Genomic DNA, 226,505 nt, shown 5'->3' on the forward strand with positions numbered 1-226,505 from the left:
TCGGCTCGATCTGCACGGAGAAGCCGGCGTCCTTGCCGATCTCGGTGGCGAGATCGACCATGATGCCCTGGATCGAATTGGTCTTGGTGTCGAGGAAGGTGAAGGGGATGCCGGTCGGCGTCGAGCCGACCTTGAGCACCTGCTGCGCCCCTGACGGCGCGCTCAAGGCAAGGGCAAGCGCCGCGACCGCGGCATGGACGAGACGCTGAAAGGACATCGCACACCTCCCGAAGCTGGCCTCGGCGCCGCATCGCCCTGCTTTTCGAGCTAGATGTTGCGGGCGACGCCGTTCCGGCCTATTTTCACAAATATGAAATTGTGGTCACGAAACCGCGGCCAATGCAAGCGGTTTTCATGCACATGAAGGAAGCGGATTGACGTGAGCGGCGGCAAGAGAATGCGCAAAGGCGCGGCAGCGCGGCCCGTGACGCCACGACGCGCGGCCAAAAAGCCGGTCAAGAAGCCGGCCGAACCGGCGATGGATCTCGCGGTCGGACGCCGCATCCGCGACCTGCGCCGCACCAAGCAGATGTCGCTGGAGACCGTTGCCGCGCGTACCGACCTGTCGATCGGCTTCATCAGCCAGATCGAGCGCGGCCTGTCGTCGCCCTCGCTGCGCGTGCTGGCGACGCTGGCCGACGTGCTCGGCGTCGGCATCGCCGCGCTGTTCGGCGCGACGCCGAGGGATGACGGCGCCGGCGGCGTCGTGACCCGCGAGGTGCAGCGCGCCGAGCTGAAACTGTGGCGCACCGGGATTTCGAAGCAGCTATTGAGCCCGGCCGGCAGCGAGAGCCGGCTCAATCTGTTCCTCGTGCATCTCGAACCCGGCGGCAACACCGGCGACGAGTTCTATACCCATGACGGCGAAGAGGCCGGCCTCGTGCTATCAGGCGAGATGATTCTGACGGTGGATACCGAGACCTGGACGCTGAAGCAGGGCGACAGCTTCCGCTTCGCCAGCCGCCGCCCGCATCGGTTCTCCAATCCGGCCGGCGACGCCAAGGCCGTGGTGCTGTGGGTGAATTGCGTGACGGCGGCGGGGTGAGGCCCCGCGCTCTCTCCGTTCGTCGTCCCGGCTTTCGCCGGGACGACACCTGTTATTACGGAGCCCTCAGGTCAAGACGCATCACTTCAACCCCATCACGATTTCCTCGATCTTGATCGGGAAATTCCGCACCCGGATGCCGGTGGCATGGAAGACGGCGTTGGCGACTGCGCCGGCGCTGCCGGTGATGCCGATCTCGCCGACGCCCTTGATGCCGAGCGGATTGACGTGCGGATCGTGCTCGTCGACCGTGATCACCTCCATCGGCGGCACGTCGGCATTCACGGGCACATGATACTCGGCGAGGTTCGCATTCAGGATGCGGCCCGAACGATGGTCCATCACCGCCTCCTCGTGCAGCGCGAAGGAGAGGCCCCAGATCATGCCGCCGTAGAGCTGGCTCTGCACCATCAACGGATTGACGATGCGCCCCGCAGCGAATGCGCCGACCAGCCGCGTCGCGCGGATCTGGCCGAGCTCGGGATCGACCTTGACCTCGGCAAACACGGCGCCATGCGCGTGCATCGCATATTGCGACTGCGCCGCCGCATCGGCCGCGCCGCTGCCGGTGGCGTCGACCTCGGCGAGGCCGGCGCGCGCCAGGATGTCGGCATAGCTTTCGCTGCGCGCATCGTCGTCGCGGCGATGCAGCCGCCCGGCCCGCGCCACCACGCCGGCATTGCCGGCGCCGAACAGCGGCGAGCGCTGGTCCGCGGTCGCGAGCTCGGCGAGCTTTGCGATCACGGCAGCGCCTGCATTGTGGATCGCGGCGCCGACGGTTGCGGTATGCCCCGAACCGCCGGCAATGCCGGCATCGGGCAGATCGGAGCTGCCGGAGCGGAACGTCAGCTGATCGAAATCGAGACCGAGCGCGTCGGCCGAGATCTGCGCCAGCGCGGTCCAGGCGCCCTGCCCCATGTCGTGCGCGCCGGTCTCCATCACGCCTTTGCCGTCGGCGCGGATCACCGCGCGCGCATTGCCCTGGAACATGATGGCCGGAAAGGTCGCGGTACCGACGCCCCAGCCGACCAGAAAGCCGTTCTCGTCGCGCATCTGCTTCGGCTGCAGCGGACGTCCCGCCCAGCCGAAGCGTTCGGCGGCCTTTGCGTAGCACTGGCGCAGCGCCTTCGAGGAGAACGGCTTGCCGGTGGTCGGCTCGACCTCGGCATAGTTCTTCAGCCGAAACTCCAGCGGATCGATACCGCAGGCGAACGCCGCCTCGTCGATCGCGCTCTCCAGCACGATCGATCCGGTGGCCTCGCCCGGCGCGCGCATGAACAGCGGCGTGCCGGTGTCGACGCGCACCGCTTCGTGCGCGGTGCGGATCGCCGGGCTGGCATAGAGCGTGTGCGAGGCGTCAGCGGCGGGCTCGTAGAAATCGTCGAAGCTCGACGTCGTGACCCGCGCCTCATGATTGATCGCGGTCAGCTGGCCCGCATCGTCGGTGCCGATCTGGATGCGCTGGCGGGTCGGCGGACGATGGCCGACCGGGCCATACATCTGGCTGCGGCGCAGCACCAGCTTGACCGGACGGCCGATCAGCTTGGCGGCCATGATGCCGAGCACCTGCGGTCCAGAGATCAGCCCCTTGGAGCCGAAGCCGCCGCCGAGGAACGGGCTGTTGATGTGGATGTTCGCCGGCGGGATGCCGAACAGGCCCGCGATGCGCATCTGCGCGAACCCCATGCCCTGGCTCGGCGTGTCGATGAACAGGCGGTCGCCGTCCCACACCGCGACGATCGCATGCGGCTCCATCGCGTTGTGATACTGCGCCGCCGTCTCATAGGTCGAATCTGTCAGCTTCGCGGCCGCAGCCATGCCGGCATCGATATCGCCGTGGCGAACTTCGGCGGGATTGCCGATGCCGACCACGGGCGGCGCATAGGCCTCGCCGGCATCAAGGCCGACGCGCGCGATCTCGACCTGGTAGCGCGGCGACAGCAGCGCCGCGCCTTCGGTCGCGGCCTCCAGCGTCTCCGCGATCACGACCGCGATCGCCTGGTTGGCGTAGCGCACCTCATCGCTCTGCAACAGCTCCATGCGGAAGGCGAACGGGTTGCCCTTGGCGTCGGGATCTTCCGCCAGCTCCGGCCTGTGCGCCGGCGTCATCACGTCGATGACGCCGGGATGGCGCTTGGCGGCGGCGACATCGAGCGCGGTGACACGGCCGCGCGCGATGCAGCTGGTCGCGATCACGGCATAGACCATGCCGGGCGGATGATTGTCCGCGGCATAGCGGGCCTTGCCGGTGACCTTCAGCACGCCGTCGGTGCGGGTCATCGGCTGGCCGATGTTCGAGCCGTGCCTGATGTGGGCGGGGTCGCGGGTCAGACTGAGTTCAACCGTCATGCGTTACGCTCCTGCAACGGACGAGAAGGGAGAGCCGGGCAGCGCGGGAATGCGATCCGGCGTGCCTGCGGCGGCAAGGGTGAGCGCGCGCACGGCGATGCGCTGCGCGAGCTCGATCTTGAAGGCGTTGTCGCCGGACGGCTTGGCGCCGGCGAGCGCCGCGCGCGCCGCCTCGCGATAAACCGCCGCATCGGGCGCGGCGCCTGCGAGCACCTGCTCGGCCTCATGGGCGCGCCACGGCTTTGCCGCGACCCCGCCGAGTGCGAGCCGCGCCTCGCGGATTTTGCCGTCCTCGATACGCAGGCCGGCCGCGGCCGAGACCACGGCGAAGGCATAGGACGTGCGCTCGCGCACCTTGATGTAGCGGGCATGGCCGGCGAAGCTTCGCGCGTCGGCCGGCAGCCGCAGCGCGACGATCAGGTCGCCGCGCTCCAGCACGGTCTCGCGCTCAGGCGACTCGCCGGGCAAACGATGCAGCGCCTCGAGCGGCAGCTCGCGCCGGCCGCCCTTGCCCTCGATCTCGACGATTGCATCGAGCGCGACCAGCGGCACGCAGAAGTCGGACGGATGGGTGGCGATGCAGCCCTCGCTCCAGCCGAGCACCGCGTGCAAGCGGTTCTCGCCTTTCAGCGCGTCGCAGCCGGCGCCCGGCCAGCGCCGGTTGCAGGCGCTGCCGGCGTCGTAGAAATAGGCGCAGCGCGTCCGCTGCATCAGATTGCCGCCGACGGTCGCAGCATTGCGCAGCTGCGCCGATGCGCCCGACAGCAGCGCCTCAGCGACCGCGGGATAGTTGCGCGCGAACGCGGTGTCATGCGCGAGATCGGCGTTGCGCACCAGCGCGCCGATGCGCAAGCTACCATCGGCCAGATGCTCGATACGATCGAGCCCGGGCAGACGCGTGACGTCGACGAGGCGGCTCGGCCGGCTGACGCCGCCCTTCATCAGGTCGAGCAGATTGGTGCCGGAGGCGAGATAGGTCGCGCCCTTCTCAGAAGCCGCCGCGATCGCGTCCGCGACGCTGGCCGGCCTGACATAATCGAAGTTCATCATGCGGAGCGCCTCTGCTTGCTGGCGGTCATGTTGGATTGTGCCTCGAGCACGGCTTCGGTGATCCCCTGATAGGCGCCGCAGCGGCACAGGTTGCCGCTCATGCATTCGCGCACGCGCTCCGGATCGTCGCCGGCCTGCCCTTCCTGGATCAGGCCGATGCCGCTCATGATCTGGCCCGGGGTACAGAAGCCGCACTGAAAACCGTCATGGGCGATGAAGGCGGCCTGCACCGGATGCAGCTCGCCGGCGCGCCCGACGCCTTCGATGGTGGTGATCTCGGCGCCGTCATGGCTGACGGCGAGCGCGAGGCAGGAATTGATGCGGCGGCCGTCGACCAGGATGGTGCACGCGCCGCACTGGCCGCGGTCGCATCCCTTCTTGGTTCCGGTGAGGTCGAGCCGCTCACGCAACAGGTCGAGCAGGGTGACGCGGGGGTCGTCGAGGGCAATGTCCCGGCGGACACCGTTGATGGTGAGACTGATGGGGAGATTCATGCAAGGCGCTCCGATCCGTGTATGGTCGGGTTGAATCGAGGCAACGCGAACCCATGGCCGCCGATGCATGATCGGCGCGCCTTGTCAGGCCCGGTGCTGGTCGCCATATACGGAGGCATCCTCCGTTTACAAGGGAGGGTGAAAAGAAAAAGGAATGGCCGGTTCATCACCAGAAATTGTCCGCAAGCCGCGCGCCGACGCCGTGCGCAATCGCGAGCGCGTGCTGGAAGCGGCCAAGGCCGTGTTTTCGGCCGGCGGCAGCGAGGCGAGCCTCGAGGCCGTCGCGCGCCATGCCGGCGTCGGCATCGGCACGCTGTATCGCCACTTCCCGACCCGCGAGGCGCTGTATGAGGCGGTCTATCGCCGCGAGGTCGAACAGCTCGGCGATCTTGCCGAGCAATTGCAATGCGCCCCCGAGCCGGTCGAGGCACTGCGGCGCTGGCTGCGCGCCAATGTGGAATTCGTCGCGACCAAGAAGGGCATGGTTGCAGCCCTCGCACTGGTCGCGCATGGCTCGACCGAACTGCACGCCTATTCGTTCGATCGCCTCACCAAGGCGATCGGTACCCTGCTGGCGCGCGCCGTCGCCGCCGGCGCCATCCGCGACGACATCAGCGCCGAGGACGTGCTGCGCGCGCTGATCGGCATGTGCTACATGCACGACCAGCCGGGCTGGCAGACCACGGCGCTCAGGCTGTTGGATGTGTTCGTGGACGGACTGCGGATGCAGCCGGCGGGTGCAGCGGCATCCGCGGCAAAGCCAGCAAAGAAGAAGGCCGACCGGCCGCGCTCGCCGTAGCTGCTACAAGTGTATCGTAATCAGAAATACTCCGCGCGAAGGCCACGTGTTGGGCGCGCGGATTCCGGCCATTGAACGAAGGTCGAATGGGCGATCCGGTGTTTCCATTCGCGCGTCGTCCCCGGGAATGACTATGCTGGCAAAAAACAGGTAGACGCGAGAGCCAACTCCGCGATCTGCCGATTGGCCATGGCGAGGAAAACGCGCGTTCGCGCTCGAGCTTTCGAGGACGACTCCCGGCATTCGGGAAAAGATGCGCCTGCCGTTCATTTGGATTGCCGAAATGAACGAGAGCATCTCATCTCCGTTTATCCGCTACCCTATCGGCACCTCGCTGCTGATGGCCGGCATTCTGTTCGTCGGCATCGTCGCCTATCCACTGCTGCCGGTCGCGCCGCTGCCGCAGGTCGACTTTCCGACCATCCAGATCTCCGCAAGCCTGCCCGGCGCCAGCCCCGAAACCATGGCCTCCTCGGTTGCGCAGCCGCTGGAGCGGCAATTCGCGCAGATTCCCGGCATCGCGCAAATGACCTCGACGAGCTCACTCGGGTCGACCGCGGTCACCATCCAGTTCGATCTGAACCGCAACATCGACGGCGCCGCCAACGACATCCAGGCGGCGATCAATGCCGCCGGCGGCCAGCTGCCCAAGAACCTGCCGTCGCCGCCGACCTATCGCAAGGTCAACCCGGCCGACTCGCCGATCCTGCTGTTGTCGGCGACCTCCGACACCCTGCCGCTGATCAGGGTGAGCGACGCGGTCGACGCCCAGCTCGGGCAGCAGATCAGCCAGATTTCCGGCGTCGCCCAGGTGTTCATCGGCGGACAGCAGAAGCCCGCGATCCGCGTGCAGATCGATCCCGCCAAGCTGGTCGCCAAGGGGCTCTCGCTGGAAGACATCCGCGGCCAGATCGCCATCACCACGGTCGACAGCCCGAAGGGCAACATCGACGGCGCCAGCCGCGCCTACACGATCTACGCCAACGACCAGCTCCCGGATGCCAAGGACTGGAATGACGTCATCGTCGCCTACCGCAACGGCGGCCCGTTGCGGATTCGCGACATCGGCCAGGCCGTCGCCGGGCCGGAAGACATGAAGCAGGCCGCCTGGGCGGACGGCAAGCGCGGCGTGTTCCTCGTCATCTTCAAGCAACCCGGCGCCAACGTCATCGGCACGGTCGACAGGATCAAGGCGCAGCTTTCGAGACTGATTGCCGCGATTCCGCCCGCCATCAAGATCAAGATCATCAGTGACCGGACCTTGACCATCCGCGCCGCCGTCGAGGACGTGCAGATCACGCTGCTGATCACCATCGTTCTGGTCGTCATGGTGATCTTCATCTTCCTGCGCAGCTTCTGGGCTACCGTGATTCCTGCCGTCACCGTGCCGCTTGCGCTGCTCGGCGCCTGCGCGCTGATGTGGGTGTTCGGCTACACGCTCGACAATCTGTCGCTGATGGCGCTGACGATTGCGGTCGGCTTCGTGGTCGACGACGCCATCGTCATGCTGGAAAACATCACGCGCTACGTCGAGCAGGGCGAGCGGCCGCTTGCCGCGGCGCTGCGCGGCGCCGGCGAGATCGGATTCACGATCCTGTCGATCAGCATCTCATTGGTTGCGGTGCTGATCCCGCTGCTCCTGATGGGGGGCGTCATCGGCCGGCTGTTCCGCGAGTTTGCGGTGACCCTGGCGATGGCGATCTTCGTCTCGCTGGTGGTGTCGCTGACGCTGACGCCGATGATGGCATCGCGCTTCCTGCGCGCGCATGGCGAAACCAGGCACGGCCGGCTCTACCAATGGAGCGAAGCGGCATTCGAGCGGATGCTGCATGGCTATGAGCGCAGCCTCGATCTGGCACTGAGCTGGAGCCGGACCACGCTGTGCATCTTCTTCGCGACGCTGGCACTGTCGGTCTATTTGTTCGTGATCATACCCAAGGGATTCTTCCCACAACAGGACAACGGCTTCCTGAACGCCGTATCGGAGATGGCCCAGGACATCTCGTTTGCCGACATGAAGCAGCATCAGGAAGAACTCAGCCGGATCGTCCGGGCCGATCCGGCGGTCGACAGCATGGCCGAGTTCATCGGCGGCGGCGGCACCGCGCTGAATTCGGGCCGCATGTACATCACGCTGAAGCCGCACGAGGAGCGCGACGCGGACGCGCAGCAGATCATCGCGCGGCTGCGGCCGAAGCTCGAGGCGGTCGAGGGTGCACGCCTCTACATGCAAGCCTCGCAGGACGTCCGGCTCGGCGGCCGCGCCACCCGGACGCAGTTCGAGTACACGCTGCAGGACGCCAACCTCGCCGAGCTGAACCAATGGGCGCCGAAGATCCTGGCCAGCATGAAGACTCTGCCTGAGTTGCGCGACGTCGCCACCGACCAGCAGACCGAGGGAACGACGCTGACGATGACCATCGATCGCGACACCGCGTCGCGCTACGGCATCCAGCCGCAGCTGATCGACGACACGCTGTATGACGCGTTTGGCCAGCGCCAGGTGACCCAGTACTTCACCCAGCTCAACAGCTATCACGTCATCCTGGAGATCCTCCCCGAACTGCAGGGCAAGCTCGACACGCTCAACAAGCTCTACATCAGGTCACCGACGACGGGCGACGAAGTGCCGCTCTCGGTGTTCTGCAAGTGGACGACGGTTCCGGTGCGCCCGCTCGCGATCGCGCACCAGGGGCAGTTTCCTGCGACCACGATCAGCTTCAACCTCGCGCAAGGGGTCGCGCTCGGCCAGGCCACCGATGCGATCCAGGACGCCGTCGCCAATCTCGGGGCTCCGGCCACGCTCAGTTCGAGCTTCCAGGGCACCGCGCAGGCCTTCCAGCAGTCACTGAGCTCGGTGCCGCTGCTGATCCTGGCTGCGCTGGTCGTGGTCTATCTGATCCTCGGCATGCTCTATGAAAGCTACATCCATCCGCTCACGATCCTTTCCACGCTGCCGTCGGCCGGCGTCGGTGCACTGGCGATCCTGATGGCGTTCGGCTTCGATTTCAGCCTGATCGCGCTGATCGGCATCATCCTCCTGATCGGGATCGTGAAGAAGAACGGCATCATGATGGTCGACTTCGCGATCGCCGCCGAACGCGAGGAGCATTTGTCGCCGCGCGCATCGATCCGGAAAGCGGCGCTCCTGCGTTTCCGCCCGATCATGATGACGACGATGGCAGCCCTGCTCGGCGGCGTACCGCTGATGCTCGGCACCGGAACAGGCGCGGAAATTCGTCAGCCGCTCGGCTATGCGATGGTTGGCGGCCTGATCGTGAGCCAGGCGCTGACGCTGTTCACCACGCCAGTCGTGTATCTCTATCTCGACAGATTCTCGAACGCGCTCTCGAGCTGGACGGCAACGAAGCGGGACGACGATGCCGAACCGCCGTTGAAGAACGCCGCCGAATAGCCATTCGCGTGCGACGACGAGACCTACCCGAACCGGTGATCGTAGCGCTTGATCGACAGCTCCTTGGTGTCGATCTCGGGCTTCTTGCCGGAGAGCATATCGGCCAGCACCCGGCCCGAGCCGCAGGCCATGGTCCAGCCGAGCGTGCCGTGGCCGGTGTTGAGGTGCAGATTGGCGAACCGTGTCGCGCCGATCACCGGCGGGCCGTCCGGCGTCATCGGGCGCAGGCCGCACCAGAAGGTGGCCTTGGGCAGGTCGCCGCCGCGCGGAAACAGATCGGTCAGCGAGTGGTCCAGCGTCGCGCGCCGCGCATCGTAGAGCTTGGTCGAATAGCCCGAGATCTCGGCGGTGCCGCCGACCCGGATGCGATCGCCGAGCCGGGTGATCGCGACCTTGTAACTCTCGTCCATCACGGTGGACTCAGGCGCGCCGCTCGCGTCCTTGATCGGCACCGTGATCGAATAGCCCTTCACCGGATAGACCGGCAGCGAGATGCCGAGCGGCCGCACCAGATGCGGCGAGTAGCTGCCCAGCGCCAGCACGTAGGCATCGGCGGTCATCAGGCCGGCACTGGTCGCAACGCCGGTGATGCGGGTCGTATCCGCGTTCAGGCCGTCGATGCCGACATTGAAATTGAAACGCACGCCGATCTTCTCGGCTTCCAGTGCGAGCGCCTGGGTGAACATGTGGCAGTCGCCGGTCTCGTCATGCGGCAGCCGCAGCCCGCCGGCGAATTTCTGCTTCACGCCGGCCAGCGCCGGCTCGGCTTTAATGCAGCCCTCGCGGTCGAGCACCTCGAACGGCACGCCGTATTGCTTCAGCACGGCGATGTCATCGCCGGTGTGATCGAGCTGGGCCTGCTCGCGAAACAGCTGCAGTGTTCCCTGCGCACGCTCATCGTAGCGGATGCCGATGTCATTGCGCAGCGCCTGCAGGCAGTCGCGGCTGTATTCCGCGATCGGGATCATCCGGCTCTTGTTCACCGCGTAGCGCGACGTGGTGCAGTTGCGCAGCATCTTCAGCAGCCAGAGCCACATCACGGGATCGAGCTTCGGGCGGATCACCAGCGGACCGTGCTTCATCAGCAGCCACTTCACCGCTTTCACCGGCACACCGGGGCCGGCCCAGGGCGACGAATAGCCCGGCGACACTTCGCCGGCGTTGGCAAAGGAGGTTTCGAGCGCGGGCTTCGGCTGACGGTCGATCACCGTCACCTCATGGCCGGCGCGCGCAAGATAATAGGCCGAGGTGACGCCGATCACGCCACTGCCGAGAACAAGGACCTTCACTTTTCCTCACATCCTGCAGCGAAAACGCAATCGCCGCTGCGAAACCACTCTGCTTCGCAACGGCGACAGCAATTTGTAGAGCTAGCTAAAGATTAGCTAGAGCTCGTTCCGATCCAATCGGAACGAGCTCTAGCTTCTAGTTCGCCGCGTTTTCTTCACGCGAACCGGTTTCCACTTCGCTCGAAAACGCTTTGCAATTATCAGGCCACGCGCTTGATGGCGTCGCCGAGGATCGAGACGATGTCGTCGATATGCGACTTCTCGACGATCAAGGGCGGCGACAGCGCCAGCGAGTCGCCGCTCATGCGGAAGTAGAGGCCGCGATTGAAGCAATCGACCATGACGTCGTAGCCGCGCGCACCGACGGCACCATCACGCGGCGCGAGCTCGACCGCGCCCATCAGGCCCTGGTTGCGGATGTCGACGACGTTCGGCAGGCCCTTGAGCGAATGCAGGCCATCGCGCCAGTAGTCCGAGAGCGAGGCGCCGCGGGTCAAGAGACCCTCGTCCTTGTAGATGTCGAGCGTGGCAAGACCTGCGGCGCAAGCCACCGGATGCGCCGAGTAGGTGTAGCCGTGGAACAGCTCCATGGCGTTGTCCGGGCCGACCATCAGCCCATCATGGACCTGGCGGCTGGCGAACACCGCGCCGCACGGCACGGTGCCGTTGGTGATGCCCTTGGCGGTCGTCATCATGTCCGGCGTCACGCCGTAGAAGTTGGCGGCGAACGGCGTGCCGAGGCGGCCGAAGCCGGTGATGACCTCGTCGAAGATCAACAGGATGCCGTGCTTGGTGCAGAGCTCGCGCAGGCGCTGCAGATAGCCCTTCGGCGCCGGCAGCACCGCGGTCGAACCGGGCACCGGCTCGACGATCACGGCGGCGATGGTGTCGGCGCCATGCAGCGCGACCATCCGCTCGACGTCGTCGGCGAGCTCGGCGCCGTGATCCGGCTGGTCCTTGGCGAAGGCGTTGCGGGCGAGATCATGGGTATGACGGATATGGTCGACACCCGGCAGATGGGTCGCGAACTGGCGGCGGTTGGCGACCATGCCGCCGACCGACATGCCGCCGAAGCCGACGCCGTGATAGCCGCGCTCGCGGCCGATCAGGCGGGTGCGGGTCCCCTGCCCGTTGGCGCGATGATAGGCCAGCGCGATCTTCAGCGCAGTGTCGACCGATTCAGAGCCCGAATTGGTGAAGAAGATCCGATCCAGCCCCTTCGGGGCGATCTCGGCGAGGCGCTCGGCGAAATCGAACGCCAGCGGGTGGCCCATGTTGAAGGAGGGCGCGAAGTCCAGCGTGGAGAGCTGGCGCTCGACGGCGGCCGCGATCTGCGGGCGGCCATGGCCGGCGTTGACGCACCAGAGACCGGCGGAGCCGTCGATCACCTGCCGGCCGTCGACCGAGGTGTAGTACATGCCCTTGGCGGAGGAGAACAGCCGCGGCGCTTTCTTGAACTGCCGGTTGGCCGTGAAGGGCATCCAGAACGAATCGGTCTTGATGGTGTTCGGAATCTGATGAACGGTCACGGCGGCGCTCCATTGCTGACTGCGCCTAGTCGGACCACTCTTCACGGCACTCAACAAGTCCTTTTCTGTCGCACGGCAAGCCATTGATCTTGTTGAGGCGGTCTGCGACTATTTGTTCGATCCGCAACACCTGCAACAGGGATCTTCCATGAGCGTCGACATCGGCGGTCGGCTTCGATTCATCCGCGCGCGGCACAAGCTGTCGCAGCGCGAGCTCGCCAAGCGCTCCGGCGTGACCAATTCGACGATTTCGCTGATCGAATCCAACCAGATGAACCCGTCGGTCGGCGCGCTCAAGCGCATCCTCGACGGCATCCCGATGGGGCTTGCGGAATTCTTCGCGATCGAGCCGGAGCGGCCGCGCAAGGCGTTCTACCGCGCCGACGAGCTGACCGAAATCGGCAAGAAGCCGATCTCCTACCTCCAGATCGGCGACAGCCTGTTCGGACGTGCGTTGCAGATCCTGAAAGAGCGCTACGAGCCCGGCAGCGACACCGGCCGGGTGCCGCTGGTGCATGAAGGCGAGGAAGGCGGCATCGTGGTCTCGGGCCGGCTCGAGGTCACGGTCGACGACGAGCGGCGGGTGCTCAATGCCGGCGACGCCTATTACTTCGAAAGCCGCCGCCCGCACCGCTTCCGCTGCATCGGCGCCAAGCCGTGCGAGGTGATTTCGGCCTGCACGCCGCCGACATTTTGAACCCGGCGCAGTCGCTGCGCGACCCAAGCCGCAAGGGCCGCATGTCGCGGCCTCGCAGGTGACGTCGATGCCTTGCTCCCCACGGCTTGCGGCCGCCGTCGCGGCCATCTCGGTCCTTGCATCAGGCGCGTCGGCTGCGATGGACGATTTCCTGCGCGCATCGAGCAATGCGCCGACCGCGATCAAACTATGCGGCAATAGCGGCGACGACCGGATCAAGACCGCGGACTGCAAGAAGGCCGGCTACGACAAGCTGGTGGCGCAGATCGACAAGGCGTTCGACGCGGCGCTCCCCAAGCTGCCGGCGAATGTCAGGCCGCTGTTGAAGCGCGACCAGGCCTGGTTCAACGAGATGATCATCGATGCCGCGGACGTGCTGGCCGATGCCGACGAGGACGAGCTGAAGGCAAGTTTCGCCGCGACCTTGCGCCGCCGCGCCGCCGCGCTTGAGGGCATGGCATCCGGCCGTCCGGGCCTGTCAGGCAACTGGGTCAATGCCTTCGGCCACCTCACGCTGACGCCGACCGAGGGCGGCGCCTATCGCCTCGCCGCCGATCTGCGCGGCGACTATGGCGGCGATCGCAGGCGAACCTGCAAGCTGACGGCCGATCTGAAGCCCTCGGGGACTGCCTGGCTCTCCGGCCCCGTGCTGATCGAGGTGGACGCATCCACCGACAAGCCCAAAACCAAGATGGCGACCGACGCCGCCGCCTCAAGCAAGCCGCCGTCAATCAAACTTCGCCGCCAGGGCGACACGCTGCGGATCGTCGGCACCATCGATGACGAGGAGTTTGACGGGCTCAACGACTGCTCGTCGATGTGGCAGGTCACCGGCAGCTACTTTGCCGCCGGCAAGGATGCGGCATCCGACAAGGCCGACACCGCATTCATCGCGCCGACCTTCGACTGCACCAGGCCCGAGACCGCGACCGACGAGGAAATCTGCGCCGATCCTGATCTGGCCGACAACGACCGGCGGCTGAACCGCGCCTGGAAGGCACTGCAGCCGCGGCTCGACGAGGCGACGCGGCGCGCGCTGATCGACGACCAGCGCAACTGGGTGAAGAGCCAGACCGAACAATACCCGGAATTCCTGCATCCGGCCTGGAACAAGCAGAGCTCGCTGGTGCACTTCACCGTCGACGCGCGCGATCACGTCAACGGATTGCAGCGCGAACGCCTGGCGCTGCTCGAAGGCTTTGACGACAAGCGCAGCGGGCTTGCCGGCATCTGGCTGGCCTATAACGCCGTCATCAAGGTCACTGTTGAGAAAGACGGCACGCTGAAGGCGACCGGATGGAAGTGGGACCAGGGCGACTGGAAGGCCGGCTGCGACTACGAGATGACGGGCAAGGTGGTCGGCGGCGCGTTCCGCTCCGACGAGCAGCGCAAGAATCCGGATACGCTCGAGCGCGACCATGCGATGCTGATCGTCAACCGGCAGGACGATGCCTTCGCCAGGAAGCGCACCGGGAAGGATGGCACCGAAGACAGCGCGGACGAGGCAAAATGCAAGCGCCGGCTCGACAACTCCTCGACCGCGCGGCTGTTTCCGGCCCGTCCGTCGCCCGACATCGACAATTTCAAGGGCTCGATCAGGTAGCGGCGCGGCCGGACGGGTGCGGCATCACAGATTGCGGGTCTGGTGGTCGCCATAGGCGATCACGAACGCGACCGTCGCGAACATCATGGTCACGGCGATGACGACGAGAATGGTATCCAGGGTCATGACGGTCCTCCAAGATTGGCAAAGCAAGGTTAGTGCGCCGGCCGGAGGAAGCCTTGCGGCAGATCAATTTTCGACGGGAATCGCGCGTGAAACCACGCCGGATTTGCCGCGTAAGCTCAAGGATCGACCAGGGAGCCTCCCGATGCGCGCGATCGCCCTCATTGCCGCCGTTCTGTTCGCCATCGCTGCGCCGGCCATGGCCGACGATGTCGGTGCCGCGCAGGACGTAATCCGCGCCCAGGAACAGGCGTTCGGCCGCGACGACGCCGCGGCGGCCTATTCCTATGCCGCCCCCGCGATCCGGCAGATCTTTCCGCAGGCCGATCTCTTCATGTCGATGGTGCAGAACCAATACGCGCCGGTCTATCGCCACAGAAGCTTCGAGTTCGGCGAGGCGCGTAGCGAAGGCGACCAGATTGCGCAACGCGTTCACATCGTCGACGCCAATGGCGAGGCGTGGGAGGCGCTCTATACACTGGAGCGGCAGGCCGACGGCAGTTTGAAAATCACCGGCTGCTCATTGCTGAAGGCCGGTCAGGCGGTGTGATCGCACGGTTCGGGTCCGCAACGGTCACCCGAAGACAGTCGCTTCAGGACAAGCCCTTTCTCAGCCGGAGCCTGTCTTCAAGCCAGTCGAATATGACTTCATTGGCCAATGTAGGGTTGTCGATATGCCCCTGCATGGCGGCGGTTTCGGCACGCCGGAACAGGATCAGACTGGCGTCGCGATGAATGCTGCTCAATTGGTTGCCGAATTCGATCAAGGCGCCTGGAAGGAGCCAGCCGCCCTCACCCGCGGTGACGAGGAGCGGACAATCGATGCTTCGCGAGATCGCATTGGCTTCATCGAGCCATCCGGCCTGCTCACCGTCGCCGGCTTGCCGATAAAAGAAACTCTTCTCGTGCGAGTCCCAGATTCCGGCGTCGCAAACCGCCGCGGCAAACCGGGCATCACTAGCGGCTGCCCGGGCGACCAGGGACGAGTTGCAGGCGTCCGCCACGATGGCGATCCGCGTGCTGTCGACACCGGGCTGCTCCGAAAGAAAGTCGAGGACGCGGCTCATCGCCGCTTCGAACTTGTGGCCCTCGAGCCGTTCCGGCGACAAGGCCGTCTGCGTCCCCAGCAGATCCACGACGAGAAGCGCGAACCCGCGCTCGCTGGCATGACCTGCGTATTTGGTGATCAATTCTTCCTTGTAGGAACCTGGCTCGCCAATGCACACGATGACGGGTCCGTCGTCGCGCAAGGTTGACGGCAGGTAGTAGGCCTGAAGAGACAGGTCTTCCGTCCAGGGAATCGAGAGCACCTGGCCGGCCGGAACCCGGGTCTTCAAGAAGCTGGTTGCGCATCGCCGCATGCCGTCGACGGCACGGTTCAGCCAATCGTTGGCATATCCGGGAGGCCTTACAGCGGCGTGAAAGTAGGTGGTCGCCCGAAGCCAGTTGCGGCGGGCGGTGACCAGATTGTTGTTCAGCAACGAAAGCTCAGCTCTCGCCTCGTTCAGTTCCGCGGTCTTGATCCACTCTTCCGACCACGAGTTCTCTGATGCGAGGTTTATCTTGCTCAAAGTCAGCCAGCATTCGGAGACCGTCGAGCCGCCTTCCTGTGCGGCAGCCAGAAGCTTGATGAACTCCGCCGACAGATCCTCGCGATCCGGCCAGGCGGGCCAGCCCTTGTCATCGAACTCGACGCTGCTTGACGAGGCTCCACGCGCCCCACAATGCTCATGCATATTTCGTCAACTCGTTCGCACCCGGCTCCGCTGCCGGTACGCGTGAAAGGTACGAGTCCGCCCGTTGGAGTCGACGAGCCGCCGCTTCGGTCGCCGCGAAAAAACTGGCGCCGAAATCGCAAACGCCAATCACGCGGCTCTCCCAAGAAATTATTCCAATTGGGCTTCATATAATTGAAGTAATTCGGCGGCGGCAATTGTTGATATGGCGGCGCAGGAATGCGTTGCGCTTATGCCTGAGGGCCGAATGTTGCTGCAGCAATCGTTGCCGAGCAAATGCTCGGTCATGTTCCGGATGCCATCGACTCACTTTGTCTCGTGTGGCGAACTTGCCGTGGCGCGCTCACGGGATCGCGAGAACCGGCACGCCGCCACTCACTCGGCCGTGACTTCGCAACGCAGGTCGCTCGACGCGCGTCGGCACTGCGCAGGCTTATCCCGGCACCGCTAAGCGGATGCGTTGTCGCCGTCGTCCTGCATCGCCAGCTCCCGATCGCTGGACCTGATGAAACGCTCGACCAGCCCAAGCTCCGGATCGCGCGACCATGCCGCTTCAAATGAAAAACCTCCGGCAGGGCATTGCCGGAGGTTCTGGAGGTTTCATGAAGAAGTCTGATATCTCCCTCGTCATGGTCGGCAGAGCAACCGACACCCAGTTTGTACATGATAGACTAATGTTAGTAAATCATACAACAGACTCTTCTTTCAAAATCAAAGCCTCGACAGTTTCCCGTCGAGGCTTTGGGTCGCGATCAAGTCCGGATCAACCCGGCTTTACCAGTTGCGCTGCGCGCGCAGCAGCAGCATGTAGGTATCCTGGTTGCTGAGAGAGTAGACGGCGGCCGGCTTGCCGATCGCAGCGCTACCCGGATAGGTGATGGTGCCGGCGTAGTTCTGATCCAGATGGGTGTAGGTGAAGTCAGCCGAGAAGGTCAGGTTCTTCACCGGAGTCCACTGGGTCTGCGTACCGATCTGCGCAATGCTGTAGTCGGGGTTGCACGAGGTCAGATTCGACGTGGCGCCGATCAGGACGCCGAACGATCCTCCCACGCCAGTCCCGCCGGGGCCGCAGATGTAGCCTTTGGCGGTGCTGTTGTAGTTAACCTGAGCCCACGCACCGTAGACGCTGGTGTTCCAATAGGGATTCCAGTTGTGGACGTATGCACCGCGCACGCCGTACGTCGTGATCAGCTGCTGCGAGCCGCCGCTGACGAACACGCTGTCCGGCGCGATGCCGAAGCCGATGCTCTGGTAGGCACCGGGAACGCTGGTGTTGCCGAAGTAGGTGAACGCACCGGCACCCGAGAGATCCTGGATGTTGTAGCGCGTTGCGCCGTTGGTATAGACGCCCTGGACGTTGATGGTGTCGCCAGGTCCGGTCGGGATGTTCTTGATCGACAGGGCCAACTGACCCGCCCAACCCCACTTGTCGTCCGGATGACCGGTCAACTCGGTGGCGCCGTAGTAGGCCGCGTGATTGTCATGCGCCGCGAACGACGCCTGGAACAGACCCCAGGCCTGGTCGACGCGGAGAGACGCGACCAGATCCGGAGCGATCGTGCCGGCATAGTCGCTCGCGCCGTAGGGACCGAGAGCGCCGGTACCGACCACACCGAGATTCTGCACGCCGGCCTGATAGTAGGCCGACTGATCCTGGGCCGACAGGGCCAGCGACACGCCGTTGCCAAACTGCGCGGTGTAGGTGAACTGGTTCACACCGGTGATCGTGCCGCCGCCGCCGACGAGACCGTCGAAGTTGTTGCCCGGATAGTTGGCCCACGGCGCCGAGAACTGCGACACCGCCTTACCCATGGTGAAGCCGGCGAACTGGATGAAGGCGTAGTAGACGCCGACCGTGCCGGCGGCGACACCGCCTGCACTTGCGTTGTTCGGGGCAGCAGACGTTCCGATCGGCGAGTAGACCGTCGAGCCTGCTGCGGCGCCCGCGCCATAGCTGTCCGAGGTCCAGCTGAAAGTCGCATCGAAGAAGGTACGAACCACGCCGTATTCGGTCGCGGTGCGGGTGTCGACGTTCAGGTCTTCGCGCGAGCGCCAGGTGTAGCCGTTGGTGAAGCGGTTCTGTGCGCCGCCAGCGCCGGCGTAGTTGCCGGTGTGGTCCGAGTTGGTGTTCGCCAGAACGTCCATACGCAGGTAGCCGCCCAGCTTGATGCAGGTGTCGGTGCCCGGAATAAAGTAGAAGCCCGGACCATAGAGCGAGCAGACCTTCACGTACTCGACTGCCTTGGCCTTGACCGGAAGGTCGGCCGCCATGGCTCCACTGCTCGCGGCGAGAGTTGCCACCGAGCCCAACAAAAGGCCCTTTACGATCTTCATGCTATCCTCCAAGTGATGCCTTGCACTGCTGGCAAAGCGACAAACGTTCCCCTCCCGAAAACCGCTGCGGCGCAGCCATTTTCAAGATGCTCGTGGTCAACTCGGCCACTGCAGGCGTGAGATGGTGGATGCCCCCCATCTACGACGGGGAACAATGCAAGCGGGTCGTCACATATTCAACTTATATTAGTTAGTCATTCTATGTTTGCGCAGCCATGTGTCATTCAGGCAACGCATCGACGAACATTTTCGTCACGGCGGCCGCTTCAAAAATTGCTCGATACTCGATATCTGTGAAGATGAATTTTTGTTAAGGTGCGTCATGACCGAGCGCAAATCGACCGACAAACTGCAGGACGCGGCTGAGCGATTGGCTTGGGAAATCGTGTCGACCAGCATCCGGCTCGACGAGTTGCGCAGCATCTGGGCCAAGATGATCGGAATCACCGGTCCGCAATGGATGATCATGACGGTGCTGGCGAATGCCGAGGACCGCAGCGTCGTCCTGCCGGTCGGCGCGGTGTCGAGGGCACTGCGCGTCGATCAGTCGTTTGTGGTGACGCAGTCGAAGCTGCTCGAAAAGAAGAACCTTGTGCGCCGCAAGAGCTCGACCGAGGATGCCCGGGTCGTGAACCTGTCACTGACCGAGCACGCCAAGAAGCAGATGGCGAACCTGTCCGCGCAACGCAAAGAGTTGAACGAGTTCGTCTATTCCGACCTCGATCTGCGGGAGTTGCTGCAACTGACCGGCAAGATGGATTCCATCAAGAGCCGCCTGGAAAAGGCGATCGCTAGGATCTCGGTCGATCTTTAGGACGTTGCCGAGATCCCGCTTCACACTTTGCGCTTACGCGGCCGTTCCGGTCCGGATCATGCTCTTATCTGAGCATGATCTCCTCGGAAAACCGCTTTGCACTTTTCCGGATCATGCCATCGCCAGCCGCTGCCGCGACCGCATCAGGAGCAGCAGGATGATGCTGACATTGAGCAGGTTCCAGGCCAGGCCATTGGCGAAGGCCGCGGCATAGGAACCGGTGGCGTCGAAGATCACGCCCGAGATCCAGCCGCCAAAGGACATGCCGAACACCGAGGCGAAGATCACGATGCCGATCCGGGTCGCGGCCTCGGCGGCCGGCATCGCCTCGCGCACGATGATGGCGTAGCTCGGCACGATGCCGCCCTGGAACAGGCCGAACATCGCCGAGATGACGTAGAGCGAGGTCAGGCTGTCGAAGAACAGGTAGAACAGCAGCGCCGCGCCCTGCGCGATCGAGCCAATCAAGAGCGTGCGGATGCCGCCGATCCTGTCGGCGAGGAAGCCGGAGCCGATCCGGCTGATGATGCCGAAGCCCAGCATCAGCGACAGCATCTCGGCGCCGCGCGCCACGCCGTAGCCGAGATCGCCGCAATAGGCGACGATGTGAACCTGCGGCATCGACATCGCCACGCAGCAGGAGATCGACGCGAGCGACAGGATCGCGGTGAGTGCGTTGGTGGAGAGCCGCATGTCGACCCGCGGCGGCGCCGCGTTGACATGGCTGCGCCGGGTCGCCGCCCCCATCAACAAACGCAGCACCACGAGCGCAAGCGCCATCGCGATCGCGGTGAAGATGCCGATCGCGATATGGGTGGTGCGCCAGCCGATGCTCTGCATCCCGAAATTGACCAGCGGCGGCCACACCGTGCCGCCGACGTAATTGCCGCTGGCGGCGATCGCGACCGCGAGGCCGCGGTAACGCTCGAACCAGTGCGAGGCCTCCGCCATCAGGGGACCGAAGGTGGCGGCCGACGACAGGCCGATCGCGAAATGCAGCAGGATGAAGGCCCAGATCGACAGCGCGTAGCCGGCGCAGATGTAGCCGAGGCCGAGAATGCCGATCCCGGCGCCGATCGCAGCGACGATGCCGTAGCGATCGCTGATCTTGCCGGTCACGACCTGGCCGAGGCCGAAGCCGAGCATCACCATCGTGAAGGCGAGCGACGCCGTTCCGCGGGTCGCGCCGAAGTCGGTCTGCACCGCCGGCAACGCCACCACGACCGACCACATGCCGACGCTGCCGAGCGAGCCGATCACCACGGCTATGGCAAGGCGCAGCCATGCCCGGCGCGAGTCGGGAATAAACACTGCGGCTTCAGGGGAAAATTCAGAAGAAATTACCACGGCACGCGGAACTTCGTCGGCATTTGCTTCCGGGTCAAGCCACATTGCCGAGAGATTAGGCATGCGCCAGCAAGGGGACGCGCCGCTTTCACCGGCGCGTGAAGCGCCTCAATTGCCGTAGTTGGGATCCTGCGCCTGGAACGGACCGCACTTCGCGCCGATGCCGAAGCGCTGATCGAAATCCACAGTGCCGCCGCCGACCGGTATGCGGGTCGGCGGCAAGCCGCGCGTGTACTGGTCGACGGTGACGGACTTCTTGTCCGCGCTCATCGTCACATGCACCGGCTCGAGGTCCTTGCCCTTGTTGAGCTCGGTCAGATCGAGCGTGTAGTAGCCGTCCGCCGTCTTGCCGGCGGCCATGCCGCTACGCGGCGCAAAGACGACGGATTGCGGCAGGTAGACCTCCATCAGGACGCCGTTACCCTTGCAGGCGATCATGCGGATCATCCAGGCCCGGTCGTCCGGCAGCGTCACGGCGGATGCCGGCACCGACAGCAGTGCAATCGCGGCAGCAATGCCTGCTGTCATGGTTCGACCTGCACGGTTCGACATGGATGCCTCTGGCGACTGATGGCGTTGCTGGCGTTTGGTCGGCGGCCGGGCCGCGAAAGTTCAATCCGCATCGTGCACCGCAGCGATCGCAATGGACCGATCAAGCGGGAATATCATCCGTCGAACCGTGATCCATGCTGATGAGAAAACTGCTACAATGCGAGCCGGTTCACATTGGCGGCTCGCCGTCCGGACCTATCATCCCGCCCGGATGGCGCGCAGCTCGCAAGGTATGCGGATCGAAGCGCACATCGTCGGAGGATCGTCATGCATTCGTCGTCAGCAGAGTGGTTACCCGTTGCGTCGGCGCCGTCGGACCGGGAGCTTGAGGTCTGTGTCCTCGACTATGACGGCATGGTGCACGCGCTGATGTTCCCGTGCCACCGGGACGGCGCCGAATGGGTCGATGATGCCGGCAGCAGGCATCTCGACATCCAGCCGACGCATTGGCGCAGATGGATGCTCTCAGCCAATTGACGCCGCCATGATCGGTCTCGGCCAGCCGACGCCGACCTCGCTCCGGTCCGGATATTGAGCTAGACTTGCCACGTGAGGTTCAAGGGTGGGCCAGGAGGCTCGTCATGGAATCACACGTGATCCCCTTCGAAAATCGCTGGACCAACGGCAAGCATGCCTGGGAGTGGCATTGCGAGCTCGAGCGGCTGGGCGTGCCGACGGTCCGGACGATGTATTGCGAGCATGAGACGCACTATCGCGACGAGCTTGCCGTGGTGTTCGACATTCCCGCGGGCTTTGTCCACGACTGGCTTGCCTTCCACGACCGGCGCGCCGCCCGGCAGCAATTGCTGTGGCGCGCCAGCGTCATCACGCTCGGCCTCATCGCCGCATCGGGCGTCGTGCTCGGCGCGCTCAGGTAGAGGCAGCGAACCCGCCGCTGGAACGGCCGGGCGGCCCCCCCGCCCCTCGCGGCCGAAAAACCCCCTATGCCCGGCCCCTGCGACGACCCGCGCCCCCCGTAAAGCGCACTTGTTAACCCTTTGCTAACCATACACCCGGCAAGAATTGCCGAGTGAAGTCGAGTGTCGTCGAACGCGTCTAACGGGCGGAGATCCCCGTGAACGCCAGCGCGGTGCCTCACTTTCGGAACGGCGGCCCTGCGGCCGTCGCGCAGACGCTTGGCGGCCGCGGCCGCCAGTCGCGGGGGAGAGCGGCTACCATGGTCGACGTCACGGCGGGTCAGGGCACGGCAGGCAAGAGCGGATTGCCGAGCCTCGGCGAGATCGGCGACATCCTCAAGCGCGGCGATCTCGCGCTGGCGCTCGGCGTCCTCACCATCCTGGTGGTGCTGATCCTGCCGCTGCCCTCGATCGTGCTCGACCTGTTTTTGGCGGTCTCGATCACGATCTCGATCCTGATCCTGATGACCTCGCTATTCATCCAGGCGCCGCTGGAATTCTCGTCGTTTCCGACCATCCTGCTGATCTCGACCATGATGCGGCTGTCGCTGAACATGGCCTCGACCCGGCTGATCCTGAGCCACGGCCACGAGGGCACGGCGGCTGCCGGCCACGTCATCGAGGCGTTCGGCAACTTCGTGATGGGCGGCAACTTCGTGATCGGCATCATCGTGTTCGCGATCCTGGTGATCGTGAACTTCGTGGTCATCACCAAGGGTTCGGGCCGTATCGCCGAAGTTGCGGCGCGCTTCCAATTGGACTCGATGCCCGGCAAGCAGATGGCGATCGACGCCGACCTGTCCGCCGGACTGATCGACGAGAAGGCCGCCAAGGAGCGCCGCAAGGCGCTGGAAGACGAGAGCGGCTTCTTCGGCGCGATGGACGGTGCCTCGAAATTCGTCCGCGGCGACGCCATCGCCGGCCTCCTGATCGTCGGCATCAACATCGTCGGCGGCATCATCATCGGCGTCGCCCAGCAGGGCCTCTCCTTCGGTGAAGCCGCACGCACCTACACCGTGCTGACGGTCGGCGACGGCCTCGTCACCCAGGTGCCGGCGCTGATCGTCTCGACCGCAGCCGGCCTCCTGGTCTCCAAGGCCGGCATCACCGGCGCCGCCGACAAGGCGCTGATGCGCCAGCTCTCCGGCTATCCGCAGGCGCTCGGCATGTCGGCCGGCGTCATGCTGGTGCTGGCGCTGCTGCCGGGCATTCCGACGCTGCCGTTCCTGGCGCTGGGCTCCGGCGCCGCGGCGCTGGCCTGGAACGCGCGCAAGAAGAAGCGGGTCGCCAACGCCGCCGAGGCCGCCGCCGCGGCCGCCCCCGCTGCAGCCGCGGCCGCCGCCGCTGCCGCCGCGGAAGAGCCGATCGCCGCCGCGCTGAAGATCGACGACCTCAAGATCGAGCTCGGCTACGCGCTGCTGCCGCTGGTCAACGGCCCCGACGGCACCGACCGCCTCACCGAGCAGATCAAGGCGCTGCGCCGCTCGCTCGCGATCGAGATGGGCTTCGTGATGCCGGCGGTGCGCATCCTCGACAATGTGCAGCTCGAGGCCAACAGCTACGTCATCAAGATCAAGGAAGTCGACGCCGGCACCGGCAAGATCTGGCCGAGCCAGTTCATGGTCATGGATCCCGCCGGCAACCAGGTACAGCTGCCGGGCATCCACACCATCGAACCGACCTTCGGCCTGCCGGCGACCTGGGTCGATGCCGGCCTGAAGGAAGAGGCTGCGCTGAAGGGCTACACCGTTGTCGACGCCGCGACCGTGCTGTCGACGCACCTGACCGAGCTGCTCAAGACCAACATGGCGGACTTGCTGTCCTACGGCGAGGTGCAGAAGCTGTTGAAGGACCTGCCGAAGGAGCAGGGCGAGCTGATCAAGGACATCGTGCCGAGCCAGGTCACGGTGTCGGGCATCCAGCGCGTGCTGCAATTGCTGCTCGCCGAGCGGATTTCCATCCGCGACCTTTCCACCATCCTCGAGGGCATCGCCGACGCGCTGGCGTTCTCGCGCAATCCGGCCACCATGGTCGAGCATGTCCGCGCCCGGCTGGCGCGCCAGATCTGCGCCCAGAACACCTCGCCGAACGGCTATCTGCCGCTGATCGCGCTGTCGGCGCGCTGGGAACAGGCGTTCGCCGAGTCGATCGTCGGCCAAGGCGACGACCGCAGCCTGGCGATGCAGCCTTCGAAGCTGTCGGAATTCATGACCGCCGTGCGCAACGCCTTCGAGCAGGCGGCGCGCGAGGGCGAGGCGCCGGTGCTGGTGACGTCGGCCGCGATCCGGCCGTTCGTTCGCTCACTGGTGGAGCGGTTCCGCTCGCAGACCACCGTCTTGTCGCAGGCCGAGATCCATCCGCGAGCCCGGCTGAAGACCGTCGGCAGCGTGTAGAGCTTCTTGTTTGGACGCGTTTTCTTCACGCGAACCGGCGTCCATCCCGCATCGAGTGCGGGACAGGCTTCGCTCGAAAACGCTGTAGCCGTCGCAAATCATTTGCGTTTTCGCCTGTGCTTTCTCGCCACAGGCAACTGATTTATGTGGAACAGTCCGGAACGGTCCTATCTGGGGTAACATGATCCGGCTTCCGAGCAAGTTACTGATATTACATCCAGTTAATGTGGATTTTGGGGCCGGAGACGGTTTTTGATCGCGCCCGATCACGTCTCATCACGCCCTTGTGATGGCCTCTAGGGAACGGAATCGGCAAATCCTACGTTGGTGGGGCACGAGACGTTGAACCGGGCAGAAGACCAAACCGACAGATTTACTGAGAGCAGGAAGGCGGCAGGAGACTTCCATGAACCACTCGATCTACAGCGCTGATCGTACGACGCACCTGAAGATTGTGGTCGTGGCCTTGGTCGCCGGTATTCTGGTCGCTGGTTTCGGCATCACCGCGCACAATTCGTCGGACGAGGGTTACACACAGACGGCACGTGTCATGAAGGCCGGCAAGCCGGTCGCGATCACGAGCACGAGCAACTCGCTGGTCCGCTAACAGGAGAGTTTCACGAATTCACGTAGTGTTCTTTACAGCCCCCCAAAGTCGCTGCGTGGATATTTAAGACCCCCAACTACCCCCAAGTTGACTATCGAAAACGCCCGCTCCCCACGGGCGTTTTCTTTTTGTGCGGATGGGGCAGCTCAACTGCGCAGGTGACAGGTGGCGCACACTTGCCACGTCATTGCGAGCGAAGCGAAGCAATCCACTGTCACCGCTTGTACGGAAAGATGGATTGCTTCGTCGCTATCGCTCCTCGCAATGACGGAACCGTTCGCGATGTCCACGCGGGTTTATCGCGTCGAACCCGACGCAGGCGGCACGGTCTCGATCAGCTTGCCGGTGAAGATTGGCGCCGAAGTCGGCTGGCCATTCGGCGAACCGCCGGCCTGCTCGACCGTCACCGCGTAGGTGGCGCCGTTGATCACGTCGGGATCGTAGCCCGACAGCACCGGGCGCGCGGTGAAATCATCGGCGCCGATCACGCCGAGCGAGCGCGGCTGCGGCAGCCTGTCGGAGATCAACCAGAGCTCAAAGCTCTTGCCGGGCTCGGACGGAGCGCCGACCTTGCGCACGGTGAAGTTCTTGGTCGCGCCGTCGATGGTCATGATGAAGGCCGGCCCGCCATTCTGTCCCTGCAGCAGCGCGACATACTGCGCCGACGGCGCGAGCGCCGGCGCCGGCGTCTTCACTTCGACGGTCTGGATGCGCGGCTTCGGACGGATCGCATTCGGCAACGCGTCGGGCCGGTAGATCTGCAGGCCGAGCGTGACCAGCAGCGCGGCCGCGATCGCGGTCGCCGCCGACGCGATGCCGCGCCAGCGCTTCACGCGGCCCGCAAGCGCGATCATGTTGGTGCTGTCGTTGACGCCAAAACGTGGCTGGATTGGTGGCCGCCGAATCTCGGCCGGCTGTGGGATTTCTGATGGCTGAGCAGGCTCCGGATCGAACGCCGAGCCGAAACCAGGATCGTCGGTGATCGGCGGCGGCGTCACCGTCGCGGTCGGCGTCTCGGGCAAGACCAGCGGCGCCTGCGGCGCGCCGGCATGGCCGATCGCCGCCTTGATGTTTTCCCAGACCACCGGGCGCGGCTCGACCAGGCCGACCATCTGGTTCAGCGGCCCGAGCCTGAACTCCCAGGCTTGCACGAGCGCGGCGAACTCGGTGTCCACGGCCATCATGGTCTCGACCTGCGTGCGCTCGTCGGCATCGAGCGTACCGAGCGCATATTCCGCGGCGAGCGCGATATGGTCTTCGCTATAGGCCATCAATCAGAGTCCAAGACACTCCCGGATATCCATCAGGCTGCGGCGCAGCCAGGTCTTCACCGTGTTCACCGGTGTCTCGAACTTTGCGGCGAGCTGCTCGCGGCTCCAGCCGTTGTAATAGGCGAGCAGCACGAGCTTCTGACGATCGGGCTCCAGACGACCGACGCACTCCAGCAACCGCTTCAACTCTTCCGTCATTTCCCGTCGCGCCAGCGGATCGGGCGAGTCGGCGGCGACTTCCATCGCCGCAGGCTCATCTTCCAGCGAGGACTCGCCTCGCTTGCGCACGACATCGATGGCCCGGTTGCGCGCGATCGACGCCATCCACGTGATCGGGGACGACAGGGCCGGGTTGAACTGCCCGGCGCTGTTCCAGATCTTGACGTAAGCCTCCTGAATGACCTCCTCGGCGAGGTCCTGACGCCGCAAGATACGGAGCACGACGCCAAAGAGTTTCGAGCGGGTCGCGGCGTACAGCCGCTCAAAGGCGGCCTCATCCCCCTTCGCGACGGCGGCGATCAGCCAGACGAGCTCAGCCGGCGTCAGCATTCAGGGCCCTCCAAGCCTGCATCCCCCAATCGCCCCTTTGCCACCGCGCCGCCGATCATCATCTGGTCCGCACCGGTGGTAGCATATTTTGGGACAGCACGATCCGCCAAGTGGCCGACGAGAGGCCTGCTTGTGGACAGCGCCCAGCAAAAAGCCCGGGCGATCGGCCCGGGCTCTCAAGATGGTCAGCGGAGGGAGCGAGGTATCAGGCGATGACGCCGAGCCGGGCCCGCATCAGGCCGATCGAATCCATGTCGGCTTGCTCGCGAGCGCTCTCCTCCGCGCGTTCGCGCGCCTGGTCGCGCTCGTCAAGCAGCTCGACCTTCTTCAGCTCCTCGAAGGCTTCCGACAGCAGCGCCTTGGCGTCGTCGAGCTGGGCACGCAGCTCGTCGGCCGAACGGGTCAGGTTCTCGCGGCGCTGGATCGCGGCCTTGGCGTAGGTGGGATAGGCGAAATGCGAGGGATCATTGATCCCGGCGCGCTCCTGCTCGGTCTGGATCTCGCGCTCGAGCTCGACGGACATGCGCTGGAAATCGGCGATCATGCCTTCGATCTGGGTAACCCGACGGCGCTTTTCATCGACCTGAAACTTCTTCAGGCGGATCAGCGTTTCACGTGACTTCATCGACTCATACTCCCCAGAAGTCCCAATTCTGAACGCGGGACAGAACCGGCTCCCCCCTGGGCCCCGCCGGCATAGCTATGGTGTGCCGGGGATGATGGCCTGACAAAGTTAGCGTTCCGTTTCCAAACCCGACAGGATTTGAGCGAGTTGCCGGTAGCCGTCGCCGAGGCTGGTCGCCTCGTCCTTGGCCTGGCGCAGGAAGCTCTCCAAGGGCTCATGCAGCCGGATCGCCTCGTCGACCTCGGGGCTGGAACCCGGCCGGTAGGCACCGAGCCGGATCAGTTCCTCCATGTCGGCATAGGTCGCCATCACCTGCCGCGCCTTGTTGATAAAAGGCAGGAAGTCGGGGTCGGCGGACCGCGGCATGGTGCGCGAGACCGACTTGAGGATGTTGACCGCGGGATAGCGGCCGCGCTCGGCGATCGTCCGCTGCATCACAATATGGCCGTCGAGGATGCCGCGCACCGCGTCCGCGATCGGCTCATTGTGATCGTCGCCGTCGACCAGCACGGTGAAGATCGCGGTGATGGTGCCGACGCCGGTGCCCGGCCCTGCCCGCTCCAGCAGCTTCGGCAATTCGGTGAACACCGTCGGCGTGTAGCCCTTGGCGGTCGGCGGCTCGCCGGCCGAGAGGCCGATCTCGCGCTGCGCCATCGCAAAGCGCGTCACCGAGTCCATCAGGCACAGCACGTCCTGGTCCTCGTCGCGGAAATACTCGGCGATCGCGAGCGTCAGATACGCCGCCTGGCGCCGCATTAGCGCCGGCTCGTCCGAGGTGGCGACCACCACGACCGAGCGCGCCAGCCCCTCCTCGCCGAGATCCTCCTGGAGGAATTCCTGTACCTCACGGCCGCGTTCGCCGATCAGCCCGATCACCGAGATCGCGGCATCGACATTGCGCGCCAGCATCGACAGCAGCACCGACTTGCCGACGCCGGAGCCGGCGAAGATGCCCAGCCGCTGGCCGCGGCAGCAGGTCAGGAAAGTATTGAGGCCGCGCACGCCGAGATCGAGGGGCGGACCAACCCGCTTGCGTGAATGTGCCGGCGGCGGCGAGTTGCGGTAGGACATCGGCGAGGCGCCCTGTTGCAGCGGCCCCTTGCCGTCGATCGGTTCGCCCATCGCGTTGACGACGCGGCCGAGCCAGGCCGGCGACGGCCGCACTTGACTCGCCGCATTGGCGATCACGGCGCGGCAGCCGCGCCTGACGCCCTCGAGCCCGCCGAACGGCATCACCACCGCGTTCTCGCCGGAGAAGCCGATCACCTCGGCCGGGATGAAGCGGCCGGCGCCGACGTCGATCACGATGCGGGCGCCGACCGACATCGCGTGAATGGGGCCGGCGATCTCGACCATGAGCCCGCGGACGCCGACCACACGGCCATAAATATTGACGCCGTCGATGTCCCCGATCTGCTCCGCGAGCGCCTTCATTGCGAAAACCTTAAGTTTCGGCAATTTTGCGCCGGCCGCTTAACTTCGTGTTTACCCGCATCATTAATCATTGCGTCACTGTCTTTGGTGACTGAGGTCGCTCGCCCATCAGAAGAAGGGCGAGTCGCGAGAGTCGGTTAGGCCCGGCTCTTAATGTGGAAACTGAACGAGCGCAGTTAGGAAAAGCTTCTTCTACGCAATATCTTAGGGCGATTCGACAAAAATTGCACGGTTAGAGCTTGCGTCGAGGAATCAGTTTTTGTTAACCATATCTCGTCAGGATCCGAATCAGTTGTTCAAAGGCGTTTTGTGAGTGCCGCAAGTGCGGCCGACCTGACGCCCGGAGCGGCGACTATAGGGGACTGGCATGCGCGTTTTGCTGATTGAAGATGATAGCGCCGTCGCGCAGTCGATCGAATTGATGCTCAAATCCGAGAGTTTCAACGTCTACACGACGGATCTCGGTGAAGAAGGCGTCGATCTCGGCAAGCTTTACGACTACGACATCATCCTGCTCGACCTCAACCTGCCCGACATGTCCGGCTACGACGTGCTCAAGCAGCTCCGGGTTTCGAAGATCAAGACTCCCATTCTGATCCTCTCCGGCCTCGCCGGCATCGAGGACAAGGTCAAGGGTCTCGGCGTCGGCGCCGACGACTACATGACCAAACCCTTCCACAAGGACGAGCTGGTCGCCCGCATCCACGCGATCGTGCGCCGCTCCAAGGGTCACGCCCAGTCGGTCATCCAGACCGGCGATCTCGTGGTCAATCTGGACACCAAGACGGTCGAGGTCGGCGGTCAGCGCGTGCACCTCACCGGCAAGGAATACCAGATGCTGGAGCTGCTCTCGCTCCGCAAGGGCACCACGCTCACCAAGGAAATGTTCCTCAACCATCTCTACGGCGGCATGGATGAGCCGGAGCTGAAGATCATCGACGTCTTCATCTGCAAGCTCCGCAAGAAGCTCGCCAACGCCTCCGAGGGCCGCAATTTCATCGAGACCGTGTGGGGCCGCGGCTACGTGCTGCGCGAGCCGCACGAGGCCGACGAACGCATTCCCGCCTGACCTTCTGGCCCGCAGCGTTCCGACTTCGCTTTCGACTTGAGCCCCGCCGCAAATGGCGGGGTTTTTGTTTTTAGGACTTACGCCACCGGGATCGCGGTCAAAGCGGCGAGCAGATCCGCGCCCTTCGGAACACCGAGCCCGGTGCAGGCGCTCCAGCCCGGGCCGGCATCGTAGCCTTTGCCGCCGACGCGGTTGTTGCCCTGCACGACCGCACGGAATGCTCCGGGGTTGGAATAAAGCGCGGTGTTGAGAAAGCCTATCTGCTCGCCGCGCGCGGCGACAGCTATTGCGACCAGAGCGGCCCATAGCGGTGTCGCGGCGCTGGTCCCGCTCATCGCCATCGCCTGTCCGTTGACGATGATGCGGTAGCCCGGGCTTGCCGCGGCCGCGCAGGCGACGTCCGGAACGCCGCGCCTGATAGCGCCGTCGTTCTGCGATTTCGGCAGCGTCAAATGCGACTGATAGTCGGGGACGGGAAACGCGTCGCTGATGCCGCCGCCGGTGCCGACCGCGCCGGCATTCCAGACCGCCTCCGCTGCGGCTGATCCATTGCCCGCGGCAGGCACGGGCTGGGTGCCGCCGCAACTCGTCGCATAGGGGCTCGAGGCGGGAAACCAGACATGAACCTTGCCGTCGGCCAGGCCGCTCGTCGCGAGCTGATCACCGGAGGCGAACAGCACGCTGACACGCAGCCGCGCGGCATCGGCCAGCACGGCCTGCATCGCGTCGCGCCCCGGCCCGGTCCAGTATTTCTCGGCACTGCCCCAGCTGACGGAGACCACCTGGGGCGCATGCTCTTCATCGAACACCGCTTGATGGATCGCGTCGGTCAGACCCGCGGCGGAGTTCTCGGCAAAGTAGACGACGATCTTGCTCTTCGGCAGCAGGCCGGCGAGCACCTGGAGATCGAGCGCGATCTCCTGATCGGCGACATCGTTAGTGCCGAAGCCGCCATTGCCGCTCGGCGGCACATTGACGACAACCGGCGGCGGCCGGTTCATGCCGGCCACCGCCATGGCGAGATCGCTCGCGAGATAGCCGCCGCCGAGAGCGATGATGCCGACGCAGGTCGACGACACGTCGCGATCGAGCGGAATGCCGTAGAGGGCCGCGATGTCGGTCGGCCACAGCCCGCTGCCGCTGCCCATGTCGGCCCGGGCCTGCGCAAGCGGCGTCCTGGTCCGCAGCGGCCGTTGATCGAAGCCGAGAATGGCGCGGGTCCATGGCGCGATCTCGGCCGGCACCGTCAGGCCGCCGACGCGCGCGCGAAACGTGCGCTCGCCGTCGCGGTAGGTGCGAAGCGTCGCGCCGAAGATCTCGGCCATCTGCCGCGCCGTGCCTTCCAGCTCGACCGTGCGCGCGACAGGATCGCTGCGGCCGACGGTCAAGCCCCGCTCTGCCGCCAGCCGCACCACGCGGGCGACGGCGCGGGCATGGCTGCGATGGCGCTGGGTCGCGAGCTGGTGCCGCGTGATCGGCAGGGAGAGCCGGGCGAGATCCCCGGCGCTGCCCGTCGGAAACTTGTCGGGGGTGCGCCGCTTCACATAGACCACGATGGGGATCCGCTCGTCGGGATCGACATCGCCGACCAGCGTCGCACCGACAGGCGCGGCGCGGTTGCTGCCGGCAAGCGGAACTCTGCGCTCGCGCGCGCCGGCCATCAGTGCGGTCTCACTTTCCGGCACATGGGCTCGGCTGCGCCGGATTCTGCGTATCGTCGTAGGCGCAGAACGGGATCGACCAGACGAAGTCTGCCGCGGTCGCGATGCGCGTGAGACCTGGTTTGCCTTCGAAGATCGGCGGCTGGCCCGAGAACTTCCAGTACCATTCGGGCAGCAGCGGCCCGAGCGGAGCGATCGGGCCATTCGGGCCGAACGAGAGGAATCCCGCCTGCGACGACGGCGTGCCGTCGGCCTTGAAGGCCGCGCGGCCGTGGCAGGTGATGCAGGACGACGTCGCGACGAAGCCGTCCTCGGTAACGGAATTGCCGACCCTGATGTCGAGCCCGACATTGTCGACGAAATCCACCTGCGACCCCTTCAGGCAGTAGTTGTTGTAGACCGGATCGATATCCGCGCTCGACAGCAACGCCGTCAGCGCGGCCGTCTTGGCGCAATCCGGATAGCCCTGGCCGGCGGTCCGGTTCGACGGCACGAACGCGGTCTGCGCGCCGAAATTGTCACGACAGCCGATGATGTCGCAGCGGCCCGGATTGAAGCGGTGCTCGAATGTCGCCCAGGTCCAGTTCGGCACCTGCTTGCTGATCACATGCATCGAGACCAGGGCGTATTGCACGCCGGCCGCGCTGTTGACGTGATAGAGCTGCGGCACCTGCGCCACCGTCACCTTGTTGTTGGTGAATTGCGGAATGTCGCTGACCGGCAGCCAATTCCCCTTCACCTCGACGGAATCGACCGGAAACGACAGCGCCTTGCCGAATGCGGCCTTCACGCCCGAACGCTTGTAGAGGTTGTTCTGGACGATGAAGTCGAACGTCGGCTTGTTGTGACGCGTTTCCTCCATCTGCCCCTGCGCGGCGCCCGGCGGCAGCGCCGGCAGCAATCCGCCGCTCTGCTGCACGCCTTCGCGCGCCACCTGCGGCAGGATCGGCGGGCGCAGCGACGGCGGTGTCGCAACCGCCGGAAACTGCGGATTGGGCTGAAACAGATCGGTATCGCTCGCCCAGGTCTCGAACGTCGAATTGCTGCCGCCGGCGCGGGTGTTGGCCTGGATGAAGAGCTGCCAGGCGACCTGATCCGGCGCGGTCATCGCGGGATTCGGCGGCGATTGCGCCGCGGCCGAAATGGCGGGAACCAGAAACAGACCACAGACGAGCAGCGTGTCGATCGACCTTCTCATCTTGCTCTCCACATCGGGTTCAAGGTTGGAATCCGTCCCCCATCCAGCTCGCATAGACATCGAGCGAGTCCTGCGACCACCGGTGACCGGGCGGCATGAAGCCGGACGACAGCGCAGCGAAGACGCGGCGTGCATTGGCGTGATCGGCAAAGTCATCATTGGCGGCCGGGTCGCAGATCCAGCCGGCGTCGCCGAGCCGAACGCCCTTGGGGGTCATGCAGGCGACGTCACCCGGTCGAAACATCGGCAGGATGTCGTTGCCAAAACTGGTCGTCATCGGGATCACCGAACCCATTCGCGACAAGCACTTCTGGTTGTATACCGTATAGGCAACCATCGCGAGGGCAGCTGTGAAGCGGCTCACATCCCCGCGCAGCAATTTTCCGGTGGCCGTCCGCGGCCACCGGAGCCCACAGGCTGGATCGAACCGAAGCTTCGCGAACCGCGACCAATCAGCTATAGGATGACCACCTAGGGCTGTTCGGGCGCATCACATGATCCTGCAATCCCTCGCCGGCCTGCCGGCGTTCCTGGTCTATTTCTGCACGGCGCTGATTGCCGTGGTCGCCTACCTCTTCGTCTACACCCGCGTCACCCCGCATGACGAATTCCAGCTGATCCGCGACAACGATCCGGCGGCGGCGATTGCGCTGGGCTTGAGCCTGCTCGGCTTCGTGCTGCCGGTGGTCAGCGCCATCGCCCATTCCGCCAATGTGGTGGACTGCCTGATCTGGAGCATCATCGCGCTGATCGTGCAGATCATCGTCTATTACATCGTGAAGATCCCGGTGCCGAACCTGTCGGCGCGGATCGCCTCCGGCGAGATGGCGGCGGCGATCTGGCTCGGGCTGTCATCGCTGGCCGCAGGCGCGCTGAACGCGGCCTGCATGATCTACTGAGCCATTGAGCTAACCATGGCGCGCAAACCGAACCCGGAATTCGGCAAACGGAGACCAGTGGTGCCGGCGGTGCCGCCGCGGCCCGATCCGCCTTCCAAACGCTCCAGCCATGTCGCGCTGCTGATGATGGGCACGCTCGCGGTCGGCGGCGGCGCCTACGCGCTGATGCCGCGGCAGAATTGCCAGCCCATCCAGCCGACGCCTCCGGGTGTCACCGCGCCGGTCTCCCCGCAACCCGGCGGCGATTGCGCGCCGCGCAGTTCGTCGTCGGGATCGGGCGGCAGCGGTGGTGGCGGCGGCTCGTCGCGCAGCAGCTTCTACGGCGGCAGCTCCTCGTCGGGCGGCTCGTCATCCTCGTCGGGTTCGTCGTCAAGCTCGTCGGTCAGCCGCGGCGGTTTCGGCTCGTTCGCGCATGCGTTCGGCTTCGGCGGTGGCTGACACGCACTTTGCCGTGTCGTCATGCGCTTTCGCTTGCCCGGCGATCGGAGCTGATGGACACTCGGCGCGGCTCCGCAGAAGGCAAGGCAGGCGGCAAGGATCGCGTCCATGAAACGCTCGCGACGGGTCTGGCTGAAATTGATGGGAAGCGTCGCGATCGGCGCAGCCTCGATGGGCCTGACGCCAGGCCATGCCCGCAGTCATCATTATGCGGGGCACAAAGCCAGGCGGAAGCCCGAGCAGATATCACCCTCCGGCGGCTTCGGCGGCGCGCCACGCAGCATCGCCCACTACGACAACGGTCCCTCGCATGGCGGCGGCTGACACCGAGCTGACACGCATCGTCTGAAGATCACGGACCCCTTCATGCAACGCATCGTATGTTCCGAGCGCGACGATTGGCAGGCAACCGCCGAAAGCGCCGGATTCACTTTCCACACCATCGACGGTGAACGCTACTGGGACGAACGGGCCTATTACGCCTTCACGCTCGACGAGATTGAGCGCGATATCGAGGCGCCGACCGGCGAGATCGACGCGATGTGCCTCGAGCTCGCCGGACGCGCGGTCAAGGATGAACAATATCTGCGCCGGCTGAAGATACCGGAAGCGTTCTGGGACCTGATCGCGGCGAGCTGGCGCCGCAAGGAGCCGAGCCTCTACGGCCGGCTCGACCTCAAATTCAGCGGCAGCGGCCCGGCCAAGCTGCTCGAATACAATGCCGACACGCCGACCTCGATCTTCGAGGCGGCGGTGTTTCAATGGACCTGGCTCGAACAGGCGATCGAGCGCAACATCATCCCGAAGCGCGCCGACCAGTTCAACTCGATCCACGAGGCGCTGATCGAGGCCTGGAAGACGATCGGCGCGACCCATCCGCTGCATCTCACCGGACTGACCGGCAATGCCGAGGATGCCGGCACCCTCGCCTATCTCGAGGACACCGCGGCGCAGGCCGGGCTGAAGACCACGCTGCTCGACATCGAACAGATCGGACTGCGCAGTGACGGCCAGTTCGTCGACCTCGACGAAAGCCCGATCACGCTCGCCTTCAAGCTCTATCCATGGGAGTGGATGTTCCACGACGCGTTCGGCAAGAACCTCAGCTCGGCGCCGACGCAATGGATCGAGCCGCCCTGGAAGGCGATCCTGTCCAACAAGGGCATCCTGCCGCTGTTGTGGGAGATGTTCCCGAACCACCCCAATCTGCTGCCGGCCTATTTCGAGGACGATCCGCAGGCTGCGCAGCTCGGCACCTCGTTCGTGCGCAAGCCGATCTACTCGCGCGAAGGCGCCAATGTCGAACTGGTCAGCGCCGGCATCACGCTGGTCGCGGAGGAAGGCCCCTACGGCGCCGAGGGCTTCATCCGGCAGGCGCTCGCGCCGCTGCCGAATTTCTCCGGCCAATACCCCGTGCTCGGCAGCTGGCTTGTCGACGGCACGCCGTGTGGGCTCTCGATCCGCGAGGACGAGAACCCGATCACCGGCAACACATCGCGCTTCCTGCCGCACGCGATTTTGTAGAGCGTCGACGCACGCGCTTTTTTCCCGTCACCCTGAGGTGCGAGCGGAGCGAGCCTCGAAGAGTGCACGGCCCGGCTGGTGGCCGTCCACCCTTCGAGACGCCGCTTCGCGGCTCCTCCAGCGACAACGGCGAAGCCGTTGCGCGGGGGTGACGGAACAGGCAGAGTTGCCTTCCTGATTTAGAGAGATCCAGTCAAGTCAGCGCGCCGCGGACGCGACCGCCTTCAGCACATGGGCGGCGCCGGCACGCGCGACGGGCGCGGTGCTGGGCTGATAGAGCCCGCGGCGGTCGGGATAGGGCCTGAACAGATTGGTGATGCCGACCACGGATTCCGCCGCGCCAAGCGCCAGCACGCCGTCGGGCTCGAGCATCCGGGAGATCTTGCCAAAGATGCCTGCCTTGGTCTGCTGATCGAAATAGATCAGCACGTTGCGGCAGAAGATCACGTCGAAGGTGCCGAGATGCGAAATGTCCTGCAGCAGATTGAGCTGGCGATGCTGCACCATGCCGCGGATATCGGCGTTGAGCTGCCAGAGCTCGCCCTTCTGCACGAAGTGCTTGACCAGCAGCTGGATCGGCAGGCCGCGCTGCACCTCGAACTGGCTGAACAGGCCGGCCTTGGACTTTTCCAGCACCGCCTGCGACAGGTCGGTGGCGATGATCTCGATGCGCCAGCCGGTGAACAGCGCGGTCATTTCCTTCAGCAGCATCGCGATCGAATAGGGCTCCTGCCCGGTCGACGACGCCGCGCACCAGATGCGCAAGCTGCGACGCGCGGCGCGGGCCTGCGCCAGCGCCGGCAGCACCGCGTCCTTCAGATGATCGAACGGAATCTTGTCGCGAAAGAAGAAGGTCTCGTTGGTGGTCATCGCTTCGACCACCTCCGACGTCAGCATCTCGGCGCCGCCCTTCATCTTCTGGACGAGCTCGGGAATGCCGGCGAGGTTGGACCGGCGCGCCAGGGGCAGCAGGCGGCTCTCGACGAGATATTGCTTGTCGGCCGACAGATCGAGGCCGGAACGTTCCTTCAGCAGCTTACGCAGATACTCGTAGTCCAGCGGCGTCACGAACGGTCTCCCGCAAACACGCGAACAAGCTTCGATGCGATCTGATTGAGCGGCAGCACGGCGGCGCAGATGCCGGCATTGACCGCGGCACCAGGCATGCCCCACACCACGCTGCTCGCTTCGTCCTGGGCGATCACGCTGCCGCCGGCGGCGACGATGTCCTTGCCGCCGCGCATGCCGTCGGAGCCCATGCCGGTCAGGATCACCGACATGATGCTGCCCTGCCAGACATCGATCGCGGAGGTGAACATCGGATCCACCGCGGGCTTGCAGAAATTGACCGGCGGCCCGTCGTCGAGCGCGATCGTGGCATCGATGCCGTGGCGGACGATCCGCATGTGGCGTCCGCCCGGCGCCAGATAGATCTGACCCGGCCTGATGCTCTCGCCGTCGATCCCCTCATGCGCCGGCCGCTTGCTGGTGCGCGCCAGATGCTCGGCGAGAATGGTGGTGAAGGTCGGCGGCATGTGCTGGGTGATCAGCACCGGGACGCGGTCGATCACCGGGCCGATCTCTGCGACCAGCGACATCAACGCCTGCGGGCCGCCGGTGGAGGAGCCGATCAGCAGCACCTTCGGCTGCAGCAGGCCGAACGAACGGCGCGTGATCTGGGCGGGCGCCGCGGGCGCTGCTGCAGGGGCCAGCCCCACGCGCGGCTTGTCGTGGCCGGGCGCGAGCGGCGGGCTCGCCGTCGTATGCACCGGGCTGCGCCGCGCCTTGGCGCCGAGATGACGGATCTTCTGGATCAGGTCATGGCGGAAGGTTTCCGCGGCGGTCGCCTCGCGCGTGCTCTCCGGCTTCGGAATGTAGTCGGACGCGCCGAGTGACAGCGCCTTCAGGCTGATCTCCGCATTGCGGCGGGTCAGCGTCGAGGCCATGATGATGACGAGGTCGCGCTTCTTCGCCAAGAGCTGCGGCAGCGCCGAGATGCCGTCGAGGTCGGGCATCTCGATATCGAGCACCGCGACGTCGGGGTTGAAGCGCTCGAGCTGGTTGACGGCGTCGAGGCCGGTGCGCAGCGAGGCCACGACCTCCATGTCGGGCTCGGCGCCGATCCAGCGCGAGATCATCCCCCGGATGACCACGGAATCGTCGACGACCATCACCCGCACCTTGTCGGAACGGGTCGATGTCGGGACCGCAGTACTTGTCAACGCAACACTCATGACTTCACCAGCGACGCAACACGACGCACAACAACCGTTGAGCCGAAGGCTTCTGCCGCCGGATCGAACGTAGACTTAAATCAAACCGACTTCCTGGAACTTCGCGGTGACGATGTCCCGGTCGAACGGCTTCATGATGTATTCGTTGGCACCGGCATGCAGCGCGCGTGCGATATGCGCGACGTCATTCTCGGTGGTGCAGAACACGACCTTGGGCTGATCGCCGCCGGGCATCCGGCGAAGATTGCCGAGGAACTCGTAGCCGTCCATGACGGGCATGTTCCAGTCGAGCAGCACGGCCTCGGGCATCGCGCGCTTGCAGGCCTCGAGCGCCTTGGCGCCGTCCTCGGCCTCGACGATCTGGAAATCGAGCCCTTCCAGGATACGGCGGGCAACCTTGCGAATAACGCTTGAGTCATCGACAACAAGACACGTTCTCATCTGCGACCTCTACTTCCTCATCCCCGGAGGGATGTTTCAGTTCTTCGATTCAGTCGGCCCGTCTCAGGCCGCTTTGGCATCAGGCACCAGTTCGAGCACGCGATCGACATCGAGGACGACCATGAGCTGGCCGTCGAGGCGGTGGACGCCGCCGGCGAGCCTGGCCATGCGGGGATCGAGGTTGACCGGGTTGTCCTGGCGGCTGTCGTCGGGCAGCCGCAGCACCTCGCCGATCTGGTCGATCAGCAGGCCATAGGATTCGCCGCGCTGGTCGACGCCGACCGCCATCGGTGGCGTGCCGTCGTCGGCCTTGGGCAGGCCGAGCCGGGCGCGCATGTCGACCACGGTGACGATGCGGCCGCGCAGGTTGAGCACGCCGGCGATCTCGCTGGAGGCCAACGGCACCCGCGTCAGCCGCTCCGGCATGAACACGTCCTGCACCCGCGAGATCGGCAGGCCGAACAGCTGCCCGCCGATCACGGCCGTGACGTACTCGGCCATCGCGCCTTCACTGGTCTCGGTCTTGCTGCTCATCGATCCTGTTCCTCGCATCCCCTCACGCCGCCCGGCGCAATTCGGCGGTCTGCTCTTTCAGCGCCGCGATCAGCCCGGGACGATCAAACTTGGCGACATAGTCGTGGAAGCCGGCCTGCCGGCCGCGCTCGATCGCCGCCGGCGACACCATTGCCGACAGCGCGATGATCGGCAGCCCGGTGAGATTGTGGTCACTGCGGATGTTCTCGGCGAACTCAAAGCCGTTCATCTCGGGCATCTCGATGTCGGTCAGCACGACGTCGAAGGCCTGCCCCGAGCGCAGCGCGGCGAGCCCTTCCTGCGCGTTCGGCGCGGTCCGCACCTTGTAGCCGGCGGCTTTCAGCACCGGCGCCAGCATGTTGCGGAAGAACGCGCTATCGTCGACCAGCAGCACCGACTGCGCCGAGGCCGACGGGCGCATCTCCTTGCGCGAGAACCAGTCGGCAAACGCCATCGGCAGGAAGTGGCCGACGTCGATCACCTCGGTGGCCTGCCCCTTGATCACGGCCGAGCCCAGAATGCCGTCCTGGCTGCCCGCGACCTCGATGTTGAGCCGCTCCTCGACGATGTCGATGATCTCGTCGACCACGAGCCCCATCGAGCGGCCGTCGTCGGCGAACACCAGGATCGGCTGCGCGCCCTGGGTCTGCACCTCGACCCCGGCCATCTGCACCAGCGGCATCAGCTGCTCGCGGTACTGCACCATGTAGCGGCCGTTCGAGAGCTCGATCTTGTCGGTTGCGATCTCCTCCAGCCGGGTGACGAGGCCGAGCGGCACCGCCTTGGGCTGGCTGGAGCCGGCGCGGAACACCAACAGCGAGGTCAGCTGCTCGCCGCTCGAGGCATGGGCCGCCGCATTGTCGTCGGCCATGTCATGGGCCGAGGAGCCGGACGCGCCCAAGGCCTTGGCAATGCCGTTGGGGTCGATGATCATGATCACAGCACCATCGCCCAAAATGGTGTTGCCGGAGAACATGTCGATGTGCCGCAGCTTGGTCGACATCGGCTTGACCACGATCTCCTCGGTGTGGAACACGCCGTCGACCACGATGCCAAAGGTCTGGCTGCCGACTTGCGTGACCACGATGAAGCTGTTCTCGGCATCGCTGGTCGCGCCGTCGTCGATCTTGAGGAGCTTCTTCAGATGGATCAGCGGCAGCAGCTTGTTGCGCAGCCGCAAGACTGCGGTGTCCTTGATCCGCTCGATGCGGTGCTCGGAGTTGGCGCGGGCCCGCACCAGCTCGACCACAGACAATTGGGGAATCGCAAAACGGTCGCCGCCGGCTTCCACGATCAGCGCGGAGACGATCGCAAGCGTCAGCGGGATCTTGATGGTGACCGAGGCGCCCTCGCCGGCCACGCTCTTGATGTCGATGGTGCCGCCGATCTGGTCGATATTGGTGCGCACCACGTCCATGCCGACGCCGCGGCCGGACACCGAGGTGACTTGGGCTGCGGTCGAGAAGCCCGGCGCGAAGATGAACTTGTGGATCTGGGCTTCGGTCATCTTCTCCAGCTCGGCCTCGGTGACGAGACCGTTCTGGAGCGCCTTGGCCTTGATCCGCTCGGTGTTGAGCCCGCGGCCATTGTCGGCGATGCAGATGATGATGTGGCCGCCCTCGTGATAGGCGCTGAGGCGAATGGTGCCCTGCTCGGGCTTGCCGCTAGCGACCCGCTCGGCGGTGGTCTCCAGGCCATGATCGGCGGAGTTGCGCACCATGTGCGTCAACGGATCCTTGATCAGGTCGAGCACCTGGCGGTCGAGCTCGGTGTCGGCGCCGTGCATCTCCAGCTCGATCTGCTTGCCGAGCTCGCCGGAGAGATCGCGGACGATGCGCGGCAGCTTCTGCCAGGCATTGCCGATCGGCTGCATGCGCGTCTTCATGACGCCTTCCTGCAGCTCGGCGGTGACGTTGGAGAGCCGCTGCAGCGGCACCTTGAACTCGGTGTCCTCGTTGCGGCGTGAGATCTCCAAGAGCTGGTTGCGGGTCAGCACCAGCTCGGAGACCATGGTCATGAGGTGTTCGAGGGTGTCGACATTGACCCGGATCGACTGGTTGGCGATCTTGTCGCCTTCCTGGACATCCTCGGTGGCGGCCTTGCGGGCCGGCTTCTTTGCGGCTTCAACCGGCTCGGCCGCGGGCGCAGCGGTGACGGCCTTCGCGACCGGCACAGGTGCGGGTGCTGCGACTTCAATCTCGGTCTCGCGGAAGGCGCGCTCGAGCTCGTCGAGCGAGACCTCGCCCGGGCGCAGCGGACGCTCCAGCGTCTGCACCACCAGCGTGCCTTCGGTCATCGCCGCCTGCACGGATGGAGATTCAACGACAGGCACAGCTTCTTCGGCGGCAGCTTCACCAGCAGCCATCGCGGCCATGCCGTGCTCGACCATCGCCTCGAGCTGATCGATCAGGTCGCGGTCGTTGCCCTCCGGCTCGGCTTCGGTCGCCTCGAGCCCGCCGAGGATCTCCTTGATGCGGTCGATCGAGGACAGGATCAGCGTCACGGCTTCCGCCTTCACCGGCATGCCGTCGCGGAATTTGCCCATCAGGGTCTCGCCGGCATGCGCCAGCGCTTCCAGCCGCGGCAGCCCGAGGAAGCCGCAGGTCCCCTTGATCGTGTGCACAAGCCGGAAAATGTTATCCAGGATCTTCGCGTTGTTCGGATCCTGCTCGAACTGCACCAGCTGGTTGTCGACCGTGTCCAGGCTCTCGCTGCTCTCCGTCAGGAACTCGCGCAACAGATCGTCCATGAAACCAACCTTCGAAAAACGCCGAAAACGCTGCGGCGCGCGACATCGACGCGCCGGCCGGAACTTAGGTCAGCTTCTCCGCAAAGCGTTTAAGTTTGGTTGAGTAATTGGAAAAGAACGGGATCAACAAAGAGATAAGGCCGCACGATCGAATCGCGCGGCCGGTCGTAACCTTTGCTTAATGATGTTGGCGCGGCCGCGTTCAGGACGCTGCGATAATGACCTTGTCGCCGTCGAGCGCGAGCGTCACTTTCAACCCGCAGGCTTCGGCCAAGAGGCGCGTGTAATGCGGCTGCACGGCATGCGCATCGACCGTGTTCGACGAGCTTGCATTGAGCAGGTCGACGATGTTCTGCGGCACCCGCGCATGGAGGCCCGCGGCCAGGATGCGGAAGCTCATCGTCTCGCCCTCGCCGACCGGATCGATGGTGAGCGTGCCGCCGCGCGGGATGGTCTGCTGCGCGATGACCAGCATGTTCAACAGCAGCTTGACCCGGTTCTTGGGCAGCAGCAGCCGCGGCAAATTCCAGGTCAGCGTCACCTTGCCGTCCTCGATATGCCCCTTCGCCATGTTCTGGGCATCGCCGAGGTCGATCTGCGCGCCGGAGGAACCCGCGGCACCGAACGCCAGCCGGCAGAACTGCAGCCGCGCCGAAGCGGTCTTGGCGCTCTTGCGGATCAGATCGAGCGCGAAATCGCGATCTTCGGGCTTGGGATTGTCGTCAAGCACCTCAAGCCCATTGACGATCGCGCCGACCGGACTGATGAGATCGTGACAGACCCGCGAGCACAACAGCGCCGCGAGCTCGAGTGCATCGGGAGCGGGACCGGGAGACGAAGTGCCAGACATCAATTGTTTCCTGGAAAGCCGCACGCCGCGGGAGGAGTGCGAATCACGCATGCCAGTGGGCTTGATACACCGCGCAGACGGATGCTGCCAGCTTGCGGCGGGACTGATAAAGCATGATCCGGAAAAGTGGAAACCGGTTTTCCGAAAAGATCATGCTCAAACAAGGAGATGAGATCATGATGCGATGCTTTGTCATCGCATCATGATCTCAGGGAACACAAACAGGATATGAGACCCGCCCATGAATAAGGCACAGCCGTCCCTGATCGGCTGCGAAGCCGCCGCCACGCTGCTCGAATCGCTGACCGAACTGGTGATCCAGGCCGGCGAGGCGATTCTTGCGGTCAACCGATCCGCCATGAACGTCACCGGCAAGAGCGACGGATCGCCGGTCACCGAGGCCGATCTCGCCGCCGACCACATCATCGTCGAAGGGCTGACGCGGCTGACGCCGCATGTGTCGCAGCTGTCGGAGGAGCGCGTCCACCTGGCGACGCCGCCCTACAAGGACAGTTTCTTCCTGATCGATCCGCTCGACGGCACCAAGGAGTTCGTCGCCGGCCGTGACGAGTTCACCGTCAATGTGGCGCTGGTCACGCACGGCGTGCCGCTGCTCGGCATCGTCGGTGCGCCCGCGCTGGGGCTGATCTGGCGCGGCATCGTTGGCAAGGGCGCCGAGCGGTTGACGCTACAGAATGGCGCGGTTTCGCAGGCGGTGCCGATCAAGAGCCGTCCTTGCCCGCCACGCGGCGCGCCCTGGACCGTTGCGGTCAGCCGTTCACACGGCGATGCGCGCACCGAAGCCTTCATCGACGAACGCGGCGGCGCGGTCCGCGCCGTGCTGGGCTCGGCCGTCAAGTTCGGCCGTGTCGCCGAGGGCGAGGTCGATATCTATCCCCGCCTCTCGCCCACGTCCGAATGGGATGTGGCGGCCGGTCACGCGGTCGTCGTTGCGGCGGGCGGCAAGGTGACTGATTCGAAGGGGCGCCAATTGCATTTCGGGCTCGGCCGCGAAGACTTTCTGGTGCCGGAATTCATCGCGTGGGGCGACCCGGCCGCAGCATTGTGATTACTGCGCGAGACTTTCTTCCAGCTCCGGCCAGCGCGCCGCGGCTTCCTTCAGGAAGCGCGCGGGATCGGCGGCGAAGGCGTCGCGGCTGTGTTCCCGGTTGAACAGATAAAGCCTGTTCCCGACGACGGCCCAGAACCGCGGATTCCCCGCGCAGGTCACGCCCCGCACCAGGTCGGTCGGATCATAGCCGCCGAACTGCGGGCCATAGATTTCAGGATGCGCCACGAACGAGGCGCGGTTGCCTTCGTTACGGAAACGCCAGACCACGCCGCTTTCAGCAGCCTCGAATTCCGGCCGCCCCTGGGTGGCGGCGGCATCGGTGAAATAGGCGACGGGATCGAATCCCTCGATCGCAAGACCAGAGTAGCGGTTCGTCACCACGCGCTCGGTCGTCGTGGCCTGAACAGGCAAAGAGGGCCCGATGGCCGTCAAAATGCCCGCCAACAGGCCGAAAAACGCCATGCCCCGGCACGATCCATATCTTTCCTGCCGTTGTGCCGTCATAGTTGATACCGATAACATCCGAGTCGAGGGGACACCGGGCGCAACCTAGAGCCGTGCCTGTTGGCATCAGGTTAAAGGGCAACGCCCGGATTTCGATAGCAGGGGTTCTTAATGACTTTCGCATCACGCCTTGCCGCGGTCGCGTTTGCCGCGCTGATGTGCTGGAGCGCAGGGGCGTCCGCGCAGCAGCCCCCATCACCGCAATATCCACCGCCGCAGCGTGAGCCGACACCGTATACTTACGGGCCCGACGAGCTGGTCGGCGCCGGACACAAGTTCTTCGGCAACGTCTCGCGCGGGCTCGCCTCGGTGATCGAGCGCGCGGTCAGCCAATGGGGCCTGCCCAACGGTTACGTGCTCGGCGAGGAAGGCTCCGGCGCTTTCGTGGCCGGGCTGCGCTATGGCGAAGGCACGCTCTACACCAAGAACGCCGGCGACCTCCGGGTCTATTGGCAGGGTCCTTCGGTCGGCTTCGACTGGGGTGGCGACGGCGCCCGCACCATGACGCTGGTCTACAACCTGCCCTCGACGCAGGCGATCTATCAGCGCTTCGTCGGCATCGACGGCTCGGCCTATATCGTCGGCGGCTTCGGCATGACCGCGCTGACCGCCAACAACATCGTGCTGGTGCCGATTCGCTCCGGCATCGGCTTGCGGCTCGGTGCCAGCGTCGGCTATCTCAAATTCACCCCGCGCGCGACCTGGAACCCGTTCTAGGTCCCTGCGCCGATCGGGCGATTGTGCCGGGCGCTCCGGGACGGTTAGCGATTCAGGTTAACGCGGCAAACGGGCTGGCCTTTGGCCGGCCCGCCGTGGCATTGTGATTAACAAATTCCTTCTTTCTTTGGAGTGACCCTTCATGATCGAGCCGATCATGTACGCGGCGATCGGTTTCCTGATCTCGATGCTGTGTGGCCTGATGATCGTTCCGCTGGTGCATAACCGGGCGGTGCGGCTGACCACGCGCCGCATGGAGGCGGCCACCCCGCTGTCGATGGCCGAGATCCAGGCCGACAAGGACCAGCTCCGCGCCGAGTTCGCCATGTCGGCCCGCCGGCTCGAGATGAGCGTCGATCAGCTCAAGAGCAAGACCACGAGCCAGCTCGCCGAGCTCGGCAAGAAGACCGATGCGATCAACCGCATGAAGATCGAGCTCGGCGAGAAGAACGCCGCGATCTTCGCGCTGGAGGCGCGCGAGAAGGCGATGAAGGAGCAGCTTCGCGCCACCGAGGAAGAGTTTTCCGCCAAGACCGAGCTGTTGCGCAACGCCGAGCAGGCGCTCACCGACAAGCAAGGCGAGCTTGGCAAGATCAACGCCGAGCTCAGCGACCGCTCGATGACGGCGGACAGCCGCCAGATCGAACTGGTCGCGGTGCGGACCCAGGTCGAGGAGTTGAAGAACCGTGTCGGCGATGCCGCCAGGGAGTTCGCCGCAACCGAAGCCCGCCTCGCCCAGGAGCGCAACCAGTCGGAGACCGCAACGCGCGAGCTCACCGACGCGCGCGGCCGGGTCGAGAATCTGAGCCAGCGGGTCACTGATCTCGACCGCCAGCTGATCGTCCAGGTCAAGGAAGCCGAGATGCTCGGTAACCGCGTCACCGACCTCGAGACCCGGCTTGCGACCCAGGGCAAGCTGCTTGCCGAACGCGAATTCGAGAACGGCCAGCTCAAGCAGGCCAACGCCGCCGCCGAGCGGACCGTGCAGGAACTGCGCGAGGAGATCGCTGCGACCAGCGGCGGCAAATCGTCCGTGCTCGAGAGACTGCGCCAGGAGAAGGCGGCGGTCGAGGAGCAGCTGCGCATCGCCCGCGACGATCGCGGCAAGCTGCAGCGCGACATCAACGCGATCCAGCAGCAGGCCGAGAGCTCCTGGGCGACCGAGCGGATGGAGAACGCGCTGCTGCGCGAGCGCATCAACGACATCGCCGCCGAGGTGGCCAAGCTCGCGATCCAGCTCGAGGGCCCCAATTCGGCGATCGAGGCGATGCTGGCCGCGGAGCCGACCGTGCCGGCCAAGGCGGCCGCCAAGCCCGCCAACGGTGCCGCCAATGGCGTCCCGCCGGGCAGCGGAATGCCCGAAGGCGGCGGCACGCTCGCCGAGCGCATCCGGGCGCTACAGTCGCACGCCTCCCGCGCCCGCCAGCAAGGCGCCTGATTCCCGCAGGGTTTGGCTTGACACCCCTGCCCGGCACTTCGTAAATCGCACGCTCTGACGAAGCGCCACTTTTCGACCGGCCGCCGACCAGCGGCCATTGGCACGTCACATCCCGGACGCATAGCTCAGCGGGAGAGCGTTCCCTTCACACGGGAGAGGTCCAAGGTTCGATCCCTTGTGCGTCCACCATTAATCTCACAAAATCAATAGGTTATCGACTTGGCTCCCTCCAAACGTGCCCCGAACTAGCCGGGGCACTATGGGGACACACACCAGCATTTTAAAATAGCTGACGATCACTCTGCCGTGATCTCGAGCATATCGGCGGCGAAATCTTTGACGGGTCTGGGGGTCTTTGGCTTGGCTCAGGATCCGGTACGCGAACCTCCAAGCTGGCTCCTGGGAATGGTGAGCGCGCCGGTAGACCAGCCAAGCACTGTGATGCGACGTCCATGGTCCCAACAAACAGGCGCGGAGCGAGACCTCTGACTGGACTTCGAGAGAGGCAAACGCGGCCGCTCGGCAGCAGACCAGGAGGAGGCCTGGCCTATTCGGCCGCGAAATCCGGGGTGCACGGGGTTAACCTATTCGCTGGCACGTGAGTTAGCGCCACGGGGTATTACCTCAAACGCGATTGCTCCCGGCTTCATCTCAGACACGGGCTTCGCCGGCGCATGGCCGGATGAGCGCGTGGCAGCAATTGTTGCCGAAACGCCCATGGGCTGACCCAGAACGCCGGCCGGCATTGCTGGAGCCGTTCTCTGGCTCACTTCAGACGCTCTGGGTCGTTCGTCACCGGCGCGGTCATTCCGGTCAATGGCGGGTGGCGCGAACCATCTCCGGCGCTGATCTATCTGCCTCGGCAGCGGCGAGACGCTTTTCGAGAATAGCTTTGTAGCGCGTGTTGGTGCAGGTCGCGGCGGCTTCGCGGAGGTCTTTGATGGCGTCAGTTGCTTCCCGAATCTCGTGGCGCAGCGCCATGAATGTGCTCCAATATTGGCTGGAAGCGTCGAGCTTTGCGACCGCGACGTTGATATCCGCCAAGGCATCCTGCGCTTTCCCACCGCCAAGCCTTGCTTTCGCCAACCAATAGCCGCGCCACGGCTCCTGCTTGGCGTCGAGCGCTTCGAGTGTAGCCTCCGCGTAGGACCATCGCTCTGCTTTGACGAGAATCTCGCCTGTCTTTCGCAATTGGAACGGCGAAGGCTTTTCGATTGCTTCGTAAAACTTCAGCGAATCGTCCAGCGCTTGCTTGCGTTCTTCCGGGGACAGGTCCATCACGCCGCCAGCCTCAAGCAGAACTTCCCCGTAGGCGGATCGATCATAATCACGCGTGGCATCCGCCACCGAGCGGCGCGGTAGCGAATTGAACACGCTCTTAAATCGCGCCGGCTCGTTCCAAGCCCAATAGCGGCCGACAACCGCAAACGCCTGGTAGGCCTGTTCCGCGCCGGCGGCAGCCGCTGTCAATATGCGCTCCTCAATCATATCCCCATAATCGGTGTAAATCTGTGTTTGGCGGTCGAACGGCACGGCGCCCGCCATCGACTCAATGCTGCCGAGCAAAATCGAGCTCGCGACATCTTGCGGATCTCGTTGCGCGGCGCTCAATATCTCCTCCACGAGCGCATGCACGCGGTCCGGCTGTTGTTTTCCCTTCGCGTAAATGCGCAGCAGTTGCAAGCGTGTTGCTTGCAGCGGGCTCGGCCCTGCCATCACGGATTCGAACACCTTCACGGCTTCAGCGCTATCACCAACAATGTTCAGCGCTTTGCCGCGATGATGCTGGATTTCGACTTCGGACTGCTCCGCCAATCCGCCGATATCAGCCAGCTTGTCGAAGATGGGCAGCTCGGCGCGCAGATTTGTCTTCGCGGTGTCAATCCCGACAGTCGACTTTTCGTATCGATACAGCGTTTCCATCGCTTCCAGAGCGACGCTCACGGCGATCGGTTTGGGCGGTAGTCCGCTGTCCAAGCCTTTGACGTAGGCGTCGACATCCCCGATCAAAGCGGGGTCCACCTCGCTGGGATCCCAGGCGGTAATGAGGCCGTAGAGGAGAGCTGGCCGCCGATCGCCGCCTCGAACCAGGCGCTCAAGCGTTTTCTTCATGCTGTGGCGAACCGCCACCAGCTCAAGATCGAGGTGATAGACCGAACCGATGTACGCATCGAAACTATCATCGAGCTCGCTTCGTCGTGCATCCCCGAGCACTTCTGGCGTAGAGCTCAAACAAGCGTAGACGATATCGTGTAGTCGCACGCTGGCGCCCGCATCCGGGGTCGTGAGGCAATAGTTCTGAAGCTTGCGCAAGCCGAGAGGCTGGATCGCATAACGCGCAAAACCCCTGTCGCAAGACGGCTGCCCGGCCCAAGCGAACAAGGAAAGCTCATGGCTCAGCGCGGGCATTAGCCGCTTCAGAATACGGTCGGCGATGCGTTCCTGACGGTCGTCGACAAGTTCCGCCACCGATCGACAATCCTCGACCAGATCCTGCCAGCTCGCCGTCCCATCTTGGACTGCCGCATTCATCAGCCGCAGCGTCAACGGGTGGCCGCCGACGGTTGACCACACGATATCAAACACATTAGCCGGGCAGCCTCCGCCAATGCCCAGACCGAGCATGTCGCTCGCGGCGTGCTGTTCAAGCGGAGGCATCTGATACGCGCCAGGTTCAACCTGTCGCGTGGTGATAAGGACCTTCGATCCCGGCCCCCATAATGCCGCCACGTTCGCGCGATCAAATCCAAAACGGACATCGTCGAGGACGAGAAGGCAGCGCAACGTGCGCAATAGGGCGCTCACATTTCGGCTCACGCCGGAACGTGCTACGGGCAAACTCTGGAGCTGCTCGAGACGCTCAAGCTGACTCGCATCGTGCCAGATGATAAGGTCGTATCGTTGCCGCTGCGCGCCGGCAATAGCTGCGGCGCACTGCGACTTACCCGTTCCGCCGAATCCCGACACCACGACGCAGGACGACTGAGCCAGTTGGTCCGTAATGGCCGTCTCGACCACAGATCGCGGCACATATCCGCTTCCCGGATCGGGGACTAAGTGACTGGCCTCGTGTTCGTCACGGATTTGCTTGAGCATGGGCAGAAATTCGGCCAAACGGTCGATGGCCGTGTCATTCATCATGAGATGATCGATGATCACCTCGGCGATACGCCGGCCATCATAGAAATGGATATCAACGGCGTGCTGGCGCTTGTATTCTCCGGCCTGCTGCACCGTCTCGCTGTACCGCTTCGGTCCCGCGGTTTCGGTGCACAAGAGAAAAATGTGCTTCGCATTGGGATGCTTCTTTCGCGCGTGCTCAAAATCGCCCCACGCCTTATCCATCGTCCCTTCGAAATAGGTCTTATCGATAGTATATTCAGCGGCAATGTCACCCTGATCGGACACCGTATCCACGGTGTATCCGACCGGGCTGCCGAGTGCATTCAACCCGCGATGTCCAAGCGGAATTTGCAGATAGTAATCGAGGAAGACCGCGCCAAAACGCTCGAATCGAGGCCCCGGCGCGATCACTTCGATGTTCTCGATCAGCCGTTTCACGAACAGATTACGAAGCGTCTCATTCATGGCCGTCTCAATCTATGTGGGACGTCTAGAGCCGTTGCCATCTTCGGCAGTCGCCGATCGTTCGGCTAGGATTAGATAAGTAACGGGACGCGCAAACGCCACGCCTCCCGCTGGGCCATCAAATCGAGGTCCGGCATCGCGTCCCCGCGCTAGCGCGGGCGGCTGTCGTGAACCGAACGTGTATGCGGTTTCGGCCCTTCGGGCTTCCATCCCTTCCGTAGTCCGATGCAGGCCGTCAAGCCCCTGTGGGTGGATCAAATTCTTTTTTCTGGGGCTGGCTGCTGCAGGAGATATGACCTGAATGACTAGGCATTCGGCAATGCGCCCGCCCTTGCGGGAGGCCAGCGTGTCGCGGGCGGGTTCTGTCTCAATTCCGCAACAAACGAGGAGGTTCGGCCGTCAAAATGCAGTTACGACTCGTCACGTCACGCAAATCCGGCTCAAGTCCGTGGCCAGAATTTCGAGGGGGGCAATTCGTGAGCGAAACAAACAAACGACCACAGGCGCTAAAGTCGAAAAAGCAAACCGCGACCATGAAGCGGAGAGCCCTGAAACCAAAATCCATCAAAGCCGCTGCTATACCGATGAAAGCGCCGAGCCGGAGGCTCCGCGCCCTTGAGTGAACGTCCGGCTTGTGAAGCCAGCCGCAGCTGGTAAGCGCGTGAGCAACAAGCCCGATCAGGCGCAGTCGTTGCCCCGATCGGAGTGACAACAGGGAGCCGACTTTTTCACCGGCTCGTCGACGGCGAGGAAAGCGCGTCACCAGACTGACCCAAGCCTTGGCCGGGTAGTAGAGAAAGTGGCGCAGGTGCAGACCTCTTACCCTGACCACAGCCCGTTCGCCCCTTGAGAGGCGGAATCTGAGCCGACTGAGTTGCCGGCGCATCGGTCGCGCTCGTGAACTCTGCAAAACGAGCGTTCGATGACCATTCCACATAGCGAACAAGCGCAAAACTTAACACGAGCATAATAAGGAGGACAGCGACCACAGTGGCGCTTGTTCCATTATGGCTGCTGAATAATAGCATCGCGTTTCTCCCGATACTGGGCGGCGCTCGGTCGTTACATCAAATCGCGTTTTTCGAATGTGAACGGCCTTACATCTCACGCGCACCTGATCTTGGGACAAACCACAGTTGCTCAAAGTGCGCGAGGCGTGAACCGGCGGGCATCTCAGGATCACCGCCTCCTCGACGGCTTGCTTAACTGACAGCGACCCCGGCGCAGGGAGCGCCAGGGTCGCCACTAAACTCCCGGTCGGGGGGCAACCAGATCGCGGGAGCCATATGCATGACTCCCAGTCATTGCCACTTGTTCCCGCTCCCGCAAGGTAACGAGGCGTAACAACAAGTGCCGTCCCGCTTTCCATCTAACGGCACGGCCCTGCAGTTAGTTTGATGCTGGGGATTCGCGTTCCTCGAGAGGACGCTCGATCGGCGGGCGCTTTTGAGCGAAGGCCGAGGCACTGAACTGACCGACGATGGCAATGATTACCGTTCTGAGGATAAGAGGTGAGCAACACGAAACGCCAAAGGACATCGTGCGACCACCACCACAAAGATAAGATCCGCGCCTTTTCGACGGGTCTCCCTGAAGGGTGAGCTTAGGCCAGTTTGCGCTGACTTCGTGTGGTTCAGTTCACAAATAAAGTACGAATAGATGGAGAATCCCGCAGGCCTAAACCGGCGGCCTGCGGTCCCAGCGCTCGAAATAGCAGGGCGGCCGAATGGGGCAATGTACCGCTTCCAGCGCCGAGATGTTTTGATAGGTTTAGATATCATTATTGACTTCAAGGTAAGTAAACTTACCTTATCCTTGATCGCACCTGGCAATAATGGTAACTTTGAACGTCATTAACTGCAAAAAGATAAGAAAACCTACCATGAAATCTCCCGAGGCTCTTCGTGATCTAGGAAAGCTCCTGCACGATGCGAGACGGCGGTCGAAACTGACCCAGGAGCAGGTGGCCGAGCGCGCGGGCATTTCCCGCCCCAGTTATCGCGACATCGAGAAGGGGGGAGCTGCGGCTCGCGCAACAACACTTATCAACGTCGCGCGCGCGTTAGGCATGGAATTGATGCTGATCCCGCAAGCGATGGTGCCTGGAGTGCAAGCACTACTCCGCCCTTCTGAAGACGACGACCGCCCTGCATTCACTACTGAACCTGACGACGACGATCATGCCTAAAGTCCGTGCCCCGAACGAAATTCAATCGCTGGACGTATTCTTGCAGGACCTGAAGGTCGGCACGATCGTCCGAACTCCTGGTGACTTCAACGCATTCAGCCTCGAGGCGGGATATCGAAAGCTCGCGAGGCCACCCATCGTGAGCCTATCCTTCAGGTCCGCAAACGGCGGGCTCCGCAGCGATCCCAAACCCACACTACACGCCCTCCCCGCATTCTTCGCGAATATGCTCCCCGAAGAAAGGCTCCGCGAAGCGATGGAGAAGCACCACGCCGGCAAAGTCCGATCGGGGAACGATTTTGATTTGCTGACGGCACTCGGCGGCGATCTGCCGGGTGCAGTGCGCGTACTGCCGAGCGATGGAAGCGTCACGTCGCCACCTCCAGGTGCCGCAGACGCCGCCAAAGCACGCTTCTCCCTAGCCGGCGTCCAAATGAAACTCTCCGTAATGCAAAACACCGGTAAGGAGGGAGGACTGACGCTGCCCATCGGCGACGGGCAGGGTCAATACATCGCGAAATTCCCGTCCACCAATCACATAGGCCTGTCGGAAAACGAATTTGCGATGCTGGCTCTTTCTGAGGCGCTAGGAATGAGCGTGCCAGAACGCGAGCTGGTCGAGAAATCCGCTTTCGAGGGAATCCCCGAAGAGTTCAATACCCTCTCTACCGGCCGAGTGCTTCTCGTCAAACGCTTCGACCGGGGCTCCGAAGGCGCACGCATCCACATTGAAGACTTCGCTCAAATTTTCGGTCTCCCGCCTTCACGGAAATACGACGGAGCTTCGTACCACGATATCGCTAGTGCATTGAACGCAGCAGTCTCCATGGACGCTGCGATTGAATTCGTACGTCGCTTGGCATTTACCGCGCTCATCGGAAACGGCGACATGCATCTTAAGAATTGGTCGACAATCTATCCGGGTGACGGGCTAACCCCTGCGCTCGCGCCCGTATATGACGTGCTGTCCTCAGTGCCATATCTTCCGAAAGACCAAATGGCGCTTTCCTTGGGTGGCGAGAAGCCATTCAAGGCGCTCACTCCGATCGTCTGGCGCAAGTTCAGCAACCGCGCGCGGCTTCCGGAGAAAGCCGTACTGACGGCTGTAGAAGAGGTCGTAACTTCCGTAAACGAACATTGGTGGAAGCTGCCCGAGCGAAGCGTCGTGCCAGCTTCCGTGCTTGAGAGAATCGACAACCACGTCCGCATGATGAGCAACGTCTTGCATCCTGTCTAACGACCTTCATGTCCTCGATGGAACTTTCTAGATGTCGTGATCCGGAGTGCTTTGGTACGGTTTCTCGAAAGGGTTTGCTCCCCATCCTACTTGATACAAGCGCTTTGTTCGCTGGCGGCGCGCAGCCAAAGGAATACTCATCATAAGCGCTTGCTGCGATCCCGACGCGGCTCGGCAATCCATCCCTTTAATACGATCTACTATCTTGTTGCGCGATCTCGCTGCCATCGCGGTTTCGAGCGTCGGCGGCGATCGGCAAGATGCATCGGCACCACACAACTGGACGCCGTTCCGGTAGCTCAAGATTTCGACGGTTCATGCCACGTTTTGCCGTAATTCCTGCTGGTTCCTGGCCACGTCGTATGTCAGCTGCAGTCGCAGCCGGGTATTGCGGCGAACCAACCGCTGAGGCCTTCCTCAAGCGTGTCGGGAAGGAGTATCCTTTGCCCCGCGTAAAGGAAGGGCGCCGGCAGCTATGGCTCAGGGACGATCTGGACGCGGCAATTCTGCCGCGGGAAATGGCCTTCACAACCGACATCGCCGCGGATTTGTGAACGTGGAGCTACCCCGCTACGTCATCCCGAAGAAACTGGCGTCCGGAAAGACAGCGTTCTACTACAACCTTCCCACGCGATATCGGAAGATGGGCTGTCCGGTGCCGAACGAACCGTTGGGCACCGACTACGCCAAAGCGTGCGGCGCAGAGGGCCGGGCGGCGACGCTGAACGGTCTGTTCGAGGAATGGATGGACGCCCTCAAGGGACTCCCCATATCGAGCGAAGCTGCACCCCGGATCGGCACGATTGATTGGCTCTTCCGAGAATACAGACAGAGCCGCGCCTACCTCGAGAAGGTCAAGCCGCGATCGCGCCGGAATTACGAATGGAACATGCGCGAGATCTGCGACACGTTGACCAAGCGTGGCGACCGCGTCGGCAGCCGGCCGATCAAGTCTGTGACGCCGCTTGGAGCGGACAAGCTGTACGATACGTTCGTCAAGGGCCGCAAAGGCAACCGGCTGCGCACCGCCGAAAAGCTGGTCGTACTCTGCCGCAAAGCCTGGCGTGTGGTGCATCGGCTGCACCCGGCCGAGTTTCCATCAGACATCCCGAACCCTTGGCTGGGTGTCACGATGGCGACCCGGGTCAAATTGGTGAAGCATGCCGTCACGCGAGAACAGGCCTACAAGTTCGCGCACGGCTGCGTGGAGCGCGGCGAGCCGGAGTGTGGTGCTGCGGCGGTTATCTGCTTCGAGTGGCTGCAGCGCCCGGAGAACGTGATTGCCGGCCACATCAAATGGACCGACTACCGGACGGGCCCGAAACCGACGATCCGGATCGAGCACCACAAGACCGGCGCCGTAATCGACCATCCCCTGGAGGATCAACTGCCCTCCGGAGAGATCGTCAAATTCTATGAGGAGGCCGAGGCAGTGCTCGCCAAGCTGACGCGCCGCGGCGTCCAGATGATCTTGCGGGAGATCGTCCCCAAGCGCCGCAGTTCAGACGAGGGTAAGAAGACCGTCGTCAAGCCCTACTCGTTCTCCGGCATGCAGAAGATCGTCCAGCGCATGCGGAAAGAGATAGGCCTACCCGAAGAGTTCACCCTGGACGCTTGCCGGCACGGCGGCATGACTGAGCTCGAGGAGGCCGAACTGACCGAGGGACAAGGCCGCGCCCTATCAGCCCACCGAACCCGAGAGAGCTACGCCGGGTATGCCAAACGAACCGAAGCCCGGATGCTGTCGGCGACTCGGAAACGCCACGCGCACATGCTTGCGAACCAAGCGGCAACAGATGTTCAGAATGAGGGGGCGGACCGCATTCAGAATGCCGGATTGAAACAAAGGCAGAACAACCTGAAAAATCAAGGCGATAGAATGGCTGGGGCGGGAGGGATCGAACCTCCGAATGGCGGAATCAAAATCCGCTGCCTTACCGCTTGGCTACGCCCCAACGCGCCGATCGAAGGCCACGCCGGTCTATAGGGTGAGTCCCGCCATTTCAACAGGGCGGCGCGCGAAAAGGCAGGAAAGCCGCAGGTTGATGCCGGCACCCTCATTATCGGGCGACGCCGCGGTGGCCGAAACAGACCGGGCGATGTCCGCTCGGACAGTTGAGAGGCCGCTGGTTTCATGGGAAGACAATTTCCAAACGCCTCGTCGGGAGTAACGCCATGACCTACCGTGCGCCGATCAACGATATCCTGCTGTCCCTCAACCATGGCGCGGGGCTCGCTGCCGCCGTGGCGGCCGGCCACTACGGCGATTTCGACGGCGACATCACCGCTGCCGTGCTGGAAGAAGCTGGCAAGTTCGCCTCCGAAGTGCTGGCGCCGCTGAACAAGGTCGGCGACGAGCACGGCATCAAGCTCGACAACGGCAAGGTGACGACCGCGCCCGGCTGGCCCGACGCCTATCAGCGCTGGACCGCCGCGGGATGGAACGCAGTGTCGGGGCCGGAAGCGTTCGGCGGCCAGGGCCTGCCGCTCGCGATCAACGCCGCCTGCACCGAGATCTGGAGCGCATCGAACGTCGCCTTCGGCCTCTGCCCCTTGCTGACGCTGTCCGCGATCGAGGCGCTCGATGCTCATGGCAGCGCCGAGCTGAAGAAGGTCTATCTCGAGAAGCTCGTCACCGGCGAATGGACCGGCACCATGCAGCTCACCGAGCCCAACGCCGGCTCCGACGTCGGCGCGCTGCGCACCCGCGCCGAACGCGCGCCTGACGGCACCTACCGCATCAAGGGCACCAAGATCTTCATCACCTATGGCGAGCACGACATGACCGACAACATCGTGCACTTCGTGCTCGCACGATTGCCCGATGCGCCCGCCGGCACCAAGGGAATCTCGCTGTTCCTGGTTCCGAAATTCATGGTCAATACCGACGGCTCGCTCGGCGAGCGCAACGACATCCATGCCTCCGGCGTCGAGCACAAGCTCGGCATGCACGCCTCGCCAACCTGCACCATGACCATGGGCGACAAGGGCGGCGCGATCGGCTTTCTGATCGGCGAGGAGAACGCGGGCATGCGCTGCATGTTCACGATGATGAACCAGGCCCGGCTCGGCGTCGGCCTCGAAGGCGTCGGCATTGCCGACCGCGCCTATCAGCAAGCGTTGGCCTATGCGCAGGAGCGCCGCCAAGGCAAGGTGATCGGCCACAAGGGCGACGGGATGGATCCGATCATCGTGCATCCCGACGTCAAGCGCATGCTGATGCAAATGCGCAGCATGACGGCTGCGGCGCGCACGATCTGCTACGCCACCGCGGTCGCGCTCGACGTCTCGGTGCGCGCCAAGGACGCCAAGGTGCGCGCGGACGCCGCAGCACGCGGCGCGCTGCTGACCCCGATCGCCAAGGCGTTCTCCACCGACATCGGCAACGAGGTCGCCTATCTCGGCGTGCAGGTCCACGGCGGCATGGGCTTCATCGAGGAGACCGGCGCCGCGCAGCATTACCGCGACGCCCGCATCACCTCGATCTATGAGGGCACCAACGGCATCCAGTCGATCGACCTCGTCACCCGCAAGCTCGGCGCCAATGGCGGCGCCTCGGTGTGGGCGCTGCTCGACGAGCTCGCCGCCACCATCAAGCAGGTCGAGACCTCCAACGATCCGGCATTCGGCACCACAGGCACGAAGCTGCGCGACGCCCATGCAGCGCTCGAGCGCACCAGCAAATGGTTGCTCGAGCGGCTGGCCTCGGCGCCAAACGAGGCGCTGGCCGGCGCGACACCGTATTTGCGGCTGTTCGGCGCCACGCTCGGCGGCTGCATGCTCGCAAGCGAAGCGCTGGCCGCGAAAGCGAACGGCGAGGCCGAGCCGCAGCGCTACGTCGCACTGGCGCGCTTCTTCGCCGAGAACATCTCGGTGCAGGCGCCGTCGCTGGAGAAGACCGTGACGGAGAGCGCCGAGGCGGTGACCGGCGCGGATGTGGTGCTGGCGGGGTAGGACGCTTTCCGCTGCGATTGCGGGAGAAGGCCCAAAGCGCCGTACTCGCCATAGGCCCATCCCGCTCCTTTGACGTGCACGTCGTGCCTCATCGCAACTGTCGTCCCTGCGAAAGCAGGGACCCATACTCCGTGGCGGAGGTTGCAAGCGGGACTCATCGTTGTCGTCCTGGCGAAAGCCAGCACCCATCACCACCGCATTTGATTGTGAACGAGATCGTGGCCCCAGCGTCGCGCAACGATGCGTATTTGGGGCAATGGGTGCTGGCTTTCGCCAGGACGACGGCGAGTACGTGACGCTGCCGTGGACCCTACCTTCGCGTTCCCGCGACCTGATTAGTCCGAGCTTTTTGCATTCTCGTTCCGCCCTCTCTTGAACAGAGGGCACAGGGAAGTCGGGTGCCGATCAACGATCCCGGCGAGACGAGCGAAACTCCCGGGGACCGTCCAGCAGATCATGCTTGCGGGCAGACTGATCGATCCGGCTGGCCGAATGATCTGTCATGGCGTTGATGGCCGTGCCGGCCAGGTTCTGCGCACGTTGCCGTCGCTTCTCATCCTGGGATCGAACATCCCGGTCTTCGGCTCGCCGACGACAGAGTTCGTCAGAGATGCGTTCCTGGAGACATCCATCGCCTCGATAAGGTCGCTGCTTCATCTTGCACGCTCCCTCCAACAGGATTGCGGTACGGAGGACTAACTCTCTCGGGGGCCGCTGGTTCGCGGTGCCAATTGACTGAGTGCCGGGAATTTCGGCGCCAGCAATCTGGGCTTCTTCGGCGGAGCCGCAATCAATCCGTCCCGTATCGCCTGCTTGCGGGCAAGCTTGCGGGCTCGCCGCGCGGCCTCGGCTTTCTCCCGAATCTTTCTTTCCGAAGGCTTTTCGAACGAGCGGCGGCGCTTCATCTCTCTGAAGACGCCTTCGCGCTGCATCTTCTTCTTTAGAACGCGCAGTGCCTGGTCGATATTGTTGTCCCTGACAAGAACCTGCAACGGATCACCTCTCGCGGTAGAAGACACGTCAAGCGCACAAATACGAATGCCCGCTCTATCGGTGACAGAGCGGGCCGCACTGCCATTCCAGTACATCCGTGAAACGGCAGCCGATCAACAAGGTGACGAAAGCTTCAGCTGCAGTGCTGATAGCACTGCGCCTTCCCTTTCATCCGACGATGTCTTTGGAAAAGGGTCCCCTGGGACCGATCTACAAGGCTCAAGGCCAGTCGATACAATACAAGTATACACTTATACCAGCTATGCAAGGTGCAATTGCCAGTTCCAGGATTTATCTCTCGCGCTTCAAGCGTTCGAGATCGTAGCCGGAAGACCGTAGCGGGCCCGAGCGAGTGCGTGAGCGGTTCCTTGAATCGATATCATTGTTGAGTAGCAAATTCGAACCTGCTGACGCAGAGTGCGACGCTGCCGGTGAGTTCAGCGCGCCGGCACTCGAGAGCCTGGGCAGCTCCCATCGCAAGGAGGGAGCCGCAATTGGCAACCCGCTATTATTTCGACATCCGCAACGGCGAGGAACTCTATGCCGACAGGCAGGGTATCGAGCTGCGCGACGAGGAGACTGCTGCCCACGAAGCGATGCAGTCATTGCTCAGCATGGCGAAAGACAACCCGCCGTTGGACAAACACAATTTGTTGGCGTTCGAGGTCCGCACGGACGAAGGGCCGCTGTTTCAGGTCAGCCTCAACCAGGGCATAACGCGGCGTTAAGTGCATCGGCGCGCAACCGAACGTCAATAATTTGGCCGGCGAAGGCGCGCCGGTTCGATCACGTCGAGAGCATTTTCGGTTCTGATCAGATCAGAACCGAAGCTCTAGATTGCTTTGACGCGTTTTCTTCACGCGAACCGGCGGCCACTTCGCTCGAAAACGCTCTAGTGGTCGGACAGGCTGCCGACGATCGATGCGCGACGGGACAGTTCGATCCAGTTGCCGTCCGGATCGAGGATCATGGAAATCCGCGCGACCTCGCCAAGCGTCACCGGCGCGAGGCCCTCGCGCACGCCCCTGGCACGCAGGTCATCGTGCACCGCGTCGATATCGGCGACTTGCAGCGTGATGTAGCGCCAGCCGCGCGCGCCACGAACCGGATCGACGGTCGCGGCCGGATCTTCCCTGAGCAGGATCAGGCTCTCGCCGAGGCGAAACGCCGGACCGCCCGACCAGGATTGCTCGGCGAAACCGAGAATGTCTCCGTAGAACCTCCGATGCGCGGCGAGGTCGCGCACGGCCATGGAAACGGCAATCTGGGTGATACCGTCATGTCCGGGCGCCACTAGGCAAACGCTGTTGCCGTCGGGATCAGCCATGTGCTGCGGCGCTCCAACGCCGTCGCGCGCAACGATCACTTCGCGATAGCCGCTCGGTGCCGCATCCGGCAGCGGCTCGACATGATGGTTGAGCTTGATCACCGAACCATGCGCGTCGTGCCGGTACTGCTTCTGTCCGCGCCGGATCGGCAACATGTGGTCGAAGCGAACGCCGGCATCCTGCTGCCAGAACCGGAGCATCGGCTCCAGATTGTTGGTGGAAAGGCCGACGTCGATCACGTTCTTCGCGAGTTGCATGTCCGGTCTCCCCAGCCGCCGTGCGCGCTCGCTGGGCCGGCTCAGCCGGGAAAGCGATCGCCGAACATCGGCAGTCCGCTGCGCGACTGTTCGCGCGTCGCCTCATCCTGGATGACGTCCCAGTGCTCGGCGAGCACTATGCGCACGATGTCGGCGACGACCCATGCCGCCGGCAGACCATGACCGCTGAACCGGCCGTGCAGAATGACGAAATCGCCGCTCGCCGCACCGACATGGTTCTCATAGCGCAGCGTCGCGGGCAAGCCCTTGACGAGATCGAACAGCCCGTCCCGGCCCGGCGCAATGTGCGCGCTGTGCTGAATGTAGCGCGGCGACCAGAGCCGCTCGGCGGCGGCATAGTCGCGCCTGTTGAACAGGGTATCGAACGCGTCCAGCACGAACTGGACGCGGCGATCTTGGTTCGACGCATCCATAGCTTCGTTCCTGATATCAGGGTTGCTTGCGGACCAGCGGAATCTGCAGATTGGTCGGACGATTCTGCTCGGTGTCGAAGCCGCGGCCGTCGACATTGCGGGCGCCCCAGAACAACAGGTCGCCCCTGAGATAGACCAGGTCGTATTCCATGAAGTTGGTGCCTTCCTTCAGCGCAAACGGTGCGAAGGATTTGCCGAAGATGCTCTGCGGCGCGTCGACCGCCCACGGCGCGTAGCCGGCAGAGGCGATTTTGTTGAGCACATCGGCAAACCCCTGCGCCAACGGCGTGACCTCGTAGGCCTCGTCGGCGACGAAGTCGACCTTCTGCGCGCCCGGTGCGATCGGATGCGCGCCCTGCCACTGCATGTGCCCGACGATCCTGATCCGCGCCAGCGGCACCTTGCCATACGGATCGGCCGAGTTAACGACCACGAGCTCGAACCGGTCGGAGGACTGATAGGTGAAGGCGCGCTTGAGATAGAACGGCTTGATCGAGCCGTCGGGATTCTTGCTCGGCCGGATCTCGGGCGCGATGCTCTCCCAATTTCCGGCGAGTGCCTGCTTGATCGTTGCGACGTCCGCATCCATGGCACTTGCCCTCGTTTGATTGCCGGAAGATTGCGCGGCAGCACCGCCGAACCCGGTCAGCACCAGCAGCGGCAACAGCAATGCTCCGAGGCTCATCCGCATGCGCAAGCTCCGGCCTGGTTTTCGCGCGGCCCTCTGCCTGCGAGGCAGAACCCGCAATCGGAATACGCTTCGCTATAGAGGACGCTGGCCGGCTTGAAAAAGACTTTGTAAGCTGGCCCCATGCCTGCGAGAGATGCCTGTGAGAGATGGCAACGAGACTTGGCAGGCCGTGAATGGGAGAGTGCGATGGAGCTCCGGCATCTCCGCTACTTCGTTGCCGTGGCCGATGCCGGCAGCCTCACGGTTGCCGCCGAGCAGAAGCTCCACACCTCGCAGCCTTCGCTCAGCCGGCAGATCCGCGATCTCGAGGAGGAGGTCGGCGTGCAACTGTTGAAGCGCGGCGCGCAGGGCATCGAGCTGACCGCGGCCGGCAAGGCGTTTCTCGACCATGCCCGCATGGCGCTGTTGCAGGCCGAGGCCGCCAAGGAAGCGGCGCTGCGCGCAGCCCAGCCGCCGAAGCCTGTCTTCTCGCTCGGCTTCCTGTCGGGCGCCGAAATCGATCTGCTGCCCGAGGTGACCCGCGTGTTGCGCGAGGAATTTCCCGGCATCGACATCCGCCTGTCGAGCGACTACTCGCCCTTGCTCGCCAAGGCCCTGATGCGGCGCAAGCTCGACGCGGCCTTCATGCGGGCCGACGAGAGCATGGAGGATCTGGCGTACAAGCGCGTGCGCACCGATCCGCTGGTGTACGTGTTTCCGAGCAACCATCGGCTGGCGGCGCAGTCAGCCGTCGCGCCGGAAGACATCGCGGGCGAGACCTTCTATCTGCCGTCCAAATCAGCGCCGGCGGTGCGCCGCGTCGTGCTGGACTATTTCAACCGCGCCGGCGTCGATCCGAGGCCGGAGCACGAGGTGCATAATGTTGTGCATGCGATATCGATGATCACTTCGACGCATGGCGTGATGCTGCTGCCGGCCTACACGGCGCGCTATCTGCCCGATAGCATTAAGACGCGGCCGGTGCAGGGCGAGGCGCCGACGCTGGATCTTGTGATCGCCTATCACAAGGCCAATAAATCGCCGATCCTGAAACTATTGCTGTCGCGGGTCGGCCGGCTGGCCGCGGCGCCGGCCTGATCCCTTCAATCCAGTGAGGACCGAAATGCCCGCAGGCCTCGTTCAGACCTTTCGCGCCTTTGCTTACAACAACGCCTGGGCCAATCATCGCCTGCTCACAACATGCGGCAGTCTCGGCCAGGCGGAGTTCGCCGCCGCGCGGACCGGCTTCTTCCCGAGCCTGCAGGCGACGCTGAACCACATCCATGTCATCGATCTGTTCTACGTCGACGCGCTCGAAGGTGGCTGGCTCGGGCCGAAGGCGTGGGCGAACGAGGTGCCCTACCCGGCGGTCGCGGCGCTGCAAGCAGCGCAAGGCGCGATCGACCAGCGCCTGATCGTTCACTGCGATGCGCTGACGCCTGAACGGCTCGATGACGTGGTCAAGATCAATCGCGACAGCTCGGTGCAGACCGAGCGGCGCGATCGCCTTCTGATGCATCTGTTTCAGCACCAGATCCATCATCGCGGCCAGGCCCATGCCATGCTGTCCGAAACCACGGTCAAGCCGCCGCAGCTCGACGAATTCTTCGCCGCCGGCGAGGCGCCGCTCCGGGCGGCCGAGTTCAAGGACCTTGGCTGGAGCGAAGCCATCGTCTGGGGCGGCTGAACGCCGGGTTCCGCAAGCGATGTGGCGGCGGTGCGGATCGGTTCCCGATCCGGAACAAGGTCTTGAATCCCGACGCCTCCGCGCTCACCTCAGGTGAAACGTGGGGAACTCCAGACATGCCATTCGCCAATCATCGGGGCCAGCGCATCCATTACACCGTTGAAGGGTCCGGGCCGCTGATCGTGCTGCAGCACGGCCTGCTGCTCAACGCCGCCAGCTGGAAGCAGTGCGGCGTCGTCGACGCGCTCGCCGATCGCTTTCGAGTCGTCTGCGTCGATTCGCTCGGACATGGCCTGAGCGACAAGCCCGCCGATCCCGAATTCTACGATCAGGAACAACGTGCCGGCGATATCGTCGCCGTGATCGACGATCTCGGCCACGAGCGCGCCCATGTGGTCGGACATTCGATGGGCGGCTGGGTGGCGGTCGGCGTCGCCCGGTTCTTCCCGGCGCGGCTGGCGTCGCTGGCAATCGGCGGCTGGGACTTCCTCACCGGATTGCCGCGCGGCAACGCCGGCCCGCTGACCTATGGCGCCTTCATGACGTTTGCGCGCCGTACCGCGCCGCAGCTCACGGGATGGGTAACGTCCGACCTCGAGGGCGGCGTGCGTGCCTGCTTCGATGCGCTCGGCCAGATCGATGGCGCCAGGGACGCCGTGCTGTCCTCGCGCGTGCCGGTGCTGCTCTGGAACGGACAGGACGACGCACCACATGTGCCGATGCAGCGCTTTGCCGCGGAGAACGGCCTGGACGCGATGTCGGTCCCAGGCGATCATCTCGGCGCCCTGCTTCATCACGGCGTGGAGGTCGGCCGCGGCATCGGCTCGTTCGTCGGGCGCGGCTGAGCGGAGCACGATGCAGGGTTACGTGCGAGGGCGCCGGTTCGGCTTGCGCGGCCGGCGCCCTGCAAATCGCGAAATCCGGTTAACTGCATTGCGCCGTTCTCATGCTCGCCCACGGGGAAAAGCAGAGCAGAACACGCTGGAGCCCTTGGGGCTTGCACGGGATCATGTAGGATAGCAGTCGCGACCTCCGCCGGCGACGCTGCCGGCCGACACTCGGACCGCTTACTCTGGGACTGCTTGATGACCGCGCATGTCATAGTCACCGACGAAGCCGCCACACGCGTGATCCGGCTGCGCAGGCCCGAGAAGAAGAACGCGATCACCCAGGAGATGTTTCGCGCGATCAGCGATGCGATCGACAAGGCGCAGAACAATCCGAAGATCCGCTGCCTGATCGTCACCGGCGGCTCCGGCGTGTTCACCGCGGGCAACGACATCGAGGACCTGCTCGCGCAGGGCACCTCGACCGGCGAGACGCCGCCCGCCTCCGACCTGGTCAAGTTCCTGTATTCGCTGGCCCACAATGTGAAGCCGATCATTGCCGCCGTCGACGGCGTCGCGATGGGCATCGGCACCACGATGCTGTTTCACTGCGACTATGTGCTGGCGAGCAAGGCCGCGCTGTTCTCGACGCCATTCTCCAATTTCGGCCTGGTGCCGGAAGGCGCCTCCAGCCTGCTGATGCCGCGCACGATGGGCCATCAGCGCGCCTTCGCAATGCTGGTGATGGGCCGTACCATGTCGGCCGACGACGCCCGCGTGGCCGGTTTCGTCAACACCGTGGTGGCGCCGGGACATGCCGAGGTCGAGGCGCACAAGGTGGCACGGGAGATCTGCGCGCTGCCGGCCGAGGCGGTGGCGATCTCGCGCCGCCTGATCCGGCTGCCGCCCGAGGACGTCACCCGCCGCATCGAGCAGGAGAACCATCTGTTCAGCGAGCGGATGCGCTCCAACGAGGCGGTCAGCGCCTTCAAGGCCTTCATGGCGCGCACGAAGGATTGAAACGAAGCGTCGCAAAATTGTAGTGGCGTCACGCCATGATCGCGTGTTCCATGATCGTGCATGCCATGGACAGATCATGAGACAGCCCCGCCTTACGCTCCTCGCCGCGCTCTGCACACTCGGACTGGCCGCGGCAGGCCCCTGCCTGGCGCAGACCGCAGCGCCGGTGAACCTGCGGATTCTCGCGATCAACGATTTCCACGGCTATCTGCGGCCGCCACCGGGCGGCATCCGCGTCACCGATCCCGCTGATGCGACCAAGAAGATCATGGTGCCCGCCGGCGGCGCCGAGCGGGTGGCGACCGTCGTCAAGCAGCTGCGTGAAGGCCACAAGAACAATATCTTCGTCGCGGCCGGCGACCTGATCGGCGCGAGCCCGTTCTTGTCGGCGATGTTTCACGACGAGCCGACCATCGAGTCGCTGTCGATGATGGGGCTTGCGATCTCGTCGGTCGGCAACCACGAATTCGACGAGGGCAAGGATGAGCTCCTGCGGATGCAGAATGGCGGCTGCCACCCGGTCGACAAGTGCCAGGGGCCGCATCCCTTCCTGGGGGCCAAATTCCGCTATCTCGCCGCCTCCACGATCGACAAGGCCACCGGCAAGCCGGTGTTTCCGTCCTACGAGATCAAGGAATTCGACGGCATTCCGGTCGCCTTCATCGGGCTGACGCTGAAGAACACGCCGAACCTGGTGTCGCCGGTCGGCGTCGCCAGCCTCGACTTCCGCGACGAGGCCGAGACCGTCAATGCGCTGGTCCCCGAGCTGAAGGCGAAGGGCGTCGAGGCGATCGTGGTCTTGATCCACGAAGGCGGCTTTCCGACCGGCGACTATAATGAATGCCCCGGCATCTCGGGGCTGATCGTCGACATCGTCAAGAAGTTCGATCGTGCCGTCGACGTCGTGATCTCCGGCCACACCCACCAGGCCTATGTCTGCGAGATCGACGGACGGCTCGTCACATCAGGCGACAAATACGGCACGCTGGTCACCGCGATCGACGTTCAGCTCGATCCGAACAGCCACGACGCGATCAGCGCCAAGGCCGACAACACCATCGTGAAGATCGGCGGCACAGCCAAGGACCCGGAGCAGAGCGCGCTTTTGGAATCCTACGACCGGCTGGCCGCGCCGATCGCCAACCGCGCGGCGGGCTCGGTGACGGAAACGCTGGCGCGCACGCCGGCCGAGACCGGCGAAAGCCCGCTCGGCGATATCGTCGCCGACGCGCAGTTGCTTGCCACCAGCTCGGAGCCGAATGGCGGCGCGGTGATCGCCTTCACCAATCCCGGCGGCGTGCGCACCGACATCGTCAAGCGCGAGGACGGCGCCGTCACCTATGCCGACATCTTCGCCAGCCAGCCGTTCCGCAACCAGCTGGTGACCATGACGCTGACCGGCAAGCAGCTCAAGGACGTGCTGGAGCAGCAATGGGCCGACCCGAAACGGCCGCGCGCCCTGCAGGTCTCGAAGGGCTTTGCCTATGCGTGGGATGCGAGCAAGCCCGACGGCGCGCGCATCATCGCCGCGCGGATGTCGCTCGACGGCAAGCCGATCGACCCGGCCGCGAGCTACCGCGTCACCGTGAACCATTATCTCGCCGAGGGCGGCGACGGCTTCACGGTGTTCAAGGAAGGAACGGCGCAGCAGTTCGGCATCTACGACGTCGATGCGCTCTATGCCTATTTCAAGGCCAACAGCCCGGTCGGCCCGGCGGCCGGAAAGCGGATCGAGCGGATCAATTGAAGTGCGGGCATGGAACATCAGTGGGGCGGAGACAGGCCTTTCCGGCGGGCCGGTAACGGCCTAAATTAGACGCTCCTCGCACGCGCCCCCCAATGCGCCGGGAATTTGCATGACACTGCTTCTGACGCACACCGCCTGCCTCGATCACCTGACCCCACCCGGACATCCCGAACGCCCCGACCGGCTGCGCGCGGTTGCCGAGGTGCTCGGCGAAGACCGCTTCAAGGCGCTGGTGCGCGACCTCGCGCCGGAAGGCGACCTCGACAGCGTGCTGCTTTGTCACGGCGAGCACTATGTCGGCGAGCTGCGCCACATCGCGCCGACCTCCGGCATGATCTATATCGACGGCGACACCTCGATGTCGCCGGGCACCTGGGAAGCCGTGATGCGCGGCGTCGGCGGCGCGGTGGCGGCGACCGATGCGGTGATGACCGGCGCGCACCAGAACGCCTTCGTCGCGGTGCGCCCGCCCGGGCATCACGCCGAGAAGTCGACGCCGATGGGCTTCTGCTTCTTCGACAATGTCGCGATCGCCGCGCGCCACGCGCAGCGCAAATACGGCATCAAGCGCGCCGCGATCATCGATTTCGACGTCCACCACGGCAACGGCACGCAGGATATCTTCTGGGCCGATCCGACCGTGATGTACTGCTCGACGCATCAGATGCCGCTGTTCCCCGGCACCGGCGCTTCAGGCGAGCGCGGCGAGCATGACACCGTCGTCAACGCGCCACTGGCGCCCGGCGACGGCGGCACCAAATTCCGCTCCGCCTTCGAGAACCTGATCCTGCCGCAGCTCGAGAAGTTCTCCCCCGAACTCGTCGTCATCTCGGCGGGCTTCGACGCGCATCACCGCGATCCACTGGCCTCGATCAACCTGACCGGCGAGGATTTCGGCTGGGTCACGCGCAAGCTGATGGACCTCGCCGACAAGGGCGCCGGCGGCCGCGTCGTCTCCGTGCTGGAGGGCGGCTACGACCTCGAGGGCCTGAAAGAGTCGGTGGCATCTCACGTCACCGCATTGATGGGCGGGTAAATCCCCGCCACAATACCCCCGCAAAAATTCGATTGATTCTGCGCCGGGGCAAGCATGGCCTGCGACAGGTCATGTTTGGACGACAAGATCCGATCACGGTCTGATCGGCGCACCGGGAACACATAATGGCCGAAAACGCTCAAGCCGACGTCAAGAAGCTCTCCTTTGAACGCGCGATCGAGGAACTCGAATCGATCGTCAAGCGGCTCGAGGACGGCAAGGTCCCGCTTGAGGAATCGGTCGCGATCTATGAGCGCGGCGAGGCGCTGAAGCGGCGGTGCGAGGAATTGCTGCGCCAGGCCGAAGCCCGCGTCGACAAGATCACCACCGACGCCTCGGGCCAGCCGACCGGCACCGAGCCGCTCGACGTGCAGTAGCGCCGCGAGGCGCAACCCTGCGACAGGATGTCCGCGATGGCGGGCAATTGTTGCTGCCTATTTCCGGCAATCCATCACGCCGCGGGGTGACCGCGGCGACCGGCTGCGGCCGCGAATCCGGCCGATCCGGACCGGCCGGCTGCCGCTAAAATGGCCAAATTGGAACCCGCCTTTGGCCCCAAGCATTGAAAAGTCTAGGTTTTTCAAAACAGCGCATAGGAACCCTGCGCCGCCTATCGGGTTGGCTTTGGTTACGGCTTTGGTGTAATGCTTCCAGTTCTATGGGCATTTGAGGGTGGCGGGCGGCCCGAATTATTCGGGCGGCATGCATCTCAAATGGTTCGACAAAACTGAACCGGGACGGGTGAAGAGCGACCAAGGTGATGCATATCACGTGGTCCAATCCGGAGTGAATCTAGGCTTACAACCAGGCAGGGCCTGCCGGGACGGCACCCAGTGTCTGGAATTCGCTGCGCGGTGAGCGCGCCAACCCATCTCGCGTCGGGCCGTTCGTTCCGACAGGCAAAAATTGGAAATTCGCTGTGACCACATTTAGTAAAACGCCGCTTCTTGACACTATTCACACGCCGGATGACCTGCGCAAGCTGAAGGTCGAGCAGGTGCGGCAGGTTGCCGACGAGCTCCGCCAGGAAACCATCGACGCCGTGTCGGTGACCGGCGGCCATTTCGGCGCCGGCCTCGGCGTGGTCGAACTGACCACCGCCATCCACTACATCTTCGACACCCCGCGCGACCGCCTGATCTGGGACGTCGGCCACCAGGCCTATCCGCACAAGATCCTGACCGGTCGCCGCGACCGCATCCGCACCCTGCGCACCGGCGGTGGCCTCTCCGGCTTCACCAAGCGCACCGAGAGCGACTACGATCCGTTCGGCGCCGCGCACTCCTCGACCTCGATTTCGGCCGGCCTCGGCATGGCCGTGGCGCGCGACCTCTCCGGCGGCAAGAACAACGTTATCGCCGTGATCGGTGACGGCGCGATGTCGGCGGGCATGGCCTATGAGGCCATGAACAACGCCGGCGCGATGAACTCGCGCCTGATCGTGATCCTCAACGACAACGACATGTCGATCGCCCCGCCGGTCGGCGCGATGAGCGCCTATCTGTCGCGCCTCTACTCCGGCAAGACCTACCGTTCGCTGCGCGAGGCGGCCAAGCAGATCAACAAGCGCCTGCCAAAGATCCTCGCCAACCGCGCCAACCGCGTCGAGGAATATTCCCGCGGCTTCATGATGGACGGCGGCACGCTGTTCGAGGAGCTCGGCTTCTATTATGTCGGCCCGATCGACGGCCACAATCTCGACCATCTGCTGCCGGTGCTGAAGAACGTCCGCGACATGGAGACCGGCCCGATCCTGGTTCACGTCGTGACCCAGAAGGGCAAGGGTTATGGCCCGGCCGAGGCTTCCGCCGACAAGTACCACGCCGTGGTCAAGTTCGACGTCGCGACCGGCACCCAGGCCAAGGCCAAGCCGAATGCGCCGGCCTACCAGAACGTGTTCGGCCAGAGCCTCGTCAAGGAAGCGCAGAAGGATGACAAGATCGTCGCCATCACCGCGGCGATGCCGTCGGGCACCGGCGTCGACATCTTCAACAAGGCGTTCCCGGACCGCACCTTCGACGTCGGCATCGCCGAGCAGCACGCGGTGACGTTCGCCGCCGGCCTCGCAACCGAAGGCTACAAGCCGTTCTGCGCGATCTATTCGACCTTCCTGCAGCGCGGCTATGACCAGGTGGTCCATGACGTCGCGATCCAGAGCCTTCCGGTCCGCTTCGCGATCGACCGCGCCGGCCTGGTCGGCGCCGACGGCGCGACGCACGCCGGTTCGTTCGACAACGCCTATCTCGGCTGCCTGCCGAACTTCGTGATCATGGCGGCCTCCGACGAGGCGGAAATGGTTCACATGGTGGCGACGCAGGTTGTGATCAACGATCGTCCGAGCGCACTGCGCTATCCGCGCGGCGAGGGCCGCGGCGTCGAGATGCCGGAAGTCGGCATTCCCCTGGAGATCGGCAAGGGCCGCATCGTCCGCGAGGGCAAGCAGGTCGCGCTGCTGTCGTTCGGCACCCGCCTCGCCGAGTGCGAGAAGGCCGCCGACGAGCTCGCTGCTCACGGCCTGTCCGCCACGATCGCCGACGCGCGCTTCATGAAGCCGCTCGACGAGGAGATGATCATGAAGCTCGCCCGCGACCACGAGATCCTGATCACCATCGAGGAAGGCTCGATCGGCGGCTTCGGCTCGCATGTCATGCAGTTCCTCTCCGACAACGCCATGCTGGACAGCGGCATGCTCAAGTTCCGCTCGATGATCCTGCCCGACGTGTTCCTCGACCACGACTCGCCGGCGGCGATGTATGCCCGCGCGGGTCTCGACGCCAAGAGCATCGTTGCCAAGGTCTTCGAAACCCTCGGCAAGGACTACAAGACCGAGACCGTCAAGCTCGCCTAGAGCCTTTCCGTTCCGATTGAATCGGAACGGAGCTCTGGATTTTTGTTTTGACGCGCTTTCTTCACGCGAAGTCGATACCCACTTCGCTTGAAAACGCTCTCATTGCTCGGGCGGTGCCCCTGGTGCCGGCAAGTCCATGAAAATCTATCTGGCAGGTCCTGACGTGTTCCTGCCGGATGCCGTGGAAATCGGCCGCCGCAAGGCGGAGGTGTGCGCCTATCACGGGCTGACTGGACTCTATCCGCTCGACAACAGCATCAATCCCACAGCCGCCGGCGCTTCACTCACCATCTTCAAAAGCAACGAGGCGATGATGGAGTCGGCCGACGCCGTCATCGCCAATTTGACGCCGTTCCGCGGCCCCAGTGCCGACGCAGGCACCGTCTACGAACTCGGCTACATGGCGGGACGCGGCAAGCTGTGCCTCGCTTATTCGAACGATCCCACGTCCTACGCCAATCGCGTGGCGCGGCTGCAGCAGGTCGTGCCGGCATCCGACGGACGCCTGATCGACGCGGAGGGACTGACGGTGGAAGAGTTTGGCTTGCCGGACAATCTGATGATGATGCATGCGCTCGAGCTGCACGGCAGTCCGCTGGTGACGCCGAGGGAGCCTGCGGCCGACCTCTGGCACGACCTCACCTCCTTCGAGACCTGCGTGCGGCTCGCCGCCGCGCAGCGCCGGCAGGCCGCCAAGTGACCAAGCAAGTGACCAAGCCGGGCGACAACGACAACGACGCATCCGCCGGCAAGCGCATCGACGTGCTGCTGGTCGAGCGCGGCCTGTTCGAAAGCCGGGCCCGGGCCCGCGCCGCAATCGACGCCGGCCTCGTCACCGCCGACGGCAAACAGATTGCAAAAGCCTCCGAGATCGTGGCGCCCGGCGCCGCACTCACGGCCGAACCGGCGCATCCCTATGTCTCGCGCGGCGGCGTCAAGCTCGCCGGCGCGCTCGAGCACTATCCAATCGACGTCGAGGGCCATGTCTGCCTCGATGTCGGGGCCTCGACCGGCGGCTTCACCGAAGTGCTGCTTGCCAATGGTGCGAGCCTCGTCTTCGCCATCGATGTCGGCCATGGCCAGCTGCATCCCTCGCTGCAGGGGCATCCGAAGATCGTCTCGATGGAGGAGACCGACATCAGGAATTTCGAGGGCAAACGGCTGCCGGCGCGGCCCGACGTCGTCGTGATAGACGTCAGCTTCATCTCGCTGAAGCTGGTGCTGCCGGTGGCGCTGTCGCTGGCGGCGGCGCCGATGCATCTGTTGGCGCTGATCAAGCCGCAATTCGAGGCGGCGCGCAAACACGCCAAGCGCGGCGTCATCCGCAACGCGATGGTGCACCAGGAGATCTGCGACGATATCGCCGCCTTTGCCGCCTCGCTCGGCTGCACCGACATTCAGGTGTTCCCATCATCGATCACGGGCGGCGACGGCAACATCGAATTCTTCCTCGGCGCGCGCCGTGGCTGAGCTTCTCACCATCGACCATGTCGGCCATCGCGGCGACGGCGTCGCGATCGACGGCGCGCAATCGATCTTCGTGCCCTACACGCTGGCCGGCGAAACGGTCGAGGTCGACGACGTTCCGGGCCATCATCCCGACCGGCGGCGGCTGGTGCGGGTGACGCAGGAAAGCCCCGAGCGGATCACGCCGTTCTGCCCGCATTTCGGCGTCTGCGGCGGCTGCGCGATCCAGCACTGGAATGACGCGCCCTACCGCGCCTGGAAACGCAACATCGTGGTCGAGACGCTGGCGCAGGCAAAAGTCGCGGCCGAAGTCGCGCCGCTGCTCGACGCCCATGGCGCGGGCCGCCGCCGCATCACGTTGCACGGACGCATGGGCACCCATGAGGTGCTCAAGGTCGGCTTCGCTGCGGCCGGTTCGCACGACATCATCCCGGTCGACCGCTGTCCGATCCTCGATCCGGCGCTCGACGGCGCGCTCGAGGCGGCCTGGGCCACAGCCGAACCGCTGATCTCGATCGGCAAGCCGCTCGATATCCAGGTGACCGCGACCCTCAATGGTCTCGACATCGATGTGCGCGGCTCCGGTGCGCTGCCGACCAGCCTGATCACCACTTTGTCGCGGGTCGCCGAGAAACACCGGCTGACACGCCTGACACGGCATGGCGAGCTGGTGCTGCAGCGCGGCTCGCCCGAGATTGCGATCGGAAAGGTGAAGGTCGTGCTGCCGCCGGGCTCGTTCCTGCAGGCGACCGCCAAGGGTGAGGAGACGCTTGCGGCGCTGGTTCGCGAGCATTGCGGACGCGCCAAGCACATCGCCGATCTGTTTTGCGGCGTCGGCCCGTTTGCGCTCCGCCTCGCCGAGAAGGCGCGGGTCACGGCGTTCGACAGCGACGCCGGCGCGATCGCGGCGCTGCAGAAGGCTGCGCAATCGACACCGGGGCTGAAGCCGCTCAGGGCCGAGGCGCGCGACCTGTTCCGACGCCCGCTGATGCCGCAGGAATTGCGCGACTACGACGCCGTCGTGTTCGATCCGCCCCGGCAAGGCGCGCAGGCGCTGGTCACCCAGCTTGCGGCGAGCAAGGTGCCGGTGGTCGTCGCGGTGTCCTGCAACGCCGCGACGTTTGCGCGCGACGCAAAGATCCTGATCGATGGCGGCTACAAGATCGCCGGCGTCACCCCGGTCGATCAGTTCCGCCACACCCCGCATGTCGAGCTGGTGGCGCGGTTTGCGCGCTGAGACATTGCTGCGACTATCGCAGCCCCGCGGCGGTCTCGCTATAATCCGCGTCGCATGTCCCACGATCCGGTGCTCGCGCGCATCATTCCCGTCCTTGCTGGCGTACCGGGCGTCGCCGCCATCGTGCTCGGCGGCTCGCGGGCGCGCGGCACGGCGCATGAGGCCTCCGACACCGATCTCGGCCTCTACTACCGGGACAGCGCCGCGCTGGACGTCGATCGGCTGCGCGCGGCGGTCACGGGCCTGGTCGATGATCCCACCGCTGCCCATGTGACGGCGGTCGGCGAATGGGGACCCTGGATCGTCGGCGGCGCCTGGCTTGCGATCGGCGGTCGCAAGGTCGACCTGCTCTACCGCAGCATCGACCAGGTCACGATGGTGATCGATGCCTGCCGGAACGGCGAGATCAGCATGCACTACCAGCCGGGCCATCCGCACGGCTTCTGCTCGGCGATCTGGATGGGCGAGGTGGCGCTGTGCCGTGCCCTGCATGATCCCGATGGCCTCATCGCGGCGCTGAAGGCGAAGACTGCGCCTTACCCGCCGGCCCTGCGCGAGGCGCTGGTCCGGCGCTTTCAATGGGAAGTCCTGTTCGCGATCGAGAATGCCGAGCTTACCGTGCCGCGCGGCGACGGCACGCATATCGCCGGCTGCGCCTATCGCGCGCTGGCGTGTATCGCGCAGGCGCTGTTTGCACTGAACGGGCAGTATCTGATCAACGAAAAGGGCGCGTTGGCGCAGGCGGCGAATTTTCCGGTGACGGTGCGTGGCCTCGCCGGGCGCGTTGCCGAGGTGTGGCGGCAGATCGGCGCCGCCGAGCACGCCGTCGCGATGCAGACGCTCCGCGAACTCGAGAGCGACGTTCAAGATATTTGCTCGGGGGTTAGCGAACAACCGTAGGATGGGTAGAGCGCAGCGAAACCCATCGCGGCGAAACGAAATTGACGGGTTTCGCTGCGCTCTACCCATCCTACAAACTGAAGAACGACGTCGGAAGATTTGTAGGGCGGGTTAGCGCAGCGTAACCCGCCATGTCTTGCGCAAGAAGCGGTGGATTACGCCTTCGGCTAATCCACCCTACGAATCTACAAGGCTACGCAATCGCTACCGCCCCCAGCGATCCTGCCAGATCTTCTCGCCGATCGTGCAACTGACCCGCGGCTCCTTCTCGGCGGTCCGCACGATCGGGCGCTCGGGGGTGCGGCCGGCGACCTCGAGCAGCAGCTTGGTGCGGATCGCTTCCTTGAACTTCTCGCGATCCTTGATCGACACCACGAAGGAGCCGGGCCCGCCGATCACGCAGTCCTCGTAGTAGTAGTCGAGATTTTCGATATCCATCGTCGAGTAGGACGGCTCCTTCACCATGATCGGCAGGCCGTTGATGACGATGCCCTTGTCGAGCGCTGCATCGCGCGCGGGCGTGATCGGCGTGCCGTTGTTGTTGGGGCCGTCGCCGGAAATATCGATCACGCGGCGCAGGCCGCGATGCGGATTCTCGTCGAACATCGGGATCGCGAAATAGATCGCGCCCGAGATCGAGGTGCGCGAGGCGCGGCGCACCGGCGTCTTCATGATCTCGGCGGAGACTGCATCGGCGGATTCGGGGCCGTCGATCACCCGCCAGGGAATGATGACCTTCTGGTCGTTGGAGGCGGCCCATTCGAAATAGGTGATCGAGATCTTGCCGTTCGGGCCGGCCTTCAGCGCTTGCAGGAACTCCTTGGAAACGATCGCTTGCGCATAGCCCTCGCGCTGGATCGCGAGCTCGTCCATGTCCATCGAGTAGGAGACGTCGACCGCGATGATCAACTCGATGTCGACGCTCGGCGTGGATTCCTTTTCGGCCAGCCGGCCTGTCTGTGTTCCCGGGCCGGGCGCGGCAACACCGGCCACATCGCCGCTGGCCAACATGCCCGCGACAAGCACCGCTCCGATCGAGACATACCAGCGCATTGCGGCCCTCCCGTCGTGTCCCGTCATGGTGACACGCAAATCAGGCGGCGAAAAGCGCAGATATCATCTGTCCTTCACATTCAAGTTAGAGGCCTGCAAGTTAGAGGCCCGCAAGTTAGTCGCTAGCAGGTTGGACGTCGCTTGCCCGAATGCGGCAACACGCGCCGTGCGGTTGCCGCAATGACGCCGTGCAAATCGAACGGTTCCAACACGTGCAGGAAGACGGTATTCTTACGGGCAATCGCGAGGGAGTGCGATGCCCGATACCGTCGTCAAGCCGAGAACCAGGACCAAGACCAAGGTCGAGCGGCCGCGCCTGCACAAGGTGATCCTGGTCAACGACGACTACACGCCGCGCGAATTCGTCGTCACCGTGCTGAAGGGTGAATTCCGCATGACCGACGACCAGGCCTACAAGGTGATGCTGACCGCGCATCAGCGCGGCGTCTGCGTGGTTGCGGTGTTTGCCAGGGATATCGCCGAGACCAAGGCGACGCGCGCCACCGATGCCGGCCGCGCCAAGGGTTATCCGCTGCTGTTCACCACCGAGCCCGAGGAATAGCGGCCATCACCCGCCCGCTGGCCGCGCGAGCTGCGCCCGCTGGCTCAGCGCAATGTCGGCGACGACCGCCCCCATCACCAGCGCGCCGCCGATCAGGGCGCGCGGCGACGGCACCTCGGCAAACGCCAGCCACACCCAGAACGGCATCAGCGGCGTTTCAAGCGTGGCGATCAGCGACGCCTGCGCGGACGGCAGCAATCGGGAGCCGATCGTAAACAGGGTGAGGCCGAGACCGACCTGGCATGCCCCGAACATCGCGAGCACGCCGAGATCGGTGCCGGTGACCGCGCCGACGCCGAGCCCCAGCGGCAAGCTCACGGCGCTGCCGAGAAAGTTCGAGAGCGCCGCGGCGGCAATCATCGGCGTACCCTTGTGCCGCCGGATCACCACCGTCATCAGCGAAATCGCCAGCACCATCACGCAGGCAAGGCCGATGCCCCTGTAATCCGTGATGCCGCCGGCGCCGCTGACGGTAATCGCCACACCTGCGAGTGCGACAAGGCTTGCGAGCAATGTGCCGGGCCGCACCCGCTCACCGAGCCAAAGCCGGGCGATCGCGGCCGCCGCAAACGGCTGCATCGCGATGAGAATGGCGACATTGGCGACGCTGGTCAGTTGCAGCGCCGGAATGAACGTCACCATGCCGAAGGTCGAGAGGCCGGCCACCAGCCATCCGCTCGCGGGCATCACGACGAGATCGCGCGCGCCGCGCCAGCCCTGCGTGGCAACCAGGAAGAGCGCAATCGCGCCGCCACCGAACAACCCGCGCCAGAACAGGATGGTCCAGGAATCGAAGTGCAGCAGCCGGGTGAAGAACGGCGCGGTGCTCCAGGCCGCGGCAGCCGCCACGACCAGCGCGATCCCGCTGCGATGTTGCGCGTCCTTGTCGGCCACCGCACGCAGCCGCTAGCCGGCCGCCGCAATCGGCGCCTCGTCGAACAGGCCGTAGACGCGTTCGGCCTTGGCAAATCCCGCGATCGGAAACTCGCCGAGATCGCTCCAGCCGCTGTCGTGAATGCCGGCGAAGCGCTCGGAAGCCACCACGGTGCGGCCGAGGCGGCCGGCGATCTTCTCGAGCCGCGCGGCGAGATTGACCGCCGGACCGATGCAGGTGAAGTCGAGCCGGTTGCCGCCGCCGATATTGCCGTAGAGCACGCGCCCGAGATGCAGCGCGACGCCGAAGCGGAAGCGCTCCACCGCGTCGCCATTGGGGAATTGCAGCGCCTCGACGCCGGCGCGCGACTCGCGCGCAGCCTCCAGCACCCGCGAGCAAACCTGCGCCTCGTCGCCGAGATATTCGTCGACCGGAAACACCGCGAGCAGGCCGTCGCCCATGAACTTGAGCACCTCGCCGCCATGGTCGCGGATCGCGGTGACCTGGCAATCGAAGTAGAGGTTGAGGATCTCCACGACGGTTTCGGACGGCAAGCGGTCGGACAGCGCGGTGAAGCCGCGCAGGTCGGACAGCCAGATCGCCGCATCCATGGTGTCGGCGCTACCGCGCCTGATCTGGCCGCCCAGGATGCGCTCGCCGGCCCGGTTTCCGACGTAAGTGTCGAGCAGCAGCGTCGCGGTGCGGCGCAGCGTGACGATCTCGATGTAACGCGACAGCGGGATGGTGATCGAGCGGATCGCATCGAGCTGCTCGTCGGTGAAGCCACCCGGCTGCTTGGTGGTCCAGCTCGAGGCGTTCGGGGGGCCGGCGGTGTTGATCAGCGGCACCGCGATGTAGTCGGTGACACCCTCCGCCTGCAGATCCACGACGATCGGAAAGCGGGTGCTGGCGGGGTCGTCGAGCCGCGCGCGCACTTCAACGCCCTGCTTGAGGACGATCGCCAGCGGGCTGACGGCAAATTCCGGGGCGTCCAGGATGTTGTGATCGACCGTGCCGGTCTCGACCTCGGCGCCAAGCCTCCAGATGAAATGGCGGCCGTAGATCTCGGGATGCAGCGTGCGCACGAAGACGCCGACGCGCCACAGCGGCAGGCCGGCCCGCACCAGGCGTTCGCAGCATTCCGCCATCATCTGCGCCGGGGTCGGTGCCGAACGCGCGCCGCCGATCATCCATTCGATGATGTCCCGAAGCTCCGACGCGTTCATGGCATTCCCCAGGCGAGCACCCGATCCGGTGATCACTATATAGGGGCTAAGGCATGATCCGGAAAAGTGTGAAGCGGTTTTCCGAAAAGATCATGCCCAAACAAGAAGCTAAGGCGCAGTGATCGCGCCTTAGCGCCCGGTCTGCCCGCGGTCGCGCAGAAAATGATCCGCCAGCACGCAGGCCATCATGGCCTCGCCCACCGGCACCGCGCGGATGCCGACGCAGGGGTCGTGGCGGCCCTTGGTCAGGATGTCGGTGTCGGCGCCCTTGCGGTCGACGGTCCGGCGCGTGGTCAGGATCGAGGACGTCGGCTTGACCGCAAAGCGCACCACCACCGGCTGGCCGGTCGAGATGCCGCCGAGCATGCCGCCAGCATGGTTGGAGAGGAAACGCGTTCCGTTGTTGCCGGTCCGCATCTCGTCGGCGTTCTCCTCGCCGGTGAGTTCGGCGGCGCCGAAGCCGGCACCGATCTCGACGCCCTTGACCGCGTTGATGCTCATCATCGCGGAAGCCAGATCGCTGTCGAGCTTGGCGTAGATCGGCGCGCCGAGCCCGGCCGGCACGCCCTCGGCGACGACCTCGATGACGGCGCCGATCGAGGAGCCGCTCTTCCTGATGCCGTCGAGATAGCTTTCGAAGAACGCCGCCTTGTCCTTGTCGGGACAGAAGAACGGGTTGTTGGCGATCTCGTCCCAGTCCCACTTCTCGCGGTCGATCTTGTGCGGGCCCATCTGCACCAGCGCGCCGCGCACCTTCACCTCGGGCAGGACCTTGCGCGCGATCGCGCCCGCCGCGACGCGGGTAGCGGTCTCGCGCGCGGAGGAACGCCCGCCGCCGCGATAGTCGCGCAGGCCGTATTTCGCCTCATAGGTGAAGTCGGCATGGCCGGGGCGGAACTTGTCCTTGATCTCGGAATAATCCTTCGAGCGCTGGTCGGTGTTCTCGATCAGGAGCGCGATCGGCGTGCCGGTCGTGACCTGCACGCCGCTTTCCGGATGCGCCATCACGCCGGACAGTATCTTCACCGCATCCGGCTCCTGGCGCTGGGTGGTGAAACGCGACTGCCCGGGCCGGCGGCGGTCGAGGTCGCGCTGGATCTCCTCCACCGTCAGAGGGATCATCGGCGGGCAGCCGTCCACCACGCAGCCGATCGCGACCCCATGGCTCTCGCCGAAGGTCGTGACGCGGAACATATGGCCGAAAGTATTGAAGGACATAGCGTGTCGTAACGCGCAGGGTCGGCAGCGTCAAACGGGTTTCATGACCCCAAGGACGTGGCTGGCCGGGCGCCCTTAACTATATTTCCGCAGGCCAGCCGCGCTGAACACGTAGACCGCTCCCTGCTCGATTGTGAGGTCGGCGGCCGAGGCCGGCGTCTCGAAGCCGAGCGCCACCATCAGCGCCCGCGCCGTGCCGCCGTGGGCGACGGCGACGGTGTCCGACGTTACCGAGCCGTACCACTCGGTCATCCGCGCCTGCACGTCGACATAGCTCTCGCCGCCCTCCGGCGACACCGTCCACTTCTCGGCCAGGCGGCGGGCATAGACGACGGGGTCGGCGGCCTGCGCCTCTGCCAACGTCGAGCCTTCCCACGTCCCGTAGGCGATCTCGCGCAGCCGCGCGTCGAGGGCGTAGTCGCCCGGCAGCAGGCCCAGCTCGGTGCGCACCAGCTCCATGGTCGCGCGGGCCCGGAGCAGTGGGCTTGCGACGAACGGCAGCGTCGTCTTGTCATGGCCGTCGCGCGCCAGGAGATCCGCGAGGATGCGGCCGGATTGTGCCGCCTGGGCGCGGCCGCGCTCGTTGAGAGCAATATCCTGCACGCCCTGAAGCCGGCCTTCGGCGTTCCATGAGGTCTCGCCGTGGCGGATGTAGTAGATCGTTGGCACCGGCATTCGCTTCGAATTTTTCTGGCCCGGAGGTACACCAGCACTTCGGCTGGCGACAAGCCCAAATCGGCCGCAGCCGAGGCGCTATGCGCACAGCTCGGTGCAACCGGAATAGCCACGCCGTTAGGGTGTTATGTTGAGCAAGGCGGCTATCGCCGCAACCATCGAAGACTGGGATGCATGACCGCGTTTCGTCAAAGTGTCGAAGCCATGATTCCAGCGCTCCGCCGCTATGCGCGCGCGCTGGTGCGTGACTCGGATATCGCCGATGATTTGGTGCAGGACACGCTGGTGCGCGCGCTGCGCTCGGAGCGGCTGTTTCTCGGCGGCGACGTCAGGAGCTGGCTGTACACGATCCTGACCAATCTGAACAAGAACCGGAGGCGCTCGCTGGCGCGGCGGCCGGCCTTCATGCCGCTGCTCGACAACAATGCCGACGCCAGCGGCACCGAGGCCGAGGGACGCGACATCGAACGCGCGCTGTCGACGCTGGTCGAGGAGCAGCGCTCGGTGCTGCTGCTCGTGATGCTGGAGGGCATGAGCTACCGGGAGGTCGCCGACATCCAGGGCGTGCCGATCGGCACGGTGATGTCCCGCCTCGCCCGCGCGCGCGCCCATGTACGGGCCTCGATCGAGGGCCAGCGCCCGGCGCTCCGGCGGGTGAAATGATAATGTGCGCGATGACAGATGTTATGCATGAACGTTTTTCGAACAAGATTTGGCAGAGACGATTGATATGACCGACCCGAACATCCCCGTCACCGAAGACGAGCTCCACGCGTACGTCGACAACGAGCTGCCGGCCGAACGCCGTGGCGATGTCGAGGCGTGGCTCGCCACGCATCCCGACGACGCGGCGCGGGTGCAGTCATGGCGCGCGATGGCCGAGACATTGCATGCGCGCTACGACACGGTGCTGGACGAGGCGGTGCCGAAGCGGCTCGAGCTCGAGCGGCTGGTGCGCCAGCCGCGCCGCTGGGTCTATGGCGCGGTGGCGGCGACGCTGATGGCCTTCATCGCCGGCGGTGGCGTCGGCTGGATCGCGCGCGGCGCCGCGGCGACGCCGTCGGCCTTCCAGAGCTTCACGCTCGATGCGCTGGATGCGCACCGGCTCTACGTGGTCGAGGTCCGTCATCCCGTCGAGGTGCCGGGCAGCGAGCGCGACCATCTGCAGCAATGGCTGACCAAGCGCTGCGGCTGGGACGTCCGCGCGCCCGACCTCACCGGGCTGAAGCTGGTCGGCGGCCGCCTGCTGCCGGGGCCGAGCGGGCCGGCGTCGTTCCTGATGTATGAGAGCACGTCCGGCGAGCGCTTCACGGTCTACACCGCCAAGGCGAAAACCGAGGCGACCCAGATGCGCTATGCCGTCCAGGGCGGCGACGGCGCGCTGTTCTGGGCCGATCGCGGCGTCGCCTATGTCGTCAGCGGCGGCACCGACCGCACGCGCCTGACCCAGGTCGCGCAGGCCGTCTACGATCAGATGGAGAAGAACGGCGGCTGATCTCCCGTAGATTTACGGGGCGATCAGCCGCCTCCATTGTGCCGTTTCGAGCAAGTGAATCCAGCCTCACTCGGCGTCCCAATTCCGACATTGAAAATTTCGATTCGCGTCATGGACGCGTCTCATTGTCGTACCGGATGCTCACGCGAAGATGATCCGCGCCCGATCCGCCGATCGGCGCACGCGGCCTCGATTGGGGTTTTGTGTACCGCGCTGGTCCCCCTCTCGAGGCCGCACTCTTTCTCCGGAGTCCGATCTGCACGCCGCAGATTTTGGACTTCGGACGGCCGGTCATCCATTGACGCCCTCGCAACGGCTGCGTCTACCCCGATAGAGTCCGGGGTGGTGCAGTTTCGCGTCTCTTGCGTCTTTTGGGGCGCGCTCTCGGCGGTCAGCCGAGATCGCTGCGCGGATTGTAGGAATTTCGCTCCCGCCACGTCTGCATCAATGCCTCAAGCTCGGCATCGTTCCCGTCGGGTAGGATGATGCGGGTCGTGACATAGAGGTCGCCGACGGCGCCCGCCTTCGACAGCCCCTTGCCCTTGAGGCGGAAGGTACGGCCGCTCGAGGTGTTCTTCGGGATCGACAGTTCGACCGCGCTGCCGAGCGTCGGCACGCGGACCTTGCCGCCCAGCACCGCCTCGTAGAGGGTAATGGGCAGATCGATCCGGAGATCGTTGCCGTCGACCTTGAAGAACGGATGCGGCGCGATCGAGATCGTGATCAGGAGGTCGCCGGGCGGGTGGCCTTGCGCGGTGTCGCCCTGCCCCTTCAGCCGGATCTGCTGGCCTGCGGTGACGCCGGGCGGGATCTTGACGTTGAGCTCACGGCCGGTCGGCAGGCGGACGCGCTTGTCGCCGCCCCCCGCCGATTCCTCCAGCGACACCGTCATGGCGACCGAAAGATCGAGGTCGACGCCGACCCCGCCGCCTTCGAATTCAAACGGGCTGGCCCGCCCTCCGCGCGCGCCAGCGCCGCCACGCGCGGCGTTGCCGAACATGCTGTTGAGGATGTCCTCGAAGCTGCCGCCACCCATGCCGCCGCCGGGGCCGGGGCCGCCGCGGAAACTGTACTCGAAGCCGCCGGGACCGGCACGGCCGCCGGCGCCGGCGCCGCCGCCGGGGAATCCCTGGAAGCGCGGCTTGCCGTCGGCATCGATCTCGCCGCGGTCGAACTGCTTGCGCTTGTCCTCGTCGCCGACGATCTCGTTGGCCGTGTTGATCTCCGCAAAGCGGGCAGCCGCCTTCGGGTCATTCTTGTTGTTATCAGGGTGATGCTTCTTGGCGAGCTTGCGATAGGCGCTCTTGATCGTCGCAGCGCTGGCGCTCCGCTGCACCCCCAAGACCTCATAGGGGTCGCGCATCCGTCACGTCTCCTTCACGGGAAAATCAGTTGTGGCCGGGAACCCATCCGGGCCCACTTTGCCTTCATGTGGGGGCTCAGTGGCATTTTTGCAACTAGCTTGGCGCCGGCATCGGCCGGAACTTTCAGGACTTACTCCAAGGCTTCAGGCTATGGATTTGCCACCGGCCTTGTCCAGACTTGCAGGCGGCGCCCTGCAGCCAGGTCTCGGTGGCTCCATTGACATAGCTGGCGAGAAAATCCCGGCACGTCTTGCCGTCCTCGCCCGCATAGGCCTGGGCCAGTGGCGTCACCGAGCCGCGTGCGCCGGTCTGGGGATTTTCCCAGGGCTGGCTGGAATCCTTGTCGCCCTTGGTCAGCACGTCGGAGGCGGCGTTGCGGGCAAACGCGAGATCGCTGTCGGTCGGCATCACTGCGCTGACCTGGGTCGGGTTGATCGAGCCCGTCACATCCTTGTCGTCCATCTTGGCGAAAGCATCGGTGCGCGACAGGCTGCAGCCGCTTGCACCGACGCCGATCAGGATCAAGGTCACCACCGCGCCCGCAGGGTGGATCGCCGATAGGCCAACGCGCGCCCATGCCCTATATAGGGCTACAAACGCGCTCTCGGACGCGGGCGAATGCAAATCGGGACTCCTGACATGACCGACACGACCTCCATCAAACACCCGACACCGTTAACATCGGGTGATTTCACCGCGGCGGAGGAGCCGTTCGCCCTGTTCGGCGAATGGTTTGCGGAAGCGGTCAAGTCCGAGCCGAACGATCCGAACGCGATGGCGCTCGCAACCGTCGATGCCGACGGGCTGCCCGACGTGCGGATGGTGCTGATGAAGGGCTTCGATGCCGACGGCTTCGTGTTCTACAGCCACATTGCCAGCGCCAAGGGCCGCGAATTGGCCGCAAACCCTAAGGCCGCTTTACTGTTTCACTGGAAATCGCTGCGCCGTCAGGTGCGCATCCGCGGGGCGGTGACGCCGGTGACGGACGCCGAGGCCGACGCCTATTTCGCCACCCGGCCGAAGCAGGCGCAAATCGGCGCCTGGGCCAGCAAGCAATCGCAGCCGCTGGAGAGTCGCTTCGCGTTCGAGCAGGCGATCGCCAAGGCCGGCGCGAGATACGTCATCGGCGAGGTGCCGCGTCCGCCGGGCTGGAGCGGCTGGCGGATCACGCCGCAGCGCTTCGAGTTCTGGCACGACCGCCCGTTCCGCCTGCACGACCGCATCGAATTCCGCCGCGACGGCGCCGGCAGCGCATGGTCGAAGGTGCGGCTCTATCCGTGATGACGACAGCTTAAAAGACGCCAACCTGAAAGACACCATGTCCCCTCCTTCCAACGCGCCGCGCCGTACCCTGCTCCTGACCGGTGCCAGCCGCGGCATCGGTCACGCCACCGCGATCCGGTTTGCTTCCGCCGGCTGGCGCGTCATCACCTGCTCGCGGCATGCATTTCCGGAAGTCTGCCCCTGGGGCGCTGGACCGGAAGATCACATCGAGGTCGATTTCGGCGACCATGACGACACGGTTCGCGCCATCAGCGAGATCCGCAAACGGTTGGTGAACGACGAGTTGCACGCGCTGGTCAACAATGCCGCGATCTCGCCGAAGGGGGCGGGCGGCGCGCGGCTCGGGACCATGGACACCGATATCGAGACGTGGCTGCACGTGTTCCGCGTCAACTTCTTCGCGCCCATCATGCTGGCCCGTGGACTGATCGACGAGCTCAGGCACGCCAAGGGCGCGGTGGTGAATGTCACCTCGATCGCCGGCTCGCGCGTGCATCCGTTCGCCGGCGTTGCCTATGCGACCTCGAAAGCCGCGCTGGCTTCACTGACGCGGGAAATGGCATCCGACTTCGGCCGCGTCGGCGTGCGCGTCAATTCGATCGCACCGGGCGAGATCGATACTTCGATCCTGTCGCCGGGCACCGAGAAGATCGTCGACCAGCAAATCCCGATGCATCGCCTTGGCACTCCGGACGAGGTCGCCAAGATCATCTACGTGCTGTGCACGGAAACCAGCTCCTACGTGAACGGCGCCGAGATCCACATCAACGGTGGCCAGCACGTCTGAGCTGTGGTTTGGATGTTATTTCGGGGAAGGAAGCGAGAGGTTCGAGGCGATCCCGGCCGCCGCCGCGGCCGTCACGTTGGGATTGCTTCGATTGTAGGCGTAACGACGCAGACGAGGCTTCTGCCTCCAAAAGGCCTCAGCCTCTAGTCCGCATAAAACCGACGAGATTTCTTCTCAAGCGGCTGCAGCGCGATGTCGTTCAACGCGCTGGAGCAATCGTCTTCGTCCTCGCCATCCAGCAACGCAGCGCCACAGTAGCGGCAAAGTCTCGGCGAGATCGCCTGCACCTTGCCTGCTGCGCGGTCGTGTTGATAGCGCGCAAAGTCGATGACGTTACGCCGTGGCGTTATGATCTTCTCAACCATTGCTGTCCTCCGGCTTCGAGGCGGGCGTTATCGCAGACAAGTTTCGCCCAAACGTTCAGCGCAACGCTCAAATTTTAGCAGAGGAAATAAGGCAGAAAGCGCGTCCCAAAACGCGACGTGTGGAACCAGCGCTACAGCCACTTTTTCCACTTGAAAATCCAGTACGGCACGATCGCCGCGATCAGCATCAGCACCAGCGCATACGGATAGCCGTGCGCCCATTCGAGTTCCGGCATTGCCTTGAAATTCATGCCGTAGACCGAGGCGATCAGCGTCGGCGGCATCAGCACCACCGCCATCACCGAGAACAGCTTGATGATGTTGTTCTGTTCCAGATTGACCACGCCGAGCATGGCGTCGAGCACGAAGGTGATCTTGTTGGAGAGATAGGAAGCGTGGTCGGTCAGTGAGGCCACGTCACGCTGCATGGTCTTGAGCTGCTCGCGCATGTCCTTGGACCATTTCACGCCCTCCACGATCGCCGAAAGGAACGTGACGAGGCGGCCGATCGAGACCAGGCTTTCGCGGACCTTCGAGGTCAGGTCGCCCTTGCGGCCGATCGCGATCAGGATCTGCGAATACTGCTTGGCGTGGCCGTGGCGCTGGCTCTCCGGTTCGAAGATGTCATGGGAGACCTGGTCGATGTCGGCCCCGCAGCGCTCCAGAATGTCGGCGCAGCGGTCGATCACCGCATCCAGCAGTTCCATCAGCACCTGCTCGCCGGTGAGGCCGGGGGAACAGGCCCGGGCCAGCTTGTTCTCGACCAGTGCGAACGGCTTCGGCAGGTCGTAGCGCACCGTTACCAGCCGATGGCCGGTCAGGATGAAGGTGACCGCCGTGGTGCGCGGCATATCGGTGTCAGACTGGCACATCAGCGTCGCGGTCATGTAGCGCGCGCTGTTCTCGATATAGAGCCGGCTGGAGATCTCGATCTCCTGCATGTCTTCCCGGGTCGGAACCGCGATCCCGGCGAGCTTCTCGACGGCCCGGTCCTCCTCGACGGTCGGGTTCACCAGGTCGACCCAGACCGCGCCCTCCGGCAGCGCGCCGAAGTCGGTGACGGCGGCCTTCTTGAGGGAGAAATCGGAGGGAACGAACACCGACAGCATCACGAACTCCGAGACACAGGATTGGGAACAGGGCTGGCAAGACCCGTCGACTTAGCGCGATTCTGGCTGGCGCTTCATGACCGGGCGATTAACCGGACATCCACCTTTGTGGCGGCAAGGCGGCGGTGAATGTGACGTTGAAGCAGCATCGATTGAACAACCGTTGCCTGTTTGCACAAAAACTGGCCCCACACCAGAAGACTTGCGGCAAAAAAGCCACAGGCGACGTCCCGCGATGCGGGAAAGGCATCTAAACTCTGGGAATAATGGCACGTTTCGGCAATAATGCCCTTCATGGAATCGTGGCGTTTGGGGCGCAATCGTGGCGCTTTGAGACGCGGATTTTCGATTGGAACGTAATCATGTCGTCGTTCAAAGTTACCTTTGGGATCCTGGCCGCAGGCCTGATGTTGTCGGGTTGCATGCAGGCCACAACCTATGAGGCCACCAACACCGCCGCCTTCAAGCCGCATGACAAGGAACTGCTGGCCAAGACCACCTACGTCAAGACGCCGGTGGCCGAGCCGTTCCGCCGCGCCATCGTCGAATATCACCGCAAGGAAGCCGCCGGCTCGATCGTGGTCGATTCCGACAACCATTACCTCTACTACGTGCTGAACGACGGCAAGGCGATCCGCTACGGCATCACCGTCGGCGAAGAAGCCATGGCATGGTCCGGCATTGCCAAGGTCGGCAGCATGACCGAATGGCCGGCTTGGCATCCCACCCCCGGCGAAATCTCGCGCCTCGGCGTTCCGACCTTCGTGGCCCCCGGCCCGGACAATCCGATGGGCTCGCGCGCGATGTATCTCTACTCGGGCGGCAAGGACACGCTGTTCCGCATCCACGGCACCAACCAGCCGGAATACATCGGCTCGTCGATCTCCTCGGGCTGCATCCGCATGACCAACGAGGACGTCATCGACCTCTACAACCGCGTCAAGCTCGGCACCATCGTCGTGGTGCTGGAGCCGAAGCACGGCGACTCGCCCTACAAGCCGCAGATGGCCCTGCAGGGCGCCGGCGGCACGACCTACTGATCGCAATCACGTCGCAGCAATCGCGATCAAAGGCGCCGGCTTTGCCGGCGCTTTTTTGTTGGCTGCGGCTTGCTCTCGGCAGCGCCGTCGGGCGCGGCCGCATCATCTGATTTCGCCGCATCCGGCTCATCGGCCTTGCCGCGGTTGGCTTCGGATCGGTCTGGCTTGGATGAGTCCGGCTTGGACGCGTCCGATTTTGCGGCGACCTCGCGCGGCGGCGCCTCTCCGGGGCGCTCGGCCGGCAACAGCGGCGCGACACGCGGCAGAGGATCGTCAACGTTCCACTGGCAGATCCGGTAATTGTTGCGACGCTCGATCAGGTCGAGATGGACGTGGTCCTCGTGGTACCAGTCCGAGCCCGGGCCGAGCACGGTGGAGAAGCGGGCGCAGACCGAATGCAGCACGGTCTCGCGCAGATCGCGCGGCACGCTGCGGTCGGTCAGCGAGATCGACTTGCCGTTGGCGAGACCGAAGGCGCGCACGTCGAGCGCATTGGCGCGGCCATGTTCGGAGAGCTGCGCGCCGGCGATGCGATTGCGGCCGCGGCACTCGAACGAGTCGAAATTGTCGAGATTGCTGATCCCGCCCCCGAGGCTCTGCGCCAGCGGCGCGATATCTGTGCGGACCCAGTCGGCGACTGCACTTGCCATCTTGCAGCGGAGGATCGCCGCGGGCTTGACCGCGACCTTGCGCTTGTCCGGCAGCACGATGGCCTCGAGCCGCACCAGATCCTCGCCGCCGCAGCCGCCGGCGCCGTGGATATCCGGAATGCTCGGCGCGATCGCGATCTCCTCGGTCAGCGCCTGCCGGCAGGCCGAAAGCTGCGGCCTCTGAGGCTCGGCGGGCTTGGCTGCTTCGGTCGGCCTGGCCGTCTCGCCGGGCCTGGCAGCCTCGGCAGGCGCGGCCTGTGGCGGTGCCGCAGCCGCTGGCGGCTCGGGCTCCGCGGCCACAGGCGCGTGAGCTGCCGCAGGCGCGTCAGTTGCTGCCAGCGCCTCCGCGGGGCGTGGCTTCGGCAGCGGCACCGCTGAGCGGCGGACCGCCTTGTGCGCCCTGTGCGGCCGGGTGCCGAACAGATCGTCCCAGGGAAAGCCAGGCGCGCCGCGGCCGGCCTGCGCGGGCCCCGCTTGCATGCCAAGGCAGAGCAGCGCGGCGGCAGCGGTAACCATTGCCGCGCCCCCGCGACGAAACGCGCCATCAGGCCATTTTCGGCTTGCTTTCTCCGCGCTACAGTTCATGTCAGTTCCATGATTTTACTGCCGGCCGTCCAAGATGCCGGCGGATCATGCGTGAGGATCGAGGAGGGATTTGCGTATGCTTGGCTTGATGCAAGATTGGCCCTTGCTATGTCACAAGATTATTGAGCACGCCGCCAAATATCACGGCACGCAGGAAGTCGTGACCCGGTCGGTCGAAGGCCCCATTCATCGCACCAACTACGCCCAGATCCACGCCCGCGCGCTGAAGGTCTCGCAGAGCCTGGAACGCGACGGCATCAAGCTCGGCGATCGCGTCGCCACCATCGCCTGGAACACCTGGCGCCACCTCGAGGTCTGGTACGGCATCATGGGGATCGGCGCGATCTGCCATACGGTCAATCCACGACTGTTTCCGGAACAGATCGCCTGGATCGTCAACCACGCCCAGGACCGCATCGTCATCACCGACCTCACCTTCGTTCCGGTGCTGGAGAAGATCGCCAGCCAGCTGCCGAGCGTCGAGCGCTACGTGGTGCTGACCGACAAGGCGCACATGCCGCAGACCACGCTGAAGAACGCGGTCGCCTATGAGGACTGGATCGCGGCATCCGACGGCAAGTTCGAGTGGAAGACCTTCGACGAGAACACCGCCGCAGCGATGTGCTACACCTCCGGCACGACGGGCGATCCCAAGGGTGTGCTCTATTCGCACCGGTCCAACGTGTTGCACGCGCTGATGGCCAACTCGAAGGACGCGCTCGGCACCTCCGCGTCGGACACAATGCTTCCGGTGGTGCCCTTGTTCCATGCCAACAGCTGGGGCATCGCGTTCTCCGCACCGTCGATGGGCACCAAGCTGGTGATGCCCGGCCCGAAGCTCGATGGCGCCTCGGTGTACGAGCTGCTGTCGACCGAGAAGGTCACCCATACCGCGGGTGTCCCGACGGTGTGGCTGATGCTGCTGCAATACATGGCGGCCAACAATGTCAAGCTGCCGGATCTGCAGATGGTGATCTGCGGCGGTTCGGCGATGCCGCGCTCGATGATCAAGGCGTTCCTCGACATGGGCAGCCAGGTGCGCCACGCCTGGGGCATGACCGAGATGAGCCCGCTCGGCACGCTGGCCACGCTGAAGCCGCCATTCAACACGCGCACCGGCGAGGAGCGGCTCGACATCCTGCAGACCCAGGGCTACCCGCCGTTCGGCGTGGAGATGAAGATCACCGACGATGCCGGCAAGGAGCTGCCGTGGGACGGCAAGACCTTCGGCCGTCTCAAGGTCTCTGGCCCCGCGATCGCAAAAGCCTACTTCCGGGTCGATAGCAACATCCTCGACGATGCCGGCTTTTTCGACACCGGCGACGTCTCGACGATGGACGAGCACGGCTACATGCGGATCACCGACCGCTCCAAGGACGTGATCAAGTCCGGCGGCGAATGGATCTCCTCGATCGATCTCGAGAACCTCGCGGTCGGCCACCCGGCGGTCGCGGAAGCGGCCGTGATCGGCGTCCATCACCCCAAATGGGACGAGCGGCCGCTGCTGATCGTGCAGCTCAAGCAGGGCGAGAGCGCCACCCGCGAGGACATCCTGAAATTCATGGACGGCAAGATCGCCAAATGGTGGATGCCCGACGACGTCGCTTTCGTCGACGGCATCCCCCACACCGCGACCGGCAAGATCCTGAAGACCGCGCTGCGCGACCAGTTCAAGGATTACACCTTCCCGACCGCCGCGGCGTAGGGCGAGAAACCGTAGCCCGGATGGAGCGAAGCGCAATCCGGGGTTCGGCGTTCGACGGAAAGACCTGCCCCGGATTTCGCTTCGCTCCATCCGGGCTACGAAGCTGCTGCGGCTTGAATGACCTTGGTTGACGCCGTGGCCGGGGCATGGCCGCCTGTCCAGGATGCTTCGTCCCCCAAATCCCTTGAATTCGCCGCAGGTCCGTGGTCTCACACGATCATTGGCGGCGGCTGAGGTCGCCCAAGGACATCTCAACCGGCAGATTTTTCGACGATGGCGCGCAGGTTTTCCGCTCCCTACCAGCAGGAGCCCGTGTCCGGTCTCGCCACCTGGTCGCGCAACCTCGCCATCTTCTCCGTCGTCGCGGTGGTGGTCTCGATCATCATCGTTCGCTTCGGGTTCCTGGAGGTCAAACCGGCGCTGGCCACCTTCTTCGGCGCGCTGGGCCTGGCCGGCCTGTCGATCCTGCTTGGGCTGGCCGCCTTCGCCGCGATCTGGCAGAACGGCACCCGCGGCATGGGCCGGATCCTGCTCGCGTTCCTGATCGACGCCGCGATCCTCGGCTACCCGGCCTATCTCACCTATCAGTACCGCAAGCTGCCGCGGATCTACGACGTCACCACCGACGCGATCGACCCGCCGAAATTCGAGGCGCTGGCGCGGCTGCGCACCGGCGAAGGCACCAACCCGGCCGCCTATGCCGGCCTCTATTCGGCCGAGAAGCAGCGCGCCGCCTATCCCGATATCGAAACCGTCGAACTGGAAACCCCGGTCGACCGTGCCTATGAGATGACCTTGCGGCTGGTGAACCGCCGCAAATGGCTCGTCATCGACGCACGCGCGCCGCAGCCGCCGCGCCGGATCGGCCGCATCGAGGCGGTGGCCCGCACGCCGATCATGGGCTTCCGCGAGGACGTCTCGATCCGGGTCACGCCCGACGACGAGGATTCGCGCGTCGATATCCGCTCCGCCTCGCGCTATTTCGACGCCGATCTCGGCAGCAATGCCGCGCGCGTCAAGAAGCTGATCGAGGACCTCAACTCCGCCGCCGACAACGAAAACGCCAAGCCGGCGAAGAAGGCGGCCCCGGTCGCGCCGAAGGCGCCGCCGGCGAAGTCGGTGAAGAAGTGATTCACCTCGTCATTCCGGGGCGCGCGCAGCGCGAACCCCGGAATGACAGTCAGGCTATCCGGTACGTTCCGCCGATCACCGGATCGCCATCCGTCGCCACGATGCCGCGCGCGACCAGATCCTCCAGATGCGCCAGCACCGAATAGCCGGCGGCATTGGCGAGGCGCGGATCGAGCCCGATATAGATCGCCCGCACCATGGTCGGGATGTCCGCCTCGCCCTTGCCGAGGCGATGCAGGATCGACGCCTCGCGCGCCCGGCGATGCCGCGCCAGGAAACGGACGTAGCGCGGGCCTTCCGGAATCTCCGGGCCGTGGCCGGAGAAATAGAGCTGCTCGGGGCGCTGCCCCAGCTGCTCGAGCGAGGCCATGTAGTCGATCATCGAACCGTCGGGCGGCGCCACGATCGAGGTCGACCAGCCCATCACATGGTCGCCGACGAAATTGATGCTGCGCTCGGCCCAGGCAAACGCCAGGTGATTGGCGGTGTGGCCGGGGGTGGCAACCGCCTCCAGCGCGAAGCCACTGCCCTCGATGACGTCGCCGTGCTTGACCTCGATGTCGGGCCGGAAATCGCGGTCGGCGCCGGATTCCGGATTGTGCTTCTCGCTCTCGAAACGCGGGCGCGAGGCGCGGTGCGGCCCCTCGGCATAGACAGGCGCGCCGGTCGCGGCCTTGATCCGCGGCGTGTTCGGCGAATGGTCGCGATGGGTATGGGTGACCAGGATATGCGTCACGGTCTCGCCCTTGACCGCATCGAGCAGCGCTTTCGCATGCGCCTCGTCGTCGGGACCGGGATCGATGATCGCGACCTTGCCCTGGCCTACGATGTAGCTGACCGTGCCGGTGAAGGTGAACGGGCTCGGATTGTTGCAGAGGACACGGCGCACGCCGGGGCGGACCTGTTCGACCACGCCGGGCTTCAGCGGAAAATCGCGGTTGAACGGGATGTCGTCGTTGTCGGCCATGGCTTTTGTCCGTGATGTCCGGATTCTCTTTGAACTCGTCATGCCCGGGCTTGTCCCGGGCATCCACGTTGCGAGCCCAAGACGTGGATGGCCGCGACAAGCGCGGCCATGACGACGTTTAGGTGGGCGCCGCTTTAAGAGAACGCCTGGATGCCGGTGATCGCGCGGCCGAGGATCAGCGCATGGACGTCGTGCGTGCCCTCATAGGTGTTCACTGTCTCGAGGTTCGCGGCGTGACGCATCACGTGATACTCGATCTGGATGCCGTTGCCGCCGTGCATGTCGCGCGCCATGCGGGCGATGTCGAGCGACTTGCCGCAATTGTTGCGCTTGACGATCGAGATCATCTCGGGCGCCATCTTGCCCTCGTCCATCAGGCGGCCGACGCGCAACGAGGCCTGCAGGCCGAGCGCGATCTCGGTCTCCATATCGGCGAGCTTCTTCTGCACCAGCTGGGTGGCGGCGAGCGGGCGGCCAAACTGCTTGCGGTCGAGCGTGTACTGACGTGCGCGGTGCATGCAGTCCTCGGCGGCGCCGAGCGCGCCCCAGGAGATGCCGTAGCGGGCGCGGTTGAGGCAGCCGAACGGGCCCTTGAGGCCGGAGACGTTGGGCAGCAGTGCGCTTTCCGGCACCACGACGTTGTCGAGCACGATCTCGCCGGTGATCGAGGCACGCAGCGAGAGCTTGCCGCCGATCTTCGGCGCCGACAGGCCCTTCATGCCCTTCTCCAGGATGAAGCCGCGGATCTGGTTGTCATGGGCGGCCGACTTGGCCCACACCACGAACACGTCGGCGATCGGCGCATTCGAGATCCACATCTTGGCGCCGTTGAGCTTGTAGCCGTCGGCCACCTTCTCGGCACGAGTCTTCATGCCGCCGGGATCGGAACCGGCGTCCGGCTCGGTCAGGCCGAAGCAGCCGACCCATTCGCCGGTCGCGAGCTTGGGGAGATACTTCTTGCGCTGGTTCTCGTCGCCATAGGCGTAGATCGGATACATCACCAGCGACGACTGCACCGAGTTCATCGAGCGATAGCCGCTATCGACGCGCTCGATCTCGCGCGCCACCAGGCCATAGGCCACGTAGCTCGCATTGGCACAGCCATATTCCTCGGGCAGCGTCACGCCGATCAGGCCGAGCTCGCCCATCTCGTTGAAGATCTCGCGGTCGGTCTTCTCTTCCAGATAGGCCTTGGTGACCCGCGGCAACAGCTTGTCCTGGGCATAGGCCCGCGCCGTGTCGCGGATCAGGCGCTCGTCTTCGGTGAGCTGGTCGTCGAGCAGGAACGGATCATCCCACTGGAAGCTGGCGGCAGCCGGCTTGTCCTTGGCCTGGGGGCGCACGCTCATGAAACATCCTTTCGCATCGTCTCTCGGAAATTGGCGGATAAATTAAAGCGCTATGCTGCGAAGCGCAATTGAATTGGGTTGTCGTCATTCCAGGGCACGCGAGAGCGTAAAATCCCGAGATTCCGGGTTCGATGCTGACGCATCGCCCCGGAATGACGGGTGCTAGCACTCCAGCCTCTCGTTCGACACGATCTCGATGCCGAAACCGGACAAACCCTTGTAGTCGTGCACCGAAGAGGTCAGGTGGCGGATCGAGGTGATGCCGAGATCGCGCAGGATCTGTGCGCCGACGCCGACCTCGCGCCATTGCTTGTTGCGATCGGCCTCCGCCGATTTCTGCTCGCTCACCGGCTGGACCGGAACACCGGCGGCACCGTCGCGCAGATAGACCAGCACGCCGCGGCCGGCATCCTTGAAGTGCCGCAACACGGCTTCCATCCGCGCCGGTCCAGTGAAGAGGTCTGTCACGATATTGGGCTTGTGCAGCCGGGTCAGCACGTCCCGGCCATCCCCGATGCCGTTATAGACGAAGGCGGCATGCATGATCTCGTCGAAGGGCGAGCGATAGGCATAGCCTTGCAGGGGGCCGATCGGGCTTTCGGTGGTGAAGGTCGCGACCCGCTCGATCAGCTTCTCGCGCGCCTGGCGATAGGCGATCATGTCCGCTATCGTGACATGCCTGAGCTTGTGGGCGGCGGCGAATTTCGCGACCTGCTCGCCCTTCATCACGGTTCCATCGTCGTTCATCAGCTCGCTGATGACGCCGACCGGCGGCAGGCCGGAGAGCCGGCACAGATCGACCGCAGCCTCGGTGTGACCGGAGCGCAGCAGCACGCCGCCGTCGCGCGCGATCAGCGGGAAGATGTGGCCGGGGCGCGCAAAATCGTTGGCGCCGGCGTTGGGATTGGCGAGCGCGCGGCAGCAGGAGGCGCGTTCCTCGGCCGAGATACCGGTGCCGCCATCGGGCTTGTAGTCGATCGAGACGGTGAAGGCGGTGGTGTGGTTGGACTCGTTGTGCGCCACCATCGGGTCGAGCCGCAGCCGGCGGGCGTCCTCGGTGGTGATCGGCGCGCACACGATGCCGGAGGTGTGGCGAATGATGAAGGCCATCTTTTCCGCCGTGCAGAACGACGCCGCGACGATCAAATCGCCCTCGCCTTCCCGATCGTCATCGTCGGTGACGACGACGAGTTCGCCCTTCGCAAAGGCTTGCAGCACTTCCTGGATCGTATCGGCCATTGTCCTGACATCTCGCTTTATGCAGGCAGTGGATTAGCCGGGTTCCGATGTCAGCGCCAGTATCATTATGCAACCCGCCATGCGTCCGGCAGGCATACCAGGACGGTGACAGGAGCCTGTAGCCCGGATGGAGCGAAGGACATTTCCGCGTGCGCGGTCCCCGGATTTCGCTTCGCTCCATCCGGGCTACAAGGCTGCCTTGTTTGAGCATGATCTTGTCGGAAAACCGGTCCCCACTTTTCCGGATCATGCTCGCCTACGGCAGCACCTCGCGCCGGTCGCTGAGCTGGGCGTCCAGCTCGGCGCGCTTGTCGTCGAGCAGCCCGGCGTCGGCGGCCTCGATCACCGAATAGAGCTCACCGGCGTCGCTGAGCCGGGTCACCGTCACGTAGTCGGCGCCAGCCGTGTAGAGGTCCTCGACACCGGTCAGGAGATCGGCGGTGGCAACAACCTTCGCGGTCGGATTCAGGGCGCGGACGTGGCGCACCAGCTTCTCATTGTCGGCGCCGACCAAGAGGAAATCCGGTACGCTCAGGATGATGATCTCGGCCTTGCCGATGCCGGCATGAACCAGCGTATCGACGTTGCTGATGTCGCCATAGATCACGTGCATGCCGCGGTCGGACAGCGTGCGGAACACCAGCGGGTTGAAGTCGATGACGCTGATCTGCTCGAGCAGCGACTGGTTCTGCCGCTCGATCTGGCTGATCAGCGCGCTCGCGGCACGGAAAAAGCCGAGGATGACGATGCGGCGGATCTCGCCATGTCCCTCCTCTTGGCTGCCCTCCTGCCCGGACCCGCCGCCGCCCTCGCGTTGATGGTCGAGATCACGCAGCCCGATCCGCTTCAACGGACCGATCAGGCCGCGTACGATCTGATCGCTGCGGGCCATCGCGAAGGTCGAGAGCACCGCCAGCACCACGAAGGCGAACGAGACCGCATTCGCGGTTTCGGTCCCGATATGGTTGGCGGCGACGCCGGTCTGGATCACCACCAGCGAGAACTCGGAAATCTGTGCCAGATTGATCGCCGGCAGCAGGCTGGCGCGCAGCCCCTGCTTCATCAGATAGAGCGGCGTGAACGTCGTGACCAGGCGACTCGCCACGGTAAAGGCCGCGATCACAAGCGCGAGCCAGATCACCTGTAAGCCTGGGATCGGGATCGTCATGCCGAGCGCGACGAAAAACAGCGTGATGAAGAAATCCCGCAGTGTCGTGACTTTGGCAGTAACGTCGAGCGCGTAGGGAAAGGTCGAGATCGAGACGCCGGCGACCAGCGAGCCCATCTCACGCGACAGATGCAGCCGCTCGGCGATCTCGCCGATCAGGAAGCACCAGGCGAGCGCGCCGAGCAGCACGAGTTCGGGCCGGCGCGCGATCTGATGGAACAGCCGCGGCAGCACGTAGCGGCTGAGCACTAGCGCGGTCGCGACCAGCACCGCGACGCGGGCAATCGACAGCAGCACGACGCTGATCTGCAGATTGTCCAGGCTCGGCTGCACGGCCAGGAACAGGATCGCGAAGATGTCCTGCAGCACCAGCACGCCGAGCGTGATGCGGCCCGGCAACGTATCCAGCTCGCGCTTCTCGTAGAGCACCTTGACGATGATCACGGTCGAGGACAGCGCGCAGGCGACGCAGAGATAGACCGCATCGAACTTGCCGCCGCCAATCGCAAGCCCGATCCCGGCAAAGAACGCCACGCCGATCAGGCAGCCGCCGATCAGCTCGCCGGCGCCGGCGAACAGGATGACCTTGCCGGCACGGATGATCTTCTTGAGGTCGATTTCCAGCCCGATCATGAACAGCATGAAGATCAGGCCGAGCTCGGAGATGACGCTGATCGACTCCTGGGACTTGATCCAGCCCATGCCGAATGGACCAATGAAAAAGCCGGCGATAAGGTAGGCCAGTATCAGCGGTTGCCGGGAGAAATGGGCGAGCAGCCCAATCCCCCAGGCAAACAGGATACAGAGCGTGATATCGCGAATGAGTTCATGCATACGTCAAAGACTTCCTGTTGCCGCAACCTAGAGGGCCGGGCGTGAGGATCAACCGAGCAATGTGTCACATCCGCGCAGGCGGCATTTTCTTGGCAGTTTTGCTCTGCCTGCCCACCGTGCGCATGACAGAGGCGCTAGCACAATCCCCCGGAAGTATTGAACAAAATTTTGCGAACTCGCTGACCGCGATGCCATCGGAAGGCCTCACCGCCTCCGGTGCATTCTACGTGCCGGTCTATTCCAGCGTGTCGATGAGCCTGGGCAAGCTGAGGGCGGATTTCTCGGTGACGCTGAGCGTGCACAACGCCTCCGAGACCAGGCCCCTGGTGCTGAAGCGGATCGCCTATTTCGACACATCAGGCAGGATGGTGGAGAGCTACCTCAAATCGCCGATCGCGCTAAAACCGTTTGCGACCGTCGAGGTCTCGATCGCCACGACCGATACCCGCGGCGGCACCGGCGCGAATTTCGTGGTCGATTGGGCAGCCGCCGGCGAGATCGCGGAACCGGCGGTCGAGGCATTGATGGTCGGCAGCGTCGGCGCCGGGCACTATGCATTCATCAGCCAGGGCCGCCCGATCCGGCTGACCGGCAAGAACTGACTTCATGGAAGGCCGCTTTTCGGCGGGCCTTCTCAACGACAACAACACGGAGCGAAACGTCCATGTCCACCTCAGCCCAGTTCGACTTTACACCGCTGCTTCCGGCCGGCCTGCCTGCGCCGGCCGCGCGCTGGACCGGGCTCGCCAAATACAGCTTCGTCGGCGGCAACAACGATCCCGACCAGGTCCCGGTCGACGGGCTGCTGGAGGCGGTCAACGCCGTGCTGAAGCGCGAGGGCAGGAATCTCGCGACCTACAACCTCGCGCACGGGCCGCAGGGCTATCTGCCGCTGCGCCAGTTCCTGACCGAGAAGCTGAAGCGCGATGCCGGCATTGCCTGCACGCCGGACGAGATCATGATCGTCTCCGGCTCGCTGCAGGCGCTCGACCTGGTCAATCACACCTTGCTCGCCAAGGGCGATACGGTGCTGATCGAGCAGGAGACCTATCAGGGCTCGCTGAACCGGCTGACCCGGCTCGGCGTCAACGCGGTCGGCATTCCCCTTGATGGCGACGGCATCCGGATCGATGCGCTGGCCGCAGCGCTCGCCGATCACAAGCGGCGCGGCATCACCCCGAAATACATCTACACCATCCCGACCGTGCAGAACCCGACCGGCTCGATCCTCCCCGAGAGCCGCCGCGCCGAGATGCTGAAGCTGTCCAGAGAATACGGCGTGCCGATCTTCGAGGACGATTGCTATGCCGATCTGATCTGGAACGGCGAACGGCCGCCGGCGATCTATGCCATGAGCAAGCATGGCGGCGTGATCCATATCGGCTCGTTCTCGAAGTCGATCGCGCCGGCGCTGCGGGTCGGCTTCATCGTCGCGCCCTGGGAAATCATGTCGCGGATGCTGCCGCTGAAGACCGACGCCGGCTCCGGCGCGCTGGAGCAGATGGTGCTCTCGGAATATTGCGCGCCGCATTTTGCGACCCACGTGCCGCGGCTGACCAAGGGCCTGCGCGCCAAGCTCGACACGCTGATGGAGGCGCTGAACGAGCAGTTCGGCACGTCGGCCGAGTTCGAGGCGCCCAAGGGCGGCATCTTCCTCTGGGTCAAGCTGCCCGATCATGTCGACACCATGAAGCTCTACCAGGCGGCGCTCGCCGCCGGGGTCTCGATCAATCCGGGACCGGAATGGTCGACCAGCAAGGCGCATTCCGGCAGCCGGCTCCGCCTCTGCTTCGCCAGCCCCTCGCATGAGCAGATCCGCGAAGGCGTCGCGGTGCTGGCCGAAGTGTGCCGCAAGGAGTTCGGCGTGCCGGCGCGCAGCAGCAATGTGGAGAAGCGCGGCTAGCGATCCGCATTCGCCGTCTCACGCGGTCAGGTGAAATTCCACATGCACCTGGCCGCTGCCGCTCGACGGGAAGTAGTCGCAGAGTTGCTCGGCGGCGCCACGAAAATCGTACCAGCCCAGCGCGGCAAACAGCATGATGGTATCGGCCATTCCGCCCTCGCCGTTACACCTCGTGGCGTAATCCGGGAGCATGTCGAGGAACTCCCGGTAACGGCGCTGCTGCCACAGCTCGAGAACGCGCAGATCGACCTGGCGGTTGAATTCACTGGCGATCGACGTCCAGGCTTCGGGCCCGAGCTGCTTGTTCGGCAATAGCCGATGCGACAGCGATCCGCTGGCGAGCAGCGCGACCCGCTCGCCGGACAGCGCGACCGCACGGCGGGTCGCCTCGCCGAGCAGCCTGCTTTCCTCGATCGACGTGAAGAGCGGCGATGCGACGGACACGACCTTGGCCGAGCCATCTTGGTTCAGGTAGTGCATCGGGACGATGGTGCCGTATTCAAGACCGAGGCTTTCGACCCGGTGCGCCATCACATTGAGGCCGTCGCCTGCCGCCTCGCGTGCAATCGCTTCCGCAAGCGCGGTATTCCCCGGCCAGTCGTAGCGCAGGTCCTTGATCATCTGCGGTGCCTCGTGGCTCGTGAACGAGCCGCGATGCCGGGTATTGGCGTTGACGTGGTAGCCGAAATTGGACAGCCAATGGGTATCGAACACCACGAAGGTGGACACGCCGCGTTCTCTGGCGCGCCGGCCGAGCTCATGCAATGCCGCGACCGCGCCGGCCCGCGCGTCATGCAGCGGGTGATCCGGGCGTTCCGACAGCATCAGGGACGGTACGTGGCTGACCTTGGCAGCAAGAACGAGTTCACCCATCGGCGTGATCCTCCCCTTCCCGGTCAGGCCGCTTTGGGCGCGTCACTGCGGAACGCGTTCAAAATGCGCAGCAGCAGCACGATCGAGACGTTGCCCTTGCCCGATTCTATGAGAGCAATGTAGCGCTGCGACACGCCGGATCGGCGGGCGAGCTCGCGACGTGTCATACCGATATTCGCCCGTGCCCCGCGCACAGCCGCGCCCAGCTGCAGGAGGAAATCGCTTTCGGAAAACGTCGCACCGCCAGGCGCGGAAGAACGTACCGATCGGTCTATGGAGGAACGATTCCCGGTCACGACATGCCCCTCATGATAGCTCATCATCGACGAGCGGGATTTCCTGTCCTTGACAAGGATCAATGACAGGAAGCCGGCGGGGCTTGCCGCTATCGTACCGAAAACGGCGCCTGATAGGGCCGGCCGAACGGCACGCCGTTGACCACGGTCTGCACCGGCTTCAGTTGCAGATTGCCGTCGCGCTTGTTGTTGCGGGTGTCGACGAAGGAGACCGGGCCTTCGATGAGGTCCATGATCGCGACATCGCCGGGCGCGCCGCGCTGCAGCGTGCCGATTTTCGGGGTCTTGTTGATGATCCGCGCCGGCACCGAGGTCGCCATCGCCACCACCTGCTCCAGCGAGGAGCCCATCGCCAGGAACTTGCTCATCACGTTGGGCAGGAACGGGATGCCGGGCGAATTGCCCGAGAACACGTGGATGTCGGAGGAGATCGTGTCGGGCGTGCAGCCGGCAGGGATCGCGATCTCGGCCACCGTGAAATCGAAGCTGCCGCCGCCATGGCCGACGTCGAACAGCACGCCGCGCTGCTTGGCCGCGAGCGCCGCCGGCAACAGCTTGCCGTCCTGCACGATGTTGGTGAAGGCGCCGGACATGTTCGGCGCGCCGGAATAGGCGTGGGTGAGGATATCGCCCGGCCGCAGCAGGTCGAGGATGTCGGACATCAACTCCCTGGTCTCGACGCCGCCGATATGCACCATCATCCGCGCCGGCCAGCCGCACATCTCGCAGGCCTGGATACCGCGCTTCAGCGGCTCGACGCCGTGCTTGAAGATGACGTTTTCCGACATCCGCACCTTGACCCCGATCAGGAAGTCAGGGTTCTCGGCGAGCGCCATCGCGCAGGCTTCGACCTGGGCGTTGTCGATGTTGTAGAGCTCGGCCACCGGGAAGGCCGACAGGCCGTTGTTGGCGATATGGACGAAGGCGTAGATCCGCGCCCGCGACTGCGCCACGATGAAGCGCCGCAGCGCCGCGAGATTGTTGACGCCGGCATCGCCGGCCGAAACGACGGTCGTGGTGCCCTGGAACTGCACCAGCTCGTCGGCGGGAATGCCGATCGCCGAGCCGTAAGGGTAGACGTGGCAGTGCAGATCGACGAGGCCCGGCATCACGAGCTTGCCCGATGCGTCGATGGTCTTGGCGGCGCGCGCGGCCGGGATCTCGTCTTCGATCGCCTCGATCAGACCCCAGCGGATACCGATGTCGCGCTTGCCGCGCAGCGACTGGCTGGGATCGATCACATCGCCGTTCTTGATCACGAGGTCGAATTTGTCGTCCGGCCCCATCGCCGCAGCGGCGGGCCCTGCGATGACAGCAGCAGCGGCCGATCCCGTACCTTTCAAAAAATCCCGGCGTGAAAATTCACCCACGGCAACGTCCCCCCGAACATTGATACTTATGGCGCGATGATGCGTCGGACGCCGGGGTTAGGCAAGGCCACCGAAAGATGCAGCCACGCTCACGCATCGGTTGTGCAGCGAACGCGCGGCGAGCGTTGCGTTGGGGCCGTTGCTGAACAAGCGTTCAGAAAACTCACTCGGTTCCTGAGGAACGTTTCAACGCCCGCACGGTTGCCTCCTCGCATCATTTGAGGAGGATGAGATGAAAAAGTTTGGTTTTGTTCTTGCGGCGATTGGTGCCCTTGCAGTGGCCGTTCCGTCGATCGCGAGCGCCGAGACCGTCGTGATCAAGCGCGGCGGCCATCACCACTGGGATCGTGGCTGGGGCTCGCGGGCCGAGATGCGCCATGACCGTGGCTGGCATCGCGGCTGGCATCACGACCATGACCGCGCGATGGTGATCAGGCGGGACCGCTACTAAGTACCGACACATACGATAGACCGACACAACGGAAATGGCTCCTCGCGGAGCCATTTTCTTGTTCTACGTCCTCATCCGATGCTCGCAGGACTCAGTCCCACGCCGGAGCAAAGCCCGGATTGACGCAGCGCATGTCCTTGCGCAGCGCAGCGATCGCCTTGCGGTCGTCGTCGTCGAGCTTGACCTTCGGCGCGTCGAGATTGGCCTTCTGGCTTTCTGCGCGCGAGGCCTTCGGTATGGCCGCGACGCCCTCCTGGTCGAGCAGCCATTTCAGCGCCACCTGCGCTGCGGTCGCATCATGCTTGCTGCCGATTTTCCCCAGCGTCTCGTCGGTTGCGAAACGACCCTGGGCGAGCGGACAATAGGCCACCAGCGGGATCGACTTCGCGGCGAGATATTTGCGCACCGGCGTCTGGTCCAGCATCGCGTGATATTCGATCTGGTTGCAGGCGATCGGCGCCTTGATGTCCTCGACAACGGTCTTGAGCAGTGCGGTGGTGAAATTGGCGACACCGATCGCGCGGGTGCGGCCCTCCTGCTTCAGCTGCATCAGCGTCTCGAAGACAGCCGGCAGCTTCATGTTCCGCGACGGCCAATGCACCAGATAGAGGTCGACGTGGTCGAGACGCAGCTTCTTCAGGCTGGTGTCGAACGCTCTCCGGATCGCATCCGGCGCCAGGTTCTCGTGCCAGACCTTGGTGGTCACATGCAGGTCCTTGCGCGCGACCTTCGCGTCCGCGATCGCGGCCCCGATCGCCTCCTCATTGCCGTACATCTCGGCGGTGTCGATATGGCGGTAACCGAGCCCGAGCGCGCTCTCGACCGCCGCGCGGCAGGCATCGCCCTGCATGCGGAAGGTGCCGAGCCCGAGCTGCGGCAGGCTGATGCCCTGTGTCTGCAGATTGTCCATGGATAGCTCCTGACGCGTGGGACGCCGATGTCATCGACGACGTCACGCCAGCAAATCGTCTGGTGGGAATGAAATTGGCAGAACTGCCAGCACACACTCTGCCCGCAAACCGGCCCTTCGGGCAAGGCGCCCGCAATCAAGATGTCGCGACGGCTTTCGCGAGCCTAGATATGTTGCGCCATGATCTGGCCGGGCCGCGCATCCGGCCGGGGCTCGATGTCGACCGACCAGAGATCGTGGTTGTCGACGTCCTTCAGCGTCACTCTCATCACGCCGGTCTTGCCGTCGATGTCGACGCGGCCGAAGAATTGCAGGCCGAAACACGGCGCGAGATTGTCGCCCTGCTCGGCCGAGCAGCCCTTCTGGTACATCGCCTTCGGGCCAAAGGTGTTGTCGAGCTCGCCCGGCGACCAGGTGCCGGCATGCAGCGGGCCGGAGACGAATTCCCAGAACGGCTCGAACTCCTGAAACACGGCGCGGTTCGGATCATAATGATGCGCGGCGGTGTAGTGCATGTCGGCGGTGAGCCAGACCGTATTGCGAATGCCGGCGCGCTTCATGAAGGACAAGAGATCGGCGATCTCGTGCTCGCGCCGCTCCGGCGGCCCGTCGCCGAGCGCGACGGCGTCCAGGCTGACGAGGCCGATCGGCAGATCCGCGGCGATCACCTTCCAGACGGCATCTGATGCCACCAGCTCCCGCTTCAGCCAGGCGAGTTGGCTTTGGCCGAGGATGAATGCCTGGTCCGGGTCGCCCTGCTTGTTCCAGCTGGAATCGCGATAGGAGCGCATGTCGATGATGAAGACGTCGAGCAGCGGCCCGTAGGGGATCTTGCGATAGACCCGGCCGTCGCGCTCCGGCATCAGCCGCATCGGCATGAATTCGTGGAAGGCGCGGCGCGCCCGTGCCACCAGGCGCGAGGTGCCGTCCGTGTCGTAACCGGTCGCATCGGCGGTGCCGATTGGCGACCAGTCGTCGGCCACCTCATGGTCGTCCCACTGCGCGAACATCGGCACCTCGGCATGGAAGGCGCGGAAATTCTCGTCGAGCCAGTTGTATTTGTAGTTGCCGCGAAACTGTTCGAGGCTGTGCGCGACCACCGATTTCTCCTCGGTGACGATGTTACGCCAGATCTCGCCGTTGGGCAGGGTCTGCTGCGGCGGCACCGTGCAATCGGCATAGATGTGATCGCCGGAATGGATGAAGAAATCCGGGCGCTCGTTCAGCATGGTGCGATAACTGCGCAGGCCGCCGCGCGCGGGGTCGATGCCCCAGCCCTGCCCGACCACGTCACCGGACCAGACGAAGGAGATCGAGCGGCGGTCGACCGGCGCGGTGCGGAAGTGCCCAATGCGGCTTTCGCCGGCGATGCCGTCACGATCCTCGAAGCGGACCCGATAGAACAGGTCCTGTCCCGGCGGCAGGCCATCGAGCAGCAGCTTGGCGGTGAAGTCGCGCTCGGGCAGCGCATCGGCGGACGCCGTGCGCAGGATGGTGGCGAAGCTCTCGACCCCTGCGCATTCGATCTGCATGCGCGCGGCGCGATCGGCGCGGGCCCAGATGACAGCGGAATCGCTGGCGACGTCGCCGGACTGGATGCCCGCGATCGCGGGACGATCCGCGGCGCGGCTCAGGTAGGGCCTTGCCAGCGCGCCCAATCCTGCCAGCGCGGCCGTGGACGCCGAGCGCACCAGAAGCTGACGCCTTGTGAGGCCTCGCCCCCTCGCGGAGATCGCTGTCGGCATCGAACAACCTTCGTCGAATCGCAACGAAGGTTTTGCCTGCGCCGTTTGACTCCGCCCTTACGGTTTCTTGACTCTGCGCCGACGGTTTTGCGACGGCGGGATGACTCGGGGGATATGGAGATCGGAACGGTGGCGTCAGGCGCCAAGCGCGCAAACGCCAAACCCGTCATCCTGAGGCGCGAGCGGAGCGAGCCTCGAAGGATGAATCGGTCCGGCTGCGAGAGCGTGGCCGATTCATCCTTCGAGACAGCCGCTTCGCGGCCTCCTCAGGATGACGGGTTTGGTATTGGTGCGAATGCGCGCGCAAGCCGGCGTGAGACCGCCGAGCCGCCGTCACCGCTGCCAGTTGCAGATACCGCCGGTGCGGCACGGCCAGGTCTGGATCCTGGTGTCGCGGGCTTCCGCATCGAGCGGGTTCGAATGGCGCCGTGCGAGCTTGGTGCGGGCCGGAACCTGCGCCGCTGCGCGCTTGCGTTCGTGCGATGCCGTTACCCTGCTGGTCCGCACCGCCTTCTGCGGCTCGACTTTCGGCTGCTCGACCTTCGGTTCGACACTGGCGCGCTGATCAGGTCCGTGGTCGGTCTTCGCCTCGACCGGAACCGGCTCGAACTGCGCCGGCGGGCCAAGCGGCTTCGGCGAGAGCACGGCCCGCGAGAGATCGAGGCTGAAGAACTCGCTTGGGCGATAGTCGTCAGCCAACGCCACGCCACCCAACGCCAGGCACGCGGTGCAAACAGTTGCAACAAAAGCGCTTTTCAGGACCATCAAAGGGCCTCCTGAAATCACTCGAACAGAACAGCCATCATGTAGGAGCCCGGCCGCGCGAATCCAGCCACGGCCTACGGGCAGGGTTACCGGTCAACCAAGGCGGCTGTGGAAAGTTCCGCTGCCCGCCACCTGGAGCGCCGTTCCGATGGTATCGGAACGGGTTTCTAGGTTCTTGTTTTGACGCGTTTTCTTCACGCGAACCGGTAGCCACTTCGCTCGAATACGCTCCAGCCTACTCGGCGGCCTGTGCCAGCGGCTGGCCGATCGCGCGCTCCAGCCGCGCACATTCGGTGCGGTAGCGGGCGACGTTGCCTTCCTTGATGTGGCCGTAGCCGCGCACGAGGTCGGCTGCCTTCGCCAGCGCCACCAGTCGCGGCAGATCGAGCGACTTCTTGCCGTCGAGGTGACGCAGGATCATCGCGGAGTAATCCACCGGCAGCGCGCGCTCCATCTTGCGCTCGGCGGTGTAGCCGAAGATGTCGAACGCGGTGCCGCGCAGGCCCTTCAGACCCGCCAGCAGGCCGAACGCCTTGAAGATCCACGGCCCGAATTCGCGCTTCTGCAAACGCCCGGTGACGGGATCGCGCTGTGCCAGCAGCGGCGGCGCCAGCAGGACCTTCAAGCCGGAATTGCCCTCGAACTGCTCTCTCAAGGCCTTGCTGAACTCGCCGTCGGAATAGAGCCGCGCGACTTCGTATTCGTCCTTGTAGGCCATCAGCTTGAACAGGCCCTTTGCAAAGGCCTCGGTCAGGTCCTGCGAGCCCGGCGCTGCCGCGGCTTCAGCGGAGCGGACGCGCGCGACGTCATCGAGATAGCGCTTGGCGTAGGCCGCGTCCTGATAGTCGGTGAGGAACTTGGCGCGGAACGCGATCGCCTCATCGAGCGTCTTCTTCGCCGGTGCCGCGCCAGCATTCTTGAAGCGTGCGGCGCTGACCACGCGCGGCAGATCGTGCGCGGCGAGCCGGCCCCACGAGAACGCGGTCTTGTTCATCTCGATCGCGGCGCCGTTGAGCTCGATCGCCTTCAGGATGGCCTCGAGCGACAGCGGGATCGCGCCGCGCTGGAACGCGAAGCCGAGCATGAAGGCGTTGGTGGCGATGCTGTCGCCCATCAGCGCGGTGGCAAGCCCGGTGGCATCGAGGATGTCGAGATCATCCGGTCTCACCGCGCCGTTCAGCGCGTCGCGCATCGAGCTGGCTTCAAAGTCGATATCGGGATCGATCACGAAGCTCGCGGTCGGCAACAAATCGGCGTTGACGACGGCGCGGGTGACACCGCGCTCGGCGCGGCTCAGCGCCGGCACGCTGGTGGCGACGACGAGGTCGCAGCCGAGGATCAGATTGGCATTGCCGGGCGCGACGCGGACCGTGGTCAGCATGTCGGACGTGGGCGCAAGTCGGACATGGCTCATGACCGCGCCGTTCTTCTGCGACAGGCCGGTGAAGTCGAGCGTCGAGCAGGCGAGCCCCTCGACATGCGCGGCCATGCCGAGCAGCGCGCCGATGGTGATGACGCCGGTGCCGCCGATGCCGGTGATCAGGATGTTGTAGGGGCTGCTCAACGCGGCCGCAGGCGGCGCCGGCAGGTCGGCGAACAGCGCCTTGGGATCGGCGGCGGTGCGGTCGGCCTTGCGCAGCTTGGGATCCTGCACCATCACGAAGCTCGGGCAAAAGCCCTCGATGCAGGAAAAATCCTTGTTGCAGTTCGACTGGTCGATGCGACGCTTGCGGCCGAGCTCGGTCTCCAGCGGCTGCACCGAGACGCAGTTCGACGCCACCGAACAATCGCCGCAGCCTTCGCAGACGCGCTCATTGATGAAGACGCGCTTGGCCGGATCGGGAAACAGCCCGCGCTTGCGGCGGCGGCGCTTCTCGGCAGCGCAGGTCTGGTCATAGATCAGGACAGTGAGGCCCTCGATCTCGCGCAAGGTGCGCTGCACGGCGTCGAGCTCGCGGCGATGGTGGATGGTGGCGCCGGACGGGAAGTAATTGGCGGGATATTTGTCGGGATCGTCGGAGACGATCGCCAGCCGCTTGGTGCCCTCGGCCGCGACCTGGTGCGCGATCTGCGCGACCGTGAAGCCGCCTTCGGCCGGCTGGCCGCCGGTCATTGCGACCGCGTCGTTGTAGAGGATCTTGTAGGTGATGTTGACGCCGGCTGCGGCAGCGGCGCGCAAAGCTAAGAGACCGGAATGCGTGTAGGTGCCGTCGCCGAGATTCTGGAACACGTGCTGTTCGCTGGTGAACGGCGCCTGCCCGATCCAGCTCACGCCCTCGGCGCCCATATGCGAGATGGTCTGGGTGTTGCGGTTCGGTACCGACAGCGCCATGCCGTGACAGCCGATACCGGCCATGGCGCGGCTGCCTTCCGGAATCTTGGTCGACGAGTTGTGCGGGCAGCCCGAGCAGAAATACGGCGTGCGTTGCAGCTTCGCGGTGCCGGTGCCTTCGGCCGGGCGATCGAACGCCTCGAGTTTTGCCAGGCGCTGCTCCAGCAGCGGACTGCGGTGGCCGAGCTTGCGCAGCCGCGCGACGACGGCGGCCGCCACCATGGTCGGCGTCAGCTCGCCCTCGCTCGGCAGCAGCGGCGCGCCGCTCTCGTCGCGCTTGCCGACCACCGAGGGGCGCTTCGATGCGTCCATGTTATAGAGGATGCGGACCAGTTGGTCCTCGATGAAGCCGCGCTTCTCCTCGACGACGAGCACATCCTGCAAGCCCTCGGCGAAGTCGCGCGCGCCGCGCGCCTCCAGCGGCCAGGTCAGCGCCACCTTGTAGATGCGAAGGCCCAGCGCCTGCGCCTCGGCATCGGTGATGCCGAGATCGGCGAGCGCCTGGCGCAGATCGAGATAGGCCTTACCGGTCGCCATGATGCCAAGCCGCGCCGGCTTGGAGTCCAGCACGATGCGATCGAAGCGGTTGGCACGGGCGAAGGCCGCGACCGCCTCCATCTTGGGCCCGTGCAGCCTGCGCTCGGCCTCCAGCGGCGGATCGGGCCAGCGGATCGAGAGCCCGCCCGGCGGCATCTCGAAATCGTCGGGCATGATGATCTTGATGCGATCGGGATCGCTGACGATCGAGGCCGAGCTTTCGACCGTCTCCGAGATCGCCTTGAAGCCGACCCAGCAGCCGGAATAGCGCGACAGCGCGAAGCCGAGAATGCCAAGGTCGAGATAATCCTGCAGCGTCGCCGGATTGACCACCGGCATCAGCGCCGAGGCGAACACCTGCTCGCTCTGATGCGCCAGAGTGGAGGACTGGCAGCCATGGTCGTCGCCGGCCAGCGCGATCACGCCGCCATTCGGCGAGGTGCCGGCCGAATTGGCGTGCTTGAGCGCGTCGAGCGAGCGGTCGACGCCGGGACCCTTGCCATACCAGATGCCGAACACGCCATCGACCTTGGCACCGGGGAACATGCCGACCTGCTGGCTGCCCCACACCGCGGTCGCCGCCAGGTCCTCGTTGAGGCCGGGAATGAAGGCGATGTCGTGCTCTTTAAGGAACGATTTGGCGCGCCACAGCGCGTGGTCGTACATGCCGAGCGGCGAACCGCGATAACCGGAGATGAAACCTGCGGTATTCAGCCCGTGCGCGCGGTCGCGTTCGCGCTGCAACATCGGCAATCGGACCAGAGCCTGGGTACCGGAGAGGAAGATTCGTTTCGTATCCAACCGGTACTTGTCGTCCAGTCCAACTTCCATCAACGCCATCAGTTTCAGGCTCCCCGCCGATCAAGTCACGCCGGTCCGAACCGGTCTCATTCTCTTGCCCATGATCATGCATCAGCATGCACTGATTTTGTTATGCATGAACAGCCCCGTTCCATGGCCGCAGCACATATCTCATGTTGCGGCCTTGTTGCTTTGCGAGGCTTGCCGAACCCCGGCTTCTTTGAAACGGTGGCGCGCAAAGGGAGACCAAGGATGATTAAAGTCGAATCCGCATTCACGACGGAAATCGTGGAGAACGGCAATCTGCTGGTGGGTCCCTGGCGCAGCCCGAAGCAGATGCTGCAGGCCCAGACCTACGACTCCCATGCTTCGATTCACGACGATGCAACCGCGCAGAAGCTCGGCTTCCGCGGCGGCACCATCGAGGGACCGACCCATTTCAGCCAGTTCGCGCCGCTGTGCGAGCGGATCTGGGGCCGGACCTGGTTCATGACCGGATGCCTGTCCGCGCACTACCGCAATCCGGTGTTCGAAGGCGAAGAGGTGCAGGCCCAGATCGAGAAGCCGAAGCCGGGCCAGACCGTTTGCACGATCGGGATGATCAAGCGCGACGGCACCGAGATCCTGCGCGGCACCGCCTCGATCGACGGTGACGGCACGGAGACGGCGCTCGCCCGCAGGCTCGGCGAATTGAAGCCGCTGACCGATCCCGTGATCCTCGCCGACATCAAGGTCGGCATGAAGACGGCCCGGCAGGCGATCAAGATGGATTTCGACCAGAACATGGGCGATCTCTATCCGTTCTCGCTGGCCGACAAGCTCAAGGTGATCACCGAGCCGTCGGATTATTATTCGCTGGAGTACAATCCCTGGGGCCGCGCCATCATCCCGATGGAGATGCTGAGCGTGCTGTTCCAGTATCGCGCGCGCGAGGACCGGCTACCGGTCCGCGGCCCGGCCGTCGGGCTGTTCGCGGATCAGGAGATCCGCCTGCTGCGCGGGCCGCTGTTCCCGGGCGAGACCTATTGGGTCGAGCGCGAGGTCGTGGCGCTCTCGGGCAGCAAGCGCACCGAGAGCATGTGGGTGCGCTCGACCGTGTTCGATGCCGACAACGCCGTGGTCGCGACCATGCTGCTCAACGGCGCCAGCATGAAGGACTCCTACGCCAACTACGAGCGCGAGCACAAAGCGCTTTACGGCTGAAGCGCTAAAGCATGATCCGGAAAAGTGCGAAGCGGTTTTCCGAAAAGATCATGCTCAAACAATGAACTAAAGCGCGATGACGATTCAACCCCAATCTCATCGCGCTTTAGCCGCCCCTCCGCAAGCCGCCGAAGCAAGGACAACAACAATGGCCCGCCTGCCCTATCTCGAAGCCGACCAGGTGGCCCCCGAATATCGCGACATGCTCAAGCGCAACACCAATCTGCACAAGCTGCTGGTGAACTCGCCGGACATGGCGCGCGCCTTCAACGGCATCGGCGGCTACATCCGCTTCAAGAGCAAGCTCGACCCGCGGCTGCGCGAGCTTGCGATCCTGCAGGTCGGCTGGCTCGAGAAGTCGGAATACGAATTCACCCATCATGTGAAGATCGGCAAGGAGTTCGGCGTCACCGACGAGGACATCCAGGGCCTGATCGGCGAGACCGAGGGCAAGCCGTCCAAACTCGAGCCGCTGGCAAAGGCGGTCCTCAAGGGCGCCCGCGAGATGGTGCGCGAGCTCGCGATGTCGGAGGCGACCTTCGCCGAGATCAAGCAGCATCTCTCCGACGAGCACATGACCGACCTGGTGCTGACCATCGCGTTCTACTGCGCCGTGGTGCGCGTGCTCGCCACCATGCAGATCGACAATGAGCCAACCTACAAAGAGGTACTGCAGCAGTACCCGATCCCGGGAGTGAAGTGACATGCGCCTGCAAGATCGCGTCGCCATCGTCGTCGGCGCCGGCCAGAGCCCCGGCGAGGGCATCGGCAACGGCCGCGCCACCGCGCTGACCTTCGCGCGCGAAGGCGCCAAGGTGCTGTGCGTCGATCACAATCTGGCGTCGGCGCAGGAAACCGTCGACCTGATCGCGGCCAAGGGCGGCATTGCGGTTGCCTTCAAGGCCGACGTCACCAAAAATGCCGACATCAAGGCGATGGTGGCGGATGCGCATGGCCGCTGGGGCAGCGTCGACATCCTGCACAACAATGTCGGCGTCAGCCTCTCCGGCGGCGATGCCGAGCTGCTCGACATTACCGAGGAGGCGTTCGACCGCTGCGTGGCGATCAACCTGAAGAGCTGCATCCTCGCCGCCAAGCATGTGATCCCGATCATGCGCCAGCAGCAGCGCGGCTCGATCATCAACATCTCGTCGATGGCCGCGATCACGACCTATCCATACGTCGCCTACAAGGCGACCAAGTCAGCGATGATCGCCTTCACCGAACAGCTCGCCTACCAGAATGCGCAATATGGCATTCGCGCCAACGTGATCCTGCCGGGATTGATGAACACGCCGATGGCGGTGGACACGCGCGCACGCGAATTCAAGAAGAGCCGCGCCGAGGTCGAGGCTGAACGTGACAGCAAGGTGCCGCTGCGCCACAAGATGGGCACCGGCTGGGACGTCGCCAATGCTGCGCTGTTCCTCGCCTCGGATGAGGCGAATTTCGTCACCGGTGTGACGTTGCCGGTCGATGGCGGCGCCAGCGTGCGGCGCGGTTAACGAATAGCGAGGAATCCGGCCGGTTAATTGAGACGATTAACCTGTGTGACGATGTGCGATTAATCACTGTGACGGCATCACGTGGCAATGCGCCACAATGATTCGAAAAACTTGAAGTATTCCAATGACACGGCGATGTGACGGCGCGTCCACATAAATCGAAATCCTGACTCGTTGTGGTCGCACGAAATTCATCTGCGCTCTGTATCTCGCACGCCAAGAACTTCTGGAGTGCCTGGACCAATGAGCGAAGAATTCGAACTCAGACCCGATCAGTGGGATGCGCTGAAAGCGTTGCGGATTCCCGCAGCAAACCCGTCACGGCTGAACCGGTTCGCCGTCGAGAGCCTGATCACGCTCGGTTATGTCGCCGTGCGTGGAGATTCGTTCGAATTGACGCCCGCGGGCCGCAAGGTGCTGGTCCGCGGCTCGTCGCAATTGTTGCTCGATATCGCAGCCTGATTCCCTTCAAACTGACACGAGGCTTACACACACGCGGCATCATGCCGCGTGTGCTTTTCCGGGGATAGTCGCCTCGCCGTGCTGCGTCAGCGGCTTCATGCCGGTGACCGTGCGCAGCAGCACATAGAACACCGGCGTCAGGAACAGGCCGAACACGGTGACGCCGATCATGCCGGAGAACACCGCGACGCCCATCGCGCGCCGCATCTCCGAGCCCGCGCCGGTCGACAGCACCAGCGGCAGCACACCCATGATGAACGCCATCGACGTCATCAGGATCGGCCGCAGCCGCAGCCGGCTCGCCTCGATCGCAGCGCGGATCGGGGAGCGCCCGGCGAATTCGAGCTCGCGCGCGAATTCGACGATCAGGATGGCGTTCTTGGCCGACAATCCGACCAGCACGATCAGGCCGATCTGGGTGAAGACGTTGTTGTCACCCTTCGACAGCCAGACGCCGAACATCGCGGCCAAGAGGCCCATCGGCACGATCATGATGATCGACAGCGGCAGCGCCAGGCTCTCGTAGAGCGCGGCGAGCACCAGGAACACCAACAGGATCGCGAGCGGAAACACCCAGATTCCGGAATTGCCGGCGATGAACTCCTGATAGGTCAGGTCGGTCCATTCGAAGGCAAAACCCGGCGGCAGTGTTTCGGCCGCGATCCGTGTTGCCGCCTCCTGCGCCTGGCCGGACGAGAAGCCCGGCGCCGCAGCGGCGTTGATGTCTGACGACAGGAAGCCGTTGTAGCGGATCGCGCGCTCCGGACCCGCGCTTTGGCGGACCTTCAACAGCGCCGACAGCGGTACCATGTCGCCCGAGGACGAGCGCACCTTCAACTGCCTGATGTCGTCGGCACGCGCACGGAACGGCGCGTCCGCCTGCACATAGACCGAATAGGTGCGGCCGAATTTGTTGAAGTCGTTGACATAGTAGGAGCCGAGATAGATCTGCAGCGTGTTGAAGACCTCCGTGACCGGCACGCCGAGCTGCAACGCCTTGGTGCGATCGATGTCGGCGAACAGCTGCGGCACGTTGACCTGGAAGCTCGAGAACACGCCGGCGATCTCCGGCGCCTTCTGCATCGCCGTCATGAACGCCTTGGTCGCGTCGTTCAGCGCCTCATAGCCGAGGCCGGCACGGTCCTCGATCTGCAGCTTGAAGCCGCCGATGGTGCCGAGGCCGTTGACCGGCGGCGGCGGGAACATGGCGATGAAGGCATCCTGGATGCCGGCATATTTCTTGTTGAGCGCCGCCGCGATCGCCGGGCCGCTCAGCGACGGATCCTTGCGCTCGTCGAACGGCTTCAGGGTCGAGAACACGATGCCGGCGTTGGAGGAGTTGGTGAAGCCGGAGATCGACAGGCCGGGAAACGCCACGGAGCTTTCGACACCCGGCTGGGTCAGCGCGATGTCGCTCATCTTGCGGATCACTTCCTCGGTGCGGTCGAGCGTGGCGCCGTCGGGCAGCCGCGCAAAGCCGACCAGATACTGCTTGTCCTGGCCCGGCACGAAGCCGCTCGGCACCTGCTTGAACAGCACGCCGGTCAGGCCGATCAGCAGCACATAGAGGCCGATCACCACGGCCTTGCCATAGATCACCTTGGTGACGGTCCGGCCGTAGTTCTCCGAGGACTTCGTGAAGACCTTGTTGAAGCCGCGGAAGAACCAGCCCAGCGACTTTTCCATGCCTCGGGTCAGCCAATCCTTCGGCTCGTCATGTCCCTTCAACAGCAGCGCCGACAGCGCCGGCGACAGCGTCAGCGAGTTGATCGCCGAGATCACGGTCGAGATCGCGATGGTCAGCGCGAACTGCTTGTAGAACTGTCCGGTGAGGCCGGAGATGAAGGCCAGCGGCACGAACACCGCGATCAGCACCAGCGCGATCGCGATGATCGGGCCGGAGACTTCGCGCATCGCCTGGTTGGTGGCATCGCGCGGCGACAGGCCGGATTCGATGTTGCGCTCGACGTTCTCGACCACGACGATGGCGTCGTCGACCACGATGCCGATCGCCAGCACCAGGCCGAACAGGCTGAGCGCGTTGATCGAGAAGCCGAACACATGCATCACCGCGAAGGTGCCGACGATCGACACCGGAACCGCGATCAGCGGAATGATCGAGGCGCGCCAGGTCTGCAGGAACAGGATCACGACCAGCACGACGAGCGCGATGGCCTCGAGCAGCGTATGGATGACGGCCTCGATCGAGGAGCGCACGAATTGCGTCGGATCGTAGACGATCTGGTACGACACGCCCTCCGGCATGTTCTTCTTGATCTCGGCCATGGTCGCGCGGACGTGGTCGGAGATCTCCAGCGCGTTCGAACCCGGCGCCTGGAAAATCGGGATCGCGACCGCCTGCTTGTTGTCGAGCAGCGAGCGCAGGCCGTATTCGGAGGCGCCGAGCTCGATCCGGGCGACGTCGCGCAGCCGCACCACCTCGCCGGCCGAGCCGGTCTTCACCACGATGTCGCCGAATTGTTCCTCGGTCGACAGCCGTCCCTCGGCGTTGACGGAGAGCTGGAGGTCGAGGCCCTTGACGCTGGGCGAGGAGCCGACCACGCCGGCGGCGGCCTCGACGTTCTGCGCCTGGATTGCGCGCACCACGTCGCTTGCGGTCAGCGCATGTTCGGCGGCCTTCTGCGGATCGACCCAGACCCGCATCGAATAGTCGCCGGCACCATAGAGCTGGACGTCGCCGACGCCGTCGATCCGCGCCAGCCGATCCTTGACGTTGAGCACTGCGTAGTTGCGCAGATACGTCATGTCGTAACGGTTGTTCGGCGACAGCAGATGCACGACCATGGTGAGGTCGGGCGAGCTCTTCTTGGTGATGATGCCGAGCTGGCGCACCACGGCCGGCAGGCGCGGTTCGGCCTGCTGCACGCGGTTCTGCACCAGCTGGGTCGCCTTGTCGGGGTCGGTGCCGAGCCGGAACGTCACCGTCAGCGTCATCGCGCCGTCGGTGGTCGCCTGGCTCGACATATAGAGCATGCCCTCGACGCCGTTGATCTGCTCCTCGATCGGCGTCGCCACCGTCTCGGCGATCACCTTCGGATTGGCGCCGGGATAAGTCGCGCGCACCACGACCGACGGCGGCACCACGTCGGGGTATTCCGAGATCGGCATCGCCACCAGCGAGATCAGGCCGGCCAGGAAGATCAGGATCGATAACACGCCGGCGAAGATCGGCCGGTCGATGAAGAATTTTGAGAGATTCATGGCTCCGCCCCCGCGTGCAGTGCCTAGCGCTGCACGACGTGCTGGTTGGTTTCAGTCGATGCCTGTTGCATGCCGCGCGCGCCCATCTCGGCGACTTCCATCTTCAGAAGTGCGCCGGGACGCACGCGCTGCAGGCCGTTGACCACGATGCGGTCGCCGGATTTCAGGCCGGCGGTGACGATCCGCAGGCCATCGACCGCGCCGCCGAGCGTGACGGAGCGGTACACGGCGCGGCTGTCGTCGCCGACCAGCATGACGAACTTCTTGTCCTGGTCGGTGCCGACGGCGCGCTCGTCGACCAGCACCAGCGTCTGCTGCTGGGGCTGGCCCATGCGCACGCGGGCGAACTGGCCCGGGATCAGCCGGCCGTCTTCGTTCTTGAACACGGCGCGGACGCGGATGGTGCCGCTCTGCCCGTTGACCTGGTTGTCGATCAGCTGGATGTGCCCCTTGGCGCTGAGGCCGCCCGACGTCACCATGTCGACCGGGATCTGATCGAGGTTGCCGCGCTTGCCGGACGCGTCCGCGATCGAGTTCAGCGCACGCAGCACGACCTCCTCATCGGCATCGAAGCTCGCATAGATCGGATTGACCGAGACCAGCGAGGTCAGGACCGGCGACGAGGTACCTGCCGCGACGAGATTGCCGACCGTGACCTCGATCCGGCCGACCCGGCCGTCGACCGGTGCGCGGACCTCGGTGTAGTCGAGATTGAGCTTTGCTGTCTGCAACGCGGCTTCGGCGGCCTTGACGTTGGCGATCGCCTCGCGATTGGCGTTGTCGCGCTGGTCGAAGTCGCGCTTGGTGACGATGTTGTTGCCGACCAGCTGTGCGCCGCGTTCGACTTCGCTCGTGGTGAACACGACGCGGGCCTTGGCCGCCTCGAGCTGCGCCTGCGCCCGGTCGACCTCGGCCGCGTAAGGCGCGGGGTCGATCTTGAACAGGATGTCGCCGGACTTCACCAGCGCGCCCTCGGTGAAGTTGGTCGAAAGGATCGCGCCCGCCACCCGCGGCCGCAGCTGGACGCGGTCGACGGCTTCGAGCCGGCCCGAGAAGTCATCGAACAGGGTGGTCGGCCGCGGCTGGACCACGGCGACGGTCACAGGGACCGCCGGTTCGGGCGCGGCGGCGGTAGCGGTCGCCTGCGCAGCATGGAAATAATGGCCGGTCGCAATCGAACCGGCCACCGCAAGGGCGCTGAGGATCACAACACCGCCGACGACACGTCGGAAACGGCCGGTACGGGGATTTTGGGTTGACGAGGGCATTCACGCGCTCCAGATATCTGTAGTGTTCGCTACAGATGTGGAGCTGGACGCCGGTCCGCAAGATACTTATGTATCAAGCGCTATGAATTTATTATCTCATTCGTGGGGAAATGGGAAGACGCGGAAAAACACTACGTGCAACAAGAGGATAAGCCAGGGACAATCCGTCACAGAAACGGCACCCGGCTTACGGAGCAACCAAAAATGGGAATGGGACGCCCCCGCGCCTTCGACGCGGACGCAGCTTTGGACCGGGCCATGGACGTGTTCTGGCGCCACGGTTACGAGGGGACCACTATCGCCCAGCTCACCGAGGCGATGAATATCAATCCGCCGAGCCTCTATGCCGCCTTCGGCAGCAAGGAAGGCCTGCTGAAGGCCGCGCTCGACCGCTACTCCGAAAAGCGCGACGCCTGGATGGAAGGGGTCTTGGGCGCCCCCACCGCGCGCGAGGTCGCCGAGCGGCTGCTGATCGGCACCGCCGATGCCCAAACCGATCCCGCAAACCCGCCGGGCTGCCTGCTGGTCCAGGGTGGCCTTGCCTGCGGTACCGGCTCGGCGAACGTTCCGTTTGAGCTGGCGGCACGCCGAATGCACACTGAAGACCAGTTGCGCGAGCGCTTCATGCGCGCGAAAACCGAGGGTGATCTGGCTGAGAGCGCCGATCCCGCCGCGCTGGCGCGCTATCTCTCCGCCGTCACCGCTGGGATGGGCGTGATGGCCTACTCCTCCGACCGCAACGCATTGCGCGAGATCGCCGCGGTGTCGCTGAAAGCGTTCGAGGAGCAGGCGAGAGGATAGCGGTTCACGTCAAGCGCATGCGAGCTCCAACGGGGTTGGGAGTGACCGGCGATGAATCATTGGACCGGCTGGCTGCCAGGTCTCAAGACGCTCCGTCGGTATGAAGCGGCGTGGCTTCCACACGACATCTTCGCCGGGCTTGTGCTCGCGACCATGCTGGTCCCGGTCGGCATCGCCTACGCGGAAGCGTCGGGCTTGCCCGGCATCTACGGACTTTACGCCACGATCATCCCGCTCCTCGTCTACGCGTTGTTCGGGCCGAGCCGCATCCTCGTCCTGGGACCAGACTCGGCGCTTGCAGCCGTCATCCTTGGCGTTGTCGTTCCACTGTCGGGCGGCGATTCCCTGCGCGCGGTAACCTTGGCCGCGATGATGGCCATCGTCTCCGGAACGATATGCATTGTGGCGGGCCTCGCACGGTTAGGATTCTTGACCGAGCTCCTGTCCAAGCCGATCCGCTACGGCTACATGAACGGAATCGCCCTGACCGTGCTGATCAGCCAGCTGCCAAAGCTGTTCGGCTTCTCCATCGAAGGCGATGGACCTTTGCGCAGCCTCTGGGCGATCGGCGGAGCGATCCGTGACGGAAAGACCAATTGGGCCGCCCTCGGGATCGGCCTTGCCACCTTGGCGGTGATCCTGCTGCTCGCGCGGAACAAGCGGTTGCCGAGCATTCTGATCGCCGTAGTTGCGGCGACGGCAGTCACCGGCGTGCTCGATCTCGGGGCGCGCTTCGGCGTGAAGGTTCTGGGTCCGCTTCCCGAGGGCCTGCCGGGTTTCGCCATTCCCTGGATCGGCTATGGCGATATCGTGCAAGTGCTGATCGGCGGTTGCGCCGTCGCGCTGGTGTCATTCGCCGACACCAGCGTGCTTTCGCGGGCTTATGCGGGAAGATTGGGCGATCGCGTTGATCCCAACCAGGAGATGGTAGGGCTCGGCGCGGCCAATCTGGCGGCCGGCTTTTTTCAGGGCTTTCCGATCAGCAGCAGCGGTTCGCGCACGCCTGTTGCAGAAGCTGCGGGGGCGCGCACCCAATTAACCAGCGTCATCGGTGCGCTTGCCATCGCCTTTCTGCTGCTGATGGCACCAAACCTGCTTCAGCACTTGCCCACCGCCGCATTGGCCGCCGTCGTCATCGCCGCGGCGATCGGCCTGTTTGAGGTCGGCGACCTCAAGCGAATCTACGACATTCAGCAGTGGGAGTTCTGGCTATCGGTGGTCTGCTTTGTCGGCGTGGCCGTGCTGGGAGTGATTCCGGGAATAGGCCTCGCCATCGTGATCGCCATCGTTGAGTTCTTGTGGGATGGCTGGCGCCCGCATTCCGCCGTACTGGGCCGCGCCTCCGGCGTGAAGGGCTATCACGACATCACGCGATATCCGGACGCGCGCCAAATCCCCGGGCTGGTCCTGTTCCGGTGGGATGCGCCGCTGTTCTTTGCCAATGCCGAGTTCTTCAAGGAGCGTGCGCTGGACGCGGTGGCGAAGTCGCCGACGCCGGTGCGCTGGCTGGTGGTTGCTGCCGAGCCGGTCACCAGCGTGGACGTGACTGCCGGCGACGTCCTCGCCGAGCTGGACCAAGCATTGCATGCAAAGGAGATCGAGCTGTGCTTTGCCGAGCTCAAGGATCCCGTCAAGGACAAGCTGAAGAAATTCGGCTTGTTGGCGCAGCTTGGCGAGAACAGCTTCTTCCCGACCATCGGCGTCGCCGTTTCGCGCTACCTCGAGATCAATGACGACGTGGCCTGGGAGGACTGGGAAGACCGGACTCAATCCTAGGTTCAATCCGGCTATCCGGGCGGTTCACCACATCGTCTGTCGCGCGCGCTCCGGCCATTCGCGATCGTATTTTTCGCCGCCGACCGTGTGCTCGCTCATCTCGGCCAGGATCTGGCCTGGCGTCGGCAGAGCCTTCGGATCGACCCGCTTGTCCGGATTCCAGAGGTCGGAGCGCACGATCGCGCGGGCGCACTGGAAATAGATCTCGTCCACATTCATCACTATCACCGTGCGCGGCGCCTTGCCTTCCATCTTGAAGGAGGCCAACAGCTCCGGCTCGGCCGAGACATAGGCCCGGCCGTTGACGCGCAGCGTGCTGCCCGAGCCCGGAATCAGGAACAGCAGCCCGACGCGAGGATCGCGCACGATGTTGCGCAGCGAATCGCAGCGATTGTTGCCGCGGCGATCCGGCATCATCAGCGTCTTCGGATCATGGATGCGCACGAAGCCCGGCAGGTCGCCCCGCGGCGAGCAGTCGAGCCCCTCGGGCCCCGAGGTCGCAAGCGACACGAACGGCGACTTCTCGATGAGCACACGATAGAGCGGCGTCACGTGATCGGCGACCTTCACGGTCGACGCGTCGTTCGGGAAGCCGTAGATCGCCTCAAGCTGCTCGATCGTGGAAATCACCGACATTCGTGCTGTTCTCCTTTGTGGCTAGTCGTCTCTTGCTATTCGTCCCAGCGCTCGCCCTTGATGATGCGAACAAGCTGTCGTGCGTGATACTCGGCGGTGCCGGAATTGACGATGGTGAAATCGGGCGTCGACGTGCTTTCGTCGACGGTGCGGGCCAGCCGCTGCGCGAGCAGGCCGTCGCTGCTGCGTGCCCGCGCAGCCAGCCGCGCGGCCAGCACATCCGGCGGCGCCGTGATCGACACCACGACGGCATTGGCGTAGTGGCGGCGCGCTGCTGCGATCACCGTGCGCGAGACGTTCGCGATCACGGTCCGCCCGGCTCGGATCTCATCGTTGATCGCGCGCGACAGCGCATAGCGATGGCCGTGCGCTTCCCAGTGCATGGCGTAATCGCCGGCGGCGACCGCACGCTGGAAGGCTTCCGCGCTGACCTCTTCATTATCTTCCGAGGCCGACGCCTGACGTGTGATCAGGCGGCGGGGAAACACGATGTCGCGATCGTCGGCGCAGGCCGCCTTCGCCAGCCCCAGCAGCGTGTCCTTGCCGGCGCCGCTCGGGCCGACCACCAGGATCAACCGGCCGGGACCGATCGCGGTGCGCTGCTCGGCGACGACGGACGCACCGGTCACGCGACCCTCCCCCCTTCGCGCCAGACGCTGCGCACGACAGGCAGATCGCGCGCGACGTGCACGCGGATCAGATCGGCGCGCCTGCCGACCGCGATCTCGCCGCGATCGGACAGGCCGACTGCTTCGGCGGGCGTCTTGGTCACGGTGCGGACAGCGGAAGCAAGATCGATCGCCGGCACATGCCGCGACAGTTGCAGGGCGGCCATCAAGAGGCTGGAGGGAATGTAATCCGACGACAGGATATCCAGCATGCCCTCATTGGCGAGATCGACGGCCGCGATATTGCCGGAGTGCGAGCCGCCGCGCACCACGTTCGGCGCGCCCATCAGGATGTCGATGCCGGCGGCGTGCAGCCCGCGCGCGGCTTCCATCGTGGTCGGGAATTCCGCGACTGCGACCTTGTCGTTGACGGCGTCGACCACGTTTTCATCCGTGGTGTCGTCGTGGCTCGCCAGCGGAATCCTGTACTGATGCGCCAGCGCGACGATGGCGCGGGTGTTCGCCACCGCATATTCCTTCTGATAGGCGAAGCGGCGGGCGAACAGCACGTCGAGCTGGGCGTCGGTCATGCCGCCGCCCTTGCCGCGGTAGTAATCGCGCAGCTTCACCTCGTCGCGGAACTGCCGCTGGCCCGGCGTATGGTCCATCAGCGACATCAGCCGCACATCCGGCCGGTCGATCAGCTCCTTGGCCTCGGCGACGACATCAGGCATCGGCACCTCGCAGCGCAGATGCAGGAAGTGATCGGCACGCAGCAGGTCCTCCTCGCGCGCGGCCGAGATCGCCGCCGCGAGCACGCCGGCGCGGCCGTCGACATCCTCGGCGCCGTCCTCGCGCCAGACCCGAAGCGAGTCCAGCACCGTGGTGATGCCCGAGGTCGCGAGCTGGCCGTCATAGGAGATCACGGCCGCGACCGGATTCCAGAACACCTTCGGCCGCGGCACGTAGTGCATTTCGAGATGGTCGGTGTGCAGCTCGATCAGCCCGGGCATCAGGAGATCGCCGCCGGCATCCTCGGCTGCCTCGGGCGCCCTGCCCTCGCCGAATTCGGCGATCTTGCCGTCAGCGATCGCAACCCAGCCCTGCTCGATCACGCGATCGGCGAGGACCAGCCGGGCGTTGCCGATGATGGTGTCTTGCTTGGCGGTCATTTCAAACGGTCCTTCAGGCAGCAGCCGCGAACGAGGTCACATCGACGATACGGTCGGCGATCAGATGGCGGATCTCGTCGTCATGGACAATCGCGACCATCGCGACGCCCTTGGTCTTTTTCTCCGCAATCAGCTCGACCACCACTGCGCGATTCGCCGCATCGAGCGAAGCGGTCGGCTCGTCCAGCAGCAGGATCGGCAGGTCCGAGATGAAGCCGCGCGCGATGTTGACGCGCTGCTGCTCGCCGCCGGAGAAGGTCGAGGGCGGCAAGGTCCACAGCCGCTCCGGAATGTTGAGCCGGCGCAACAGGCGCCCGGCGCGTTCGCGGGCCTCCTCGCGCGCCACGCCGTTGACGATCAACGGCTCGGCGACGACGTCGATCGTGGCCACCCGCGGCACCGCGCGCAGGAACTGGCTGACATAGCCGATGGTCGAGCGGCGGATGCTCAGCACCTGCCGTGGTTCGGCGGTCGCGAGGTCGATCACCGTGCCGCGATGGCGGATGCCGATCCGGCCGCTGTCGCAGCGATAATTGCCGAAGATCATCTTCAGGATCGAGGATTTGCCGGCGCCCGACGGGCCCGACAGCACCACGCACTCGCCCGGATCGGCGTGGAACGAAACGCCCCGCACCACCGGCAGCTCGACGCCGCCTTGCAGATGCATGGTGAAGGTCTTCTCGGCGTTGGCAAGTTCGATCATCGCGGTCATTGGCAAGCTCATGGCGGCAGTATCGAGGAAACGAGCAGCTGCGTATAGGGCTCGCGGGGATCATCGAGCACCTGGTCGGTGAGACCGGTCTCGATGACGCGGCCGCCCTTCATCACCATCACGCGATGCGACAGCAGGCGCGCGACCGCGAGATCGTGGGTCACGACGATGGCGGCAAGGCCGAGCTCGCTGACGAGATTGCGCATCAGATCGAGCAGGCGCGCCTGCACCGAGACGTCGAGGCCGCCGGTCGGCTCGTCCATGAACACCAGCCGCGGCTCGGTGACGAGGTTGCGCGCGATCTGCAGCCGCTGCCGCATACCGCCCGAATAGGTCTTCGGCGCATCGTCGATGCGGCCGACATCGATCTCGACCCGATCGAGCCAGGTCGATGCGGTGTCGCGGATCCGGCCGTAGTGATTCCAGCCGACCGCCATCAGCCGCTCGCCGACATTGGCGCCGGCCGAGACGCCCATGCGCAGGCCCTGCGCCGGGTCCTGATGCACAAAGCCCCAGTCGGTGCGGAACAGGAAGCGCCGCTCCGATTCGCCGAGCTCGGCGAGGTCGCGCAGCACGCCGTCGCGCATCCGGTAGGACACCCGGCCCGCGCTCGGCGCGAGCTGCGCGGAGAGCAGTTGCAGCAGCGTCGACTTGCCCGAACCGGACTCGCCGACGATCGCCAACACTTCACCGGGATAGAGTGCGAACGAGACGTCGCGGCAGGCCGGGAGCCGGCCGTAATTCTTGGCAAGCCCCTCGGCCACCAGCAGCGGCTGATCGTTGTCGAGGCTCGAGAGCTCAGACATGCGCCTTCTCCTTGTGCGGCGCCGCGCTTTCGGTGCCGTGATGGCCGGCGGCCTGGCGCTGCTCGCAGAAGTCGGTATCGGAGCAGACGAACATCCGCCCGCCCTTGTCGTCCGTGACGATCTCGTCGAGATAGGAATTATCCGCGCCGCACAGCGCGCAGGGCGCGTCGAAGCGGTAGCGCGTGAACGGATGATCCTCGAAATCCAGCGAGACCACAGTGGTGTAGGGCGGGATCGCGTAGATCCGCTTCTCGCGGCCGGCGCCGAACAGCTGCAGCGCCGCGCAATTGTCCATCTTCGGATTGTCGAATTTCGGCGTCGGCGACGGGTCCATCACGTAGCGCGCGTTCACCTTCACCGGATAGGCGTAGGCGGTCGCGATATGGCCGAAGCGCGCGATGTCCTCGTAGAGCTTGACATGCATCAGCCCGTATTCGGCCAGCGCGTGCATCCGCCGCGTCTCGGTCTCGCGCGGCTCGAGGAAGCGCAGCGGCTCGGGGATCGGCACCTGATAGACCAGCACCTGCCCGGCATGCAGCGACGCCTCGGGAATGCGGTGCCGGGTCTGGATCACGGTCGCGTCCGTCGTTGACGTCGTGGTCGCGACACCAGCGGTCTTGCCGAAGAACTTGCGGATCGAGATCGCGTTGGTGGTGTCGTCCGAACCCTGGTCGATCACCTTCAGCACGTCGTCGGGACCGAGGATCGCAGCCGTCACCTGCACGCCGCCGGTGCCCCAGCCATAGGGCATCGGCATCTCGCGGCTCGCGAACGGCACCTGATAGCCGGGGATCGCGATCGCCTTCAGGATCGCGCGGCGAATCATCCGCTTGGTCTGCTCGTCGAGATAGGCGAAATTGTACGTCGGCGCGTTCATTCCGCGGCCTCCTGCAGTTCCACGGCCTCGTTGGCTTCCGCGAACTCCTGCCGCAGCTTGCGCAGCAGGCCGAGCTCGGACTGGAAGTCGACGTAGTGCGGCAGCTTGAGATGCTCGACGAAGCCGGTCGACTGGACATTGTCGGAGTGCGACATCACGAACTCCTCGTCCTGCGCCGGCGCCGCGGCCTCCTCGCCGAGCTCGCGTGCGCGCAGCGCGCGGTCGACCAGCGCCATCGACATGGTCTTGCGCTCGCTCTGGCCGAAGGCGAGGCCATAGCCACGGGTGAAGCACGGCGCCTCGGTCGTCGAGCCCTTGAACTGGTTGACCATCTGGCACTCGGTGAGCTCGATCGAGCCGAGCGGCACCGCGAAGCCGACGTCTTCGGCTGAGAATTCGACCTCGACCTCGCCGAAGCGGATCTCGCCGGCGAAGGGATGATTGCGGCCGTAGCCGCGCTGCGTCGAATAGCCGAGTGCGAGCAGAAAACCCTCGTCGCCGCGCGCCAGATTCTGCAGCCGCAGATCGCGATCGGCTGGGAAGTTCAGCGGTTCGCGCGTGAGGTCGCCGACCACAGCGTCGGCATCGGCCCGCGGCGACGATTCGATCAAACCATCGCGGCCGAGAATGTCGGTGACCCGCGGCGTTGCCGCCTGCGAGGCTTCCGCGGTCGCCGGCTGCTCCGGCACAAAACCTTCCGCAAGCTGCGGATCGAGCAGGCGATGGGTGTAGTCGAAGGTCGGCCCCAGGATCTGGCCGCCCGGAACGTCCTTGAAGGTCGAAGAGATGCGCCGCCGCACCAACATCTCGCCGGTATTGACCGGCTCGGTGGCGCCGAAGCGCGGCAGGGTGGCGCGGAAGGCGCGAACCAGGAAGATCGCCTCGATCATGTCGCCGCGCGCCTGCTTGATCGCGAGCGCCGCAAGCTCGCGGTCGTAGAGCGAACCTTCGGTCATCACGCGGTCGACACCAAGCGCGAGCTGCCCGGAGATCTGCGCCAGCGACACCTCGGGCACATCGCGATCGCCGCGCCGCTCATGCGCCAGCAGCCGATGAGCGTTCTCGATGGCGCGCTCGCCTCCCTTGACGGCTACATACATCGCTCACACTCCGCTTGCGATCAGCCGCGTGGTGCGCGGGATCGCGACAATCTTGTCGTCATGGACCAGCACGACGTCGATGCCGCGCGGGAACAGCGCTTCATTGATCGCCAGCCGCTGGAACAGGTCGCGCGGCTTGATCATCGCCTGCAACATCGCGCTGCCGTCGATGCCGGGACCCTTCAGCTCGAAGGCCGGCCCCTGCGTCAGGCTGTCGATCTGCAGGATCAGCGTGGTCGACCGGTCAGGATATTCGCTGCTGCCGAACGCGAATCGCTCCAGCACCGGCAGGTTTGCGGCATCGCCGATCAGCGCGAAGCTCGCGATCGAGGGATCGGCGATCACCGGCGCGCTGGCGTGAAACTTCAGCCAGCGGGCGACATCAGGCGTCGCCGACATCGCGGCATCGAGCCAGATCGGCGTGTCGTGATCGAACAGCGTCAGCGCGATCGCGGCCGCGCCGCGCATCATCCCGGCGGGTGTTCCGACGCTCGCGGCGACGCGCTGCACGCTGCCCGGGCGCGCCATCGCATCCATCACGGAGCGGAATGTGGATTGCGCCGACAGCACCTTGTCGGCAAACCCTGCGGGCATTTCGGCAATCGTCGTCATTGCATCACCCTTCACCGCGCACCATGGTGTAGAAATCAACCCGCGTCGCCGCGGTCTCGGCGGCCTTGCGGGCGCGTTCGGCGTTCATCGCGACCCGCAGCGGCGCGATCACCTTGGCCTCCACCTCGCCGGACAATTCCGCCGACTGCACCATGGCGTCGCATAGCGCGATCATCTGCGCCTTGTGCGCATCGCGGCCGAGCGTGTAGCCGAAGCCGACTTCGCCGGTCGCAAGCCGCACCGCCGCGCGCGATACCGTCGCCTCGCCGAGGTTGAACGGCGCACCGTCACCGCCGATCCGCCCGCGCATCATCACGAGGCCGTTCTCCGGCTCGCGCAGGTTCTCGTGGCTGGGCACCGCGATCGCCGCCAGCCTGCCTGCGATGTCGGCCGCGGCGGAGTGCGCCAGCACCGTCATCGCGGCCTTGCGCTGGGCCTGTTTGCTGTCCGGTCCGGTCGAATTCGTGGTTGAATTCATGGGCAACCTTGCTTGCATCAAGTTGTCTATGATACTAGACAACTTGATAGCCGAGCGCCATGACTGTTTCGTGACAAACCGAAGATTTCTGGTATCACCGCGCCATGAGCATGCAGGAAAGTTCCGGCGTCGCCTTGTGGCGGCAGGTCGCTGACGGCATCGAGCGCGGCATCGCCGACGGCCGCTTTGCTGCGGGCGAAAAGCTGCCCGGCGAGATGGAGATCGCCGAGACTTACCGGGTCAACCGCCACACAGTGCGGCGGGCGCTCGCCGCATTGGCGGAGCGCGGCCTGGTGCGCGCCGAGCGCGGCAGCGGCACCTATGTCGAAGCCCAGCGCCTTGCCTATCCGCTGCGTTCACGCACGCGATTCTCGGAGATCGTCGGCGCCGGGGGCCACGAGCCGCGCGGCCAGCTGATCGATGCAGGCAACGACGTCGCCAACCGCGAGATCGCGCGCGAGCTGGGTTTGAAGATCGGCGCGCCGCTGATCCGGATCGAAGCGGTGCGGCTCGCGGACCGGACGCCGATCTGCGTGTCCACCACCTGGCTGTCGGCCGAGCGGTTTCCCGATGCCGGCAGCGTGTTTGCGGACGTTCGCTCGATGACGAAGCTGCTCGGGCACTACGGCGTGAAGGATTACCACCGCGCCTCGACCCGGATCACCGCGGCGATCGCCGATGCGACCGACGCCGCGCGGCTCGACCTGCCGCTGGGCCGGCCGGTGCTGGTGGTCGACGCGACCGACGTCGATATGCTGGACCGCCCGCTGGTGACCAAGCGCTCGCGCTTCGCCGCCGAACGCGTGGAGTTTCTGGTCGAGAATAGCTGATCTCTCTGCTCCCTCGCCCCGCTCTTGCGGGGAGAGGGTTGGGGTGAGGGGCTGCCTCCGCGAATCCGACAGATGTGAGTACGGGGACAAACCCCTCACCCGGATTGCACCGGACGATGCTTCGCATCGCCGAGCGCAATCCGACCTCTCCCCGCAAGCGGGGGGCGAGGTGACCTCCTACACCACCGCCCTTTGGCCGATGATGGCAAAGCGCAGCTTGCTCGAGATGAAATCGATCGCGGCGACCGCGATCAGGATCATCAGGATCAGGAACGACACCTTCTGCCATTCCAGCACGCGGATCTGCTCGGCGAGCTGGAGCCCAATGCCGCCGGCGCCGACGATGCCGATGATGGTGGCCGAACGGGTGTTCGACTCGATGAAGTAGAGCACCTGGGCGGCGATCACAGGCAGCACCTGCGGCAGCAGCCCGAAGCGGATTTCATGCAACGCATTGCCGCCGGAGGCGCGGATGCCCTCGACCTGCTTGCGATCGGCCGCCTCGATCGCCTCCGAGAACAGCTTTCCGAACGCGCCGAAGTCGGAGACCATGATCGCCAGCACGCCGGCGAACGGGCCGAGACCGACGACGTTGATCCAGACCAGCGCCCAGATCAGCGTATCGACGCCGCGGATCGAATCCAGGAAGCGGCGCACCGGAAAGCGGATCAGGTTCGAGGGGATGATGTTGCGCGCCGCCAAGAGGCTGACCGGCAGCGCCAGCACCGCCGCAAGCGTGGTGCCGAGCAGCGCGATCGACAGCGTCTCGCCGAGCGCCTGCATGTAGAGCGGGAACGACGCGCCGGGATTGGGCGGGATCATCATCATGGTGATCCAGCCGAGCTGGCTCATTCCCGAGATCAGCCTGGACGGCGAGAAGTCGAGATCGACCAGGCCGTATGCAAAGATCGCGATCGCCGCCACGATCGTGGCCGGCATCGCCAGCCGCGCCGACGCGGGGCGTTCGAACACGCCGGGGTATTTCGCACGCAAGTCCGCGGTGTCCGGCTTCGGCAGCTGGCTCATCGCCGGGTCTCCTTGCCGAACAGCCGGCCGCGCAGCCAGCCGGTCGAGATGTCGATGATGAAGACGGTGACGATGATGGTGACGAGGATCGCGCTGACGTCGGAATAATAGAACTTGCGGATCGCGACCACGAGCTCCTGGCCGATGCCGCCGGCGCCGACGAAGCCCATCACCGACGCCTCGCGGACGTTGATCTCGAAGCGCAGCAGCGCATAGCTGGCGTAGCCCGCCGAGACCTGCGGCAGGATGGCAAAGCGCATGCAGGACAGCCAGCTCGCGCCGGTGGAGCGGATGCCCTCGACCGGCTTCATGTCGGCATTCTCGACGATCTCGGCGAACAGCTTGCCGAGCGCCCCGGTGGTGTGGATCGCAATCGCCAGCACGCCGGCCATCGGCCCGAGGCCGAACGCGATCACGAAGATCAGCGCGAACACGATACCCGGCACCGTGCGGGCGAATTCGAGCAGGCGACGGACGGTAAAGCGCACCCATGGTCCCGGCGAGGTGTTCTGGGCCGCGAAGAAATTCAGCGCAAAGGCAAACACGGCACCGGTCAAGGTGCCGACATAGCTGATCAGGAGGGTCTCACCGAGCAGCCGCAACCATTTCTTCAGGCCCCAGAACCATTCCACCGGATCGGTCCAGACCCGGGCACCGGAATCCAGCGTCAGGATGCGGTCGAAATAGCTGACGAAGTTGCCGAAATAGGTGAAGAACGTGTGCAGGTTCACATCGGCGCCGAGCGCCGCGATAAACAGCGCCGCGCAGAACACCGCGGCCGCCACCGTCGCCTTCAGCCGCTTGCGCGCGACCGCCTTGCGATAGGCATCGTTCAGCGTCGCCAATTGCTGCGCTGGAAGGATGGAAATGGCGGTCGCCATCGATGCGGGCCAGTCTGCTCGAGGGAGGAACGAAAAGGGCCGGGTTGTCGAAACCCGGCCCAATTCAGCGGCGACGCGCGATCAGGAGCCCTTCTTGCGCAGAGCGTCGACGAACTTGATCAGCTCGATGGTCTTGTCGTAGTCGGCGTTGGTGACCGGCTGCCATGGACGGTTCTTGCCGTCGGACAGCTTCTTGAAGGCTTCCGGATCCTTCGTCGGCATGTCGAGGAAGGCCTGCTTGATCTTCGCCTTCATGTCGTCGGGAAGGCTCTCGAGATAGGCGTAGGGCGAGTTGATGATCAGGTCGGACTTCACGATGATACGGAAGTCCTCCTTCTTCAGCGGCGTGCCGTCGCTCGACTTCACCATGTTCTTGGCGAGCATGCGGGTCAGGTTGGAATCGTCGTCGGCATTCCACCAATTGGCGGCGACGTCGACGGTGCCCTGCGCCAGCGCCAGCACGGCGTTCTCGTGGCTGCCGGTGAAGACGACCTTGGAGAAGTAGGTCTCCGGATCGATCCCCATCTGGTTCAGCTTGAAACGCGGCATGTTGTTGCCGGAGGTCGAGTTGGGATCGACCAGGCCGATATTCTTGCCCTTGAGGTCTTCGACCTTCTGGTACGGGCTCTTGGCGAGCACGTAGAACACCGAATAATAGCCCTTCGAACCGTCGGCATTGACGTCGATCACGAACGCGTCGGTCTTGACGCCGGTGAGGCGAGCGCGGGCGAACGACGCCGGGCCGTAGTAACCGATGTGGATGTTGCCGGCGCGCTGGCCCTCGATGACGGCCGCGTAGTCGTTGGCGACGCGCAGGGTCACCTTGATGCCGAGTTCCTTCGACAGATACTCGGTGAGCGGACCGTAGCGCTCGGTAACACCGGAGCCGTTCTCGGCGGGAATCACCGCGAAGGTGATCTCCGGATACTTGGTCTTCCAGTCCTCGGCCGAAGCCGATCCTGCAAACGCCAGCGCGGCGGCGCCGGCCAGAATGATGCGACGAGTGATCATGTTACCCCTCTTTGGTAGTTACGCCTGTTGGCCGGGCGAAATGCCCGGTTGCCCTGTTTTTCGAAAATGCGCCGCTCAGGCCGCGGCAGCGGTGCCGAGCGCCGGAGCAGTTGCGCCGTCGGGCGCGGGCATCGGGGCCGCGCCCATGACGTCATTGGCCTCGAGGTCGTAGAGCTCGCGGGCAATATGGTCGGTGAGCGCCGCGGGGGCGCCGTCGAACACCACGCGCCCCGCCGCCATGCCGATCAGGCGGTCGCAATAGCTTCGCGCCAAGTCGAGGGAGTGCAGGTTGCAGAGCACCGTGATGCCGAAATGCTTGTTGATGCGCAGCAGCGCGTCCATCACGATCTTGGTGTTGCGCGGATCGAGCGAGGCGATCGGCTCGTCGGCAAGAATGATGTCGGGTTCCTGCACCAGCGCGCGGGCAATCGCGACCCGCTGCTGCTGGCCGCCGGAGAGCTGATCGGCGCGCTGCGCCGCGAGCTGGGCGATGTCGAACTGCTCGAGCGCGGACAGCGCGAGCGCCCTGTCCTGCTCCGGCCAGACCTGCGCCAGCGAACGCCAGGACGGGATCTGGGCGAGCCGGCCCATCAGAACGTTGGTCAGCACATCGAGGCGGCCGACGAGATTGAATTGCTGGAAGATCATCGCCGAGCGCGCCCGCCACTGCCGCAGCGCCTTGCCGCGCAGCGCGGTCACGTCAGTGCCTTCGAACAGGATACGGCCGGAGGTCGGATCGGCGAGACGGTTGATCATCCGCAGCAGCGTCGACTTGCCGGCACCGGAGCGGCCGATCACGCCGACAAAGCTGCCCGGCGCGATCGAAAAGGATGCGTTATCGACTGCGGCTTTTGTGCCGAACCGGCACGTCAAACCTTCCACCACCAGCATGCAATGCTCCAACCGCGTCGCGTTGGGCCATCGCTATCCCCGGTGCTTGACAGTTATGTGACGTGGCGTTGCAGTGCGGCGATCGTCCACACCCCTTCCCTGCCGTTCGTTTGACGTCATCGCAACGTCATGATGTTGTCATCAAGCATCCTGATGACGAGCCCGCATCTCCCCGGAAGCCAAAGATTTACAAGATTTGCGGAGGCCCTGATGGCCGGAAAAACACTCTCGGTTGTGCCGACGATCGACCCGACTGCGTCGGTGCGCGAGAGCAAGCTCGGCAAATATACCGAGGTCGGCGCGCGCACCATCCTGCTTGAAGTCAGCATGGACGACTATTCCTACGTCGTGAACGACAGCCAGATCACCTACACCTCGATCGGCAAGTTCTGCTCGATCGCGGCGATGACCCGCATCAATCCCGGCAACCACCCGATGCATCGCGCGACGCAGGCACATTTCACCTACCGCGCCAGCGCCTATTTTCCCGGTGAGAGCGACGACACCGATTTCTTCAACTGGCGACGTGCGCATCACGTGCATATCGGCCATGACGTCTGGATCGGTCATGGCGCGATCCTGCTGCCGGGCCGGAACGTCGGAACCGGCGCTGTCGTCGCTGCAGGCGCGATCGTGACCAAGGATGTGCCCGCCTACACCATCGTTGCCGGTAATCCGGCGCGGCCGGTGAAGCGGCGCTTCTCCGAGACAGCAGCGGATCGCCTGACAGCGCTCGCGTGGTGGGACTGGGATCACGAAACACTTCGTCGTGTCCTGCCCGACTTCCGCAAACTCGTGGTCGAGGAATTCCTCGACAAGTATGAGGCCGAGGCCGTATCCCAATCACAGAGCAAGCAATGGAGCGCCGTAAGGTGACGGACATTTTCATTGAAGGCGGACGCACGCTGGTTGACGGTGCGTTGGTCGAGACCTCGCTGCGCACTACCGGCCGCGACATCGGCGCACTCGACGCCGAACAGGGCCGCGCCGCGCTCCACATCAATGCCGGCGGCCTCTTGGTGCTGCCCGGCATCATCGATCTGCACGGCGATGCGTTCGAGCGGCAGATGATGCCGCGCCCCGGCGTCGACTTCCCGACCGACGTGGCGCTGATCGACAGCGACCGGCAGGCGATCGCCAACGGCATCACCACCGTGTTCCATGGCACGACCTGGTCCTGGGAGCCTGGCCTGCGCAGTGCGGAGAATGCACGCAAGCTGCTCGACGCGATCGAGGCGCTGCGGCCGCAGCTCGCCGCCGATACACGCTTCCACCTGCGTCACGAGACCCACAATCTCGAGGCCGAGGCCGAGATCATTCAATGGCTCAGCGAAGGCCGCATCGATCTGTTCGCCTTCAACGACCACAGCAACGTCAAGCCGAAGAAGCGCAACCAGCTCGCCGAACGCACCGGGCTCTCCATCGAAGCCGTCAACGACATGCTCGATCGGATCGTGGCGCGCCGTCCCGAGGTACCCGCCTCGATCGCGCGACTGGCGGCCGCTGCGCGCGCGGCGAACATTCGGATGCTCTCGCATGACGACAACAGCCCGGCGATGCGCCAGGAGTTTCGCGCGCTCGGCGCCACGATCGCTGAATTCCCGGTCAATGAGGAGACCGCGCGCGACGCCGCCGCCGCCGGCGACTTCATCATATTCGGCGCGCCCAATGTGGTGCGCGGCGGCAGCCACACCGGCTGGACCAAGGCATCCGACATGATCGCACAGGGCCTCTGCGCGGTGCTGGCGTCGGACTACTATTATCCGGCGCAGCTGCTCGCCGCGTTCCGCCTCGCCGCCGACGGCATCCTGCCGCTTGCGAAGGCCTGGGACCTGATCTCGTCGGCACCGGCACGCGCGGCAGGGCTTGCCGATCGCGGCGTGATCGCCGGCGGCCGCCGCGCCGACATCATCGTCGTCGACGACAAGGTGCCGCTGCGGCCGCGCATCGTCGCCGTGATATCAGCCGGACGGCTGGTACATCTGGCAGACGCGAGCTGCCTTGTTCATTCGCTCGCACCGCGCAAGACAGTTGCGGCAGCATAGTCAGGACCTGTTCTGCCGCCATGGCCAACACTCCGCGCTACGCGATCTATTATGCGCCGTCACCCGACAGCGTCCTGCACCGCTTCGGTTCGACACTGCTCGGCTACGATGCCGTGTCGGGCGACGACCTGCCATTTCCCGATGGCGTCGCGCCCGACTGGCGCGAGGTGACGGAGGACCCGCGCAAATACGGTTTTCACGCCACGCTGAAGGCACCGACCGCGCTCGCTGACGGCAAGAGCGAGTCCGAGCTGATCGACGCCTGCGCCGCCTTCGCCGGCCGCGCGCGGCGCATTCCGGTGATCACACCTGTTGTCGATGCCATCAGCGGCTTCATCGCCGTGATTCCGGCTAGCCGCTCGGATGAGCTGCAACAGCTCGCCGCCGATTGCGTCACCGAGTTCGACGCGTTCCGTGCGCCGCTGACGCCGGACGATCGCGCGCGGCGCAAGCCCGAACGGCTCACGGAGCGGCAGCGCGACTATCTCGATCGCTGGGGCTATCCTTATGTCATGGAGGAATTCCGCTTCCACATGACGCTGACCGGACGGCTGAGCGACGAGCGGCGCGGCCCGATCGTGGCGCGGCTGCGCGAGCGGTTCGCGGCGATCGAGCTTGCGCGGCTGGCGATCGACCGCATCGCGCTGTTCAGGCAAGCGGATCCAGCTTCTCGCTTCCGCATCATCCGCAGCTGGCCGTTGCGAGCGTAACGGCGGACGCTACTCGTCCACCCGGGTGCGGGCGATGATCTCGGCGGCGCCCTTCGCGAGCAGCTCCATCCCGACGGCGCGGCCGAGCTCGCGCGGCCGGTCCGCCGGTCCGCGCCGCGTCACCTCGATGAAGCCGGCACCGGCCTCGTCGAGCACCGAGGCGCGCAGCGTCATCTCGTTTCCAGCGAGCGTGGCGTGGCCGGCGATCGGCGAATTGCAATGGCCGTTGAGCACCCACAGCACCTCGCGCTCGGCCTCAGCTGCAAGCCGCGACGGCGCATCGTCGATCCCGGCAAGCCGCGCACGCGTCGCCCAGTCGGTCGCGACGCATTCGACCGCGACGATGCCCTGGCCGACCGCCGGCAGCATCTCGTCGACGGAGAAATCATGCGCGATGCGCGCGGTCATGCCGATGCGCTCGAGGCCGGAGCGCGCCATCACCAGTGCATCCGCCGGCCCCACCTCGCCGCCATCGGGCAGCCGCTGCTTGGCGCCGCGATCGAGTTTTGCAATTCGCGTGTCGGCGGCACCGCGGAAATGAATGACCGTCGCCTCCGGAAACAGCCTCCGCAGATAGGCGGCACGGCGCACGGCATTGGTGCCGATCATGAAGCCCTTGCCGCGCGAGGCGCGAAACGCATCCAGCGTCAGGCCCGGCCGCAACACCAAGCTGTCATTGGCCGCATCGCGCGCCAGCATCGCGGCGAGGACGAGACCCGGCGTCTCCTCGTTGCCCGGCACGTCCTTCAGCGAATGCATCGCCGCCTGCAGCGTGCCGGCACGCATGGCTTCCCGGATCTCGGCGACGAAGGCGCCGCCCTTGCCGCCGTGACGCAACAGCTTGCTGGTCTGGTCCTGGTCGCCGCGGGTCTCGAACTTGACGATCTCGACGGCAAGGTCGCCCGCCGAGGCGCGCAGCAGCCGCGCGACCTCGTCCGTCTGCGCGAGCGCCATCGCGCTCTTGCGCGTCCCTATCCGCAAAACCTGTCCCGACACGAAAGCTCCGCTGCGCGTGATCATCAACGGCTGGGGATTAGAACAAAAGGCCAGTCAAAACAATGGTTTTTGCCCCGGCCCGGCCACGCTCAGGGAATCTCCTCAACGAGCGCCACGCCGGCCTCGCGCATCGCCGCGGTGGCGGCAGCAAGCGAACCGCCGAGATCGATGGCGCGGCAGCCCGGCAGCACGACCGCGGTCTCGAAGCCGAGCCGCCGCGCATCGAGCGCCGAATACTGCACGCAAAAATCAGTGGCGAGCCCGGCCATCACGACGCGCCTGAGGCCGCGCTCGCGCAGATAGCCGGCGAGCCCGGTCGGCGTTATCAGGTCGTTCTCGAAGAACGCCGAATAGGAATCGATCGCGGCCCGGAACCCCTTGCGGATCACGAGCTCGGCCCGCTCGGTTGCGAGCTCGGGATGAAACGCGGCGCCCGCGGTGCCCTGGATGCAATGATCCGGCCACAACGTCTGCGGCCCATAGGCCATGGTGATCGAGGAGAACGGCGCGGCGCCCGGATGCGAGGTCGCAAACGAGCTGTGGCCGGCCGGATGCCAGTCCTGGGTCAGCACGACATGGTCGAAGCGCGCCGCGAGCCGGTTGACCACCGGCACCACGGCGTCGCCGTCGGCGACCGCCAGCGCGCCGCCGGGGCAGAAATCGTTCTGCACGTCGATGATCAGGAAGAGATCGTCGGGCCCGATCTTCATCACGTCCCGATCCGCAACGACGCGCGCAGCTTGCGCAGGCAGGCGACCACCGATAGCGCGGTGATGCGGCCGGTCTTCGGATTCTCCGAGGGGATGTTCTCGATCATCATCGAGAACCGCGCGGAATCGGAATCGACCTCGATCCGATGGGTGTTGCGCGTCACCGTCGGATCAGCCCAGATCTCGACCCTTGTGCGATCGGGGCCGATGCCAGCGAGCGACAGCGCCACCGCGACGTTGAGATTGGCCGGAAAGCCCTTTGCCGCGTCGCGCGCGCTGCCCTCGAAGATCCGCAGCGGCTCGGTGATGCCCTCGATCCGGATGTTGTTCTCGACCAGATGCGGCGCGCCGATGAGGCCCGCGACCGGCTTCCGCGTCACCAGCTTCGCCGAATGGATGGTCCCGACCGCGGCCGCGGTGACGGCATCGAGCCCGATCAGCGCGCCGGTCGGCACGATGATCTGGCCGCCATGCGCCTTCGCGAGGTCGACCAGGTCCTCATTCTGCAACAGCGCACCGACGCTGAGCACGATCGCGGTCTTGCCGCGCGCGACCACCGGCGCCACGATCGAGCGCACCAGCTTGCTCGGCGCGCACTCGACCACGATGTCGGCGACCTCAGCCAGCTCATCGATCGGCAGCAGCTTCGGCGCAGACTTGAGCCCTTCGACCCAGCCGCGGTGCTTGTCCGGACTGTTCGCTGACACCGCAACCAGCGTCAGGCCCTCGATGCCCTGATCGAGCGCCTTGACGACGTCGGTGCCGATCGCGCCGAGGCCTGCGACCGCAACACGTGTCTTTGTCTTGCTGTCAGCCATCATTTCCCGCCGGCGAGCATCTTGACCAGGCGATAGAGATACTCCTCGCCCTCGTAGAACGATTTGACGAGCACGCGCTCGTCCTTGCCGTGAGCCCGGTTGTCATCGACATCGGATCCCAGCCCGGAATGGCCGTAGGTCGGAATTCCGGCATTGCGCAGATAGCTGCCGTCGGTGGCACCGGTGCTCATCACGGGAACGATTTCGGCATTCGGCCAGAACTCCTTCGACAGCTTCTCGACCGATCCCATGATCTCTTCGTTCAAGGGTGACGGCGGGCTCAACACGGCTTTGCCGGTCGGGGTCACCTCGATCTGCTTGTCGGCGAGCACGCGCTCGATCGTCGCCTGAACGCCTTCGACCGGCTCGCCGGGCAGGATCCGGCAGTTCACCTTGGCGGTTGCCAGCTGTGGCAGCGCATTGATGGCGTGGCCGCCCTCCAGCATGGTCGCGACGCAGGTGGTGCGGAGCTGCGCATTGTAGCCGGGATTCTCCGACAATCGCGCCAGCGCCGCCGGATCGGGCTGCGGCGCCAAAATGGCCTTGATATCGTCGGCATGCGACTTGTCGACCTCGGCGGTCTTGGTGAAATAGATCCGCGTGGTCTCGTTGAGATTCATCGGGAAGTCGTATTTGGAGAGCCGCACCAGGCCCTCGGCGAGCCGATAGATCGCATTGTCCTTGCGCGGCAGCGAGCTATGGCCACCGCGATCCTTCACGGTGAGCAGGTAGCCGATCGAGACCTTCTCGCTGGTCTGCACGCTGTTGCGGATCGCCTTGCCGTTCTTCAGGCCGACGCCGCCGCCTTCGTTGAGCGCGAACTCGGCGTCGATCAGGTCGCGGTGGTTCTTGATCAGCCACTGCATGCCGAGACCGTTGGAATCGAGGATCTCCTCGTCGGTCTCGAGCGCGACGATGATGTCACGATCGGGCTTGTAGCCCTCCTTCTTGTAGCGGATCAGATTGGTGATGAAGGCCGACGCCATGTATTTGTCGTCGCCCGAGCCGCGGCCGTAGAAATAGCCGTCCTGCTCGGTGAGCTTGAACGGATCGACCGACCAATCCTCGCGGTTGGCGGGCACGACGTCGATATGGGCGACCAGCAGGATCGGCTTGCGCGCGCCGGAGCCGCGCAGCCGCGCCACCAGATTGCCCTTGTGCGGTGCCGGCGAGAACACATGCACGTCGCCCTCGGGGAAGCCCGCCGCGCGGAGCCGCGCGCCCATCGCCTCCGCCGCCTTCTGCGTATCGCCGGTCGCGGTGGTCGTGTTGATCTCGACCAGCTCCTGGTAGATGCCGCGAGCAAATTGCTGCTGCTCGGTCAGTCCCTGCGCGCTCGCGCCGGACGCGAGCAGGACCGGAACGAACGCTGCCGCGAGTTGCAGCGATCGAACCATGTTTCGGGCGTTGTGCGACATCGTGCTCTCCCGGAATTCCACCACCTGATTGGAGATGAATTCAGACAGGCGGCACGCGCTTTGGCAAGACGGCGAGCCCTTCAATTTCCGCGCGCATGCTCCGCGCTTTCGCGCCGGCTATTTGGAGTCCTTATTTGGTGTCCTTGGCCGCAATCACCTCGATCTCGACCAGGAAGCCGGGATTGGCGAGCGCGGCGACGCCGACCACCGAGCGCGCCGGCAGGTTCGGCTGGCTGCCGCCGAAGAACTGGGTGTAGCCCTCCATGAAGGCCTTGAAGTCCATCGGCGCAGCCGTGCTGTGCACCAGGAACACCTGCATCTTGACGACGTCGCCCATGCCAAGCCCCTGGCCTTCCAGAATGGCCTTGATGCGGTTGAACACGCCGACGGTCTGGGTCTTGGTGTCGCCATAGGCCTGCGGGCTCGACGGATCGGCATCCTTGTTGGCGACCGGCGGCACCTGGCCGCTGACATAGACCGTCGTGGTGTTGCCGGTGACCGTCACCGCCTGCGCGATCGGGAAGGTCGAGTTGGGAATCGGATGCCTGACCACGTCAGCCGAGGCAGCGGTCGCCATCACCGACAGCGCGGCGCCCAGTGCGATACCGATGAATTTCATCGAACTCTTCTCCAAAGTGGTTAGCGGCGGGCGTCCTGGACATCCTTGGTCGTCACCGCGTCCTGATAGGTGTTGCCGAAGTGCGTCCGCAGATAGTTCACAACAGCGGCGACCTGACCATCGGTCATCATGTCGCCGAACGCCGGCATGCCGCGGCGGCCGTTGACGACAAGGTAGATCGGATAGCTGCCGGTTTCGAGATTCTTGTTGCCGGCGAGCGAGGGATAGGTGCCGGCGCCGCTTGCGCCCGTCGCATCCGGCATGTGGCAGCCCTGGCAGACATTGCCGAACAGCTCCTCGCCGGTCATCTCCACGAAACGGTAGCCGGAAGAGAAGGTGCGCTTGGTCACCCCGCTGTCCTGCCCGAGGGCTGCAGTCGCCGACAGCAGTGCCAGCGCAGCGACAACCGATGTTCCTGTCCGCACCATCATGTCTTCACCACGCGCTCGTGCAATCGGGTAATGGCGTCGAGCGCGGACAGAATGGCGCCCTCCTGCCAGGCCGGCAGCTGCGAAGCGTGCTCGCCCGCCAGCGCGATGCGGCCGTCGATCTGGCAGAGATTGCGGTAATGCTGCGCCCGCCCGGCTTCGGTCCATTCGCCGGCGCAGCCGAGCGTGAACGGCACCCGATGCCACGCCACCGCAACGCCGTTCTCGAACTCGCTTTTGTACTGCGGATGGATCTTGGCGCCGAACTCGACCGCGCTGGCGACCCGCTCGGCCGGCGTCATCGCCGTGAACTCGAAGGAATTGGCGCCCTCATACAAATAGGCGCCGAGCAGGACACCGCGGCCGCTGCGGTTGAAGCCATAGTTCGGATAGCCGATATTCCGGATCGGCAGGTCGGTGTAGCTGATGCCGCCATAGATCGCCTCATCCTCTTCCCAGAACCGCCGCTTGAACTGCAGCCCAACCTTCACCGAGGCGGCGTAGGGCAAGGAATCGATCGCATTCTTCATCGGCCCGCCGACGTCGATCGGCAGCTGGCTCAGGATCGGCAGCGGAATGGTGCAGATGCACCAGTCGGCGGTCGCCTGCTGCACCACGGAGGGACTGGCGGTGTCGACAAAGCTCACGGTGACGCCCGAGCCGTTCTGCTGGATCTGCGTGACCTTGGCGTTATAGCGGATGAGGTCGCCGACCTCGCGCGCGAACGCCTTGCCGATCATGTCCATGCCGCCGACCGGCTGGAACATGGTGGTCTGGAAATCATAGTGCGCAAAGCTCTGGACGTAGCGCCACATCCGCGACCGCAACAACTCCTGCAGCGAGATCGGATCGCTGGGAAGCGGATCGCCCATCAGGCCGCCGCCGGGATCGCGCGCATAGCCGCGGACGTCGGCGGAGCGCAGATTGGCATTGTACTTGTAGTCGCGATCCAGCGCGCCCCAGTCGCGCAGTGCCTGCAGCAGGATCTCCTGGTCTTCCTTGCTGACGAACTCGTCGAGCCGGCCCTGCTGGCTGACTTTCGCGAGCAGCTCCGACACGCCTCCCTGGAAATCCGCCTTGATGCTGCGAAAGCGCTGCGGCTTGCCGTCGAATGCACGCGTCGCGTGCAGATAGGCATTGTGGTTGAGCTGGATGAAGGGTTCCAGTGTCACGTTCAGCCGGCGGCAGTAATCGAGCAGCGCACGGTGATGATAGGGAATCCGCCACGGGCCGGGATTGAGATAGAGCCCCTGCTCGAACTGGCAGGTCTGCTTGAAGCCGCCGAGCTCGGTAAAACTGTCGCCGCCGCGGATCGACCAGTTGCGGCCGCCGGCGCGGTTGTTGAATTCGAGGATCTGGACCTTGTAGCCGGCCTTGCGCAGCTCCAGCGCCGCCGTCATGCCGGCAAGCCCCGCGCCGAGAATCAGCACCGAAGCGCCCTTCACGTCGCCGGTGAGCTTGAGCGGGCCCTTGTAGGCGGACTCGGATGCGAAGCCGAGGCTCGTCATCGCCTGATACACCGCCGAACTGCCGGCGATGGTCCCGATCAGCGCCAGCAAATCCCGCCGCCTGATCACAGATTGATTCTGCACCCGCGTTCACCCAGCCGCCGATTTCGATGGCGAAGGGAAACGGTTGACGCGACCCGTGTCAAGAAAGGGTACGCGCTTACACATGTGCCCACACGCGCTTTTGATGCATCACGCGACCGAACCATCACACTACGCGTTCGAGTTGCACACGCCGGCAATCCATTTCATAGTCAAGTCCAACCACCGGCGGCCGGTCGAAATGCCAGGTCAGGCCGTTGCGAAGCACGCCACGGCGGCCGAGCTCGCTTTCGAGCACCGGATAAGCGTCGTGCACGGTGTAGAGCTGTACCGCGGTGGTGTCGCGCCAGGAACCGCCGAACGCGCTCATCCGGCGTTCCATCTCGCCAAGCACGAATTGCGCCTTCGCGAGGATGCCGGCCGGGCTGGTGTCGCCGAGCGCGACAGTATGATCGCGATAATTGGCCTTGCCCTCGACCGACTCGCCGCTGCCGGCGACGACGAAGCTCGTCGGTGCATCCTTCGCCGCCGGCACCGTGTAGCAGAAGGCGTGGAACGACGGCTCGGCGGGCGGATCGAGCTTTGGACAGACGTTGCTGCGCGCCACCGGATTGACGCCGTCGCGCATCACGCCCCAGGCGACCAGCGTCTTGATGTAGATTTCGTTGAATGCCTTGAACCCGTCCTCGGTGAACGGCGCCGGCGAGCGCAGTTCGCAGGCCGCGAAAGCGGTCAGCGGACGGCCCGCGCCCCTGATGATCTCGGCAATCCGTTCAAACCCTGCGCTCAAGGATATCGGTTCGGAGAACCTGACCCGCTCGATGGCATAACCGGGCAACGCACCGACGCCGCAGGAATACTGACTGACGCCGGGCATGAAGCGGTAGCCGCCGTCGGGAGCCTCGATGGTGTTGGTCATGGTGCCTCTTGATATGAGCGCGGTGCTACGGCCGCCACGATTACGTTCCGCTTGATTTCATCACAGCTGTCGTCCCTGCGAAACCCATAGCCACCGCATGTGATTGTGAGAGGGATTGGGTCCGCAGCGTCGCGCAGCAACGACCATTGGGGGTAATGGGTCCTGGCTTTCGCCAGGACGACGATGAGGATGGTTCTCGCGCGATACGACGCGCCGCTATTGCGCACCTCATCTCGGTGTCATCGCCCGGCTCGACCGGGCGATCCAGTATTCCAGAGACGCGGGTGCTTGAATAGAGAAGCCGCGGCGTACTGGATCGCCCGGTCAAGCCGGGGCATCAACGCTGCCCCAACAATTGCGTGCCCGAACGCCTGCTCTGGTCTGACCGCCTCGCGTCCTAATGCGCCTTGGCGAGGTAGGGGCAACCACCTTCATCGAGCGGACGGAAGGCCTGGTCGCCCGGCACCGTCGCGAGATATTCGTAGAGATCCCACTTGCTCTTGGACTCTTCCGGCTTCTTGATGCGCATCAGATACATGTCGTGCACCATGCGGCCGTCCTCGCGCACCACGCCGTTCTGGGCAAAGAAATCATTCACCGGGGTCTTGCGCATCTGCGCGATCACGGTCTCCGAATCCACCGAGTTGGTCGCGGCGACCGCCTTGAAATAGTGCCGCAGCGCCGAGTTGACGCCGGCCTGATAGGCCGTCGGCATCGCGCCATGCCGCTTGAAGAATTCCTGGGCGAAGACGCGGGTCTCGGGCGTGCGGTCCCAATAGAAGGAATCGGTGAACAGCAGATCGTGCGCATGCGCGAGGCCAAGCGCGGGCACGTCGGTGAGCGTCACCTGCAGCGCGACGAGTTGCATGCTGGCGCGGATGTTGAACTCGTCGGCCTGCGACACCGCGTTGCGGAAGTCGGAGCCGGCATTGGCGAGCGCCAGGATCTTGGCGCCGGAGGACTGGGCCTGCAGCAGGAAGGACGAGAAATCGGCGGTGTCGAACGGATGCCGGACCGCGCCGAGCACCTTGCCGCCGGCCGATGTCACTGCCTTGCTGGCATCGCGCTCCAGCGCCTGGCCGAACGCGTAATCCGCCGTGAGGAAGAACCAGGGCGAGCCGCCGCGCGCGACCACGGCTTTCGCCGTGGCGTTCGAGGAGGCATAGGTGTCATAGGTCCACTGCACGCTGGTCGGCGAACACTGCTTGCCAGTGAGGTCAGATGAGCCGGAGCCCGAGATCAGAAACAGCTTCTTGCGTTCGCGCGTGACCGTCTGGATCGCGAGCGCCACCGCGGAATTGACGCCTTCGGCGATCACGTCGACACCCTTGTTGTCGATCCAGTTGCGCACGATGCCGGTTGCCACGTCGGGCTTGTTCTGGTGATCGGCCGAAATGATCTCGATCTTGCGTCCACCGACCTTGCCGCCGATCTCCTCCGCGGCCATTTGCGCCGCGATCACCGATCCCGGGCCGTTGCCGTCGGAATATTGCCCGCTCATGTCGGTGATGATGCCGACCCGCAGGACACCGTCCTCCGCGCGAGCTCCGCCGGCCGCAAAGGAGAGACACACGGCCGCAATTGCGAGCAGGACAGGCGAGCGTTTCGTGATGGACATTTCGTTCCCAAGGGTTCGGATGGTTCGGACGAACTCCTGAAGCAATCAAGGATCGCCGACAACCCCGTGGCCGGCATGGCGCTCTGCGATTCCGCGCAAGAATTCCGGGTGGAGGAACGTGGGCCGGGCGCCGACACGCGCGTCGCCGATCGCACGAACGCCGCGACGAGATCTCGCCGCGGCGTTCCTTACAGTGCTGGATGGTTTCGAAATCGCCTCAGCGCCGCTCCCACAATTGCCTTGCCAGGATGCCGACCTTGCGCTCGATCGCCTCGGCCGCATCGAGACACATGTCCTCGCGATAGCGCGAGCCCACGATCTGGACACCGACCGGCAATCCCTCATGCAGGCCGACCGGCACCACGGCTGCCGGCAGCCCCAGCACGTTCATCGACGAAATGAAGCGCAGGTCGTTCCAGAACAACTCCTTGACGCGCTGGTCGCCGCCGAGATCGGCATTGACCTCCGGCGTCCTGCGCACCGAGGTCGGCATCAGCACCAGCGGATACTGCTCGAGGAACGTCATCCAGTTCCTGATGTGGCGCGAGCGCTCCGCGATCGCCTTCATGTAGCCGGCCTGATCCAACGGATTTGCCAGCGCCATGAAGCCGTGGAACGTCTTCTGGAAGTCGGCACTCGTCGTCGCCAGCATCTGGTCCTGCTGCAACACGCGGGTCTCGGTCATGATCAGATCGCACCAGAGCTGCCAGACCTTGTTGAGATCGGGCACCTCGACCTCGCTGACCGCATAGCCCGCATCGGCCAGATGATCGGCCGCCTTCCGCTGAAGCGCGATCACGCCGCGATCGGTCGCCATGTCTTCAGGGATCTTTGCGACCGCGACCTTGACCGGTGCGGCAGGCTTCGGCCCCGTCAACGGCGCCGGCACGTACCAGGGATCGCGCGGGTCGCGCTGCGCCATCACCTCCAAGCCGAGGCGCACGTCGGCGACGTGGCGCGCCAGCGGTCCTTGCGACGACATGAACTGCGCCATCAGCGGCCGTTCCGCCGTGGCGCTGGGATTGAACGCCGGAATCCGGCCCTGGGTCGGCTTGATGGTGGCGATGCCGTTGCAATGGGCCGGCCAGCGCAACGAGCCGCCGATGTCGTTGCCATGCGCGATGGTGCCGATGCCGGCCGCGATCGACGCGCCGGCGCCGCCCGAGGATCCGCCGCAGGTCACGTCGGCATTCCAGGGATTGCGCGTCAAGCCGTGCAGCGGGTTGTCGGTGAAGCCGCGGAGCGAGAATTCCGGCGTGTTGGTCAGGCCGATGATAACAGCGCCGGCCTTCTTGAGATTCGCGGTCACCGGCGAGTCGCCCGGCGCGATATTGTCCTTGAACGCCACCACGCCGTTCGAATTGGCCTGGCCTTCGACGTCGATGTTGATCTTGATCGTCACCGGCACGCCGTGCAGCGGCCCGACCGCTCCACCCTTCCCCTTGCTCGCCGCCAGCGCTTCGTCGGCAGCCTTGGCTGCCTGCATCGCTGACGCGCCGAGATCGACGACGACGGCGTTGAGCGCCGGATTGGCCTCCTGCATGCGGTCGAGATGGGTGCGAACCACCTGCTCCGAGGTCACTTCGTTGTTCCTGATCGCCGCGGCCGTCTCGACGGCGGACCATTGCCAGATCGGTGCATTCGTCACGTTGTGCTCTCCCATGATGCTCAGTGTTGTTGGTTTCGAAAACCGCGTGCCTTCAGTCGCGTGGGTCGATCGGCGTCAGCGTCGACGCACGCGCCTCGATCACCTCGGCGACCGCGAGACAGACATCCTCGCGGAAGCGGCCGGCGATCACCTGCACGCCGACCGGCACGCCGCCGGCGGTCCCCGTCGGCACCACGACCGACGGAAAGCCGAGCGCGGGGACGGCGAGCAGCGGCCGCTGCGCATCGAGCAGCGCGCGCACCACCGTTGCGTCTTCCTGATCCTGATCGAAGCGGAACGGGAGTTGCGCCGAGACCGGCAGGATGATGACCGGGCAACGTTCCTGGAACAGCTGCCAGGCCCGCACGATGGCCAGCCGCTGCTCGAAGCAGGCCAGCACCTGATCGCCGTCGAGCTCTGGCGCATACGCAATATGGCCGTCCAGATTGTAGCGGGCCCTCACGTCGCCGAACTTGCGGATCATCGGCGCGAGCACGCGCCGCTCCTCATTGATGACGAGCCGATGCCAGAGATCGGCGGCCTCCGCGAGCCGCGGCGGCACGGTCTCCTCCACGGCAAAGCCGGCCTCGGCGAGCCAGTGTCCGGCGGCACGCACCGCTGCGCTGACCTCCGGCGTCTCGTCACCGAACGGCGCCGCCGCGATCGCAACGCCGACCGGACGCTTGAGTGGCGCACCTTGCAAGGGCACCGGCAGCCATGTGCCGTCGCGCGCGTCCGGCTGCGCCATTGCGGCGAGGCCCGTGCGCAGATCGGCGACCGAGCGCGCGAGCGGCCCCTGCACCGACATCATCTGCGCCGTGATCGGACGATCTGAAGTCGCCGACGGATTGAACGAAGGAATTCGTCCCGGGGTCGGACGCAGGCCGGCGACGCCGCAGGCATAGGCGGGATAGCGGATCGAGCCGCCGAAATCATTGCCGTGTGCGATCGCGCCCATGCCGGAGGCGACGGCCGATGCCGCGCCGCCGCTGGAGCCGCCCGGCGTCAGCCGCCGGCTCCAGGGATTATAGGTGGCGCCATGCAGATCGTTGTTGGTGAACCAGCGGTGCGAGAAGGCCGGCGTGTTGGTGCGGCCGACAATGACGGCGCCGGCCTTGCGGAAATTCGCGACCACCGGGCTGTCCTCGGTCGCGATGACGTCGCGGAAGGCGACGACGCCGTTGGTGGTGGCGTGGCCGCGCTGATCGACATTGACCTTGATCGTGACCGGCACGCCGTGCAGCATGCCGAGCTCCGCGCCGGATTTCACCGCGGCGTCCGCTGCATCCGCCGCGGCCAGCGCTTCATCGGCGAGCACCTCAACGACGGCGTTCAACGCCGGATTGACCTGCGCGATCCGGTAGAGGCTGGATTGCACGGCTTCCCGGCTCGAGATCACACGCGCCGCGATCGCGCGCGCCAGATCGACGGCCGACCAGCTCCACAATTCATTCTCGCGTCGCGTGACCATGACCGCTTCCTCCAACACTGTTGTTCAGTCGAGCCGCAACGGCTGGTAAAACACCGGCAGATCCATGCGGCGGTCTTCCGCTGGAACGACCACGGCTTCGGCGCTCAGCACATGGTCGAGCATCACGCGCCGGGCGCGCGCGGCGTTGCCGGAGCGGAACGCGGCCATCAGGCGCTTGTGAAACTCGATGTTCTCGCAGGTGAAGCTGGATGCGAATTCCTGCACACCGAGCTTGCCGATCAGATGCCGGATCGCCTCATTGACGAAGCGGGCGACCAGGCCGAGCAGCGGATTGGGACAGGCCTCGATCAGGATGTCGTGGAAATCGATCTCGGCGTGGCGGTGGTGCTCCCAGTCCGCGATGCCGCCGGGATGATGCTCCTGAACCGCGATCGCCTTGTCGAGCGCGGCGAAATGCGCCGCGGTGAGATGGCCGACCACGCTGAAGGCGAGCTCCGGCTCGATCAGCCGGCGGATCTGATAGATCTGCGCGGTGCTGATCGACTGGAAATAGAAGTAGTTGCTGAGCAGGCCGACGATCCGGTTGATCGACACCGGCGCCACCCGCGCGCCGCCGCCGGGACCAGTGGTGTTCTGCACCAGCCCCTGCACTTCCAGTGATTTGAGCGCCTCGCGGATGGTCGAGCGGCTGCAGCCGAACATCTCGATCAGCTCAACCTCCTGCGGCAGCCGGTCGTTCGGCTGCAAGCCGGCCTGGAAGATGTGGCTGCGGATCAGATCGGCGACGGCGTCCGAGCGCTTGCGCTTGATCGAGGCGCGCCGCGACGGGTCCAGGGAGGGGAGAGCCGATTTATCCATTTTATGATCATAAATAGGATCGAGACGGCTTGGCAAGAGGCGATCGCCCCAAAAGATCGTCGTACCCGGGGTTCATCCCGGGCATGACGGCCGACCGGATTTGCAGGAATTGGCGAGAGCCGATCGCTCAGTTGGTTCCGCGCTGAGCCTCGAGGCCGCGGCTGTAGCGCGACATCGCAAAGCAGAACGCGAAGTAGATCACCCCGACGAAGACGTAGACCTCGACGCTGAACGACTGCCAGGCCGGATCGACGATCGCGGTCTTGGCGGTCGTCAGCAAATCGAAGATGCCGATGATCAGCACCAGGCTGGTGTCCTTGAAGAAGGCGATGAAGGTGTTGACCAGCGGCGGGATCACGTGGCGGATCGCCTGCGGCAGCACGATCAGCGCGTTCTTCTCCCAGTACGACAGCCCGAGCGCATCGGCGGCCTCATATTGTCCACGCGGCACCGCCTGCAAGCCGCCGCGCACCACTTCCGCAAGGTAGGCGCCGGCATAGAGGATGAAGGCGATCTGCGCGCGCAGCAATTTGTCGATGTTGACGCCGTCCGGCATGAACAGCGGGAACATCACGCTCGCCATGAACAACAGGCTGATCAGCGGCACGCCGCGGATCAATTCGACATAGAGCACGCAGAGCGAGCGGATCGCCGGCAACCTCGAACGGCGGCCGAGCGCGACCAGAATTCCGAGCGGGAAACCGAACGCCAATCCGAAGGTCGCGAGGATCAAGGTCACCGGCAGCCCGCCCCAGCGGTCCTGTGTGACAAAGGACAGCCCAAGGAAGCCGCCCCACATCAGGCAGCCGATCGCGATCAAGGCTGCGGCCCACAGCAGGAACAGCTCCTTGCGCCAGAAGCTGCGGCGGCTCGAGACCGCGAACAACGCGATGAAGATCAGGACCGCGAGCGCCGGCCGCCACTGCTCGTCGAACGGATAGGTGCCGAACAGGATGAAGCGGTACTTCTCGGGGACGACAGCCCAGCAGGCGCCGACGCCGCGCAGCGCGCGGCAGGCGCTGCTGTCATTGCCGGAGACGATCCAGATCGCGTTGGCAATGCCCCATTGCCAGAGACCGATGCAGGCCTTGCCGAGCACGAACAGCAGCAGCAGCGTCATGATGCTGGACGGGATCGAGGCGAACAAATTGGCGCGCAGCCACGCGGTGAGATGTCCGCCGAGCGCCCGTGGTGCGGGTCGCGGCCCGATCGGCAGCGGATCCTGCGGAAGGTGGGCGACCGAGCTCATGTCAGCGCTCCACCAGCGCGATCCGCGCGTTGTACCAGTTCATGAACAGGCTGATGCCAAGGCTGATGGTGAGGAACACCATCATGATCAGCGCGATCGACTCGATCGCCTGCCCGGTCTGGTTCAGGGTGGTGTTGGCGATCGAGACGATGTCCTGATAACCGACCGCGACCGCGAGCGAGGAATTTTTCGTCAGGTTCAGATACTGGCTGGTCATCGGCGGGATGATGACGCGCAGCGCCTGCGGCAGCACGATCTGCTGCAACACGAAGCTGCGCTTCAGCCCGAGCGCCTTGGCGGCATCCGACTGCCCGCGCGGCACCGCCTGAATGCCGCTGCGCACGATCTCGGCGATGAACGCCGAAGTGTAGGTGACGAGCGCGATCAGCAGCGCAAAGTATTCCGGCGCCAGCGTCAGCCCGCCGACGAAGTTGAAGCCGCGCAGCTCCGGCAGCATGATGCTCCAGCTCGCGCCCAGAAGCCACGAGACCAGCGCGGGCAGCGCGACCACGAGGCCGAGCGCGTAAGGCCAGGCCGGCCGCACTCTGCCGTCGAGCACCTGCTGCGCGATCAGGCGGCGCCTGACGAAGGTGAAGACGATCACGCCAGCGACCAGCGCCAGGATCGTCCACCAATTGGCCTCCTGCAGCGGGACCGACGGCAATATCAGCCCGCGGTTGGAGAGGAACACGCCCTCGACCGGCTTCCACGCCTGACGCGCCGCCGGCAGGCCCTGCATCAGCACGTACCAGAACAACAGCTGCAGCAGCAGCGGCAGGTCGCGCAGCACCTCGACATAGACGGCGGCGAGCCGCGCCAGCAGCCAGTTCGACGACAGCCGCGCGACACCGACCAGCGTGCCGATCACGGTCGCCAGCACGATGCCGATGACAGCGACGCGCAGCGTGTTGACGATGCCGACGATGAAGGCGCGCAGGTAGGTGTTCTTCGGCGAGTAATCGATCCAGGAATCCGCGATCGGCATGCCAGCTTCGCGGCCGAGGAAGGCGAACCCGGTCGAGATGCGCCGCACCGAGAGATTATGGACCGCGTTCGACCACAGCCAGGCGACGATGGCGACCGCGATGGCGACCACCAGGACCTGCCAGAACAGGCCGGCGACGCGGGGATCGCTGAGCGAAAGGCGCCAGGACCGACTTGGAGCCCGGGCGGGAGGGCGTTTCGGCGTCGATGTCGTCACAGCACAAGGATCCCAGTGAGAAGCGATCTTCTGCCATGCGCAAGAGCCTATTCGGGGCTGCGCACTTCATATGTTGCACCAAATTGATATTCGTGCAACATATGTTTCATGGCCCAGGCTCAGCCGAAACCATCGCCCCTGAACGAATTGTGCAGCGCATTGCCGTCGCTGCCGATGCGTTTGCAGGAGGTCGGGCGTTTTGTCGCAGCCAATGATTACGACGCCACCACCCGCTCGATGCGCGAGCTCGCCTCGGTCGCCGGCGCCGATCCTGCATCCTTCACCCGTCTTGCCAAGGCGCTCGGCTATTCCGGCTGGGACGAATTGCGCGCCGCACTCACCGAGGCGCGACGGCCGGCGCAGGGCTCACCGTTCTCCGGCCGCGCCAAGGGCCGGCGCGCCGGGCCGAATGCCGATGTCAAACTGGTGCACGACAAGATCGAGGCCGAAGCCGCCGGGCTTGCGCGGATTTCCGCGAGCGCGATCGCGGACGCCGCGCGTGCGCTGCACGCCGCCAATCGGATCTGGATCACGGGCTTTCGCAGCTGCCGCAGCGTTGCGGAACTCCTGACCTACCAGCTTCGCCTGTTCCGCCCCGACGCAGTGCAGCTGGTCGGCGGTTCCGGCCCGTTCGACCTCGACCACGGCGCCTTCCGCGCCGAAGACGCCGTGGTCGTGATCGGCTTTGCGCCCTACACATTGGTCAGCGTCGAGACCGCGCGTGCGGCGCATCAGGCGCGCGCCACGCTGATCGCGATCGCCGACACGATCAGCGCGCCGATGGCCGAGGGCGCCGATCATCTCTTGCTGTTCGAGGCCGCCTCCTCGCCCGGTTTCTTCCCGAGCCTCACCGGTGCGATCGCAGTCGCCCAGTCGCTTGCTGCCGTCGCCTTCACGCTGGGCGGCGCGGGTGCAAAGCGCAGGCTGGAGCAGACCGAGGGCCGGCTCGCCGAGATGTCACAATATTTTGTCGAGAAAGGATGAGCGTCATGGCCGCCAACAAGAGCCGCGTGATGCATCGCAGCCTGCGCGAAACCCCGCCGAAAGCGGTCGGCGGCGACGGTGTCTGGCTGATCGCGGAGGACGGCCACCGCATTCTGGATTCCTCCGGCGGCGCCGCGGTGTCCTGCCTCGGGCATCAGCATCCGCGGATTCTCGCCGCGATCGCAAAGCAGGCGTCCAAGCTTGCTTATGCGCATACCGGCTTCTTCTCGTCGGAGCCCGCGGAAGAACTCGCCGAGCGGCTGGTCGGCCACGAGCCCGGCGGTCTCGGCTATGTCTACTTCGTCAGCGGCGGGTCGGAGGCGATCGAGGCCTCGATCAAGCTGGCGCGGCAATATTTCATCGAGCGCGGCGAGCCGAAGCGCGCCCGCTTCATCGCGCGCCGCCAGAGCTATCACGGCAACACGCTCGGCGCGCTGTCGGCCGGCGGCAATGCCTGGCGCCGCGAGCCGTATGCGCCGCTGCTGTCACCCGCGTTCAGCCATGTCACCCCCGCTTTTGCCTATCACGAGAAGCGCGACGATGAATCGGAGGCCGCGTTTGTGGCGCGGCTCGCCGCAGAGCTCGAGGCGGAATTCCAGCGGCTCGGCCCCGCGAACGTTGCCGCCTTCATCGCCGAGCCCGTGGTCGGCGCCACCGCCGGCTGCGTGCCGGCACCCGAGGGCTACTTCAAGGCGGTGCGCGAAATCTGCAACCGTCATGGCGCGCTCTTAATCCTCGACGAGGTGATGTGCGGCATGGGCCGCACCGGCACGCTGCATGCGTGGGAGCAGGAAGGCATCTCGCCGGACATCCAGGCCGTCGCCAAGGGCCTCGGCGGCGGCTATCAGCCGATCGGCGCGATGCTTGCCAGCAGCACCATCGTCGACACCGTGCGCAACGGCTCCGGCGCGTTCCAGCACGGCCATACTTATCTCGCGCATCCGCTCGCCTGCGCCGCCGCGCTCGAGGTGCAGAAGGTGATCAGCGAGGAGAAGCTGCTCGACCAGGTCAAGGCGCGCGGCCGCCAGCTCGAGCAGCGGCTCACCGAACGCTTCGGCAATCATCGCCATGTCGGCGATATCCGGGGACGCGGCCTGTTCTGGGGGATCGAGCTGGTCGCCGACCGCGGCACGCGGCAGCCATTCGATCCCAAGCTGAAGCTGCATCAGCGGATCAAGTCCACAGCGTTTGCCGGCGGACTCGGCTGCTATCCGTCGGGGGGCACCGCCGACGGCCAGCGCGGCGACCATGTGCTGCTCGCCCCGCCCTATATCGCAACTTCCGGCGACATCGACATGATCGTCGAAAGGCTCGGCGCTGCGGTCGACAGCGCGCTCAAGGACATTGGTCATTAGGAGGAGGTGTAAAATGTACAGGGGATTGATCACTGCAACCGTTCTTGCCGCGAGCATCACCGGTGCAAGCGCGGCGACGCTCGACACCATCAAGCAGCGCGGCACGCTGGTGTGCGGCGTGTCGACCGGCTTTGCCGGCTTCTCGGCGCCGGACTCGCAGGGCAACTTCAAGGGCCTCGATGTCGACTATTGCCGTGCGCTTGCCGCCGGCGTGCTCGGCGATGCCAATAAGGTGCGCTACGTCGCGCTGACCGCGCAGAACCGCTTCACGGCGCTGCAGTCCGGCGAGATCGACGTGCTCTACCGCAACTCGACACAGACCTATCTGCGCGGCACCACGCTCGGCCTGCGCCAGGGTCCGGTCAATTTCTACGACGGCCAGGGCTTTGTGGTGAAGAAGGACCTCGGCGTGAAGGAGCTGAAGGATCTCAAGGGTGCCACCGTCTGCGTCGCGCAGGGTACCACGCATGAGGTGACGCTCGGCGATTACGGCCGCGCCAACGGCATCGACTGGAAGCCGCTGGTATTCGACCGCCCCGACACCATGTACCAGACCTTCTTCGGCGGCCGCTGCGATGCCATGACCCAGGACGCCTCGGCGCTCGCCGGCGCGGTCGCGACCGCCGCGCCAAAGGCGGAAGATTACGTCGTGCTGCCGCAGACCATCAGCAAGGAGCCGCTCGGCCCGTTCACCCGCAACGGCGACGAGGTCTGGAGCGACATCATCACCTGGCTGCATTACGGCCTCGTCGAAGCCGAAGAGCTCGGCGTCACCCAGGCCAATGTCGACGAGATGACGAAGTCGCAGGTCCCGGCGATCCAGCGCCTGCTCGGCGCGTCCGGCGATCTCGGCTCGCGGCTCGGCCTCGACAACAAATGGCTGGTCGCCGCGATCAAGGCCGGCGGCAATTACGGCGAGATCTTCGAGCGCAATGTCGGCAAGGCAAGCCCCTTGAAGCTCGAGCGCGGCCTCAACGGCACCTGGAGCAAGGGTGGCTTGATGTACGCGATCCCGTTCAAGTAACCGATCACCTCGCCCCGCATACGGGGAGAGAGCCCCTCACCCCAACCCTCTCCCCGCGAAGAGCGGGGAGAGGGAGAAGAAAACAGCGAACATGCGCATCACCCTCATTCATGCCCTGAAGCACTCGATCGTCCCGATCGAGGCCTCATTCGCACGCCATTGGCCGGAGGCGCGGCTGATGAACCTGCTCGACGACAGCCTTTCGGCCGACCTCGCGCGCGACGGCAAGCTGACCGAGCGCATGACCGAGCGGTTCCTCACCATGGGCCGCTACGCAGTGAGCACCGGCGCCGACGGCATTCTCTTCACCTGCTCGGCGTTCGGGCCTTGCATCGAGGCCGTGGCGCGCGCGCACGCGCCGAGGCCGGTGTTGAAGCCGAACGAGGCGATGATCGAACAGGCGGCGGCGAAGGGGAAGCGCATCGGCCTGCTCTCGACCTTCCCGCCGACGCTCGTGTCGATGCCGCCGGAATTTCCAGCGTCGGTGACGCTGGTGCCGAAACTCGCCGAGGGCGCGCTGGCGGCGCTGGATCGCGGCGACCGCGCCGAGCATGATCGCATCGTGGTCGAGGCAGCCAAGGACTTGCGCGATTGCGACCTGATCGCACTCCCCCAGTACAGCATGGCGCCGGCGGCCGAACGCGTCGCGGAAGTTACCGACCGCGAGGTGCTGACGACGCCCGACAGCGCGGTCAGAAAGCTGAAGGCGATGCTCGTCGGCTAGCGCCGCTGCGTAGGGTGGATTAGCGCAGCGTAATCCACCGCGGCAGAGGAACAGTGGCGGATTACGCCTTCGGCTAATCCGCCCTACAGTGCCTACCCGCCTGCGTCATTCACGTTCAGATCGACGCCCTGCGGATCCTTGATGGTCGACACCGTGATCAGCGAGATCAGCGACAGCACCGCGATATAGACGCCGACGCGCCAGGACTGGCCGTAGGTGCCGATGATCCACTGCGCGATCATGGGCGCGAAGGCGCCGCCGAAGACGGCACCGAGTGCGTAGCCGATCGAGACACCGGAATAGCGCACCTTGGCCGGAAACAGCTCGGCATAGAGCGCCGCCTGCGGGCCGTAGGACAGACCGAGCGCGATGGTGAGACCGACGGCGCTGATGAAGAACAGCAGCAGGTTCTTGCTGTCGATCAAGAACCACATCGGCACCGCCCACAGCACCATCAACCCGTAGCCGATCTGGAAGCAGCGCACGCGGCCTATTTTGTCGCCGAGGATGCCGCCGAGCAGCGTGAAGATGAACCAGCTCACCGCCGCCAGCGTGCCGATCAGCAGCAGCTGCTCCGACGGCATCTTCAGCGTGTTGGTGCCGTAGCTGATGATGAACGCGATCAGGATGTAACCAGCCGCATTGTTGGCCATGAAGATCAAGGCGGTGCGCAGGATCTCCTTGCTGTGATTGCGCATCAATTCCCGCAGCGGCGCGGAGGATTCCTTGTGCCGCCGCTGCATCACCAGGAACACCGGCGATTCCTCGACGGTGCGCCGGATCACGATGCCGACGACGATCAGGAGGATCGAGAGCAGGAACGGAATCCGCCAGCCCCATTCGATCATCGCCTGCTTGCCGAGCGTCGCGGTCAGCACCCACAACACGCCGGTTGCCAGGATCATGCCGAGCGGCGTGCCGATCTGCGGGAACGAGCCGAAGAAGCTGCGCTTGTCGCGCGGCGCCGATTCCACCGACATCAGCGCCGCGCCGCCCCATTCGCCGCCGGCCGAGAAGCCCTGCAGGATGCGGAGAAGAATCAGGAGTGCCGGCGCCCAGGCGCCGATCTGCGCGTAGGTCGGCAGCAGACCGACCAGCGCGGTCGCAGCGCCCATCAGCAGCAGTGTGACGACGAGCATGTTCTTGCGGCCGAAGCGGTCGCCGAGATGGCCGCAGACGATGGCCCCTAACGGGCGGAACAGGAATGAGAGGCCGAGCGTCGCGAACGAGACGATCTGCGCCAGCAGCGGATTGTTCGCGTTCATCGGCGCAAAGAACAGCGCGCCGAACACCAGGCCCGCGGCCTGGGCGTAGACGAAGAAGTCGTACCACTCGATCGTGGTGCCGACGAGCGTTGCGGTGAGGACCTTGCGCTCCTCATCCGACAGCGTAGCGCCGCGCGAGCGCGCGGAGATTTCGATGGACATTTGGCCTCCCCAAACCCGTTCTTGTCCGTACGGGCATGATCGGCCGCGATGCGCCCTGCCCCGCACGGATGCTGGTACCCGGATAGCAGAGCTTCCGGCGCAGGACGAGTAAAATAGTTGCAGAAGCAACGATATAGCACCAGCCGACGGCCTCGCGGCCGGTTCCATGACCCGGCTACCTCACCCGCCGCCGACGGTCTCCCATCCCAAAACGCCGATTGTGCAATGCAGCAAGGCCGCTATGCTGGGAGTCTCCAAGAGGTTTTAAGTGTCTGACATCAATGCCGATGCCTGGGTGTCCTCAGGCCACCGCCCGATGGGCTTCCGGAATTCGTCGTCGTCATCGCCTCCATCATGGCGCTCAACCCGCTGGCGATGGACATGATGCTGCCGGCGCTGCCGAACATCCGGTCCGCGTTCCAGATCGCCGACGCCAATCGTCCGCAAATGGTACTGTCGATCTTCCTGGTCGGCTTCGGCGTCGGCCAGTTCGTGATGGGCCCGCTGTCGGACCGCTTCGGCCGCCGCCCGGTGCTGCTCGGCGGCATGACCGTCTACACGATCGCCGGGCTGCTTGCGATCATGGCGCCCTCGTTCGAAACGCTGCTCCTGGCGCGCGCGCTGCAAGGGCTCGGCACCGCGGCAACCCGCGTGATCGCGACCTCGATCGTGCGCGACTGCTATGCCGGACGGCGGATGGCGAGCGTGATGTCGCTGGCGATGATGGTGTTCATCGCGGTGCCTGTCATCGCGCCGTCATTCGGCCAGGCGGTGATGCTGCTGACGCACTGGCGCGGCATCTTCGTGCTCTTGATGATCTACGGCGTGATCGCGCTGGCCTGGAGCGCGATGCGGATGCCGGAGACGCTGCCGCTCGAATTGCGCAAGTCGCTGGCGATCCCCGAGGTGCTGTCCGCGTTTCGTCAGACCGTCACCAACCGCCAGACGCTCGGCTACGCGCTCGCCGCCGGCGGCGTGCAGGGCTCGCTGTTTGCCTTCGTGTTCTCCTCGCAGCAGATCTTCACCGAGGTCTTCAAGCTCGGACATTACTTCCCGGTCGCCTTCGCCGCGTGTGCGGTCGGCGTCGCGATCGCCGGCTTCCTCAATTCGCGCATCGTCGGCCGCATCGGCATGCGGGTGATCTCGCACGCCGCGCTGACCGGTTTTGCCGTCGTCGCCGGCGCGCTGTTCCTCGCCGTGAAGACCGACACGCTGTCGCTGCCGCTGTTCATGGTCCTCGCCGGCCTGATGATGTTCGCATTCGGGCTGATGATGGCGAACTTCACTGCGCTCGCGATGGAGCCGCAGGGCAAGATCGCCGGCACTGCGTCCTCGCTCTACGGCACCATCACCACCCTGCTCGGGATCGGCGTCGGCACCACGATCGGCCAGGACTACGACGGCACGTTGCTGCCGTTTGCGACCGGCTTCTTCCTCTGCACACTGGCCGCGCTCGCCGTGGTGCTGGTGACGGAAAAGGGCCGCATGTTCCGGCCGCATCATCATCCGATTTGATCGGTAGCCCGGATGGAGCGAAGCGAAATCCGGGACGGTATCGCCTGCGGCACGGGCCCCGGATTTCGCTTCGCCCATCCGGGCTACGCAATTGTGTAGGGTGGGTTAGCCGAAGGCGTAACCCACCAACTTTCTCGCGAGTGGAGCGGCGGATTACGCTCCGCTAATCCGCCCTACAGTGCCGGCGTTGGTCCGCGCCCGCACCGGCGCAGCCGCACGCCGCGTCGCCGCAAATCCCTCCATCCCGAGCTGCCACTGCAAGCCGACGATCGTGCCTTTGGTCGGCTGCAATAGTCCGAGCGCGCTGAACAACGTGAACGGCAGCCAGATCGCCAGTTGCAGCCAGGCCGGCGGCGCGTAGGTCATCTCCATCCAGAGCAGCGCCGGCACCACGACGTGGCCGACCACGACGATCACGAGATAGGCCGGGAAATCGTCCGCGCGCTGCGGGGTGAAGTCCTCGCCGCAGACCTCGCAATGGTCCGCCACCTTGAGGAAGCGACCGAACAGATGGCCGCGCCCGCAGTTCGGGCACTTCATCGTGAAGCCGCGCCACATTGCCTTGGGAAGGGAAACTGTCTCCGTCATGACCGTCGTCCTTGACCTGATCTGATGATCCATACAATATGAATTATGGAGCATACAATCAAAGACAAAGCGCCAAATTGCATGGATTGGATCCCTACAGTTTCGGAATGGCACGGCCCGATGTTCCTGCGCATCGTCGATGCGCTCGCCGCCGATATCGCGAGCGGCCGGCTGGTGCGCGGTCAGCGGCTGCCGACCCACCGCGCGCTGGCGTCGGCGCTCGATATCGATCTCACCACGGTGACGCGCGCCTATGGCGAGGCGCGGCGGCGCGGACTGCTCGACGCCCGCGTCGGCCAGGGCACCTTCGTCTCGGAGACCACCGCGCGCGCGGCGTCCGACCTGCCCGCGCCGGTCAACATCGACCTGTCGATGAACCTGCCGCCGCAGCCGGTCGAGGCCAATCTCGACCTGCGCATCGCGCAGGGGTTGGCGACCATCCGCTCCGAAGCCGGGTTCTCCGCCTATCTCGGCTATGCGCGCCCCGGCGGCACCGCTGACGAGCGCGACGCCGGCGCCGCGTGGCTGCAGCCGCGTGTGCCGAACGCATCGGCCGACCGGATCGTGATCTATCCGGGATCACAGGCGATCATCTTCAACGCGCTGCTGGCACTGACTTCGCCGGGCGATGTCGTGCTGACCGAGGCGTTGACGTTTCCCGGCATCAAGGCCGCGGCGGCGCGGCTCGATGTCCGCCTGGTCGGCGTTGCGATGGACGCTGAAGGCGCCAGACCCGACGCGCTCGACGAAGCCTGCCGCAAGCACAAGCCGAAGGCGGTGTATCTGGTGCCGACGCAGCAGAATCCGACTACGGCGACGATGAGCGCCATCAGACGCAAGGCGATCGCCGAGATCATCAGGAAGCGCGGCTGCGTCCTGATCGAGGACGACGTCTACGGCCCGCTCGAGCCGCAGGTGGCACCGATCGCCACGCTGATTCCCGAACGCACCTACCTCGCCGCGAGCATCGCCAAATGCATCGCGCCGGCCTTGCGCGTCGCCTATCTGCTGGCGCCCGATGCGAGCGCCGAGCAGCGGATGCGCGCCGGCATGCAGGCCACCATGCAGATGCCGCCATCGCTGATGGTCGCGCTGGTCACGCAATGGCTGCGCTCCGGCGTCGCCGCCGACATCATCCGCGCCATCCGCAACGAGGCGGCGGCGCGCCAGCAGCTCGCGGCCCGCTTCCTCAAGGGCGTCACCTATGCGGCGCGGCCGGCGAGCCACCATCTCTGGATGCCGCTGCCGAAACATTTCGACGGCACCGACCTGCTGTCGCACCTGATGCGCAATGGCCTCGCCGTGGTCGGCGAAGACGCCTTTGCGGCAGGCGATGCCGCGCCGCGCGGCTTGCGCGTCTCGCTCGGCGCCGCGCGCAATCGCGCCGAACTGAGCCAGGCGCTGCAGGTGCTGTCGAACGCCGTGCGCACGCCGGTCGGCGCCACGCAAATTGTATGAATTTCAACTATCGTTAGGGAATAAACTCGCCCGAAAATGATTATGGTGCGGGGGCGCCTGCGCTAAAACCGCGGCGTCCAGGGCATCAGGCAGGGGCGGCTTTCAATGTCAGGCGGATACGATCGAGCATTCCACACTGCCGTGCGGACGCTTCGTGAGGCTGTGACCGCGATCTTGTGTCTTGCATTTGTCACATCAAGTGCCGTGCGCGCCTCCGATGCCCCTGCCCCGTCGCCGGAGAAGCTCGAACGCATCACCGCGTTCTTCGACAACGAGGTTGCGACAGGAAAAATTCCAGGCGCCGCCATCCTGATCCAGCAGCACGGCAAACCGGTCTATCTGAAGACTTTCGGCTATCGCGACGTCACGACCAGGTCGCCGATGCGGCCGGACACGATGTTCGCGCTGCATTCGATGACCAAGCCGATCACCAACACCGCCGCGATGATGCTGGTCGACGAAGGAAAGCTGGCGCCGCAGGACCCGCTGTCGAAATACATACCGGCGTTCGCCGACGTGAAGGTCGGCATCGAGCCGGATGGCGGAAACGATCTCGGCAAGCTCGAGCTGGTGCCGCCGATCCGCCCGGTCACCATCGAGGACCTGATGCGGCATACCTCGGGCATCACCTACGAATATATCGGCGCCGACTGGATCCAAAAGCTCTATCGCGCAGGACATCTGTTCGATGGCAAGTTCGACAACAAGGAATTCGTCGCGCGGCTCGCCAAGCTACCGTTGTCGCGGCAGCCGGGCACGATGTGGCGCTATGGTCATTCCACCGACGTGCTCGGCCGGGTGATCGAGATCGTCGCGGGCAAGACGCTCTATCAGTTCGAGAAGGAGCGCATCTTCGATCCCCTGAAGATGAACGACACAAGATACGTGCTCGATGCGGAAACCGAACGGACGCGGCTGGCCGAGCCGCTGCCCTCGGACACGATCCTGATCGCGGGCGAGAACGACCGGCGCGCGCATCCGGAGTGGGAATCCGGCGGCGGCGGCCTGGTGTCGACCATCCTCGATTATGCGCGCTTCGCGCAGATGCTGCTCAACGGCGGCGAGCTCGACGGCAAACGCTATCTTAGCCCCTTAGCCTTCAAGACCATGACGACGGACCATATCGGGCCGGGCTCCGGCGTCGGCCGCGACTATTGGTACTTTCCGGGCGACGGCTTCGGTTACGGCTACGGCATCGCCGTGCGCACCGATCCCGGCATCGCCAAGCCGCCGCCGCCCGGCTCGATCGGCGAACTGAAATGGGACAGCGGCAGCGGCACCTATTTCGGCGTCGATCCGAAACTCGACATGATCTACATCATGCTCGAGCAGACCCAGAACGAACGCCAGCGCATCACGCCGGCGTTCCGGAAGCTGGTCTACGACGCGTTCAGCCCGGACTGAGCGCCGCACCACTGTCGTCCCTGCGAAAGCAGGGACCATACTCCGCAGCGGATGTTGTGACCGGGACTCGTCGTTCCAGCAACGCAAGATAATCAGCATCAGTGGTTATGGGTCCCTGCTTTCGCAGGGACGACATTGAGTTTGTTGCAGGGCTCGCGGTGCATTCGTTGCAGACGAACGCACACTCATCCGCAAACAGCCCGATCCGTGGTTCGAATCCGATTGCACCATCGTCGGCGAGCCCATCGATGACGCCAGCGCAGCACACGCATTGGTGGCACGCCGCCAATTCCCGTTCCATGACGCGCCCTCCGGCGCTCGCTGCTTCCCTCTCTGCAGCTTTCCTTGCGCTATATACTATCGTATATATCGAGGCGACGAGGCAGGCGGGTGAACAATCCGGTCGGGAACCCTGCAGACAACAACCATCGACCGGAGACGATCGCCTCACAATTCCTGCCTGGTCCAACCAGGTTCATTGAGGAAACGCGATCATGATAAAGAAGAACGGCGACGCGGCACATCCGCGCGCAACGGGAGAACTGCTCAAGACCCGCCGCGCATCGCTTCTGAGCACGGCAGTCATCATCCTTGCGCTCGGCACAGCCGGCATCGCCCGCGCCGAAACCGCTCCGGTCGGAGTTCCCGACAAGAGTTTTCCGGAGAGCGTGACCTCGACCTCCGACGGGACGCTTTACGTCGGCAGCTTCAACCATGGCGGCGTGACCAAGATCTCGGGCGGCAAGGCCGAGCAACTGGTCAAGCCGGGTGCTGCGGACAGCCGCTCGACCTTGGGCGTGCTCGCCGACGAGAAGAGCGGGACGCTCTATGTCTGCTCCAACGACATCAGCGCGATGGGCGTCGCGGGGCCGAGCGACGCCAAAGGCGCTTGGCTGAAGACCTTCGATCTCAAGAGCGGCGCGCCGAAGGGCAGCTTTGCCCTGAGCGACCCGAAATCGTTCTGCAACGACATCGTGGTCGGCGCCGACGGCACCGCCTATGTCAGCGATTCCTTCGCGCCGTTCGTCTACAGCCTGAAGCCCGGCGGCACGGCGCTGGCGACCTTCGCGACCGATCCGCAACTCGCGCCGGCCAAGGACGGTGTCGGGCTCGACGGCATCGCGATCGGCGCCGACGGCAACCTCTATGTTACGACCTTCATTCCGGCCAAGCTGTTCAAGATCGAGATGAAGGACGGCAAGGCGGGCGCCGTGACGGAGCTGAAGCCGTCGCGGCCGCTCGACCATGCCGACGCGCTGCGCGCCCATGGCGGCGGCTTCCTGCTGATCGAGGGCAACGGGAAGCTCGACAAGGTCACGGTGAAGGGGAGCGAGGCAACCATCGACACCATCAAGGATGGTCTGGCCGAGCCGGTCTCGGTGACGCAGGTCGGCGATGTCGGCTGGGTCGCCGAAGGCAAGCTGTCCTATGTGATCGGCGACAACAAGGGCAAGGACCCCGGCCCGTTCAAGCTGACGCCGGTGGCGCTGCCGAAGTAGCGGCGGGCTGAGTCTCACGGCAAACTCGGTGCACCACTCCCGCTAGCGCGGTCAAGACGAGCGAAGCTCGCTCCTAGGTCGGATCGCATCGATAGATGCGATCCGGCTCCTCACCATGAGGGTCTACAGTCTAGCCGCGAAACAAGCCGTCATCCTGAGAGGATGTGAGGCGATATCCTCGTCCACCGCTGTCATCGCCCGGCTTGATGTGCGGACCGGGGACATGGGTAACACCGTTCGGAGACATGGGTAACGGGTTCATTTTGAATCGGTCCGTAGGTCGATGGATGCGATCTGGTTGGCTCCGAAGTAGACACCGAAGGTTCCGTCCGTGGCGAGTGGCCTGATGGCCAGGAGTTCGCCTCGGAAGGCTTCGGGAACGCGCCAGCGCCGCTTGCCGAAGCGGAGATTGGCCTTGAGCTGGCTGGCCCTCCGCACGATTGCCCCTTCCTCGTATTCGGGCTCAGGCAACTTGTTCGGCAACGAACGAAGGCTTGGCCGATACCGTTTCGCGGGCACATCGTAGTCCAGTGATTGGTGCGGTCGCTCGGTGTTGTAGACGTGCCGCCAGCGGTCGAATGCCTTTTGCAGATCGCGCGTGGTTCTGAACGTTGTCATGGACAGGACTTCGGTCTTCAGCGTGCGATGGAAGCGCTCGTTCTTGCCCTTGGTCTGAGGATGATAGGGACGGGCATAGATGACGTCGACGCCAAGCTTGAGCAGCCAGACCCGGAGTTTGGTCCATCGGACCTCGGAGCAGGTGCCCCAGGGCACGCCGTTGTCGACCAGGAACGCATTTGGCAAGCCGTAGCGGCGAAAGGTCTGCTCGAGATGCTGCTGGACCGTCTCACTCTGCTCGTTGGTGCAGGCCTGCAAGCACAGGGCGTAACGGGAATGATCATCGACCATGGTGAGCGGATGGCACATCTGCCGGTCGCCCAAGGGGAAGCGACCCTTGAAGTCCATCTGCCAGACGTCGTTGGGAGCCGGATGCTCGAAGCGGATGTATTGCGCCGGCTGGGCAGGCGGTGGAACGCGCTCATGCCGAGCCAGAATCACGTGGATCGTCGAGGCCGAGGGGAGGCTTTTCTTCCGGTCCTGAAGGCGATGGCGGATCTTGCGAGCCCCCCATGCGGGATGCGCATCTCGAACCTCCAAGACGGCCGTTTCGATCGCCGTCGAACTTCGCGCCGGAGAGGCATGCGGTCGCCGGGGCCGATCCCGGGCCCAATCCTTCTCCGTAGCCTCTGCGGCGGTCGCCCTTGCCAGCCACTTGTAAGCCGTCTTCGGACTGATCTGGAAACGACGGCACAGCTCCCGCCGGTTCACATCCGGCTGCTGGAACAATCGAACGAACTCTTTCCTCTGGTCCATGAGTGACACCTCGCGCCACGGCATGTCGGCCTCCCAAGCCATTCCATGCCGTCGATGTGTTACCCATGTCTCCGAACGGTGTTACCCATGTCCCCGGTCCGCACACTTGACCGGGCGATCCAGTACGCCGCGGCTTCTCGGCTCAAGCGCCGGCGCCTCTGGAATACTGGATCACCCGCATGCGCGGGTGATGACACTGCGCAAGCAGAGGGGCGTCTACACAATTTCGGAATAATGGAAGAATACCGCTGATTTGCCCGACGAGTCAAGTTGGCGTGTCCGCCGGCAGCCACCGGCTACTTTGCATGGGGTTGTTTTCGATATTTTGGCGGCGTGCCCCAGCAACTCGGCACCGATGCGGTCGCACCATGTCATCCGCTAGATCACATAAAACCCATGCGTGCCGTCACGGCGCAGCTGGTCGACCAGGCCGTACTCCCAATCGAGATAGGCCTGCATCGCCTGCTCTGCGACGCCGGTCCCTTCATAGGGACGCCGGTAGCGGTGCGCGGGATCCGGCTTCGGCACAACGCGCGGCGGCCCGACTTCCAGCGCGCCGTCATAGCCACCCTCCAGTACAGAGACCTCCCAGCCCATCTGCGCGAGCCAGGACGCCGTCATGTCGGCGCGGATGCTCTTGTCGTCGGTCAGCACGATGCGGGCGCCGCGCACCGGCGCGGCCATATCGATTTCCTGCACCAGCTGGCCGCCTGCATAGTGGCGGAAGCCGGCCAGATGACCGGCGGCGTATTCCTCGGCGTCGCGGACGTCGAAGCGATACAGCGTGCGGTGTGCGTCGTTTTTCAGCGCCGCGAGTTCAGCCGCGCCGATGCGGCGGACGCCGGCGCGATAGGCGACGTCGCGGGCATTGTCGGCGGCACCTTCGAACGGCCCGACGTCGCCGCGCTTGCCGGAGCCGTGTTCGAGATCGTGTTTCGCGAGCGTCCAGCCGATCGTGCCGTTGCGCAGCGCCCGCACCTTGTTCGGCAGTCCGGCATTGATCAGGGACTGCGTGCCAATGATCGAGCGGGTGCGGCCGGCGCAGTTGACAATGATGGTGGTGTCGGGATCGGGCGCCGCGCGCCCTGCGCGCAGCACCAGCTCCGCGCCGGGCACGCTGACCGAGCCCGGGATATTCATGGTGGCGTATTCGTCGAAACGACGAACATCGAGGATCGCAATGTTGGCCTTGTCCGATATCAGCGCGGCGACCTCGTCGGCGCTCAGCGAGGGCGTGTGCCTGCGCGACTCGACCAGCTCGCCGAAGGCCTTGGCGTAGGAATTGACGTCCTCGAACACCTCGTAGCCGGCCGCCTTCCAGCCCTGCAAGCCGACTGCGAGCGCCGCGACGTTGCTGTAGCCCAGCGCCTGCAACGCGCCGGTCGCGGCGGCGACCAGTCCCTCGCCATTGTCATAGAGAACGATCGGCACATCCTTGCGCGGCAGTCGCAGCTCGGCTTCGAGCGCGATCCGGCCGGCGGCCATGTTGGCGGCAAACAGCGGATGGCCGGTGGCGAATTCCGCCTCATGCCTGACGTCGAGCAGCGCGATTTCCTGGCGCAGCAACAGCGTTGCACGGATGGTCTGGGGTGTGACGGAAGAAATGGTCATGGGATGCCGGCCTTGGGCAGGAAATGCGCAGGCCTGCTCTAGGCCGAAATCGCGCGCCGTCAATAGCCTTAACCAGCCCGCAACCCCGATCTTCGGAGGCCGGGATTCGGGGAACGAAAATCCGCCATCCTGCTTTGCCCAACCGGGGCGCGCTTGCTAACGTTCCAATCGGCCCCGTGGCGCCGATCAGGCCTTCCGGACAAGAGAAGGTAGCGGGGCGACGGCTGGAGTTCTGGGAGGATGACCATGAGATCAGTCGGAAATGAACCATTGTCGCGTCACGCCCTCGCCTATGTGCTGGCCGGCGGACGCGGCAGCAGACTTCAGGAGCTCACCGACAGGCGCGCCAAGCCGGCGGTGTATTTCGGCGGCAAGTCCCGCATCATCGATTTCGCACTCTCCAACGCCGTGAACTCGGGCATCCGCCGCATCGCGGTGGCGACCCAGTACAAGGCGCACAGCCTGATCCGACACCTGCAAGGCGGCTGGAACTTCTTCCGCCCGGAACGAAACGAGAGTTTTGACATCCTGCCCGCAAGCCAGCGCGTCTCCGAGACCAACTGGTATCTCGGCACGGCGGACGCCGTGTATCAGAACATCGACATCCTCGAGGCGCACGGCACCAAATACATCCTGGTGCTCGCCGGAGACCATATCTACAAGATGGACTACGAGGTGATGCTGAAGCAGCATGTCGAGAGCGGCGCCGACGTCACGGTCGGCTGCCTCGAGATGCCGCGCACCGAATCCAGCGGCTTCGGCATCATGCATGTCGACGACAACGGCCTGATCCAGTCGTTCCTGGAGAAGCCGGCCGATCCGCCGCCGATGCCCGGCAAGCCCGACAAGTCGCTCGCCAGCATGGGCATCTACGTGTTCGACTCGCAATTCCTGTTCGATGAATTGCGCCGCGATGCCGCCGATCCGAATTCCAACCATGATTTCGGCAGGGACATCATTCCCTATATCGTCAAGCACGGCCGCGCGGTGGCGCATCAGTTCAACGATTCCTGCGTCCGTTCCGGCGACGATCCCCGCTCCTACTGGCGCGATGTCGGCACCGTCGACGCCTATTGGGGCGCCAACATCGATCTCACCGACGTCGTGCCGGAGCTCGATCTCTACGACCGCGCATGGCCGATCTGGACCTATGCCGAGATCACCCCGCCCGCCAAATTCGTCCACGACGAGGACGGACGGCGCGGCCAGGCCGTCACCTCGCTGGTCTCGGGCGCCTGCATCATCTCGGGCGCGGCGCTGCGCCGATCGCTGCTGTTCACCGGCGTCCACGTCAATTCCTACGCCAATGTCGAGAACGCGGTGATCATGCCCTATGTGAATGTCGGCCGCGGCGCGCGGCTCAGAAACGTCGTGATCGATCGCGGCGTGCGGATTCCGGAAGGGCTGGTGGTCGGCGAGGATCCCGAGTTCGACGGCAAGCGCTTCCGCACCACCGAGAACGGGATCACGCTGATCACGCAACCGATGATCGACAGGCTCCCGACATGACGCCCATCCGCGTCCTCGCGGTCGCTTCGGAAGTCTACCCGATCGTCAAGACCGGCGGCCTCGCCGACGTGGTCGGCGCGCTGCCGGCGGCGCTGAAGCAGTACGGCGTCACGACGCGGACGCTGGTGCCCGGCTATCCCGATGTGCTCAAGGCGCTTGCCTCGGCGGAGACGTTGCTGAACTGGGGAGAATTTTACGGCGGGCCGATCCGCGTGCTCGGCGGCACCCATGACGGCCTCGATCTCTATGCGCTCGACGCGCCGCATCTCTATGCGCGCCCCGGCAATCCCTATGTCGGTCCCGACGGACGCGACTGGCCCGACAATGGCATCCGCTTCGCAGCGCTGTCGCGGATGGCGGCCGAAATCGGCCGGGGTGCGATCGAGGGCTTCGTCCCCGACATCGTGCATGCGCATGACTGGCAGGCCGGGCTCGCGCCGGCTTATCTGCATTATGGTGGGCAACCGCGGCCGGGCACGGTGATGACCGTGCACAACCTCGCCTATCAGGGGCAATTCTCGCCGGACATGCTGGCTGCGTTCGGTCTTCCGGGCGAGGCCTACTCGCTTCACGGCGTCGAATATTACGGCACCATCAGCCTGTTGAAGGCCGGCCTGCAATTCGCCGACCGCATCACCACGGTGTCGCCGACCTATGCACGGGAGATCCAGAGCGACGACGGCGGCATGGGGCTCGGCGGCCTGCTGCGCGAACGCTCCGACGTGCTGAGCGGCATCCTCAACGGCATCGAGATCGACGTGTGGAATCCGGCCACCGATCCCGACATCGCGGCGCGCTTCAGCGCCGGGCAAATCGCGGAGCGCGCCGCCAACAAGGCGGCGCTGCAGCAGCGCTTCGGGCTCGAGCCGGCACCGGATGCGATGCTGCTCGGCGTCATCAGCCGGCTGTCATGGCAGAAGGGCCTCGACCTGCTGCTGGAGAACATTCCGACATTGCTCGGCGAAGGCATTCAGCTCGCGCTGCTCGGCAGCGGCGATCGCGATCTGCAGGATCGCTACGCCGCGCTGGCGCGCGACAACCCCGGACGGATCGCCGTCGTGATCGGCTATGACGAGGCGCTGGCGCATCTGATCCAGGCAGGCTCCGATGCGCTCGCGGTGCCGTCGCGGTTCGAGCCGTGCGGCCTCACCCAGCTCTGCGCGCTGCGCTACGGCGCGGTCCCGATCGTTGCCAATGTCGGCGGCCTTGCCGACACCGTGCTCGGCTTCGACGAAGCCGCGGCCACAGGAAGTCCTGCAACCGGCGTCAAGTTCGCACCCGTGACCTCGGAGGCGCTCGCCCACGGCTTGCGCACAGCGAACCTGCTGTTCAACGACAAGGTGACCTGGCGCCGGCTGCAACAGGCCGGCATGGCCACCGATGTCTCCTGGCACAATCGCGCCGGCCGCTACGCCGCGCTCTACCGCGAACTCGCCGCGGCGCGAGGATGACGCGCGATCAATTCAACAGGTCGTAGGACGCGATGCGGTTGATATCGGCGAGGCGTCGGTCGGGATTGCCCTTGAGATCGAGGCTTGCGACGAGATCGAGCAGGCGGCCATAGGCGCGGTCGGCGACCGCGACCGGCAGCGGCTCCTCATCGAAGGCCTCGATGTAATTGCCGACGAGACCACTCAGCAGCCGGCACATCGCCCGCTGCTCGGGCTGATGCCGGCTCAAGGTCTCGAGTTTTTCCTGGAGCGTTCGGTAGGTCCGCAGGCCGTGGGGTTGCTGCGAAAGCCAAGTATGCAAATCAGGAGCGTGCAAAACAAAATTTGGTAAATCAGTCATATCAGCCTCTTCAAGCAGGAGAAGAAGCTACCGGTTTATATAGCCGATCACGGTTCCGCGCCATGACGAATTTTGCATGTATCCCCTGCCCGGCTGCGCAGGCCGTGTCATCGGATTGGCGCGCAGCATAGCTAAAGTATCCTGGTTTTGATCAAAGTCGCGCGAGTGCCGGCAGGATCCTGTAGCGCGCGATCTCGTGCGGGTAGTCGCCGCGATTGGCGAGCAGCACGATGCCGAACCGGCGCGCCGGCACCAGGCCGATATAGGCCGAAGCATTGTTGAGGCCGCCGGGCTTGTCGATGACGGTGACGCCGTCCCGCCGCACATGTTCCCACGCCATCGCCTGCCCGAACGTCGCATCGACACGAAAACTCTCGCGCATGGTCACCTGCAATGCCGCGCGCAATTCGGGATCGATCACCGCGCCGTCGAGACAGGCGCGCAGCAGCATGCCGAGATCACGCGCCGACGAGAACATCTGGCCGGTGCCGGGAAAATCGTAGTAGCTCTGCTGATTGCCGGGCGAACCGATCGCCGTGCCGTCATGGGAGTAGCCTTGGACCATGCGCTGCATGATCTCCGGCGCCATCGCCGCACGATTGTCCTCGCCACGATCCGGAACAAAGGTCGAGGTCATGCCGAGCGGCTTGAGGATGCGACTCTCGATCAACGTCGCGATCGGCATGCGATAGCGCTGCTCCAGCACCAGCTGCAGCAGGACATAGCCGGCATGGCTGTAGATGCGCTGCTTGCCCGGCTGCACGCCTTCGGGAGGCATCCAGGCATTGAGCATCGCGATGAACTGATCGCGGCTGAAGGCCTCGTTCGGCCATGGCGGATGATCGGTCGGCAGCAGCAGCCCCGATGTATGGTTGACGAGCTCGCCGACCGTGACGCGGCTGACATAGTCGCCGCGCAACTCGGGCAGATACTTGCCGACGGGATCGTCCAGCCGCAATTCGCCGCGCGCGGTGCCGAGTGCGACCAGTGTCGCCTCGAACAGCTTGCGCAGCGAGGCGAGATTGAACAGCGTGTCCGAGGTGACCGGCCGCTTTGCCGCAGTGTCGGCGAAGCCGTAGTTGAAGAAGGCGACCCGGCCGCCGGCATAGACCGCCGCGGCCAAGCCCCCCGGATCGGCTGCGGTCGCGGTCGGCGCCAGTTCCGTCGTGACGATGTCCCTGATCTGCGCATCCATGTCCGAATCAGCCCGCGCTGCCGTCAGCACGCTAGCGGCAACGGCAAGCAGGACGGCCGCGATCCGGACGAAGAGCCATTGTCTCATGTAGAACGAATTCGGGACGATGTTGCGATGTGACCCGCAGGCGGACCTGTTCAGCCATCGAGAAATGGCGACATCGCGATCCTAGCGGTGGAACCCACGCGTCCGAATTCACGATCGCGCGTCTTGCACCGTTTCCCATTCCGACTGGGGAACGGGCGGCCCGATCGCTGTTCCGGCGGTCACTCCCGGAAACCACGATCGCGACCGCCCTCCCACTCCAGCCACGGCGCGGGAACTGCAATGGAACTAAAAAAATGCGGACGCTTGAAAATACGAGAAATGTGCAGCGACGGAGAGGCAATACCGACGCTTGCCGGGCTCGCCGCCGATATGTCTGACTTCGTCACATTCCGCTCCCAACCGGGGGACGGTTTCTTACTAGCAACAATTCGTCAATCAAGGGTTGAGTAGGCCCATGGGATTCGATTTGCAAGACACGGCTGCGTGCGACGGATTGTCCTGTTCCCGATGCAGGACGCGCGCGATCCCGTGGTTAAACATGGCTTAACTATCAAACGCGCGGCGCACGCACCTATCCGGTCCGCGACCGGACGATCGACCGCGGCAACGACGCCAGCAGCAGCACCAGGCAGACGCACAGCAGCACGATGTCCTTGAACAGGAACTCGCCGGCCAGGTTCCAGGCCATCGGGTCGGTCGACAGGCTCCATTTCACCACCCCGGGTGTCGTGAAGAAGAACGACCAGGTCACTGCAAAGGTGATCACGCCCATCAGTGCGCCGATCGCGGACAGGATCGGGCTGAAGGCGCCGGCGGCAAGCAGCAGGGCGATGCCGAACTCGGTGACGCCGAGCACATAGGCCTCGCCGCGAACGCCGAACACCGACAGCCACGAGACGAACGGGCTGTTGCTGATGAATTGCACGATGCCTTGCGCCGATTGCAGCGTGAACTTCTGCATGCCGAACGACACGAAGATCACCACCATGACCCAGCGCAGGATCGCGAGCAGACGATAAGGCCCCTCGCCTTGTTCGGCGATGTTGAACGACAAATTCATGCGGATGTTTCTTCCCTTGCTGCGATGCCATCATCAGCCGCGGTTGCGGCGTTCGTGGCAGGATTACGCAGCGCGCCCCGCGCGCGTTACGCGCGAGAGGCCGTCACGGCCTTCACAAGGATGTGCGGATGAGGTGATCGGCAGGGACGGCGGACGGCCGCAGCCTCAAGCCGCGGTGAGCAACCCGCCGACCTTCTCGTAGGCTTCGCCCTTGAACTGCATCAGCTGAAACTGCTTGATCGGCACATAGTCGCTCGGCGTGGTTTTGAGCGTGATCCCGGGAATCAGCAGCGGCGCGGCGAAGCTCTTCAGGTTGGTCGCCTGGTGCAGGATATCGGCCCGCGTCAGCTGGTCGCCACATTGCCTGATGACGTGGGCGGCGGTTGCCGCGGCGGTGTAGCCGATGGCGTAGAGGTCGTCGGCGCGATCGGCGTTCGGGACGTAGCGGTCGAGGAACGCCATGTATTGCTTCATATCAGGCGTGTCGGCCCAGAGCGGATTGCCGGGGTCCTGTCGCGTCGCGAAAGCGAGAATGCCCTGCGCGGTCTCGAGGCCGGCGGGCTCGAGCGTCGCGCGGACCGAGGCATTGCCGGCACCGAGAAACATCTGCGGCCGCCATTCGAGCGCGGCCATCTTGCGCAGCGCCTGGCTCGCCATCTTCGGGATGGTGATGAGGAACACCACGTCCGCGCCGGACAATTTCATCTGGACGATCTGGGAATCGATGGTCGGATCGCCGACCGAGTAGTTCAGCTCCGACGTGATCTGCGCGGTCTTGGCGCCGAGACCGGTCTTCAGGCCTGCCAGCGTTGCCTTGCCGGCATCGTCGTTCTGATACAGCAGGCCGATCTTCGCATCGGGCATGGTGGCGGCGATGTAGCGGCCGACGACACCTCCTTCGATCTCGTAGGTCGATCCGCCGACCATGGTCCATGGATTGGCCTCCGGGTCCGACAGCTTGCTGGCGGCCGCCGCAAGGAACAGCTGCGGGACCTTGCGCGCGTTCATGTATTTCTGCACGGCGATGTTGCCCGGCGTTCCCATCGCGCCCGCGATGAACAGCACCTCGTCGCCTTCGACCAGGCGCCGCGCCGCTTCGACCGATTTCGGCGGGCTGTAGGCGTCGTCATAGTTGATGAACTTGATCTTGCGGCCGTTGATGCCGCCGGCGTCATTCAGCATGCGGAAATAGGCATCCATGGCGTTCGCAAGCACGCCGAACGACGACACCGGGCCGCTGAGCGGGCCGAACTGCCCGATGCGGATTTCCTGATCGCTGGCACCGGGATCATAGGAGGCGCCGGCAAATGCCGCACCGCCAATGGATGCCGCGAGCCCAGCCGCTGCCGTCCCGAGCAGCGTTCGACGGCTGATCGTCTTCATCGGTTTCCTCCACTGGATTTGGACGCCTTATGCGGCGCCTCTTTCGAATGCCGCGCGATATTGCGCGGCGATCTCGTCGACGATGTCGGCCGCTCCCGTCACCGCACGCACGCCGGAGACCGAATGACCGGCACTCCAGACCTCGATCCAGCGCCGCGGTCCTCCCGCGTCGCCCTTTCCGCCGAACTTTTCGCGCGCGCGCGCCTCCGACACGGACTCGTCGAGATTTGCCGGATCGAGACCCGCGGCGACGATCGAGGGCCGCAGCATGCTGGCCTCGAGGCCGGTGAAGGCCTTCGTCAGCATGATGTCGTCGAGCGTGCTGTCGACCAGCATCCTCCGATAGGCATCGCTCGCCATGCTCTCGCGCGCTGCAATGAAGCGCGTTCCCATATAGGCGAGATCGCAGCCGAGCAGCCGCGCCGCGGCGAGCGCGGTGCCGTCAGTCACGCCGCCCGCGAGCACGACCGGACCGTCGAACATGGCGCGCACCGCGCGCACGAAAGCGAATGGATTGGCCCAGCCGGTCTGCCCGCCGGCACCGGCGGTGAGCAGGATCAAACCGTCGGCGCCCGCCTCGATCGCCTTCTCGGCATGCCGCAGCGAGGCGATGTCTGCGAGCACGAGACAACCGACATCATGCAGCGGTGCGACCGCCGCCGCCGACGACCCCACGCTGGTGATGACCATCTCGACCTTGTGCCGGACGAGACAGGCGAGATCATCCTTGAAGCGCGGTTGGCGGATGATGAGGTTCGGACAATGCGGCGCGGCCGGCCGGCCGAGATCGGCGACATTACGCTCGATCTGATGCAGCCAGGCATCGAGCTCCTCGACCGAGCGGGCGTTCGCGGTTGGAAACGCGCCGATCGCGCCGGAGCGGCAGACCGCCGTCACGAGATCGACGCCGGAGACGCGCAGCATGGGAGCTGCGATCAGTGGCAGACGAAGCCGTTCCGCGATCGCGGCGGGGAGCGCGCTCCGGCGCGCAGCGGCCTGCATGATCAACGCCCCTTCCACACTGGCTTGCGTTTCTCGGCGAATGCCTTCAGCCCCTCGGTGCGATCCTCGGACTTCAGCGCGCGTTCCGCGATCGGCCCCTGTGCGGTCCAGCCCTCTTCATCGGTCCAGTTCGCGGCCTGGAAGATGATCTCCTTCGACGCGGCGAGCGCGGTCGGCCCGTTGACCAGGAGCTCGTTGCCGAAGGTAACCGCCGCCTCGAGCGCCTGTCCGGGTTCGACGAGCCGGTTTACGAGGCCGAGGCGTTCGAAGTCCTCCGCGCTCTTGAACTGCCCGGTCGCGCCAGCTCCATGGCGACGTGATAGGGAATCCGCTTCGGCAGCCGAAACAGGCCGCCACCGATGGCGACGACATTGTGCCTGACTTCCGGCAGACCCAACTTGGCGTCCCGCGCGGCGACGATGAGATCGCAGGACAGGCAGAGCTCGAGCCCGCCGCCGACGGCATAGCCCTCGACGGCTGCGATCAGCGGCTTGCGCGGCGGACGGCGAAACAATCCGAAGCCGCCGCGTTCGGTCACGCCGCGCTCGCCGCGCGCCACCGCCTTGAGATCGGCGCCGGCCGAGAAGTTGCCCCCCGCGCCGGTGATGACGCCGACAAACAGGGCATCTTCCGCGTCGAGCAGATCCATCGCATCGCAGATGCCGCGCGCGAGCGCAGCGTTGCACGCGTTGCGCGCTTCTGGACGGTTCAGCGTGACGACGAGGATGTGGCCGCGCCGTTCGGTCAGAACGACCTGTTCGCTCTCAGTGGTCATCGCTACGCCTCACAATGCGAAGGTAAAGCCGCCATTGACCGGATAGGTCTGGCCGGTGATCCACGCGCTCGCATCGGAGGCGAGGAACAGCACCATGTTGGCGACGTCGGACGGCAGGCCCGGGCGGCGAATGACGTATTTCTCCATCATCTTCTTCTGCCGCTCGGGATCGGCCTTCAGCCGCGCCTCGATCGCGGGCGTTAGCGTCGCGGCAATCGCCACGCAGTTCGCCGTGATGTTGTGGCGGCCGAGCGAGCGTGCGACCGCGCGCGTGAAGCCCGCGGCGCCCGCCTTCGCGCCCGAATAGACCTCGAGGCCCGCCTCGCCGGCGCGGCCGGCATCCGAGATGATGGTGACGATGCGGCCGCCCTTGCGCTCGATCATCTGCGGGATGCAGGCCGAGGCGCAGTTGATGACGCCGTAGAGATTGACGCCGATGAAGCTGTTCCAGACCTCCGGGCCGGTCTCCCAGAACGGCTTGCGCGCATCGGGATCGGGGGTCGCACCGGCATTGCCGGCATTGTTGACGAGAACATTGACCGGACCGAAGGCCTGCTCGGCCTTGCCGACCATCGCCTTGACCGAGGCGAGATCGGTGACGTCGGCCTGCACCGCGATTGCCTTGCCGCCGGCGGCATTGATTTCCCGCGCGACCTGCTCGGCGCGATCGAGGAAGTAGTCATTGACGACGATGCCCGCCGCGTCGGCGTCGGCGCGGTCTGTTACGTGCACATCCTGCAACGGTGACGCCGCCGCTCGAAGACGCTCCAGCTCACGCGCGCTGGCGCAGCGGCCGTGCGGCGTCCTTGGCCGGCACCGGCATGGTGAAACCGTACAGGAACAGGTCCACCACCATGTCGGCGAACTCGCCGGGATCGACGCCGCCTTTCGGGTCGTACCAGGTGTGGCTGAAGTTCAGGATGCCGAACAGCATCATGCTGTAGATCTTCTTGGTCCGCTTGACGATCTTGCCTTCCTTGTCGAGCTCGACCAGGAGATCCGAGACCGTGTCGACGAGCTGGCGTTCCAGCGCCTTGATCGCATCCTGCTCGGTCTCACCGAGGAACGAGAGGTCGTTGAGGATCACGCGCTGCTCGTCGCTCGAGCGCGCATTCAGCGCGACGATGGCCTGGATCGCGGCGCGGAACTGCTCCAGCGTCGCCGCCTTGCCGGCCATCGCGACCTCGACATCGGCGATCATCTCGCGGATATGGGCATCGAGGATCGCGAACAGGATCGCTTCCTTCGAGTCGAAATAATGATACAGCGCGCCGCGCGACAGCTTGCAGGCATCCGCAAGGTCGGCGATCGAGGCGCGCATATAGCCCTGCCGCGCGAACAGGCCGCAGGCGGTAGTGAGGATGCCCCGCTGGATCTCATCGTAATTTTCTGAGCGCGTCCGCGCCATACCCGTTTCTCTCGTACACCATCGGCGCCGCCGGAATCGGACGACACCCGTCTCTCTATACTACTGCCGCTCCACGCCCTCCTCCCCTTTGCGGGCACCGTCCACCAGAACTCTTCGACTTCCCGTGTCCCGGCCTTGACCTGCGTCAAAAAATAATTTGAACGACCGGTCGGATTATATTAGAGTGCCTGCCATCAAGCAAGCGGATTGCGCACGCCGGAACCAATCCGGCGGCATCGAGGGAGGCTGCGCGTGGATTCTCATAAGGTCGATGCTGTCGTGATCGGAGCCGGCGCCGGCGGGCTGTGCGCCGCGGCGCGGCTCGCGCATGGCGGGCTGCATACGCTCGTCGTCGACGACAAGGACCGGCTCGGCGGGCGCGCCTCGACCGAGGAGATCGACGGCTTCAAGGTCAATATCGGCGCGATCGCGATCGAGTTCGGCGGTGTGTTCGAGGAAACCTTCCACGCCGTCGGCGCGCCGCTCGACATCCGCGCGCCGGAGCCTGCGAGCTCGTTCTTCATCGACGGCAAGGCGATCGATGTCGGCCGCGGCGGCTGGTCGCTGCTGCTCGGGCAGCTCACGAAACAAGCCTCGCGCATTCTGGAGAAATTCGCCGATGCCCGCTCCGGCAACCTGCCCGACGGGCGGCAATCGACCGAGGACTGGCTGAAGGGCTACACCAGCAACACGACGGTGCACGCGCTGTTTCGCAACCTCTGCGCGGCGATCTTCGCCTGCAACGCCGCCGAGCTGCCGGCCCGCGCCTTCCTCACCTATTTCACCAGCAAGGGTGCCTTCAAGAAATTCGGCTTCTGCCCGCAGGGCACGATCGGCGTCTGGAACAGCCTGGGCAGCGCGATCCGGCGCAATGGCGACATCTGGCTCGGCACGCCGGCGACCACGATCCACACCGCCGACGGCCGTGTCGAAGGCGTCACCGTGCTCCGGAACGGCGAGAAGGTGCGGATCGACACCGATCTCGTGATCAGCAATGCCGGACCGAAAGCCACCGTCGCGCTTGCCGGTAGCGAGGCCTTCCCGGCGGACTACATCGCCAAGGTGAAGAACGACCTTCGCCCCGCCGCCAACATCGTGATCAACGTCGCGAGCCGCGAGCCGCTGATCAACCATCCCGGCATCATCACCTTCGGCAAGACGCGCCGGCTCTGCAACATGGCGAACCTCTCCGCCACCTGTCCCGAGCTCGCGCCGCCCGGCTGGCACCTCTACGTCGCCTACGCCGTGCCGGTGCCGGCGCTCGGCGATTTCGACTCCGATGCCGAGGTCGCGCTCGCGCTCGAAGACCTTCGCGAGCAGTTCGCCAATTTCGATCAGGCGAAAATCCTCTCGATCCGCGTGATGCGCGACGACTGGCCGGCGCAACGCAGCTGCGCCGGTTACGACCTGCCGCGCGAGACCGGCATCGAAGGCCTGTGGTGCGTCGGCGACGCCGTGAAGCAATACGGCAATGGCGGCACCCAGGCTTGTGCCGAGACCGCCAGGATCGTGACCGATGCGATCTTCGCCGCGCGGCCGCGCCGATCGGCCGGCCGGGTCTGAGCGCGATGCCGACGACCATTCCGCATTCGACGCCACCGGCAGCGCCCCAGGCCACACCGGCGCGGGAGTGCCTGCTCGAATTCCGCAACGTCCGCATCGTCTACGACAACGCGATCGAGGCGATCCGCGATGTCTCGATCGCGGTGCCCGAAGGCAACATCGTCGCCCTGCTCGGCTCCAACGGTGCCGGCAAGTCGACACTGCTCAAAGCGATGTCCGGCATCCTCTACACCGAGGAAGGCGTGATCGAGAACGGCAGCATCCGCTTCCGCGACGACGAGGTGCATCATCTTGCGCCGGATGAGCTGGTGCGCCGCGGCATCGTGCAGGTGCCGGAGGGCCGCCGCGTGTTCGCGGCGCTGACCATCGACGAGAACCTGCAAATGGGCGGCTATACCCGGACCGGCGCCGAGGCGCGCGAGCACCGCGACAAGGTGTTTGCGCTGTTTCCGCGGCTCTATGAGCGGCGCGACCAGATCGCCGGCTACATGTCCGGCGGCGAGCAACAGATGCTCGCGATCGGCCGCGCGCTGATGACCGATCCCGTGCTGCTGGCGCTCGACGAGCCGTCGCTCGGCCTTGCGCCCTTGATCATCGACCGGATTTACGAGGTGATCGTCCGGCTGCGCGACGAGCTGAAGATGACCGTGCTGCTGGTGGAGCAGAACGCGCAGCGCGCGCTCGATATCGCCGATTACGGCTACATCCTGGAGACCGGCCGCGTCGTGCTCGACGGCACGGCCGCGAGGCTCACCGCCAACGAGGACGTCCGGGAATTCTACCTCGGCGTCTCCTCCACCGGCCGCAAGAGCCTGCGCGACGTCAAGCATTACAAGCGCCGCAAGCGGTGGCTGTCGTGACCGCGCTGCTCACAGTCGAGAACCTGTCCAAGCGCTTCGGCGGCCTGCAGGCGGTCGCCGATGTCAGCCTTGAAGTCGCGGCGGGCGAGATCTGCAGCGTGATCGGCCCGAACGGCGCCGGCAAGACCACGCTGTTCAACATGATCTCGGGCGTGCTGCGGCCGAGCGGCGGCCGGATCACCTTCGACGGCATCGACCTTTCGACCATCTCGCCATGGAAGTTCGCCGCTGTCGGGATCGGCCGCACCTTCCAGAATCTGGCGCTGTTCAAGCACGGCACTGTGGTCGAGAACATCCTGACCGGCCGCCACACCCATCTGCGCTCGACCGTGCTCGACGCCGTGGTGTTCTTCGGCCGCACCCGCAAGGAGGAGATCGCGGCCCGGCAGCGGGTCGAGCACATCATCGAATTCCTTGAGATCGAGCATATCAGGGACGCCGTGGTCGGCACGCTTTCCTACGGCCAGCAGAAGCGTGTCGAACTCGCCCGCGCGCTTGCCTGCGAGCCGAAACTGCTACTGCTCGACGAGATGGTATCCGGCATGAACCAGGAGGAGACCGAGGACATCGCGCGCTTTGTGCTCGACATCCGCGACGAGCTCGGCATCACCGTCGTGATGATCGAGCACGAAATGCGCATCGTGATGGACATCTCCGACCGCATCCATGTGCTGAATTTCGGCCGCAAGATCGCCGAAGGCACACCAGACGAAATCAGGCGAGATCCGGCGGTCACGGAGGCCTATCTCGGCAGCCAGCGCGCCGAAGCGATGGCAAAGGCAGGCGCGTGATGTCGACGATGGACAGCCTGCGCACCACGCATCCGCCGCTGCAGGCCAGCGCCGCGCGCAGCGCGCCCGCGGCGGGCGCCGACGCGCTACAGGCGGCGCTTGCGGATGCCGCTATCACCATCCCGCAATTGCTGCGGCAGCGCGCCGCCGTGCATGGCGACGCATTGGCGCTGCGGGAGAAGAACTACGGCATCTGGAATCCCTATTCCTGGCGGCACTATTACGAGACCGCGCGCGCGGTCGCGCTCGGCCTGCTGTCGCTCGGCATCAAGCCGGGCGACCGGGTCGCTATCGCCGGCGAAAACACGCCGGAATGGTTTTACGCCGATCTCGGCACCCAGATGATCGGCGCGGTCGCGGTCGGCATCTATCCGACCAATCCCTGGGTCGAGCTGCAATATATCGTCAGGCATTCGGGCGCCCGGGTTGTCATCACCGGCGATCAGGAGCAGACCGACAAGGTGCTCGACGCAATGGCCAACAATGGCGGCCTGCCGGATCTGGAGGCCATCGTCTGCATCGACATGAAGGGCCTGCGGCATTACCGCGAGCCGGAGCTGATGTCGTTCGCCGCCTTGTGCGAGCGCGGCAAGGCCTACGCTGAGGCGAACAAGGAGGCCAACGCCACGCTCGACCGGCTGATCGGCCAGGGCGCGCCCGACGATGTCTGCATCCTCGTCTACACCTCGGGCACGACGGGCCCGCCTAAGGGCGCGATGCTGACCCACCGCAATCTCGTCTACGCCGCCTATGCCTACGCCAAGACCGTCGGTATTGCAGACAAGCCGTTCGAGGCGGTGAGCTATCTGCCGCTGTGCCACGTCGCCGAGCGCTGCTACGGCACCGTGACGCATCTCGTGCTCGGCGGCACCGTTTCCTTTGCCGAATCGATCGACACGGTCGCGATCAACATCCGCGAGATCGCGCCAACGTTCTTTGTCGGCGTGCCGCGCATTTACGAGAAGCTACAACAGGGCTTCCTGTTCCGCCTCGGCGAGAGCGGCCGGCTGCGGCAGGGTTTTACCAAGGCCTGCCTCGCCTGGGGCCGCACGCTGTCCGACCGCCGGCAGGCCGGCAAGGCCAATCGGCTCGATCGTGCCGCCTACGGGCTGCTTTACCTTCTGATGTTCCGCAATTTGCAGCGCCATCTCGGCTTCGCCACCAGCCGGCACCGGCTGTGCGCCGGCGCTTCGATCTCGCCGGAGACGCTGCGCTTCTTCGACATCATCGGCCGCCCGGTGTCGCAGGGCTACGGCCTCACCGAAAGCGGCGGCGTCGCCTTCATCCAGACGGAGAGCCATCACCGGATCGGCGGCTGCGGCGTGCCGCTGCCGCAAACCGAATGGAAGTGCGACGCCGATGGCGAGATCCTGCTGCGCAACCCCGGCGTCTTCAAGGGCTACTTCCTCGACGAGAAGGCCTCGACCGCTTCGCTGGAACAAGGCGGCTGGCTGCGCACCGGCGACATCATCGACATCCTCGACAACGGCGAGATCGCCGTGGTTGACCGCAAGAAGGCGATCATCATCACTGCCGGCGGCAAGAACATCGCCCCATCGGAGATCGAGAATGCGCTGAAGGATTCCGAATTCATCAAGGAAGCGATCGTGGTCGGCGAGGCCAGGAAGTATCTCGGCGCCATCCTCCAGGTCGACTACGACAATGTCGGCCGCTGGGCGCGCGACCGGGCGCTGGCCTACACCAACTACAAATCGCTGTCGCAGCTTCCCGAAGTGCACGAGCTGGTGGAGCGCATCGTGGACGAAACCAACAAGCGCTTCGCCCGGGTCGAGAACATCCGCCGCTTCGCCATCCTCGAGAAAGAGCTCGATCATGACGACGGCGAGCTGACTGCCACACAGAAGGTGCGCCGCGCCATGATCGAGAAGAAGTTCGCGCGCGAGCTCGCCATCATCTACCAGACGGAGGGCTGAATGCAGTATCTCCTGCAACTTCTGATCTCCGGGCTAGCGATCGGCGCGATCTACGGCCTGATCGCGATGGGCTTCGCGGTGATCTACAAATCCACCGGGCTGGTCAATTTCGCGCAGGGCGAGATGACCATGATCACGGCCTATATCGCCTGGACCATCTCGACCACGGTCAGCGGCAATGTGTTCGTCGTCGCGACGGGCGCGATCCTCGCCGCCATCCTGCTCGGCCTCATCATCGAGCGCCTGGTGATGCGGCCGATGCTGGGCGAGCCGGTGTTCGCGACCGTGATGGTCACGATCGGGCTCGCGGTCATCCTGCGCTCGGCCATCAACTTCATCTGGGATGCGTATCCGCACGGCCTCGATATCGGCATGGGCCGTGGCATCATGCATCTCGGCGGCATCGGCGTACGCACCGGGCAGATCGCCGTCATCGCGACGCTGCTTTTGCTGCTCGCCGCGATCTGGGCGTTCTTCCGCTACAGCAAGGTCGGCGTCGCAATGCGCGCGGTCGCGGCCGACGACCGCACCGCGCTCTTGATGGGCATCAGCGCCACCAAGGTTCACGCGCTGGCCTGGGCGGCGTCATCCGTGATCGCCGGCATCGGCGGCGTGTTTTTCGCCCTGTCCTACGATCTGTCGCCGGCGATGTTTCAGCTCGGGCTGAAGGCGTTTCCGGCCACGATCCTGGGCGGGCTCGACGCCGTGCTCGGCTCCGGCCTCGGCGGCCTCCTGATCGGCATCACCGAAAACCTGGCCGGCGGCTATGTCGGCTCCGGCGTGAAGGAGGTCGCGGGCTTTGCCATGATCATCGTCGTGCTGATGGTCCGCCCGTTCGGCATCTTCGGCGAACGCGACATCGAGAGGGTCTGATGCGCACCGGTGATTACAAGCAGAGCTATGGCGAGCTGGTTGCGCTGATCGATTCCCCGCCGGTGTGGCTCTGGTCGGCCGTGCTGCTGCTGGCGCTGATCGCAGCGCCCTATCTGCTCAATTCCTACGCGCTGTCGTTCCTGATGATCATCCTGATCACGGTGACCGGCGCGCTCGGGCTCAACATCCTGACCGGTTACACCGGCCTGATCTCGCTCGGTCATGTCGGCTTCCTCGTCACCGGCGCCTATGCCTACGCGGTGCTGGTCTCGAAATACCACATGCCGCCGCTGGTCGGCTTTCTCGGCGCCGGGGTGGTGCCGGCACTTGCCAGTCTGATCGTCGGCGCACCGTCGCTGCGGCTCAAGGGGCTCTATCTCGCCATCACCACGCTCGCCTTCTCCTTCATCATCAATACCGTGATCCTGGAGATGCGCTGGCTCACGAACGGCGCCCGCGGCATTCAGGTGCAGCGGCCGGAGATCCTCGGCATCAGCTTCGACAGCGATGCCGCCTTCACTTATCTCTGCCTCGCCTTCGCAGCCTTGACCCTGTTCGCCACCCTCAACATCCGCCGCAGCCGGGTCGGCCGCGCCTTCGTCGCGATCAGGGACAACGACACCGCGGCCCGCGTCATGGGCATCAATCTGCACGCCTACAAGCTGTTCGCTTTCGTTACATCCGCCTTCATCACCGGCATCGCCGGCGCGCTCTACGGCATCTATCTCTCCTTTGTCAGCGTCGAGGGCTTTCCGTTCCTGCTCTCGATCGAGGCGCTGGCGATCCTGATCGTCGGCGGGCTCGGCTCGGCGCTCGGCGCCGTGCTCGGCACCATCCTGATCGTGCTGCTGCCGGAGGCGACAAGGCTCGTCTTCAGCCTGTTCAGCGCGCAGATGGACGCGACGTTTGCGACCGGCGCGCAAGAGCTGAAGAGCATGCTCTACGGTCTCGTCATCATCCTGTTCCTGCGCTTCCAGCCGCGCGGACTGGTCGGCGCGTGGCACGACATCAAGCGGACCTGGGTGCACTGGCCGCTGCGCTACTAACCAAAAAAAGACGCACACAATGAGGAGGAGACAATGATCAGACATCTGGCGGCGGCCTCGCTGCTGCTCACCACGGCCTGTCTTGCCATCGGCCCCGCTTCCGCCGCCGACCCTGGCATCACCGACACCGAGATCCTGATCGGTGACGTCGAGCCCCTGACCGGCCCGCCGGCGCTGCTCGGCGTCGCGGCCTCGATCGGCCACAAGATCGCGATCGCGGAAGCCAATGCCGCCGGCGGCATCAACGGCCGCAAGATCAAGTATGTGCTGGAGGACGACGGTTACGTCACGGCACGCACCATCCAGGGCGTCAAGAAGGTGATCGACGTCGACAAGGTGTTCGCGATGATCGGCATCTCCGGCTCGGGCCAGTCGATCGCTGTCATGCCGGTGCTGGAGAAGTCCGGCATCCCGACCGTGATCGACGTCGCGCCGGTGAAATTCCTGTGGGAGCCGCCGCGCAAGAACGTGTTCGTGGTCGGCCAATCCTACGAGGAAGGCATCGTCCACCTCGTCAATTTCCTCGCCGACAAGAATCCCGGCAAGAAATGGGGCCTGATCACCCAGGACGACGATTACGGCATCACCGTGCGTGACGGCTTCGATACCGTCGTCAAGGCCAAGAAGCTGAACGTGGTCTACAGCGGCAATTACAAGAAGGGCCAGCAGGACTTCTCGTCCGACATGTTGCAGCTGAAGGATTCCGGCGCCGAGGTGTTCCTGGCCGGCGGCATCATCGGCGAGAACATCGCGATGATGAAGGAGCTCGAGAAGCTCAGCATCAAACCGGTGACCGGCATCTTCTGGCCCGGCCGCATCGAGCCCGTGCTGAAGCTGATGGGCCCGGCCGGTGACGGCATCTATGCGGTCGACTATGTCGAGCCGTTCGCGGGCGCGGCCGGCAGGGCGTTCCTCGATAAGGCCAAGCCGCTGGTGTCGGAAGCCGAGTTCAAGGGTATCAACCGCTACACCATGACCGGCTATGCCGCCGCGAAGGTCCTGATCGCAGCGATCGAGCGCTGCGGCAAGCAACCGACCTGGGCCTGCACCATCGCGGAGCTGGAGAAGACCAAGAATGTCGAGACCGGCGTGATGGCGCCGATCAGCTTCGGCCCCGGCGTCCGATTCTCGAACCAGAAGCTGCAAATCATGCAGGCCGATACGGCGACGCTCAGCTTCAAGCCGGTGAACTAGAACGATGAAGGTCCTGATCGTCTTTGCCCATCAGGAGGCGCAGTCGTTCAACGCTGCGCTGCTGGCGCGGTCGGTGGCGGAGCTGACCGCGCTCGGGCATACGGTCAAGATCTCCGATCTCTACGCCATGCGCTTCAACCCGGTCGCGACGGCTGGGGACTTTGGCGAGCGGCGGTTCCCCGACCGGCTGCAATATGACCGCGAGCAGAAATACAATCTGCAACAGAAGTCGCTCAGCGGCGACATCGCCGCCGAGATCGAGAAGCTGCTGTGGTGCGACCTCCTGATCCTGCAGTTTCCGCTGTGGTGGTTCTCGCTCCCCGCCATCATGAAGGGCTGGATCGATCGCGTCTTCGTCAACGGCGCGGTCTATGGCGCCGGCCGCCGCTACGACACCGGTGGCCTCGCCGGCCGCCGCGCCATGGTCGTGACCTCGACTGCAGCCTACCCCGGAATGTGCGCGCCCGACGGGCTGGTCGGCGCACTCGATGTGGTGTTGTGGCCGATCCAGAACGGCACCCTGGCCTATGCCGGCTGCAAGGTGCTGCCACCCTTCGTGTCCTATTCGGTGAATTTCGTCGACGAGGCGACACGGCACCGCTATCTCGACGACTATGGCGAACGGCTGCGGCAGCTCGAGACCACCGAACCGCTGTTCTTCCATCCGCTCGCGGATTTCGGCGAGGACTGGCGGCTAAAGCCGGGGATCGCGGCGCAGACGGTTGGGCAGGGCAAGCCGGCGGCGCCCGTGCGAACTGAACTAGACGAAGACGCCAGTATGCTCCCTCGCCCCGTTCTTACGGGGAGAGGGTCGGGGTGAAGGGCTCTCTCCGCGAGTCGTGTGCGTGAATAGACCGGTACCCCCTCACCCGGAACGCATCTAACGATGCGTTTCGACCTCTCCCCGCAAGCGGGGCGAGGTGAAGCGGAGCCCAACCTCCTCACATCCGCTTGGCGACTTCCTCCAGCATCACCTCGGTGGCGCCACCGCCGATCGTCAGCACCCGCGCGTCGCGCGCCATGCGCTCGATCGGCGTGCCGCGCATGAAGCCTGAGCCGCCATGCAATTGCAGGCAGCCATGCACGACCTCGTGCAGCACCTCCGGCGACAGCGCCTTCACCATCGACACTTCGCGCAGACACTCCTGCCCCGCCGTCGCAAGCTCGGCGGCCTGATAGGCCAGCGCGCGCGCCGCGGCCGCCTTCGCGGCGAGCTGGGCGAGCTTCAGCCGCACGCCCTGCTGGTTCCAGAGCGGGCCGCCGAACGCCTGCCGCGTCTTCACATAGTTTGCCGTCAGCTCGATCGCCTTGGCGGACTCGCCGGCGCAGATGCCGCCGATGCAGATGCGCTCGTTCTGGAAGGTCTCCATGATGCCATAGAAACCCTTGTTCTCCTCGCCGAGCAGATTTTCCGCCGGCACGCGCACGTCCTGGAAGGCGATCTCGGCAGTGTCCGAGCAGAGCCAACCATGCTTGTCGAGCTTGGTTGCCGTGATGCCCGGCGTGTTGCGCTCGACGATGAACAGCGAGATGCCGCGGCTGCCCTTGGCATGCGGGTCGGTGCGCGCTGCGACGATCAGGATGTCGCCATAGACCGCGTTGGTGATGAACATCTTTGCGCCGTTGATCACCCAATGATCGCCGTCGCGCCGCGCGCGCGTCTTCAGGCCAGCGACATCGGAGCCGGCATCGGGCTCGGTCACCGCGATCGAACAGACCGTCTCGCCGCGGATGATCGCGGGCAGGTATTTCTGCTTCTGCTCCGGCGTACCGCGCAGGCTGATGTGCACCGCCGACATGTCGGTATGCACCAGGATCGACGAGGTGAAGCCGCCGAAGCTCGAGCGTCCAAGCTCCTCGGCGAACACCATCGAGGCCAGCGGCCCCATGTCGGTGCCGCCATATTCGGCCGCATGGCGCATGCCGAGAAAGCCGAGCGCGCCCATGCGGCGATAGATCTCGCGCGGGATCTTGCCGTCGCGCTCCCACGCCTCGGCATGCGGCACCACTTCCTTCTCGACGAAGCGGCGCACCTGCTCACGCAGCATGCGTAGTTCCTCGGGCAGATTGGGCGGCTCCGGGAAATGGAATTGGGTCTCAGAGAGCTGGCGCGGATCCGACGTCATGACGTTCATTGTGGCGCCCTCTGATGGCCGATGTGAAGATGGTTGCGCAGAAAAACTGCGAGGGATGCGATCGCCTCTCGCGCCTGCGGAATCTCGGGGAACATCTGGAACACGTGGATCATGCCGTCCCAGACCTGGAGTTCGACGTCGCCGCCGGCGGCCTTGGCGCGCGCGGCAAGGTCCACTGAATCGTCGCGCACGGTTTCGCGGTCTCCGACCTGAACCAGGAGCGGCGGCAGACCGGTGAGGTCGGCATAAAGCGGCGAAGCCAGCGGATTACGGGGATCGCCGTCCTTGTCGAGATAGTTCTTGGCGAGCGCCAGGATCATCGCGCGCTGATGGATCGGATCGGCCGCGGCCCGGCTTTCGTAGCTCGCACCTGTCGCAGCGAGATCGGTCCAGGGTGACATCAGCGCGCCGGCCGCGGGCAGCGGAAGGCCACGGTCTCTCGCTGCCAGCATTGCAACGAGCACGAGATTGCCGCCGGCCGAGTCCCCGGCGAAGGCAATATCGGCAGGACGCAGTCCCTGATCGCAGAGATGCTGATAGGCAATCAGCGCATCATCGAGCGCCGCCGGAAAGCGGTGCTCCGGCGCTAGGCGATAATTGATCGAAAGCACACGACAGCCGGATGCATCCGCGGTCCGCGCGGCCAGGTCGCGATGCGACGCGACCGAGCCGATGCGGAATCCGCCGCCGTGAAAATAGAGAACCGCCTTGTCGCGCGGTGCGCCTCGCGGCACGAGCCATTCGCCGTCGATGCCGCCGGCGGAAACCGGCTGGCACGTCACCGGCACCGAGCAGCCGGCAAACGCCGCATCCCAATCGCTGCGCATCTGCGCTACCGATGTGTCGCGGGTCCAGCCGCAATAGATCGCACGCAGGCGCTCGATGGCGCGATCGACCGGCGTGATGGCGATATCGTCGCCTGCGCTGGCCATCTCAGCCGCCGATGCCCATGCCGCCGGACACGCCAAGCGTCTCGCCGGTGATGTAGGCGGCCTGATCGGAAGCCAGGAACAGCGCAGCGGCCGCAACCTCCTCCGGCTCGCCGAGCCGGCCGAGCAGCGTCGCGCCGGTCATCGCCTGCAGGATCTTGTCGCCGCCCTTTGCCACGGCCTGCTCCAGCATCGGCGTGCGGATCGGTCCCGGCGCGATCGCGTTCGCGGTGATGCGAAAGCGTGCATTCTCGCGCGCGATGCTCCTGGTGAACGAGATCACGCCGCCCTTGGCCGCGGAATAGACCGCGCCGCCCTTGGAGCCAAGCCGCGCCGCCTCCGAGGTGACATTGATGATGCGGCCGAACCGTGCCGCCTGCATCGCCGGCAGCGCGGCGTGGGTGCAGGCCAGTACCGAGGTGAGATTGACCGCGATCAGCCGCGCCCAATCCTCCGCCGTGGTGTCGGTGAAGAAGGCGTGCTGATCGACGCCGGCATTGTTGACGACGATGTCGAACGGGCCATCCTGCGCCATCACGGCCTGTACGGCCGTTGCATCGCTGACATCCAGCCCGGCGACGCCGGCGCCGGTCTCCCGCGCAAGCTCCGCGGCTGCGGCGACGTCGAGATCGGCGATCACGACCCTGGCGCCTGCTCCGGCAAAGCTGCGGACGATCGCCGCCCCAATGCCGCGTGCGCCGCCGGAGACGAAGGTGCGGCGGCCATCGAGACGCCCGAATGGCAAGGTGTCCGCCACGTCTCAGCGCCCCGTGAAGACAGGCTTGCGCCGCTCGATCACGGCGGCGAGCCCTTCGCGCGCATCGGCCATCCCCGAGAGCTCGGCCACGGTGCGCGCCTCTTCCGACAGGCACTGCTCGATGCTGGTGCCGGTGCCGGCCCAGACCAGCCGCTTGGTCGCCGCCAGCGCCTTCGGCGCACCGGCCGCAAGCTCACGTGCCAGCGCCAGCGATGCATCGGAAAGCTCCGCATCGGGCACGACCTTGGTGACGATGCCCATCTGCAACGCTTCCGCAGCCGGGATCACCGGGTTGGTCAGCAGGATCGACATCGCTCGCCGTAGGCCGACCAGCCGCGACAGCGTGACGGAGACACCGGCATCCGGCGCCATCGCCACCCGCGTCGCGCCGGCGAGGAATTTTGCCGATTCCGCCGCAATCACGATGTCGGAGGCGCAGACCAGGCCGAAGCCGCCGCCGCCCGCCGCAAAGCCCTGCACCGAGGCGATCACCGGCGCCTCCAGCCGCAGCAATCCGGTCACCGCGTTCTGCAGATACGCGGTGGCCTGGCGGATATAGTCGGGCAGCTTCTCGCCCTTGGAGGCGAAGGCGCGGACATCGCCGCCCGCGCAGAAATTCGCGCCCTCGCCGCTCAGCAGCACGACGCGCAAATCCGGATGGCCGTGGCAGACCATGATGGCGTCGCACAGCGCGCTCAGGAGTTCGGCGCTCATGCCGTTGGCCGCATCGGGGCGGTTGAGCCGCAGCCGCGCGACGCCGTCGCTGATGTCGAGCAGAACGGGGCCCTTGTCGATCATGGCGAAACCTTCCCTAAACCAGGAATGACAGCGTGTAGATCGCCTTGTCGTTGTTGACGAGGATGACCTTCTTGCTGGCCATCCGCAATTCGCCATCGACATGGCGCAGACGGTATTCGTTGCGCGCCGCCCACAGCGTGTCGTCGCGCAGGCTCGATTCGAAGATCAGGCTGTTGCTGGCGACCGCGATGTCGCCATTGTCAGGCTGCTCGTCCATCAATTCGATGTTGGAGATCAGCCGGCGCAGGTTCGACTGCGGCGTCTGCGTGAAATGCTTGCCGGTCATCAGCTGGCGGACCCGCAGCGCGATTCGCGAGCGGTTGTCGTAGATGATCGACATTTGCTGCTCCGGATCGATGTCGGCGCCGTTGGCCGGCACCCAATAGACGCCGTCGTCGGTCCAGAGCTTTTCCCAGGCCTCATATTGATGCTCGTCCTGCAACCGCGCCTCGCGATAGAGGAAGGCGGTGATGGCACTCATCAACGTGGCGCTGCTCTCGCGCGACAGCATCAGGCTGGCTCCATCAGCTTGCGATAATGGGTCCAGATGCCGCGCGACGGCACCTCGTCGGTGACGTGGCCGACCGTGAAGCCGAGCTCATCCTGCCGCTGGCGCTTCTCGCCGCGGCCGAGGAAGATCCACTCGGGATTGCGCGCCAGCACGCCGCGGTGGCAACGCTCGTACATCTCGGAATCATCCGCCAGCAGGAAGCCGGCGGGGCCGACTGAGCCCATGGTTTGCTGGCGCAGCCTGCGGTTCAGATCTGGGGCGCCCTTGAACTGCAGCGCGGTGACATGCTGCACGCTGTCGTCGACACCAAGCGGCTGGATCACGAACATCTGGATCTCGGCGATGAACAGGTTCGGGAAGATCATCACATGCGGCGTGCCGTCGATCATGATCTCGCGCGCCGCGGTGTCGCCATAGGCGGTCTTCATGCGCGCGGTGTAGTCCGGCAGCCGCTCCTCGCTGGTGCCGAACCAGCTCATCGGCTCGTCGCGCTTGCGGAATTCGGGCCGCAAATCGATCTCGGTATGGCCGTTGCCGTAGTCGCGCGTCAGCGCAGTCGAGGCGCCGCCGTAGAGCTTGCCGATCATGCTGTCGGCGACGCCGAAGATCGACGTGTGCACGAAGGCCGGGTGATAGCCATCGCACTCATTCTCCAGGATGAACTTCCAGTTCGCTTTCACGCGATGCTTGAGGAAACCCGCGGTGATCTCGACCTCGCCCTCGGGCGAAGTGCGCACCAGCCGATCGATGGTCTCGGCGGCACCGCCGAGATGTTCCTTCAAAGTCGGGCCATCGGCCGCGAACGAGCCGAACACGAAGCCGCGGTAGGATTCGACGCGCGTCACCCGCCCGAGCGCGAGCTGCGATTTGTCTTGCCCCTCGTAACCGTCCGGGAAGGCATAGCCGACCAGGCGGCCGTCATTGGCAAAGGTCCAGGAGTGGAACGGACAGGTGAACGAGCGCGCATTGCCGCGCTCAAACGAGCAGACCTGGTTGCCGCGATGCGAGCAGCGGTTGAGCAGCAGATTGACCTTGCCCTGCTCGTCGCGCGTCATGATCACGGATTGCGGGCCGATCGACTTGACGACGTAGTCGTTGGCGTTGGGCACCTCGCTCTCGTGCCCGACATAGACCCAGGTCCGGTACCAGATGTTCTTGAGCTCGGCCTCGAAGATCTCGGAATCGGTGTACAGCGATCCGTGCACCCGGTCGGGCCGGATCAGCCGCTCCCATGGCGAGACGCCGGTCATCATGTTCATCGCTCCGTCTCCCTCGCCGGCCGCTTGCCGCGGATGCTTTCACCGGCCGCCAATAATAATCCGAACGACCGTTCGGTCAATGAATAACACGTGCGAGGCGGGCCGGCAAGCTTCTTTGCTAACACCGCGGCTGAGTTCCGGAGCAGCGTGCAACGATGCAATCCCCGGTGGACCGCTGCGTGACTGGCTCAGCCCTGCGCCGCGCCGCCATCGCCGCCCGCGATCTGCTGCAGCATCGACTTCGGCGTCGTCGCAAGCTCGATCTTGAGCTGGTCGCAAATCGCCCGGCGCAGCAGCTGCTCGATCTCGGTCGCAGCATCACGATTGGCCGCACGCGCGCCCTCGCCGCTCGCCCAGAGCAGAAGCTGCCCCAGCTGCCGGTCGCCATCATCGCGCAGCGCTTCGATCGCGGCGGCGTCGGACATGTCGCTCGGGAGGCGCGGCAGCGCCGGAATCTCCGGATGCGCCGCGCCATCCGCCAATCGTTTGACCGCAGCGAAAGTATCGTCCTGCAGACGCACCTGCTCCAGCAGCGGCCCGGCCTTCCAGTCGGCCGCGAGCTTCAGCCCGTTCAGCGCATAGATGGCGGAGAACACCTGCCCGCGGACGAATTCGTCGTTGCTGTTCGGCACGACATGACTTTGCAGGGCATCGATGATGCCGTCGATCAGCCGCTCGAAGGATGCACTCATGCCGCGGCCTCCAGTGCGCGCTCGAAGGCCCGCACGATCGAGGGCATCTGGCTTGCCATCACCGCAAGGCGCAGGTCGTTGAAGCGATCGACCTCGAAGGCGCGCACTGCGCACATCTGGATCGCCGCCGCCTGATACAGCGCATAGGCCTCGTAGAAGGCGAGGCTCTTGTCCGAGACCGCAATGCCGGAGGCGCGCTGATAGAGATCGATCACCTCCGCGCGCTCGAGCACGCCATAGAGCTTCCGGCTCCTGGCATTGAAGGTCGGCATCATCGCCCAGGCCAGATCCTCATGGGGATCGCCCAGGTGAGTGAGCTCCCAATCGAGGATGGCAACGATCCGGCCACTCTGCTCGATGAAGTTCCCGATCCGGTAATCGCCATGCACGATGGTGCGGCATGGCGGCTGCGGGCAGTTATCTTCAAGCCAGCGTCCGCCCCAATCGAGCAGCGGATAATAGCGCGCGGTCGAACGCGCCAGCGACGCGCGCCAGCCGGCGATCGCGCGGACTTCGGCGCGCTCTCCGCCCTGTTGCAGCGATGCGAATGGCGTTGCGCCCGGGTCGATCCCGTGCAGCGACGCGAGGATGTCGACGAACTGCCGGGCGACCGCGCGCTTGTGGTCCGGATCGAGCTCGCTCGCCGCCCAGGGTGCGGGAACATCGCCCTCGACGTGCTCGCAGATGAAGAAAGGAAAGCCGATCTCGGCACCATGCTGTTCTGATAACACCAGCGCCGGAACCGGCACACCGCTACCGGCCAGCGACTGCAACGCATAGACCTGCGGCAGCACCGAGTAAGGTGCAAATAGCCCGTTCGGCGGACCGACGCGCAGGATCAGCCTGCGATCCCCGCCAACCGCCGAGCGCGCCACGAAAGCATAGGTGATCCAGGAGAAGCCCGACGATTTGCGGCCGAAGCTCTCGATCTCCGTCCGGCTCCCGGATATTCGCGACAAATGCTGCGCGAGCGCCGTCCGCACCGCGTCGTCATTGACCGCGACTGGACGAACAGGGTCCGGCGCGGCCGGCATATCATCGGATCGTTTGGCAACGTCCTGCATCAATTGACCGACCTCGTATAGCCCTGCCACTTCTCCTCGCGTAGCGCCGACTTCATGATCTTGCCGGAGCCGGTCAGCGGCAACGGCTCGAGACGGATGTCGACCGAGCGCGGGCATTTGTAGCCCGCGATCAGGGTGCGGCAATGCGCGATCACCATGTCGGAATCGAGCCGCGCACCGTCCTTCGGCACGACGATCGCATGCACCGCCTCGCCCCATTGCGGATCGGGCACCGCAATGACGGCGCATTCCCTGACTTGCTCGTGCTGGAAGATGGCGTTCTCCACCTCGCCGGAATAGACGTTCTCGCCGCCGGAGACGATCATGTCCTTGAGGCGGTCGACGATATAGACAAAGCCGTCCTCGTCCATCCAGGCGCCGTCGCCGGTGTGCAGCCAGCCGTTGCGCAGCACTCGCGCGCTCTCTTCCGGCTTGCGCCAGTATCCGAGCATCACGCCGGCGCCGCGGATCGCGATCTCGCCGACCGTGCCGCGCGGCACCTCGTTGCCCGCGAGATCGATGATGCGGACTTCGACGCCCGGCGCCGCCCGCCCTGCCGATTTGCGCTTTCCCGCCAGCGGTCCTTCGAGCGCGTGGTACTCCCACGGCAGGATCGTCGCCAGCGCCGCGCTCTCGGTCATGCCGTACCCTTGGTGAAAGCGCCAGCTCGGCAGCACGCGCATCAGCTTGACCAGCAGCGCATCCGGCATCGGAGAGGCGCCATATTCGCAATCCCTGACGCTGCTCAGATCATACGTGCCGAACGACGGATGATTGAGCATCATGTTGAGCATGGTCGGCACGAACAGGCAGTAGTCTACCCTGTGCTCGGCGATGGTCCGCATCGCGAGCTCGGGCTCAAATTTCGGGATCGTGACATGGGTACCCCCGACCAAAGTCAGCGCGATCATCGGCGAGGTGCCGGCCAGATGGAACATGCCAGCCGAGTGCAGATACCGCGTGTCCTCGCGGAAACGGAGCGCATAGATCCAGACCAGCGATTCATAGATGATGTTGGCATGCGACAGCATCACGCCCTTGGGGAAGCCGGTAGTGCCGCCGGTGTAGAAGATGCCTGCGAGATCGTTGTAGGCGCCGGAGGCATCCTCGATCGGCGCGTTCGCAACAAGCTCGTCATAGCCCTGCATGCCGCCGGGAACCTGTCCCTCGTCCAGATAGACCATCGCGGTGAGTGATTTCGCGCCACGCAGGCTTGATGCGATCTCGGCAAAGGCCTTGTCGACCAGCAACAGTTTTGGCGTGGAATCGTCGATCGCATAGGCATTCTCGGCGACCGCCCAGCGGGTGTTGAGCGGCACTGCGACCGCACCGGCCCAGGCGATGGCATAGAGCGCCTCGATATAGAGGTCGCTGTTGTGCGCGAGGATCGCAACGCGATCGCCGGCCTCGACGCCGAGCCGCCGCAGCCCGCCCGCGGCGCAGGCGACGCGACGGCCGATCTCCTTCCAGCTTCGCGACCGTCCCGCATGGATGGTGCCGGGCGCATCCTTGCGCAACTGCACCGCCGAGATGAGCGCCTGCGTCAGCTTCATGTTTCCTCCTCACCGCCATGCGGCCGCGTGCGCCTGCGGATGTTTCCGTCATGCGTGAAGCCGATACGCCGCCCGGAGATTTCAGTTGATAATCCGGACAGACGGTCTATTATTACACAGCCAACGCGACGGGTAAAGCCCTTGAAGGGACCGCCGTAGGGATCAACGAGCCCCGCAAAAGAGGGCGTCATGGGAGGGGAAGATGCGGAAGCCAATCGTCACGCTTGCCGTGTGGGCGTTCGCGCTCACCGGCGCGCTCGGAACAGCGAACGCCCAGAAGGCCTATGGGCCCGGGGTCAGCGACACCGAGATCCTGCTCGGCGCCAATGCGCCCTACAGCGGACCGGCGTCGATCTATGCGAGCTTCCCGAAGACCATGCTCGCCTATTTCACGATGCTGAACGAGACAGGCGGCATCAACGGCCGCCACATCAATTTCGTAACCCGCGACGACGCCTATAGCCCGCCAAAGACCGTCGAGGTGACGCGCGCGCTGGTCGAGAACGACAAGGTGCTCGCGATCATGGCGCCGTTCGGCACGCCGACCAACGCCGCGATCCAGAAATACCTCAACAGCAACGGCGTCCCGCAGCTCCTGGTGCAGAGCGGCGGCACGCGCTGGAACGATCCCAAGCAGTTTCCCTGGACGACGCCCTACTCGCCGACCTACGTCAACGAATCCCGGATCATCGCGCGCTACGTCCTGCGCGAGAAGCCGGACGCCAAGATCGGCGTGCTCTTGCAGGCCGACGACATCGGCAAGGATTTCGTCCTCGGCCTGAAGGAAGGGCTTGGCGCCAAGGCCGACACGATGATCGTCAAGGAGGCGATGTATCAGTCGACCGAGCCCACGATCGACTCGCAGATCGTGAATCTGAAGGCGTCAGGCGCCGACACCATCCTGATCGCCGCGCAAAACAAATTCGCTTCGATGGCGATCCGCAAGATTCACGAGCTCGGCTGGAAGCCGCTGATCTTCCTCGGCTCGACGGCGAATTCGATTGCCGGCGTGCTGGTGCCGGCGGGGATCGAGGCCTCCACCGGCATCCTGACCACGACCTCTTACAAGACACCCAACGATCCGGCCTGGGCCAATGACAAGGGCATGGCCGACTATCTCGCCTTCGCCGCCAAATACATGCCGGGGATGGACCCGAACGACGTGATCGCCGTGACCGGCTACACCACGGCCCAGCTCGGCGCGATCATCCTGCAGCGCTGCGGCGACAATCTCACGCGGGAGAATGTGCTGAAGCAGGCCACCAACCTCAGCGGCATCGAGCTGCCGATGCTGCTTCCGGGCATCACGATCCAGACCACGCCGCAGGATTACGCGGCGATCACCGAGCGCCGCTTCGCCCGCTTCGACGGCAAGACCTGGGTGCTTTTCGGCGACATCGTGGGCGCGGGCGCGGCCAAGGACTGACCGCGCGCCACCCGTCCGACTGACCGAACCGGCTCAAACACAAAGGACAAGAACAATGCTGACAGCCCAGGACGATCTCATCGGCCACCAGACGCCGCAGCCGTTTGCCAAGGCCGGCGGCGGAGACCCTAGATTTACCGAGCGCTACTGGTACACCGCGCATCCGATCGATGGCAGCGAATTGCTGCTCGACATCGGGCTCGGCTATTACCCGAACCGCAACGTGATGGACGGATTCGCCGGCATCACCATCGGCCGCCGCCAGCACAATTTCCGCGCCTCGCGCGGGCTCGGGACCCGTCCGCTCGAGACGGAGGTCGGCGGACTCAGGATCGAGATCGTCGAGGGCAACAGCCTGCACAGGGTCTCGCTCGCCGACAATCCGTCCGGCATCAGCTTTGAGCTCGAATTCAAGGCGAGCTTTCCGGCGGCGCAGGAGAAGCAGAATTTTCGCGAGCGCAACGGCGTCGTCGAGGAGGACCTCGCGCGCGTCTCGCAATTCGGCCGTTGGCGCGGCTGGATCGTCGCCGATGGCAAGCGCTATGACATCGAGCCGGAACTATGGTGGGGACAGCGCGACCGCTCCTGGGGCCTGCGCTCGGAGATGCGCACCGACGAGACCAGGCCGCCGGTCGCGACCCATCGCAATTTCTTCTGGACCTGGTCGATGTTCCAGTTTCCGCAGTCGGCGCTGTCGATCTTCATCAAGGAGCGCACGCCGGGCAAGCCGCATTACCTCTCGGGCAGCGAGTTCCGCCGCGAAGCCGACGGATCGGTTTCGCATCGCGAGGTGACCTCAGTCGAGCACGCTATCGAATGGGCCGACGATCCGCTCGGCCAGACCATCGCTGTGGCCGACTTCACCTTCAGCTTCGATCGCGGCGAGCCGCGTCGCGTCAAGATGCACGGACTGCCGACGCGATTTTATCTCAAGGCCGGCATGTATGGCGGCCTGCAAGGCTGGACCCATGGCGACGACCGCGGCGAGAACCATGCCGCGAACGACATCTGGAACCTCGACGACGCGGCGACGCGCGCCGTCGCACGCACGCTGTCGGACCATGTCGTCCGGCTCGAGAGCGGCAACGAGATTGGATTCGGCATCAGCGAATATGGCGTCGCCGCCGGCTATCCGCTCTATCCGGGACCGCAGAAATTCCCGGCGATGTGATGGACGGGCAAGACATCCACGCCGCGGAGGGTAATGAAGCCGCGTGCGATCCGTGGGACGACAAGGCAGCTGAGGCGCTGGTCTCGCTCGAGACCATTGCCCCGCTGCGCTATCGCAGCCGCTTCGGCGACGGCAACCTCAACGGGCGCTCTTACGGCGGCCAGATCCTCGGCCAGGCCATGATGGCCGCAACGCTCAGCGCGCCCGAAGATCGCCCGGCGGCGATGCTCCAGCTCTTGTTCCTGCGCGGCGCCGATCCCACCCGGCGCATCACCTTTGACGCGGAGGTTCTGCAGGACGGCAAGCGGTTCTCCTCCCGCCATATCGTCGGCAGCCAGGGGGACGGCCGTACCGTGCTGAGCGCGCAGGCTACGTTCTGCGCAGCCCAGCCGGGCCCGCGACACGCAGCGCCGTTTGCGCCGCCGGAAGATCCCGAAAGCCTGCCCGATCTGACCATGATCCCCGATGAGCTGATGGCGCAGTTGCGGCCGCTCGGTCCTTATTCGCCGCACATCAAGCCCAGCATGGATTTCCGCATCCCCGAGATCGAACGTCAGCTCTCGGCCGCGACGGCAGAGCCGCGCCTGCGCTTCTGGATCAGATGTCGGCAGCCGCTCGCCGCCGGTTCCCGCGCCCAGGCCGCGGTGTTCGCCTATCTCTCGGATTGGTGGCTCAACTTCTCCAGCGTCGGCGGCCATCTCCGCGAGCTGCAGTCACGCGCGCCGCTCTATCTGTCGAGCCTCAACCATTGCATCTGGTTTCATCGTGCATTCTCGCCCGACGCCTGGATGCATGTCGAGACCGAGAGCCCATGCGCAGATGGCGGCCGCGGGCTGTCGATCGCCCGCATCCATGACCTCGATGGGTCGATGCTCGCGACCTCGATCCAGGAAACCCTGATGGTGCATCAGGATGGCGATGCGTAGGTCACGCTGCAATTTTTGAGACGACGTCGGGATCGCGGCTGAGTTGCAGCCGCTCTTCATCACCGGTTCCATGACCTGTTGAATCCCGGCAACACCGCCAGACAAAATGCGCAATCGTGCAGATTGCGCGTTTTGAACCACGACTGTGCCGCATCTCGGTCCAATCCTGCCTGCGGGTGGCGCAACAAAAACACGATTGGGGAAAACCTACATGCAGCAGGCACCGTCAGGCGCACGGAGCGCGGAACCGTCTGGATATGTTCTCTACTTCCAGCTTGCCAGCAATGGCGCGAGACGCGCGTGCAGTCTGACGATCCAGGCGGAAAGTGCCAACGAGGCAGCGCGAATCTTCCGCGAGAACTGGAGCGCAATCGAATCGATGGCACGCGACGGCGTGAGCACGGGAATGGTCGGCTCGGCGCCCGTCAGCCTGGCGATGTCGTGACGCGCATCGCGCGCCACACGAGCTAACCTACGCCTGAGGCGTGACAGGACAACGACCGCTCACCTCAAGCCAGGATCGCGCGACCATTTGACGCGCTAACGTGAAATCAAGTCATGAGATGCAGGGCTCGCGCACGCGCGCGGGCCCTGCATTGTCTTAGAACGATTCAAATCCTATCCGGTTAGAGGGATTCAAGTCTGCTCCGGTTCTTTTCGCGCGCGCCGACTGCTAGAGGCGCGGCGTGAATAAGTTTGCGTGAATCGGAAGTGCAAGAGTGCCTGTGAATGCTGATCGCCGGGTTGTCGGCGACCGTCGAAATGCCGCCGACAAGGGCCGCACCCACCTGCTGATCGGCGCAGCATTCCTGCTCGCCGACCTCTCCTCGGCGGTGACGCCGGCAAGCGCCCAATCGAGCGTCCCCTTGCCGCCGGTCACGGTCGAGCAACCGACACAGAAGCGCAAGCCCGCAGCCAGTTCGGCGCGGTCGGCACAGCGAACGCAGTCGGCCGCCGCGGCACGGCAGCGCAGCCGGAATGCCCAGCCGACGCCCCCGACACCATCGGAGCGCGCGGCAGCTGCCGCTGCCGAGTTGAACGAAGCCAAGCTGCACTATCGCGCGATGCCGAGCTCGACCACCTTGCGCAGCGGCGCCTCGCCGCTCGACACCTCGCAGACCGTCAACGTCGTGCCGGAGCAGGTGCTGAAGGATCAACTGCCGCGCAATCTCGACGACGCGCTCGCCAATGTCAGCGGCGTCACCCAGGGCAACACGCTGGCCGGCACCCAGGACGCGGTGATGCGCCGCGGCTTCGGCGACAACCGCGACGGCTCGATCATGCGCAACGGCATGCCTCTGGTGCAGGGCCGGAGCCTCGACGCTGCGGTGGAAAGCGTCGAAGTGCTGAAGGGCCCGGCGTCGCTGCTCTACGGCATCATGGATCCCGGCGGCATCGTCAACACGATCAGCAAGCGCCCCGAGCTCTACCAACACGGATCGGTGACCCTGCTCGGCTCGACCTACGCCAACAACAAGAGCGGCGCCGACGGCACCATCGACATCACCGGCCCGATCGGCAATGGCGGCCTCGCCTATCGCTTCATCGGCTACGGCGTGAGCGAGGACTATTGGCGCAATTTCGGCCGCCACCGCGAAATGCTGGTCGCGCCGTCGCTGGCCTGGTACGGCGACAACACCACGGTGCAGCTCAATTACGAGCACCGCGAGTTCATCACGCCGTTCGACCGCGGCACCGCGTTCGATCCCGTGACCAAGGCGCCGCTGGCGATCCCCGCGATGCGCCGGCTCGACGAGCCGTTCAACAACGTGTGGGGCACCTCCGACCTGATGCAGGCCTCGGTCGAGCACCGGCTGAACCAGGACTGGAAGCTGTTCACGGCCTACAGCTACAACACCGAGACATTCAGCGCCAACCAGCTCCGCATCACCGGCATCAACACCAAGACCGGCATCGAGACCCGCAGCAATGACGGCACGCAGGGCTCGCTCAGCAATGCGAGCTACGGCACCTCCTATCTGCAGGGCAATGTCTGGCTCGGCGGTTTCCGCAACGAGGTGCTGTTCGGCGGTGACGGCCAGTACCGTACGATCTACCGCGACAATCTGATCCGGCAGGCGACGCCGAGCTTCAACTTCTATAATCCGGTCTATGGGCTGATCACGCCGGGCACCACGGTGTCCGCCGTCGACAGCGCCCAGACCGACAAGCTTGGCCAGTGGTCGCTGTTCTTCCAGGACACACTGCATCTGACCGAGCGCTTCGCGCTGGTCGGCGGCGTGCGCTACATAGAATATGACCAGATCGCGGGCAAGGGACGGCCCTTCATCACCAACACCAACGTCTCGGGGGACAAGGCACTGCCGCTCGGCGGCGCGATCCTCAAGCTTACCGACGAGGTCTCGCTGTATGCGAACTACACCCAGTCGCTGAAGCCGACCTCGACCATCGCGCCGCTCACCGGCGGCGTCGTGATCGGCTCCAACATCGCCCCGGAAGAGGGCACCCAGTGGGAGACCGGCGTCAAGTTCGACTTCAACAAGCGGATCTCCGGCACGCTTGCGCTTTACGACATCGACAAGAAGAACGTGCTGGTCTCGCAGCTCAACCCTGCGACCAGCATTGTCGAGTACCGCACCGCCGGCAAGGTCCGCTCGCGCGGCGTCGAACTCGATGTCACCGGCAGGCTGACCGACAATTGGAGCATGATCGGCAGCTATGGCTATACCGATGCGCGCGTCACCGAGGATCCGACGCTCGCCGGCAACGCGCTGCAGAACGTCGCGCTCAACACCGCTTCGCTCTATCTTGTCTATGATTTCGGCACCACCCTGCCCGGCCGGCTGCGTCTCGGCGGCGGCGCCCGCTATGTCGGCGACCGGCCCGGCGACGCCACGAACAGCTTCGTGCTACCGGCCTACACCGTCGCTGATGTCTTTGCGACCTACGAGACCAAGGTCCAGACGTTCCCGGTGGTCTATCAGTTCAACGTCAAGAACCTGTTCGATACCGTCTACTATCCCTCGGCCGTCAGCAATCTGGCCGTGGCGATGGGCGACGCGCGGCGCTTCTCGCTTTCGGCGACGGTGAAATTCTAGCATGGCCACGGCACGGACAGCGATCGGACTGCTGGCCGCCCTGGCGACGTCCGCCTTCGCCTGCGTCACCGCCCACGCCGATGAGCTCACGCTTTATTCGACCCGCGAAGCCAATCTGGTCGAGCCTGTCGTCGCGGCCTTCACGGCAACGACCGGCACCAAGGTCAACACCGTCTTTGTCGAGGACAGCCTGGTCAAGCGACTGACAGCGGAAGGCGACAATTCGCCCGCGGATGTCCTGCTCACCATCGGTCTCGACAAGACGACCCAGCTTGCTGCGCGCGGGCTGACGCAGGTGCTGGCATCACCAGCGCTTGTCCAGGCGGTGCCCGCGAACCTGCGCGGCGGCGACGGCCAGTGGATCGCGCTCGCAATCCGTCCGCGTGTGGTGTTCGCAAGCAAGGACAACCCGCTCGCGGCGATCACCTATGAAGAGCTCGCCGATCCCAAATGGCGTGCCAAACTGTGCATGCGGCCAGCCGCGCACCAGAACAACGTCGCGCTGGTCGCGGCCTATCTTGCGCATCACGGAACAGATGCGACGGAGAGCTGGCTCGCCGGGCTGAAGGCCAATCTCGTCCACAAGCCGAACGGCAAGGACAACGACGTGATCCGCGAGATCGCGGAAGGACGCTGCGACATCGGGATCGGCAACACGGTCGCGCTCGCCCAGCTCCGCGACGGCCGCGAAGGCAATGACTGGCGCGCATGGGCGGACGCCGTGAAGGCGGTGCCGACTGCGTTCGCGGGTGGCGGCAGTCACGTCAACCTGACGGGCGCAGCGATTGCCCGGCACGCACCGCATCCGGCCGCGGCTCGCGCCTTCCTCGAATTCCTCGTCACACCCGAGGCCCAGACGATCGTCTCCACCGCCGAGCTGGAATACCCCGTGCTTGCGACCGCAAAGCGGGCGCCGATCGTGGAGGGAATCGGATCGTTCGCTGCCGATGCTCTCCCCATCGATGAGATCGCCGCGCATCAAGCGGCCGCAATCGCGCTGATCCGAAAGGCCGGATTCGATGAATGATGTCCGCCGCCCGATCAAGGCCGCGCTGCTGCAGGTCCACTCCCTCGCCGGCCTCGCGCTGGCGCTGCTGTGGGCCGTGGTCGGCATCACCGGCGCGACGATGGCGTTCGAGGACGAGATCGAGGCCAGCCTGAACAGCCACATCATGCGCGTCGACGCCAGTGCGACGCGGCGGCTGACACCGGATGAACTGGTCGCACGGCTGCAGTCGGCCGGCGACTTCGGCAGGGCCTCCGCCGTGACGATGGCGAGCGACCCGTCAGCGGCCGTATGGATCCGCTTCGCCCGCAGCGAAGGCGGCGCGCGGCCGTCCTCGGTCTACGTCGATCCCTATGACGGACATTTGCTCGGCTCGCCGCGCGGCGAGGACTTCTTCGCCACCGTCCGCAAGCTGCATCGCTGGCTGCTGCTGCCGGGGGACGGCAATGGCATGGGACGCAAGATCACCGGGTCAGCCGCGATCTGCCTGATCGTGATGCTGATCACCGGCCTCGTGCTGCGCTGGCCGCATCGCGCGCGCAGCGTGAAGATGTGGCTGAAGCCAAACCTGGGCCTGCGCGGGCGCGGCCTGCACCGCTCGCTGCACGCCGTGATCGGCACCTGGGTGCTGCCGGTCTATCTGGTGATGACGCTGACCGGCCTGTGGTATTCGTTCGAGTGGTACAAGGCCGGCGCCAACTGGCTCCTGGCGCGGCCTCAGGCCACGGATGCGACGATGCAGCCCAAGCCAACACGCGGCGCGGCGGCCGCCACGGGCAAGGGCGAAGCTAAAACCGAAGCGAAGGCCGAAGCAAAGCCGCTCGCCTTCGATCGTGTCTGGACCATGTTCCTGCAGCAGGAGAACAACGAATATGGACGGGTCCTGCTGACCCTGCCGGCCGGCGCGGGCACGGCGGTGCGCGTGCGGTCATGGCCGCGGGATTCGTCGCTCGAGAGCGTGCGCGACGAATTCCGTATCGATGCCATCACCGGACGCGTCATCTCGTCGGATCGCTACGCGGATAAGACGTTTGGCGAGCGTGTCCTTGCCGGCGTGCTCGACATCCACCGCGGCGCCATCCTGGGTTGGCCCGGCAAGCTCGCCTTCATGCTGGCCGCCGCCATGATGCCGCTGTTCGCCGTGACCGGTCTGCTGCTCTATCTGTCCCGTCGCAGGCACCGGCGCCTCGCGCGACAGCCGATGGGCCACCTCGTTCCGGGTGAATGAACCGCGCGATCAGCCGAGACCGCACGCCGCGAGCCGGGCGCGCAACGCGGCGTCCGCTTCGGCCACGAGCTCGAGCAACCCGCGATAGGGATCGCCCGGTATCCCGAGCACGGCAGCGAACGCAGGCTCGGTCTTGAGGCCATCTGCCCGCAACTCGCTGACGGCTCGCCGCAGCCGTCCGGCATCAAGCGCGAGCAGCCGCCGCTCGACCTCGAAATGGATCCAGCCCTGCTGCTGGTCGACTGGACGCAGGTCACCGAACAGTTCGAACGGCCAGCCATCCCACACAAAGCGGGCAATGGCCGGCCGCGTTCCCGTGGCCCATCGGTAGAGCACGAAATCATCGGCCGATTGGTAGTGGGTCCAAACGATGTCCGCGAAAGCGTTCGGATCGGGCGCATGACAAACGATATCGATGTCGCTGCCCGGCACGGCAATGCCGAGTGGCAGCGTTCAGACGATGCGGGAATCGAACGGCTTGAGCAGCTCCATCACGGCGGAGCTGGTGACGGCGGATGCATAGTGCCCGACAGTCATCGCGTGGCGTGCCCTCGAGATCGCAGCGATGCAATAGCACGCTCGCGTGGAATGAGGGAACCTCGACAAGCCAGGCGAAGCCTGACGGGAACGGTCTTGCAAACGCTACGGGGCGAATTCGACCGCGCCACCGTGGTCGAAATCGCCCCGCCAAACGAGCAGACAGGCGAGACTGCCGCGCAATCCCGCCTGTCCAGCCGATGTCTAGATGACCTGTTCGATCGATCAGCCGAACTGGTTCATCGTGTTGTGGACGCCGCCCGCCTTGAGGGCGGCCTCACCGGCGAAGTACTCCTTGTGATCGTCGCCGATGTCGGATCCCGCCATGTTCTGATGCTTCGCACAGGCGATGCCCTGACGGATCTCCGCACGCTGCACGTTCTTGACGTAGCCGAGCATGCCCTGGTCGCCGAAATACTCCTTCGCGAGATTGTCGGTCGACAGCGCAGCCGTGTGATAGGTCGGCAGCGTGATCAGGTGGTGGAAGATGCCGGCGCGCTTGGCCGAATCCGCCTGGAAGGTACGGATACGCTCGTCGGCTTCGATCGCCAGCGGCGTGCCGTCGTATTCCACCTTCATCAGTTCGGCGCGGTTGTACTTGCTGACATCCTGGCCGGCTTCCTTCATCGCGTCGTAGACCTGCCAACGGAAGTTGAGCGTCCAGTTGAACGACGGCGAGTTGTTGTAGGCCAGCTTCGCGTTCGGAATGACCTTGCGGATGCGATCGACCATCGAGGCGATCTGCTCGATATGCGGCTTCTCGGTCTCGATCCACAGCAGGTCGGCGCCGTTCTGCAGCGAGGTGATGCAGTCGAGCACGCAGCGATCCGCACCGGTGCCGGGACGGAACTGGTAGAGATTGCTGGGCAGACGCTTCGGACGCATCATCTTGCCGTTCTGGTTGAGGATGACGTCGCCGTTGCGCGCATTGGCCGCCGTCACCTCCTCGCAGTCGAGGAAGCTGTTGTACTGGTCGCCGAGGTCGCCGGGCTTGTGGCTCACGGCGATCTGCTGCGTCAGGCCGGCACCGAGCGAGTCGGTACGGGTCACGATGATGCCGTCTTCGACGCCGAGCTCGAGGAATGCATGGCGGCAAGCGCGGATCTTCGCGATGAACACCTCGTGCGGCACGGTGACCTTGCCGTCCTGGTGGCCGCACTGCTTCTCGTCGGAGACCTGATTCTCGATCTGCAGGGCGCAGGCACCCGCCTCGATCATCTTCTTGGCGAGCAGGTAGGTCGCCTCGGCATTGCCGAAGCCGGCGTCGATGTCGGCGATAACGGGCACGACGTGGGTCTGGAAGTTGTCGATCTTCTCGATCAGCGCCTTTTCCTTGGCCTTGTCGCCTTCCTTGCGCGCCGCGTCGAGCGCGCGGAAGATGTCGTTGAGCTCACGCGAATCCGCCTGGCGCAGGAAGGTGTAGAGCTCTTCGATCAGCGCCGGCACCGAGGTCTTCTCGTGCATCGACTGGTCGGGCAGCGGTCCGAACTCGGAGCGCAGCGCAGCGATCATCCAGCCGGACAGATAGAGGTAACGGCGGTCGGTCGTGCCGAAGTGCTTCTTGACCGAGATCAGCTTCTGCTGGGCGATGAAGCCGTGCCAGCAGCCGAGCGACTGGGTGTACTTGGTGCTGTCGGCGTCATAGGCGGCCATGTCGGCGCGCATCAGCGCAGCCGTGTAGCGGGCGACATCCAGACCGGTCTTGAAGCGGTTCTGCAGGCGCATGCGCGCCACGGCCTCGGCGGTGACGCCGTTCCAGGTGTCCTTGGTCTTGAGCAGCGCTTCGGCCGCCTCAAGCTCGCTCTGATACGAAGCCGGCCCCTGGATGCTGATCCCGCGCGGTTGGAAGTTCATGTCCGTGATCCCTTCGGTGACGAAATAACTGGTCTCTTTGTAAGGCCAGCCTCGCCGGGAGCTAGACCTGGCGCGGAAAACTTGTCATAACTTACAAGAAACCGATGTATTGTTGTAAGAATCTTACAATTGATGGATTAGGCGATGGTAACCTCAAGCGCCCGTTCCGTTTTCATGGGCCCGCGGCTGCGGCGGCTGCGGCGTGATCTCGGGCTGACCCAGGCCGACATGGCGGCCGATCTCGAAATCTCCGCCCCCTATGTCGCGCTGCTGGAACGCAATCAACGGCCGGTGACGGCGGATATGCTGCTTCGCCTTGCCCGGACCTACAAGATCGATCTGGCCGATCTCGCCGGCGACGGCGGCGCCGATCACACCGCGCGCATGCAGTCGGTTTTGAAGGAGCCGATGTTTGCCGACATCGACATCCCTGCGCTCGAGGTCAGCGACCTCGCGGTCAGCTATCCCGGAATGACCGAAGCGTTCCTGCGCCTCTATACCGCCTATCGCGAAGAGCAGCTGGCGCTGGCCGAGCGACGGGCGCCGGACCTGGTGGGTGGCGGGTCGCACCCGGGGCAGGAGAACTTTGACGCCAACGATCCCGTCGCGGAAGTCAGGCGATTTCTCGCCGCACGCCGCAACAATTTCGCCAACCTCGACGATGCCGCCGAGCGGCTCGTCCATGAACCGGCCGGACCAGCCGGATTTATCGAGCGGCTTCGCGAGCGCCACAAGCTCCAGGTCCGATATCTGCCGCCTAACGTCATGCTCGGCTCGGTCAGGCGACTGGACCTCCATCGCAGGCAATTGCTGCTCGAGGACTCGCTCGATACCGCAGGCCTCAATTTCCAGTTGGCCAAGCAACTCGCCTATCTGGAACTGGAAGGCGAGATCGGCGCGGCGGTGGAAGACGGCAAGTTCACCAGCAAGAGCGCCGAGTTGCTGGCCCGCCGCGCACTCGCGGCCTATGCCGCGGCCGCGCTCATCATGCCGTATTCCGTGTTTGCCAAAGCGGTCGAGACGCGCCGTTACGATCTGGAGGCGCTGGCGCGCCAGTTCGGCACCAGCTTCGAGCAGACCGCGCACCGCGTCACGACCCTGCAGCGGCCGGGTCTCGAGAAGGTGCCATTCTTCCTGATCCGCGTCGATCCGGCCGGCAACATTTCCAAGCTGCTCGATGGTGCCGGCTTCCCGTTTGCGAAGCACGGCGGCGCCTGTCCACTATGGTCGGTCCACGATATCTTCAAGACGCCGCGCCAGATCGTCACGCAGTGGCTGGAATTGCCCGACGGCCAGCGGTTCTTCTCGATCGCCCGCACCGTGACCGCCGGCGGCGGCGCGTTCGGCGCCATCCGCGTCGAGCGGGCGATCGCGATCGGCTGCGCCGCCGAGCATGCGAGCCAGCTGATCTACACGCGCGACGGACAGGGGCCGAACGCGGATGAGCCGACCCCGATCGGCGTCGCCTGCCGGGTCTGCCATCGCCCGCGATGCGCGGCGCGGTCGGCGCCTCCGATCGGACGCGAGATTCTTCCCGACGATTTCCGAACCTCGAGCGTCCCGTTCGGCTTCTCGGCGGATTGACGAGATCGATCACCCCTGCGGCCGGTTCGCGTCATACAGCACCCGCACGCGGATCGTGCCGTCAATGTCTTTCAAGTCGGCCAGCAGTCCCTCGCCCTCGCCGCCGACAACGTCGGTCTCGAGCACGACATAGCCGACTTCCGGATCGGTCTGCAGATATTGCGCCAGGATGTTGATCCCGTGCCGGGACACCGCGTCGTTGACCTGACGCATGACGCCCGGAACGTTGCGGTGAACATGGATGAAACGGGTGCCGGTCGGTCGCGCCGGCAATTGCACCTGCGGAAAATTCACCGCCCCGAAGGTCGACCCGACATCGGAATAATCGATCAGCTTGCGCGCAACTTCGCCGCCGATCCGGTCCTGCGCTTCTTCCGTCGAACCGCCGACATGCGGCGTGAGGATGACATTGGAGAGGCCCTGCAGCGGCGAGACAAAGCGCGCCTCGTTCGACACCGGCTCAACCGGAAACACGTCGACTGCGGCACCCGCCAGCCGGCCCTCACGCAGGGCGCTCGCCAGCGCATCGAGATCGACCACGGTGCCGCGCGAGTTGTTGATCAGATAGGCCTCGGGCTTCATCAGCCGGAGCTGAGCTGCGCCAATCATGTTGGCGGTGGTCGGCGTCTCCGGCACATGCAGCGATACGACGTCGCTCGCTGCGAGCAACGCGTCAAGCGATTCAGCGGGCTCGGTATTGCCGTGCCGGAGCTTGTCGGTCTGATCAATATAGACCACGCGCATACCCATGGCTTCGGCAAGGTTCGACAGCTGCGAGCCGATGTTGCCGTAGCCGACGATGCCCAGCGTCTTGCCGCGCACCTCACGGCTGCCTTCGGCGGACTTATCCCAGCCGCCGGCATGTGCGGAAACCGAACGCGGAAAGATCCGGCGGAACAGCATGACGATCTCGGCGATGGTCAGCTCCGCCACGCTGCGGGTGTTGGAGTATGGCGCGTTGAATACGGGTATTCCGAGCTTTCGCGCGGCGTCGAGATCCACCTGATTGGTGCCGACCGAAAAGCAGCCGACAACGAGCAATCGGTCGGCGGCTTCGAGGATTTCCGCGGTCAACTGGGTCCGCGACCGAATTCCCAGCATGTGGATGCCCGACAGCGCTTGCTTGAGCTCTTTGGACCCCAGCGCCTTGGGCAGGCGTTGCAACTCGGTATAGCCGTTGGCCTCGAACATCCGGACTGCGGAATCATTCACGCCCTCCAGCAGTAGCACGCGTATTTTGGTCTTGGGCAGCGACAGCATCATCAGGATCCGGGCTCGTGGGTTCGGGCAGGTCATGCACGAACGCAGTTTCGACGGATCAGGTGATAACATGGAAAACAATCGCGTCAGAAGCCGCCATGGGCGGCGCACCCTGCGATTTCCGATGAAGTCCCCTCGATCTGAGCCTCGAGACACAGAGCGGGAGCCGATTCGGCCACTTTAGCCATATTCAACTCGCCGGCAGAGGCGCCGCTGCGGCTCCTGGGGCGTCGAACGCCTGCTCCTGCTCACCGGCCGGAGCTCTGCCATCCCATTCGTGCTCAGCTCGTCGCCGAGGGGCGTGTCCGGAGCGGCGGGTTCACTTCGCTGCTCCGGTGCCCGCAAGCCGGCCGCAGTCGCGGCTTGCATCTCACCTGCTCACTGGCAGGGATAGCGCCGGCCGTCCTTTGCCTGGAACGTATTCGACGCCGGATCGTACGAGCGATAGCGCTGGGCGCAAGACGTCGCGTGCTGCTGGGCGGTGGCAGCTTCCTGCTGCGCGGCGGCGTTGGCCGCACCGGCCGCAATGACGCCCCCGATCAGGCCACCGACCAGTCCGCCGACGGCAGCGCCCCCGCCATTGTCATAGCAAGACCCGTAACGGCACCAGACCTTCTCCGTCACTGCCGGCACCGCGGCCGCAACGCCGGCACCGTGCTGTAACGGAGCCGAAATCGCGGAGACGGAAAACACCACCGCACCGGTGGCGGCCATCAAAACGACTTTCAGAATGTGAGCGCTACGCATCGTCTCTCCTGCTTCATTTCTGTGGGATGCAGGCCGGCGCCTGCGTCCCGATTCTCCAAGTATGGATTGTGGGCTCGCCTGGTCGGACCGGACGACACCCGAACACGCGCGGCCGGTTACACTTCGCGCGTCAGCGTGGATTCACAGATGGGCGGAGTTCATTGACCGGCCGCATTCACGACACGGCAGAGGTTATCGCCGACACCTGGAGCCAATTGTCCGGGAGGCAAGATGAACGTCGCATCGACGCGGCTGCCTTTTCCGTCCTTGCGGACGACGACTTGCAACGTCTGTGGCCGGCCGGATCCGGTGGTCTCCTGCTGCGTGGTCACGGTGCCAAGCTTCTTGTCGACGTTCACACCGACAAAGCCCTCGGCCAGAACGGCGCGCGACACCTTGTCGAGGGCAGCACCGGGATTGACCGACGGGAAGGTCATCCAGGTCTTGTGCGTCATGCCCGTTACCATCGGAACGCCGGTGCTCTGGACGTGATCTGCGCAGCTATCGGCCAACGCAGGTATGGACGAAAGAACCGTGAGCGCGAATACGCAAGTTATCCTTGTAAGCATGCCTTCATAACCCGTTTGAGTAGGTCGAAAGCATTTAGGCCAAATGGGCTATGAGTCCATGGACGGCATCGCATTCCGGATGGAGGCATTCGGATTGTGGCTAGCACGATCCGCGACTCGATTGCGTGATCTGGATATCTTTTTCGGAAATCGGATACTGAAGGGATCGCGAAGGAGAGCGCGGGCCGAACACAGCAAAGCTGTGCTAGTGTTGTGATGCGGTCTATGCGTGTGGCGGACGCCCTGAACGATGGACACTCGATCCCGATGAATCGGGTCATTTCGCGGACAGCAAACATCCGATGGTTGGGAATTTGATGGTCGAAGACATACTCGTTGCACCTCCGACACGATCGGGATCATCGTTTGAGGAGCTGCTGGAAATGCTTCAGCCGCACGGGATCAATGCGCACTCCTCGCCGCGGCCTGACGAATCGTTTCGCTGGCATGCGGATATTGCAATTGGGGCGGAAATTGATGTGGTGCGGGCGGAACTGTCTGCGGGTTGGGATTGGCACTATTCGTACGAGAGTACGTCGGGAGAACTCGCGATAAGCCTGCTGAATGCCGGCAAGGCCGAAATGCGCATTGCGGGAAAGAGCGTGCAACGAACCCCCGCCGAGATCGCGATCGTGCCGCTTCCGACGATGCAGGCGCAGCGGGTCGAAGCGGTCGATGGACGATACGCGAGCGTCACGCTCACCTTGCACACGGGCATGGTGACAAAGGTGCTGTCCGCGACGTTCGGGAGCACAGCGCTGGAAGACCTCAATCTGACACCGATCGTCGATCTGTCGACCGGCGCCGGGCAGACCCTTCTTCAGCTTGTTCGTGCCAGCGCGACCGGCTTGTATGACGGCATCCTGGCGCGCTCTCCGAAAGCCAGCGCGCTGCTATCCGAGGCTGCGATCCAGCTCATCCTTGAGAACGTCCCGCATCGGCTGAGCGACCGGTTGAACCGCTACCCGCCGGATGCGCCGCCGCGTTACATTCGGCGGGCTGTCGAGTATATGCGGGCCAATCCTCATCTGCCGCTGACGATATCAGATATTGCCGCTACGGTTGGCGTCAGCAGCCGATTGCTGCAACTGGGCTTTCGCAAGATCTACGGCACGACGCCTGTCGCCTATCTGCGACAAATTCGGCTAGAGGCAATCCACGATGAGCTGTCGCGACCGGAGAACATGCTCCCGATCAGCGAAGTTGCACTGAAGTGGGGCTTTACACATCTGGGCCGTTTCGCAGCGGTGTACCGCTCCGCATTTGGCCTCTATCCGTCCGATACGGTGCGACGAGCCCGCGGGTTCTGCAGCTAAGAGAGCCACTGTCGCGCTGAACGCCGCGGCAGATCAGGAAATGGCCATCCCTGACGCCTTGTCGAACAAATGCGTTCGCTCGAGATCGAGCGCGACGTCGATGACATGATCCGGCTCAGCGGCAACGCCGACCGGCATTTGCGCGGTGAACGCAAAGCCGGCGACGGTCCCGATCACCAGCGTGTGCGGCCCCAGCGGCTCCACGTCCTTCACGAGCAGCCGGACGCAAGAACCCGCCGGCGCGCCTTGCTGCAACACATGATCGGGCCGCACGCCGAGCACCACCGGCTTGCCGGCGCTGCCCGCATAGGCCGCCTCACGCGACTTCGGCACGCGCAACGCCGTGCCCGATGGCGCGGTGAAGGTGAGCGCGCCGTCGCGGGCGATGATTTCGCCATCGATGAAATTCATGCTGGGCGCGCCCATGAAGCCCGCGACGAACAGGTTGCTGGGCTTCTCGTAGATCGTGATCGGATCGGCCGCCTGCTCGATCCGGCCTCTGTTCATCACCACGACGCGATCGGCCATCGTCATGGCTTCGACCTGGTCGTGGGTGACATAGACGATCGTCTTGGCGAGACGGCGATGCAGCGCCTTGATCTCGGTCCGCATCTCGATCCGGAGTTTGGCGTCGAGATTGGACAACGGCTCGTCGAACAGAAACACGTCCGGGCTGCGCACGATGGCACGGCCGATCGCGACGCGCTGGCGCTGCCCGCCGGAAAGCTGCTTTGGCCGGCGTTGCAGGTATTGCTCCAGATCGAGGACGCGCGCCACGTCATTGACGGCCTTCTCGATGCTGGCGCGCGATTCGCCCCGCACCTTCATGCCGTAACCAATGTTTTCGCCGACCGTCATGTGCGGATAGAGCGCGTAGTTCTGGAACACCATCGCGCAATTGCGGAGGCCAGGGCGCAACTGCGTGACGTCGCGGTTGCCGATGCGGATGGTTCCGCTGGTGACGGCCTCCAGTCCTGCGATCATGCGCAATGTCGTGGTCTTGCCGCAGCCGGACGGGCCGACCAGCACGACAAACTCCTCGTCGGCCACGTTGAGGTCGAGCCCCTCGATGATCTTGTAGGGCCCGTATGCCTTGCTGACGTTCTCGATCTCGACGTGCGCCATGGAATCCTTTTCCGTCCTTTCGTCGACGGCTGGTCAAGCCCCGGATGACGCTCGCGCATCATCCGGGAGGTCTCACTGGAAAGCTAGTTCTTGGGCGGGAGGCCCATCGCGGCGCGATAGGCGGCAAGCTGCTTGGCCCGGCCGAATTCGTCGGTCAGGCGATTCCACTCCTTCGCCATCGCGTCGAGCGCCGCCTGCGGCGTGGTCTGGCCGGCCAGCGCCTTGCCGAGCTCGATCTCCACCACCTCGGTATAGGAGAAATACCCGGGCAGACGCATGTCGAGCGCGACGTTCTTGGCGTTGATGGAGTCCGATTGCGCGCCGAGATATTCCTTGGCCTCTTGCGGCGAGAAGATCTTGCTCCACAGTTGCAGATTGGCGGTGTGCGATTTGCGATAGGGATTGACGCCGCTGCCGCCGGTGATCGCCGCCTGGCCCGACACCTCGGGGCTCGTCAAGGTCTTGACGAAGTCCCACGCCGCTTGCTGGTTCTTGCCGGCCTTCGGCACCGCGATCTGCCAGCCGCCGAATGCCATGAACGGGCCCGGAAGCACGCTCGGGAACTTGTCCCATTTCTTGGTCTTCGCGTTCCAGATTTCGTCCGAACCGGGCAGCATCGCCGAGCCGACCTTGCCGGAGATCTTCGACTGCTTCGGATCGGCCGCGATCACACCGGTGTCGCCCCAGCCGATCGATTCCGCCACCTGGCCGCCGGCCACGGCAGCGTTCACCTCGCCGAACGAGAAGTTCAGCGCGTTGGGCGGCCCGAGCTTCGATGCGCGGATGTATTCCTCGAGCCCCTTCACCCAGCCCGGGTTGTTGATCTGCGCGTCCATCGTCTCGGGGTCGAAGAACATCGCACCCGGATAGTTCGGATTGTTGGCGTAGGCCGCGGCGTGGCTGAAGAAGAACCAGAACTGCTGACCGCCGCGACGGAAAGCTTCCGCCGTTCCCCACAGGCCCTTGTCGGGCCGCTGGAAGAACTCCGCAATGTCGAGATACTGCTTCCAGGTCTTCGGCGGCGCGAGGTCGTAGCCGTACTTGGCTTTGAACGCGTCCTTCTCCTTGAGATCGCTGAACAGGTCGGTGCGGTAGGTATAGGTGTGGACGTCGCCGTCCATCGATTGCGAGTAGATCTTGCCTTCCCACACCATCAGGCGTTCGCGATAGGCCGGCTCGATATCGTCCCAGTCCTTGCCGGACTGCATCTCCTTCGGCATCTCGCTGAGATAGGGGACGAAATCCGGCAGCCAGGCCGGTGCAAAGCTGACCAGGTCGAACGTCGCGTCGGACGCCGTGAGCGATGTCGCGATCTTCGGATAGAGCTCGGACCATGGAAACTCGACGACATTGACCTTGCCGCAGGTCTTCTTGGCCCATTCGTCCGCGCCGAGCTTGAGCGCGGATGCGATATACGGTCCGGTCTGCGACGCCACCGTCAGGGTGACGCCGGTGTAATCCGGACTGCAGGCAGCATTCGCCTGGCTCGCGGCACAGGCCATCGCGAGCGAGGTGGTCAGCATCAGGAACGTCCGTCGCAACATCGTCTAGTCCTCCCTACAAGGTTTTTTGCTATTTGATGGCCCCGAGCAGCAGGCCCGACCGCATCATCCGGCTGAGCAGCCCCGCCATGATCATCATGGGAACGATTGCGACGAGCGCCGCAGCTGAGATCGCCCACCATTCGTCGCCGCGCTGGCTGTTCTGTCCTGCCACCAGGATGGGCAGCGTCTGCCACCTGGAATTGGTCAGGAACAGCGCGAACAGAAACTCGTTCCAGACGAAGGCCAGCGTGATCATGAATGTCGCCAGCAGCCCGTTCATCGACATCGGCACCACGATGCCGAAGAAGATGCGCCAGCTCGGCACGTTGTCGACCATCGCCGCCTCCTCGACTTCGATCGGCACCGCCTCGAAGAAGTCGCGCATCAGCCAGACCACGATCGGCAGCGAGAAGGCGACGTAGCACAGCGTCAGGCCGACGAAGCTGTCGATCAGCTGGAAACCCAGCCGGCCGATCTCGCTGTAGAGCAGATACAGCGCGAAGGCCGTGACGATCGGCGGGAACATGCGCTGGCTGACGAACCAGAACAGGATGTCCTCATTGCCGAGGATCGGTCCGGGCAATGGCAGGCGGTTGGCGACGACAGCAGCGATCAACGCGATCGGAAAGGCGAGCAACAGCGCCTGCGGCCGGGTGAATCCGACCGTCGCGTTGAAGAGCAGATAGCCGCCGAGCGCGAGCAGGAAGAACACGAGGCCCGCACCAAGGCGGACCCTGAATTCGAACCGCACCAGCGCATAGGCCGCCATCGCGCCGATCGCGGTGGCGATGGCTGCCGCAGACAGGCCGACGATGGTCGAATTCAGGAAGGTGTGGAAGAACTCGCCGCGGATTCCCTGATAGAGATCGATGAACGGCTGCAAGGTCGGCGTGAAGTCGATGAACGGTAGATAGGTCGGCCCGCCGACCACGCCCGGCGGCGTCTTGAATGCGGTCACCACCACCCAATAGAGCGGAAACACCGTGATCAGGCACCAGACGAGGACGCCGACCGCGACCAGGCGGCGGCTCCATGGCGACAGTCCGGTCAAGCCCTGCCCGCTCATCGGCGCTTCTCCAGATGCGGCCGCAGCAGCGCCAGATAGGTGACGCCGATGATCGTGATCGCGATCAGGAACAGGAAGCTGAGCGCCGATGTGTAGCCAAGGTTGAACTTCTTGAAGCCTTCCTGATAGGCGAACAGCGTCAGCGTCTCGGTGTCCACGCCCGGGCCGCCGCCCGTCATCACGAACACCGTGTCCATGATCTTGTAGCTCTCGATCAGGCGGATGAAAACGATCGCGGCCGAGATCGGCAGCAGCATCGGAAAGGTGATGCCCCAGAACTGCTGCCAGGCGCTGGCATTCTCGAGCTCGGCGGCCTCGTAGACGTCTTCGGGAAGCGTTTGCAGGCCGGCCAGCATCATCAGGATGACGAACGGGGTCCACTGCCAGACCTCGACCGCGATGATGCAGGCGAGCGCCCAATGTCCGTTGGTGAGGAACGGCAGGTTGACCAGGCCGAACTTCGACAGGAACTGGTTGAGCGGCCCCATCGTCGGGTTGAACATCATGCGCGCCACCAGCGCGACCGCGACGGGCGCCAGCAGCATGGGAAGCAGCAAGGCGACACGAAACAGCCGCTCGCCCGGCACCCGCGCGTTCAGCGCCAAGGCGACACCGAACCCGATCGCGTATTGCAGCCCGACGGCGATGAAGGCAATCATCGTCGTCGTGAAGATCGCGTTCCAGAACCGCGGCTCCTGCAGCAGCGTGGCATAGTTGCCGAGCCAGACGACCCTCGGCGGGATCGGCGGAATCAGGCGATAGCTCAGGAAGCTCGTGGTGAGCGAATAGATCAGCGGAAAGATCGAGATCGCCAGCACGACGAGCACCGCCGGCCAGATGAAGACATGCTTGATCGGATCATTCCGCATCATCGCGCGATCATCCCTTCAGCAGCGCGTCGATCTCCGCGCGCCGCGGCATCGCGGGCGCAGTGCCCGGTCGCGTCACCGAGATTCCGGCCGTGGCCGAACCGAACCGCGCAGCCTCGAGGGGATCGGCGCCGTCGGCGAGCGCCGCCGCAAAGCCGCCGACGAAGGCGTCGCCTGCGCCGGTGGTTTCGACCACCTTGCCGGCGGCAAAGGGCGGCACGTGCACCGAGCGGTCCCGCGCATGAAATAAAGCGCCGCGCTCGCCGAGCGTGATCAGCGCAGTTCCGGCGCCTTTCGCCAGCAAGGCATCGCCGGCGCGGCGGGCGCCGGCGAGATCGCTCACCGCGATGCCGGTCAACGCTTCGGCCTCGGTCTCGTTGGGGACGACATAATCGCAGAGCGCAAACAGGCCAGAGTCGAACTTGATCGCCGGCGCCGGGTTGAACACGGTGATGCTGCCGGCGGCGCGCGCGATCTCAAGCCCGCGCCGCGCCGCATCGACCGGCTGCTCGAGCTGCGTCACGAACACGCGGCTGTCGCGGATGGCGTCCGCCACCGCGTCGACATCGGCCGGGCCGATCCCGCCCGCCGCACCTGGCACCACGATGATCGCGTTATCGCCGCGCGTCTCGTGGACGTAGATGAACGCAGCTCCAGTCGGCGCGTCCGCCGTCCTGGCCACGCGCGGCCGGATTCCCTCGGCCTCCCAGGTCTTGATCGCGAGCTCGCCGAAGGCGTCGCTGCCGATCCGGGAGATGAAGCTCACGCTGGCGCCGGCCCGTGCGGCCGCGACAGCCTGGTTGGATCCCTTGCCGCCGGGCCCCATCGCGAATCCCGATCCGGCGATCGTCTCGCCGATCGCCGGCATATTGCCGGCGCGGAACGCCAGGTCGACGACGAAGACGCCGAGGACGGCGACGCCATTCTTGCTCATGTCGTCACTCCCCGTCCGGCGCGATCACGCCCTTGCTGAACAGGAAGCAACCGTAGAAGCGCCGCTCGCCGGTGGCGATCACGCAATAGGCCGTCTTGGCCTTCTCGTAGAACGCATGGCGCTCGACGCCGACGAGCGGCCAGGATCGTCCCTCGGCGCGATCGATCGCGGCCTGCACCTCGCGCTGCACGGGCGGCACTTCCTGGGCCTGGCCGACGATCTCCATGCGGATCGCGGCATCGTCGACGAAGGTATCGAGCGGCATCACCGAGAGAACGGCTTCGACCGCCTTGGCGGCACTCACATTGTCGATGCGCAACAGCCTGCCAAGCACGGTCTGGCGTGCGATCGAGTCGGCCGGAAAATTGGTGTCGCACACCACCAGGCGATCGCCGTGCCCCATCGCCCGCAGGGCGTAGAGCACGTCGGCATTGAGCAGTGGATTGATGCCCTTGAGCATGTTGCGTCCCTCCCTTGTCGTCCAAATCGCCGAACTCTGACGGTCCGGATCCCCATCCCTATCACCGCAAGGTGACGTCTCTAGCGCCCCGTTCCGATTGGATCCGAACGGGGCACTCGATTCCTGTTTGACGCGTTTTCTTCACGCGAACCGGTACCCACTTCGCTCGAAAACGCCCTAGTCGCCATACGGAATCCAGATGTTCTTCACCTGCACGGCATGACGGAGCAGGATCGGACCCTCGCTCGCGGCCTTGTCGTACCAGTCGATTGCGAGGCCTTGATCGACCAGCGTCCGCTTGAGATTGCCGATCGAGAGCCGTTCGGCCGCTGTCGAGGCATCCTGCGACCCGAACACCCAGAGCGCGTCGACATCGTCATGCTCGGCAAGGACCTTGACCAGATCGTTGCGATCACCAGTGACGATGTTGACCACGCCGCCCGGTACGTCCGAGGTCTCGAGCACCTGGTAGAAGTCGGTCGCGGCGAGCGGATGGCGCTCGCTCGGCACGGCAACGACCCGGTTGCCCATCGCAACCAGCGGCGCGACCAGACTGATGAAGGCAAGCAGCGGCGTCTCGTCGGGACAGGCGACACCGACCACGCCGATCGGCTCATGCATCGCCAGCGCCACCCCTCGCAGCGGCGGTGCGTGGATGGATCCCTCGAATTTATCGGCCCAGGCGCCATAGCTGAACAGCCGCTCGATGCTCGCCTCGACTTCCGCGCGTGCCTTTGCTGCCGAGACGCCGGTCATGTCGGCGATGCGCCGAGCGAACTCGTCGCCGCGCGCGGAAAGATTCTCGGCAAGATAATAAAGGATCTGGGCCCGATTATGCGCCGTCGCCCGCGCCCACCCCTCGGCCGAACGCGCCGCGGCCACCGCATTGCGGATATCCTTGCGATTGCCTTCGCCTGCCTCGCCGAGACGCCGGCCCTTCGGTGAGAGCACCGCGCGCGAATAATTGCCGTCCGGACGGACCTGCTTGCCGCCAACGAACAGCTTGGCGGTTCGATCGATCGGCGGCACGTCGAATCCGGCGCTGGCGCCGGCCGCAATCGGCACCGGCGATGCCTTGGCCCGCGCCTTGCGCCCGCTCCAGGCCTTTGGCTTGAGATATTCGTACATGCCTTCACGGCCGCCCTCGCGGCCGAAGCCGGACTCGCGATAGCCGCCGAAGCCGACGCTGGCGTCGAACAGGTTGGTCGCATTGACCCAGACCACGCCGGCCAGGAGTTTCGGCGCGATGTCGAGCGCCAGCCCGATCGTCTCGCTCCACACGCTGGCGGCAAGGCCGTAGCGCGTGTTGTTGGCGAGCATCACGGCCTCGTCGGGCGTACGGAACGTCATCGCCACGAGGACAGGGCCGAAGATCTCTTCAGTCGCAACCGTCGAGGACGGATGCACGTTCCAGAGCAGGGTCGGCGGATAGAAGCAGCCTTCCGTCGGCATCGCACCGGACGCCTGATATTTCTCGGCGCCTTCCTTCACCCCGATCTCGACCAGCGACTTGATCCGCTCGAGCTGCACCGGCGCGACGACCGCGCCCATATCGATCGCCTTGTCGAGCGGCATGCCGACGCGAAGCGTCTCCATGCGGCGGATCAGGCGCCTGCGGAAGGTCTCCGCAATCCCCTCCTGCAGCAGCAGCCGCGAGCCGGCGCAGCAGACCTGGCCCTGGTTGAACCAGATGGCGTCAACCACGCCTTCCACGGCGCCATCGAGATCGGCATCATCGAACACGATGAACGGCGACTTGCCGCCGAGCTCCAGCGTGAGCGACTTGCCGGTGCCTGCAGTCGTTTGGCGGATCAACCGCCCGACCTCGGTCGACCCGGTGAAGGCGATCTTGTCCACGCCGGGACTTTCCACCAGCAACGCGCCAGTGGCGCCATCGCCGGTCACGACATTCAGCACGCCCGGCGGCAGGCCGGCGTCGGCAGAAAGTTCGGCGAACAGCAGCGCCGTGAGCGAGGTGAACTCCGCCGGCTTCAGCACCACCGTGTTGCCCGCGGCGAGCGCCGGCGCGATCTTCCAGGCCAGCATCAGCAGCGGGAAATTCCACGGGATGATCTGCCCGATCACGCCGATCGGCACCTGATCGGCGAATTCGCGGTCCTGCAGCTGCGCCCAGCCGGCGTGATAGAAGAAATGGCGCGCGGCGAGCGGCACGTCGAGATCGCGGGTTTCCCGGATCGGCTTGCCATTGTCGATCGCCTCCAGCACGGCGATCAGCCGGGCGTGACGCTGCAGCATGCGCGCCAACGCATAGAGATGACGCGCGCGGCCATGGCCGCCAAGCTTTGCCCACGCGACCTGCGCGGTGCGCGCGGCATTGACCGCGGCCTCGACATCGGCAGCGTTGCCCTGCGCGATGCGCGCCAGCGCCTTGCCGGTGGCAGGTTCGCTTGTCGTGAGGTGCTTGCCCGCATGCGGCGCTGTGAACTTCCCGGCTATGAAATGCCCGAACGTGGCGCCATGCCGCGCCAGCCAGGCGCGCGCCTCGCCGTCCGCCTCGGGCGCGGGGCCATACTCCATGGTCTCGAAATAATTGGCGACGCTCATCGCTGGAGTCTCATCCCACGGGGTGGCGGTTGAAAGCCGAGTAGTGGCCGGTCACGTGATGCTCAAGCTGCCGCTCGATGTCGGCGAGCAGGCTGGAGGCGCCGATCCGGAACAGATCCGGCTCGAGCCAGTCGCGCCCGAGTTCCTCCTTCATCAGGAACTGATAGTTGAGCACGTCCTTTGCCGTCGAGATGCCGCCGGCCGGCTTGAAGCCGATCTTGTAGCCGGTGCGCTCCTGATAGAGGCGGATCATCCGCAGCATCGCCAGCGTCACCGGCAGCGTCGCGTTGACGCCTTCCTTGCCGGTAGAGGTCTTGATGAAGTCGGCGCCGGCCATCATGCAGACCATCGAGGCCTTGGCGACATTGCGCAGCGTCTTGAGGTCACCCGTGGCGAGGATCGTCTTCAGATGCGCGTTGTCGCAGACCGCGCGGAAATCCCGGACCTCGGCGTAAAGCGCCCGCCAATCGCCGGTCAGCACGTGCTCACGCGTGATAACGATGTCGATCTCCTGTGCGCCATTCCGGACCGACGCCTCGATCTCCTTCAGCTTCAGCTCATGCGGCACGAGGCCTGCGGGAAACCCGGTCGAGACCGCGGCGACAGGGATGCCGGATCCGTCGAGCGCTTCGACAGCGGCGCTGACGAACCGATCGTAGACACAGACCGCTCCGGTATGCAGCGCGCGCCCGGCAAAGCCGAGCTGCTCGAGAAGGTCGCTGCGCACGGGCGCCTTGGCCTTGGCGCAGAGCCGCTTCACCCGTTCGGCCGTGTCGTCGCCGTTCAGCGTCGTCAGGTCGATGCAGGTGATCGCCTTGAGCAGCCACCCCGCCTGTGCGTCCTTCTTCACGGTTCGCCGGCCCGGCAGGCTCGCGACCCGCCGTTCGGCGGCCGACAGGTTGATCCTGATGTCGTCGACCCAATCCATCTCGAGCGCACGGCCGCTGTTGCGCGGCAGCGGATGCAAATGCTCGCCGCCCGGGGAAGGCGATTGCACGGCCAACGGGGACGGATTCTGGATGAAGACGCTCTGCGTCATGGAAACGCCTTGCGGTCCTAGCGAATCGACGAGGTGGCCAGATAGATTGAATGTGTCGATCGCAACATGTGATCCTCCCCTGACCTTGCCGCCGGGTTTGCCGCCTGCCGAGGACGATACCGTCTCGACACCGGATCAGCCCGCCGGACTGGATGTTATTATTGTAACAAATCGACGTTGATAAACTCACAACATTGTAAGATCATTGTCAATCGGATAAGCAAGCACGGCGATCAAAATGGCTGAAACCTCCAACGCACGACCAAGCGAGACACGCGTCCAGCGCCTGCAGAGGCTGCGCCGCGCAGTCGAATCGAGTGGTGCGCTGCACCTGAAGGACGCCGCCGAGCTCCTCAGGGTTTCCGAAATGACAGTGCGGCGCGACCTCGCTGGTCCGGAGGCTGCCCTCGCTTTGCTCGGCGGCTACGTCGTCAATGCGGCGTCGCCGACCGGCATCAAGTACACGTTCGAGCAGGAAATCGACCAGCACACCCAGGACAAGCGCCTCGCCTGTCGAGCAGCCGCCGCCTCCATTAGGGAAGGCGATACGATCTTCATCGACTGCGGCACCACGATGCAGTCGCTGGCGGACTGCCTGCCCGAGGATCTGCCGCTCTCGGTGATCTGCTATTCGATGAACGTGGCGTCGATCGTGACGCACCGGCCGGGCACGCAGGTGATGCTGATGGGCGGGCTCTATCATCCCTCGTCGCAATCGTTCGCGTCGGACGACGGGCTGTCCTACCTGCGGAGGCTCGGGATCAACAAGGCCTTCATCTCCGCGGGCGGCGTGCACTGGACCCGCGGCGCGAGCTGCTCGAATTTTCACGAGGTCGCGGTCAAGCAGGCCGTCATTGAGACCGCGATGGAGAGCACCCTGGTGATCGACGCGAGCAAGCTCGGCAGTCTCAAGTCGGCATTCTTCTCCGATATCGCCGCGTTCTCGCGGATCATCGTCGGCGGCGCGGCGTCATCGGAGATGCGCAAGCACTTCCGCAGCCTTCCTGTCGAATACGTGACCAGCGCAACCTGATCCGAGCGGGGGCTGGCACGCCCGGATCAGGCTGCTCACGATGCGCGGGCTCGCGGGACCACGCATCGAACTCCTGCGGCTCAGTTGCAAGCGGGCTTTGCCTTGTTGCAGGCATCGGTCAGTTCCGGCGGCGGCTCCTTCTTGAACACCGTCTTGTAGGATTCCAGCACGTTCGACTGCGTCACCGGCAGCGACTGCACGCCGATCCAGCCGGGCGTTTCCTTGCCGAGCAGCGCGTTCATCATCGCCATCGCTTCCGCGACGCCCTGATCATAGGGGCGCTGCGAGCCGGTCGCCTTCAAGGGACCGCCCTTGGCGATCTCGATCGCCGATTGCAGGCCGAGATCGACGGTCGTGACCGGAATGTCGATGCCCTGCGCGCGCATCGAGCTCAGCGTATCGAGCGCCGGCTGATCCCAGACCGCGAACAGACCCTTGATATCAGGATTGCCGGTGAGGAAGTCACCCGCGATCTGCGACACCTTCGGCGGGTCGGTGAAGTCGACCTGCTTCATCTTGATGTCGGGACGGTTCTTCTGCATCCACTCGCGGACACCCTTGGTACGCTCGTTGGTGCTGAAGTAATCGACGCCGAAATTGACGAGGCCGATGGTCGCGCCCTGCGCCACGCAAGAGGCCAGGATCTGGGCCGCGATCTGGCCGTTGCCCTGGCTGTCCGCGGAGATCATCGAGGCATATTCCTCCGGATGCTTGAGGCCGGTCGGAATGCTGTCCATCAGCACGAGCTTGATGCCGGCCTTCGCGATCTTCTTGTAGGTCGGCGCGGTCGCAGTGAAATCGACCGGGATCGAGATGATGCCGTCCGGGTGCTGCTGGATGGTGTTCTCGATGTCGGCGATCTGCTTGTCGACCTGATATTCGGCGGACGCGACGCCGGTCACCGTCACGCCGTACTTCTTCAGCGTATCGGTGATGCCCTGGATCTGCAGTTGCGCCCAGTCGAGGTTGACGGTCTGCATGGAGATACCGACCTTGAAATGCTTCTCCTTGATCTTGGCGGCGTCGGCGTCCGACAGCGCGAGCACCTCCGGCGACGCGGCCTTCTCGCCGTGCGGCCCCTGGCCGACGATCGATTTCGGTCCAAGCGTCGCGAGATCGACGCCCTTGACGCAGCTTGCCGGCACTTCGGCACGGGCCGAGGGGGCAATCGAAATGGCCGTCGCCGCAATCAGCGCGGTCAGTGGCAGGGTTTGTCGCAAGATTGGCTTCATTGTTTCCTCCCTTTTTTGGTCGCCGATTGACCGGAGGCCGGCGACCTTGCCCCTACACTTTTCCGAATCGTGCTCTAGCGTTTCGTGAAGGCTACCGCGGCCACGATGATCGCTCCCTTGATGACAAGCTGCATCGGCGAGCTGACGCCGAGCAGCACGAGGCCGTTATTGAGCGTGCCGATGATGAGGCTGCCGAACAGCGTTCCCAGGATGTAGCCGCGCCCGCCGAACAGGCTGCAGCCACCGAGGATCACCGCGGCGATGACGTCGAGCTCCATCCCCTGCACGACGTCGGGCCGCGCGGCATGTGAGCGCGCGGACAGCACCAGCGCCGCAAGCCCGGCCAGCGCGCCGGTCAGCACAAAGGCCGCCGTCGTCACCCATTTGGTGTTGATGCCGGAATAGAGCGCCGCGGTCGGATTGCCGCCGACCGCATAGATGCGACGGCCGAACACGTTGTAGTGCAGCAGCAGGATGCCGACGATCATCGCCACCAGCGTCCAGGCAATGGGAACGGGGATGCCCAGGAACGTGCCTTCGCCGAAGATCGCGAAATAGGTCTCGTTGGTGATGATGACCGGCTTGGTGTTGGTGACCATCATCGCCAGCCCCCGCGCCATGCTCAGCGAGCCGAGCGTCACCAGGAAGGACGGGATCGAGAGCTGCGTGGTCAGGATGCCATTGAGCAGCCCGACCAGCGCGCCGGTGCCGAGCCCGGCAACGGCGCCGACGAGCCAGCTGTTGCTGATCTGGCTCATGGCGAGCGCCGCCGCCATGCCCGACAGCGCCAATGTCGATGCGACCGACAGATCGATCTGGCGTGCGATGATCACGAAGGTCATGCCGACCGCGATGATCGACACCAGCGTCGTCTGGCGTCCGATGTTCAGGAAATTGTCGACCGACAGGAACCAGGGCGAGGACAGGCTGAACACGACGAGCAGCACCACGAAGGCGATGTACAGCATGTAGGGCCGCTCGCCGCGCAGCAGGTTCTGCAGCAGCTTGCGACGTCGGTCGGTTCGGGTCGGCGAGGCGACGACATTTGGTGCGGTCAGTTCGGTCATGCGGGCAGCTCTTGCAATACGCCTTGTCCGGAAGCCTGGTACATCTGCAGGAGATGATGGAGCTCTTCGGCGTCGTCGATCTCGCCGCGCGCAAGCGTTCGCGCCACGCGTCCATCGACGATCACGGAGATGCGGTCGCAGAGCTCGATCAGTTCGACGAGATCCGAGGAGACGATCAGGACGCCGCTGCCGTCGCGGGCGGCATTGCGGATCACGCCGTAGATCTCCTCGCGTGCGCCGACGTCGACGCCGACCGTCGGCTCGTCCAGCAGCAGCACCCTCGGCCGCGGATCATTCCATTTTCCGAACACGACCTTCTGCTGGTTGCCGCCGGACAGTGTCCTGACCAGGCTGGAAGCGCCTTGCGCCTTCACGGAAAGCCGCGCGACCGCTGCGTCCGCACGCCGGGCGGCGGCGCGTTGCTGCATGAAGCCCCAGCGCGAGAAATGCGGAATCCGCGGCAGAGTGATGTTGCGTTCGATCGAATGGTCGAGGACCAGGCCTTGCACGTGCCGATCCTCCGGCACCAGTGCGACGCCTTGATCGATTGCATCCGCCGCGCTCTTCGGCAGCCATGGCCGGCCCTCGATCTCGAGCGTGCCGCTTTCCGCCGGCCGAAGCCCGAAGATGGTCTCCAGAATCTCGGTACGCCCGCTGCCGATCAATCCGGCAAGGCCGTGGATCTCACCCTTCATCACCGACAAGTCGACGGCCGCCAGCCGGTCGTTGGACACGCCCGACAGCGACAGAACCGGCTGTGAATCGAACGAACGCGCTGCCGCGGGCGCGGGGCGCGATGCTGCCGGCGCCAATCGATCGGTGCCGATGATGGCGTTCACCAGCCGCTTCATGTCGGTATCGGCGGTGACGAACGTACCGGCATTGGCGCCATCGCGCAGCACCGTGACACGCTGCGAAATCTCGAACACCTCGTTGAGACGATGGGTCACGTAGATCACGCCGACGCCGCGGCGCGTTGCCTTTCCGATCGCATCGAACAGGATGCGGACCTCGTCCGACGTCAGCGAGGATGTCGGCTCATCGAGGATCAGGAGCCGCACCTCGCCCATCAACGCCTTGGCGATCTCCGTCATCTGGCGGTAGGCGAACGGCAGCGAGCCGACCGTCGCTTTGGTATCGAGGGGAATGCCGAGCTCACCCAGGAACGCTTCGGCCCTGGCCATCAGTTCGCGCTTCCGGACGAAGCCGAAGCGTGCGCGCGGCTCGCGGCCGAGCAACAGATTGTCGGCGACGCTCAGGGATTCGACGAGACTGAGGTCCTGATAGACGACGGCGATCCCCGCCTCGCGCGATCTTGCCGGGCTGTCGAACGTCGCTGATTTGCCGGCGATCTCGATGGTGCCGCTGTCGGCGGCATGAACGCCGCTGAGGATCTTGATCAGCGTGGATTTTCCGGCGCCGTTCTCGCCCAGCAGCGCGTGCACCTCGCCGGACACGACCTCGAGGTTGACGTCGCGCAGCGCGCGCACGCCGCCAAAGCGCTTGCTGATGCCATCGACCATCAAAAGCGACGTCGACGGCCGAGGCTCTGCCGCGATCGAACCCGACAATTCCATTTTCCTCCCGTCACCGCGCGAGACACTGATGCGATGATGACATCTTGTTATTTTTGCAACTTATTGTGTTATAATTCTATCACATCGGGCGGCCTGTCAATGGGAGATCACGCCGCCAGGCGCTCGATTTGGAGGCGGCCGGTCGCGACCGGGTCCGACACGCCCGGCGCACGCCGCCGGCCTCCCCACGCACAATGGAAGCCGGCAGGTTGTGCTACGCTTCGGTCGCTCATCTCATCAACCAACGCCGGTGAACCACGATGAAACTGAGTGCTGCGATTGCCGTCGTCCTGATCTGGTCCTGCCTTCCTGCGACCGCTCAGCAAGGCGGCGCCGCCCTCTACGCGCAACGCTGTGCGCAGTGTCACGACAGCAGCAACACCGATATTCGCGCGCCGAGCCGCACCGCGCTGCAATCGAGGTCGTTCGATGAGGTTCTTGGTGCGATCACCGCGGGCGCGATGTCATCCTTCGCGCAGGGGCTGACCAGTGACGAGCGGGCGGCCATCGCCTCGCTCGTCACCGGCAAGGCCGCTTCGCATGCGTCGGCCGACAGTACAGGCCAATGCGCGCAGAGCGAGACCGGTTTCCCGCAGCCGATCGATGGGCCACGGTGGAACGGCTGGGGCGCGGATCTCAACAACAGCCGGTTTCAGCCGGCGGCGATGGCCGGCCTCGCGCCAGACCAGGTCCCGCGGCTACGCTTGAAGTGGGCCTACGGGTTTCCTGGCATGTCCACCGCTAACGCCCAGCCGACTGTCATCGGCGGCTTGCTGTTCGTCGGCGGCGGCGACCGCAAGGTCCACGCCCTCGACGCCAAGGCCGGATGCACCCGCTGGGTGTTTCCGACCGACGCAGCGGTCAGGGCGGCCATCAGTTTGGTCCCGATGGATAACGGCCAGTCCGCCATCGTCTTTGGCGATGTGCTCGCCAACGTCTACGCCGTGAATGCGACGACCGGCGCGTTGATCTGGAAGAGCAGGGTCGAGGATCATCTGGCCGCGCGGATTACCGGCGCGCCAGCCTTCTATTCCGGCGTTGTCTATGTCGGGGTGTCATCGATCGAGGAGGCCACGGGATCCCGGCCCACCTACCAATGCTGCACGTTTCGCGGCAGCGTCGTTGCGCTGAAGGCCGAAACCGGTGCGCAGATCTGGAAGAGCTACACCATCCCTGAAGCACCGCATCCCACCCGGACGAACGCCATCGGGACGCAACTGTTCGGGCCGGCCGGCGCATCGGTCTGGTCCGCACCGACGATCGATGTTCAGCGCCAGGCGGTCTATGTCGCGACATCGAACAGCTATGCCGACCCGGCAACCGATACCAGCGATGCCATCCTCGCGTTCGATCTCGCGACCGGGCGAATGCTTTGGCATCAGCAAGCGACGCCCAAGGACAGCTTCGTCGTGGCGTGCTTCGGCACCGACCAGAGCAACTGTCCGCAGGACCGCGGCCCCGACCACGACTTCGGACAATCGCCTATCCTGGTGACCTTGCATAACGGACAACGCGTGCTGGTGATCGGCCAGAAATCCGGAGTGGTGCACGCACTCGATCCCGACCATGAGGGCAAGATCCTGTGGCAGACGCGGATCGGCCAAGGTGGCCCATTGGGAGGAACCGAGTGGGGCTCCGCCGCGGACCAGGCGCGAATTTATGTCGCCAATTCCGACGTGCGGTTCCTGAGGGACGGCACGATGCGTCTCAACTCAAGCGAGGGCGGCGGCCTGTTCGGACTTGATCTTGCGACCGGGAAAATCGCGATGCAGGTGGCGCCGGTTGCCTGTGGCGATCGTCCCCAATGCAGTCCCGCCCTCTCCGCAGCGATCACCCTCATTCCCGGCGTCGTCTTCTCGGGTGGCGTGAGCGGCTTTTTGCGCGCCTACGCCACCGATGATGCGCGGCTGCTTTGGGAGATCGACACCGCGCGCGACTACACCACGGTGAATGGCGTTCCGGCCCGTGGCGGCGCCATGGACGGCCCCGGTGCGGTCGTCGTCGACGGCATGCTGTATGTCAATTCCGGCTACGCGCAATGGGGCGGCCTGCCCGGCAACGTTCTGCTGGCCTTCGAGGTCGGCACCCCCTGACAAACGCGATGTCAGCATTTGCGACGGCACGTTGAGCACTACTCGCCACGGGCTATTCGTGCTTTGATGTCGGCCAGGATCGGCTGACAGGTCCGACGGGAGGCCTTCTGGTGCTTGGTGACGTGCGACGGAACATCACGTCAGGCGGCTTTTCCCTCGCGCCCAACAATCGTCGCGCGTCAGGTTCCGAGCGGCGTCGAATCGAATCGACCGACATGGCTGCCGCGCCCGAAATCGATGCGCATGTCGTTGCGCACAAAAAGCACAGAAACTATAAGTGCTTGAAAGAATGGTCGGAGTGGCAGGATTCGAACCTGCGACCCCTGCGTCCCGAACGTAAGTAGCAATCGAAAATAACAACGAAAACAATGAAGTTCGGTTGCGATTAACCACCTTTATCGCCCCTTGTTCACGGTGTTTCGGTGGTCAATCGGTGGTTGGCCTGATTCCTGACCTGAGTAGCGGCGGCATTCTTTCGGTCTGCGCTGCGGGTGTAACGTTCAGCCTCGCTATCTGTCCTCCACCCGAACCACGCCTTGAGTTCTGTTGTGGTGGCGCTGCGATCTGCGAGTCGCGTTGCAGCGGCCTTACGGAGACCATGGGATGTGCATCGCTTCGGTAGACCCGCAGCATCGCAAACTTCCCGAAACCAATTCCCGAAACCTGCCGCGCTGAAAGGCTCACCTTGGGCAGTCACCAAGAAATTGAGGTGATCATTTGCAAGCATTGCGTCAATTGCCTGCTGCTGCTCCGGCATCACCGGCACGTCGAACGGCACGCCGGTCTTTTGACGTTTGAGGGACAGCGTTCCGTTCCGAACATGCTGCTTGCCCATCCCTACGACGTCGCAACGTGACTGCCGAACCTGCAACAGGAGTTCATATGCTAACCGTTCGCGCGTGCCGATCGGATGGTGGCTCTCGAACTTGCCGCACTCCTCCTGCTCCCACGAATGATGCCCGTCGGATCTAATCGGGACCAATTTCACGCCTGCAAGCGGATCCACCGCAAGCATATCGAGCGAGAGGCAATGGTCGATCAAGCCGCGAAGGGCGCTCCGCCAGTTTGAGGCCGCCGCCGGGATTTCTTGCTCAAAATCGCCTGAAGTGCCTTTCTGGGCATAAATGCGATCCGCTTTTCCCCATGCGCTTCACGGAAACGCTTCAAGATTGCTCGGCGCATCTGTTGTGAGCTTTTGGCGAGACCGTTGCGGAAGGCACTGGACTGGTAGTAGGAGACAATTGCAGCGTTTACGGTCCCGGGGCGCGTGCGGCTTGGCACAGGCGCTCTTCGCGCGCGCGGCCCTCCCACCGACGGTCGAGCGGCTGCCGGCCCGATAGGTTTCGGCTCCGGTAGTGGCCGTTGGAAGCCGACCAAGGAGTTCGCAGCGGCCAGGCGCCGCAATCCGATCCGAAAGAACAATCCGTGAGCAACAACTGGAAGTACGATCGCGCGAAAGAGGCCATGGACAAGCGCATCGAGGAGGTCGAGACCGTCGAGATCGTCGACTACAAGGGCGACATGTCCCTGGAGTCGATTCCGACCACTAAAGCCTTGGGATGAGGCAAAGGCGGTGCAGCGGCCATTGCCTGACGACGCTCTCAAGATCGTCGCCCGCGGCGCGACGAAGGAAGACGTCTCGGTATCG

General features: G+C 64.8%; 203 protein-coding genes, 2 tRNA genes and 3 pseudogenes (2 of these 208 cut by a window edge). 88 read left to right on the forward strand and 120 right to left on the reverse strand.

Annotated features, from left to right (window positions below):
* A protein-coding gene (locus tag AAFG13_RS16025; RefSeq protein ID WP_342712604.1) for an ABC transporter substrate-binding protein crosses the window boundary here: on the reverse strand, positions 1 to 217 show its 5' portion. 551 nt of this gene lie to the left of the window's left edge; only the first 217 of its 768 coding nucleotides appear in the window; its start codon is at positions 215 to 217; its stop codon lies off the left edge, out of view.
* Positions 218 to 397: 180 nt separating this feature from the next.
* Between AAFG13_RS16025 and AAFG13_RS16030 the strand changes: the two genes are divergently transcribed.
* On the forward strand, positions 398 to 1,045 hold the full coding sequence (locus AAFG13_RS16030; RefSeq protein ID WP_342712605.1) for a cupin domain-containing protein: 648 nt from the start codon (positions 398 to 400) through the stop codon (positions 1,043 to 1,045).
* 81 nt (positions 1,046 to 1,126) lie between these two features.
* Here AAFG13_RS16030 and AAFG13_RS16035 read toward each other — a convergent pair whose 3' ends face one another.
* Genes AAFG13_RS16035 through AAFG13_RS16045 form a run of 3 tightly spaced genes read right to left on the reverse strand, consistent with a single transcriptional unit; the run spans position 1,127 to position 4,938 of the window.
* Positions 1,127 to 3,394 (reverse strand): xanthine dehydrogenase family protein molybdopterin-binding subunit, encoded by a 2,268-nt coding sequence (locus AAFG13_RS16035; RefSeq protein ID WP_342712606.1) that lies wholly within the window; start codon positions 3,392 to 3,394, stop codon positions 1,127 to 1,129.
* A gap of 3 nt (positions 3,395 to 3,397) precedes the next feature.
* Entirely contained in the window at positions 3,398 to 4,444 is a 1,047-nt protein-coding gene (locus AAFG13_RS16040) for a xanthine dehydrogenase family protein subunit M (protein WP_342712607.1), read from the reverse strand.
* Complete coding sequence (locus AAFG13_RS16045) at positions 4,441 to 4,938, reverse strand: (2Fe-2S)-binding protein (protein WP_342712608.1); 498 nt, start codon at positions 4,936 to 4,938, stop codon at positions 4,441 to 4,443. The genes AAFG13_RS16040 and AAFG13_RS16045 overlap by 4 nt, the downstream gene beginning before the upstream one ends.
* Positions 4,939 to 5,092: 154 nt before the next feature.
* Between AAFG13_RS16045 and AAFG13_RS16050 the strand changes: the two genes are divergently transcribed.
* Positions 5,093 to 5,737, forward strand: coding sequence for a TetR/AcrR family transcriptional regulator (locus AAFG13_RS16050; RefSeq protein WP_342712609.1), 645 nt, complete (start codon positions 5,093 to 5,095; stop codon positions 5,735 to 5,737).
* A 283-nt stretch (positions 5,738 to 6,020) separates the two neighbouring features.
* On the forward strand, positions 6,021 to 9,152 hold the full coding sequence (locus AAFG13_RS16055) for a multidrug efflux RND transporter permease subunit (RefSeq protein ID WP_342712610.1): 3,132 nt from the start codon (positions 6,021 to 6,023) through the stop codon (positions 9,150 to 9,152).
* A 23-nt stretch (positions 9,153 to 9,175) separates the two neighbouring features.
* Here the strand turns inward: AAFG13_RS16055 and AAFG13_RS16060 are convergent, their stop codons facing one another.
* Both AAFG13_RS16060 and AAFG13_RS16065 read right to left on the reverse strand, forming a co-directional pair.
* Positions 9,176 to 10,441, reverse strand: a complete 1,266-nt coding sequence (locus AAFG13_RS16060; protein WP_342712611.1) for a D-amino acid dehydrogenase — start codon at positions 10,439 to 10,441, stop codon at positions 9,176 to 9,178.
* 200 nt (positions 10,442 to 10,641) lie between these two features.
* Positions 10,642 to 11,970, reverse strand: a complete 1,329-nt coding sequence (locus AAFG13_RS16065) for an aspartate aminotransferase family protein (RefSeq protein WP_342712612.1) — start codon at positions 11,968 to 11,970, stop codon at positions 10,642 to 10,644.
* 148 nt (positions 11,971 to 12,118) lie between these two features.
* On the opposite strand from AAFG13_RS16065, the gene AAFG13_RS16070 reads away from it, so the two are divergent.
* The 3 genes from AAFG13_RS16070 to AAFG13_RS16080 all read left to right on the forward strand — a co-directional run bounded on the left by AAFG13_RS16070 (position 12,119) and on the right by AAFG13_RS16080 (position 14,943).
* Positions 12,119 to 12,667, forward strand: coding sequence for a cupin domain-containing protein (locus tag AAFG13_RS16070; RefSeq protein ID WP_018273259.1), 549 nt, complete (start codon positions 12,119 to 12,121; stop codon positions 12,665 to 12,667).
* Positions 12,668 to 12,734: 67 nt separating this feature from the next.
* Positions 12,735 to 14,270: a lysozyme inhibitor LprI family protein gene (locus AAFG13_RS16075; RefSeq protein WP_342712613.1), complete on the forward strand. Its 1,536-nt coding sequence runs from the start codon at positions 12,735 to 12,737 to the stop codon at positions 14,268 to 14,270.
* A gap of 268 nt (positions 14,271 to 14,538) precedes the next feature.
* Positions 14,539 to 14,943, forward strand: a complete 405-nt coding sequence (locus AAFG13_RS16080) for a DUF4864 domain-containing protein (RefSeq protein ID WP_212316387.1) — start codon at positions 14,539 to 14,541, stop codon at positions 14,941 to 14,943.
* A gap of 43 nt (positions 14,944 to 14,986) precedes the next feature.
* On the opposite strand, the gene AAFG13_RS16085 is transcribed toward AAFG13_RS16080, so the two are convergent.
* Both AAFG13_RS16085 and AAFG13_RS16090 read right to left on the reverse strand, forming a co-directional pair.
* Entirely contained in the window at positions 14,987 to 16,129 is a 1,143-nt protein-coding gene (locus AAFG13_RS16085) for a dienelactone hydrolase (RefSeq protein WP_212316388.1), read from the reverse strand.
* Between the two features lie 774 nt (positions 16,130 to 16,903).
* Entirely contained in the window at positions 16,904 to 18,463 is a 1,560-nt protein-coding gene (locus AAFG13_RS16090) for a porin (protein ID WP_342712614.1), read from the reverse strand.
* A gap of 322 nt (positions 18,464 to 18,785) precedes the next feature.
* Here AAFG13_RS16090 and AAFG13_RS16095 point away from each other — a divergent pair, with 322 nt between their 5' ends.
* Positions 18,786 to 19,277 (forward strand): MarR family transcriptional regulator, encoded by a 492-nt coding sequence (locus AAFG13_RS16095; RefSeq protein WP_342712615.1) that lies wholly within the window; start codon positions 18,786 to 18,788, stop codon positions 19,275 to 19,277.
* Positions 19,278 to 19,388: 111 nt separating this feature from the next.
* On the opposite strand, the gene AAFG13_RS16100 is transcribed toward AAFG13_RS16095, so the two are convergent.
* Both AAFG13_RS16100 and AAFG13_RS16105 read right to left on the reverse strand, forming a co-directional pair.
* Entirely contained in the window at positions 19,389 to 20,588 is a 1,200-nt protein-coding gene (locus tag AAFG13_RS16100; protein ID WP_342712616.1) for an MFS transporter, read from the reverse strand.
* A gap of 144 nt (positions 20,589 to 20,732) precedes the next feature.
* The gene (locus AAFG13_RS16105) at positions 20,733 to 21,152 is read right to left on the reverse strand and encodes a hypothetical protein (protein ID WP_342712617.1); all 420 of its coding nucleotides are present in this window, start codon (positions 21,150 to 21,152) and stop codon (positions 20,733 to 20,735) included.
* Between the two features lie 291 nt (positions 21,153 to 21,443).
* Between AAFG13_RS16105 and AAFG13_RS16110 the strand changes: the two genes are divergently transcribed.
* The 4 genes from AAFG13_RS16110 to AAFG13_RS16125 all read left to right on the forward strand — a co-directional run bounded on the left by AAFG13_RS16110 (position 21,444) and on the right by AAFG13_RS16125 (position 25,093).
* Positions 21,444 to 21,653, forward strand: a complete 210-nt coding sequence (locus tag AAFG13_RS16110; protein ID WP_212316398.1) for a hypothetical protein — start codon at positions 21,444 to 21,446, stop codon at positions 21,651 to 21,653.
* 104 nt (positions 21,654 to 21,757) lie between these two features.
* On the forward strand, positions 21,758 to 22,054 hold the full coding sequence (locus AAFG13_RS16115) for a hypothetical protein (RefSeq protein ID WP_212316400.1): 297 nt from the start codon (positions 21,758 to 21,760) through the stop codon (positions 22,052 to 22,054).
* Between the two features lie 299 nt (positions 22,055 to 22,353).
* Positions 22,354 to 24,486 (forward strand): flagellar biosynthesis protein FlhA, encoded by a 2,133-nt coding sequence (gene flhA / locus AAFG13_RS16120; RefSeq protein ID WP_342712618.1) that lies wholly within the window; start codon positions 22,354 to 22,356, stop codon positions 24,484 to 24,486.
* A 406-nt stretch (positions 24,487 to 24,892) separates the two neighbouring features.
* The gene (locus AAFG13_RS16125; protein WP_092116406.1) at positions 24,893 to 25,093 is read left to right on the forward strand and encodes a hypothetical protein; all 201 of its coding nucleotides are present in this window, start codon (positions 24,893 to 24,895) and stop codon (positions 25,091 to 25,093) included.
* Positions 25,094 to 25,389: 296 nt separating this feature from the next.
* Here the strand turns inward: AAFG13_RS16125 and AAFG13_RS16130 are convergent, their stop codons facing one another.
* The 4 genes from AAFG13_RS16130 to fliI all read right to left on the reverse strand — a co-directional run bounded on the left by AAFG13_RS16130 (position 25,390) and on the right by fliI (position 28,972).
* On the reverse strand, positions 25,390 to 26,364 hold the full coding sequence (locus AAFG13_RS16130; protein ID WP_342712619.1) for an anti-sigma factor: 975 nt from the start codon (positions 26,362 to 26,364) through the stop codon (positions 25,390 to 25,392).
* A 3-nt stretch (positions 26,365 to 26,367) separates the two neighbouring features.
* Entirely contained in the window at positions 26,368 to 26,913 is a 546-nt protein-coding gene (locus AAFG13_RS16135) for a sigma-70 family RNA polymerase sigma factor (RefSeq protein ID WP_342712620.1), read from the reverse strand.
* A gap of 205 nt (positions 26,914 to 27,118) precedes the next feature.
* Positions 27,119 to 27,538 (reverse strand): flagellar export protein FliJ, encoded by a 420-nt coding sequence (gene fliJ / locus AAFG13_RS16140; RefSeq protein WP_021081901.1) that lies wholly within the window; start codon positions 27,536 to 27,538, stop codon positions 27,119 to 27,121.
* A gap of 108 nt (positions 27,539 to 27,646) precedes the next feature.
* Entirely contained in the window at positions 27,647 to 28,972 is a 1,326-nt protein-coding gene (fliI, locus tag AAFG13_RS16145; protein ID WP_342712621.1) for a flagellar protein export ATPase FliI, read from the reverse strand.
* A gap of 367 nt (positions 28,973 to 29,339) precedes the next feature.
* On the opposite strand from fliI, the gene AAFG13_RS16150 reads away from it, so the two are divergent.
* On the forward strand, positions 29,340 to 30,041 hold the full coding sequence (locus AAFG13_RS16150) for a response regulator transcription factor (protein ID WP_016848562.1): 702 nt from the start codon (positions 29,340 to 29,342) through the stop codon (positions 30,039 to 30,041).
* Between the two features lie 77 nt (positions 30,042 to 30,118).
* On the opposite strand, the gene AAFG13_RS16155 is transcribed toward AAFG13_RS16150, so the two are convergent.
* From AAFG13_RS16155 to AAFG13_RS16165, 3 genes are read right to left on the reverse strand one after another with little or no spacing between them, the layout of a single operon-like run.
* A complete protein-coding gene (locus tag AAFG13_RS16155; RefSeq protein WP_342712622.1) occupies positions 30,119 to 31,702 on the reverse strand; it encodes a S53 family peptidase in 1,584 nt (527 codons plus the stop codon).
* Positions 31,703 to 31,712: 10 nt separating this feature from the next.
* On the reverse strand, positions 31,713 to 32,900 hold the full coding sequence (locus AAFG13_RS16160) for a hypothetical protein (protein ID WP_342712623.1): 1,188 nt from the start codon (positions 32,898 to 32,900) through the stop codon (positions 31,713 to 31,715).
* Between the two features lie 19 nt (positions 32,901 to 32,919).
* On the reverse strand, positions 32,920 to 33,177 hold the full coding sequence (locus tag AAFG13_RS16165) for a hypothetical protein (RefSeq protein ID WP_342712624.1): 258 nt from the start codon (positions 33,175 to 33,177) through the stop codon (positions 32,920 to 32,922).
* A 217-nt stretch (positions 33,178 to 33,394) separates the two neighbouring features.
* Between AAFG13_RS16165 and AAFG13_RS16170 the strand changes: the two genes are divergently transcribed.
* From AAFG13_RS16170 to AAFG13_RS16185, 4 genes are all read left to right on the forward strand, one after another.
* Positions 33,395 to 33,799 carry a DUF350 domain-containing protein gene (locus AAFG13_RS16170; protein ID WP_024583958.1) on the forward strand — a complete coding sequence of 135 codons (405 nt, stop codon included), beginning with the start codon at positions 33,395 to 33,397 and terminating at the stop codon, positions 33,797 to 33,799.
* A gap of 15 nt (positions 33,800 to 33,814) precedes the next feature.
* Entirely contained in the window at positions 33,815 to 34,237 is a 423-nt protein-coding gene (locus tag AAFG13_RS16175; RefSeq protein WP_342712625.1) for a hypothetical protein, read from the forward strand.
* 108 nt (positions 34,238 to 34,345) lie between these two features.
* Complete coding sequence (locus tag AAFG13_RS16180) at positions 34,346 to 34,561, forward strand: hypothetical protein (RefSeq protein ID WP_212316415.1); 216 nt, start codon at positions 34,346 to 34,348, stop codon at positions 34,559 to 34,561.
* A gap of 42 nt (positions 34,562 to 34,603) precedes the next feature.
* Positions 34,604 to 35,761, forward strand: a complete 1,158-nt coding sequence (locus AAFG13_RS16185) for a glutathionylspermidine synthase family protein (protein WP_342712626.1) — start codon at positions 34,604 to 34,606, stop codon at positions 35,759 to 35,761.
* A gap of 198 nt (positions 35,762 to 35,959) precedes the next feature.
* On the opposite strand, the gene AAFG13_RS16190 is transcribed toward AAFG13_RS16185, so the two are convergent.
* The 6 genes from AAFG13_RS16190 to AAFG13_RS16215 all read right to left on the reverse strand — a co-directional run bounded on the left by AAFG13_RS16190 (position 35,960) and on the right by AAFG13_RS16215 (position 42,569).
* Positions 35,960 to 36,829 carry a protein-glutamate O-methyltransferase CheR gene (locus AAFG13_RS16190; RefSeq protein ID WP_092116424.1) on the reverse strand — a complete coding sequence of 290 codons (870 nt, stop codon included), beginning with the start codon at positions 36,827 to 36,829 and terminating at the stop codon, positions 35,960 to 35,962.
* Positions 36,826 to 37,995, reverse strand: coding sequence for a chemotaxis response regulator protein-glutamate methylesterase (locus tag AAFG13_RS16195; protein ID WP_212316420.1), 1,170 nt, complete (start codon positions 37,993 to 37,995; stop codon positions 36,826 to 36,828). Before AAFG13_RS16195 ends, AAFG13_RS16190 begins: the two co-directional genes overlap by 4 nt.
* 75 nt (positions 37,996 to 38,070) lie before the next feature.
* Positions 38,071 to 38,436, reverse strand: a complete 366-nt coding sequence (locus tag AAFG13_RS16200) for a response regulator (RefSeq protein ID WP_018273268.1) — start codon at positions 38,434 to 38,436, stop codon at positions 38,071 to 38,073.
* A gap of 63 nt (positions 38,437 to 38,499) precedes the next feature.
* Positions 38,500 to 38,970, reverse strand: coding sequence for a chemotaxis protein CheW (locus AAFG13_RS16205; RefSeq protein ID WP_173638259.1), 471 nt, complete (start codon positions 38,968 to 38,970; stop codon positions 38,500 to 38,502).
* Between the two features lie 22 nt (positions 38,971 to 38,992).
* Positions 38,993 to 41,719: a hybrid sensor histidine kinase/response regulator gene (locus AAFG13_RS16210; RefSeq protein WP_342712627.1), complete on the reverse strand. Its 2,727-nt coding sequence runs from the start codon at positions 41,717 to 41,719 to the stop codon at positions 38,993 to 38,995.
* Between the two features lie 202 nt (positions 41,720 to 41,921).
* Complete coding sequence (locus AAFG13_RS16215; protein WP_212319554.1) at positions 41,922 to 42,569, reverse strand: histidine phosphotransferase family protein; 648 nt, start codon at positions 42,567 to 42,569, stop codon at positions 41,922 to 41,924.
* A gap of 241 nt (positions 42,570 to 42,810) precedes the next feature.
* Here AAFG13_RS16215 and cysQ point away from each other — a divergent pair, with 241 nt between their 5' ends.
* A complete protein-coding gene (cysQ, locus tag AAFG13_RS16220) occupies positions 42,811 to 43,638 on the forward strand; it encodes a 3'(2'),5'-bisphosphate nucleotidase CysQ (RefSeq protein WP_212319552.1) in 828 nt (275 codons plus the stop codon).
* On the opposite strand, the gene AAFG13_RS16225 is transcribed toward cysQ, so the two are convergent.
* On the reverse strand, positions 43,639 to 44,103 hold the full coding sequence (locus tag AAFG13_RS16225; RefSeq protein ID WP_212319550.1) for a YHS domain-containing (seleno)protein: 465 nt from the start codon (positions 44,101 to 44,103) through the stop codon (positions 43,639 to 43,641). It abuts the gene before it with no gap.
* A 153-nt stretch (positions 44,104 to 44,256) separates the two neighbouring features.
* Here AAFG13_RS16225 and AAFG13_RS16230 point away from each other — a divergent pair, with 153 nt between their 5' ends.
* The 3 genes from AAFG13_RS16230 (at position 44,257) to AAFG13_RS16240 (ending at position 46,489) form a co-directional block, all read left to right on the forward strand.
* Entirely contained in the window at positions 44,257 to 44,862 is a 606-nt protein-coding gene (locus AAFG13_RS16230; protein ID WP_342712628.1) for a DUF1134 domain-containing protein, read from the forward strand.
* 142 nt (positions 44,863 to 45,004) lie between these two features.
* Positions 45,005 to 46,300: a hypothetical protein gene (locus tag AAFG13_RS16235; RefSeq protein WP_342712629.1), complete on the forward strand. Its 1,296-nt coding sequence runs from the start codon at positions 45,005 to 45,007 to the stop codon at positions 46,298 to 46,300.
* Between the two features lie 114 nt (positions 46,301 to 46,414).
* Positions 46,415 to 46,489: transfer RNA gene (locus AAFG13_RS16240), tRNA-Val, on the forward strand.
* Between the two features lie 624 nt (positions 46,490 to 47,113).
* Here AAFG13_RS16240 and AAFG13_RS16245 read toward each other — a convergent pair.
* On the reverse strand, positions 47,114 to 49,888 hold the full coding sequence (locus AAFG13_RS16245) for an NB-ARC domain-containing protein (RefSeq protein ID WP_342712630.1): 2,775 nt from the start codon (positions 49,886 to 49,888) through the stop codon (positions 47,114 to 47,116).
* Positions 49,889 to 51,770: 1,882 nt separating this feature from the next.
* Here AAFG13_RS16245 and AAFG13_RS16250 point away from each other — a divergent pair.
* Complete coding sequence (locus AAFG13_RS16250) at positions 51,771 to 52,076, forward strand: helix-turn-helix transcriptional regulator (RefSeq protein WP_342712631.1); 306 nt, start codon at positions 51,771 to 51,773, stop codon at positions 52,074 to 52,076.
* A complete protein-coding gene (locus AAFG13_RS16255) occupies positions 52,069 to 53,313 on the forward strand; it encodes a HipA domain-containing protein (protein WP_342712632.1) in 1,245 nt (414 codons plus the stop codon). Before AAFG13_RS16250 ends, AAFG13_RS16255 begins: the two co-directional genes overlap by 8 nt.
* Positions 53,314 to 54,412: 1,099 nt before the next feature.
* Here the strand turns inward: AAFG13_RS16255 and AAFG13_RS16260 are convergent.
* Positions 54,413 to 54,700 carry a hypothetical protein gene (locus tag AAFG13_RS16260; RefSeq protein WP_342712633.1) on the reverse strand — a complete coding sequence of 96 codons (288 nt, stop codon included), beginning with the start codon at positions 54,698 to 54,700 and terminating at the stop codon, positions 54,413 to 54,415.
* 493 nt (positions 54,701 to 55,193) lie between these two features.
* A tRNA-Gln gene (locus tag AAFG13_RS16265) sits at positions 55,194 to 55,268 on the reverse strand.
* Positions 55,269 to 55,488: 220 nt separating this feature from the next.
* On the opposite strand from AAFG13_RS16265, the gene AAFG13_RS16270 reads away from it, so the two are divergent.
* Positions 55,489 to 57,267 (forward strand): acyl-CoA dehydrogenase, encoded by a 1,779-nt coding sequence (locus tag AAFG13_RS16270; protein WP_212311476.1) that lies wholly within the window; start codon positions 55,489 to 55,491, stop codon positions 57,265 to 57,267.
* A gap of 405 nt (positions 57,268 to 57,672) precedes the next feature.
* Here AAFG13_RS16270 and AAFG13_RS16275 read toward each other — a convergent pair whose 3' ends face one another.
* A complete protein-coding gene (locus AAFG13_RS16275) occupies positions 57,673 to 57,924 on the reverse strand; it encodes a hypothetical protein (protein ID WP_212311477.1) in 252 nt (83 codons plus the stop codon).
* Between the two features lie 38 nt (positions 57,925 to 57,962).
* Positions 57,963 to 58,259, reverse strand: a complete 297-nt coding sequence (rpsU, locus tag AAFG13_RS16280; protein ID WP_092124744.1) for a 30S ribosomal protein S21 — start codon at positions 58,257 to 58,259, stop codon at positions 57,963 to 57,965.
* Between the two features lie 495 nt (positions 58,260 to 58,754).
* On the opposite strand from rpsU, the gene AAFG13_RS16285 reads away from it, so the two are divergent.
* Positions 58,755 to 58,988: a hypothetical protein gene (locus AAFG13_RS16285; protein WP_212311478.1), complete on the forward strand. Its 234-nt coding sequence runs from the start codon at positions 58,755 to 58,757 to the stop codon at positions 58,986 to 58,988.
* 164 nt (positions 58,989 to 59,152) lie between these two features.
* Here the strand turns inward: AAFG13_RS16285 and AAFG13_RS16290 are convergent, their stop codons facing one another.
* The 3 genes from AAFG13_RS16290 to AAFG13_RS16300 are packed head-to-tail and all read right to left on the reverse strand — an operon-like array spanning position 59,153 to position 60,970.
* Positions 59,153 to 59,845: a VOC family protein gene (locus AAFG13_RS16290; RefSeq protein ID WP_212311479.1), complete on the reverse strand. Its 693-nt coding sequence runs from the start codon at positions 59,843 to 59,845 to the stop codon at positions 59,153 to 59,155.
* A gap of 41 nt (positions 59,846 to 59,886) precedes the next feature.
* On the reverse strand, positions 59,887 to 60,279 hold the full coding sequence (locus tag AAFG13_RS16295) for a nuclear transport factor 2 family protein (RefSeq protein ID WP_342712634.1): 393 nt from the start codon (positions 60,277 to 60,279) through the stop codon (positions 59,887 to 59,889).
* Positions 60,280 to 60,295: 16 nt separating this feature from the next.
* On the reverse strand, positions 60,296 to 60,970 hold the full coding sequence (locus tag AAFG13_RS16300; protein ID WP_212311481.1) for a hypothetical protein: 675 nt from the start codon (positions 60,968 to 60,970) through the stop codon (positions 60,296 to 60,298).
* Positions 60,971 to 61,156: 186 nt separating this feature from the next.
* On the opposite strand from AAFG13_RS16300, the gene AAFG13_RS16305 reads away from it, so the two are divergent.
* The 12 genes from AAFG13_RS16305 (at position 61,157) to AAFG13_RS16360 (ending at position 73,718) form a co-directional block, all read left to right on the forward strand.
* Positions 61,157 to 62,047, forward strand: coding sequence for a LysR substrate-binding domain-containing protein (locus tag AAFG13_RS16305; RefSeq protein ID WP_342712635.1), 891 nt, complete (start codon positions 61,157 to 61,159; stop codon positions 62,045 to 62,047).
* A gap of 25 nt (positions 62,048 to 62,072) precedes the next feature.
* Positions 62,073 to 62,636, forward strand: a complete 564-nt coding sequence (locus AAFG13_RS16310) for a DinB family protein (protein WP_212311483.1) — start codon at positions 62,073 to 62,075, stop codon at positions 62,634 to 62,636.
* Positions 62,637 to 62,752: 116 nt separating this feature from the next.
* Entirely contained in the window at positions 62,753 to 63,481 is a 729-nt protein-coding gene (locus tag AAFG13_RS16315; protein WP_342712636.1) for an alpha/beta hydrolase, read from the forward strand.
* Between the two features lie 240 nt (positions 63,482 to 63,721).
* Positions 63,722 to 64,483, forward strand: a complete 762-nt coding sequence (locus AAFG13_RS16320; RefSeq protein WP_342712637.1) for a crotonase/enoyl-CoA hydratase family protein — start codon at positions 63,722 to 63,724, stop codon at positions 64,481 to 64,483.
* Positions 64,484 to 64,559: 76 nt separating this feature from the next.
* The gene (locus AAFG13_RS16325; protein WP_342712638.1) at positions 64,560 to 66,230 is read left to right on the forward strand and encodes a bifunctional metallophosphatase/5'-nucleotidase; all 1,671 of its coding nucleotides are present in this window, start codon (positions 64,560 to 64,562) and stop codon (positions 66,228 to 66,230) included.
* A gap of 109 nt (positions 66,231 to 66,339) precedes the next feature.
* A complete protein-coding gene (locus AAFG13_RS16330; RefSeq protein ID WP_212311487.1) occupies positions 66,340 to 67,266 on the forward strand; it encodes a histone deacetylase family protein in 927 nt (308 codons plus the stop codon).
* Positions 67,267 to 67,391: 125 nt separating this feature from the next.
* On the forward strand, positions 67,392 to 67,643 hold the full coding sequence (locus AAFG13_RS16335; RefSeq protein ID WP_092124735.1) for an exodeoxyribonuclease VII small subunit: 252 nt from the start codon (positions 67,392 to 67,394) through the stop codon (positions 67,641 to 67,643).
* A gap of 542 nt (positions 67,644 to 68,185) precedes the next feature.
* Positions 68,186 to 70,114, forward strand: a complete 1,929-nt coding sequence (dxs, locus tag AAFG13_RS16340; protein ID WP_342712639.1) for a 1-deoxy-D-xylulose-5-phosphate synthase — start codon at positions 68,186 to 68,188, stop codon at positions 70,112 to 70,114.
* Between the two features lie 136 nt (positions 70,115 to 70,250).
* A complete protein-coding gene (locus AAFG13_RS16345) occupies positions 70,251 to 70,814 on the forward strand; it encodes a nucleoside 2-deoxyribosyltransferase (RefSeq protein ID WP_212311488.1) in 564 nt (187 codons plus the stop codon).
* Positions 70,811 to 71,584, forward strand: coding sequence for a TlyA family RNA methyltransferase (locus AAFG13_RS16350; protein ID WP_342712640.1), 774 nt, complete (start codon positions 70,811 to 70,813; stop codon positions 71,582 to 71,584). Before AAFG13_RS16345 ends, AAFG13_RS16350 begins: the two co-directional genes overlap by 4 nt.
* Positions 71,577 to 72,818 (forward strand): class I SAM-dependent RNA methyltransferase, encoded by a 1,242-nt coding sequence (locus AAFG13_RS16355; protein ID WP_342712641.1) that lies wholly within the window; start codon positions 71,577 to 71,579, stop codon positions 72,816 to 72,818. The genes AAFG13_RS16350 and AAFG13_RS16355 overlap by 8 nt, the downstream gene beginning before the upstream one ends.
* Before the next feature lie 54 nt (positions 72,819 to 72,872).
* Positions 72,873 to 73,718 (forward strand): nucleotidyltransferase domain-containing protein, encoded by an 846-nt coding sequence (locus tag AAFG13_RS16360; RefSeq protein ID WP_212311490.1) that lies wholly within the window; start codon positions 72,873 to 72,875, stop codon positions 73,716 to 73,718.
* A gap of 204 nt (positions 73,719 to 73,922) precedes the next feature.
* Here the strand turns inward: AAFG13_RS16360 and AAFG13_RS16365 are convergent, their stop codons facing one another.
* Entirely contained in the window at positions 73,923 to 74,771 is an 849-nt protein-coding gene (locus tag AAFG13_RS16365; RefSeq protein WP_173641407.1) for a DUF1194 domain-containing protein, read from the reverse strand.
* 256 nt (positions 74,772 to 75,027) lie between these two features.
* Between AAFG13_RS16365 and clpS the strand changes: the two genes are divergently transcribed.
* The gene (gene clpS, locus AAFG13_RS16370; RefSeq protein ID WP_212311491.1) at positions 75,028 to 75,333 is read left to right on the forward strand and encodes an ATP-dependent Clp protease adapter ClpS; all 306 of its coding nucleotides are present in this window, start codon (positions 75,028 to 75,030) and stop codon (positions 75,331 to 75,333) included.
* 6 nt (positions 75,334 to 75,339) lie between these two features.
* On the opposite strand, the gene AAFG13_RS16375 is transcribed toward clpS, so the two are convergent.
* From AAFG13_RS16375 to AAFG13_RS16390, 4 genes are all read right to left on the reverse strand, one after another.
* Positions 75,340 to 76,227 (reverse strand): DMT family transporter, encoded by an 888-nt coding sequence (locus AAFG13_RS16375; protein ID WP_342712642.1) that lies wholly within the window; start codon positions 76,225 to 76,227, stop codon positions 75,340 to 75,342.
* Positions 76,228 to 76,239: 12 nt separating this feature from the next.
* Positions 76,240 to 77,433 carry an adenylate/guanylate cyclase domain-containing protein gene (locus tag AAFG13_RS16380; protein ID WP_212311493.1) on the reverse strand — a complete coding sequence of 398 codons (1,194 nt, stop codon included), beginning with the start codon at positions 77,431 to 77,433 and terminating at the stop codon, positions 76,240 to 76,242.
* Between the two features lie 129 nt (positions 77,434 to 77,562).
* The gene (gene aroC / locus AAFG13_RS16385) at positions 77,563 to 78,651 is read right to left on the reverse strand and encodes a chorismate synthase (RefSeq protein WP_212311494.1); all 1,089 of its coding nucleotides are present in this window, start codon (positions 78,649 to 78,651) and stop codon (positions 77,563 to 77,565) included.
* Positions 78,652 to 78,726: 75 nt separating this feature from the next.
* Positions 78,727 to 79,326, reverse strand: coding sequence for a histidine phosphatase family protein (locus AAFG13_RS16390; RefSeq protein WP_342712643.1), 600 nt, complete (start codon positions 79,324 to 79,326; stop codon positions 78,727 to 78,729).
* 174 nt (positions 79,327 to 79,500) lie between these two features.
* Here AAFG13_RS16390 and AAFG13_RS16395 point away from each other — a divergent pair, with 174 nt between their 5' ends.
* On the forward strand, positions 79,501 to 79,989 hold the full coding sequence (locus AAFG13_RS16395) for a sigma-70 family RNA polymerase sigma factor (RefSeq protein ID WP_092124724.1): 489 nt from the start codon (positions 79,501 to 79,503) through the stop codon (positions 79,987 to 79,989).
* Between the two features lie 67 nt (positions 79,990 to 80,056).
* On the forward strand, positions 80,057 to 80,821 hold the full coding sequence (locus AAFG13_RS16400; RefSeq protein ID WP_092124723.1) for an anti-sigma factor: 765 nt from the start codon (positions 80,057 to 80,059) through the stop codon (positions 80,819 to 80,821).
* Positions 80,822 to 81,212: 391 nt separating this feature from the next.
* Here AAFG13_RS16400 and AAFG13_RS16405 read toward each other — a convergent pair whose 3' ends face one another.
* Together AAFG13_RS16405 and AAFG13_RS16410 are read right to left on the reverse strand one after the other, a co-directional pair.
* Positions 81,213 to 82,184, reverse strand: coding sequence for a J domain-containing protein (locus AAFG13_RS16405; protein WP_212311496.1), 972 nt, complete (start codon positions 82,182 to 82,184; stop codon positions 81,213 to 81,215).
* Between the two features lie 124 nt (positions 82,185 to 82,308).
* Positions 82,309 to 82,716, reverse strand: coding sequence for an RT0821/Lpp0805 family surface protein (locus AAFG13_RS16410; RefSeq protein WP_212311708.1), 408 nt, complete (start codon positions 82,714 to 82,716; stop codon positions 82,309 to 82,311).
* A gap of 108 nt (positions 82,717 to 82,824) precedes the next feature.
* Between AAFG13_RS16410 and pdxH the strand changes: the two genes are divergently transcribed.
* Complete coding sequence (gene pdxH / locus AAFG13_RS16415) at positions 82,825 to 83,466, forward strand: pyridoxamine 5'-phosphate oxidase (protein WP_212311497.1); 642 nt, start codon at positions 82,825 to 82,827, stop codon at positions 83,464 to 83,466.
* A 37-nt stretch (positions 83,467 to 83,503) separates the two neighbouring features.
* Complete coding sequence (locus AAFG13_RS16420) at positions 83,504 to 84,256, forward strand: SDR family oxidoreductase (RefSeq protein ID WP_092124720.1); 753 nt, start codon at positions 83,504 to 83,506, stop codon at positions 84,254 to 84,256.
* A gap of 143 nt (positions 84,257 to 84,399) precedes the next feature.
* Here the strand turns inward: AAFG13_RS16420 and AAFG13_RS16425 are convergent, their stop codons facing one another.
* Together AAFG13_RS16425 and AAFG13_RS16430 are read right to left on the reverse strand one after the other, a co-directional pair.
* Entirely contained in the window at positions 84,400 to 84,621 is a 222-nt protein-coding gene (locus AAFG13_RS16425) for a hypothetical protein (protein WP_176532935.1), read from the reverse strand.
* 131 nt (positions 84,622 to 84,752) lie between these two features.
* On the reverse strand, positions 84,753 to 85,730 hold the full coding sequence (locus tag AAFG13_RS16430; protein WP_342712644.1) for a magnesium transporter CorA family protein: 978 nt from the start codon (positions 85,728 to 85,730) through the stop codon (positions 84,753 to 84,755).
* A 362-nt stretch (positions 85,731 to 86,092) separates the two neighbouring features.
* Here AAFG13_RS16430 and AAFG13_RS16435 point away from each other — a divergent pair, with 362 nt between their 5' ends.
* Positions 86,093 to 86,770, forward strand: a complete 678-nt coding sequence (locus tag AAFG13_RS16435; protein WP_092124718.1) for a L,D-transpeptidase — start codon at positions 86,093 to 86,095, stop codon at positions 86,768 to 86,770.
* Positions 86,771 to 86,796: 26 nt separating this feature from the next.
* Here the strand turns inward: AAFG13_RS16435 and AAFG13_RS16440 are convergent, their stop codons facing one another.
* Entirely contained in the window at positions 86,797 to 87,936 is a 1,140-nt protein-coding gene (locus tag AAFG13_RS16440) for an extensin family protein (protein ID WP_342712645.1), read from the reverse strand.
* 145 nt (positions 87,937 to 88,081) lie between these two features.
* On the opposite strand from AAFG13_RS16440, the gene AAFG13_RS16445 reads away from it, so the two are divergent.
* Positions 88,082 to 89,710, forward strand: a complete 1,629-nt coding sequence (locus tag AAFG13_RS16445) for a fatty-acid--CoA ligase (protein WP_342712646.1) — start codon at positions 88,082 to 88,084, stop codon at positions 89,708 to 89,710.
* A 273-nt stretch (positions 89,711 to 89,983) separates the two neighbouring features.
* A complete protein-coding gene (locus AAFG13_RS16450; RefSeq protein ID WP_212311501.1) occupies positions 89,984 to 90,841 on the forward strand; it encodes a DUF1499 domain-containing protein in 858 nt (285 codons plus the stop codon).
* Positions 90,842 to 90,890: 49 nt separating this feature from the next.
* Here the strand turns inward: AAFG13_RS16450 and AAFG13_RS16455 are convergent, their stop codons facing one another.
* The 4 genes from AAFG13_RS16455 to AAFG13_RS16470 form a co-directional block, all read right to left on the reverse strand.
* Positions 90,891 to 91,808 (reverse strand): MBL fold metallo-hydrolase, encoded by a 918-nt coding sequence (locus tag AAFG13_RS16455; protein ID WP_342712647.1) that lies wholly within the window; start codon positions 91,806 to 91,808, stop codon positions 90,891 to 90,893.
* Positions 91,809 to 91,942: 134 nt separating this feature from the next.
* Positions 91,943 to 93,157, reverse strand: coding sequence for an acyl-CoA dehydrogenase (locus AAFG13_RS16460; RefSeq protein ID WP_173641390.1), 1,215 nt, complete (start codon positions 93,155 to 93,157; stop codon positions 91,943 to 91,945).
* A 162-nt stretch (positions 93,158 to 93,319) separates the two neighbouring features.
* Positions 93,320 to 94,396: a 3,4-dihydroxy-2-butanone-4-phosphate synthase gene (ribB, locus tag AAFG13_RS16465; RefSeq protein ID WP_342712648.1), complete on the reverse strand. Its 1,077-nt coding sequence runs from the start codon at positions 94,394 to 94,396 to the stop codon at positions 93,320 to 93,322.
* Positions 94,397 to 94,652: 256 nt separating this feature from the next.
* The gene (locus AAFG13_RS16470; protein WP_342712649.1) at positions 94,653 to 96,398 is read right to left on the reverse strand and encodes a cation:proton antiporter; all 1,746 of its coding nucleotides are present in this window, start codon (positions 96,396 to 96,398) and stop codon (positions 94,653 to 94,655) included.
* 122 nt (positions 96,399 to 96,520) lie between these two features.
* On the opposite strand from AAFG13_RS16470, the gene AAFG13_RS16475 reads away from it, so the two are divergent.
* Both AAFG13_RS16475 and AAFG13_RS16480 read left to right on the forward strand, forming a co-directional pair.
* On the forward strand, positions 96,521 to 97,000 hold the full coding sequence (locus AAFG13_RS16475; protein WP_342713345.1) for a DUF3124 domain-containing protein: 480 nt from the start codon (positions 96,521 to 96,523) through the stop codon (positions 96,998 to 97,000).
* Between the two features lie 62 nt (positions 97,001 to 97,062).
* Positions 97,063 to 98,301: a PLP-dependent aminotransferase family protein gene (locus AAFG13_RS16480; protein WP_342712650.1), complete on the forward strand. Its 1,239-nt coding sequence runs from the start codon at positions 97,063 to 97,065 to the stop codon at positions 98,299 to 98,301.
* 18 nt (positions 98,302 to 98,319) lie between these two features.
* Here the strand turns inward: AAFG13_RS16480 and hpaD are convergent, their stop codons facing one another.
* Genes hpaD through AAFG13_RS16495 form a run of 3 tightly spaced genes read right to left on the reverse strand, consistent with a single transcriptional unit; the run spans position 98,320 to position 100,840 of the window.
* A complete protein-coding gene (hpaD, locus tag AAFG13_RS16485; protein ID WP_212311505.1) occupies positions 98,320 to 99,174 on the reverse strand; it encodes a 3,4-dihydroxyphenylacetate 2,3-dioxygenase in 855 nt (284 codons plus the stop codon).
* Positions 99,175 to 99,197: 23 nt separating this feature from the next.
* Complete coding sequence (locus AAFG13_RS16490) at positions 99,198 to 99,533, reverse strand: helix-turn-helix domain-containing protein (protein WP_342712651.1); 336 nt, start codon at positions 99,531 to 99,533, stop codon at positions 99,198 to 99,200.
* 26 nt (positions 99,534 to 99,559) lie between these two features.
* Entirely contained in the window at positions 99,560 to 100,840 is a 1,281-nt protein-coding gene (locus tag AAFG13_RS16495; RefSeq protein ID WP_342712652.1) for an amidohydrolase/deacetylase family metallohydrolase, read from the reverse strand.
* A gap of 232 nt (positions 100,841 to 101,072) precedes the next feature.
* On the opposite strand from AAFG13_RS16495, the gene AAFG13_RS16500 reads away from it, so the two are divergent.
* Positions 101,073 to 101,291, forward strand: coding sequence for a hypothetical protein (locus AAFG13_RS16500; RefSeq protein WP_212311507.1), 219 nt, complete (start codon positions 101,073 to 101,075; stop codon positions 101,289 to 101,291).
* 91 nt (positions 101,292 to 101,382) lie between these two features.
* Here AAFG13_RS16500 and AAFG13_RS16505 read toward each other — a convergent pair whose 3' ends face one another.
* The 4 genes from AAFG13_RS16505 to AAFG13_RS16520 all read right to left on the reverse strand — a co-directional run bounded on the left by AAFG13_RS16505 (position 101,383) and on the right by AAFG13_RS16520 (position 108,420).
* Positions 101,383 to 102,201, reverse strand: coding sequence for an aldo/keto reductase (locus AAFG13_RS16505; RefSeq protein WP_342712653.1), 819 nt, complete (start codon positions 102,199 to 102,201; stop codon positions 101,383 to 101,385).
* A 164-nt stretch (positions 102,202 to 102,365) separates the two neighbouring features.
* Positions 102,366 to 103,946: an alkaline phosphatase D family protein gene (locus AAFG13_RS16510; protein WP_342712654.1), complete on the reverse strand. Its 1,581-nt coding sequence runs from the start codon at positions 103,944 to 103,946 to the stop codon at positions 102,366 to 102,368.
* Positions 103,947 to 104,279: 333 nt separating this feature from the next.
* Positions 104,280 to 104,711, reverse strand: a complete 432-nt coding sequence (locus AAFG13_RS16515) for a hypothetical protein (RefSeq protein ID WP_342712655.1) — start codon at positions 104,709 to 104,711, stop codon at positions 104,280 to 104,282.
* Positions 104,712 to 104,946: 235 nt separating this feature from the next.
* A complete protein-coding gene (locus AAFG13_RS16520; protein WP_342712656.1) occupies positions 104,947 to 108,420 on the reverse strand; it encodes an indolepyruvate ferredoxin oxidoreductase family protein in 3,474 nt (1,157 codons plus the stop codon).
* A gap of 213 nt (positions 108,421 to 108,633) precedes the next feature.
* On the opposite strand from AAFG13_RS16520, the gene AAFG13_RS16525 reads away from it, so the two are divergent.
* The 4 genes from AAFG13_RS16525 (at position 108,634) to AAFG13_RS16540 (ending at position 111,551) form a co-directional block, all read left to right on the forward strand.
* Positions 108,634 to 109,584, forward strand: a complete 951-nt coding sequence (locus AAFG13_RS16525; RefSeq protein ID WP_212311512.1) for a hypothetical protein — start codon at positions 108,634 to 108,636, stop codon at positions 109,582 to 109,584.
* Between the two features lie 148 nt (positions 109,585 to 109,732).
* A complete protein-coding gene (locus AAFG13_RS16530; protein WP_342712657.1) occupies positions 109,733 to 110,287 on the forward strand; it encodes a carboxymuconolactone decarboxylase family protein in 555 nt (184 codons plus the stop codon).
* 1 nt (position 110,288) lies between these two features.
* Complete coding sequence (locus AAFG13_RS16535) at positions 110,289 to 111,089, forward strand: SDR family NAD(P)-dependent oxidoreductase (RefSeq protein WP_212311514.1); 801 nt, start codon at positions 110,289 to 110,291, stop codon at positions 111,087 to 111,089.
* A 243-nt stretch (positions 111,090 to 111,332) separates the two neighbouring features.
* Positions 111,333 to 111,551 carry a hypothetical protein gene (locus AAFG13_RS16540; protein WP_342712658.1) on the forward strand — a complete coding sequence of 73 codons (219 nt, stop codon included), beginning with the start codon at positions 111,333 to 111,335 and terminating at the stop codon, positions 111,549 to 111,551.
* A gap of 39 nt (positions 111,552 to 111,590) precedes the next feature.
* Here AAFG13_RS16540 and AAFG13_RS16545 read toward each other — a convergent pair whose 3' ends face one another.
* Positions 111,591 to 114,773 carry a multidrug efflux RND transporter permease subunit gene (locus AAFG13_RS16545; RefSeq protein WP_342712659.1) on the reverse strand — a complete coding sequence of 1,061 codons (3,183 nt, stop codon included), beginning with the start codon at positions 114,771 to 114,773 and terminating at the stop codon, positions 111,591 to 111,593.
* 23 nt (positions 114,774 to 114,796) lie between these two features.
* The gene (locus tag AAFG13_RS16550; protein WP_342712660.1) at positions 114,797 to 116,041 is read right to left on the reverse strand and encodes an efflux RND transporter periplasmic adaptor subunit; all 1,245 of its coding nucleotides are present in this window, start codon (positions 116,039 to 116,041) and stop codon (positions 114,797 to 114,799) included.
* A 204-nt stretch (positions 116,042 to 116,245) separates the two neighbouring features.
* Here AAFG13_RS16550 and AAFG13_RS16555 point away from each other — a divergent pair, with 204 nt between their 5' ends.
* Positions 116,246 to 116,842 (forward strand): TetR/AcrR family transcriptional regulator, encoded by a 597-nt coding sequence (locus AAFG13_RS16555; protein ID WP_212311516.1) that lies wholly within the window; start codon positions 116,246 to 116,248, stop codon positions 116,840 to 116,842.
* A 51-nt stretch (positions 116,843 to 116,893) separates the two neighbouring features.
* Positions 116,894 to 118,618 (forward strand): SulP family inorganic anion transporter, encoded by a 1,725-nt coding sequence (locus AAFG13_RS16560; protein ID WP_342712661.1) that lies wholly within the window; start codon positions 116,894 to 116,896, stop codon positions 118,616 to 118,618.
* Between the two features lie 24 nt (positions 118,619 to 118,642).
* On the opposite strand, the gene AAFG13_RS16565 is transcribed toward AAFG13_RS16560, so the two are convergent.
* From AAFG13_RS16565 to phnG, 9 genes are read right to left on the reverse strand one after another with little or no spacing between them, the layout of a single operon-like run.
* Positions 118,643 to 119,254 (reverse strand): pyridoxamine 5'-phosphate oxidase family protein, encoded by a 612-nt coding sequence (locus tag AAFG13_RS16565; RefSeq protein WP_342712662.1) that lies wholly within the window; start codon positions 119,252 to 119,254, stop codon positions 118,643 to 118,645.
* Between the two features lie 35 nt (positions 119,255 to 119,289).
* The gene (gene phnN, locus AAFG13_RS16570; RefSeq protein ID WP_342712663.1) at positions 119,290 to 119,883 is read right to left on the reverse strand and encodes a phosphonate metabolism protein/1,5-bisphosphokinase (PRPP-forming) PhnN; all 594 of its coding nucleotides are present in this window, start codon (positions 119,881 to 119,883) and stop codon (positions 119,290 to 119,292) included.
* Positions 119,880 to 121,034: an alpha-D-ribose 1-methylphosphonate 5-triphosphate diphosphatase gene (locus tag AAFG13_RS16575; protein WP_342712664.1), complete on the reverse strand. Its 1,155-nt coding sequence runs from the start codon at positions 121,032 to 121,034 to the stop codon at positions 119,880 to 119,882. The genes phnN and AAFG13_RS16575 overlap by 4 nt, the downstream gene beginning before the upstream one ends.
* A 13-nt stretch (positions 121,035 to 121,047) precedes the next feature.
* Entirely contained in the window at positions 121,048 to 121,746 is a 699-nt protein-coding gene (phnL, locus tag AAFG13_RS16580) for a phosphonate C-P lyase system protein PhnL (RefSeq protein ID WP_342712665.1), read from the reverse strand.
* An 8-nt stretch (positions 121,747 to 121,754) separates the two neighbouring features.
* A complete protein-coding gene (gene phnK / locus AAFG13_RS16585) occupies positions 121,755 to 122,552 on the reverse strand; it encodes a phosphonate C-P lyase system protein PhnK (RefSeq protein WP_212311522.1) in 798 nt (265 codons plus the stop codon).
* Positions 122,545 to 123,429: an alpha-D-ribose 1-methylphosphonate 5-phosphate C-P-lyase PhnJ gene (locus AAFG13_RS16590; protein WP_342712666.1), complete on the reverse strand. Its 885-nt coding sequence runs from the start codon at positions 123,427 to 123,429 to the stop codon at positions 122,545 to 122,547. Before AAFG13_RS16590 ends, phnK begins: the two co-directional genes overlap by 8 nt.
* Complete coding sequence (locus tag AAFG13_RS16595) at positions 123,426 to 124,529, reverse strand: carbon-phosphorus lyase complex subunit PhnI (RefSeq protein ID WP_342712667.1); 1,104 nt, start codon at positions 124,527 to 124,529, stop codon at positions 123,426 to 123,428. Before AAFG13_RS16595 ends, AAFG13_RS16590 begins: the two co-directional genes overlap by 4 nt.
* Positions 124,530 to 124,532: 3 nt before the next feature.
* Positions 124,533 to 125,141, reverse strand: coding sequence for a phosphonate C-P lyase system protein PhnH (phnH, locus tag AAFG13_RS16600; protein ID WP_342712668.1), 609 nt, complete (start codon positions 125,139 to 125,141; stop codon positions 124,533 to 124,535).
* A gap of 4 nt (positions 125,142 to 125,145) precedes the next feature.
* Positions 125,146 to 125,619 carry a phosphonate C-P lyase system protein PhnG gene (phnG, locus tag AAFG13_RS16605; RefSeq protein ID WP_342712669.1) on the reverse strand — a complete coding sequence of 158 codons (474 nt, stop codon included), beginning with the start codon at positions 125,617 to 125,619 and terminating at the stop codon, positions 125,146 to 125,148.
* Between the two features lie 104 nt (positions 125,620 to 125,723).
* Here phnG and phnF point away from each other — a divergent pair, with 104 nt between their 5' ends.
* Positions 125,724 to 126,449, forward strand: coding sequence for a phosphonate metabolism transcriptional regulator PhnF (gene phnF, locus AAFG13_RS16610; protein WP_212311527.1), 726 nt, complete (start codon positions 125,724 to 125,726; stop codon positions 126,447 to 126,449).
* A gap of 177 nt (positions 126,450 to 126,626) precedes the next feature.
* Here phnF and phnE (AAFG13_RS16615) read toward each other — a convergent pair whose 3' ends face one another.
* From phnE (AAFG13_RS16615) to phnC, 4 genes are all read right to left on the reverse strand, one after another.
* The gene (gene phnE, locus AAFG13_RS16615) at positions 126,627 to 127,475 is read right to left on the reverse strand and encodes a phosphonate ABC transporter, permease protein PhnE (RefSeq protein ID WP_342712670.1); all 849 of its coding nucleotides are present in this window, start codon (positions 127,473 to 127,475) and stop codon (positions 126,627 to 126,629) included.
* A complete protein-coding gene (gene phnE, locus AAFG13_RS16620) occupies positions 127,472 to 128,356 on the reverse strand; it encodes a phosphonate ABC transporter, permease protein PhnE (RefSeq protein WP_173641362.1) in 885 nt (294 codons plus the stop codon). The genes phnE (AAFG13_RS16615) and phnE (AAFG13_RS16620) overlap by 4 nt, the downstream gene beginning before the upstream one ends.
* Before the next feature lie 81 nt (positions 128,357 to 128,437).
* Complete coding sequence (gene phnD / locus AAFG13_RS16625; RefSeq protein WP_092124685.1) at positions 128,438 to 129,367, reverse strand: phosphonate ABC transporter substrate-binding protein; 930 nt, start codon at positions 129,365 to 129,367, stop codon at positions 128,438 to 128,440.
* A 75-nt stretch (positions 129,368 to 129,442) separates the two neighbouring features.
* Entirely contained in the window at positions 129,443 to 130,258 is an 816-nt protein-coding gene (gene phnC, locus AAFG13_RS16630) for a phosphonate ABC transporter ATP-binding protein (RefSeq protein ID WP_212311529.1), read from the reverse strand.
* Positions 130,259 to 130,468: 210 nt separating this feature from the next.
* On the opposite strand from phnC, the gene AAFG13_RS16635 reads away from it, so the two are divergent.
* The 3 genes from AAFG13_RS16635 to AAFG13_RS16645 are packed head-to-tail and all read left to right on the forward strand — an operon-like array spanning position 130,469 to position 133,013.
* Complete coding sequence (locus AAFG13_RS16635; protein ID WP_212311530.1) at positions 130,469 to 131,134, forward strand: chloramphenicol acetyltransferase; 666 nt, start codon at positions 130,469 to 130,471, stop codon at positions 131,132 to 131,134.
* A complete protein-coding gene (locus AAFG13_RS16640; protein WP_342712671.1) occupies positions 131,131 to 132,303 on the forward strand; it encodes an alpha-D-ribose 1-methylphosphonate 5-triphosphate diphosphatase in 1,173 nt (390 codons plus the stop codon). Before AAFG13_RS16635 ends, AAFG13_RS16640 begins: the two co-directional genes overlap by 4 nt.
* 20 nt (positions 132,304 to 132,323) lie before the next feature.
* Entirely contained in the window at positions 132,324 to 133,013 is a 690-nt protein-coding gene (locus AAFG13_RS16645; RefSeq protein WP_342712672.1) for a DUF1045 domain-containing protein, read from the forward strand.
* A gap of 9 nt (positions 133,014 to 133,022) precedes the next feature.
* On the opposite strand, the gene hemC is transcribed toward AAFG13_RS16645, so the two are convergent.
* From hemC to AAFG13_RS16715, 14 genes are all read right to left on the reverse strand, one after another.
* Complete coding sequence (hemC, locus tag AAFG13_RS16650; RefSeq protein ID WP_212311533.1) at positions 133,023 to 134,033, reverse strand: hydroxymethylbilane synthase; 1,011 nt, start codon at positions 134,031 to 134,033, stop codon at positions 133,023 to 133,025.
* Between the two features lie 65 nt (positions 134,034 to 134,098).
* Complete coding sequence (gene pncA / locus AAFG13_RS16655) at positions 134,099 to 134,719, reverse strand: bifunctional nicotinamidase/pyrazinamidase (protein WP_212311534.1); 621 nt, start codon at positions 134,717 to 134,719, stop codon at positions 134,099 to 134,101.
* Positions 134,719 to 135,537 (reverse strand): aspartate dehydrogenase, encoded by an 819-nt coding sequence (locus tag AAFG13_RS16660; RefSeq protein WP_212311535.1) that lies wholly within the window; start codon positions 135,535 to 135,537, stop codon positions 134,719 to 134,721. The genes pncA and AAFG13_RS16660 overlap by 1 nt, the downstream gene beginning before the upstream one ends.
* The gene (locus AAFG13_RS16665; RefSeq protein WP_212311536.1) at positions 135,537 to 136,955 is read right to left on the reverse strand and encodes a M20/M25/M40 family metallo-hydrolase; all 1,419 of its coding nucleotides are present in this window, start codon (positions 136,953 to 136,955) and stop codon (positions 135,537 to 135,539) included. The genes AAFG13_RS16660 and AAFG13_RS16665 overlap by 1 nt, the downstream gene beginning before the upstream one ends.
* Positions 136,956 to 137,085: 130 nt before the next feature.
* Entirely contained in the window at positions 137,086 to 137,574 is a 489-nt protein-coding gene (locus AAFG13_RS16670) for a Rid family hydrolase (protein WP_249131212.1), read from the reverse strand.
* A gap of 20 nt (positions 137,575 to 137,594) precedes the next feature.
* Positions 137,595 to 138,002: a cytochrome c gene (locus tag AAFG13_RS16675; RefSeq protein WP_249143287.1), complete on the reverse strand. Its 408-nt coding sequence runs from the start codon at positions 138,000 to 138,002 to the stop codon at positions 137,595 to 137,597.
* Positions 138,002 to 139,594: a flavin monoamine oxidase family protein gene (locus AAFG13_RS16680; protein ID WP_212311537.1), complete on the reverse strand. Its 1,593-nt coding sequence runs from the start codon at positions 139,592 to 139,594 to the stop codon at positions 138,002 to 138,004. The genes AAFG13_RS16675 and AAFG13_RS16680 overlap by 1 nt, the downstream gene beginning before the upstream one ends.
* 124 nt (positions 139,595 to 139,718) lie before the next feature.
* Complete coding sequence (locus tag AAFG13_RS16685; protein WP_342712673.1) at positions 139,719 to 140,471, reverse strand: hypothetical protein; 753 nt, start codon at positions 140,469 to 140,471, stop codon at positions 139,719 to 139,721.
* A gap of 397 nt (positions 140,472 to 140,868) precedes the next feature.
* The gene (locus tag AAFG13_RS16690) at positions 140,869 to 142,089 is read right to left on the reverse strand and encodes an ABC transporter substrate-binding protein (RefSeq protein ID WP_212311539.1); all 1,221 of its coding nucleotides are present in this window, start codon (positions 142,087 to 142,089) and stop codon (positions 140,869 to 140,871) included.
* A gap of 217 nt (positions 142,090 to 142,306) precedes the next feature.
* Positions 142,307 to 143,752 carry an amidase family protein gene (locus AAFG13_RS16695; protein WP_342712674.1) on the reverse strand — a complete coding sequence of 482 codons (1,446 nt, stop codon included), beginning with the start codon at positions 143,750 to 143,752 and terminating at the stop codon, positions 142,307 to 142,309.
* Between the two features lie 37 nt (positions 143,753 to 143,789).
* Complete coding sequence (locus AAFG13_RS16700; protein ID WP_212311541.1) at positions 143,790 to 145,208, reverse strand: amidase family protein; 1,419 nt, start codon at positions 145,206 to 145,208, stop codon at positions 143,790 to 143,792.
* A 24-nt stretch (positions 145,209 to 145,232) separates the two neighbouring features.
* Positions 145,233 to 146,027 (reverse strand): FCD domain-containing protein, encoded by a 795-nt coding sequence (locus AAFG13_RS16705; RefSeq protein WP_212311542.1) that lies wholly within the window; start codon positions 146,025 to 146,027, stop codon positions 145,233 to 145,235.
* 127 nt (positions 146,028 to 146,154) lie between these two features.
* Positions 146,155 to 147,276: an ABC transporter permease subunit gene (locus AAFG13_RS16710; protein WP_342712675.1), complete on the reverse strand. Its 1,122-nt coding sequence runs from the start codon at positions 147,274 to 147,276 to the stop codon at positions 146,155 to 146,157.
* A 1-nt stretch (position 147,277) separates the two neighbouring features.
* The gene (locus AAFG13_RS16715) at positions 147,278 to 148,390 is read right to left on the reverse strand and encodes an ABC transporter permease subunit (protein ID WP_342713346.1); all 1,113 of its coding nucleotides are present in this window, start codon (positions 148,388 to 148,390) and stop codon (positions 147,278 to 147,280) included.
* Positions 148,391 to 148,585: 195 nt separating this feature from the next.
* On the opposite strand from AAFG13_RS16715, the gene AAFG13_RS16720 reads away from it, so the two are divergent.
* From AAFG13_RS16720 to AAFG13_RS16735, 4 genes are all read left to right on the forward strand, one after another.
* The gene (locus AAFG13_RS16720; RefSeq protein WP_212311545.1) at positions 148,586 to 149,461 is read left to right on the forward strand and encodes a MurR/RpiR family transcriptional regulator; all 876 of its coding nucleotides are present in this window, start codon (positions 148,586 to 148,588) and stop codon (positions 149,459 to 149,461) included.
* A 5-nt stretch (positions 149,462 to 149,466) separates the two neighbouring features.
* Positions 149,467 to 150,816, forward strand: coding sequence for an aspartate aminotransferase family protein (locus tag AAFG13_RS16725; protein WP_342712676.1), 1,350 nt, complete (start codon positions 149,467 to 149,469; stop codon positions 150,814 to 150,816).
* Between the two features lie 13 nt (positions 150,817 to 150,829).
* On the forward strand, positions 150,830 to 151,840 hold the full coding sequence (locus tag AAFG13_RS16730) for an amino acid ABC transporter substrate-binding protein (protein WP_212311547.1): 1,011 nt from the start codon (positions 150,830 to 150,832) through the stop codon (positions 151,838 to 151,840).
* Between the two features lie 91 nt (positions 151,841 to 151,931).
* Positions 151,932 to 152,564, forward strand: coding sequence for an arylsulfatase (locus AAFG13_RS16735; protein ID WP_342712677.1), 633 nt, complete (start codon positions 151,932 to 151,934; stop codon positions 152,562 to 152,564).
* A 92-nt stretch (positions 152,565 to 152,656) separates the two neighbouring features.
* On the opposite strand, the gene AAFG13_RS16740 is transcribed toward AAFG13_RS16735, so the two are convergent.
* The gene (locus tag AAFG13_RS16740) at positions 152,657 to 153,991 is read right to left on the reverse strand and encodes an MFS transporter (protein ID WP_342712678.1); all 1,335 of its coding nucleotides are present in this window, start codon (positions 153,989 to 153,991) and stop codon (positions 152,657 to 152,659) included.
* 268 nt (positions 153,992 to 154,259) lie between these two features.
* On the opposite strand from AAFG13_RS16740, the pseudogene AAFG13_RS16745 reads away from it, so the two are divergent.
* A pseudogene (locus tag AAFG13_RS16745) lies at positions 154,260 to 155,506 on the forward strand (multidrug effflux MFS transporter).
* Between the two features lie 153 nt (positions 155,507 to 155,659).
* Here AAFG13_RS16745 and AAFG13_RS16750 read toward each other — a convergent pair.
* Entirely contained in the window at positions 155,660 to 156,094 is a 435-nt protein-coding gene (locus AAFG13_RS16750; RefSeq protein ID WP_342712679.1) for a DUF983 domain-containing protein, read from the reverse strand.
* Positions 156,095 to 156,175: 81 nt separating this feature from the next.
* Between AAFG13_RS16750 and AAFG13_RS16755 the strand changes: the two genes are divergently transcribed.
* The 3 genes from AAFG13_RS16755 to AAFG13_RS16765 all read left to right on the forward strand — a co-directional run bounded on the left by AAFG13_RS16755 (position 156,176) and on the right by AAFG13_RS16765 (position 160,455).
* Positions 156,176 to 157,552 carry a PLP-dependent aminotransferase family protein gene (locus AAFG13_RS16755; RefSeq protein WP_342712680.1) on the forward strand — a complete coding sequence of 459 codons (1,377 nt, stop codon included), beginning with the start codon at positions 156,176 to 156,178 and terminating at the stop codon, positions 157,550 to 157,552.
* 174 nt (positions 157,553 to 157,726) lie between these two features.
* Entirely contained in the window at positions 157,727 to 158,956 is a 1,230-nt protein-coding gene (locus tag AAFG13_RS16760; protein WP_342712681.1) for a serine hydrolase domain-containing protein, read from the forward strand.
* A gap of 494 nt (positions 158,957 to 159,450) precedes the next feature.
* The gene (locus AAFG13_RS16765; protein WP_342712682.1) at positions 159,451 to 160,455 is read left to right on the forward strand and encodes a hypothetical protein; all 1,005 of its coding nucleotides are present in this window, start codon (positions 159,451 to 159,453) and stop codon (positions 160,453 to 160,455) included.
* Between the two features lie 258 nt (positions 160,456 to 160,713).
* Here the strand turns inward: AAFG13_RS16765 and AAFG13_RS16770 are convergent, their stop codons facing one another.
* Positions 160,714 to 161,853 (reverse strand): IS481 family transposase, encoded by a 1,140-nt coding sequence (locus AAFG13_RS16770; protein ID WP_342712683.1) that lies wholly within the window; start codon positions 161,851 to 161,853, stop codon positions 160,714 to 160,716.
* Positions 161,854 to 162,207: 354 nt separating this feature from the next.
* Complete coding sequence (locus AAFG13_RS16775; RefSeq protein WP_342712684.1) at positions 162,208 to 163,440, reverse strand: rhodanese-like domain-containing protein; 1,233 nt, start codon at positions 163,438 to 163,440, stop codon at positions 162,208 to 162,210.
* Between the two features lie 246 nt (positions 163,441 to 163,686).
* Between AAFG13_RS16775 and glgC the strand changes: the two genes are divergently transcribed.
* Together glgC and glgA are read left to right on the forward strand one after the other, a co-directional pair.
* Entirely contained in the window at positions 163,687 to 164,949 is a 1,263-nt protein-coding gene (glgC, locus tag AAFG13_RS16780) for a glucose-1-phosphate adenylyltransferase (RefSeq protein WP_173641338.1), read from the forward strand.
* Entirely contained in the window at positions 164,946 to 166,400 is a 1,455-nt protein-coding gene (gene glgA / locus AAFG13_RS16785) for a glycogen synthase GlgA (protein WP_342712685.1), read from the forward strand. The genes glgC and glgA overlap by 4 nt, the downstream gene beginning before the upstream one ends.
* Positions 166,401 to 166,407: 7 nt before the next feature.
* Here the strand turns inward: glgA and AAFG13_RS16790 are convergent, their stop codons facing one another.
* From AAFG13_RS16790 to AAFG13_RS16825, 8 genes and pseudogenes are all read right to left on the reverse strand, one after another.
* The gene (locus AAFG13_RS16790) at positions 166,408 to 166,740 is read right to left on the reverse strand and encodes a hypothetical protein (protein ID WP_342712686.1); all 333 of its coding nucleotides are present in this window, start codon (positions 166,738 to 166,740) and stop codon (positions 166,408 to 166,410) included.
* A gap of 151 nt (positions 166,741 to 166,891) precedes the next feature.
* On the reverse strand, positions 166,892 to 168,022 hold the full coding sequence (locus AAFG13_RS16795) for a serine hydrolase (RefSeq protein WP_212311559.1): 1,131 nt from the start codon (positions 168,020 to 168,022) through the stop codon (positions 166,892 to 166,894).
* Positions 168,023 to 168,554: 532 nt separating this feature from the next.
* Entirely contained in the window at positions 168,555 to 169,043 is a 489-nt protein-coding gene (locus tag AAFG13_RS16800; protein WP_342712687.1) for a DUF417 family protein, read from the reverse strand.
* Between the two features lie 165 nt (positions 169,044 to 169,208).
* Positions 169,209 to 170,426, reverse strand: a complete 1,218-nt coding sequence (locus tag AAFG13_RS16805; protein WP_342712688.1) for an ABC transporter substrate-binding protein — start codon at positions 170,424 to 170,426, stop codon at positions 169,209 to 169,211.
* 27 nt (positions 170,427 to 170,453) lie between these two features.
* On the reverse strand, positions 170,454 to 171,428 hold the full coding sequence (locus AAFG13_RS16810) for a nitronate monooxygenase (RefSeq protein WP_342712689.1): 975 nt from the start codon (positions 171,426 to 171,428) through the stop codon (positions 170,454 to 170,456).
* 2 nt (positions 171,429 to 171,430) lie between these two features.
* Positions 171,431 to 172,203: pseudogene (locus AAFG13_RS16815) on the reverse strand (crotonase/enoyl-CoA hydratase family protein).
* 9 nt (positions 172,204 to 172,212) lie between these two features.
* Entirely contained in the window at positions 172,213 to 172,935 is a 723-nt protein-coding gene (locus AAFG13_RS16820) for an SDR family oxidoreductase (RefSeq protein ID WP_312011394.1), read from the reverse strand.
* Positions 172,936 to 172,975: 40 nt separating this feature from the next.
* Entirely contained in the window at positions 172,976 to 173,611 is a 636-nt protein-coding gene (locus tag AAFG13_RS16825) for a TetR/AcrR family transcriptional regulator (protein WP_342712690.1), read from the reverse strand.
* Between the two features lie 252 nt (positions 173,612 to 173,863).
* On the opposite strand from AAFG13_RS16825, the gene AAFG13_RS16830 reads away from it, so the two are divergent.
* From AAFG13_RS16830 to AAFG13_RS16865, 8 genes are read left to right on the forward strand one after another with little or no spacing between them, the layout of a single operon-like run.
* Positions 173,864 to 175,174: an FAD-dependent oxidoreductase gene (locus tag AAFG13_RS16830; protein ID WP_342712691.1), complete on the forward strand. Its 1,311-nt coding sequence runs from the start codon at positions 173,864 to 173,866 to the stop codon at positions 175,172 to 175,174.
* Between the two features lie 5 nt (positions 175,175 to 175,179).
* On the forward strand, positions 175,180 to 176,034 hold the full coding sequence (locus AAFG13_RS16835; protein WP_342712692.1) for an ABC transporter ATP-binding protein: 855 nt from the start codon (positions 175,180 to 175,182) through the stop codon (positions 176,032 to 176,034).
* Positions 176,031 to 176,825 (forward strand): ABC transporter ATP-binding protein, encoded by a 795-nt coding sequence (locus tag AAFG13_RS16840; RefSeq protein ID WP_212311569.1) that lies wholly within the window; start codon positions 176,031 to 176,033, stop codon positions 176,823 to 176,825. Before AAFG13_RS16835 ends, AAFG13_RS16840 begins: the two co-directional genes overlap by 4 nt.
* Entirely contained in the window at positions 176,825 to 178,759 is a 1,935-nt protein-coding gene (locus AAFG13_RS16845; protein ID WP_212311570.1) for an AMP-binding protein, read from the forward strand. Before AAFG13_RS16840 ends, AAFG13_RS16845 begins: the two co-directional genes overlap by 1 nt.
* Complete coding sequence (locus AAFG13_RS16850; RefSeq protein WP_212311571.1) at positions 178,760 to 179,632, forward strand: branched-chain amino acid ABC transporter permease; 873 nt, start codon at positions 178,760 to 178,762, stop codon at positions 179,630 to 179,632. It begins immediately after the preceding gene.
* Complete coding sequence (locus AAFG13_RS16855; RefSeq protein ID WP_342712693.1) at positions 179,632 to 180,678, forward strand: branched-chain amino acid ABC transporter permease; 1,047 nt, start codon at positions 179,632 to 179,634, stop codon at positions 180,676 to 180,678. The genes AAFG13_RS16850 and AAFG13_RS16855 overlap by 1 nt, the downstream gene beginning before the upstream one ends.
* Before the next feature lie 33 nt (positions 180,679 to 180,711).
* Positions 180,712 to 181,872 carry an ABC transporter substrate-binding protein gene (locus AAFG13_RS16860; protein ID WP_342712694.1) on the forward strand — a complete coding sequence of 387 codons (1,161 nt, stop codon included), beginning with the start codon at positions 180,712 to 180,714 and terminating at the stop codon, positions 181,870 to 181,872.
* A gap of 4 nt (positions 181,873 to 181,876) precedes the next feature.
* Entirely contained in the window at positions 181,877 to 182,692 is an 816-nt protein-coding gene (locus AAFG13_RS16865; protein ID WP_342712695.1) for an NAD(P)H-dependent oxidoreductase, read from the forward strand.
* Between the two features lie 121 nt (positions 182,693 to 182,813).
* Here AAFG13_RS16865 and AAFG13_RS16870 read toward each other — a convergent pair whose 3' ends face one another.
* The 9 genes from AAFG13_RS16870 to AAFG13_RS16910 all read right to left on the reverse strand — a co-directional run bounded on the left by AAFG13_RS16870 (position 182,814) and on the right by AAFG13_RS16910 (position 191,570).
* On the reverse strand, positions 182,814 to 184,007 hold the full coding sequence (locus AAFG13_RS16870; RefSeq protein ID WP_342712696.1) for an acyl-CoA dehydrogenase family protein: 1,194 nt from the start codon (positions 184,005 to 184,007) through the stop codon (positions 182,814 to 182,816).
* Positions 184,004 to 184,939 carry an alpha/beta hydrolase gene (locus AAFG13_RS16875; protein WP_342712697.1) on the reverse strand — a complete coding sequence of 312 codons (936 nt, stop codon included), beginning with the start codon at positions 184,937 to 184,939 and terminating at the stop codon, positions 184,004 to 184,006. The genes AAFG13_RS16870 and AAFG13_RS16875 overlap by 4 nt, the downstream gene beginning before the upstream one ends.
* 1 nt (position 184,940) lies before the next feature.
* The gene (locus tag AAFG13_RS16880) at positions 184,941 to 185,693 is read right to left on the reverse strand and encodes an SDR family oxidoreductase (protein ID WP_212311581.1); all 753 of its coding nucleotides are present in this window, start codon (positions 185,691 to 185,693) and stop codon (positions 184,941 to 184,943) included.
* A 3-nt stretch (positions 185,694 to 185,696) separates the two neighbouring features.
* Entirely contained in the window at positions 185,697 to 186,491 is a 795-nt protein-coding gene (locus tag AAFG13_RS16885; protein WP_212311586.1) for an enoyl-CoA hydratase-related protein, read from the reverse strand.
* Positions 186,492 to 186,504: 13 nt separating this feature from the next.
* Positions 186,505 to 187,002, reverse strand: a complete 498-nt coding sequence (locus AAFG13_RS16890) for an aromatic-ring-hydroxylating dioxygenase subunit beta (protein WP_342712698.1) — start codon at positions 187,000 to 187,002, stop codon at positions 186,505 to 186,507.
* Positions 187,002 to 188,261 carry an aromatic ring-hydroxylating dioxygenase subunit alpha gene (locus tag AAFG13_RS16895; protein ID WP_212311589.1) on the reverse strand — a complete coding sequence of 420 codons (1,260 nt, stop codon included), beginning with the start codon at positions 188,259 to 188,261 and terminating at the stop codon, positions 187,002 to 187,004. The genes AAFG13_RS16890 and AAFG13_RS16895 overlap by 1 nt, the downstream gene beginning before the upstream one ends.
* A 188-nt stretch (positions 188,262 to 188,449) precedes the next feature.
* A complete protein-coding gene (locus tag AAFG13_RS16900; RefSeq protein WP_342712699.1) occupies positions 188,450 to 188,953 on the reverse strand; it encodes a hypothetical protein in 504 nt (167 codons plus the stop codon).
* Positions 188,950 to 189,987, reverse strand: a complete 1,038-nt coding sequence (locus AAFG13_RS16905) for a phosphotransferase family protein (protein ID WP_342712700.1) — start codon at positions 189,985 to 189,987, stop codon at positions 188,950 to 188,952. Before AAFG13_RS16905 ends, AAFG13_RS16900 begins: the two co-directional genes overlap by 4 nt.
* Positions 189,988 to 190,016: 29 nt before the next feature.
* Positions 190,017 to 191,570 carry a long-chain fatty acid--CoA ligase gene (locus tag AAFG13_RS16910; protein WP_212311592.1) on the reverse strand — a complete coding sequence of 518 codons (1,554 nt, stop codon included), beginning with the start codon at positions 191,568 to 191,570 and terminating at the stop codon, positions 190,017 to 190,019.
* A 202-nt stretch (positions 191,571 to 191,772) separates the two neighbouring features.
* On the opposite strand from AAFG13_RS16910, the gene AAFG13_RS16915 reads away from it, so the two are divergent.
* From AAFG13_RS16915 to AAFG13_RS16945, 7 genes are all read left to right on the forward strand, one after another.
* Positions 191,773 to 192,996, forward strand: a complete 1,224-nt coding sequence (locus AAFG13_RS16915; protein ID WP_342712701.1) for an ABC transporter substrate-binding protein — start codon at positions 191,773 to 191,775, stop codon at positions 192,994 to 192,996.
* 55 nt (positions 192,997 to 193,051) lie between these two features.
* Positions 193,052 to 194,167, forward strand: a complete 1,116-nt coding sequence (locus tag AAFG13_RS16920) for a hypothetical protein (RefSeq protein ID WP_342712702.1) — start codon at positions 193,052 to 193,054, stop codon at positions 194,165 to 194,167.
* Positions 194,167 to 195,093: an acyl-CoA thioesterase domain-containing protein gene (locus tag AAFG13_RS16925; protein WP_342712703.1), complete on the forward strand. Its 927-nt coding sequence runs from the start codon at positions 194,167 to 194,169 to the stop codon at positions 195,091 to 195,093. Before AAFG13_RS16920 ends, AAFG13_RS16925 begins: the two co-directional genes overlap by 1 nt.
* Before the next feature lie 211 nt (positions 195,094 to 195,304).
* A complete protein-coding gene (locus AAFG13_RS16930) occupies positions 195,305 to 195,538 on the forward strand; it encodes a hypothetical protein (protein WP_173641314.1) in 234 nt (77 codons plus the stop codon).
* 364 nt (positions 195,539 to 195,902) lie between these two features.
* Positions 195,903 to 198,152, forward strand: a complete 2,250-nt coding sequence (locus tag AAFG13_RS16935) for a TonB-dependent siderophore receptor (protein WP_342713347.1) — start codon at positions 195,903 to 195,905, stop codon at positions 198,150 to 198,152.
* A gap of 1 nt (position 198,153) precedes the next feature.
* Entirely contained in the window at positions 198,154 to 199,179 is a 1,026-nt protein-coding gene (locus AAFG13_RS16940) for an extracellular solute-binding protein (protein ID WP_342712704.1), read from the forward strand.
* A complete protein-coding gene (locus tag AAFG13_RS16945) occupies positions 199,172 to 200,386 on the forward strand; it encodes a PepSY-associated TM helix domain-containing protein (protein WP_342712705.1) in 1,215 nt (404 codons plus the stop codon). Before AAFG13_RS16940 ends, AAFG13_RS16945 begins: the two co-directional genes overlap by 8 nt.
* Positions 200,387 to 200,395: 9 nt before the next feature.
* Here AAFG13_RS16945 and AAFG13_RS16950 read toward each other — a convergent pair whose 3' ends face one another.
* The gene (locus AAFG13_RS16950; RefSeq protein ID WP_342713348.1) at positions 200,396 to 200,836 is read right to left on the reverse strand and encodes a DUF4269 domain-containing protein; all 441 of its coding nucleotides are present in this window, start codon (positions 200,834 to 200,836) and stop codon (positions 200,396 to 200,398) included.
* A 312-nt stretch (positions 200,837 to 201,148) separates the two neighbouring features.
* Positions 201,149 to 202,777, reverse strand: a complete 1,629-nt coding sequence (locus AAFG13_RS16955; protein ID WP_092124626.1) for an isocitrate lyase — start codon at positions 202,775 to 202,777, stop codon at positions 201,149 to 201,151.
* 144 nt (positions 202,778 to 202,921) lie between these two features.
* Between AAFG13_RS16955 and AAFG13_RS16960 the strand changes: the two genes are divergently transcribed.
* Positions 202,922 to 204,361 carry a helix-turn-helix transcriptional regulator gene (locus tag AAFG13_RS16960; protein WP_176533082.1) on the forward strand — a complete coding sequence of 480 codons (1,440 nt, stop codon included), beginning with the start codon at positions 202,922 to 202,924 and terminating at the stop codon, positions 204,359 to 204,361.
* 9 nt (positions 204,362 to 204,370) lie between these two features.
* On the opposite strand, the gene serA is transcribed toward AAFG13_RS16960, so the two are convergent.
* The 3 genes from serA to AAFG13_RS16975 form a co-directional block, all read right to left on the reverse strand.
* Positions 204,371 to 205,624, reverse strand: coding sequence for a phosphoglycerate dehydrogenase (gene serA, locus AAFG13_RS16965; protein ID WP_342712706.1), 1,254 nt, complete (start codon positions 205,622 to 205,624; stop codon positions 204,371 to 204,373).
* Between the two features lie 375 nt (positions 205,625 to 205,999).
* Entirely contained in the window at positions 206,000 to 206,368 is a 369-nt protein-coding gene (locus AAFG13_RS16970) for a BA14K family protein (protein WP_212311600.1), read from the reverse strand.
* Positions 206,369 to 206,526: 158 nt separating this feature from the next.
* Positions 206,527 to 206,823 (reverse strand): hypothetical protein, encoded by a 297-nt coding sequence (locus AAFG13_RS16975; RefSeq protein ID WP_244980743.1) that lies wholly within the window; start codon positions 206,821 to 206,823, stop codon positions 206,527 to 206,529.
* Between the two features lie 497 nt (positions 206,824 to 207,320).
* On the opposite strand from AAFG13_RS16975, the gene AAFG13_RS16980 reads away from it, so the two are divergent.
* Positions 207,321 to 208,253 (forward strand): AraC family transcriptional regulator, encoded by a 933-nt coding sequence (locus tag AAFG13_RS16980; RefSeq protein WP_342712707.1) that lies wholly within the window; start codon positions 207,321 to 207,323, stop codon positions 208,251 to 208,253.
* 33 nt (positions 208,254 to 208,286) lie between these two features.
* On the opposite strand, the gene ugpC is transcribed toward AAFG13_RS16980, so the two are convergent.
* The 8 genes from ugpC to deoC all read right to left on the reverse strand — a co-directional run bounded on the left by ugpC (position 208,287) and on the right by deoC (position 217,855).
* The gene (ugpC, locus tag AAFG13_RS16985) at positions 208,287 to 209,378 is read right to left on the reverse strand and encodes a sn-glycerol-3-phosphate ABC transporter ATP-binding protein UgpC (protein WP_342712708.1); all 1,092 of its coding nucleotides are present in this window, start codon (positions 209,376 to 209,378) and stop codon (positions 208,287 to 208,289) included.
* An 83-nt stretch (positions 209,379 to 209,461) separates the two neighbouring features.
* Complete coding sequence (locus AAFG13_RS16990; RefSeq protein WP_342713349.1) at positions 209,462 to 210,901, reverse strand: extracellular solute-binding protein; 1,440 nt, start codon at positions 210,899 to 210,901, stop codon at positions 209,462 to 209,464.
* A gap of 49 nt (positions 210,902 to 210,950) precedes the next feature.
* Entirely contained in the window at positions 210,951 to 211,988 is a 1,038-nt protein-coding gene (locus tag AAFG13_RS16995; protein WP_212311604.1) for a carbohydrate ABC transporter permease, read from the reverse strand.
* The gene (locus tag AAFG13_RS17000) at positions 211,985 to 212,860 is read right to left on the reverse strand and encodes a sugar ABC transporter permease (protein ID WP_212311605.1); all 876 of its coding nucleotides are present in this window, start codon (positions 212,858 to 212,860) and stop codon (positions 211,985 to 211,987) included. Before AAFG13_RS17000 ends, AAFG13_RS16995 begins: the two co-directional genes overlap by 4 nt.
* Before the next feature lie 7 nt (positions 212,861 to 212,867).
* A complete protein-coding gene (gene rbsK, locus AAFG13_RS17005; RefSeq protein ID WP_212311606.1) occupies positions 212,868 to 213,791 on the reverse strand; it encodes a ribokinase in 924 nt (307 codons plus the stop codon).
* A gap of 4 nt (positions 213,792 to 213,795) precedes the next feature.
* Positions 213,796 to 214,251 (reverse strand): RbsD/FucU family protein, encoded by a 456-nt coding sequence (locus AAFG13_RS17010; RefSeq protein WP_342712709.1) that lies wholly within the window; start codon positions 214,249 to 214,251, stop codon positions 213,796 to 213,798.
* 177 nt (positions 214,252 to 214,428) lie between these two features.
* Entirely contained in the window at positions 214,429 to 216,816 is a 2,388-nt protein-coding gene (locus AAFG13_RS17015; RefSeq protein ID WP_342712710.1) for an aldehyde dehydrogenase family protein, read from the reverse strand.
* 10 nt (positions 216,817 to 216,826) lie between these two features.
* Positions 216,827 to 217,855, reverse strand: a complete 1,029-nt coding sequence (gene deoC, locus AAFG13_RS17020; protein ID WP_342712711.1) for a deoxyribose-phosphate aldolase — start codon at positions 217,853 to 217,855, stop codon at positions 216,827 to 216,829.
* A 238-nt stretch (positions 217,856 to 218,093) separates the two neighbouring features.
* Between deoC and AAFG13_RS17025 the strand changes: the two genes are divergently transcribed.
* On the forward strand, positions 218,094 to 218,888 hold the full coding sequence (locus AAFG13_RS17025) for a DeoR/GlpR family DNA-binding transcription regulator (RefSeq protein WP_212311610.1): 795 nt from the start codon (positions 218,094 to 218,096) through the stop codon (positions 218,886 to 218,888).
* Between the two features lie 80 nt (positions 218,889 to 218,968).
* Here the strand turns inward: AAFG13_RS17025 and AAFG13_RS17030 are convergent, their stop codons facing one another.
* The 3 genes from AAFG13_RS17030 to AAFG13_RS17040 form a co-directional block, all read right to left on the reverse strand.
* The gene (locus AAFG13_RS17030; RefSeq protein WP_342712712.1) at positions 218,969 to 220,120 is read right to left on the reverse strand and encodes a substrate-binding domain-containing protein; all 1,152 of its coding nucleotides are present in this window, start codon (positions 220,118 to 220,120) and stop codon (positions 218,969 to 218,971) included.
* A 74-nt stretch (positions 220,121 to 220,194) separates the two neighbouring features.
* The gene (locus AAFG13_RS17035) at positions 220,195 to 221,187 is read right to left on the reverse strand and encodes an ABC transporter permease (RefSeq protein WP_212311612.1); all 993 of its coding nucleotides are present in this window, start codon (positions 221,185 to 221,187) and stop codon (positions 220,195 to 220,197) included.
* Positions 221,184 to 222,764, reverse strand: coding sequence for a sugar ABC transporter ATP-binding protein (locus AAFG13_RS17040; RefSeq protein ID WP_342712713.1), 1,581 nt, complete (start codon positions 222,762 to 222,764; stop codon positions 221,184 to 221,186). The genes AAFG13_RS17035 and AAFG13_RS17040 overlap by 4 nt, the downstream gene beginning before the upstream one ends.
* A 260-nt stretch (positions 222,765 to 223,024) precedes the next feature.
* Between AAFG13_RS17040 and AAFG13_RS17045 the strand changes: the two genes are divergently transcribed.
* Positions 223,025 to 224,857, forward strand: coding sequence for a PQQ-binding-like beta-propeller repeat protein (locus tag AAFG13_RS17045; RefSeq protein WP_342712714.1), 1,833 nt, complete (start codon positions 223,025 to 223,027; stop codon positions 224,855 to 224,857).
* A 409-nt stretch (positions 224,858 to 225,266) separates the two neighbouring features.
* Here the strand turns inward: AAFG13_RS17045 and AAFG13_RS17050 are convergent, their stop codons facing one another.
* Positions 225,267 to 225,899, reverse strand: a complete 633-nt coding sequence (locus AAFG13_RS17050; protein WP_342712715.1) for a tyrosine-type recombinase/integrase — start codon at positions 225,897 to 225,899, stop codon at positions 225,267 to 225,269.
* A gap of 320 nt (positions 225,900 to 226,219) precedes the next feature.
* On the opposite strand from AAFG13_RS17050, the gene AAFG13_RS17055 reads away from it, so the two are divergent.
* The gene (locus tag AAFG13_RS17055) at positions 226,220 to 226,420 is read left to right on the forward strand and encodes a hypothetical protein (RefSeq protein ID WP_342712716.1); all 201 of its coding nucleotides are present in this window, start codon (positions 226,220 to 226,222) and stop codon (positions 226,418 to 226,420) included.
* A pseudogene (locus AAFG13_RS17060) lies at positions 226,410 to 226,505 on the forward strand (SOS response-associated peptidase); its annotated part runs 6 nt beyond the window's last position; the annotation flags it as partial. The gene AAFG13_RS17055 and the pseudogene AAFG13_RS17060, both read left to right, overlap by 11 nt.

The sequence above is a fragment of the Bradyrhizobium sp. B124 genome (genome assembly GCF_038967635.1).
GTDB lineage: Bacteria > Pseudomonadota > Alphaproteobacteria > Rhizobiales > Xanthobacteraceae > Bradyrhizobium.

What these genes read in the sequence shown, in the direction of transcription:
- AAFG13_RS16030 (WP_342712605.1), top strand. Translation starts at nt 398, where the DNA reads ATGCGCAAAGGCGCGGCAGCGCGGCCCGTGACGCCACGACGCGCGGCC.
- AAFG13_RS16035 (WP_342712606.1), bottom strand. Translation starts at nt 3,394, where the DNA reads ATGACGGTTGAACTCAGTCTGACCCGCGACCCCGCCCACATCAGGCAC.
- AAFG13_RS16040 (WP_342712607.1), bottom strand. Translation starts at nt 4,444, where the DNA reads ATGATGAACTTCGATTATGTCAGGCCGGCCAGCGTCGCGGACGCGATC.
- AAFG13_RS16045 (WP_342712608.1), bottom strand. Translation starts at nt 4,938, where the DNA reads ATGAATCTCCCCATCAGTCTCACCATCAACGGTGTCCGCCGGGACATT.
- AAFG13_RS16050 (WP_342712609.1), top strand. Translation starts at nt 5,093, where the DNA reads ATGGCCGGTTCATCACCAGAAATTGTCCGCAAGCCGCGCGCCGACGCC.
- AAFG13_RS16055 (WP_342712610.1), top strand. Translation starts at nt 6,021, where the DNA reads ATGAACGAGAGCATCTCATCTCCGTTTATCCGCTACCCTATCGGCACC.
- AAFG13_RS16070 (WP_018273259.1), top strand. Translation starts at nt 12,119, where the DNA reads ATGAGCGTCGACATCGGCGGTCGGCTTCGATTCATCCGCGCGCGGCAC.
- AAFG13_RS16075 (WP_342712613.1), top strand. Translation starts at nt 12,735, where the DNA reads ATGCCTTGCTCCCCACGGCTTGCGGCCGCCGTCGCGGCCATCTCGGTC.
- AAFG13_RS16080 (WP_212316387.1), top strand. Translation starts at nt 14,539, where the DNA reads ATGCGCGCGATCGCCCTCATTGCCGCCGTTCTGTTCGCCATCGCTGCG.
- AAFG13_RS16085 (WP_212316388.1), bottom strand. Translation starts at nt 16,129, where the DNA reads ATGCATGAGCATTGTGGGGCGCGTGGAGCCTCGTCAAGCAGCGTCGAG.
- AAFG13_RS16090 (WP_342712614.1), bottom strand. Translation starts at nt 18,463, where the DNA reads ATGAAGATCGTAAAGGGCCTTTTGTTGGGCTCGGTGGCAACTCTCGCC.
- AAFG13_RS16095 (WP_342712615.1), top strand. Translation starts at nt 18,786, where the DNA reads ATGACCGAGCGCAAATCGACCGACAAACTGCAGGACGCGGCTGAGCGA.
- AAFG13_RS16105 (WP_342712617.1), bottom strand. Translation starts at nt 21,152, where the DNA reads ATGACAGCAGGCATTGCTGCCGCGATTGCACTGCTGTCGGTGCCGGCA.
- AAFG13_RS16110 (WP_212316398.1), top strand. Translation starts at nt 21,444, where the DNA reads ATGCATTCGTCGTCAGCAGAGTGGTTACCCGTTGCGTCGGCGCCGTCG.
- AAFG13_RS16115 (WP_212316400.1), top strand. Translation starts at nt 21,758, where the DNA reads ATGGAATCACACGTGATCCCCTTCGAAAATCGCTGGACCAACGGCAAG.
- flhA (WP_342712618.1), top strand. Translation starts at nt 22,354, where the DNA reads ATGGTCGACGTCACGGCGGGTCAGGGCACGGCAGGCAAGAGCGGATTG.
- AAFG13_RS16125 (WP_092116406.1), top strand. Translation starts at nt 24,893, where the DNA reads ATGAACCACTCGATCTACAGCGCTGATCGTACGACGCACCTGAAGATT.
- AAFG13_RS16130 (WP_342712619.1), bottom strand. Translation starts at nt 26,364, where the DNA reads ATGGCCTATAGCGAAGACCATATCGCGCTCGCCGCGGAATATGCGCTC.
- AAFG13_RS16135 (WP_342712620.1), bottom strand. Translation starts at nt 26,913, where the DNA reads ATGCTGACGCCGGCTGAGCTCGTCTGGCTGATCGCCGCCGTCGCGAAG.
- fliJ (WP_021081901.1), bottom strand. Translation starts at nt 27,538, where the DNA reads ATGAAGTCACGTGAAACGCTGATCCGCCTGAAGAAGTTTCAGGTCGAT.
- fliI (WP_342712621.1), bottom strand. Translation starts at nt 28,972, where the DNA reads ATGAAGGCGCTCGCGGAGCAGATCGGGGACATCGACGGCGTCAATATT.
- AAFG13_RS16150 (WP_016848562.1), top strand. Translation starts at nt 29,340, where the DNA reads ATGCGCGTTTTGCTGATTGAAGATGATAGCGCCGTCGCGCAGTCGATC.
- AAFG13_RS16155 (WP_342712622.1), bottom strand. Translation starts at nt 31,702, where the DNA reads ATGGCCGGCGCGCGCGAGCGCAGAGTTCCGCTTGCCGGCAGCAACCGC.
- AAFG13_RS16160 (WP_342712623.1), bottom strand. Translation starts at nt 32,900, where the DNA reads ATGAGAAGGTCGATCGACACGCTGCTCGTCTGTGGTCTGTTTCTGGTT.
- AAFG13_RS16165 (WP_342712624.1), bottom strand. Translation starts at nt 33,177, where the DNA reads ATGACGACCAGTTTTGGCAACGACATCCTGCCGATGTTTCGACCGGGT.
- AAFG13_RS16170 (WP_024583958.1), top strand. Translation starts at nt 33,395, where the DNA reads ATGATCCTGCAATCCCTCGCCGGCCTGCCGGCGTTCCTGGTCTATTTC.
- AAFG13_RS16175 (WP_342712625.1), top strand. Translation starts at nt 33,815, where the DNA reads ATGGCGCGCAAACCGAACCCGGAATTCGGCAAACGGAGACCAGTGGTG.
- AAFG13_RS16180 (WP_212316415.1), top strand. Translation starts at nt 34,346, where the DNA reads ATGAAACGCTCGCGACGGGTCTGGCTGAAATTGATGGGAAGCGTCGCG.
- AAFG13_RS16185 (WP_342712626.1), top strand. Translation starts at nt 34,604, where the DNA reads ATGCAACGCATCGTATGTTCCGAGCGCGACGATTGGCAGGCAACCGCC.
- AAFG13_RS16195 (WP_212316420.1), bottom strand. Translation starts at nt 37,995, where the DNA reads ATGAGTGTTGCGTTGACAAGTACTGCGGTCCCGACATCGACCCGTTCC.
- AAFG13_RS16200 (WP_018273268.1), bottom strand. Translation starts at nt 38,436, where the DNA reads ATGAGAACGTGTCTTGTTGTCGATGACTCAAGCGTTATTCGCAAGGTT.
- AAFG13_RS16205 (WP_173638259.1), bottom strand. Translation starts at nt 38,970, where the DNA reads ATGAGCAGCAAGACCGAGACCAGTGAAGGCGCGATGGCCGAGTACGTC.
- AAFG13_RS16210 (WP_342712627.1), bottom strand. Translation starts at nt 41,719, where the DNA reads ATGGACGATCTGTTGCGCGAGTTCCTGACGGAGAGCAGCGAGAGCCTG.
- AAFG13_RS16215 (WP_212319554.1), bottom strand. Translation starts at nt 42,569, where the DNA reads ATGTCTGGCACTTCGTCTCCCGGTCCCGCTCCCGATGCACTCGAGCTC.
- cysQ (WP_212319552.1), top strand. Translation starts at nt 42,811, where the DNA reads ATGAATAAGGCACAGCCGTCCCTGATCGGCTGCGAAGCCGCCGCCACG.
- AAFG13_RS16225 (WP_212319550.1), bottom strand. Translation starts at nt 44,103, where the DNA reads ATGGCGTTTTTCGGCCTGTTGGCGGGCATTTTGACGGCCATCGGGCCC.
- AAFG13_RS16230 (WP_342712628.1), top strand. Translation starts at nt 44,257, where the DNA reads ATGACTTTCGCATCACGCCTTGCCGCGGTCGCGTTTGCCGCGCTGATG.
- AAFG13_RS16235 (WP_342712629.1), top strand. Translation starts at nt 45,005, where the DNA reads ATGATCGAGCCGATCATGTACGCGGCGATCGGTTTCCTGATCTCGATG.
- AAFG13_RS16245 (WP_342712630.1), bottom strand. Translation starts at nt 49,888, where the DNA reads ATGAATGAGACGCTTCGTAATCTGTTCGTGAAACGGCTGATCGAGAAC.
- AAFG13_RS16250 (WP_342712631.1), top strand. Translation starts at nt 51,771, where the DNA reads ATGAAATCTCCCGAGGCTCTTCGTGATCTAGGAAAGCTCCTGCACGAT.
- AAFG13_RS16255 (WP_342712632.1), top strand. Translation starts at nt 52,069, where the DNA reads ATGCCTAAAGTCCGTGCCCCGAACGAAATTCAATCGCTGGACGTATTC.
- AAFG13_RS16270 (WP_212311476.1), top strand. Translation starts at nt 55,489, where the DNA reads ATGACCTACCGTGCGCCGATCAACGATATCCTGCTGTCCCTCAACCAT.
- AAFG13_RS16275 (WP_212311477.1), bottom strand. Translation starts at nt 57,924, where the DNA reads ATGAAGCAGCGACCTTATCGAGGCGATGGATGTCTCCAGGAACGCATC.
- AAFG13_RS16290 (WP_212311479.1), bottom strand. Translation starts at nt 59,845, where the DNA reads ATGCAACTCGCGAAGAACGTGATCGACGTCGGCCTTTCCACCAACAAT.
- AAFG13_RS16295 (WP_342712634.1), bottom strand. Translation starts at nt 60,279, where the DNA reads ATGGATGCGTCGAACCAAGATCGCCGCGTCCAGTTCGTGCTGGACGCG.
- AAFG13_RS16300 (WP_212311481.1), bottom strand. Translation starts at nt 60,970, where the DNA reads ATGCGGATGAGCCTCGGAGCATTGCTGTTGCCGCTGCTGGTGCTGACC.
- AAFG13_RS16305 (WP_342712635.1), top strand. Translation starts at nt 61,157, where the DNA reads ATGGAGCTCCGGCATCTCCGCTACTTCGTTGCCGTGGCCGATGCCGGC.
- AAFG13_RS16310 (WP_212311483.1), top strand. Translation starts at nt 62,073, where the DNA reads ATGCCCGCAGGCCTCGTTCAGACCTTTCGCGCCTTTGCTTACAACAAC.
- AAFG13_RS16315 (WP_342712636.1), top strand. Translation starts at nt 62,753, where the DNA reads ATGCCATTCGCCAATCATCGGGGCCAGCGCATCCATTACACCGTTGAA.
- AAFG13_RS16320 (WP_342712637.1), top strand. Translation starts at nt 63,722, where the DNA reads ATGACCGCGCATGTCATAGTCACCGACGAAGCCGCCACACGCGTGATC.
- AAFG13_RS16325 (WP_342712638.1), top strand. Translation starts at nt 64,560, where the DNA reads ATGAGACAGCCCCGCCTTACGCTCCTCGCCGCGCTCTGCACACTCGGA.
- AAFG13_RS16330 (WP_212311487.1), top strand. Translation starts at nt 66,340, where the DNA reads ATGACACTGCTTCTGACGCACACCGCCTGCCTCGATCACCTGACCCCA.
- AAFG13_RS16335 (WP_092124735.1), top strand. Translation starts at nt 67,392, where the DNA reads ATGGCCGAAAACGCTCAAGCCGACGTCAAGAAGCTCTCCTTTGAACGC.
- AAFG13_RS16345 (WP_212311488.1), top strand. Translation starts at nt 70,251, where the DNA reads ATGAAAATCTATCTGGCAGGTCCTGACGTGTTCCTGCCGGATGCCGTG.
- AAFG13_RS16360 (WP_212311490.1), top strand. Translation starts at nt 72,873, where the DNA reads ATGTCCCACGATCCGGTGCTCGCGCGCATCATTCCCGTCCTTGCTGGC.
- AAFG13_RS16365 (WP_173641407.1), bottom strand. Translation starts at nt 74,771, where the DNA reads ATGCGCTGGTATGTCTCGATCGGAGCGGTGCTTGTCGCGGGCATGTTG.
- clpS (WP_212311491.1), top strand. Translation starts at nt 75,028, where the DNA reads ATGCCCGATACCGTCGTCAAGCCGAGAACCAGGACCAAGACCAAGGTC.
- AAFG13_RS16380 (WP_212311493.1), bottom strand. Translation starts at nt 77,433, where the DNA reads ATGAACGCGTCGGAGCTTCGGGACATCATCGAATGGATGATCGGCGGC.
- aroC (WP_212311494.1), bottom strand. Translation starts at nt 78,651, where the DNA reads ATGTCCTTCAATACTTTCGGCCATATGTTCCGCGTCACGACCTTCGGC.
- AAFG13_RS16390 (WP_342712643.1), bottom strand. Translation starts at nt 79,326, where the DNA reads ATGCCGGTGCCAACGATCTACTACATCCGCCACGGCGAGACCTCATGG.
- AAFG13_RS16395 (WP_092124724.1), top strand. Translation starts at nt 79,501, where the DNA reads ATGACCGCGTTTCGTCAAAGTGTCGAAGCCATGATTCCAGCGCTCCGC.
- AAFG13_RS16400 (WP_092124723.1), top strand. Translation starts at nt 80,057, where the DNA reads ATGACCGACCCGAACATCCCCGTCACCGAAGACGAGCTCCACGCGTAC.
- AAFG13_RS16405 (WP_212311496.1), bottom strand. Translation starts at nt 82,184, where the DNA reads ATGCGCGACCCCTATGAGGTCTTGGGGGTGCAGCGGAGCGCCAGCGCT.
- pdxH (WP_212311497.1), top strand. Translation starts at nt 82,825, where the DNA reads ATGACCGACACGACCTCCATCAAACACCCGACACCGTTAACATCGGGT.
- AAFG13_RS16420 (WP_092124720.1), top strand. Translation starts at nt 83,504, where the DNA reads ATGTCCCCTCCTTCCAACGCGCCGCGCCGTACCCTGCTCCTGACCGGT.
- AAFG13_RS16425 (WP_176532935.1), bottom strand. Translation starts at nt 84,621, where the DNA reads ATGGTTGAGAAGATCATAACGCCACGGCGTAACGTCATCGACTTTGCG.
- AAFG13_RS16430 (WP_342712644.1), bottom strand. Translation starts at nt 85,730, where the DNA reads ATGCTGTCGGTGTTCGTTCCCTCCGATTTCTCCCTCAAGAAGGCCGCC.
- AAFG13_RS16435 (WP_092124718.1), top strand. Translation starts at nt 86,093, where the DNA reads ATGTCGTCGTTCAAAGTTACCTTTGGGATCCTGGCCGCAGGCCTGATG.
- AAFG13_RS16440 (WP_342712645.1), bottom strand. Translation starts at nt 87,936, where the DNA reads ATGGTTACCGCTGCCGCCGCGCTGCTCTGCCTTGGCATGCAAGCGGGG.
- AAFG13_RS16445 (WP_342712646.1), top strand. Translation starts at nt 88,082, where the DNA reads ATGCTTGGCTTGATGCAAGATTGGCCCTTGCTATGTCACAAGATTATT.
- AAFG13_RS16450 (WP_212311501.1), top strand. Translation starts at nt 89,984, where the DNA reads ATGGCGCGCAGGTTTTCCGCTCCCTACCAGCAGGAGCCCGTGTCCGGT.
- AAFG13_RS16455 (WP_342712647.1), bottom strand. Translation starts at nt 91,808, where the DNA reads ATGGCCGACAACGACGACATCCCGTTCAACCGCGATTTTCCGCTGAAG.
- AAFG13_RS16460 (WP_173641390.1), bottom strand. Translation starts at nt 93,157, where the DNA reads ATGAGCGTGCGCCCCCAGGCCAAGGACAAGCCGGCTGCCGCCAGCTTC.
- ribB (WP_342712648.1), bottom strand. Translation starts at nt 94,396, where the DNA reads ATGGCCGATACGATCCAGGAAGTGCTGCAAGCCTTTGCGAAGGGCGAA.
- AAFG13_RS16470 (WP_342712649.1), bottom strand. Translation starts at nt 96,398, where the DNA reads ATGCATGAACTCATTCGCGATATCACGCTCTGTATCCTGTTTGCCTGG.
- AAFG13_RS16475 (WP_342713345.1), top strand. Translation starts at nt 96,521, where the DNA reads ATGACAGAGGCGCTAGCACAATCCCCCGGAAGTATTGAACAAAATTTT.
- AAFG13_RS16480 (WP_342712650.1), top strand. Translation starts at nt 97,063, where the DNA reads ATGTCCACCTCAGCCCAGTTCGACTTTACACCGCTGCTTCCGGCCGGC.
- hpaD (WP_212311505.1), bottom strand. Translation starts at nt 99,174, where the DNA reads ATGGGTGAACTCGTTCTTGCTGCCAAGGTCAGCCACGTACCGTCCCTG.
- AAFG13_RS16500 (WP_212311507.1), top strand. Translation starts at nt 101,073, where the DNA reads ATGAAAAAGTTTGGTTTTGTTCTTGCGGCGATTGGTGCCCTTGCAGTG.
- AAFG13_RS16505 (WP_342712653.1), bottom strand. Translation starts at nt 102,201, where the DNA reads ATGGACAATCTGCAGACACAGGGCATCAGCCTGCCGCAGCTCGGGCTC.
- AAFG13_RS16510 (WP_342712654.1), bottom strand. Translation starts at nt 103,946, where the DNA reads ATGCCGACAGCGATCTCCGCGAGGGGGCGAGGCCTCACAAGGCGTCAG.
- AAFG13_RS16515 (WP_342712655.1), bottom strand. Translation starts at nt 104,711, where the DNA reads ATGGTCCTGAAAAGCGCTTTTGTTGCAACTGTTTGCACCGCGTGCCTG.
- AAFG13_RS16520 (WP_342712656.1), bottom strand. Translation starts at nt 108,420, where the DNA reads ATGGCGTTGATGGAAGTTGGACTGGACGACAAGTACCGGTTGGATACG.
- AAFG13_RS16525 (WP_212311512.1), top strand. Translation starts at nt 108,634, where the DNA reads ATGATTAAAGTCGAATCCGCATTCACGACGGAAATCGTGGAGAACGGC.
- AAFG13_RS16530 (WP_342712657.1), top strand. Translation starts at nt 109,733, where the DNA reads ATGGCCCGCCTGCCCTATCTCGAAGCCGACCAGGTGGCCCCCGAATAT.
- AAFG13_RS16535 (WP_212311514.1), top strand. Translation starts at nt 110,289, where the DNA reads ATGCGCCTGCAAGATCGCGTCGCCATCGTCGTCGGCGCCGGCCAGAGC.
- AAFG13_RS16540 (WP_342712658.1), top strand. Translation starts at nt 111,333, where the DNA reads ATGAGCGAAGAATTCGAACTCAGACCCGATCAGTGGGATGCGCTGAAA.
- AAFG13_RS16545 (WP_342712659.1), bottom strand. Translation starts at nt 114,773, where the DNA reads ATGAATCTCTCAAAATTCTTCATCGACCGGCCGATCTTCGCCGGCGTG.
- AAFG13_RS16550 (WP_342712660.1), bottom strand. Translation starts at nt 116,041, where the DNA reads ATGCCCTCGTCAACCCAAAATCCCCGTACCGGCCGTTTCCGACGTGTC.
- AAFG13_RS16555 (WP_212311516.1), top strand. Translation starts at nt 116,246, where the DNA reads ATGGGAATGGGACGCCCCCGCGCCTTCGACGCGGACGCAGCTTTGGAC.
- AAFG13_RS16560 (WP_342712661.1), top strand. Translation starts at nt 116,894, where the DNA reads ATGAATCATTGGACCGGCTGGCTGCCAGGTCTCAAGACGCTCCGTCGG.
- AAFG13_RS16565 (WP_342712662.1), bottom strand. Translation starts at nt 119,254, where the DNA reads ATGTCGGTGATTTCCACGATCGAGCAGCTTGAGGCGATCTACGGCTTC.
- AAFG13_RS16575 (WP_342712664.1), bottom strand. Translation starts at nt 121,034, where the DNA reads ATGACCGCCAAGCAAGACACCATCATCGGCAACGCCCGGCTGGTCCTC.
- phnL (WP_342712665.1), bottom strand. Translation starts at nt 121,746, where the DNA reads ATGACCGCGATGATCGAACTTGCCAACGCCGAGAAGACCTTCACCATG.
- phnK (WP_212311522.1), bottom strand. Translation starts at nt 122,552, where the DNA reads ATGTCTGAGCTCTCGAGCCTCGACAACGATCAGCCGCTGCTGGTGGCC.
- AAFG13_RS16590 (WP_342712666.1), bottom strand. Translation starts at nt 123,429, where the DNA reads ATGAACGCGCCGACGTACAATTTCGCCTATCTCGACGAGCAGACCAAG.
- AAFG13_RS16595 (WP_342712667.1), bottom strand. Translation starts at nt 124,529, where the DNA reads ATGTATGTAGCCGTCAAGGGAGGCGAGCGCGCCATCGAGAACGCTCAT.
- phnH (WP_342712668.1), bottom strand. Translation starts at nt 125,141, where the DNA reads ATGACGACGATTGCCGAAATGCCCGCAGGGTTTGCCGACAAGGTGCTG.
- phnG (WP_342712669.1), bottom strand. Translation starts at nt 125,619, where the DNA reads ATGAATTCAACCACGAATTCGACCGGACCGGACAGCAAACAGGCCCAG.
- phnF (WP_212311527.1), top strand. Translation starts at nt 125,724, where the DNA reads ATGAGCATGCAGGAAAGTTCCGGCGTCGCCTTGTGGCGGCAGGTCGCT.
- phnE (WP_342712670.1), bottom strand. Translation starts at nt 127,475, where the DNA reads ATGAGCCAGCTGCCGAAGCCGGACACCGCGGACTTGCGTGCGAAATAC.
- phnE (WP_173641362.1), bottom strand. Translation starts at nt 128,356, where the DNA reads ATGGCGACCGCCATTTCCATCCTTCCAGCGCAGCAATTGGCGACGCTG.
- phnD (WP_092124685.1), bottom strand. Translation starts at nt 129,367, where the DNA reads ATGATCACTCGTCGCATCATTCTGGCCGGCGCCGCCGCGCTGGCGTTT.
- phnC (WP_212311529.1), bottom strand. Translation starts at nt 130,258, where the DNA reads ATGCTGGTGGTGGAAGGTTTGACGTGCCGGTTCGGCACAAAAGCCGCA.
- AAFG13_RS16635 (WP_212311530.1), top strand. Translation starts at nt 130,469, where the DNA reads ATGGCCGGAAAAACACTCTCGGTTGTGCCGACGATCGACCCGACTGCG.
- AAFG13_RS16645 (WP_342712672.1), top strand. Translation starts at nt 132,324, where the DNA reads ATGGCCAACACTCCGCGCTACGCGATCTATTATGCGCCGTCACCCGAC.
- hemC (WP_212311533.1), bottom strand. Translation starts at nt 134,033, where the DNA reads ATGATCACGCGCAGCGGAGCTTTCGTGTCGGGACAGGTTTTGCGGATA.
- pncA (WP_212311534.1), bottom strand. Translation starts at nt 134,719, where the DNA reads ATGAAGATCGGGCCCGACGATCTCTTCCTGATCATCGACGTGCAGAAC.
- AAFG13_RS16660 (WP_212311535.1), bottom strand. Translation starts at nt 135,537, where the DNA reads ATGGCTGACAGCAAGACAAAGACACGTGTTGCGGTCGCAGGCCTCGGC.
- AAFG13_RS16665 (WP_212311536.1), bottom strand. Translation starts at nt 136,955, where the DNA reads ATGTCGCACAACGCCCGAAACATGGTTCGATCGCTGCAACTCGCGGCA.
- AAFG13_RS16670 (WP_249131212.1), bottom strand. Translation starts at nt 137,574, where the DNA reads ATGAAATTCATCGGTATCGCACTGGGCGCCGCGCTGTCGGTGATGGCG.
- AAFG13_RS16675 (WP_249143287.1), bottom strand. Translation starts at nt 138,002, where the DNA reads ATGGTGCGGACAGGAACATCGGTTGTCGCTGCGCTGGCACTGCTGTCG.
- AAFG13_RS16685 (WP_342712673.1), bottom strand. Translation starts at nt 140,471, where the DNA reads ATGACCAACACCATCGAGGCTCCCGACGGCGGCTACCGCTTCATGCCC.
- AAFG13_RS16690 (WP_212311539.1), bottom strand. Translation starts at nt 142,089, where the DNA reads ATGTCCATCACGAAACGCTCGCCTGTCCTGCTCGCAATTGCGGCCGTG.
- AAFG13_RS16695 (WP_342712674.1), bottom strand. Translation starts at nt 143,752, where the DNA reads ATGGGAGAGCACAACGTGACGAATGCACCGATCTGGCAATGGTCCGCC.
- AAFG13_RS16700 (WP_212311541.1), bottom strand. Translation starts at nt 145,208, where the DNA reads ATGGTCACGCGACGCGAGAATGAATTGTGGAGCTGGTCGGCCGTCGAT.
- AAFG13_RS16705 (WP_212311542.1), bottom strand. Translation starts at nt 146,027, where the DNA reads ATGGATAAATCGGCTCTCCCCTCCCTGGACCCGTCGCGGCGCGCCTCG.
- AAFG13_RS16710 (WP_342712675.1), bottom strand. Translation starts at nt 147,276, where the DNA reads ATGAGCTCGGTCGCCCACCTTCCGCAGGATCCGCTGCCGATCGGGCCG.
- AAFG13_RS16720 (WP_212311545.1), top strand. Translation starts at nt 148,586, where the DNA reads ATGGCCCAGGCTCAGCCGAAACCATCGCCCCTGAACGAATTGTGCAGC.
- AAFG13_RS16725 (WP_342712676.1), top strand. Translation starts at nt 149,467, where the DNA reads ATGGCCGCCAACAAGAGCCGCGTGATGCATCGCAGCCTGCGCGAAACC.
- AAFG13_RS16730 (WP_212311547.1), top strand. Translation starts at nt 150,830, where the DNA reads ATGTACAGGGGATTGATCACTGCAACCGTTCTTGCCGCGAGCATCACC.
- AAFG13_RS16735 (WP_342712677.1), top strand. Translation starts at nt 151,932, where the DNA reads ATGCGCATCACCCTCATTCATGCCCTGAAGCACTCGATCGTCCCGATC.
- AAFG13_RS16740 (WP_342712678.1), bottom strand. Translation starts at nt 153,991, where the DNA reads ATGTCCATCGAAATCTCCGCGCGCTCGCGCGGCGCTACGCTGTCGGAT.
- AAFG13_RS16750 (WP_342712679.1), bottom strand. Translation starts at nt 156,094, where the DNA reads ATGACGGAGACAGTTTCCCTTCCCAAGGCAATGTGGCGCGGCTTCACG.
- AAFG13_RS16755 (WP_342712680.1), top strand. Translation starts at nt 156,176, where the DNA reads ATGGATTGGATCCCTACAGTTTCGGAATGGCACGGCCCGATGTTCCTG.
- AAFG13_RS16765 (WP_342712682.1), top strand. Translation starts at nt 159,451, where the DNA reads ATGATAAAGAAGAACGGCGACGCGGCACATCCGCGCGCAACGGGAGAA.
- AAFG13_RS16770 (WP_342712683.1), bottom strand. Translation starts at nt 161,853, where the DNA reads ATGCCGTGGCGCGAGGTGTCACTCATGGACCAGAGGAAAGAGTTCGTT.
- AAFG13_RS16775 (WP_342712684.1), bottom strand. Translation starts at nt 163,440, where the DNA reads ATGACCATTTCTTCCGTCACACCCCAGACCATCCGTGCAACGCTGTTG.
- glgC (WP_173641338.1), top strand. Translation starts at nt 163,687, where the DNA reads ATGAGATCAGTCGGAAATGAACCATTGTCGCGTCACGCCCTCGCCTAT.
- glgA (WP_342712685.1), top strand. Translation starts at nt 164,946, where the DNA reads ATGACGCCCATCCGCGTCCTCGCGGTCGCTTCGGAAGTCTACCCGATC.
- AAFG13_RS16790 (WP_342712686.1), bottom strand. Translation starts at nt 166,740, where the DNA reads ATGACTGATTTACCAAATTTTGTTTTGCACGCTCCTGATTTGCATACT.
- AAFG13_RS16795 (WP_212311559.1), bottom strand. Translation starts at nt 168,022, where the DNA reads ATGAGACAATGGCTCTTCGTCCGGATCGCGGCCGTCCTGCTTGCCGTT.
- AAFG13_RS16800 (WP_342712687.1), bottom strand. Translation starts at nt 169,043, where the DNA reads ATGAATTTGTCGTTCAACATCGCCGAACAAGGCGAGGGGCCTTATCGT.
- AAFG13_RS16805 (WP_342712688.1), bottom strand. Translation starts at nt 170,426, where the DNA reads ATGAAGACGATCAGCCGTCGAACGCTGCTCGGGACGGCAGCGGCTGGG.
- AAFG13_RS16810 (WP_342712689.1), bottom strand. Translation starts at nt 171,428, where the DNA reads ATGCAGGCCGCTGCGCGCCGGAGCGCGCTCCCCGCCGCGATCGCGGAA.
- AAFG13_RS16825 (WP_342712690.1), bottom strand. Translation starts at nt 173,611, where the DNA reads ATGGCGCGGACGCGCTCAGAAAATTACGATGAGATCCAGCGGGGCATC.
- AAFG13_RS16835 (WP_342712692.1), top strand. Translation starts at nt 175,180, where the DNA reads ATGCCGACGACCATTCCGCATTCGACGCCACCGGCAGCGCCCCAGGCC.
- AAFG13_RS16845 (WP_212311570.1), top strand. Translation starts at nt 176,825, where the DNA reads ATGTCGACGATGGACAGCCTGCGCACCACGCATCCGCCGCTGCAGGCC.
- AAFG13_RS16850 (WP_212311571.1), top strand. Translation starts at nt 178,760, where the DNA reads ATGCAGTATCTCCTGCAACTTCTGATCTCCGGGCTAGCGATCGGCGCG.
- AAFG13_RS16855 (WP_342712693.1), top strand. Translation starts at nt 179,632, where the DNA reads ATGCGCACCGGTGATTACAAGCAGAGCTATGGCGAGCTGGTTGCGCTG.
- AAFG13_RS16860 (WP_342712694.1), top strand. Translation starts at nt 180,712, where the DNA reads ATGATCAGACATCTGGCGGCGGCCTCGCTGCTGCTCACCACGGCCTGT.
- AAFG13_RS16865 (WP_342712695.1), top strand. Translation starts at nt 181,877, where the DNA reads ATGAAGGTCCTGATCGTCTTTGCCCATCAGGAGGCGCAGTCGTTCAAC.
- AAFG13_RS16870 (WP_342712696.1), bottom strand. Translation starts at nt 184,007, where the DNA reads ATGAACGTCATGACGTCGGATCCGCGCCAGCTCTCTGAGACCCAATTC.
- AAFG13_RS16875 (WP_342712697.1), bottom strand. Translation starts at nt 184,939, where the DNA reads ATGGCCAGCGCAGGCGACGATATCGCCATCACGCCGGTCGATCGCGCC.
- AAFG13_RS16885 (WP_212311586.1), bottom strand. Translation starts at nt 186,491, where the DNA reads ATGATCGACAAGGGCCCCGTTCTGCTCGACATCAGCGACGGCGTCGCG.
- AAFG13_RS16890 (WP_342712698.1), bottom strand. Translation starts at nt 187,002, where the DNA reads ATGCTGTCGCGCGAGAGCAGCGCCACGTTGATGAGTGCCATCACCGCC.
- AAFG13_RS16895 (WP_212311589.1), bottom strand. Translation starts at nt 188,261, where the DNA reads ATGAACATGATGACCGGCGTCTCGCCATGGGAGCGGCTGATCCGGCCC.
- AAFG13_RS16900 (WP_342712699.1), bottom strand. Translation starts at nt 188,953, where the DNA reads ATGAGTGCATCCTTCGAGCGGCTGATCGACGGCATCATCGATGCCCTG.
- AAFG13_RS16905 (WP_342712700.1), bottom strand. Translation starts at nt 189,987, where the DNA reads ATGCCGGCCGCGCCGGACCCTGTTCGTCCAGTCGCGGTCAATGACGAC.
- AAFG13_RS16910 (WP_212311592.1), bottom strand. Translation starts at nt 191,570, where the DNA reads ATGAAGCTGACGCAGGCGCTCATCTCGGCGGTGCAGTTGCGCAAGGAT.
- AAFG13_RS16915 (WP_342712701.1), top strand. Translation starts at nt 191,773, where the DNA reads ATGCGGAAGCCAATCGTCACGCTTGCCGTGTGGGCGTTCGCGCTCACC.
- AAFG13_RS16920 (WP_342712702.1), top strand. Translation starts at nt 193,052, where the DNA reads ATGCTGACAGCCCAGGACGATCTCATCGGCCACCAGACGCCGCAGCCG.
- AAFG13_RS16925 (WP_342712703.1), top strand. Translation starts at nt 194,167, where the DNA reads ATGGACGGGCAAGACATCCACGCCGCGGAGGGTAATGAAGCCGCGTGC.
- AAFG13_RS16930 (WP_173641314.1), top strand. Translation starts at nt 195,305, where the DNA reads ATGCAGCAGGCACCGTCAGGCGCACGGAGCGCGGAACCGTCTGGATAT.
- AAFG13_RS16940 (WP_342712704.1), top strand. Translation starts at nt 198,154, where the DNA reads ATGGCCACGGCACGGACAGCGATCGGACTGCTGGCCGCCCTGGCGACG.
- AAFG13_RS16945 (WP_342712705.1), top strand. Translation starts at nt 199,172, where the DNA reads ATGAATGATGTCCGCCGCCCGATCAAGGCCGCGCTGCTGCAGGTCCAC.
- AAFG13_RS16955 (WP_092124626.1), bottom strand. Translation starts at nt 202,777, where the DNA reads ATGAACTTCCAACCGCGCGGGATCAGCATCCAGGGGCCGGCTTCGTAT.
- AAFG13_RS16960 (WP_176533082.1), top strand. Translation starts at nt 202,922, where the DNA reads ATGGTAACCTCAAGCGCCCGTTCCGTTTTCATGGGCCCGCGGCTGCGG.
- serA (WP_342712706.1), bottom strand. Translation starts at nt 205,624, where the DNA reads ATGATGCTGTCGCTGCCCAAGACCAAAATACGCGTGCTACTGCTGGAG.
- AAFG13_RS16970 (WP_212311600.1), bottom strand. Translation starts at nt 206,368, where the DNA reads ATGCGTAGCGCTCACATTCTGAAAGTCGTTTTGATGGCCGCCACCGGT.
- AAFG13_RS16975 (WP_244980743.1), bottom strand. Translation starts at nt 206,823, where the DNA reads ATGACGCACAAGACCTGGATGACCTTCCCGTCGGTCAATCCCGGTGCT.
- AAFG13_RS16980 (WP_342712707.1), top strand. Translation starts at nt 207,321, where the DNA reads ATGCTTCAGCCGCACGGGATCAATGCGCACTCCTCGCCGCGGCCTGAC.
- ugpC (WP_342712708.1), bottom strand. Translation starts at nt 209,378, where the DNA reads ATGGCGCACGTCGAGATCGAGAACGTCAGCAAGGCATACGGGCCCTAC.
- AAFG13_RS16990 (WP_342713349.1), bottom strand. Translation starts at nt 210,901, where the DNA reads ATGCTGACCACCTCGCTCGCGATGGCCTGTGCCGCGAGCCAGGCGAAT.
- AAFG13_RS16995 (WP_212311604.1), bottom strand. Translation starts at nt 211,988, where the DNA reads ATGAGCGGGCAGGGCTTGACCGGACTGTCGCCATGGAGCCGCCGCCTG.
- AAFG13_RS17000 (WP_212311605.1), bottom strand. Translation starts at nt 212,860, where the DNA reads ATGATGCGGAATGATCCGATCAAGCATGTCTTCATCTGGCCGGCGGTG.
- rbsK (WP_212311606.1), bottom strand. Translation starts at nt 213,791, where the DNA reads ATGAGCAAGAATGGCGTCGCCGTCCTCGGCGTCTTCGTCGTCGACCTG.
- AAFG13_RS17010 (WP_342712709.1), bottom strand. Translation starts at nt 214,251, where the DNA reads ATGCTCAAGGGCATCAATCCACTGCTCAATGCCGACGTGCTCTACGCC.
- AAFG13_RS17015 (WP_342712710.1), bottom strand. Translation starts at nt 216,816, where the DNA reads ATGAGCGTCGCCAATTATTTCGAGACCATGGAGTATGGCCCCGCGCCC.
- deoC (WP_342712711.1), bottom strand. Translation starts at nt 217,855, where the DNA reads ATGACGCAGAGCGTCTTCATCCAGAATCCGTCCCCGTTGGCCGTGCAA.
- AAFG13_RS17025 (WP_212311610.1), top strand. Translation starts at nt 218,094, where the DNA reads ATGGCTGAAACCTCCAACGCACGACCAAGCGAGACACGCGTCCAGCGC.
- AAFG13_RS17030 (WP_342712712.1), bottom strand. Translation starts at nt 220,120, where the DNA reads ATGAAGCCAATCTTGCGACAAACCCTGCCACTGACCGCGCTGATTGCG.
- AAFG13_RS17035 (WP_212311612.1), bottom strand. Translation starts at nt 221,187, where the DNA reads ATGACCGAACTGACCGCACCAAATGTCGTCGCCTCGCCGACCCGAACC.
- AAFG13_RS17040 (WP_342712713.1), bottom strand. Translation starts at nt 222,764, where the DNA reads ATGGAATTGTCGGGTTCGATCGCGGCAGAGCCTCGGCCGTCGACGTCG.
- AAFG13_RS17045 (WP_342712714.1), top strand. Translation starts at nt 223,025, where the DNA reads ATGAAACTGAGTGCTGCGATTGCCGTCGTCCTGATCTGGTCCTGCCTT.